The organism is Bradyrhizobium sp. 192, assembly GCF_023100965.1.
GTDB lineage: Bacteria > Pseudomonadota > Alphaproteobacteria > Rhizobiales > Xanthobacteraceae > Bradyrhizobium > Bradyrhizobium symbiodeficiens.
In genome coordinates, this window is the sequence record NZ_CP064690.1 from 4,463,423 (window position 1) to 4,689,269 (window position 225,847).

Annotated in this window: 217 protein-coding genes, 1 tRNA gene, 3 pseudogenes and 1 riboswitch (2 of these 222 cut by a window edge); of the genes and pseudogenes, 130 read left to right on the forward strand and 91 right to left on the reverse strand. The window is 64.4% G+C overall.

The genetic code is table 11. The features are described from left to right. Positions 1-896, forward strand: the 3' portion of a protein-coding gene (lpxB, locus tag IVB24_RS20310) for a lipid-A-disaccharide synthase (protein ID WP_247768284.1). The gene continues 280 nt to the left of window position 1, outside the view; the window shows 896 of its 1,176 coding nt (coding positions 281-1,176); the start codon falls outside the window, past its left edge; it ends in the stop codon at positions 894-896. 43 nt (positions 897-939) lie between these two features. Here the strand turns inward: lpxB and IVB24_RS20315 are convergent, their stop codons facing one another. Then, positions 940-1,707 (reverse strand): RICIN domain-containing protein, encoded by a 768-nt coding sequence (locus IVB24_RS20315; RefSeq protein ID WP_247768286.1) that lies wholly within the window; start codon positions 1,705-1,707, stop codon positions 940-942. A gap of 603 nt (positions 1,708-2,310) precedes the next feature. On the opposite strand from IVB24_RS20315, the gene IVB24_RS20320 reads away from it, so the two are divergent. After that, positions 2,311-3,262 (forward strand): IS630 family transposase gene (locus tag IVB24_RS20320; protein WP_247768038.1). Its coding sequence is split into 2 segments (ribosomal slippage): positions 2,311-2,651 and positions 2,650-3,262, totalling 954 coding nucleotides; the frame shifts between segments, so codons are not numbered across the junction. 164 nt (positions 3,263-3,426) lie between these two features. Here the strand turns inward: IVB24_RS20320 and IVB24_RS20325 are convergent. From IVB24_RS20325 to IVB24_RS20335, 3 genes and pseudogenes are all read right to left on the reverse strand, one after another. Then, positions 3,427-4,795, reverse strand: a pseudogene (locus IVB24_RS20325) (IS1182 family transposase). Positions 4,796-4,916: 121 nt separating this feature from the next. Beyond that, the gene (locus tag IVB24_RS20330) at positions 4,917-5,099 is read right to left on the reverse strand and encodes a hypothetical protein (RefSeq protein ID WP_247768287.1); all 183 of its coding nucleotides are present in this window, start codon (positions 5,097-5,099) and stop codon (positions 4,917-4,919) included. A 25-nt stretch (positions 5,100-5,124) separates the two neighbouring features. Further along, positions 5,125-5,355 (reverse strand): hypothetical protein, encoded by a 231-nt coding sequence (locus tag IVB24_RS20335; protein WP_247768289.1) that lies wholly within the window; start codon positions 5,353-5,355, stop codon positions 5,125-5,127. Positions 5,356-5,769: 414 nt separating this feature from the next. Between IVB24_RS20335 and IVB24_RS20340 the strand changes: the two genes are divergently transcribed. Further along, positions 5,770-5,991: a hypothetical protein gene (locus IVB24_RS20340; protein WP_247768291.1), complete on the forward strand. Its 222-nt coding sequence runs from the start codon at positions 5,770-5,772 to the stop codon at positions 5,989-5,991. Between the two features lie 6 nt (positions 5,992-5,997). Beyond that, positions 5,998-6,240 (forward strand): PilZ domain-containing protein, encoded by a 243-nt coding sequence (locus IVB24_RS20345; protein ID WP_247768293.1) that lies wholly within the window; start codon positions 5,998-6,000, stop codon positions 6,238-6,240. 268 nt (positions 6,241-6,508) lie between these two features. Here IVB24_RS20345 and IVB24_RS20350 read toward each other — a convergent pair whose 3' ends face one another. The 8 genes from IVB24_RS20350 to gltX form a co-directional block, all read right to left on the reverse strand. Then, positions 6,509-7,276: an SDR family oxidoreductase gene (locus IVB24_RS20350; protein WP_247768295.1), complete on the reverse strand. Its 768-nt coding sequence runs from the start codon at positions 7,274-7,276 to the stop codon at positions 6,509-6,511. Beyond that, the gene (gene ugpC, locus IVB24_RS20355; RefSeq protein WP_247768297.1) at positions 7,273-8,382 is read right to left on the reverse strand and encodes a sn-glycerol-3-phosphate ABC transporter ATP-binding protein UgpC; all 1,110 of its coding nucleotides are present in this window, start codon (positions 8,380-8,382) and stop codon (positions 7,273-7,275) included. Before ugpC ends, IVB24_RS20350 begins: the two co-directional genes overlap by 4 nt. Before the next feature lie 10 nt (positions 8,383-8,392). After that, on the reverse strand, positions 8,393-9,250 hold the full coding sequence (locus IVB24_RS20360; RefSeq protein WP_247768299.1) for a carbohydrate ABC transporter permease: 858 nt from the start codon (positions 9,248-9,250) through the stop codon (positions 8,393-8,395). Continuing rightward, positions 9,243-10,166, reverse strand: a complete 924-nt coding sequence (locus tag IVB24_RS20365; protein WP_247768301.1) for a sugar ABC transporter permease — start codon at positions 10,164-10,166, stop codon at positions 9,243-9,245. Before IVB24_RS20365 ends, IVB24_RS20360 begins: the two co-directional genes overlap by 8 nt. Then, positions 10,163-11,449, reverse strand: a complete 1,287-nt coding sequence (locus tag IVB24_RS20370; protein ID WP_247768303.1) for an ABC transporter substrate-binding protein — start codon at positions 11,447-11,449, stop codon at positions 10,163-10,165. Before IVB24_RS20370 ends, IVB24_RS20365 begins: the two co-directional genes overlap by 4 nt. Positions 11,450-11,506: 57 nt before the next feature. After that, entirely contained in the window at positions 11,507-12,685 is a 1,179-nt protein-coding gene (locus IVB24_RS20375) for an ROK family transcriptional regulator (protein WP_247768305.1), read from the reverse strand. 215 nt (positions 12,686-12,900) lie between these two features. After that, positions 12,901-14,205: a citrate synthase gene (gltA, locus tag IVB24_RS20380; RefSeq protein WP_247768307.1), complete on the reverse strand. Its 1,305-nt coding sequence runs from the start codon at positions 14,203-14,205 to the stop codon at positions 12,901-12,903. Positions 14,206-14,350: 145 nt separating this feature from the next. After that, positions 14,351-15,778 (reverse strand): glutamate--tRNA ligase, encoded by a 1,428-nt coding sequence (gltX, locus tag IVB24_RS20385; RefSeq protein WP_247768309.1) that lies wholly within the window; start codon positions 15,776-15,778, stop codon positions 14,351-14,353. 143 nt (positions 15,779-15,921) lie between these two features. Between gltX and IVB24_RS20390 the strand changes: the two genes are divergently transcribed. The 3 genes from IVB24_RS20390 (at position 15,922) to IVB24_RS20400 (ending at position 18,305) form a co-directional block, all read left to right on the forward strand. Beyond that, positions 15,922-17,598, forward strand: a complete 1,677-nt coding sequence (locus IVB24_RS20390; protein ID WP_247768310.1) for a glutamine--tRNA ligase/YqeY domain fusion protein — start codon at positions 15,922-15,924, stop codon at positions 17,596-17,598. A gap of 4 nt (positions 17,599-17,602) precedes the next feature. After that, entirely contained in the window at positions 17,603-17,989 is a 387-nt protein-coding gene (locus IVB24_RS20395) for a nuclear transport factor 2 family protein (RefSeq protein ID WP_247768312.1), read from the forward strand. An 82-nt stretch (positions 17,990-18,071) separates the two neighbouring features. Then, positions 18,072-18,305, forward strand: a complete 234-nt coding sequence (locus tag IVB24_RS20400) for a DUF2171 domain-containing protein (RefSeq protein ID WP_015685840.1) — start codon at positions 18,072-18,074, stop codon at positions 18,303-18,305. Positions 18,306-18,494: 189 nt separating this feature from the next. Here the strand turns inward: IVB24_RS20400 and IVB24_RS20405 are convergent, their stop codons facing one another. Next, positions 18,495-19,028 carry a hypothetical protein gene (locus IVB24_RS20405; protein ID WP_247768314.1) on the reverse strand — a complete coding sequence of 178 codons (534 nt, stop codon included), beginning with the start codon at positions 19,026-19,028 and terminating at the stop codon, positions 18,495-18,497. Between IVB24_RS20405 and IVB24_RS20410 the strand changes: the two genes are divergently transcribed. After that, a complete protein-coding gene (locus tag IVB24_RS20410) occupies positions 19,027-19,188 on the forward strand; it encodes a hypothetical protein (RefSeq protein WP_247768316.1) in 162 nt (53 codons plus the stop codon). The genes IVB24_RS20405 and IVB24_RS20410 overlap by 2 nt on opposite strands. Here the strand turns inward: IVB24_RS20410 and IVB24_RS20415 are convergent. Together IVB24_RS20415 and IVB24_RS20420 are read right to left on the reverse strand one after the other, a co-directional pair. Next, positions 19,185-19,394, reverse strand: a complete 210-nt coding sequence (locus tag IVB24_RS20415; protein WP_247768318.1) for a hypothetical protein — start codon at positions 19,392-19,394, stop codon at positions 19,185-19,187. The two genes, IVB24_RS20410 and IVB24_RS20415, sit on opposite strands and share 4 nt — an antisense overlap. Before the next feature lie 133 nt (positions 19,395-19,527). Continuing rightward, on the reverse strand, positions 19,528-20,475 hold the full coding sequence (locus tag IVB24_RS20420) for an IS1595 family transposase (RefSeq protein WP_247768319.1): 948 nt from the start codon (positions 20,473-20,475) through the stop codon (positions 19,528-19,530). A 128-nt stretch (positions 20,476-20,603) separates the two neighbouring features. On the opposite strand from IVB24_RS20420, the gene IVB24_RS20425 reads away from it, so the two are divergent. After that, positions 20,604-22,883: a ComEC/Rec2 family competence protein gene (locus tag IVB24_RS20425; RefSeq protein WP_247768321.1), complete on the forward strand. Its 2,280-nt coding sequence runs from the start codon at positions 20,604-20,606 to the stop codon at positions 22,881-22,883. 8 nt (positions 22,884-22,891) lie between these two features. Here the strand turns inward: IVB24_RS20425 and IVB24_RS20430 are convergent, their stop codons facing one another. The 6 genes from IVB24_RS20430 to IVB24_RS20455 all read right to left on the reverse strand — a co-directional run bounded on the left by IVB24_RS20430 (position 22,892) and on the right by IVB24_RS20455 (position 28,210). Beyond that, on the reverse strand, positions 22,892-23,320 hold the full coding sequence (locus IVB24_RS20430) for a hypothetical protein (RefSeq protein ID WP_247768323.1): 429 nt from the start codon (positions 23,318-23,320) through the stop codon (positions 22,892-22,894). A 441-nt stretch (positions 23,321-23,761) separates the two neighbouring features. Next, positions 23,762-24,463, reverse strand: coding sequence for a transcriptional repressor LexA (lexA, locus tag IVB24_RS20435; RefSeq protein ID WP_094977873.1), 702 nt, complete (start codon positions 24,461-24,463; stop codon positions 23,762-23,764). 177 nt (positions 24,464-24,640) lie between these two features. Beyond that, entirely contained in the window at positions 24,641-25,852 is a 1,212-nt protein-coding gene (gene glp, locus IVB24_RS20440; RefSeq protein WP_247768325.1) for a gephyrin-like molybdotransferase Glp, read from the reverse strand. Positions 25,853-26,074: 222 nt separating this feature from the next. Next, positions 26,075-26,278, reverse strand: coding sequence for a hypothetical protein (locus IVB24_RS20445; protein ID WP_094977729.1), 204 nt, complete (start codon positions 26,276-26,278; stop codon positions 26,075-26,077). Between the two features lie 160 nt (positions 26,279-26,438). After that, a complete protein-coding gene (locus IVB24_RS20450) occupies positions 26,439-27,068 on the reverse strand; it encodes an HAD family phosphatase (protein ID WP_140479908.1) in 630 nt (209 codons plus the stop codon). Positions 27,069-27,076: 8 nt separating this feature from the next. Next, on the reverse strand, positions 27,077-28,210 hold the full coding sequence (locus tag IVB24_RS20455; RefSeq protein WP_247768327.1) for an alpha-hydroxy acid oxidase: 1,134 nt from the start codon (positions 28,208-28,210) through the stop codon (positions 27,077-27,079). Between the two features lie 335 nt (positions 28,211-28,545). Between IVB24_RS20455 and IVB24_RS20460 the strand changes: the two genes are divergently transcribed. Next, positions 28,546-29,883, forward strand: a complete 1,338-nt coding sequence (locus tag IVB24_RS20460; RefSeq protein WP_094977731.1) for a S41 family peptidase — start codon at positions 28,546-28,548, stop codon at positions 29,881-29,883. Positions 29,884-29,970: 87 nt separating this feature from the next. On the opposite strand, the gene IVB24_RS20465 is transcribed toward IVB24_RS20460, so the two are convergent. The 5 genes from IVB24_RS20465 to IVB24_RS20485 all read right to left on the reverse strand — a co-directional run bounded on the left by IVB24_RS20465 (position 29,971) and on the right by IVB24_RS20485 (position 37,139). Beyond that, the gene (locus IVB24_RS20465) at positions 29,971-32,703 is read right to left on the reverse strand and encodes an EAL domain-containing protein (RefSeq protein WP_247768328.1); all 2,733 of its coding nucleotides are present in this window, start codon (positions 32,701-32,703) and stop codon (positions 29,971-29,973) included. A gap of 175 nt (positions 32,704-32,878) precedes the next feature. Further along, complete coding sequence (moaC, locus tag IVB24_RS20470) at positions 32,879-33,379, reverse strand: cyclic pyranopterin monophosphate synthase MoaC (protein WP_166469236.1); 501 nt, start codon at positions 33,377-33,379, stop codon at positions 32,879-32,881. Position 33,380: 1 nt separating this feature from the next. Continuing rightward, positions 33,381-34,202 carry an indole-3-glycerol phosphate synthase TrpC gene (gene trpC / locus IVB24_RS20475; RefSeq protein ID WP_094977734.1) on the reverse strand — a complete coding sequence of 274 codons (822 nt, stop codon included), beginning with the start codon at positions 34,200-34,202 and terminating at the stop codon, positions 33,381-33,383. A 7-nt stretch (positions 34,203-34,209) separates the two neighbouring features. Further along, positions 34,210-35,223, reverse strand: a complete 1,014-nt coding sequence (gene trpD, locus IVB24_RS20480) for an anthranilate phosphoribosyltransferase (RefSeq protein WP_247768330.1) — start codon at positions 35,221-35,223, stop codon at positions 34,210-34,212. A gap of 14 nt (positions 35,224-35,237) precedes the next feature. Further along, entirely contained in the window at positions 35,238-37,139 is a 1,902-nt protein-coding gene (locus IVB24_RS20485; RefSeq protein WP_247768332.1) for a SurA N-terminal domain-containing protein, read from the reverse strand. 223 nt (positions 37,140-37,362) lie between these two features. Between IVB24_RS20485 and tpiA the strand changes: the two genes are divergently transcribed. The 10 genes and pseudogenes from tpiA to IVB24_RS20535 all read left to right on the forward strand — a co-directional run bounded on the left by tpiA (position 37,363) and on the right by IVB24_RS20535 (position 48,055). Beyond that, positions 37,363-38,118, forward strand: coding sequence for a triose-phosphate isomerase (gene tpiA, locus IVB24_RS20490; protein ID WP_247768334.1), 756 nt, complete (start codon positions 37,363-37,365; stop codon positions 38,116-38,118). Positions 38,119-38,257: 139 nt separating this feature from the next. Then, positions 38,258-38,644 (forward strand): preprotein translocase subunit SecG, encoded by a 387-nt coding sequence (gene secG / locus IVB24_RS20495; protein ID WP_018320274.1) that lies wholly within the window; start codon positions 38,258-38,260, stop codon positions 38,642-38,644. Positions 38,645-38,810: 166 nt separating this feature from the next. Continuing rightward, entirely contained in the window at positions 38,811-40,442 is a 1,632-nt protein-coding gene (locus tag IVB24_RS20500; RefSeq protein WP_166475200.1) for a CTP synthase, read from the forward strand. 84 nt (positions 40,443-40,526) lie between these two features. Next, a complete protein-coding gene (locus IVB24_RS20505; RefSeq protein ID WP_247768336.1) occupies positions 40,527-40,853 on the forward strand; it encodes an NIPSNAP family protein in 327 nt (108 codons plus the stop codon). Between the two features lie 123 nt (positions 40,854-40,976). After that, a complete protein-coding gene (gene kdsA, locus IVB24_RS20510; protein WP_247768337.1) occupies positions 40,977-41,825 on the forward strand; it encodes a 3-deoxy-8-phosphooctulonate synthase in 849 nt (282 codons plus the stop codon). Continuing rightward, a complete protein-coding gene (locus IVB24_RS20515; RefSeq protein WP_247768339.1) occupies positions 41,825-43,030 on the forward strand; it encodes an MFS transporter in 1,206 nt (401 codons plus the stop codon). The genes kdsA and IVB24_RS20515 overlap by 1 nt, the downstream gene beginning before the upstream one ends. A gap of 108 nt (positions 43,031-43,138) precedes the next feature. Then, positions 43,139-45,013, forward strand: coding sequence for a glutaminase A (glsA, locus tag IVB24_RS20520; RefSeq protein ID WP_247768340.1), 1,875 nt, complete (start codon positions 43,139-43,141; stop codon positions 45,011-45,013). Between the two features lie 115 nt (positions 45,014-45,128). Beyond that, positions 45,129-45,583: pseudogene (locus IVB24_RS20525) on the forward strand (hypothetical protein). A gap of 71 nt (positions 45,584-45,654) precedes the next feature. Then, positions 45,655-46,808, forward strand: a protein-coding gene (locus IVB24_RS20530) for an IS3 family transposase (protein ID WP_247768341.1) whose coding sequence is annotated in 2 segments (ribosomal slippage) — positions 45,655-45,904 and positions 45,904-46,808 — 1,155 coding nt in all. Because the reading frame shifts where the segments join, the coding sequence is not laid out codon by codon here. Further along, positions 46,799-48,055 carry a biotin/lipoyl-binding protein gene (locus tag IVB24_RS20535; RefSeq protein ID WP_346771380.1) on the forward strand — a complete coding sequence of 419 codons (1,257 nt, stop codon included), beginning with the start codon at positions 46,799-46,801 and terminating at the stop codon, positions 48,053-48,055. The genes IVB24_RS20530 and IVB24_RS20535 overlap by 10 nt, the downstream gene beginning before the upstream one ends. Before the next feature lie 22 nt (positions 48,056-48,077). Here the strand turns inward: IVB24_RS20535 and queF are convergent, their stop codons facing one another. After that, a complete protein-coding gene (gene queF, locus IVB24_RS20540; protein ID WP_140479895.1) occupies positions 48,078-48,554 on the reverse strand; it encodes a preQ(1) synthase in 477 nt (158 codons plus the stop codon). Positions 48,555-48,679: 125 nt separating this feature from the next. Here queF and eno point away from each other — a divergent pair, with 125 nt between their 5' ends. Both eno and IVB24_RS20550 read left to right on the forward strand, forming a co-directional pair. Then, complete coding sequence (eno, locus tag IVB24_RS20545; RefSeq protein WP_140479894.1) at positions 48,680-49,963, forward strand: phosphopyruvate hydratase; 1,284 nt, start codon at positions 48,680-48,682, stop codon at positions 49,961-49,963. A gap of 44 nt (positions 49,964-50,007) precedes the next feature. After that, the gene (locus tag IVB24_RS20550; protein ID WP_247768344.1) at positions 50,008-51,141 is read left to right on the forward strand and encodes a zinc-binding dehydrogenase; all 1,134 of its coding nucleotides are present in this window, start codon (positions 50,008-50,010) and stop codon (positions 51,139-51,141) included. A gap of 57 nt (positions 51,142-51,198) precedes the next feature. Here the strand turns inward: IVB24_RS20550 and IVB24_RS20555 are convergent, their stop codons facing one another. Then, positions 51,199-51,936 (reverse strand): SDR family oxidoreductase, encoded by a 738-nt coding sequence (locus IVB24_RS20555; RefSeq protein WP_247768346.1) that lies wholly within the window; start codon positions 51,934-51,936, stop codon positions 51,199-51,201. A 138-nt stretch (positions 51,937-52,074) separates the two neighbouring features. Between IVB24_RS20555 and IVB24_RS20560 the strand changes: the two genes are divergently transcribed. The 14 genes from IVB24_RS20560 to IVB24_RS20625 all read left to right on the forward strand — a co-directional run bounded on the left by IVB24_RS20560 (position 52,075) and on the right by IVB24_RS20625 (position 65,910). Continuing rightward, positions 52,075-53,037, forward strand: coding sequence for an AraC family transcriptional regulator (locus IVB24_RS20560; protein WP_247774138.1), 963 nt, complete (start codon positions 52,075-52,077; stop codon positions 53,035-53,037). Positions 53,038-53,153: 116 nt separating this feature from the next. Continuing rightward, positions 53,154-54,152 carry an MBL fold metallo-hydrolase gene (locus IVB24_RS20565; protein ID WP_247768348.1) on the forward strand — a complete coding sequence of 333 codons (999 nt, stop codon included), beginning with the start codon at positions 53,154-53,156 and terminating at the stop codon, positions 54,150-54,152. A gap of 218 nt (positions 54,153-54,370) precedes the next feature. Beyond that, positions 54,371-54,922, forward strand: a complete 552-nt coding sequence (locus IVB24_RS20570; RefSeq protein ID WP_247768350.1) for an NAD(P)H-dependent oxidoreductase — start codon at positions 54,371-54,373, stop codon at positions 54,920-54,922. 189 nt (positions 54,923-55,111) lie between these two features. Then, entirely contained in the window at positions 55,112-55,429 is a 318-nt protein-coding gene (locus IVB24_RS20575) for a septum formation initiator family protein (protein WP_094977753.1), read from the forward strand. A gap of 314 nt (positions 55,430-55,743) precedes the next feature. Then, positions 55,744-56,766 carry a pyruvate dehydrogenase (acetyl-transferring) E1 component subunit alpha gene (gene pdhA / locus IVB24_RS20580; RefSeq protein WP_166469249.1) on the forward strand — a complete coding sequence of 341 codons (1,023 nt, stop codon included), beginning with the start codon at positions 55,744-55,746 and terminating at the stop codon, positions 56,764-56,766. Positions 56,767-56,795: 29 nt separating this feature from the next. Then, positions 56,796-58,181 (forward strand): pyruvate dehydrogenase complex E1 component subunit beta, encoded by a 1,386-nt coding sequence (locus IVB24_RS20585; RefSeq protein ID WP_166475189.1) that lies wholly within the window; start codon positions 56,796-56,798, stop codon positions 58,179-58,181. A 3-nt stretch (positions 58,182-58,184) separates the two neighbouring features. Further along, the gene (locus IVB24_RS20590) at positions 58,185-58,487 is read left to right on the forward strand and encodes a DUF5076 domain-containing protein (protein ID WP_027529768.1); all 303 of its coding nucleotides are present in this window, start codon (positions 58,185-58,187) and stop codon (positions 58,485-58,487) included. Positions 58,488-58,489: 2 nt separating this feature from the next. Continuing rightward, positions 58,490-58,942, forward strand: coding sequence for a nucleoside deaminase (locus tag IVB24_RS20595; protein WP_028141599.1), 453 nt, complete (start codon positions 58,490-58,492; stop codon positions 58,940-58,942). A gap of 62 nt (positions 58,943-59,004) precedes the next feature. After that, positions 59,005-60,363 carry a pyruvate dehydrogenase complex dihydrolipoamide acetyltransferase gene (locus IVB24_RS20600; protein ID WP_247768352.1) on the forward strand — a complete coding sequence of 453 codons (1,359 nt, stop codon included), beginning with the start codon at positions 59,005-59,007 and terminating at the stop codon, positions 60,361-60,363. Positions 60,364-60,385: 22 nt separating this feature from the next. Beyond that, complete coding sequence (locus IVB24_RS20605) at positions 60,386-60,619, forward strand: hypothetical protein (protein ID WP_094977757.1); 234 nt, start codon at positions 60,386-60,388, stop codon at positions 60,617-60,619. Positions 60,620-60,636: 17 nt separating this feature from the next. Then, on the forward strand, positions 60,637-62,058 hold the full coding sequence (lpdA, locus tag IVB24_RS20610; RefSeq protein WP_247768354.1) for a dihydrolipoyl dehydrogenase: 1,422 nt from the start codon (positions 60,637-60,639) through the stop codon (positions 62,056-62,058). A gap of 140 nt (positions 62,059-62,198) precedes the next feature. Further along, complete coding sequence (locus IVB24_RS20615; protein ID WP_166469253.1) at positions 62,199-63,440, forward strand: threonine synthase; 1,242 nt, start codon at positions 62,199-62,201, stop codon at positions 63,438-63,440. A gap of 208 nt (positions 63,441-63,648) precedes the next feature. Continuing rightward, positions 63,649-64,620: a tripartite tricarboxylate transporter substrate binding protein BugD gene (locus IVB24_RS20620; protein WP_247768356.1), complete on the forward strand. Its 972-nt coding sequence runs from the start codon at positions 63,649-63,651 to the stop codon at positions 64,618-64,620. A 318-nt stretch (positions 64,621-64,938) separates the two neighbouring features. Continuing rightward, complete coding sequence (locus tag IVB24_RS20625) at positions 64,939-65,910, forward strand: IS110 family transposase (protein ID WP_247768358.1); 972 nt, start codon at positions 64,939-64,941, stop codon at positions 65,908-65,910. A 206-nt stretch (positions 65,911-66,116) separates the two neighbouring features. Here IVB24_RS20625 and IVB24_RS20630 read toward each other — a convergent pair whose 3' ends face one another. Further along, positions 66,117-68,303: a lytic transglycosylase domain-containing protein gene (locus IVB24_RS20630; RefSeq protein ID WP_247768360.1), complete on the reverse strand. Its 2,187-nt coding sequence runs from the start codon at positions 68,301-68,303 to the stop codon at positions 66,117-66,119. A gap of 324 nt (positions 68,304-68,627) precedes the next feature. On the opposite strand from IVB24_RS20630, the gene IVB24_RS20635 reads away from it, so the two are divergent. The 11 genes from IVB24_RS20635 (at position 68,628) to IVB24_RS20685 (ending at position 82,658) form a co-directional block, all read left to right on the forward strand. Beyond that, positions 68,628-70,364, forward strand: a complete 1,737-nt coding sequence (locus IVB24_RS20635) for an adenylate/guanylate cyclase domain-containing protein (RefSeq protein WP_247768362.1) — start codon at positions 68,628-68,630, stop codon at positions 70,362-70,364. Positions 70,365-70,469: 105 nt separating this feature from the next. Further along, complete coding sequence (locus IVB24_RS20640) at positions 70,470-70,649, forward strand: hypothetical protein (protein ID WP_094977763.1); 180 nt, start codon at positions 70,470-70,472, stop codon at positions 70,647-70,649. Positions 70,650-70,794: 145 nt separating this feature from the next. Further along, entirely contained in the window at positions 70,795-71,004 is a 210-nt protein-coding gene (locus IVB24_RS20645) for a hypothetical protein (protein WP_094977764.1), read from the forward strand. A gap of 107 nt (positions 71,005-71,111) precedes the next feature. Then, positions 71,112-71,363: a hypothetical protein gene (locus IVB24_RS20650; RefSeq protein ID WP_247768364.1), complete on the forward strand. Its 252-nt coding sequence runs from the start codon at positions 71,112-71,114 to the stop codon at positions 71,361-71,363. A gap of 87 nt (positions 71,364-71,450) precedes the next feature. After that, positions 71,451-71,675: a hypothetical protein gene (locus IVB24_RS20655; protein WP_247768366.1), complete on the forward strand. Its 225-nt coding sequence runs from the start codon at positions 71,451-71,453 to the stop codon at positions 71,673-71,675. 103 nt (positions 71,676-71,778) lie between these two features. Beyond that, positions 71,779-75,072, forward strand: coding sequence for an ATP-binding protein (locus tag IVB24_RS20660; protein ID WP_247768368.1), 3,294 nt, complete (start codon positions 71,779-71,781; stop codon positions 75,070-75,072). Then, positions 75,069-75,506 (forward strand): response regulator, encoded by a 438-nt coding sequence (locus tag IVB24_RS20665; protein WP_247768369.1) that lies wholly within the window; start codon positions 75,069-75,071, stop codon positions 75,504-75,506. The genes IVB24_RS20660 and IVB24_RS20665 overlap by 4 nt, the downstream gene beginning before the upstream one ends. A 28-nt stretch (positions 75,507-75,534) precedes the next feature. Then, positions 75,535-75,750: riboswitch (cobalamin riboswitch) on the forward strand. 113 nt (positions 75,751-75,863) lie between these two features. Then, a complete protein-coding gene (locus IVB24_RS20670; RefSeq protein ID WP_247768371.1) occupies positions 75,864-78,101 on the forward strand; it encodes a TonB-dependent receptor in 2,238 nt (745 codons plus the stop codon). A 74-nt stretch (positions 78,102-78,175) separates the two neighbouring features. Then, on the forward strand, positions 78,176-78,757 hold the full coding sequence (locus IVB24_RS20675; RefSeq protein ID WP_247768372.1) for a hypothetical protein: 582 nt from the start codon (positions 78,176-78,178) through the stop codon (positions 78,755-78,757). 1,362 nt (positions 78,758-80,119) lie between these two features. Beyond that, positions 80,120-81,844, forward strand: a complete 1,725-nt coding sequence (gene ilvD, locus IVB24_RS20680; protein ID WP_166475184.1) for a dihydroxy-acid dehydratase — start codon at positions 80,120-80,122, stop codon at positions 81,842-81,844. Next, a complete protein-coding gene (locus tag IVB24_RS20685) occupies positions 81,831-82,658 on the forward strand; it encodes a tetratricopeptide repeat protein (RefSeq protein ID WP_094977771.1) in 828 nt (275 codons plus the stop codon). The genes ilvD and IVB24_RS20685 overlap by 14 nt, the downstream gene beginning before the upstream one ends. A gap of 64 nt (positions 82,659-82,722) precedes the next feature. On the opposite strand, the gene xth is transcribed toward IVB24_RS20685, so the two are convergent. Then, positions 82,723-83,520 carry an exodeoxyribonuclease III gene (gene xth, locus IVB24_RS20690; RefSeq protein WP_247768373.1) on the reverse strand — a complete coding sequence of 266 codons (798 nt, stop codon included), beginning with the start codon at positions 83,518-83,520 and terminating at the stop codon, positions 82,723-82,725. 134 nt (positions 83,521-83,654) lie between these two features. On the opposite strand from xth, the gene IVB24_RS20695 reads away from it, so the two are divergent. After that, entirely contained in the window at positions 83,655-85,985 is a 2,331-nt protein-coding gene (locus tag IVB24_RS20695; protein ID WP_247768375.1) for an ATP-binding protein, read from the forward strand. Between the two features lie 6 nt (positions 85,986-85,991). Here the strand turns inward: IVB24_RS20695 and erpA are convergent, their stop codons facing one another. Next, positions 85,992-86,321, reverse strand: a complete 330-nt coding sequence (erpA, locus tag IVB24_RS20700) for an iron-sulfur cluster insertion protein ErpA (RefSeq protein ID WP_094890440.1) — start codon at positions 86,319-86,321, stop codon at positions 85,992-85,994. A gap of 110 nt (positions 86,322-86,431) precedes the next feature. Between erpA and IVB24_RS20705 the strand changes: the two genes are divergently transcribed. From IVB24_RS20705 to surE, 12 genes are all read left to right on the forward strand, one after another. Beyond that, positions 86,432-87,640: a deoxyguanosinetriphosphate triphosphohydrolase gene (locus IVB24_RS20705; RefSeq protein WP_247768377.1), complete on the forward strand. Its 1,209-nt coding sequence runs from the start codon at positions 86,432-86,434 to the stop codon at positions 87,638-87,640. Positions 87,641-87,649: 9 nt separating this feature from the next. Then, positions 87,650-89,440 (forward strand): arginine--tRNA ligase, encoded by a 1,791-nt coding sequence (gene argS, locus IVB24_RS20710; protein ID WP_247768379.1) that lies wholly within the window; start codon positions 87,650-87,652, stop codon positions 89,438-89,440. A 141-nt stretch (positions 89,441-89,581) separates the two neighbouring features. Continuing rightward, complete coding sequence (locus tag IVB24_RS20715; protein ID WP_247774139.1) at positions 89,582-91,138, forward strand: SPOR domain-containing protein; 1,557 nt, start codon at positions 89,582-89,584, stop codon at positions 91,136-91,138. 46 nt (positions 91,139-91,184) lie between these two features. Next, positions 91,185-92,213, forward strand: coding sequence for a beta-N-acetylhexosaminidase (gene nagZ, locus IVB24_RS20720; protein ID WP_247768380.1), 1,029 nt, complete (start codon positions 91,185-91,187; stop codon positions 92,211-92,213). Beyond that, positions 92,210-93,049, forward strand: a complete 840-nt coding sequence (locus IVB24_RS20725; protein WP_140479874.1) for a ScpA family protein — start codon at positions 92,210-92,212, stop codon at positions 93,047-93,049. The genes nagZ and IVB24_RS20725 overlap by 4 nt, the downstream gene beginning before the upstream one ends. Before the next feature lie 21 nt (positions 93,050-93,070). Beyond that, positions 93,071-93,835 (forward strand): SMC-Scp complex subunit ScpB, encoded by a 765-nt coding sequence (gene scpB / locus IVB24_RS20730; protein ID WP_162308567.1) that lies wholly within the window; start codon positions 93,071-93,073, stop codon positions 93,833-93,835. A 168-nt stretch (positions 93,836-94,003) separates the two neighbouring features. Continuing rightward, positions 94,004-94,237, forward strand: a complete 234-nt coding sequence (locus tag IVB24_RS20735; RefSeq protein WP_028145381.1) for a twin-arginine translocase TatA/TatE family subunit — start codon at positions 94,004-94,006, stop codon at positions 94,235-94,237. Between the two features lie 88 nt (positions 94,238-94,325). Continuing rightward, entirely contained in the window at positions 94,326-94,871 is a 546-nt protein-coding gene (tatB, locus tag IVB24_RS20740) for a Sec-independent protein translocase protein TatB (protein WP_247768382.1), read from the forward strand. Beyond that, positions 94,868-95,683 carry a twin-arginine translocase subunit TatC gene (tatC, locus tag IVB24_RS20745; protein WP_247768384.1) on the forward strand — a complete coding sequence of 272 codons (816 nt, stop codon included), beginning with the start codon at positions 94,868-94,870 and terminating at the stop codon, positions 95,681-95,683. The genes tatB and tatC overlap by 4 nt, the downstream gene beginning before the upstream one ends. Before the next feature lie 136 nt (positions 95,684-95,819). Next, the gene (gene serS, locus IVB24_RS20750) at positions 95,820-97,151 is read left to right on the forward strand and encodes a serine--tRNA ligase (RefSeq protein WP_247768386.1); all 1,332 of its coding nucleotides are present in this window, start codon (positions 95,820-95,822) and stop codon (positions 97,149-97,151) included. A 76-nt stretch (positions 97,152-97,227) separates the two neighbouring features. Continuing rightward, positions 97,228-97,590: a hypothetical protein gene (locus IVB24_RS20755; RefSeq protein ID WP_247768388.1), complete on the forward strand. Its 363-nt coding sequence runs from the start codon at positions 97,228-97,230 to the stop codon at positions 97,588-97,590. A 99-nt stretch (positions 97,591-97,689) separates the two neighbouring features. After that, a complete protein-coding gene (gene surE, locus IVB24_RS20760; protein WP_247768390.1) occupies positions 97,690-98,457 on the forward strand; it encodes a 5'/3'-nucleotidase SurE in 768 nt (255 codons plus the stop codon). A 3-nt stretch (positions 98,458-98,460) separates the two neighbouring features. Here surE and IVB24_RS20765 read toward each other — a convergent pair whose 3' ends face one another. Then, positions 98,461-98,832, reverse strand: coding sequence for a response regulator (locus tag IVB24_RS20765; RefSeq protein WP_247768392.1), 372 nt, complete (start codon positions 98,830-98,832; stop codon positions 98,461-98,463). Between the two features lie 227 nt (positions 98,833-99,059). Between IVB24_RS20765 and IVB24_RS20770 the strand changes: the two genes are divergently transcribed. Together IVB24_RS20770 and IVB24_RS20775 are read left to right on the forward strand one after the other, a co-directional pair. After that, positions 99,060-99,710 (forward strand): protein-L-isoaspartate(D-aspartate) O-methyltransferase, encoded by a 651-nt coding sequence (locus IVB24_RS20770; protein ID WP_094977799.1) that lies wholly within the window; start codon positions 99,060-99,062, stop codon positions 99,708-99,710. A 109-nt stretch (positions 99,711-99,819) separates the two neighbouring features. Further along, complete coding sequence (locus tag IVB24_RS20775; RefSeq protein WP_247768393.1) at positions 99,820-101,214, forward strand: LysM peptidoglycan-binding domain-containing M23 family metallopeptidase; 1,395 nt, start codon at positions 99,820-99,822, stop codon at positions 101,212-101,214. 154 nt (positions 101,215-101,368) lie between these two features. Here the strand turns inward: IVB24_RS20775 and IVB24_RS20780 are convergent, their stop codons facing one another. Then, on the reverse strand, positions 101,369-102,361 hold the full coding sequence (locus IVB24_RS20780; protein ID WP_247768395.1) for an ATP-binding protein: 993 nt from the start codon (positions 102,359-102,361) through the stop codon (positions 101,369-101,371). Between the two features lie 181 nt (positions 102,362-102,542). Here IVB24_RS20780 and yajC point away from each other — a divergent pair, with 181 nt between their 5' ends. Genes yajC through IVB24_RS20810 form a run of 6 tightly spaced genes read left to right on the forward strand, consistent with a single transcriptional unit; the run spans position 102,543 to position 108,196 of the window. Beyond that, complete coding sequence (gene yajC, locus IVB24_RS20785; RefSeq protein ID WP_094977802.1) at positions 102,543-102,920, forward strand: preprotein translocase subunit YajC; 378 nt, start codon at positions 102,543-102,545, stop codon at positions 102,918-102,920. A gap of 47 nt (positions 102,921-102,967) precedes the next feature. After that, positions 102,968-104,572 carry a protein translocase subunit SecD gene (gene secD, locus IVB24_RS20790; protein ID WP_247768397.1) on the forward strand — a complete coding sequence of 535 codons (1,605 nt, stop codon included), beginning with the start codon at positions 102,968-102,970 and terminating at the stop codon, positions 104,570-104,572. Positions 104,573-104,582: 10 nt separating this feature from the next. Further along, complete coding sequence (gene secF, locus IVB24_RS20795) at positions 104,583-105,602, forward strand: protein translocase subunit SecF (RefSeq protein ID WP_094977804.1); 1,020 nt, start codon at positions 104,583-104,585, stop codon at positions 105,600-105,602. 60 nt (positions 105,603-105,662) lie between these two features. After that, positions 105,663-106,046 carry an Mth938-like domain-containing protein gene (locus IVB24_RS20800; RefSeq protein WP_028144478.1) on the forward strand — a complete coding sequence of 128 codons (384 nt, stop codon included), beginning with the start codon at positions 105,663-105,665 and terminating at the stop codon, positions 106,044-106,046. Further along, positions 106,043-106,906 carry a phytoene/squalene synthase family protein gene (locus IVB24_RS20805; protein ID WP_247768399.1) on the forward strand — a complete coding sequence of 288 codons (864 nt, stop codon included), beginning with the start codon at positions 106,043-106,045 and terminating at the stop codon, positions 106,904-106,906. The genes IVB24_RS20800 and IVB24_RS20805 overlap by 4 nt, the downstream gene beginning before the upstream one ends. A gap of 45 nt (positions 106,907-106,951) precedes the next feature. Further along, entirely contained in the window at positions 106,952-108,196 is a 1,245-nt protein-coding gene (locus tag IVB24_RS20810; RefSeq protein ID WP_247768401.1) for a threonine ammonia-lyase, read from the forward strand. Positions 108,197-108,227: 31 nt separating this feature from the next. On the opposite strand, the gene IVB24_RS20815 is transcribed toward IVB24_RS20810, so the two are convergent. After that, positions 108,228-109,781 carry a winged helix-turn-helix domain-containing protein gene (locus IVB24_RS20815; protein ID WP_247768403.1) on the reverse strand — a complete coding sequence of 518 codons (1,554 nt, stop codon included), beginning with the start codon at positions 109,779-109,781 and terminating at the stop codon, positions 108,228-108,230. Positions 109,782-109,909: 128 nt separating this feature from the next. Here IVB24_RS20815 and IVB24_RS20820 point away from each other — a divergent pair, with 128 nt between their 5' ends. Further along, positions 109,910-110,371: a cupin domain-containing protein gene (locus IVB24_RS20820; RefSeq protein WP_247768405.1), complete on the forward strand. Its 462-nt coding sequence runs from the start codon at positions 109,910-109,912 to the stop codon at positions 110,369-110,371. Positions 110,372-110,430: 59 nt separating this feature from the next. On the opposite strand, the gene IVB24_RS20825 is transcribed toward IVB24_RS20820, so the two are convergent. The 5 genes from IVB24_RS20825 to IVB24_RS20845 form a co-directional block, all read right to left on the reverse strand. Continuing rightward, positions 110,431-111,609: an aminotransferase class V-fold PLP-dependent enzyme gene (locus IVB24_RS20825; RefSeq protein ID WP_247768407.1), complete on the reverse strand. Its 1,179-nt coding sequence runs from the start codon at positions 111,607-111,609 to the stop codon at positions 110,431-110,433. 91 nt (positions 111,610-111,700) lie between these two features. After that, positions 111,701-112,234 (reverse strand): CAP domain-containing protein, encoded by a 534-nt coding sequence (locus IVB24_RS20830; RefSeq protein ID WP_247768408.1) that lies wholly within the window; start codon positions 112,232-112,234, stop codon positions 111,701-111,703. Positions 112,235-112,349: 115 nt separating this feature from the next. Beyond that, a complete protein-coding gene (locus tag IVB24_RS20835) occupies positions 112,350-113,444 on the reverse strand; it encodes a serine/threonine protein kinase (protein ID WP_247768409.1) in 1,095 nt (364 codons plus the stop codon). 7 nt (positions 113,445-113,451) lie between these two features. Next, on the reverse strand, positions 113,452-114,879 hold the full coding sequence (trmFO, locus tag IVB24_RS20840; protein ID WP_247768411.1) for a methylenetetrahydrofolate--tRNA-(uracil(54)-C(5))-methyltransferase (FADH(2)-oxidizing) TrmFO: 1,428 nt from the start codon (positions 114,877-114,879) through the stop codon (positions 113,452-113,454). Positions 114,880-115,006: 127 nt separating this feature from the next. Further along, on the reverse strand, positions 115,007-115,159 hold the full coding sequence (locus tag IVB24_RS20845; protein WP_007590701.1) for a DUF1127 domain-containing protein: 153 nt from the start codon (positions 115,157-115,159) through the stop codon (positions 115,007-115,009). A gap of 517 nt (positions 115,160-115,676) precedes the next feature. On the opposite strand from IVB24_RS20845, the gene IVB24_RS20850 reads away from it, so the two are divergent. Further along, complete coding sequence (locus IVB24_RS20850; protein ID WP_247768413.1) at positions 115,677-115,823, forward strand: hypothetical protein; 147 nt, start codon at positions 115,677-115,679, stop codon at positions 115,821-115,823. Continuing rightward, entirely contained in the window at positions 115,820-116,083 is a 264-nt protein-coding gene (locus IVB24_RS20855; RefSeq protein ID WP_140479852.1) for a hypothetical protein, read from the forward strand. The genes IVB24_RS20850 and IVB24_RS20855 overlap by 4 nt, the downstream gene beginning before the upstream one ends. Positions 116,084-116,153: 70 nt before the next feature. Here the strand turns inward: IVB24_RS20855 and IVB24_RS20860 are convergent, their stop codons facing one another. Together IVB24_RS20860 and IVB24_RS20865 are read right to left on the reverse strand one after the other, a co-directional pair. Beyond that, positions 116,154-116,978, reverse strand: coding sequence for a lytic murein transglycosylase (locus IVB24_RS20860; protein WP_166469270.1), 825 nt, complete (start codon positions 116,976-116,978; stop codon positions 116,154-116,156). A 115-nt stretch (positions 116,979-117,093) separates the two neighbouring features. Further along, positions 117,094-118,002: a DUF2189 domain-containing protein gene (locus IVB24_RS20865; protein ID WP_247768415.1), complete on the reverse strand. Its 909-nt coding sequence runs from the start codon at positions 118,000-118,002 to the stop codon at positions 117,094-117,096. A 335-nt stretch (positions 118,003-118,337) separates the two neighbouring features. Between IVB24_RS20865 and IVB24_RS20870 the strand changes: the two genes are divergently transcribed. Continuing rightward, the gene (locus tag IVB24_RS20870) at positions 118,338-118,721 is read left to right on the forward strand and encodes a DUF3597 domain-containing protein (RefSeq protein WP_162406527.1); all 384 of its coding nucleotides are present in this window, start codon (positions 118,338-118,340) and stop codon (positions 118,719-118,721) included. 60 nt (positions 118,722-118,781) lie between these two features. Here IVB24_RS20870 and IVB24_RS20875 read toward each other — a convergent pair whose 3' ends face one another. Together IVB24_RS20875 and IVB24_RS20880 are read right to left on the reverse strand one after the other, a co-directional pair. After that, a complete protein-coding gene (locus tag IVB24_RS20875; RefSeq protein WP_140479844.1) occupies positions 118,782-119,057 on the reverse strand; it encodes a GNAT family N-acetyltransferase in 276 nt (91 codons plus the stop codon). Between the two features lie 262 nt (positions 119,058-119,319). Further along, complete coding sequence (locus IVB24_RS20880) at positions 119,320-119,679, reverse strand: hypothetical protein (RefSeq protein WP_247768417.1); 360 nt, start codon at positions 119,677-119,679, stop codon at positions 119,320-119,322. Between the two features lie 94 nt (positions 119,680-119,773). On the opposite strand from IVB24_RS20880, the gene IVB24_RS20885 reads away from it, so the two are divergent. Beyond that, the gene (locus IVB24_RS20885; protein WP_247768419.1) at positions 119,774-120,016 is read left to right on the forward strand and encodes a hypothetical protein; all 243 of its coding nucleotides are present in this window, start codon (positions 119,774-119,776) and stop codon (positions 120,014-120,016) included. Beyond that, a complete protein-coding gene (locus tag IVB24_RS20890; RefSeq protein ID WP_247768421.1) occupies positions 120,013-120,399 on the forward strand; it encodes a hypothetical protein in 387 nt (128 codons plus the stop codon). The genes IVB24_RS20885 and IVB24_RS20890 overlap by 4 nt, the downstream gene beginning before the upstream one ends. A 70-nt stretch (positions 120,400-120,469) precedes the next feature. Here IVB24_RS20890 and IVB24_RS20895 read toward each other — a convergent pair whose 3' ends face one another. Further along, positions 120,470-121,357, reverse strand: a complete 888-nt coding sequence (locus IVB24_RS20895) for a peptidoglycan recognition family protein (protein ID WP_247768423.1) — start codon at positions 121,355-121,357, stop codon at positions 120,470-120,472. Here IVB24_RS20895 and IVB24_RS20900 point away from each other — a divergent pair. The 3 genes from IVB24_RS20900 (at position 121,356) to IVB24_RS20910 (ending at position 124,709) form a co-directional block, all read left to right on the forward strand. Next, a complete protein-coding gene (locus IVB24_RS20900; RefSeq protein ID WP_247768425.1) occupies positions 121,356-122,963 on the forward strand; it encodes an acyl-CoA synthetase in 1,608 nt (535 codons plus the stop codon). The genes IVB24_RS20895 and IVB24_RS20900 overlap by 2 nt on opposite strands. Positions 122,964-122,972: 9 nt before the next feature. Continuing rightward, a complete protein-coding gene (locus IVB24_RS20905; RefSeq protein WP_247768427.1) occupies positions 122,973-123,833 on the forward strand; it encodes a DUF296 domain-containing protein in 861 nt (286 codons plus the stop codon). 108 nt (positions 123,834-123,941) lie between these two features. Further along, positions 123,942-124,709: an AAA family ATPase gene (locus tag IVB24_RS20910; RefSeq protein ID WP_247768429.1), complete on the forward strand. Its 768-nt coding sequence runs from the start codon at positions 123,942-123,944 to the stop codon at positions 124,707-124,709. Positions 124,710-124,727: 18 nt separating this feature from the next. On the opposite strand, the gene IVB24_RS20915 is transcribed toward IVB24_RS20910, so the two are convergent. Next, entirely contained in the window at positions 124,728-125,027 is a 300-nt protein-coding gene (locus tag IVB24_RS20915; RefSeq protein WP_247768431.1) for a hypothetical protein, read from the reverse strand. A 14-nt stretch (positions 125,028-125,041) separates the two neighbouring features. Here IVB24_RS20915 and IVB24_RS20920 point away from each other — a divergent pair, with 14 nt between their 5' ends. The 4 genes from IVB24_RS20920 to IVB24_RS20935 all read left to right on the forward strand — a co-directional run bounded on the left by IVB24_RS20920 (position 125,042) and on the right by IVB24_RS20935 (position 128,946). After that, a complete protein-coding gene (locus IVB24_RS20920) occupies positions 125,042-125,275 on the forward strand; it encodes a HigA family addiction module antitoxin (RefSeq protein ID WP_247768433.1) in 234 nt (77 codons plus the stop codon). Positions 125,276-125,778: 503 nt separating this feature from the next. Next, entirely contained in the window at positions 125,779-126,777 is a 999-nt protein-coding gene (locus tag IVB24_RS20925) for an IS110 family transposase (protein WP_247768435.1), read from the forward strand. 616 nt (positions 126,778-127,393) lie between these two features. Next, complete coding sequence (locus IVB24_RS20930) at positions 127,394-127,975, forward strand: SRPBCC family protein (RefSeq protein WP_094977823.1); 582 nt, start codon at positions 127,394-127,396, stop codon at positions 127,973-127,975. Positions 127,976-127,992: 17 nt separating this feature from the next. Next, positions 127,993-128,946: a cytochrome D1 domain-containing protein gene (locus IVB24_RS20935; protein WP_247774140.1), complete on the forward strand. Its 954-nt coding sequence runs from the start codon at positions 127,993-127,995 to the stop codon at positions 128,944-128,946. A 54-nt stretch (positions 128,947-129,000) separates the two neighbouring features. Here the strand turns inward: IVB24_RS20935 and IVB24_RS20940 are convergent, their stop codons facing one another. From IVB24_RS20940 to IVB24_RS20960, 5 genes are all read right to left on the reverse strand, one after another. After that, positions 129,001-129,657: an HAD family hydrolase gene (locus tag IVB24_RS20940; RefSeq protein WP_247774141.1), complete on the reverse strand. Its 657-nt coding sequence runs from the start codon at positions 129,655-129,657 to the stop codon at positions 129,001-129,003. A 40-nt stretch (positions 129,658-129,697) separates the two neighbouring features. Further along, positions 129,698-130,522, reverse strand: a complete 825-nt coding sequence (locus tag IVB24_RS20945) for a hypothetical protein (protein WP_247768436.1) — start codon at positions 130,520-130,522, stop codon at positions 129,698-129,700. A 15-nt stretch (positions 130,523-130,537) separates the two neighbouring features. Next, a complete protein-coding gene (locus IVB24_RS20950; RefSeq protein WP_247768438.1) occupies positions 130,538-131,020 on the reverse strand; it encodes a hypothetical protein in 483 nt (160 codons plus the stop codon). Between the two features lie 82 nt (positions 131,021-131,102). Continuing rightward, the gene (gene uvrA / locus IVB24_RS20955) at positions 131,103-134,087 is read right to left on the reverse strand and encodes an excinuclease ABC subunit UvrA (protein WP_247768440.1); all 2,985 of its coding nucleotides are present in this window, start codon (positions 134,085-134,087) and stop codon (positions 131,103-131,105) included. A 278-nt stretch (positions 134,088-134,365) separates the two neighbouring features. Further along, entirely contained in the window at positions 134,366-135,055 is a 690-nt protein-coding gene (locus IVB24_RS20960; protein ID WP_247768442.1) for an outer membrane protein, read from the reverse strand. Positions 135,056-135,606: 551 nt separating this feature from the next. On the opposite strand from IVB24_RS20960, the gene IVB24_RS20965 reads away from it, so the two are divergent. Beyond that, positions 135,607-136,104, forward strand: a complete 498-nt coding sequence (locus tag IVB24_RS20965; RefSeq protein WP_166469279.1) for a single-stranded DNA-binding protein — start codon at positions 135,607-135,609, stop codon at positions 136,102-136,104. A 359-nt stretch (positions 136,105-136,463) separates the two neighbouring features. Continuing rightward, entirely contained in the window at positions 136,464-139,199 is a 2,736-nt protein-coding gene (gyrA, locus tag IVB24_RS20970) for a DNA gyrase subunit A (protein ID WP_247768444.1), read from the forward strand. 13 nt (positions 139,200-139,212) lie between these two features. On the opposite strand, the gene IVB24_RS20975 is transcribed toward gyrA, so the two are convergent. Then, positions 139,213-140,526: a sodium:proton antiporter gene (locus tag IVB24_RS20975; RefSeq protein ID WP_247768445.1), complete on the reverse strand. Its 1,314-nt coding sequence runs from the start codon at positions 140,524-140,526 to the stop codon at positions 139,213-139,215. A gap of 437 nt (positions 140,527-140,963) precedes the next feature. Between IVB24_RS20975 and IVB24_RS20980 the strand changes: the two genes are divergently transcribed. Together IVB24_RS20980 and IVB24_RS20985 are read left to right on the forward strand one after the other, a co-directional pair. Beyond that, positions 140,964-141,365: a BA14K family protein gene (locus tag IVB24_RS20980; RefSeq protein ID WP_247768447.1), complete on the forward strand. Its 402-nt coding sequence runs from the start codon at positions 140,964-140,966 to the stop codon at positions 141,363-141,365. Between the two features lie 199 nt (positions 141,366-141,564). Further along, positions 141,565-142,893, forward strand: coding sequence for a DUF2254 domain-containing protein (locus IVB24_RS20985; RefSeq protein ID WP_247768448.1), 1,329 nt, complete (start codon positions 141,565-141,567; stop codon positions 142,891-142,893). 27 nt (positions 142,894-142,920) lie between these two features. Here IVB24_RS20985 and IVB24_RS20990 read toward each other — a convergent pair. Together IVB24_RS20990 and IVB24_RS20995 are read right to left on the reverse strand one after the other, a co-directional pair. Continuing rightward, positions 142,921-144,774 (reverse strand): annotated as a pseudogene (locus tag IVB24_RS20990) (KUP/HAK/KT family potassium transporter). A gap of 180 nt (positions 144,775-144,954) precedes the next feature. Next, the gene (locus IVB24_RS20995; RefSeq protein ID WP_247768450.1) at positions 144,955-145,212 is read right to left on the reverse strand and encodes a hypothetical protein; all 258 of its coding nucleotides are present in this window, start codon (positions 145,210-145,212) and stop codon (positions 144,955-144,957) included. A 261-nt stretch (positions 145,213-145,473) separates the two neighbouring features. Between IVB24_RS20995 and coaD the strand changes: the two genes are divergently transcribed. The 5 genes from coaD to queA all read left to right on the forward strand — a co-directional run bounded on the left by coaD (position 145,474) and on the right by queA (position 148,682). Beyond that, positions 145,474-145,971, forward strand: a complete 498-nt coding sequence (gene coaD / locus IVB24_RS21000) for a pantetheine-phosphate adenylyltransferase (protein ID WP_247768452.1) — start codon at positions 145,474-145,476, stop codon at positions 145,969-145,971. 36 nt (positions 145,972-146,007) lie between these two features. Continuing rightward, complete coding sequence (locus IVB24_RS21005) at positions 146,008-146,571, forward strand: peptidylprolyl isomerase (protein ID WP_094890396.1); 564 nt, start codon at positions 146,008-146,010, stop codon at positions 146,569-146,571. A gap of 9 nt (positions 146,572-146,580) precedes the next feature. Continuing rightward, the gene (locus IVB24_RS21010) at positions 146,581-147,006 is read left to right on the forward strand and encodes a hypothetical protein (protein WP_247768453.1); all 426 of its coding nucleotides are present in this window, start codon (positions 146,581-146,583) and stop codon (positions 147,004-147,006) included. After that, positions 147,003-147,467 carry a peptidylprolyl isomerase gene (locus IVB24_RS21015; RefSeq protein WP_247768454.1) on the forward strand — a complete coding sequence of 155 codons (465 nt, stop codon included), beginning with the start codon at positions 147,003-147,005 and terminating at the stop codon, positions 147,465-147,467. Before IVB24_RS21010 ends, IVB24_RS21015 begins: the two co-directional genes overlap by 4 nt. Before the next feature lie 141 nt (positions 147,468-147,608). Then, positions 147,609-148,682: a tRNA preQ1(34) S-adenosylmethionine ribosyltransferase-isomerase QueA gene (queA, locus tag IVB24_RS21020; RefSeq protein ID WP_247774142.1), complete on the forward strand. Its 1,074-nt coding sequence runs from the start codon at positions 147,609-147,611 to the stop codon at positions 148,680-148,682. A gap of 94 nt (positions 148,683-148,776) precedes the next feature. On the opposite strand, the gene IVB24_RS21025 is transcribed toward queA, so the two are convergent. The 4 genes from IVB24_RS21025 to IVB24_RS21040 form a co-directional block, all read right to left on the reverse strand. After that, complete coding sequence (locus IVB24_RS21025) at positions 148,777-149,814, reverse strand: aspartate-semialdehyde dehydrogenase (RefSeq protein WP_247768456.1); 1,038 nt, start codon at positions 149,812-149,814, stop codon at positions 148,777-148,779. 230 nt (positions 149,815-150,044) lie between these two features. Continuing rightward, on the reverse strand, positions 150,045-150,641 hold the full coding sequence (locus IVB24_RS21030) for a PepSY domain-containing protein (RefSeq protein WP_247768458.1): 597 nt from the start codon (positions 150,639-150,641) through the stop codon (positions 150,045-150,047). 251 nt (positions 150,642-150,892) lie between these two features. Continuing rightward, positions 150,893-151,639: a TetR/AcrR family transcriptional regulator gene (locus IVB24_RS21035; protein WP_162308559.1), complete on the reverse strand. Its 747-nt coding sequence runs from the start codon at positions 151,637-151,639 to the stop codon at positions 150,893-150,895. Between the two features lie 121 nt (positions 151,640-151,760). Then, a complete protein-coding gene (locus IVB24_RS21040; RefSeq protein ID WP_247768460.1) occupies positions 151,761-152,918 on the reverse strand; it encodes a patatin-like phospholipase family protein in 1,158 nt (385 codons plus the stop codon). A gap of 231 nt (positions 152,919-153,149) precedes the next feature. Here IVB24_RS21040 and tgt point away from each other — a divergent pair, with 231 nt between their 5' ends. Further along, complete coding sequence (gene tgt, locus IVB24_RS21045; protein WP_247768462.1) at positions 153,150-154,295, forward strand: tRNA guanosine(34) transglycosylase Tgt; 1,146 nt, start codon at positions 153,150-153,152, stop codon at positions 154,293-154,295. Positions 154,296-154,310: 15 nt separating this feature from the next. Here the strand turns inward: tgt and IVB24_RS21050 are convergent, their stop codons facing one another. Beyond that, a complete protein-coding gene (locus IVB24_RS21050) occupies positions 154,311-154,529 on the reverse strand; it encodes a hypothetical protein (RefSeq protein ID WP_106950539.1) in 219 nt (72 codons plus the stop codon). Between the two features lie 223 nt (positions 154,530-154,752). Here IVB24_RS21050 and cysK point away from each other — a divergent pair, with 223 nt between their 5' ends. Both cysK and IVB24_RS21060 read left to right on the forward strand, forming a co-directional pair. Next, positions 154,753-155,730, forward strand: a complete 978-nt coding sequence (gene cysK, locus IVB24_RS21055; protein WP_247768464.1) for a cysteine synthase A — start codon at positions 154,753-154,755, stop codon at positions 155,728-155,730. 3 nt (positions 155,731-155,733) lie between these two features. Next, positions 155,734-155,976 (forward strand): BrnA antitoxin family protein, encoded by a 243-nt coding sequence (locus tag IVB24_RS21060; protein ID WP_140479800.1) that lies wholly within the window; start codon positions 155,734-155,736, stop codon positions 155,974-155,976. Between the two features lie 82 nt (positions 155,977-156,058). On the opposite strand, the gene IVB24_RS21065 is transcribed toward IVB24_RS21060, so the two are convergent. Further along, entirely contained in the window at positions 156,059-157,477 is a 1,419-nt protein-coding gene (locus IVB24_RS21065) for a caspase family protein (RefSeq protein ID WP_247768466.1), read from the reverse strand. A 200-nt stretch (positions 157,478-157,677) separates the two neighbouring features. Beyond that, the gene (locus IVB24_RS21070; protein WP_166469287.1) at positions 157,678-158,553 is read right to left on the reverse strand and encodes a DMT family transporter; all 876 of its coding nucleotides are present in this window, start codon (positions 158,551-158,553) and stop codon (positions 157,678-157,680) included. Between the two features lie 161 nt (positions 158,554-158,714). On the opposite strand from IVB24_RS21070, the gene IVB24_RS21075 reads away from it, so the two are divergent. Continuing rightward, complete coding sequence (locus IVB24_RS21075; protein WP_140479794.1) at positions 158,715-159,113, forward strand: RidA family protein; 399 nt, start codon at positions 158,715-158,717, stop codon at positions 159,111-159,113. A gap of 49 nt (positions 159,114-159,162) precedes the next feature. On the opposite strand, the gene IVB24_RS21080 is transcribed toward IVB24_RS21075, so the two are convergent. The 3 genes from IVB24_RS21080 to IVB24_RS21090 all read right to left on the reverse strand — a co-directional run bounded on the left by IVB24_RS21080 (position 159,163) and on the right by IVB24_RS21090 (position 160,763). After that, positions 159,163-159,708, reverse strand: a complete 546-nt coding sequence (locus IVB24_RS21080; protein WP_166475142.1) for a hypothetical protein — start codon at positions 159,706-159,708, stop codon at positions 159,163-159,165. After that, positions 159,653-160,003, reverse strand: coding sequence for a hypothetical protein (locus IVB24_RS21085; protein ID WP_212249566.1), 351 nt, complete (start codon positions 160,001-160,003; stop codon positions 159,653-159,655). The genes IVB24_RS21080 and IVB24_RS21085 overlap by 56 nt, the downstream gene beginning before the upstream one ends. A gap of 172 nt (positions 160,004-160,175) precedes the next feature. Beyond that, positions 160,176-160,763 carry a formyltransferase family protein gene (locus tag IVB24_RS21090; RefSeq protein WP_094890380.1) on the reverse strand — a complete coding sequence of 196 codons (588 nt, stop codon included), beginning with the start codon at positions 160,761-160,763 and terminating at the stop codon, positions 160,176-160,178. Positions 160,764-160,988: 225 nt separating this feature from the next. Between IVB24_RS21090 and IVB24_RS21095 the strand changes: the two genes are divergently transcribed. The 3 genes from IVB24_RS21095 to IVB24_RS21105 all read left to right on the forward strand — a co-directional run bounded on the left by IVB24_RS21095 (position 160,989) and on the right by IVB24_RS21105 (position 162,488). Beyond that, positions 160,989-161,234, forward strand: coding sequence for a hypothetical protein (locus IVB24_RS21095; protein WP_247768468.1), 246 nt, complete (start codon positions 160,989-160,991; stop codon positions 161,232-161,234). 437 nt (positions 161,235-161,671) lie between these two features. After that, positions 161,672-161,929, forward strand: coding sequence for a hypothetical protein (locus tag IVB24_RS21100; protein WP_166469289.1), 258 nt, complete (start codon positions 161,672-161,674; stop codon positions 161,927-161,929). Between the two features lie 124 nt (positions 161,930-162,053). Then, complete coding sequence (locus IVB24_RS21105; protein WP_247768470.1) at positions 162,054-162,488, forward strand: hypothetical protein; 435 nt, start codon at positions 162,054-162,056, stop codon at positions 162,486-162,488. Between the two features lie 27 nt (positions 162,489-162,515). Here IVB24_RS21105 and IVB24_RS21110 read toward each other — a convergent pair whose 3' ends face one another. Next, positions 162,516-162,818 carry a hypothetical protein gene (locus IVB24_RS21110; RefSeq protein WP_018317940.1) on the reverse strand — a complete coding sequence of 101 codons (303 nt, stop codon included), beginning with the start codon at positions 162,816-162,818 and terminating at the stop codon, positions 162,516-162,518. A 199-nt stretch (positions 162,819-163,017) separates the two neighbouring features. Here IVB24_RS21110 and IVB24_RS21115 point away from each other — a divergent pair, with 199 nt between their 5' ends. Then, positions 163,018-163,227 (forward strand): hypothetical protein, encoded by a 210-nt coding sequence (locus IVB24_RS21115; protein ID WP_247768472.1) that lies wholly within the window; start codon positions 163,018-163,020, stop codon positions 163,225-163,227. Between the two features lie 6 nt (positions 163,228-163,233). Here the strand turns inward: IVB24_RS21115 and IVB24_RS21120 are convergent, their stop codons facing one another. From IVB24_RS21120 to IVB24_RS21130, 3 genes are all read right to left on the reverse strand, one after another. Continuing rightward, positions 163,234-165,282, reverse strand: a complete 2,049-nt coding sequence (locus IVB24_RS21120) for an acetoacetate--CoA ligase (RefSeq protein ID WP_247768474.1) — start codon at positions 165,280-165,282, stop codon at positions 163,234-163,236. A gap of 109 nt (positions 165,283-165,391) precedes the next feature. Then, positions 165,392-165,619 (reverse strand): hypothetical protein, encoded by a 228-nt coding sequence (locus IVB24_RS21125; RefSeq protein ID WP_094974025.1) that lies wholly within the window; start codon positions 165,617-165,619, stop codon positions 165,392-165,394. Positions 165,620-165,777: 158 nt separating this feature from the next. Then, a complete protein-coding gene (locus IVB24_RS21130) occupies positions 165,778-165,990 on the reverse strand; it encodes a hypothetical protein (RefSeq protein WP_247768475.1) in 213 nt (70 codons plus the stop codon). Between the two features lie 144 nt (positions 165,991-166,134). Here IVB24_RS21130 and IVB24_RS21135 point away from each other — a divergent pair, with 144 nt between their 5' ends. Both IVB24_RS21135 and IVB24_RS21140 read left to right on the forward strand, forming a co-directional pair. Then, positions 166,135-167,220: an AI-2E family transporter gene (locus tag IVB24_RS21135; RefSeq protein WP_166469294.1), complete on the forward strand. Its 1,086-nt coding sequence runs from the start codon at positions 166,135-166,137 to the stop codon at positions 167,218-167,220. Between the two features lie 138 nt (positions 167,221-167,358). Then, positions 167,359-167,751, forward strand: a complete 393-nt coding sequence (locus tag IVB24_RS21140; RefSeq protein WP_018317944.1) for an NUDIX hydrolase — start codon at positions 167,359-167,361, stop codon at positions 167,749-167,751. Between the two features lie 6 nt (positions 167,752-167,757). Here IVB24_RS21140 and IVB24_RS21145 read toward each other — a convergent pair whose 3' ends face one another. Both IVB24_RS21145 and IVB24_RS21150 read right to left on the reverse strand, forming a co-directional pair. Continuing rightward, on the reverse strand, positions 167,758-168,042 hold the full coding sequence (locus tag IVB24_RS21145) for a hypothetical protein (protein ID WP_166469295.1): 285 nt from the start codon (positions 168,040-168,042) through the stop codon (positions 167,758-167,760). Between the two features lie 164 nt (positions 168,043-168,206). Beyond that, the gene (locus tag IVB24_RS21150) at positions 168,207-168,446 is read right to left on the reverse strand and encodes a hypothetical protein (RefSeq protein WP_094974022.1); all 240 of its coding nucleotides are present in this window, start codon (positions 168,444-168,446) and stop codon (positions 168,207-168,209) included. A 750-nt stretch (positions 168,447-169,196) separates the two neighbouring features. On the opposite strand from IVB24_RS21150, the gene IVB24_RS21155 reads away from it, so the two are divergent. Both IVB24_RS21155 and IVB24_RS21160 read left to right on the forward strand, forming a co-directional pair. After that, on the forward strand, positions 169,197-172,301 hold the full coding sequence (locus IVB24_RS21155) for a DEAD/DEAH box helicase (RefSeq protein WP_247774143.1): 3,105 nt from the start codon (positions 169,197-169,199) through the stop codon (positions 172,299-172,301). A 434-nt stretch (positions 172,302-172,735) separates the two neighbouring features. Then, complete coding sequence (locus IVB24_RS21160) at positions 172,736-173,404, forward strand: hypothetical protein (RefSeq protein WP_094974021.1); 669 nt, start codon at positions 172,736-172,738, stop codon at positions 173,402-173,404. Between the two features lie 60 nt (positions 173,405-173,464). Here the strand turns inward: IVB24_RS21160 and IVB24_RS21165 are convergent, their stop codons facing one another. Both IVB24_RS21165 and IVB24_RS21170 read right to left on the reverse strand, forming a co-directional pair. Next, entirely contained in the window at positions 173,465-173,707 is a 243-nt protein-coding gene (locus IVB24_RS21165; protein ID WP_094974062.1) for a hypothetical protein, read from the reverse strand. A gap of 460 nt (positions 173,708-174,167) precedes the next feature. Next, entirely contained in the window at positions 174,168-174,338 is a 171-nt protein-coding gene (locus tag IVB24_RS21170; protein WP_162848659.1) for a hypothetical protein, read from the reverse strand. Between the two features lie 1,130 nt (positions 174,339-175,468). Between IVB24_RS21170 and IVB24_RS21175 the strand changes: the two genes are divergently transcribed. Further along, positions 175,469-175,696, forward strand: a complete 228-nt coding sequence (locus tag IVB24_RS21175) for a hypothetical protein (RefSeq protein ID WP_247768476.1) — start codon at positions 175,469-175,471, stop codon at positions 175,694-175,696. Between the two features lie 1,071 nt (positions 175,697-176,767). Here the strand turns inward: IVB24_RS21175 and IVB24_RS21180 are convergent. From IVB24_RS21180 to IVB24_RS21200, 5 genes are all read right to left on the reverse strand, one after another. After that, complete coding sequence (locus IVB24_RS21180; RefSeq protein ID WP_247768478.1) at positions 176,768-176,968, reverse strand: hypothetical protein; 201 nt, start codon at positions 176,966-176,968, stop codon at positions 176,768-176,770. A 988-nt stretch (positions 176,969-177,956) separates the two neighbouring features. Continuing rightward, a tRNA-Lys gene (locus IVB24_RS21185) sits at positions 177,957-178,032 on the reverse strand. Positions 178,033-178,391: 359 nt separating this feature from the next. Further along, positions 178,392-179,343 (reverse strand): IS630 family transposase gene (locus tag IVB24_RS21190; protein WP_247768038.1). Its coding sequence is split into 2 segments (ribosomal slippage): positions 178,392-179,004 and positions 179,003-179,343, totalling 954 coding nucleotides; the frame shifts between segments, so codons are not numbered across the junction. A gap of 164 nt (positions 179,344-179,507) precedes the next feature. Continuing rightward, complete coding sequence (locus IVB24_RS21195) at positions 179,508-182,183, reverse strand: glycosyltransferase (protein ID WP_166469298.1); 2,676 nt, start codon at positions 182,181-182,183, stop codon at positions 179,508-179,510. A 217-nt stretch (positions 182,184-182,400) separates the two neighbouring features. Next, entirely contained in the window at positions 182,401-183,009 is a 609-nt protein-coding gene (locus tag IVB24_RS21200) for a beta-1-3, beta-1-6-glucan biosynthesis protein (protein ID WP_247768480.1), read from the reverse strand. A 322-nt stretch (positions 183,010-183,331) separates the two neighbouring features. Here IVB24_RS21200 and IVB24_RS21205 point away from each other — a divergent pair, with 322 nt between their 5' ends. Continuing rightward, entirely contained in the window at positions 183,332-184,891 is a 1,560-nt protein-coding gene (locus IVB24_RS21205; RefSeq protein WP_162308555.1) for a beta-(1-6) glucans synthase, read from the forward strand. On the opposite strand, the gene IVB24_RS21210 is transcribed toward IVB24_RS21205, so the two are convergent. The 4 genes from IVB24_RS21210 to IVB24_RS21225 form a co-directional block, all read right to left on the reverse strand. Further along, positions 184,851-185,231, reverse strand: coding sequence for a hypothetical protein (locus IVB24_RS21210; RefSeq protein ID WP_094973989.1), 381 nt, complete (start codon positions 185,229-185,231; stop codon positions 184,851-184,853). The two genes, IVB24_RS21205 and IVB24_RS21210, sit on opposite strands and share 41 nt — an antisense overlap. Before the next feature lie 80 nt (positions 185,232-185,311). Beyond that, positions 185,312-185,467, reverse strand: a complete 156-nt coding sequence (locus IVB24_RS21215; protein ID WP_162308554.1) for a hypothetical protein — start codon at positions 185,465-185,467, stop codon at positions 185,312-185,314. Between the two features lie 74 nt (positions 185,468-185,541). After that, the gene (locus tag IVB24_RS21220) at positions 185,542-185,982 is read right to left on the reverse strand and encodes an MgtC/SapB family protein (protein ID WP_028178747.1); all 441 of its coding nucleotides are present in this window, start codon (positions 185,980-185,982) and stop codon (positions 185,542-185,544) included. Between the two features lie 130 nt (positions 185,983-186,112). Next, a complete protein-coding gene (locus IVB24_RS21225) occupies positions 186,113-187,477 on the reverse strand; it encodes a hypothetical protein (protein WP_247768481.1) in 1,365 nt (454 codons plus the stop codon). Between the two features lie 171 nt (positions 187,478-187,648). Here IVB24_RS21225 and glmU point away from each other — a divergent pair, with 171 nt between their 5' ends. Beyond that, the gene (glmU, locus tag IVB24_RS21230) at positions 187,649-189,004 is read left to right on the forward strand and encodes a bifunctional UDP-N-acetylglucosamine diphosphorylase/glucosamine-1-phosphate N-acetyltransferase GlmU (RefSeq protein ID WP_166469302.1); all 1,356 of its coding nucleotides are present in this window, start codon (positions 187,649-187,651) and stop codon (positions 189,002-189,004) included. A 6-nt stretch (positions 189,005-189,010) separates the two neighbouring features. Here the strand turns inward: glmU and IVB24_RS21235 are convergent, their stop codons facing one another. Further along, positions 189,011-189,241, reverse strand: a complete 231-nt coding sequence (locus IVB24_RS21235; protein WP_247768482.1) for a hypothetical protein — start codon at positions 189,239-189,241, stop codon at positions 189,011-189,013. Between the two features lie 215 nt (positions 189,242-189,456). On the opposite strand from IVB24_RS21235, the gene glmS reads away from it, so the two are divergent. The 4 genes from glmS (at position 189,457) to panE (ending at position 194,190) form a co-directional block, all read left to right on the forward strand. After that, the gene (gene glmS / locus IVB24_RS21240) at positions 189,457-191,283 is read left to right on the forward strand and encodes a glutamine--fructose-6-phosphate transaminase (isomerizing) (protein WP_247768484.1); all 1,827 of its coding nucleotides are present in this window, start codon (positions 189,457-189,459) and stop codon (positions 191,281-191,283) included. An 84-nt stretch (positions 191,284-191,367) separates the two neighbouring features. Then, the gene (locus tag IVB24_RS21245; protein WP_094973984.1) at positions 191,368-192,138 is read left to right on the forward strand and encodes a DUF502 domain-containing protein; all 771 of its coding nucleotides are present in this window, start codon (positions 191,368-191,370) and stop codon (positions 192,136-192,138) included. Positions 192,139-192,242: 104 nt separating this feature from the next. Further along, positions 192,243-193,100, forward strand: a complete 858-nt coding sequence (locus IVB24_RS21250; RefSeq protein ID WP_247768486.1) for an NAD(P)-dependent oxidoreductase — start codon at positions 192,243-192,245, stop codon at positions 193,098-193,100. A 61-nt stretch (positions 193,101-193,161) separates the two neighbouring features. After that, positions 193,162-194,190, forward strand: coding sequence for a 2-dehydropantoate 2-reductase (panE, locus tag IVB24_RS21255; protein WP_247768487.1), 1,029 nt, complete (start codon positions 193,162-193,164; stop codon positions 194,188-194,190). Here panE and recG read toward each other — a convergent pair. Beyond that, positions 194,087-196,195 carry an ATP-dependent DNA helicase RecG gene (gene recG / locus IVB24_RS21260; RefSeq protein WP_247768489.1) on the reverse strand — a complete coding sequence of 703 codons (2,109 nt, stop codon included), beginning with the start codon at positions 196,193-196,195 and terminating at the stop codon, positions 194,087-194,089. The two genes, panE and recG, sit on opposite strands and share 104 nt — an antisense overlap. A 215-nt stretch (positions 196,196-196,410) precedes the next feature. On the opposite strand from recG, the gene IVB24_RS21265 reads away from it, so the two are divergent. The 5 genes from IVB24_RS21265 (at position 196,411) to IVB24_RS21285 (ending at position 201,288) form a co-directional block, all read left to right on the forward strand. After that, positions 196,411-196,701, forward strand: coding sequence for a succinate dehydrogenase assembly factor 2 (locus tag IVB24_RS21265; protein WP_166475134.1), 291 nt, complete (start codon positions 196,411-196,413; stop codon positions 196,699-196,701). After that, the gene (mfd, locus tag IVB24_RS21270; protein ID WP_247768491.1) at positions 196,698-200,216 is read left to right on the forward strand and encodes a transcription-repair coupling factor; all 3,519 of its coding nucleotides are present in this window, start codon (positions 196,698-196,700) and stop codon (positions 200,214-200,216) included. Before IVB24_RS21265 ends, mfd begins: the two co-directional genes overlap by 4 nt. A gap of 246 nt (positions 200,217-200,462) precedes the next feature. Continuing rightward, positions 200,463-200,672, forward strand: a complete 210-nt coding sequence (locus IVB24_RS21275; protein ID WP_028144554.1) for a cold-shock protein — start codon at positions 200,463-200,465, stop codon at positions 200,670-200,672. A gap of 208 nt (positions 200,673-200,880) precedes the next feature. After that, the gene (locus IVB24_RS21280) at positions 200,881-201,033 is read left to right on the forward strand and encodes a hypothetical protein (RefSeq protein ID WP_247768493.1); all 153 of its coding nucleotides are present in this window, start codon (positions 200,881-200,883) and stop codon (positions 201,031-201,033) included. Between the two features lie 18 nt (positions 201,034-201,051). Further along, a complete protein-coding gene (locus IVB24_RS21285) occupies positions 201,052-201,288 on the forward strand; it encodes a hypothetical protein (RefSeq protein ID WP_247768495.1) in 237 nt (78 codons plus the stop codon). A 38-nt stretch (positions 201,289-201,326) separates the two neighbouring features. Here IVB24_RS21285 and IVB24_RS21290 read toward each other — a convergent pair whose 3' ends face one another. From IVB24_RS21290 to IVB24_RS21300, 3 genes are all read right to left on the reverse strand, one after another. Then, positions 201,327-202,550 (reverse strand): GGDEF domain-containing protein, encoded by a 1,224-nt coding sequence (locus tag IVB24_RS21290; protein ID WP_247768498.1) that lies wholly within the window; start codon positions 202,548-202,550, stop codon positions 201,327-201,329. A gap of 86 nt (positions 202,551-202,636) precedes the next feature. Next, a complete protein-coding gene (locus IVB24_RS21295; RefSeq protein ID WP_247768500.1) occupies positions 202,637-204,139 on the reverse strand; it encodes a class I adenylate-forming enzyme family protein in 1,503 nt (500 codons plus the stop codon). A 4-nt stretch (positions 204,140-204,143) separates the two neighbouring features. Next, on the reverse strand, positions 204,144-205,988 hold the full coding sequence (locus tag IVB24_RS21300; protein ID WP_247774144.1) for an extracellular solute-binding protein: 1,845 nt from the start codon (positions 205,986-205,988) through the stop codon (positions 204,144-204,146). 261 nt (positions 205,989-206,249) lie between these two features. Here IVB24_RS21300 and IVB24_RS21305 point away from each other — a divergent pair, with 261 nt between their 5' ends. After that, entirely contained in the window at positions 206,250-207,053 is an 804-nt protein-coding gene (locus tag IVB24_RS21305; RefSeq protein ID WP_094973973.1) for an invasion associated locus B family protein, read from the forward strand. Between the two features lie 77 nt (positions 207,054-207,130). Here IVB24_RS21305 and hspQ read toward each other — a convergent pair whose 3' ends face one another. After that, positions 207,131-207,463, reverse strand: coding sequence for a heat shock protein HspQ (gene hspQ / locus IVB24_RS21310; RefSeq protein ID WP_094973972.1), 333 nt, complete (start codon positions 207,461-207,463; stop codon positions 207,131-207,133). Positions 207,464-207,569: 106 nt separating this feature from the next. Here hspQ and IVB24_RS21315 point away from each other — a divergent pair, with 106 nt between their 5' ends. Then, complete coding sequence (locus IVB24_RS21315; protein WP_247768502.1) at positions 207,570-208,523, forward strand: AEC family transporter; 954 nt, start codon at positions 207,570-207,572, stop codon at positions 208,521-208,523. A gap of 6 nt (positions 208,524-208,529) precedes the next feature. On the opposite strand, the gene IVB24_RS21320 is transcribed toward IVB24_RS21315, so the two are convergent. Continuing rightward, on the reverse strand, positions 208,530-209,714 hold the full coding sequence (locus IVB24_RS21320) for a UbiH/UbiF family hydroxylase (RefSeq protein ID WP_247768503.1): 1,185 nt from the start codon (positions 209,712-209,714) through the stop codon (positions 208,530-208,532). 85 nt (positions 209,715-209,799) lie between these two features. On the opposite strand from IVB24_RS21320, the gene pcsA reads away from it, so the two are divergent. The 6 genes from pcsA to IVB24_RS21350 all read left to right on the forward strand — a co-directional run bounded on the left by pcsA (position 209,800) and on the right by IVB24_RS21350 (position 213,664). Then, the gene (pcsA, locus tag IVB24_RS21325; RefSeq protein WP_247768504.1) at positions 209,800-210,567 is read left to right on the forward strand and encodes a phosphatidylcholine synthase; all 768 of its coding nucleotides are present in this window, start codon (positions 209,800-209,802) and stop codon (positions 210,565-210,567) included. Beyond that, positions 210,564-211,298 carry a TerC family protein gene (locus IVB24_RS21330; protein ID WP_140479745.1) on the forward strand — a complete coding sequence of 245 codons (735 nt, stop codon included), beginning with the start codon at positions 210,564-210,566 and terminating at the stop codon, positions 211,296-211,298. The genes pcsA and IVB24_RS21330 overlap by 4 nt, the downstream gene beginning before the upstream one ends. A 75-nt stretch (positions 211,299-211,373) precedes the next feature. After that, positions 211,374-212,348: a quinone oxidoreductase gene (locus IVB24_RS21335; RefSeq protein ID WP_247768506.1), complete on the forward strand. Its 975-nt coding sequence runs from the start codon at positions 211,374-211,376 to the stop codon at positions 212,346-212,348. A 439-nt stretch (positions 212,349-212,787) separates the two neighbouring features. After that, complete coding sequence (locus tag IVB24_RS21340; RefSeq protein WP_247768508.1) at positions 212,788-213,135, forward strand: hypothetical protein; 348 nt, start codon at positions 212,788-212,790, stop codon at positions 213,133-213,135. Next, complete coding sequence (locus IVB24_RS21345) at positions 213,135-213,398, forward strand: DUF5985 family protein (protein ID WP_247768510.1); 264 nt, start codon at positions 213,135-213,137, stop codon at positions 213,396-213,398. The genes IVB24_RS21340 and IVB24_RS21345 overlap by 1 nt, the downstream gene beginning before the upstream one ends. Next, entirely contained in the window at positions 213,395-213,664 is a 270-nt protein-coding gene (locus tag IVB24_RS21350) for a DUF5985 family protein (protein WP_247768511.1), read from the forward strand. Before IVB24_RS21345 ends, IVB24_RS21350 begins: the two co-directional genes overlap by 4 nt. Here IVB24_RS21350 and IVB24_RS21355 read toward each other — a convergent pair. After that, positions 213,645-213,938, reverse strand: a complete 294-nt coding sequence (locus tag IVB24_RS21355) for a hypothetical protein (protein ID WP_247768513.1) — start codon at positions 213,936-213,938, stop codon at positions 213,645-213,647. The two genes, IVB24_RS21350 and IVB24_RS21355, sit on opposite strands and share 20 nt — an antisense overlap. 30 nt (positions 213,939-213,968) lie before the next feature. Between IVB24_RS21355 and IVB24_RS21360 the strand changes: the two genes are divergently transcribed. Next, a complete protein-coding gene (locus IVB24_RS21360) occupies positions 213,969-215,954 on the forward strand; it encodes a trehalose-6-phosphate synthase (RefSeq protein WP_247768515.1) in 1,986 nt (661 codons plus the stop codon). Positions 215,955-216,221: 267 nt separating this feature from the next. On the opposite strand, the gene IVB24_RS21365 is transcribed toward IVB24_RS21360, so the two are convergent. Beyond that, positions 216,222-217,412: an acetylornithine transaminase gene (locus IVB24_RS21365; RefSeq protein WP_247768517.1), complete on the reverse strand. Its 1,191-nt coding sequence runs from the start codon at positions 217,410-217,412 to the stop codon at positions 216,222-216,224. Between the two features lie 265 nt (positions 217,413-217,677). After that, positions 217,678-218,319 (reverse strand): hypothetical protein, encoded by a 642-nt coding sequence (locus tag IVB24_RS21370; RefSeq protein ID WP_247768519.1) that lies wholly within the window; start codon positions 218,317-218,319, stop codon positions 217,678-217,680. A gap of 289 nt (positions 218,320-218,608) precedes the next feature. Here IVB24_RS21370 and IVB24_RS21375 point away from each other — a divergent pair, with 289 nt between their 5' ends. The 3 genes from IVB24_RS21375 (at position 218,609) to IVB24_RS21385 (ending at position 220,498) form a co-directional block, all read left to right on the forward strand. Further along, complete coding sequence (locus IVB24_RS21375) at positions 218,609-219,556, forward strand: hypothetical protein (protein WP_247768521.1); 948 nt, start codon at positions 218,609-218,611, stop codon at positions 219,554-219,556. Positions 219,557-219,714: 158 nt separating this feature from the next. After that, positions 219,715-220,146 carry a MerR family transcriptional regulator gene (locus IVB24_RS21380; RefSeq protein ID WP_166469319.1) on the forward strand — a complete coding sequence of 144 codons (432 nt, stop codon included), beginning with the start codon at positions 219,715-219,717 and terminating at the stop codon, positions 220,144-220,146. Continuing rightward, on the forward strand, positions 220,079-220,498 hold the full coding sequence (locus IVB24_RS21385; protein ID WP_166477109.1) for a carboxymuconolactone decarboxylase family protein: 420 nt from the start codon (positions 220,079-220,081) through the stop codon (positions 220,496-220,498). The genes IVB24_RS21380 and IVB24_RS21385 overlap by 68 nt, the downstream gene beginning before the upstream one ends. Positions 220,499-220,509: 11 nt before the next feature. Here IVB24_RS21385 and rimO read toward each other — a convergent pair whose 3' ends face one another. Next, positions 220,510-221,835 (reverse strand): 30S ribosomal protein S12 methylthiotransferase RimO, encoded by a 1,326-nt coding sequence (gene rimO / locus IVB24_RS21390; protein WP_247768522.1) that lies wholly within the window; start codon positions 221,833-221,835, stop codon positions 220,510-220,512. 111 nt (positions 221,836-221,946) lie between these two features. On the opposite strand from rimO, the gene IVB24_RS21395 reads away from it, so the two are divergent. The 4 genes from IVB24_RS21395 to IVB24_RS21410 all read left to right on the forward strand — a co-directional run. Further along, complete coding sequence (locus IVB24_RS21395) at positions 221,947-222,537, forward strand: ANTAR domain-containing protein (protein WP_094973960.1); 591 nt, start codon at positions 221,947-221,949, stop codon at positions 222,535-222,537. Continuing rightward, positions 222,534-223,697, forward strand: coding sequence for a CmpA/NrtA family ABC transporter substrate-binding protein (locus tag IVB24_RS21400; protein ID WP_247768524.1), 1,164 nt, complete (start codon positions 222,534-222,536; stop codon positions 223,695-223,697). Before IVB24_RS21395 ends, IVB24_RS21400 begins: the two co-directional genes overlap by 4 nt. A 334-nt stretch (positions 223,698-224,031) precedes the next feature. After that, positions 224,032-225,813 (forward strand): NirA family protein, encoded by a 1,782-nt coding sequence (locus IVB24_RS21405; protein ID WP_247768526.1) that lies wholly within the window; start codon positions 224,032-224,034, stop codon positions 225,811-225,813. After that, positions 225,810-225,847: the beginning of a sulfite reductase subunit alpha gene (locus IVB24_RS21410; RefSeq protein WP_247768528.1), read on the forward strand. Its footprint extends 1,573 nt past the window's final position; 38 of the gene's 1,611 nt are visible here — the first part of the coding sequence; it begins with the start codon at positions 225,810-225,812; the stop codon falls past the right edge of the window. The genes IVB24_RS21405 and IVB24_RS21410 overlap by 4 nt, the downstream gene beginning before the upstream one ends.

Below are 225,847 nucleotides of genomic sequence, written 5' to 3' on the forward strand. Positions count from 1 at the left end.
CGGACGCGCTCGTCATCATCGACAGCCCCGATTTCACCCATCGCGTCGCCCGCCGCGTGCGCGCGAAGAATCCGGCGATTCCAGTCGTCGATTACGTCTCCCCGCAACTCTGGGCGTGGCGGCCGGGGCGGGCGCGGACCATGCTCGGTTATGTCGACCATGTACTCGGTCTCCTGCCGTTCGAGCCCGAGGAGTACCGCAAGCTCGGCGGACCGCCCTGCAGCTATGTCGGCCATCCCTTGGTCGAGCAATTGCCCTCGCTGCGGCCGAACGCGGAGGAGCAGTCGCGCCGCGATGGCGAGCCGCCGGTGCTGCTGATACTGCCCGGCAGCCGTCGCAGCGAGGTCCGGCACCACCTCGACGTCTTCGGCGCGACACTCCGCCGCTTGCAGGCCGAAGGCCGCGCGTTCGAACTGGTGCTGCCGACGATGCCGCATCTCGAAGCCACCATCCGCGAAGGCATCGCGAATTGGCCGGTCAAGCCAAGGATCGTGACCGGCGAGAACGAGAAGCGCGCCGTGTTCCGCATCGCACGTGCGGCACTGGCCAAATCCGGTACAGTGACGCTGGAACTGGCACTGTCGGGGATTCCGATGGTGACGGCCTATCGCGTCGGCGCGATCGAGGCCTTTATCCTGCGTCGCGCGATCCGCGTGTCCTCGGTGATCCTTGCCAATCTCGTGATCGGCAGGGATGTCATTCCGGAGTTCCTGCAGGAGGACTGCACGCCGGAGAAGCTGGCACCGGCGCTGAGTGACGTGCTGACGGATTCCCCGCTGCGGCGGCAGCAGGTCGAGGCGTTTGCCCAGCTCGATCGGATCATGTCGACCGGCAACAAGTCACCGAGCGTGCTGGCGGCCGACATCGTGCTGGCGACGATGCGGAAGACAAGGTGAGCGAGCTAGACTTTGTTCTGATCGTCCAATTGCGGAAAAGGCTCTACAACAAGCCCGGTTGGCTCCAGCTTTGCTGGATTGTGCCGTTGCACTGCCAAAGCTGCACGATCCCGCCGTTCTGATGCAGCATCGGTGCATGAACGTCGAGACACTTGCCGCCGCCATTGCGCAGTTCCAGCCTGTTCTGCCGCCAGTTCTGCTGCGCGCTGTTGTTACAGTCCCACACCTGGATTCTGCCGCCGTTCTTGTGGATCTCCGGAAGATTTGCATCAAGGCACTTTCCGGCAAGGCTGACGATGCGCCTGCCATTGATCGACCAGAGTTGCTGGTCCGAGCCGTTGCAGGCCCACACCTGCACCCGTCCGCCATTCACACGCTGGTTCGGCGCATCGACGTCGAGGCAGAGCCCGCCGCGGCTTTTGATCGGCATAGGAATTGGGCCAGTGCATGGATTGCGCGGGTTGCCGCATGATGCACCGTCCCAGCTTGTGCATTTCGAGCTGCTCACAAAGTTCTTATCGCAGCCTTGAACAGAAATCGAATAGAGGACGCCGGGTTGGTAAGGGGTTAGGTAAACGAAGCTCTTGTCACCAGCGCGCTCGACTTGCTTTTCGGGCCCGCCATTCGCCGACCAGCGGATGTTGTAGTGATGGAAGCCTCTTGTGTCCCACCGCGCCACAATATGCCCGCCCTCGACGCTGATTGCCGACCCCATATTGACATCTTCGAACGCTGAAGCGGCATTTGGCGAAATCGACGCGAGCGTGAAGCTAAGCGTCCCGAGGACGAGACAAAGGTAGCTATTCTGCACCGTGCGTTACTCCTCAGATTGGCGGCTCGATCCGAAGGGGCAGCTTTCCGCGTGTGTCTCCAGGAATATACATCCAGAGCGTCGCTCGGTCTGTGAATGCATTCACACGCAGGTGGCCAGGAGCACAATTTACAGGAGTGAACACACATGCTTCGCGGGGGGCGCTTGAGCTGGTCGCGCCGACCTGGTTTTCAGGACGATGTAGGCGACCCTGTTCGACGGGATACGGTCGTCCTGTAGCCGAACGACCCGGCAGGCAGCGAGATCAGTGGGCTCGCCAGCCGTCATCCTTGATCTGGACCGTCGCATTTCGACAGGTCGTGGAATCCAGAATTGCCAAGCGCCCCACCATTGCGGGTGAGTTCCGCAGGCGACCTGCTTGGGCGCGATCCTGCACGTGCCGGATCAGGAAAGGCCTTCCAGGCTGAACTGCTGCAATGCGCCGATTGGTCCGCGATATCGAGGCGGACGGCTATCGTGCCAAGACCCGGAGGTCTGCTTTTGGCTGCTAGAGCATTTTCCAACCTGTCGGAATCGGTAGGGGATTCCCTTGGGAGGCAAATCGTGATTCACCCTGAGGGCTGGTGATGGAGGCCAGCCCCCATGGCTAAACCGCTGTCGCCGGACCTTCGCATTCGTATTATTCGGGCTGTGGAAGATGAAGGCATGAGCCGTCGGGGCGCCGCTGTTCGGTTCGGCGTGGCGCCCTCGACAGCGATCGAACTGGTTGGCGAGTGGCGAAGGACCGGCGCCTGTGAGGCGGGAACGCAGGGCGGAGACCGGCGTTCAGCTCGGATCGAGGGTCACGCTGCGGAGATCCTCTCCCTGGTCAAGGTTACGCCTGACATGACGCTGGCCGAGATCGCTGACCATCTCTTCAAAGTCCACGGCGAGCGTTTCGTGCCGAGCGTGATCTGGCGATTCTTCGATCGTCGCAACATCACGTTCAAAAAAAACATCGCACGCCAGCGAGCAGGATCGGCCGGACGTGGCCGCTGAACGCGCAGCGTGGAAGGCGTCTCAGCCTGAGATCGGCATCCATCGGTTGGTGTTCATCGACGAGACGGGGGCTTCGACCAAAATGGCGCGGCGCTACGGCCGTTCGCCGTACGGCCAGCGCTGCGTCGCCGCGATCCCGCATGGTCATTGGAAGACGACGACCTTCGTCGGCGCGCTTAGAGCGACCGGTATGACCGCGCCGATGGTCCTCGACGGCCCCATGGATGGTCCGGCGTTCGAGGCTTACGTGACGCAAGTCCTGGTACCGACACTCAAGCCCGGCGACATCGTGGTGATGGACAATCTCGCAGCACACAAGCGGACCGAGATCGCCATCGCAATCGACGCGGCGGGCGCTCAGCTCCTCTATCTCCCGCCTTATTCGCCCGACCTCAATCCGATCGAAATGGCCTTCGCAAAGCTCAAAGCCGCCCTGCGAAAGGCCGCCGCCAGATCAATCCAGGCTTTGGACAATGCTATCGCCCTCACCACAGCCGCCTTCACCGCCCAAGAGTGCCTGAACTTCTTCGCCGCGGCAGGTTATGATCGCGCCTGATCAGAATCTGCTCTAGCTGACCTTCACGGCGATGTGCGCTGAGGGCCGCTTGTGACCGATTTTGTTGCAAAAGTCGGCTGCAATGGATTTGGCCGCTGGGCCTTTCGTTGAGCCGCGCTCTGAAGCGCTGGCCCTGACGCATTTTACGCAACTTCGACGCTACGCTACGCGATGCGCAGAGCCTGAGCCGGTGGCGGTCGTGCGACCAGCGATGCAAATCGCCTCAGATTCTGGGCGATGGCGGCTAGAACAAACTCATCCTGGGCACCTTGCGGGCCGCGCAATCGGAGCCGACCAAGCTTCAGGATGCGCTTCAAGTGTGCGAACCTCATCTCGATCTTCTTGCGCTGACGCCGAGAGAGCTCGAAGCCCTCGGTGCCAGCGAACGACCGGGCAACGTCTCCGGCATGCTCATGGATATCGCGCGGGATCTTGCGTGATGGTTCCTTTGGGCAGCACTGCGGTTTGAGCGGGCATACATCGCAGTCGAGCTTGCTTGCACGATACAGAAGGGTCTTGCCCTCGTGCACGGTACCGCTCGTCCAAGCCGCTTACCACCCGGGCAGTGGTAAACGTCGCCGATCGGGTCATATCGAAAGTCGCTCCGCGAGAAAGTGCCATCATCCCGCTTCGACTTATCGAACACAGGGATATGTGGCGCGATGCCCTTCTCCTCGACCAGCCAGTTCAGCATTGGAGCCGCTCCGTAAGCGGTATCCCCGACAAGTCGCTCTGGCTTGAGACCGAAGCGCTCCTCGGTCCGTTCGATCATGGTCTTTGCTGCACCGACCTCGGCCTGGCGAATGGCGCGGGAGGCCTCGACATCAACGATGACGCCGAACTTCACGTCGATGAGATAGTTGTCGGAGTACGCGAAGAATGCCGGCCCCTTGTGAGCGCCGGTCCACTGCGCTGCCGGATCGGATGGCGAGACAAATTTCGGGATGACATCGCTGGCGGCTCCCCACAGCGGATCGTCGAGGGTTGCCAAATACTCCTTCACCGCGCGGCTAGACCTGGCCGGATCGCGATCCCTGCGCCAATCGTGACCTGCGATCGAGCGCTCCTTGTTCGCGTCGGCCGCATCAGGCTCGCATCGACTGCAAATCCTTCGCCACCAACCAGACCGGCGGCAATGCATGTCTCGACAATCCGTTCGAACACGCGGCGGAGAACATCTCCATCGCGGAAGCGCCCGTTGCGGGCGCGCGAGAACGCCGAATGATCCGGGACAGCGTCCTCGATACCGAGCTTGCAGAACCAGCGATAGGGCGAGGTTCACCTGCACTTCACGGCAGATCAGCCGTTCTGAGCAGATCGCAAAGACATACCCCGCGACCAGCATCCGGATCATCAGTTCCGGATCAATCGACGGGCGCCCCATTGACGAATAGTGAGATGCTAGTTCACCGCGAAGCCAGGACAGATCGAGAGCAGCATCGATCTTCCGCACCAAATGATCTTCAGGACCGCGTCGCCAAGACAAAACACGTAGAACAGTTGACCTTGGTCACTCTTCAGACGGCCCATCATGGATCGACTTCGCCGAGATTCGCGTCAACACAACGGAATCACGCTTCGTGACTTGTCTCAACCGACTTTTGCAACAAAATCGACCCAAGGCGGACATTCATTGAAAGGTCGCGGCTCTAGGCTATTGCCGAATAAACACCTTGGCATGTGGCCGACGCGGCGCAATGTAGAAACGGGCTTCGCACTCGACGCAGGTCAGATGCTCGGCGATATCGACGCGGAGCCCGGATCGCAATTCATTCGCGCCGCAATCCGGGCACTCATGGTTGTTTAGCGCGTGAAGAATATTGGTCTCGCTCATCATGGTCTCGTGGGCGACGCCAGTGCAGTCAGGCACCAAAGGAGTGTCCAATCTGCTTGGCCACCATAATGACCGCATCGGTGTATTTTCCATCGGATGTGTATTGATCGCACATGGATAAAAAGAGCAGCGTTAGAACGGCAATCATAAAACCCTTGAGCATAACGGCCTCTCGCATAAAGAGACTGCCAACCGAGCAGGTCTTGATCAATCGATCTTCGATATTGGCGTCACCGCCGCGACGATTTGCAATGGCCACAGGTTGGCAATGAACCGTAATTAATTCATTAGACCGCGCGAAGAAGCGGCGCTGGGGACGCTATCTACGCTAGTCAGGTTGATGATCGGGGCGGATGGGTTAAGAATCGATTACCGTTGGTGGCGACCGGCCTTATTGAGGAAGTCTTCGGGGGCTCAATGGCCCTCTCCACCGGTAGCAATATCAGGGCATAGTCTTCGCGGTGCCGGGGCTGGCCAATATTTCACTGTTTCTGACCCAGGTTTTTTGGTCAGGCAGGGCCGCACCCGTGAAAGCCGCTGCGGCTCATTGCGTTCACCGCCTTTTTCGGCGGGCGTGCGCCGCGAGCCGGTATACTTTTGTCCTTGAAGAATTCTTAATGTCCATCTGTGATTGTACCGGAATTCATTTTCTGCTTTTCTAAGATGATTGCCCATGCATCTCGTCGCTACGCGAAAGTATGCATTTATCGCAGCTCAAACGCTTGCTGAACGTCAGGCGCGAGATAGCCTTTTTAGGTTCGCCGAGAATGAGTTCCTGCTGCATATGACTTCTGACGAAGACCTCGAAGACGAGCGGCTGATTTGGCTCGATACGAGAGCTGCTCTGCTCTGGATCAATCAAACGACCGACGAATATGGATTGAATTGGGAGTGATCTTCAGTGGTCGAAACCCGGATTGCGCCTCGCTATCGCGTTTCGAAGCCCGCGCAGATTGAATATGGCGGCGACAAGACCTCCTGCACTATTCGTGATCTCTCGATTACGGGCGCCGCTTTGCAGCTTTCCGATCTGAGCGCGACCATTCCTGCCGCGTTCACGTTGATCATACCCGAAGACAAACTGAAGATATCGTGCCGCGTGGTCTGGCGAAGAGCTTACAGGATTGGCGTAACTTTCGATTAGCGTCATCAAGGGACCTTGCGGTCGGTCGTCGCCGTCAACAATGCGCTCGCGTCAGCGGTTGACGATCCAACTCGGCAACAGCGCGACCGTGCGCCGTGAAGGCCACGGCTCGCCTTGCCGACATCGTTGACATCACTGCTAATCGTGCAGCGGCTCTCCAACGACCGAAGGCGACTTCGGCTTCTGGCCCAAAGGCGACCAGCCTCAATGTTTGCTCGACGTCTGCCTCAGAGAGCTACGCGGACCAAGACGAATTCGTCTGCACAGCCTAGGCAAGGCCGCCATCGACCCGAAAACACTGGCTGGTGATGCGCTGGCTTTCGTCGGAGGCGAGGAACAGCGCCATATTGGCGATGTCCTCTGGCGTCACGGCGTCCGGAACGGCCTGTCGCGAGCGCATCTCGGCGATGACCTGATCGTCCGGATACCACAGCCGGCGCTGGCGCTCGGTGATGACCATGCCCGGTGCAATCGCGTTGACGCGGATGTGGTCGGGGCCGACCAGCCGGGCCAGCGAGTTGGTGAACCCGACGATCGCCGCCTTGGCCGCGGCATAGACCGGGAGCGCCGGGGCGCCGCGCATCCAGGCGATCGACGACATGTTGATGATCGAGCCGCCGCCGCGCGCCTGCATCTGCGGCACGACGGTCTGCGCGGCAAAGAAGACGTGCTTGAGATTGACGCCGATCGTCCAGTCGAACTCGGCGGGCGTCACTTCGCTCAGCACCTGGCGCTGATCGTTGGCGGCATTGTTGACGAGGACGGCGGCGTCGCCGAGCGCACCGTGAACCTGCGACATCGCGGCGCGCAAGGCGTCGATGTCCAGGAGATCACAGGGCACGAACAGCGGTGTGTTGTCCGATGCCGCCGACACCTCTGCGACCAGCGCGCGGCCGGCCGCTTCGTCCACATCGAGGAACGCAACGCGCGCTCCCTGGGCCGCGAAGGCGCGCACGAAGGCGGCCCCGATGCCGCTGGCGCCGCCGGTGATCAGTACGACGCGGTCGGCAAGTCCGGCATAGCTCGTCTTTGTCATGCGATCAGTCGCTCCGTCTCGGGGTCGAACAGGCAGATGCGGCGCGTATCGAGCGCGAAGGGCGCCACCATCCCTGGCGGGGGGCGGATGTCCGGCGTGATGCGCGCCAGCGCGGACTCGCCGCCGAGCCGCAGCAGCACGATGGTTTCGGCGCCGGTGGGCTCGACCATCTCCACCGGCGCGTGGACGACGATGGGCGCATCGGCGGAGAACACGCGGTTGCCCTCCGCGATGCATTCCGGCCTGATCCCGAACACCACCTCGCGGCCGAGATAAGGTGTTGCCGCGTCGTATCCCTGCAGGCGAAGACGAACCTCGTCCGGCCGGCCCGCGCCGATCACGACCACGGGCCCACCGGCGTCGGCCTCCAGCCGCGCCGGCATGGTGTTCATCGGAGGCGAGCCCATGAAGCGCGCGACGAACAGATTGGCGGGATAGCGGTACACGGTATCGGGATCGGCAAACTGCTGCACCACGCCGCGATGCATCACGGCGATCCGCGTCGCCATCGTCATCGCCTCGATCTGGTCGTGGGTGACATAGATGATGGTCGCGCCGATGCGCTGGTGCAGTCGCTTGATCTCCATGCGCATCTCGACGCGCAGTTTCGCGTCGAGATTGGACAGCGGCTCGTCGAACAGGAAGAGCAGGGGATCACGCACCAGCGCGCGGCCCATCGCCACGCGCTGGCGCTGGCCGCCGGATAATTGCGAGGGTTTGCGGCCGAGCAGCGGCTCGATCTGGAGCAGTCTGGCGACGTTCGCGACCGCCTTCTCCTGCTCGGCCTTGGGGACGTGACGGCATTCCATGCCGAAGGTGATGTTCTGGCGTACCGTCATCGACGGGTAGAGTGCGTAGGACTGGAACACCATGGCGATGTCGCGGTCTTTCGGCGGGACGTCGTTGACGACGCGCCCACCGATCTCGACGGTGCCTGCGCTCGGATGATCGAGCCCGGCAACGATGTTGAGCAAGGTGGACTTGCCGCAGCCGGACGGCCCCACCAGCACCGTGAACTCGCCGCTTTCGATGTCGAGATCGATCCCCTTCAGCACCTCGAGATTGGCGTAGCGCTTCGACAGGGTGCGAATGCTCAGTGCTGCCATGACAACTCCATCATTTCACGGCCCCGGCAGTCAGGCCGCGGACGAAGTATTTGCCGCCGAGGAGATAGATCAACAGCGTCGGGAGCGCCGCGATGATCACTGCGGCGCTCTGCACGCCATGCTGCGGGATGTCCGCGACGGCGGCGGACAGCGCGATGAGAGCGGCGGTGACGGGCTGCTGCTGGCCGCTCGTGAACGTCACGCCATAGAGGAACTCGTTCCAGATATGCGTGAACTGCCAGATCACGGTGACGACCAGGATCGGCCCCGAGAGCGGCAGGATGATGCGCCAGAAGATGCGGAAGAACCCGGCGCCGTCGATGCGCGCGGCCCTGATCAATTCATGGGGAATGGCGACATAGTAGTTGCGGCAGAACAGCGTGGTGAAGGAGAGCCCCTGGATGGTGTGGATCAGCACGAGGCCGGCGAGCGTGTTGATGAGACCGATGTCCCGCAGCACGATGGTCCAGGGCAGCAGGCGCATCTGCTGGGGAAGGAACAGGCCGAGGGTCACGATGCCGTAGATCCAGGTGTCGCCGCGAAAACGCCAGAGCGACACGGCGTAGCCGGCGATCGCACCCAGCAGGGTCGAGAAGATCGTTGCAGGGATGGTGACGAGCGCGGAGTTCAGCATGTACGGCCGGATGCCGGCGCAGGTCTCGGCGACGCAGAAGCCGCTCCAGGCCGTCAAATAGTTGCTCCAGGCCCAGTGCTGCGGCCAGCCGATCATCGAGCCCTGCGCGATCTCCTCGTTGCTGCGGAGCGAATTCAGTACGACGACGGCGAGCGGCGCGAGCCATGCTGCAGCGATCAGCAGGACGACGAGGTAGATCAAAATTCGACTTGCCACGAAGGAGCGCTCACGCATGGGCGGCCCGCCGTCGCTGGACGTATCGCCACGCTGCATATGGCAGCAGCACCGCGAGCAGAATGAGCAGCATGAGGACCGCCGCCGCCGCGCCCCGGCCGAGCAGGCTGCGCTGGAACATCAGGTCGTAGACGACCAGTGCCGGCAGCTGGGTCGCGATCCCCGGTCCGCCATTGGTGAGCGCGCGGACGAGGTCGAACGTCGAAATCGCGAACTGCAACTGGATCACGACGACAGTGATGGTGATCGGCCAAAGCGACGGCAGAATGATGCGCCGGTAGATTCGAACTGGCCCGGCACCGTCGATCTGCGCCGCCTTGACGATGTCGGCATCGACGGACCGGAGGCCGGCAAGGAACAGCGCCATGGCGAAGCCTGAGGATTGCCAGATCGCGGCGATCACGATGGTCCAGATCGCCATGTCGCGGTCGATCAGCCAGTCGAACTTGAAGGAGGCCCAGCCGAGGTCGTGGACCAGCTTCTGGATTCCAAGGCCGGGATTGAGCAGCCAACTCCAGACCGTGCCGGTGACCACGAACGACACCGCGAGGGGGTAGAGGAAGATGGATCGCAGCACGTTCTCTCCGCGAATGCGCTGGTCGAGCAGGATTGCGAGGGCGAGGCCGGTCACCAAACTCAGCAGCACGAAGGCGCTGCCGAACAGCAACAGATTGTCGAAGGCGATCTGCCAGTTACGCGATGCCGCGACGGCCGAGTAGTTGCGTAACCCCACCCAGCCCGAAACCGGAACGAGCGTGGACGGCGTGAACGAGATCCAGACCGTCCACAGCGAGAACGACACGAGGTGCGCGGCGGACAGCAGCAGCGGCACCCAGATCATCAGGTATTCGGGCAGCCGGCGCAGCCATTCGGGAAGCGCCGGCCGGCCCGGCCTTATCGAGACGGCATTGGTCAACGTGCGCCCTCGACGGCCTGGGCGAGGCGCGTGGCTGCCTGGTCGGGCTTGATCGTCTTGTCCTTCACGTACTCCGTGATCACGTCGATCATCGCAGCCGTCATGCCGTTTTCCTGCGCCATGTTGTGCGCCATGCTCAGAAGGGCTTGATTGCTTGCGATAGCGCTCTTGAGGGCGGCCGAGGTCGTTCGTTGCCCTTCGGACCAGCCTTCGCCAGACAGATCGACATCGGTGCGAACAGGGATCGATCCCGTGATCTGCGAGTACATCGTCTGGATCGCGGGATCCATGACGAGCTGGGCCATCAGCGTCTGGCCGGCTTGCAGGTCCGCCTCCTTGCGCTGCCAGAAGATGAAGGCGTCGGCGTTCAACAGGAACACCGGCTTGCCATTGTCGCTGGGGCCTGGTGCGATCAGGAAGTCCTCGAACTTGAAGCCGGCGTTGCGCAATACGCCCTGCGCCCAGCCGCCCATGATCATCATGCCCATGTTGCCGTCGACGAAGCGCTTGAGGTTGGTCGAGAAGTGCTGGGCGCCGACATTGGGATCCATCCAGTCGGCGATCTTGCGCACCTGTGCGAACGCGGCCTTGATCTCGGGTCCCTCCAGGGCCTTCTTCTCGAGATTCATGATGGCGGCGCGATATGCGAGGGGACTGATGCCGGCGAGAGCGGCCTCGAATTTTTGCCCGTCATCCGGACGGGTGCCGCCGTTGGCGATGGGAGAGGCGACACCGCCTGCTTTCATCTTTTCGGCGAGATCGTTGAAGTCAGCCCAGGTGACGGGAATCTTGTCCGCCTTGGCCTTGTCCATCGCGCGCTTGGACAGGAACAGCATGTTGGTGCTGTAGATCTGCAACGGCAGTGCGATCCATTTGCCGGCCGGCTTGTGCAGTTTCGCAAGGTCCGGAGCGACGACCTTCTCATAGCCGGCGGCGGCGACGACCGCGTCGAGATCGACAGTCGGGGCGATCTTCGACCAGGCTGCGATCTCGGGACCCTTGAGCTGCGAGCAGGCCGGCGGATCGCCGGCCATGATCTGAGCGCGCAGCTTGTTCATCATCTCGGTGGTGAACCCGGGAACGGGCGAGTGCTGCCAAACCCCGCCTTTCTCCTCGAACTTCTTGCCGAGCGCGGTAATGGCCGCCCCGTCGCTGCCCGCGGACCATTGCGAGATCGCGGTCAGGCGCGGTCTGACCGCGCCTTGCGCGCGGGCAAAGGCCGGCAGTGCGAGCGCGGCGGCAGATCCAGCGAGCAGACGGCGCCTTGTTGTCGTGATCGGCATGGCAGTTCCTCCCGGTGTGAATTCTCTTGCGTGCGAGCCGCGCAGCTTCAGGCCATCTCAGGCGGCCTCCGTCGAGGCGGCCGGCATGCCGCCGCGGCAGGCGAGGCAGAACGCGGCGAAGGCGAGTGCGGCCCTGGGATCATTGCCGTTCGACGGTGGCACGAAGGCCAGCGACACCCGCGCATGCTCGCGGCCGCCGAGCAGGCAGGCGTCGACGCCGTCGACCAGCGCTTTCCGATCGCCCTCCGCAAGGAGCGAGGGCCAGCCGGAGATCGCGACGCCGTGACAGGGCTTGACGTTCAGCGTGTTGCCGATCGCGAGCCCGAGGCGATAGAGGCGAAGCCGCAACTCCTGGCGCACGCGCGAGGAGATCGGGATCGCGGTGACCCAATCGTTGCCGAGCTGGAGCAATTCCGGCTCGGGCACGCCGAGTAGCTCGGCCAGCGCCGGAAGCGACGTATGGGCCTCGACACAGCCGATGTGGCCGCAGCGACAGCGCGGTCCGCCTTCGCCAAACACCATGTGACCGAGCTCGATCGGCTGGAGTGCGTCGGTCTCGACAGGATCATCCATCCAGGCGCCCGCAACGCCATGGCTGACAAAGACGAACAGGTGCGTGTCAGTGAACGGATAGTTTTCCGTGCGGCAGCGATGGAATGTGGCGTGCGCCACGACCGAATTGGTGAATTCGACGGGCACGCCTGCGAACATCTCGCCGAACATGTCGCTGATGCGCCCGACGTCACAGGGAATGATGGGGTTGCCCGCGGCGCTCAGCCGGCCGAGGCCCGGAATGGAGACTCCGACCTGCGAGAGGACGACGCGGCGGCGCCGCGCCCAGTCGCGCAACAATGTCATCGCTTCGCGAAACGCCCGGCCGACGGTCTCGACGGTCGGCGTCTTCGGCAGCGGCATGCGTTCAGTGTAGTGCAATTCGCCGGACAGGCCGCCGACGCCGAAGCCGAGGTGCTGCGCCGTCAGCTCGAAGGCCGCGAGCGCGACCGAGCCGTCGAGCGACACCAGGCCGGTCGGGCCGCCGACGTAAGGGGCAGGGCGCCGCACTTCCTCGATCAGGCCCTCGGCCTTCAGGTCAAGCAGGATACGCGACAGGCTCGCTTCCGACAGGCGCACGGCTTTCGCCAGCGGCGGACGAAACGAGCCGCCGGACTGAAGCAGATGAGTCAAAATGGCAGCACGCGTCTGCCGCCGACTTCTCGGCTGCTCCGGCATTTCCATCCCTATCGTCATTCTTACTTAGAGTAAGAATTTGCGCGCGGAGCGCTCTGGCTGTCAAGGCGTTTGCAGCCGCCGGCGTAGTCTTGTTGTTGTGCGCGGCAGCATCGGGAGTCGGCCGATCGGTCTCTGTGCTTTGCCCTCGACAAGCGCATGCACAAACAAAAACGACGCCATCCTGCGATGGCGCCGTTTCGAAAGCCGTATCGGCTTGGATCTTACTTGCGATCCTTGATCGCGACATAGTCGCGCTTGGTGACGCCGGTGTAGAGCTGGCGCGGACGGCCGATCTTCTGCTGCGGGTCCTCGATCATCTCGCTCCACTGGCTGATCCAGCCGACGGTGCGGGCGACCGCGAACAGCACGGTGAACATCGAGACCGGGAAGCCCATCGCCTTCAGCGTGATGCCCGAATAGAAGTCGACGTTCGGGTACAGCTTGCGGTCGATGAAGTACTGGTCGCTGAGCGCGATGCGCTCGAGCTCGAGCGCCACCTTCAGCATCGGATCGTCGCCATGGCCGGTCTCCTTGAGCACGGCGTGACACATCTTCTGCATGATCTTGGCGCGCGGATCGTAGTTCTTGTAGACGCGGTGCCCGAAGCCCATCAGGCGGACTTCGCTGTTCTTGTCCTTCACCTTGGCGATGAACTCGGGGATCTTGTCCACGCTGCCGATCTCGGCGAGCATCGCCAGCGCTGCTTCGTTGGCGCCGCCATGCGCCGGGCCCCAGAGGCAGGCGATGCCGGCGGCGATGCAGGCGAACGGGTTGGCGCCGGACGAGCCGGCGATACGCACCGTCGAGGTCGAGGCGTTCTGCTCGTGGTCGGCATGCAGGATGAAGATCTTGTCCAGCGCTTCAGCGAGCACCGGATTCATCTTGTAGTCCTCGCACGGCACGGCGAAGCACATGTGCAGGAAGTTCTCGGCGAACTTGAGCGAGTTCTTCGGGTACACGAAGGGCTGGCCGACCGTGTACTTGTAGGCCATCGCGGCCAGGGTCGGGATCTTCGCGATCATGCGCATGGAAGCGATCATGCGCTGCTTGGGATCATTGATGTCGGTGGAGTCGTGATAGAACGCGGCGAGCGCGCCGACTGCGGCCACCATGATCGCCATCGGATGGGCGTCGCGGCGGAAGCCCTGAAAAAAGCGGGCCATCTGCTCGTGCACCATCGTGTGATGGATCACGCGGTCGTCGAAATCCTTCTTCTGCGTGGCGGTCGGCAGTTCCCCGAACAGCAGGAGATAGCAGGTCTCGAGGAAGTCGCCATTCTCGGCGAGCTGCTCGATTGGGTAGCCGCGGTATTCCAGCACGCCCGCGTCGCCGTCGATATAGGTGATCTTGGACTGGCAGCTCGCGGTGGAGGTGAAGCCGGGATCGTAAGTGAACAGGCCGGACTGGCCGTAGAGCTTGCCGATATCGATGACATCAGGCCCGACGCTGCCGCTATGGATCGGGAGATCGTAGTTCTTGTTTCCGACCGTCAGCGTAGCGGTCTTATTGCTCGATTTTGCGTCCATCAGAGGTCCCCGATGTATGGTGAAACGGGCGGAGCCGGAGGCCCCTTTGAGAGATGATGGGGCAGGCCGGATGTTCCAGAAGGTACGGGGGAGATGGGTATATTATTGCTGTGTGCGCTGCAAGATCACCCCACGCATGCTCGACTTACGTCGTAGACTGATCCTTAAGCCGGCCGAGGCTTTCCTGGCGTCCGAGGACGTCCAAGACCTCAAATATACCAGGCGACGTCGTCCGCCCGGTCAGCGCGGCCCGCAAGGGTTGGGCGACCGCGCCGAGCTTGAGACTATTTTCCTCGGCAAAAACACGCAGCGCCGCTTCGGTGGCGGCGCCGTTCCACGTCTCGACTTTCTCCAGCGCGGAATTTAGCTCGCCGATCAGCTTGCGGTTCTCAGGCGTCAGCAGCGCTTGCGCCTTGGGATCGAGCTCCAGCGGCCGGTCGGCGAAGATGAAATAGGCGCTGTCGATCAGCTCAATCAGCGTCTTGGCGCGCTCCTTCAGGGCCGGCATGGCCTTAAGAAGCTGGGCGCGCGTGGTGTCGTTTAACTTGGCCTTAAGCTCGTCGCGTGCGGGCACGAGATGGTCGAGCACGTCCTCGAACATCTTCACGAGTGATTGATCGTCGGCGTGGCGGATGTAGTGGCCGTTGAGGTTTTCCAGCTTGGCGAAATCGAACCGGGCGGCGGCGCGGCCGACGCTGGCGAGGTCGAACGCCGCGATCATCTCCTCGGTCGAGAAGATCTCCTGGTCGCCATGGCTCCAGCCGAGCCGGACGAGGTAATTGCGCAGCGCGGCCGGCAAATATCCCATGGCGCGGTAGGCGTCGACGCCGAGCGCACCGTGGCGCTTGGAGAGCTTCGAGCCGTCCGGGCCGTGGATCAGCGGGATGTGGGACATGCTCGGCAGCGCCCAGCCCATCGCATCGTAGATCTGCTTCTGGCGGGCGGCGTTGATCAGATGATCGTCGCCGCGGATCACATGGGTGACGCCCATGTCGTGGTCGTCGACCACCACCGCAAGCATGTAGGTTGGGTTACCGTCGCCGCGCAGCAGGACGAGGTCGTCGAGGTTCTCGTTCTGCCAGACCACGCGGCCCTGGACTTGGTCCTCGATCACGGTCTCGCCGGTCTGCGGCGCGCGGAGCCGGATCGTCGGCTTGACGTCGGATGGGGCTGTTGCGGGATCGCGGTCGCGCCACAGGCCGTCGTAGAGGCGGGTGCGGCCCTCTGCGCGTGCCTTCTCGCGCATGGCAGTCAGCTCCTCGGCGGTGGCGTAGCAGCGGTAGGCCTTGCCGTCGGCGAGCAGCTGCTCGGCGACCTCGCGGTGACGCGCGGCGCGGCTGAACTGGTAGATCACCTCGTCGTCCCAGCCGAGCTCGAGCCATTTCAGGCCGTCGAGGATGGCACCGATCGCGGCCTCGGTGGAGCGCTCCCGGTCGGTGTCCTCGATCCGGAGCAGCATCTTGCCGCCGTGCTTCTTCGCATAGAGCCAGTTGAACAGCGCCGTGCGGGCGCCCCCGATATGGAGGAAGCCGGTCGGGGAGGGAGCAAAGCGGGTGACGACGGGGGAGGTCATTCTTGGCAGGGCCTATGCATTGGAAGCGGTGGTATATAGCAGGACCGGAGCATAACTAAAGCCCGGCAGCGGACCGCTTAAGGCTTGGCTCAGCCAAGCGAATTTGGCAGAAGGACCGCTGATTTCCCTACAGGATTTTCGTAATGACAGAACCGGTGGCTGCTGAGGTTGGGCGCGATTTCATTCGTGACATCATCCAGGCCGACCTCGATCAGGCCAAGTACAGGGAGATCGTGACCCGGTTCCCGCCGGAGCCGAACGGCTATCTCCATATCGGCCACGCCAAGTCGATCGCGCTCAATTTCGGCATCGCCCAGGAGTTTCCGGGCCGCTGCCATCTGCGCTTCGATGACACCAATCCGGTCAAGGAAGAGCAGGAATATATCGATTCCATCCAGGCCGACGTGCGCTGGCTCGGCTTCGACTGGGGCAAGAACCTGTTCTTTGCCTCCGACTATTTCGACCGGTTGTACGAATGGGCGGAGCAGCTGATCCGCGACGGGCTCGCCTATGTCGACGACCAGTCCCAGGAAGAGATCCGCCTGGCGCGCGGCACGCTGACCGAGCCCGGCAAGAACTCGCCGTTCCGCGACCGCAGCGTGGACGAAAACCTCGACCTGTTCCGGCGGATGAAGGCCGGCGAATTCCCGAACGGCGCGCGCGTGCTGCGGGCCAGGATCGACATGGCCGCCGGCAACATCAATCTGCGCGACCCCGTGCTCTACCGCATCCTGCATGCGCATCATCCGCGCACCGGCACCAAGTGGCACATCTATCCGAGCTACGATTATGCCCACGGCCAGTCGGATGCGATCGAGGGCATCACGCATTCGATCTGCACGCTGGAGTTCGAGGACCACCGGCCGCTCTACGATTGGTTCATCGAGAAGCTGCCGGTGCCGTCGAAGCCGCATCAGTATGAGTTCGCGCGGCTGAACCTGACCTATACGCTGCTGTCCAAGCGCGTCCTGACCCAGCTCGTGCGCGACGGCCATGTCGCCGGCTGGGACGATCCGCGGATGCCGACCATGGCGGGGATGCGCCGCCGCGGCGTGCCGCCGGCCGCCTTGCGTGAATTCGTCAAGCGCATCGGTGTTGCCAAGGCCAACAGCGTGGTCGACGTTGGCATGCTCGAGTTCTGCATCCGCGAGGAGCTGAACCGCACGTCGCAGCGGCGCATGGGCGTGCTCCGGCCGCTCAAGGTGGTGATCGAGAACTATCCGGAAGGGCAGACCGAGGAGCTCGAGGCGATCAACCATCCCGACGATCCCTCGGCTGGCACGCGCAAGATTACGTTCGGCCGCGAGCTCTATATCGAGCAGGACGACTTCATGGAGAACCCGCCGAAGAAGTTCTTCCGCCTGTCGCCGGGCAACGAGGTGCGGCTGCGCTACGCCTATTTCGTCAAGTGCACCGGCGTGATCAAGAACGACAAGGGCGAGGTGGTGGAGCTGCGCTGCACCTACGATCCCGCGACCAAGGGCGGCAACGCGCCTGACGGCCGCAAAGTCAAGGCGACCATGCACTGGCTGCCGGCGGCGAATTCGGTGCCCGCGGAGATCCGCATCTACAATCAGCTGTTCGCCAATCCGAGCCCGGACGCATCGAACTTCGCGGCTGATCTCAATCCGAACTCACTGGAGATCCTGTCCGACGCACGGATCGAGGCTTCGGTCGCGGAGAGCAATTCGGCCGAGCCGATGCAGTTCGAGCGCCAGGGTTATTTCGTGCGCGACAAGGACTCGACGCCCGGCAAGCCGGTGTTCTCGCGCACCATCGGCCTGCGCGACACTTTCGCGAAAGAAGTCGCAAAGGGCTGACCACATGAGCAATGAAGCCCACGCCGTCGTTTCCACCATCATCGCGAAATGGTGCGCCGGCTTCGTGACGCTCGACGCGGCCGCGCTCTCGTCGCTGTATTCGAGCAACGCGTTCTTCTTCGGCTCCAACCCGAAGCTCTATCGGGGCAGGGATGGCGTCGTGGATTATTTCAACGGCCTGCCGCGCTGGCGCAAGCCGAGTGCCGTGTTCTCCGATGTGAACGCCGCGCAAGCCGGCCCTGATCTGATCAACATGGCCGCGACCATCTCGTTCGATCTCGGCGGCGAGCGGGACGATCTCGTCGTCAAGATGAGCTGGGTCATCATTCGCGAGGGCGGCGACTGGAAGATCGTCAATCATCATGCCTCGGCGAAAGCGCCGCTGATCTGAGGGGCCGCACGGCATCGTCATTCGCCGTGAGAGAACGAACGGGCTTCCTGCGCGTTGTGTGGGTCCAGAAGAGGAACCCACCATGCAGAACATCGCAGAACATATGGAAGTAATCGGCGCCGACGGCGTCCATGTCGGTACCGTCGACAAGGTCGAAGGCAATCGCATCAAGCTGACCAAGAAGGACAGCGGCGAGGGCAGCCACAAGGGCCACCATCACTTCATCGACAAGGGCCTCGTTGCCGGCGTCGAGGGCAACAAGGTGCGGCTGTCCGCCAAGGCGGACGTGGCCGTGACCATGGAAGAGGAAAAGTAGGGCGCGGCCTCCCTCGTTCCCGGTCTGTACCGCTATTCGCCCGGGGATTATATACTTGAAACCACACGCCCCAACGGATAGAATCGGCGCTGCCGACGGTGATTTGCCGCCGGCTGGCGCGCCCGTGTTCACTCCTGCTGCCAGGGATGCCTTGGAAGAGGCGTTCCTGGCTTGGCAGTCGAGGAATGATCACGCTTTATCGTTGGGTGGCACTGGCGACGTGGTCGGCTTGGTGTTGACCCTCAACGCTGCACTCGCGAATTCTTCGTAGCGCTCCTCAGTGAGGCCGACCGCGTCATGAAATGCGATAGATGCCCTTAGTATCTTTTCGACGTGCGCTATGAATGACGGGAGCGTAAAAGTGTATTCGATCGGATCGTAATTTCCGTGTCGATTACGCTGTATGAAGGTCACTTCCGTGTCTGTGTGATCGACAAAGGAATGCGCAAAGACGTTCCGTAGGCTTTCGTTTTGGATGATCTTTAGGCTCGCTAGGATCGCCGATTGTTGAGGGTCATTGTTGCGCTTGACTAGTGCGGTAAGGAGGCGGGCCTTACGGTTGAAGTCCATGCCGGCAGTAAGTAGGTGTGTTTCTTCGTCGGCCAGCTCCAAATACTTACCCACCGCGTAGTCAAGGGCGAGTTCTGTTGCTTGCCAGATGCCGAAGAAGCGGCCAAATTCAGATGTGAATTCGTCTCGAACAGCGAGTTTTTTATCGGTCATGAAGCCCCCAAAGGCCGAACAAGAATACGACGAAAAGGAAGCCCAAGCGCGTTTCGAGGCTGCGCTACGCGGCGCGCTCAAGACACCAGCGAAGCCGCTGAAGCAAAAGCCGAAGGTGAAGAAGGCCGAAGAGAAAAAATCAGGTGACAGAGAAGATTAGCGATCACGCTTGGCGAGCGGCTTGCGTGCGAGTGCAGCGTCGATACCGTCCCGCAGCCGCTCCAACATGGTTCGGTTCATTGTTAGCGCGATTGCGGTCAGGTCACCTGTCAAGAAATGTACGCTACCAGACCTACCGTTATCTTCCATGTCCACCTGAGGAACGTTCGGAATGTCCCAGTGATGTAGTTGGCGGTATTCAACCATTGCGAAGCCTCCCCCGAAAAAGCGAGCCTAGCGCGTCCGCCAGTATTTGACGAATCGTGGTTTGGGCTTTGCAGGCGGGTATTTTTTATTGCGCCAGCGAAGGAAGCGCCGGGCCTGCCGCTTGAAGTCGGGCTTAGTGAGATTGACGATACGTCAGACGCTTGCCAGCCGCCCCTTTGATGGCAAGGTCCGCACGTTCCCCGTCCTCGATGCCGAGCGCAACGCGGTTGCTGTAGCGGAAGTCAAATTCTGAGAGATAGCGGTGCAGGTGCTTTTCAGCGCAGTGCTGATAGACGCCCTTCATGCCGCGCTTGAAGATCGAATAGTAGCCTTCCACCGTATTCGTGGTGATGACCTTGTCGCCTTCACGGCGGACGTATTCGTCCTTGCTGTGCTTGACGCTGGCGTGGTCGAGACCTTCGATTTCGGCAATGATCTTGTATGAGCCGGCTTCGTCCGTCATCAACTGAGCTTCTCGGCTCAGATTGGCGCGGATGATGGGCAGAATGTCGCCAGTGCGAACGCCGTCAATGTGGAAACTGCGGGCCGAGCCGCCGCGTTCAACCAGCGTCAATACAACGTTCTTATGAGCCCAAGCGGCCTTGCCCTTCTTCATGCCTTCTAAGCGGCCGAAGAAAGTCTCGTCCACTTCAACCGGCTTGCCGCCACCACCCATCGGGGGCAGCAAGCCGCCAGCGCGCATTGCTTCACGGATGCGATGCGACAAGAACCAAGCCGACTTGTAAGTGATGCCAAGCGTGCGGTGCAGTTGATGGGCGCTGACGCCCTTCTTGCTGGACGACATCAGATAGAACGCCTGAAGCCAGACGTTGAGCTTGATGTGGCTGCTTTCCATCACGCTCTTGGTCGTGACGGAGAAGTCCTTGCGGCACTCCTTGGAGCCGCAGCGATAGACGCCGGGCTTCTTGGTGGCAAAGGATGCGTTCACGGTGCCGCAGTGCGGGCAAACGCGCTCAGTGCCCCAGCGAAGGGCTTCAAGATAGGTCCGCGCAGCCTCGACGCTCTGGAAGTGCGGAGCATTGAGGCTGGCGTTCTTGATGGGCGGCTTGGCTGCGGGCATAGGCTCGTTCCGAGTTGATGCCCGTGTCTACAGTTTGTACCTTGTGGTGTCAAGTATATAATCGCCATTCGCCCCCTCGCACGTTCCGGTAGCCTCGGTGCCAATGGCGTCGCGTAAGGTGCAGGGACATGGCGGAGCAGGGCCGGCCGGTACGGTCCCAGGGAGTTGCCGGGACGTGGCCGGTCGGCCGTGCTGCACCGGCTGGCGGCTTCGCGCCGGCAGGCTTTGGCGCCTGGCCGGCAATCGTCGAGACGCTACGTGAATGGGCCCGCGCCGAGGCCGGCGCGGGGCGACTCTTGCCGTGGGTGCCTGTCGCCTTCGGCGGCGGCATCGCGCTCTATTTTGCCGCCGATCATGAGCCGGTGCTGTGGGTTGTTGCGGCGACGGCGATCGCCTTCCTGTTGGGCGCGATGCTGTTGCGGCGGAGCCGGCTGTTTGCGCCTGCGATCATGATCGCGGCGGTGGCGGCCGGCTTTGCCGTGGCAACCTGGAAGACGGCGCGCATCAGTCACCCCGTGCTGGCCAAGCCGCTCTATTCGGTGTCGCTGTATGGTTTCGTCGAGGCCCGCGACATCCGCGAGCGCACCGATCGTTTCGTGCTGCGCGTCACCGCGATGGAGGCCCAGCGCAGCGACGTCAAGCTGGAGCGCGTCCGCCTGTCGGTGCGCAAGGGCACTGCCCCCGAGGTCGGCAGCTTCGTGCAGCTCAAGGCGCGGCTGATGCCGCCGCTCTCACCGGTACGCCCCGGCAGCTACGATTTTTCGCGCGATATGTTCTTTCAGGGCATCGGTGCATCCGGCTTCGTGATGGGCGCGATCACCGCTTCCGTCCCGCCTGATGCCGGCGGCTTGCGGCTGCGTTATGCCGCCTTCATGCAGGGCCTGCGCGATGTGATCGACGCCCGCATCCGCGCCACGCTCGAGGGCGACAACCGCGCGATCGCGACAGCGCTGCTGACCGGGCGGCGCGATGCGATTTCCACGCCCGTCAACGACGCGATGTTCATCTCGGGGCTCGGGCACGTGCTCTCGATCTCCGGCTATCACATGGCGACGGTCGCGGGCGTCGTCTTCTTCGCGGTGCGCGCTCTGCTGGCCTTGATCCCGGGGCTGGCGGCCGGCTTCGCCATCAAGAAATGGTCGGCCGCGGCGGCGTTGGTCGCCGCTGCGTTCTATCTGCTGCTGTCTGGCGCGGAGGTGGCCACGCAAAGGTCGTTCTTCATGACGGCGGTGGTGCTGATCGCGGTGATGGTCGATCGCCGCGCCATCACGTTCCGCACGCTCGCGGTGGCGGCGCTGATCGTGCTCGCAGTCGCGCCGGAAGCGCTGGTGCATCCGAGTTTTCAGATGTCGTTCGCCGCGACGCTCGGACTCGTCGCGCTGGTGCAGATCGGCATGCCGAACCTGTTTGCCTCGCCCGACCATTCGGCGACCGCGCGCGTCGCGATGTGGGGCGGCCGCGAGATCGCGATGCTGTTCCTGGCCTCGCTGATCGCGGGGCTTGCGACCACGCCCTACGCTGCCTTTCACTTCCACCGCGTCACGCCCTACGGCGTGCTCGCCAATCTCGGCGCAATGCCGGTGGTTTCGGCGCTGGTGATGCCGGCCGGGCTGCTGGGCCTGCTCGCGGCGCCGTTCGGGCTCGACGGCGTGTTCTGGTGGCTGATGGGGATCGGCATCGACTGGATGGTCGTGGTCTCGCGCTGGGTGACGGCATTGCCGGGCGCCGTCGGCCGCATCCCAGCGTTCGGTATCGCGCCGCTGATCGCAGCGAGCCTGGGGATCATCGTGATGGGCCTGTTGCGCACGCCCTTGCGCTGGTGCGGTGCCGTGGTGCTGCTGGCTGCCATCGGCTGGGGACTGTCGGTGCGGCAGCCCGATATCCTGATCGCAGGGGACGGCGCGAGCGTCGCGGTGAGGGGCGGGGACGGGCGCTTGCATCTGATCAGGACGGGCAAGGACAATTTCCTGCTGAGGGAATGGCTGTCTGCTGACGCCGATCCGCGCGATGCCGGCAGTGGCGCGCTGGCGAGCGGCATATCGTGCGACGAGTCCGGCTGCGTCACGCCGCTCGCCGACGGTCGGCTGGTCGCGCTGGCCTCGCGCATCGATGCGCTGGCGGATGATTGCAGCCGGGCCGCACTGGTGGTGACGTCACGGCCCGCGCCGCCTGATTGTGCGGCGATGGTGGTGGATCGGCAGCGGCTTGGTCGCCAGGGCGCGCTGGCCTTGACGCAGCGTGGCGACGGCTTTTCGGTTCAGGCGGTGAGGGCGAGGGGCACCAACCGTCCCTGGTCGCCGGCGGCTGCCGGCGAGGGAGATTTCGAAGGAGCGCTCATGCCAAGGGCAGCGGCTTCGCGCAACAAGGATGCGACCCCCGCGGAGGCCGATCTTCAAGCGGAGGACTAAAGTCCCTGTCAGCCGATCGGCAGTCGCGTGACCGTCGGGCGGCTGTCGGCGATGATCTCACGGTTGCGCTCGTTGACCGGCTGGGTTACCGGCAGCTGCAGCACGGTTGCGCGCTGGCCTTCGACGAGCTGCGTCACCAGCACGGATTTGCCGTCCGGGAATTCGATCGCGTCATGGTGGCGATCGGGAATGTGCGGATCGATCTTGCCGAACTTGCCGACGCGGGAGTTGACGGTGCGCGTCCAGATCCAGCGGTTATCGTAACGGAGGTTGTCGGCGAAGGCGAGCTCCGTTCCCGGTAGCAGGCAGACCGCGACGGAGAGATTGGCTTCGGAGGCGAAGCCGCGTGTCGAGGTGCCGCGGAACGTTGTCGTGACGATCGTCTCGCCGACTTCTGCGGGGCGCGTCGCGACGGCATGCAGGCTGTAGTCACACATCGGGTGCTCCTCAATGCAGAGATAGCGACCCGCACCTCTTTTGGAGGCGCGGGCCCCTACCAGAGTGGAAGCACGTGACGGTCTGCCCGGTTGTAGGCAAATCTGCGGCTCGGATCGGCGAGCCGAGATCACATTATCTTTCCCGAATTCAATAGGAACAAAGTTGGCGCCCATGCATTCGGCAGGCGCGTGTCGGCGGCCCGCAGGCGAAGCGTATGTGTTCAAACAGATTGATCGCGTCGTGGGGGAAAGGGGGGCAATGCTTCTTCGCGCGCCCGGCCGATGATGCCGCTGCGGAAGAATAGGGCCGGATAGTCTGTGCAATACCAGAAAGACTATCCAGCCGGAGCGGACCATCATCCGCTCCAATCTCTGATCGGCGATGCCGATCGAAGCCGCACGCACGAGGCGCAAAGACTTCTTGATCGAGGACTTCCGGACTCAGTACTTGCGGTACAGCCCGATCAGCTTGCCCTGAATCTTCACGCGGTTCGGCGGCAGGATGCGCACCTCATACGCGGCATTGGCGGGCTCCAGGGCAATCGAGGCGCCGCGGCGGCGGAAGCGCTTGAGCGTGGCTTCCTCGTCGTCGATCAGCGCCACGACGATGTCGCCGGTATCGGCGCTCTCGTTGCGCTGGATCAGCGCCATGTCGCCGTCGAGGATGCCGGCCTCGACCATGGAATCGCCGCGCACTTCGAGTGCGTAATGCTCGCCGGAGCCGAGCATGTCGGGCGGTACGCTGATGGTGTGGCTGCGGGTCTGCAGCGCCTCGATCGGGGTGCCGGCCGCGATGCGGCCCATCACGGGCACCGCAACGGGCCGCTCGCCCTCGTCTGCGGACGGGCTGGAGCTCGCGCGTACCTTGCCGAGATTGCCCTCGATGACGCTTGGCGTGAAGCCGCGTCGGGTGCCGGCGGCAGCCTGGAGCTCCGGCAGCTTGATCACTTCGATCGCCCGGGCGCGGTTGGGCAGGCGGCGGATGAAGCCGCGCTCCTCGAGCGCGGTGATCAGGCGGTGGATGCCTGACTTCGAGCGCAGGTCGAGCGCATCCTTCATCTCGTCGAAGGACGGCGGCACGCCGCTTTCCTTCAGACGTTCGCTGATGAACCGCAGAAGCTCGTATTGTTTGCGCGTTAGCATCTCGACCAAAGTCCCCCGGTTGATGTCGTTCGATTCCGAGACGGATGAGTTCAGCTATAAGCCGCTACATCCTCGAAACAAATCATGAACGGACACTATATGTTCGATACATGTTCCGCAACTGCTTAATTTAGCGTGAACAGAACGAAGCGCGCGGAATGCGTGTGGCCGCGCAGGTCAGACGGGGAGCCGCAGCATCTCGCAGGGGCTGCCGGCCTCGGCCTGTGGCGCAAACGGTGCGCGCACGAGAAGTACTTGTGCCGCAGCAAGATTCGCAAGCAGAGAGGAATCCTGATGGCTGACGGGAAGAGCGACGAGCGTGCCGTCGTCGCGCAGCTCCAGGCGCGCGCGCAGATAGTCCTCGCGCTGGTCGTTGGCACCGAGATCGCGGCCCAGCACGGCGCGCTCGCGATGATGATGAATCACCGAACGGCCCGACAGCGCGCGAATCAGCGGTACCATGAACAGGAAGGCGCACACGTAGGACGACACGGGATTGCCGGGCAGGCCGATCACGCCCATCGTCCCCAGCCGTCCGTGCATCATCGGCTTGCCGGGCCGCATCGCGATCTTCCAGAACGCCATCGCGATGCCTTCGTCCGTGAGCGCCTGCTGGACCAGATCGTGGTCGCCCACCGATGCGCCCCCGGTCGTGATCAGGATGTCGGCGCCGCTTTCGCGCGCGCGGCGGATGCCGGCGGTGGTGGCGGCTAGCGTGTCGGCGGCGATGCCGAGGTCGATCGTCTCGGCCCCTTCCTGTCTGGCGAGCGCATGCAGGGCGAAGCCGTTGGAATAGACGATCTGGCCGTGCCCGGGTGTGGCGCCCGGCATCACCAGTTCGTCACCGGTGGCGAGGATCGCGACCTTCGGGCGGCGGCAGACGGCAAGCTGCGGATGGTTCATTGCCGCTGCGAGCGCGAGGTCGCGCTCTGTCAGTCGGGTCCCTTTGCGCAAGAGGACATCACCCTCTCGGAAATCGACGCCGGCGGGGCGGATGTGCCGACCCACGATCGCGGCTTCCTTGATCGTGACGCTCTTGCCGTCCGCAATGGTGTCCTCCTGGATCACGACCGCGTCTACGCCGTCGGGAACGACACCGCCAGTGAAGATCCGCACGGCTTCGCCAGCGCCGACCCGTCCTGTGAACGGACGGCCCGCTGCGACCTCACCGATGACAGTCAACCTGGAATCGATCGCTGCCGCGTCGGCTGCGCGCACGGCGTAGCCGTCCATCGCCGACATGGCTTGCGGCGGCTGCGTGCGCCGCGCGGCGACGTCCCGCGCGAGCACCCGGTGGTGGGCTTCGTCGAGCGGAACCATCTGTTCAGGCAGCGGCTCAACGCCCGCCAGCACCGCGGCAAGGGCGTCGGAAACCGGCATCAAGGCCACGGCGAAACTCCTGCTCGGCACGTTCGGACGAAATGTTCCGACAGTGTTCTAACCGAGCGCGGAGGCGGAGGCAAAATTGCGGAGCAGGACGCCCATCCTGCCGCTTGCAGCCCGTATCGAAGGCAGGCTCAGGCTTGGCGTCGCATCATCCAGACGATGAGACCGATCGGCAGAAGTGGGCCATCCCGAGGACGAGAATGACGGCCGCCACGGCTTGCTCGCTCAACGCCTGCTCGGCGCATCCGGGCTGACAAATGCGACGTCGGGAGCCTTTGGGCCTTGATCCTTGTCCGGCAGCGGATCGGCCTGGGATTTCAGGTCGGCGGCCTTGCTGATCAGCTTGGCGGAAAGGTCCGAATCCGAGGTCGTTCTGGCGAATTCGAGCAGCAGAGAGGCCTGCTTGGTGAGATAGGTTTTGCCCAGCACGTCGATAAGTCCGATGTAGAAGTCCCAACGGAGTGATGAGTCCGAAGGGAGGTATTCCGTTCCCGGAACTCTGTATAAAAATGCACAAAGCGATCAGGTTCCCGATCTGTTGCAGATTTGGTTCCTGAAAGCGTGTCTGAAGCTGGGTGGCGGGCTGGTTTCAGATGCCCAACGCCTTCAGGGCGTTTCCAACGTCGCGTGGCGACGTCACATGCACCGCCGTCAGGCCGCGTACCCGCGCGCCTTCGACATTCTCGGCGAGGTCATCGAAGAACACGATACGCTCCGCGGGCACGCCGATCGCGGTGACGACGTGGTCGAAGGCTTCCGCATCCGGTTTGCGCAGGCCGATGCTGGACGACAGATACAGCGCGCGGAAATGGCCGAGCAATTCGCCATATTCCCTGGAGAAATAGTCGACATGCGGCCGGTTGGTGTTGGAGAAGGCGTAGAGCGGCATCTGCTTCGCCGCACGCGGCAACAGCTCGGCAATGTCAGGCATCTCGCCGGCGAAGATCGCGTTCCAGCCTTCCAGGAATTGCGCGTCCGAAATGCCGATGCCGAGAGAAGCACGCAGCGAGGCGAAATAATCCTCGTCGCTGATCTTGCCGACCTCATGCAGCCGGTAGGCCTCGTCACGCACATAGCGCGCGACGATGGCCTCGGGCTGGCAGCCGGCATGTCCCGCCCAGCAGGCGATCGCCTTGGAGAAGTCGATGTCGAGCACCACGCGCCCGAGATCGAACAGCAGCGCATCGGCGCTGCCGGGAGAGAGCGATGTCACCTGCATCCTTTCACTCAGTAACGGTACGGATCGTGGTCGAACAGCGGGAATGCGCTGAACACGCTCGGTGCGTTGGTGGCGGTCGCCGGATGCAGGCAGGCTTTGTCGACCTCCGCGAATGACGTGGCGCCCAAAAGGCCCAGGCAGCGCAGCACCTCGTCCTCCAGCAGCTCCAGCATCCGCGCGACGCCGGCTTCGCCCGCCGCAGCCAGCGCCCAGCATTGCAGCCGTCCGATGCCGACGAGGTCCGCGCCCGCCGCGATCGCCTTGACGATGTCGGTGCCGCGACAGACGCCGCCGTCGACCATGATCTTGGCGCGGCCCTTCACGGCTTCGACGATCTCGGGCAGCACATGCATGGCACCGCGGCCGTGGTCGAGCTGGCGGCCGCCATGGTTGGAGACGTAGATCCATTCGACGCCGTGGTCGACCGCGATCCGGGCGTCCTCGGCGGTGGCGATGCCCTTCAGGATCAGCGGGATCTTGAACTTGTCCTTGATCATCTTCACGGTCCGCCACTCCAGGCCCTTCTGGAAATCGCCGCCGGTGGCGCGCAGGCGGCTCTCGCGAACGTAGCGCTTGGCGATGTCACGCTCACGACGGCTGTAGTGGGCGGTATCGACGGTCAGGCAGAAGCCGGCATAGCCGTTCTTCTCGGTGCGGCTGACGACATCGGCGACAAAAGCGTCGTCTCCGCGGACATAGAGCTGATAGAGCCGGAGCGCATCGGGAGCGGCTTCGGCGGTCTGCTCCAGGCCGGGCTCGGACACCGAGCTCAGCATGTGCGCCGCACCGAAGGTGCCGGCAGCACGCGCGACGCTCGCCGCGCCATCCGGATCGAAGATCTCGAGCGCGCCGACGGGGGCGAGCACCACCGGCAGGCGCATCCTGCGGCCGAACTGCTGAACCGAGCCGTCGACCTTGCGGACGTCGCGCAGCACCCGCGGCCGGAAGGCGATCTCGTCCAGCGCCATCCGGTTGCGGCGCATCGTGGTTTCGGTCTCGGCGGCGCCGACGATGTAGTCCCAGGCGTTCTGGTTGAGGTTGGCCCGCGCTTTTCGGACGAATTCGTGCAGGTTCTGAAACGGCTCGTTGCTGGCGCCGAGCTCGACGTTCCGTTCCGGTTGGATCCGGGGTGCTTCGTTCATTGTTATCCTCCCGAGAATTTGAAGCCTTGTGTCATCGCCTAACCCGTCCAGCGCTCCAAAACCATCCTAAAATGACATGGCTGCGAGGCGTGGACCGGCGCACCGATTCCCGCTGTAGGGTGTCTATGGGGGCGGCCCAGTCCTGCAACGTTGCCAAAAGTTTAGGTCCGGACGAAGCGATTTCTGCGATGTACCCGCCGGCGTGGCATCCCGGCCATGAAGAAACCAGAATGGTATTGTGAGAAGCAGACTGGATCGCCACTTGCAGGGCGAGTCCCAAGTCTCCAAAGACAAGCGCTAGCAACCGCCGAGCAAACAAGAAGGCCAGTCGATCCATGCGGAAATCCCTGCTGTTCCCCCTGGGCGCGCTCTCTGGAGCGTGTCTGACCCTTCTGGTAGCCAGCCCGCACGGTGGTGTATGGGCGGCGCGGGCAGCAGCGAGCGCGGATGACGCCTATTCCCAGCTCAACCTGTTCGGCACGGTGTTCGAGCGCGTCAAGGCCAGCTATGTCGAGAAGCCGGACAATGCCAAGCTGATCGAAGGCGCGATCACGGGCATGGTAACCTCGCTCGATCCGCACTCGCGCTACATGAACGCGAAGGCCTGGACCGAGATGCAGGAGACCACCTCCGGCGAGTTCGGCGGCCTCGGCATCGAGGTCACCATGGAGGACGGCCTCGTCAAGGTCGTCTCGCCGATCGACGATACGCCCGCCTCGAAGGCCGGCTTGATGTCCGGCGACCTCATCAGCAAGATCGACGGCGAGGCCGTGCAGGGCCTGACGCTCGAGCAGGCCGTCAACAAGATGAAGGGCCCGGTCGACACCAAGACCAAGCTCACCATCGTGCGCAAGGGCGCTGACGCCCCGCTCGACGTCGCGATCACGCGCGAGATCATCCATGTGCGCCCGGTGCGCTTCCACGTCGAGAACGGCGACATCGGCTATATCCGCGTCACCTCGTTCAACGAGCAGACCACCGACGGCCTGAAGAAGGCGATCGCCGCGATCTCCAAGCAGGTCCCGCAGGAGAAGCTCACCGGCTACGTGATGGACCTGCGCAACAATCCGGGCGGTCTGCTCGACCAGGCCGTGTCGGTGTCGAGCGCCTTCCTTCAGCGCGGCGAGGTCGTCTCGACCCGCGGCCGCAATCCGGAGGAGACCCAGCGCTTCACCGCGCATGGCGGCGACCTGACCAGGGGCAAGCCGCTGGTGGTCCTGGTCAATGGCGGCTCGGCTTCGGCTTCCGAGATCGTGGCCGGCGCGCTGCACGATCACAAGCGGGCGACCATCATCGGCACGCGCTCGTTCGGCAAGGGCTCGGTGCAGACAATCATTCCGCTCGGCGCCGGCAACGGCGCGCTGGCGCTGACCACGGCGCGCTACTACACGCCGTCGGGCCGTTCGATCCAGGCCCAGGGCATTGCTCCCGACATCGAGATCCTGCAGGACGTGCCGCCGGAACTGAAGGGCCGCATGGACACCATGGCGGAGTCCCAGATGCGCGGGCATCTCGCGGCCGGCGAGGGTGGCGAGCAGACCGGATCGCAGTCCTACGTTCCGCCGAAGGAGGAGGACGACAAGGCCCTGCACGCGGCCTTCGACTTCCTGCACGGCGTCACAGCCAATGCGGTTGCGGCCAAGCCCGCGCCCAAGGCGGCGGTGCCGAACTAGGCCTTGTGATTCCAGACAATCGCCCGGGAGCGGATGACCGCTCCCGGGCGATTTCGTTTTGGGATGCCCGTTTCAGATCGGATAGGCCTAACCCGCCTCGCGGCGGCGGCTCGCATGACCGTCGCGCTGGGCGAGCCGGCTGCGATGCAGCGCGAACAGCTCCAGCACCTTGTCCGCGGGCTTCGCGGCGCTGAACAGATAGCCCTGCATCTCCGAACAGCCGAGCGCGCGGAGCAGGCGCTGCTGCTCCTCGGTCTCGACGCCCTCGGCCGTGGTGGTCATGCGGCGCGCGGCCGCCAGATTGACGACGGCCTGGACAATGCTGGCGGAGCCGTCGGGGCCGGCGATGTCGTCGACGAAGCAGCGGTCGATCTTGATCTTGTCGAACGGGAAACGGTGCAGATAGCTCAGCGAGGAGTAGCCGGTGCCGAAATCGTCGAGCGCGATGCGCACGCCGATGGCACGGAGCTGGTGCAGGATCGCCAGCGCAGTGTCGTCGTCACGGATCAGCACCGCCTCGGTGATCTCGAGCTCGAGCCGGCTCGCCGGCAGGTTGGAAGCGGCGAGCGCTGCCATGATCTTCAAGGCCAGCGTGCCGCTCTTGAACTGTACCGGCGAGACGTTGACGGCGAGGCGGATGTCGTCGGGCCAGCCCGCCGCGTCACGGCATGCGGTCGCCAGCACCCATTCGCCGATCTCGTTGATCAGGCCGGTATCCTCGGCGATCGGGATGAACTCGGCCGGCGAGATCATGCCGCGCTCCGGATGGCGCCAGCGCACCAGAGCCTCGCAGCCGGTGATGCGATCGTCCTTCAGGCTGAGGCAGGGTTGGTAATGGACCTCGAGACCGCCAGCGCGCCCCTCCTGGGCGATGGCGTGGCGCAGGTCGCTCTCGATCTGCCGGCGCTCGCGCACCTTGGCATCCATTTCCGGCTCGAAGAACCGGTAGGTGCGGCGTCCGGCGGACTTGGCGGCATACATCGCCATGTCCGCGTTCTTGAGAATCTGGTCGAGCGCCGTGCCGTGTTCCGGCGCGAGCGCGATGCCGACGCTGGCATCGGTGGTGAGATGATGGCCCATGCAATCGAACGGCGCGCGGATGGCCGCGAAGATCTGCGCGACGAGCTCGTCGACCTGGTCCCGCGACGTCACCGCGCTCTGGACGATGGCGAATTCGTCGCCGCCGAGCCGCGCCACGAAATACGCCGGGCCGGCACAGCGGCGCAGGCTCGCGGCAACCGATTTCAACAGCTCGTCGCCGACGAGATGGCCGAGCGCGTCGTTGACGCCCTTGAACTCGTCGATGTCGATGTAATGCACCGCGATCTGTTCGTCGTGGCCGACAGCTGCCAGCTCTTCGCGCAGATGCTCGTGGAACATGGTGCGGTTGGGCAGATCGGTCAGCGCGTCGTAATGGGCGAGGTGGGTGATGCGCTCCTCGATGCGCCGGCGCTCGGTGATGTCCTCATGCGTCGCTACCCAGCCGCCGTCCGCGAGCGGCTCGTTGAGGACGTGGATCGAACGGCCGTCGGCGGTTTCGACCACCATCGAGTTGCGCACATGGACGTCGCGCAGCACGCGGGCAACGTAGTCGCCGGTGTTGCCGGTGAACGAGCCGGTCGCCTTGCGATGGGCGATGATGTCGTGGAAGCTGGAGCCGGGCTTCACCACGTCGGCCGACAGGCCGTACATTTCGATGTAGCGCTGGTTGCAGACCACGAGCCGCTGCTCGGCGTCGAACAGCAGCAGGCCCTGGGTCATGTTGTTGACGGCACGGTCGAGACGCAGCTTCTCCAGCGTCAGCCGTTCGCGGGAGGCGCGATGCTGCTCCAGCAGCTTGCGCACGATCGCGATCAGCACGCCCGCGATGGCGAGCGTGGAGGCGCCCGCGACCGAGATCAGCATGCCGATCTGCTCGCGCCAGTCCGTCAGGGCGGAGGCGCGCGTCGTGGTGGCCATCATCAGGATCGGGAAGTGGGGCAGGGCGCGCGAGGAGATCAGCCGGTCTTCGCCGTCGACGGGGCTCATGAATCGTCCGGCGAAGTGATCAAGGCCGAAGACTCTCTGCTGTTCGAACGAACCGGTCTTGAAATTCCGCCCCATCAATTCGCTGGAATGAGGGTAGCGGGCGAGCAGCGTGCCGTCGCGATGCAGCATCGAGATCGTCGCGCCTTCGCCGAGCACGACGGAGGCGAAGAATTTCTCGAAATTGGCGGGATCGATGCCGCGTCCCACGGCACCGAGGAACTCGCCGTTCGGCCCGACGATCCTGCGCACGATCAGGACGGTCCAGGCAGCCGAAATGCGGCTATGCAACGGCTCGATCAGGACATCGGGCGAATTGGGATCGTACTTGAAGGTGCGAAAATAGGCGCGATCGGCAACGTTCACCTTCGGAGCCGGCCATGTCGATGACGAGTTGATCAGATTGCCTTCGGCATCGACGATGTTGACGTCGCCGATGTAGGGCATGGCATCGATCTTCGAGCGCAACATCCGGTGGACGTCCTGGCCGGAGAAGCGCTTGCGAAAGTCCTCCCTGGCCGCGATTCCGGTCGTGCGGACCTGATCGACGAAGTCCTTCTGGATGACCGCGAAATCCTGCAATTGCTGATCGAAATGGTGGGCGAGCAGCAGCACGGTGTTTTCGAGTTCGCGGCTGGAGTTGCGCAACGCCCGCTCGCGGAAATTCTGCGCCATCAGGACCGAGCCTATGGCGATGGCCGCGATCAGCAGGGCGCCGCCGACCACCAGCCAGCGGATCGGTCCGCTGCGCACGAAGGCGTGGTCAAAGAGGCGGCCGCCGATTCTCGTCATCATGCTGGATCATTGCCGTGCACACGTCAGGATCAATTCTTGACCCCGATAACATCCGTTGGTTTACGGGAACGGTGTGGAGGCAAAGTTAGGAAGTGCGGTTAACTCTGGGTGAACGGCCGCGCACAAAAGCAATCGATCGGCGCGAGAGGTGGCGGTTCGTCGAAGCAAGCGCGCTTCAGGCGCGGTAATGGCCGGACTTGCCGCCGAGCTTCTCGACCAGATGGATGCCCTCGATGCGCACGCCGCGCTCGACCGCCTTGATCATGTCGTAGATGGTGAGGCAGGCGACCGAGACGGCCGTGAGGGCTTCCATCTCGACGCCGGTCGGGCCCGTGACCTTCACGCTGGCGCGAACGAGGCAGCCCGGCAATTTCGCGTCGGGTTCGATGTCGAGCGTGACTTTCGACAGCGCCAGCGGATGACAGAGCGGGATCAATTCCGAGGTGCGCTTGGCGGCCATGATGCCGGCGATGCGGGCGGTGCCGAGCACGTCGCCCTTCTTGGCGTTGCCGGATACGATCAGGTCGAGCGTCGCCCTGGTCATGACGACGCGGCCTTCCGCGACCGCAAGCCGCTCGGTCGCGGGCTTGTCCGAGACGTCGACCATCCGCGCCTCACCGGAGGCGCCGATATGGGTGAGGGCCGGGACGGTCTTCTTGGAGGGCTTGCGCGCCATGTCAGCGCGTGCCCGTCGCACGCGCCGTCGTCTCGCGCGCGAGCAGCGTGCGCGTCGCCGCGGTGACGTCGGCCTGTCGCATCAAGCTCTCGCCGACCAGGAAGGTCGACATGCCGACGTGCTCGAGCCGGGCGAGATCGGCAGGCGTGAAGATGCCGCTCTCGCCGACCATCAGCCGCTCCTTGGGGATCAGCGGTGCCAGCATTTCGCTGGTCGCGAGCGTGGTCTCGAAGGTGCGAAGATTGCGGTTGTTGACGCCGATCATCGGCGAGCGGAGCTTGAGCGCGCGCTCGAGCTCGGCGCGTTCGTGGATCTCGATCAGCACGTCCATGCCGTAGGCGATTGCGGTGTCTTCGAGATCTTTGGCGGTGGCATCATCGAGCGCGGCCATGATGATCAGGATGCAGTCGGCGCCGTGCGCGCGCGCTTCCGCCACCTGGTAGGTGTCGAACATGAAATCCTTGCGCAGCACCGGCAATGACGTCGCCGCGCGCGCAGCCACCATGAAGTCCAGATGGCCCTGGAACGAGGGCGTGTCGGTCAGCACGGACAGGCAGGCCGCGCCGCCGGCTTCATAGGCTTTGGCGAGCTGGGGCGGATCGAAATCGGCGCGGATCAGTCCTTTCGACGGCGAGGCTTTCTTCACCTCCGCGATCAGCGCGTAGTCGCCATTGGCGTGCTTGGCCTTGATCGCGCGCACGAAGCCGCGCGGCGCGGCCTGCGCCTTGGCCTTCGCCTCGACGGCCGACAGCGGCTGCGCGCGCTTGGCGGCGGCGATCTCTTCGCGCTTGTAGGCTTCGATCTTGGTGAGGATGTCCGACATGTCAGGCTCAGCCGTTCGAGACCGCGATCAGGTGCTTCAGCTTCGCGTTGGCCGCGCCGCTGTCGATCGAACGGGCGCCGATCGCGACGCCCTCCTTGAGGTCCTTGGCGCGGCCGGCCACGACCAGCGCGGCGGCGGCGTTCATCAGCGCGACGTCGCGGTAGGCGCTCGGCTTGCCGTCGAGCACGCTCTGCAAGGCGATTGCATTGGCGTCGGCGTCACCGCCCTTGAGCGCGCCGGCCTCGCAACGCGGCAGGTCGGCGTCCTCTGGCGTCACCTCGAAATTCCGGATCTCGCCATTGTGGAGCGCGGAGACGAAGGTCGGGCCGGTGAGGGTGATCTCGTCGAGGCCGTCGGAGCCGTGCACCACCCAGGCGGATTCGGAGCCGAGGTTCTTCAGCACCTGGGCCAGCGGCTGGACCCATTGCCGCGAGAACACACCGACCATCTGCCGCTTCACGCCGGCCGGGTTGGACAGGGGGCCGAGCAGGTTGAAGATCGTGCGCGTCGCGAGCTCGACCCGGGTCGGACCGACGTTCTTCATGGCCGGGTGATGGGCGGGAGCGAACATGAAGCCGATGCCGCATTCGCGCACGCAGTGGCCGACCTGCTCGGGCCTGAGGTCGATCTTCACGCCGAGCGAGGCCAGCACGTCGGCTGCGCCCGAGCGCGACGACAGCGCGCGGTTGCCGTGCTTGGCCACCGGCACGCCGGCACCCGAGACGATGAAGGAGGCGCAGGTCGAGACGTTGACCGAGCCGGAGCCGTCGCCACCGGTGCCGACGATGTCGACGGCTTCAGGCGGAGCCGTGACGGTCAGCATCTTGGAACGCATCGCCGCGACAGCGCCGGTGATCTCGTCCACGGTTTCGCCGCGCACCCGCAGCGCCATCAACAGGCCGCCCATCTGCGAGGGCGTGGCTTCGCCCGACATCATGGCGTCGAAGGCGGAAGCCGCTTCGTCACGCGACAGGCTGGCGCCGGTCGCCACTTTTCCAATGATCGATTTCAGGTCGTCCATCGCGTGCTTTCAACTTACTGCTGGTTCGCGCCGGTCACCTGCGCGAAGGCGGCCTGATTAATGGTGGTCCCGATGTCGGTTTCGAGCCTGTTGACGTAGGAGGCAACCTGCTCCTCGGTCTGGGCACGGTCGAGGCTTTCCTTCAGCTTCTTGACCGCCTCGGAGGCGGGGTCGACTGCGGGATCGACAATGTCGGTGACACGGAAGACGATCACTTCGGTGCCGCCGGTCACCGGCGTCTGCCCGACGCCATCCTTGGCGGTGCGGAAGACGGCCGCGACGACCGCTGCGGGCACGCTGGCGGGCGTGTCGTCGCGCTTGAAGCCGGTCGCGGTCTCGACCTTGGCGCCGATCGCTGCGGCCTCATCCGCGAGCTTGCCGCCCGCTTCGAGCTTCTGCACCATCTCGGTCGCCTTGGCCTTGAGCTTGGCGGCGATCTGGTCCTGGCGCCAGCGCGCCTCGACCTGGTCGCGGACCTCGTCGAGATTGCGGTCGCGCGAGGGCGTGATGGCGAGCACGTCGTACCAGACATAGCCGCCCTTGAACGAGATCGAGTCGTTGTCGACGCCGACATCGCTGTTGAAGGCCTGCGACACCACGTCGAGTCCCTGCGGAATGTCGGCGACCGGCTGACCGTTCGGGGCGCGGCCGGAACGATCGACCGCGTCGATGGTCACGGCGGTGAGGCCGAGCTTCTGCGCCGCGTCGATCACGCTGGCGCCGCCGCCGCGCTCGTCTTCCATCTTGTCGCGGAGATCGGCGACTTTGACGCGCGCGCGCTCGGTCGCGATCTCGCGCTTGATGTCGCCGACGGCGCTGGCGAAGTCCGCCTCCTTGCCCGGCTCGATCTTGTCGACCTTGACGATGGACGTGCCGAGCGCGCCCTGGATCGGCTGGCTGATCTCGCCGGCGGGAAGCGCAAAGGCGGCTTCGCCGACCGCAGCATCCAGCGAAGATTTGGTCACAAGTCCGAGATCGACGTCAGAGGCGCTCAGCCCGCGCTCCTTGCCGAGATATTCGAACGACATGCCACCGACGAGACGCTCCCGGGCGGTCTGGGCTTCGGCAGCGTTGGGGAAGACGATCTGCTGGATCTGGCGCTTCTCCGGCGTGCTGAGCCGGTCCTTGCGCTGCTCGAACACCTTCCTGGCGTCCTCGTCCGACACCTCGCTCCACTTGCCGATCTCTTCCGGCGAGACCACGACGAAGGAGATCTTGCGGTACTCGGGCGCGCGGAACTGGGCCTTGTGGTCTTCGAAATAGGCCGCGAGCGCCTCGGGCGAGGGCGCGTCGATCTGGCCGGCCTGGGCGGTATCGAGCCTGACGAAATCAATGGCGCGCTGCTCGTTCTGGAACCGCGTCAGTGCGTCGATCATTGCCTTCGGCGGCTTGAGGCCTGCCCCGATTGTGCCGGTGATCTGCCGGCGCAGCGAAACCTTGCGCTGCTCGGCGACATAGCGCTGCTCGGTATAGCCGAAATTGCGGATCACGGCCTGGAAGCGGTTCGCATCGAAATTGCCGCCGACGCCCTTGAAGTTGGGGTCGTTCATGATGACCTGGCGGATCTGGTCGTCGGACTGGCCGAGCCCGAGCCGGCGCGCCTCTTCGTCGAGGGCGGCTTCGGCGATCGTCTGCTGCAGCACCTGGCGGTCGAGGCCGAAGGCACGCGCCTGGTCGGGCGTCAGCGGACGGCCGAACTGGCGGCTGATCTGTTGCAGGCGGTCCGTGTAGATCTGGCGGAACTCGTTCAGCGAAATCTCGGTGCTGCCGACCTTGGCCACCGTGGACTGCCCGAAGCCCTTGAAGATGTCGGCGATCCCCCAAACGCCGAAACTGATGATCAACACACCCATCACCATGGCCATGATGGTCTTGCCGAGCCAGTTTGATGAGGCCTTGCGCATTCCTCGAAGCATTTGGTCCAACTTGTTTGAGCAGGAGGGGAACGGGAGCGCGTCTTAATGCAGATTCAGCAAAAGCGCGTCACAAAATTGATCAATCATCATAAAGTGGCGGCTTTCCCCCCGCAACCTCGGGTCCGGCGACCGTTTGCGGCTGCGGTTAAAGGTCTCTGGTCTCTGGAACTGCCGCAGGTCCTCTGCTAGCGCATGCGCAAACCTCATTTTGCTGGAAATTGACATGACCGACGCCATCCGCCCCCTGATCGCCGGCAATTGGAAAATGAACGGCCTGAAGGCCCAGGCTGCCGAGTTCGACGCCATGCTCGACCGGGCGGCCGAGGCGACCGGCAAGGCCGATCTGCTGGTCTGTCCGCCCGCGACCCTGATTGCCGCCTTCGCCGACAAGGCGCGTGGCAAGAAGGTCGCGGTGGGGGCCCAGGATTGCCATCCCAAGGCCTCCGGTGCCCACACTGGCGATATCAACGCCGAAATGCTGGTGGACGCGGGGGCGAGCGCCGTCATCGTCGGCCATTCCGAGCGCCGCGCCGACCATTGCGAGGACGATGCCCTGATCCGGCAGAAGGCCGAGGCCGCCTGGCGCGCCGGGGCTACGGCGATCGTCTGCATCGGCGAGACCCAAGCCCAGCGCGACGCCGGCCAGACCCTGGAGATCCTCCGCGGGCAGCTCGCCGGCTCCCTGCCTGAGAGCTCGACGGCCGCGAATCTCGTCGTGGCTTATGAGCCGGTCTGGGCGATCGGCACTGGGCTCACCCCCACGGCCCAGGATGTCGAGCAAATTCATGGGTTTATCCGGGAGCTTCTGACCTCCCGGTTCAAGGCCGATGGTGCCAGGATGCGCATCCTCTACGGCGGCTCGGTCAAGCCCTCGAATGCGGCCGAGCTGATGGCGGTCAAGAACGTCAATGGCGCGCTGGTCGGCGGCGCCAGCCTGAAGGCGGTCGATTTCCTTGCGATTGCGAAGGGCTGCCCCTAGCTAAACCCTACGGCGCCGCCGGGGCTGATCGGGGGTGGCAATGGTCGGTCTGATCGTGTAACACCGCGCAACTTCAGGAAAACCCGCGAAGCGCGATCGGCCGCCGTCAGGCGCCGCCCGCTTGTGACGGAAGGATACTATGCAGACCGTTGTCATCGTCATCCATCTCATGATCGTCGCCGTCATGATCGGCGCTGTCCTGCTCCAGAAGTCGGAAGGCGGCGGCCTCGGCATGGGCGGCGGCGCAGGCTTCATGTCGAGCCGCGGCACCGCCAACCTCTTGACGCGGACCACCGCGATCCTCGCCGCGGGCTTCTTCCTCACCAGCATGTTCCTGTCCTGGCATGCGGGCTACAGCCGCGCGCCGTCCTCGATCATCGGCACGCCGGCGTCGCAGGGCCAGCCGGCCGGCGGATCGCCGATCGCGCCGCCGACGTCGGGCGGCATCCTGGATTCGCTGAAGAAGGCCGACGAGCAGCAACAGGCGCCGGCTCCGAGCGGCCCGCAGGTGCCTCGCTCGCAATAAAGCAGGGGCGCCATGCAGGGCGGTGGCTACCGTCCTGCATCAACAATCCCCATCAAGGCACTGTCACCACTCTTAGTTTTGGCTCACCCACAGGCCCGCAAAATCTTTGGGGCGGAATACGAATCGCTTTGGCGAATCGAATTTTGGGGATTAGAGGTTAAGTCCCATGGCGCGGTACATATTCATCACCGGCGGCGTGGTTTCTTCGCTCGGCAAGGGTCTGGCTTCAGCGGCACTCGGTGCACTGTTGCAAGCCCGGGGCTACAAGGTCCGCCTCCGTAAGCTCGACCCCTATCTCAACCTCGATCCCGGAACGATGTCGCCGTATCAGCACGGCGAAGTGTTCGTGACCGATGACGGCGCGGAGACCGATCTCGATCTCGGTCACTACGAGCGCTTTACCGGCCGTCCCGCGACCAAGCAGGACAACATCACCACGGGGCGAATCTACCAGGACATCATCTCCAAGGAGCGCCGCGGCGATTATCTCGGCGCGACCATCCAGGTGGTTCCGCACGTCACCAACGCCATCAAGGAATTCGTCCTCTCCGGCAACGACGATTACGACTTCGTGCTGGTCGAGATCGGCGGCACCGTCGGCGACATCGAGGGCCTGCCGTTCTTCGAGGCGATCCGCCAGCTCAAGAACGAACTGCCGCGCGATCACGCCATCTACATCCACCTCACGCTGCTGCCTTACATTCCGAGCGCCGGCGAGTTGAAGACCAAGCCGACGCAGCACTCCGTGAAGGAGTTGCGCTCGATCGGCATCCAGCCGGACATCCTGCTCTGCCGCACCGACCGCGAGATTCCGAAGGAAGAGCGTCGCAAGCTGGGGCTGTTCTGCAACGTGCGTGAAAGCGCCGTGATCGAGGCGCGCGACGCCGACAGCATCTACGCCGTGCCCGAGGCCTATCACGCGGCGGGCCTCGACGACGAAGTGCTCGCCGCCTTCGGCATCGAATCGCGCATCCCGCCGGTGCTCAAGAGCTGGCACCAGATCAACGAACGCATCCGCAATCCCGAGGGCGATGTCACCATCGCCATCGTCGGCAAGTACACCGGCATGAAGGATGCGTATAAGTCGCTGATCGAGGCGCTGTCGCATGGCGGCATCGCCAACAAGGTCAAGGTCAATCTCGACTGGATCGAGAGCGAGATCTTCGAGAAGGAAGATCCCGCGCCGTTCCTCGAGCACGTCAACGGAATTCTCGTGCCCGGCGGCTTCGGCCAGCGCGGTGCGGAAGGCAAGATCCGCGCGGCGCAGTTCGCGCGCGAGCGCGACGTGCCGTATTTCGGCATCTGCTTCGGCATGCAGATGGCGGTGATCGAGGCGGCGCGAAACCTCGTCGGCATCGAGGAAGCCAACTCCACCGAGTTCGGCCCTACCAAGGAGCCGCTGGTCGGCCTGATGACGGAATGGCTGCGTGGCAACGAGCTCGAAAAGCGCTCGAATGCCGGCGATCTCGGCGGCACGATGCGGCTTGGCGCTTATCCCGCAGCCCTCAACCGCGGCAGCCGCGTCTCGCAGGTCTATGGCGGCGCCACCGAGATATCCGAGCGCCACCGCCACCGCTACGAGGTCAACACCGCCTACAAGGACCGCCTCGAGCAGCACGGGCTCAAATTCTCGGGCCTGTCGCCCGACGGCGTGCTGCCTGAGATCGTCGAATACGAGGACCATCCCTGGTTCATCGGCGTCCAGTTCCACCCCGAACTGAAGTCGCGGCCGTTCGAGCCGCACCCGCTGTTTGCCTCGTTCATCCAGGCGGCGATGGTGCAGAGCCGGCTGGTGTAGTCGGCGCGGCCGCCTTTGACCGGCGCGCAATTTGTTGCGACAATTCCCCCGCCGCAAGAACAACAATGCATGGAGTGAACTCCGATGATCTACGAAATGCGCGTCTATCGCTGCTTGCCCGGCCGGCTGCCGGCGCTCTTGAAGCGGTTCGAGACCGCCACGCTGAAAATCTGGGAGAAGCACGGCATCAGGCAGGCCGGCTTCTTCACGACGCTGATCGGTGACTCCAACCAGGAGCTGACCTATTTCCTGGCCTGGGACTCGCTCGCCGAGCGCGAGAAGAAGTGGGCTGCGTTCATGGCCGATCCGGACTGGATGAAAGCCCGCGCCGAGAGCGAAGCCGACGGCCAGATCGTCGGCAACATCGTCAGCCAGATCCTGACGCCGACCGCGTTCTCCTCGGTCAAGTAGCAGCTCCTGCGAGGGAGGCGCCGGGGAGCCCCGGCGCAACCCTGATATTCAAGCAGTCCCGGGCGAATAGGGTTGATCCGACCCCGATCGCGGCTATGGTCGCGCCGAAACGAGGGATTGGCCTTGAGCTCTTCGCATTCGGCGGCGCCAGTCGTCACCATTGGCACGGTCAAGTTCGGCAATGATCTGCCGATCTCGATCATTGCCGGACCTTGCCAGCTCGAAAGCCGTCAGCATGCGCTTGAGGTGGCTTCCGCGCTGAAGGAGATCGCCGCGCGGCTGAAGATCGGCCTCGTCTACAAGACCTCCTTCGACAAGGCCAACCGCACCAGCGCGTCCGCTGCGCGCGGACTGGGCCTCGCGCAGTCGCTGCCGATCTTCGCCGAGATCCGCGCCTCGCTCGGCCTGCCTGTCCTGACCGACGTGCACGATGCCGCGCAATGCGCCGAGGTGGCGCAGGCGGTGGACGTGTTGCAGATCCCTGCCTTCCTGTGCCGGCAGACCGATCTGCTGCTCGCTGCCGCCGCGACCGGCAAGGTCGTCAATGTCAAGAAGGGGCAGTTCCTGGCGCCTTGGGACATGACCAATGTGGTGAGCAAGATCACCGGCGCGAACAATCCCAACGTGCTCGTCACCGAACGCGGCGTCTCCTTCGGCTACAACACGCTGGTTTCCGACATGCGCGCGCTGCCGATCCTGGCGCGCACCACCGGCGCGCCCGTGATCTTCGATGCCACCCATTCGGTGCAGCAGCCGGGCGGGAAGGGGGCTTCCTCGGGCGGCGAGCGTGAGTTCGTGCCGGTGCTCGCGCGTGCGGCCGTCGCGGTCGGCGTCGCCGGCGTCTTCATCGAGACCCATCCCGACCCGGACCGTGCGCCCTCGGACGGTCCCAACATGGTGCCGCTGCGCGAGTTCGAGGGGCTGATCGCAAGGCTGATGGCGTTCGACGCGCTGGCAAAGAACTCGCGCTGATGCAGAAGAGCGAGGCGCAGCCGCACGATCACGGCTTGCCGACAGCGCTCTACGTCATCTCAGGCGCGAGCTTTGCCGCAGCCTTGTCGGCGCGCGCGCTCGACCCGGTGCTGCCGCATGTCGCCGAGGATTTCGGCGTCAGCATCGCCACCGCCGCAGGCTTTGCCGCGGTGTTCGCCTTCACCTTCTCGATCATCCAGCCGATCGTTGGCGCCGCCGCCGATCTGTTCGGCAAAACCCGGCTGATGATCGGCTGCCTCGCGCTGCTCGGCCTCGCCAACATCCTGGGCGCATTCTCGACCTCGTTCTCGGTTCTGTTTGCGACCCGCATCCTCGCCGGCATCGGCTCCGGCGGCGTGTTTCCGGTGGCGCTGAGCCTGACCAGCGATCTCGTCGGGCCCGAGAAACGCCAGGTCGCGATCAGCCGAACGCTGGCCGGCGCCATGACCGGCAATTTGCTCGGCGCCTCGGCCTCCGGCCTGATCGGCGATTTTCTCGGCTGGCGCGGCGTGCTCGCGGTGCTCGGCGTGCTCGTGATCGTGGCGTCGATCGCCGTCGCTGCCGGCTTTCGCGGCGCCAAGGTTAAGCACCCGCCGAAGACGAGCCTGTCGGCGCTGAAGGCCGGCTATCGCACCATCTTCACCAATCCGAACGCCTATGTCTGCTATTCGGCGGTGTTCATCGAAGGCTGCTGCGTGCTCGGCCTGTTTCCCTATATCGCCTCGTTCCTGTTCGAGCAGGGGCAGACCTCGCTCTCGATCGCCGGCATGGTCATCGCGGGCTTTGCGGTCGGCGGCCTGTTCTACACGCTGACGGTGTCGCGCCTGCTGCCGTGGCTCGGCGTCAAGGGCATGATGATCGCGGGCATGACGCTGGTCGCCTCGCAGCTCGTCGCCGTCGCCTTCGGCCCGCGCTGGGAAGTGCAGGCGCTGAATCTCATCGTGATGGGCTGGGGCTTCTACATCGCCCATGGCTGCCTGCAGGTGTTCGCCAGCGAGCTCTCGGTGGAGGCACGCGCCACCGCGCTGTCGCTGCACTCGTTCTTCTTTTTCATGGGACAGACGGTCGGACCGCTCGCCTACGGCCTCGGGCTCCAGCATGGCGGCAAGATGCCGACCCTGTTCGCGAGCGCTGCGATCATGGTGGTGCTGGGCTTCGTCTGCGCCCGGCTGCTGAAGCAGCGGGCCCCCGGGGATGCGCGCTGAGCTCCAGTCGATACATTATGCGGGCGTGGACCCCCACCACGACACCGTCGGCTCCGTATACATGGCACACGAATTGCTTTTATTCTGGGCAAATCGAGGTGCGAGATCGTGGACGCCCAGCCCAACCGTTTGCCCGGCGCAGCCGGCGCGACCCGGACGACCGGATATTCCACCAAGCCGCCACTGCGGCGTTTCCTGACCGATTGCCACGCCGAATTCAGGGCCGACAATACCGGTGAGCTCGCCGACTACATCCCCGAGCTGAAGCGCGCCAACCCTGACCATTTCGGGATCGCGCTCGTCACGATCGACGGGCACATCTATGAGGTCGGCGACAGCGACGCGCCGTTCACGATCCAGTCGGTCTCGAAAGCCTTCGTCTTTGCGCTGGCGCTGGAGACGGTTGGTGAAGAGCGCGTCGCGGCCACCATCGGGGTGGAGCCGAGCGGCGAGGCTTTCAACTCGATCCGGCTCACCAACGACAATCGTCCCTTCAACCCCATGGTCAATGCCGGCGCGATCGCCTGCTCGGGTCTGATCTACGAGGTGGATGGGAAGGGGGCCTTCGAGCGTGTCCGCTCGAAGCTCAGCGCGTTCGCCGGCCGCGAGCTCGGCGTCGACGATGCCGTCCATGCCTCGGAGACGGCAACCGGCAACCGCAACCGCGCCATTGCCTGGCTGCTGCGGAATTACGCGGTGCTGCCGGATGACGTCGACGCCGTGCTCGACGTCTATTTCCGCCAATGCGCCATCCTGGTGACCGCGCGCGACCTCGCGGTGATGGCGGCAACGCTGGCCAACCGTGGCATCAATTCCGTAACGGGAGTCCAGGTGATCACGCCGCACATCGTCGCCCGCACGCTGTCGGTGATGACGAGTTCGGGCATGTACGATTATGCCGGCGAGTGGACCTATCGCGTCGGCATTCCCGCCAAGAGCGGTGTCGGCGGCGGCATTGTCGCCGCGCTGCCTTCGCAACTGGGGCTCGGCACCTTCTCGCCGCTGCTGGACAATCACTTCAACAGCGTGCGCGGTCTCAAGGTCTGTGAAGCGCTGTCGGCGCGGTTCGACCTGCACATGCTCAACCGCAACGCCGACGTCCGCACCAGCATCATGGCGGACTACGACGTCTACGGCATCTCCTCGCGCCGCAGCCGCCAGCCGCGCGAGCAGCAGATCCTCGACGAACGCCACAGCGACATCCGCGTGCTCGAACTGGTCGGGGCGATGAATTTCGGCACCATCGACTACCTGACGCGACGGCTCACCAGCGAGCCGCCAAACGCGCCCCTGCTGATCATCGATTTTCGCCGTGTCCCCGACATCACCGCAGCCGGCGCGGAACTTCTTGGCGAGACACTGACCGCACTCGGCGGTGCCGGCGTCACCGCGATTCTGTCCGGCTTCGAGGAGACTTCTGCGGTATGGGCGGCGATCGCCGCACGCACGGCCGAGCCGCGCCGGCTGCGGCGCTTCACGCTGCTGGACGACGCCATCGAATGGGCCGAGGATCAGGTCATCTACCGCTTCGGCGGCTTCACCGACGTGAAGGAGAGCGCGCATCTCGGCGAGCAGGCGCTGCTCGCGGAACTCGATGCGGAGGAGATCGCGGCGATCGTCAAGCTCTCGACCACGCGGCACTACGCGGCCGGCCAGCGTATTGTCGCCGCCGGCGAGGTGGCCAATTCGCTGTTCTTCCTCCAAAGCGGGATGGTGAGCGTCAAGCTGCGGAGCGGCGTACGCCTCGCCTCTCTCGGCCCGGGCATGGAGTTCGGGGAAATGGCGATCCTGGGGCAGGGCCGCAGCGCCGACGTTTTGGCCGACACCCCCGTCACCTGCCTCGAGTTGCCGCTCGACAGCTTTGCCGACTATCGCCGGCTGCACCCGGAAACGTCGCTGAAGATCATGCGCAACCTCGCTGCGATCCTGGCGCGGCGACTCGTTCTCGCGAATGCGAAGGTCGACCTGCTCAGCGCCTATTGAGGCAGGGAGCGTGTCATTGAACGATTGAGGGTGGCTTTGCGCTTGCCAAGTTCCCCCATTGTGAAACAATGAATTTGGGGCGGTTGGCTCCCAATGCAATTTCAGGGAGAGCCGCTTGAGTGAACCGCTCCATCCCGCCGCCCCCCATCACCTACCTTCCTTCATCACCGCGCCTGGGGACACCGACGTCCTGCTGGTCGTCGTTGGCATCGTGCTGATCGGCGCCGTTCTCGCGGTCGGGAATTTCTATTTGCACCTGCACACGATGCCGGAGCGGATGGCCCACAAGTCACAGAAGTTCCAATTTGAGATCGTGGCCGTGCGGGGCTGTTGGCGCTGTTCACGCACAACCATCTGTTCTGGGTGATCGGCTTGTTCCTCGCCATGATCGATCTGCCGGACTTCAGCACGCCGCTACGCAAGATTGCCGGATCGGTCGAGAAGATGGCGGGCGTCGCGCCTGAGCAGGATCCGACAGAGCCGCCGAACGACGCTGCTGCCGCGCAAACTTCTGCGGCCGGCGATGCCAAGCTGGGGAGCGCCAAGAGCGAGGTGGCCGGCCATGCTTGAGCTGCTTCTCTTGAGCTGCTGCCGGTTTGATGGACACCGAGATTGGGTGTTTCATGAAGCCGGAGGTGGTCATGCAGAGACGGAAGTTCAGTCGAGAGTTCAAGGTCGAGGCGGTCAAGCTTGTCAGGGAACGAGGGGTGTCGGTGGCGCAAGCCGGCCGCGACCTGGGGGTTCATGAGAACGTGCTGCGCAAATGGGTGAAGGAGTTCGGCTCCGATCCCGTTCAGGCCTTCCCCGGCCACGGGCAAATGAAGCCTGAGCAATTGGAGATCGAGCGGCTGCGGCGCGAGGTCACCAAGCTGAAGGCGGAGCGGGACATCCTAAAAAAGGCCGCTGCCTACTTCGCGAAGGAAGCGACATGAAGTTCGGCTTCATCGCGAAGCACCGGACCATCTGGCCGGTGGCATGGCTATGCGAAGCAATGGGCGTATCGCGGTCGGGCTTCCATGCCTGGCTGAACCGATCGCCCAGCGCCAGATCCCGAAGCGACGAGACGGTAGGCCAGAGGGTCAAGGCGAGCTTCGTTGCCAGCGACCGGACCTATGGCGCACGGCGCGTCTGGAGAGACCTTCTGGCAGACGGCGTCGACTGCGGCCTGCATCGAATCGAGCGGCTGATGCGCCTGCAGGCCTTGCGGGCGAGACCAAGGCGCCGGCGCCTGCCGAAGGACGAAGGCGACCGGCAGATAGCGAACGTGCCGGCGAACCTTCTGGATCGTCAGTTTGTGGCTGAGCGGCCGAACCAGAAGTGGATCGCCGACTTCACCTACATCTGGACCGCCGAGGGCTGGCTCTACGTGTCGGCCGTGATCGACCTGTTCTCGCGCCGTGTGGTCGGCTGGTCGATGAGCTCTAGTATGACAGCGCAATTGGTTGCCGATGCCCTGTTGATGGCAGTCTGGCGCCGCGGCAACCCGGATGCTTTGATGCATCATTCCGATCGCGGCAGCCAATACGTCAGCGAACAGTTCCAGCGCCTGATGGCCGACAGCGGGATCGTTTGCAGCATGAGCCGATCCGGCAATGTGTGGGACAACGCGGCGATGGAGAGCTTCTTCTCGTCGTTGAAGACCGAGCGCACCGAGCGCAAGACCTATCGCACCAGGAACGAGGCAAGAGCAGATGTGTTCGACTACATCGAGCGGTTCTATAACGCCGTCCGGCGTCATTCGACCATCGGCTATCTCAGCCCCGTTGAGTTCGAGCGTAAGGTGAGATTAGCTTAACCTGGTGTCCATCAAACCGGCAGCAGCTCATCTGCTCGCTCCTGACGATATTTCCCGACTACCTCTACCGCCGCTATCGGCAGGGGAAGCGCATCGGGCACGAAATCACGCTGTATTCGGTCTGGTTCGAGCTGCGATTTGGCATCATCGCCTGCCTGATGCTGACAGTCTCTCTGATCACGATGATCTTCTATTTTCATCCGTCGACCTCGTCGGCGACGCTGTACTATCGGACTGTTCCCATCGTCTCCGAAGTTACAGGCCGGGTCGCGGAGGTTCATGTCGATGTCAGCGCGGACGTGAAGCAAGGTGATGTACTTTTCAGACTCGACAGCGCCAAGCAGCAAGCCGCGCTCCTGACCGCGAAGCGCAAGATCGCCGAAGTCGATGCCGCCATGCTGGCGGCGCAAGCCGATGTCATGAAGGCGGACGGCCAGCTTCAGGAGGCAAAGGGCTCGCTGCAGCAGGCGCAGGACGAGCTTGATACCAAAACTGAATTGCAGAAGCGAAATCCAGGAATCGTTCCGCAACGCGACATCGAAAAGCTCGGTGTCGCCGTTGCAGGTCGCCAGGGCGCTCTCGACGCCGCGACCGCTTCCAGGCAATCCGCGTTGACTCGACTGAGCGCTCTGCTCCCGGCGGAAAAGGCGAGCGCAGAGGCGGCGCTGGCCGAAGCCCAGGTCGATCTTGACAAGACGTTCATTCGCGCGGGCGTTGACGGACGGGTCGAGCAGTTCGGACTGAGGCCGGGCGATATTGTCAATCCAATGATACGTTCGGCCGGTGTTCTAATTCCGGAAGAGGCAGGACGGCGTGCTCTGATGGCAGGATTTGGGCAGATCGAGGCTCAAGTCCTGAAGGTCGGAATGGTCGCCGAAGCCACCTGCATCTCCAGGCCGTGGACGATCATCCCGATGGTGGTGACAGGCGTGCAAGACTACATCGCGGCGGGCCAGTTCAGGGGCGGCGAACAACTGATCGAGGCGCAGCAGGTCGCGCGTCCGGGCACCATTCTTGTCTTCATGGAGCCGATCTACAAGGGCGGGCTGGAGGGCGTGACGCCCGGCAGCAGTTGTGTCGCCAACGCCTATACCAGCAATCACGACCTGATCTCGTCCGGGAAAGTCGGCTCGTTGAAGAGCTTCGCATTGCATGTCGTCGATGCGACCGGACTTGTTCACGCCATGCTGTTGCGGATCCAGGCCCTGCTGCTGCCGATCCAGACGCTGGTGCTGAGCGGGCATTGATCTGCCCGCGAGCCGTCGAAAATCAACCCCGCCCACGATAGGGCGCGACGCCTTGCTCCGGCACCCACAGGCCCTTCGGTACGCTGCCGGTCTGCCAGAACACGTCGATCGGAATGCCGCCGCGCGGATACCAGTAGCCGCCGATGCGCAGCCATTTCGGCTTGATCTCGCTGGCGATGCGCTTGCCGATCATGACGGTGCAATCCTCGTGGAAGGCGCCGTGATTGCGGAAACTCGCGATGTAGAGCTTGAGCGATTTCGACTCCAGCAGCCAGGGGCCGGGCGCGTAGTCGATCATCAGATGCGCGAAATCCGGCTGGCCCGTGACCGGGCAGAGCGAGGTGAATTCCGGCACGGTGAACCGGACCAGATAGTCGGTCCCGGCTTGCGGGTTGGGCACGCGGTCGAGCTTCGCCTTCTCCGGCGTATCGGGCCATTCCACGGCGCGGCCGAGCTGCAAAGAAGGTGAGTTGTTCGTTTTGCTGGGCTTTTTCGACATGAGGCCGCCTCCGTCTGGCCCTCTTAGCCAATCATCGGGCGGCCGTCACCCGGCCTTTTCCACTTCGATGCATTGCGGTAGAAGCACCGCCAACTGCCCCCTTTGTTTCCGGAAAAGAGGCCCTCATGACCGCCATCATCGACATCATCGGACGCGAAATCCTCGATAGCCGCGGCAATCCCACCGTCGAGGTCGATGTCGTGCTGGAAGACGGCGCGCTCGGCCGGGCCGCGGTGCCGTCGGGCGCCTCCACCGGCGCCCATGAAGCCGTGGAACTGCGCGACGGCGACAAGGCCCGCTATCTCGGCAAGGGCGTCACCAAGGCGGTCGGCGCCGTCAATGGCGAGATCTTCGAGGCGCTCAGCGGCCTCGATGCCGAGCAGCAGGCCCAGATCGACCAGATCATGATCGACCTCGACGGCACCGCGAACAAGAGCCGGCTCGGGGCCAACGCCATCCTCGGCGTCTCGCTCGCCTGCGCCAAGGCGGCGGCGAACTCGCTCGACATGCCGCTCTATCGCTACGTCGGCGGCACCTCGGCGCGCCTCCTGCCGGTGCCGATGATGAACATCATCAATGGCGGCGTGCACGCCGACAACCCGATAGACTTCCAGGAGTTCATGATCCTGCCCGTCGGCGCGTCCTCCTTCGCCGAAGGCCTGCGCTATGGCGCCGAAGTCTTCCACACGCTGAAGTCGGAGCTGAAGAAGGCCGGCCACAACACCAATGTCGGCGACGAGGGCGGCTTTGCCCCGAACCTGCCGTCGGCCGACGCCGCGCTCGACTTCGTGATGAACGCGATCGGCAAGGCCGGCTTCAAGGCGGGCACCGACATCGTGCTCGGCCTCGACTGCGCCTCGACCGAGTTCTTCAAGGACGGCAAATACGTCTATGAAGGCGAGGGCAAGACCCGGTCGATCTCCGAGCAGGCCAAGTATCTCGCAGACCTCGTCTCGCGCTATCCGATCGTCACCATCGAGGACGGCATGTCGGAGGACGACATGGACGGCTGGAAGGAGATCACCGATCTGATCGGCAAGACGTGCCAGCTCGTCGGCGACGATCTCTTCGTCACGAACGTCAAGCGTCTCGCCGACGGCATCAAGGCGGGCCGTGCCAACTCGATCCTGATCAAGGTCAACCAGATCGGCACGCTGACCGAGACGCTCGCCGCCGTCGAGATGGCGCACAAGGCCGGCTACACTTCGGTGATGTCGCACCGCTCCGGCGAAACCGAGGATTCCACCATCGCCGACCTCGCGGTCGCCACCAATTGCGGTCAGATCAAGACCGGCTCCCTTGCACGTTCCGATCGCACCGCCAAATACAACCAGCTCCTGCGCATCGAGCAGCAGCTCGGCAAGCAGGCGCTGTACGGCGGCAGGGCGGCACTGAAGGCGCTGGCATAAGCCAGCGCTTCGACTCGCGAAAAGACGGATAGGGGAGGATCGACATGAGCGACGGCCAGACCGGACTGCAACTGCGTTCGCTGCTGAAGAAGAGCGGCGAGCTGGAATTGTCCCTCGTGAATGTCCCGACTCCGGAGCCGGCTGACGACGAGGTCGTGGTCCGCGTCGAGGCGACGCCGATCAACCCCTCCGACCTCGGGCTCCTGATCGGACCGGCCGACATGTCGGCCGCCAAGGCTTCCGGCACCAGGGAGATGCCGGTCATCACCGCGACGATGCCGGAGGCTGCGATGCGGATGATGGCAGCCCGGCTTGATCAGTCGCTGCCGGTCGGCAACGAGGGCGCCGGCACGGTCATCCGGACCGGATCTTCGGACGCAGCAAAGGCGCTGATGGGCAAGACGGTGTCGATGATCGGCGGCGCGATGTACACGCAGTACCGCGTGCTGAAGGTCCGCGACGTCATGGAACTGCCGGCGGGCACCACGGCCGCCGACGGTGCGTCCTGGTTCGTCAATCCGCTGACCGCGCTCGGCATGACCGAGACGATGCGGCGGGAGGGCCACAAGGCGCTCGTGCACACGGCGGCTGCGTCCAATCTCGGCCAGATGCTCAACAAGATCTGCATCAAGGACGGCATCGGCCTCGTCAACATCGTCAGGAGCAAGGAGCAGGCCGATATCCTGCACAAGATCGGCGCCAAGCACGTCGTCGATTCCAGCGCGCCTGGTTTCACGGACGATCTTACCAATGCGCTGGTCGAGACCGGCGCCACGATCGCCTTCGACGCCATCGGCGGCGGCAAGCTGGCCAGCCAGATTCTGACCGCCATGGAAGTTGCGGCCAACAAGACCGCGAAGGAATACAGCCGCTACGGCTCCAACGTGTACAAGCAGATCTATATCTACGGCAGCCTCGACAACCGTCCGACCGAATTGAGCCGGTCGTTCGGACTGACCTGGGGCGTCGGCGGCTGGCTGTTGACCCCGTTCCTCCAGAATATCGGTCCGGCCGAGATCGGCCGCCTGCGTCAGCGCGTTGCGTCCGAGCTCAAGACCACCTTCGCCAGTCATTACACCAAGGTGGTGTCGCTGACCGAGGTGCTCGATCCCGCCAACATCGCCGTGTACGCCAAACGGGCCACCGGCGAGAAATTCCTCGTCAACCCGAACAAATAGTCGGGGCGTGCGAGGGCGGATGATTCCAGGGCGGGGCGCGGCGGCTCGATCGACGCATCACGCCTGGGCAGTTGGGCGGACAACGATCTCGCCGACGTCCACATTGTCCGGTTGGCGTATCGCAAAAGCGATGGCTTCGGCGATGGCACTCGCCGGAATGGCGATTGCCTTCATGGCCGTCTGTCCCTGTTGCCTTAGCTCGGAATCCGTCATCGAGGAGGGGAGCTCGGTGTCGACATAACCGGGAGAGATGGTCGTCACTCGCAGCGACGGACCGGCCTCCTGACGAAGCCCCTCGGAAATCGCCCTGACCGCGTTCTTCGACCCCGCATAGACTGCCATTGTCGGAACGATCCTGATCCCGGCGGTCGACAGCGTGTTGACGAAATGACCGAAGCCCTGACGTCGAAAGACAGGCAAGGCCGCGGCAATCCCGTAGAGCACGCCCTTCACATTCACGTCGATCATGTCGTCCCAGTCGTCGACCCGGAGGTCGTCGAGGCGGGAGATCGGGGCAATCCCCGCATTGTTGATCAGGACGTCCAGCTTCCCGTATCGCTCTGTTGCAAGTCCGACGAGGGCGGCAACATCCTGGCGCTGCCTGACGTCGGTGACGAGATAGGACGCCTTTCCGCCCTTCGAGACGATGCTCGCGGCAAGCGTCTCCAGTCTGTCGGAGCGTCGCGCGCCGAGGACCACGATGGCGCCGTGCTCTGCGAGATGCCGGGCGGTCGCTTCGCCAATTCCGCTGCTGGCGCCCGTGATGGCGATGACCTTGCCTGCGGTACCCGTCATGGCAGTTCCGTTCAGTTCGTTTGCGGGACGAACGTCGCATCGGAAACGAGGATGATCTATGCTCAGGCGGGTCGAAAATCGTCGAGATCGGATCAAGCCTTGGACAAGCATCTGGGCAGGACGTTGGACCCCAAAATCTTGGACCCCAAGACCTCGGACCCCAAGACCACGGACCCTCTGTCTCAGGTCTTCTCACTCCTGGACGTTCGCGCCGCGCGATGTACGAGGTTCGAGGCGGGCGGCAGGTGGTCGTATCGGTTCCCGGCAAAATCCGACCTGAAGTTCGGCGCGGTCATTCAAGGCGAATGCTGGATCGATTTCGGCGATGAAGCCCGTCATCAGCTCGCCTCCGGCGACTGCTTTCTTCTCTCCAATGCGCCGGCCTATATTCTGGCCAACGACGAACATCTTGCTCCCGAGGATGGTATCGCGGCGTTCGATTGGGCGCAGTCGGACGTCGCGCGCCACGCCGGCGGCGATACCGTGTTGCTCGCCGGCAGTTTCGGCTTCGAAGCGTCGGACGCCGAATTGCTGCTCGACGCGCTTCCGCGCTTTCTGCTCTTACCGTCACGCAGTCCGCCGGCGTCCGTCATTCAGTCCACGCTCGGGATTCTCGACCTCGAAATCAGGGGGACGGGAATTGGAGCGGCGGTGCTCACCAACAGGCTGGCCGACGTCCTGCTGGTCCAGGTGCTCCGTGCGGCGTTGGATCAGACCGACGGCGAGGGGCTCGGATGGATCAATGCGCTGGTCGATGCCCGGATCGGCAAGGCAATTGGGTTGATGCACGCAGACGCCGCTCACCCCTGGACCCTGGACGCATTGGCCGGCGCGGTCGCAATGTCGCGATCTGCGTTTTCGAAGCGGTTCAAGTCCCTGGTCGGGCTGGCGCCGCTCGACTACCTGCTTCGCTGGCGCATGCGGCTGGCACGCGACCACCTGCGGCTCGGCGCCAGCGTTTCTGCAATCGCCGCGCGGTTGGGATATTCGTCGGAAAGCGCCTTCGGGCACGCCTTCAAGCGAGTCTACGGCCAAGCGCCGAAGCGATATTGGCGCAGACAGGCGATAGGCGAAAAATTCCTCATCAACCCAAATAAATAATCGTGATCTGCGACGGCAGGTCACCGCAGGATGGGCTTGCCTTCTGAGCGAAGCGGGAGATTATTCCGCCGCCATTGAATGCGGAAAACCGCAAGGGCTCAGAAGAGGACCTCTCCATGACCGATCTCAATCGCCGTCATTTGCTCGCAGGCGCCGCTGCCGTCGGTGCTGCCGCAATCACCGGCCTTCGACCGGCCGCCGTCAATGCCGCGGTACCGCAAGCCGCGACGCAGGCGCCGGGCTTCTATCGCTACAAGGTCGGCAGCTACGAGTGCACCTCGATCAACGACGGCGCGCGCACCTTCCCGATGCCGCACAAGCTCGTCGCCAACAAGCCGAAGGAGGAAGCGTTGGCCGCAGGCGAGGCGGCCTACATGCCGAAGGGCATGGTTACGGTGCCGTTCAACCCGCAACTCATCAATACCGGCTCCAAGCTGGTGCTGATCGACACCGGCAACGGCGTCGCCAATCTCGAGGCGAGCAAGGGCGCCGTCGGTCGCACCCTCCAAAATCTCCAGGCTGCCGGCGTCGATCCCAAGAACGTCGACGTCGTGCTGCTCTCGCATCTGCATCCCGATCACACCAACGGCATCCGTCTCGCCGACGGCGCGCTCGCATTTCCCAATGCGGAGATCATGGTGCCGGGCAAGGACTGGGAGTTCTGGACCAGTGAGGACAACGCGGCCAAGGCCGAGTCCAACCCGATGATGAAGAGCTACTTCGCCAACGTGAAGAAGACCTTCGCCGGCCTCGAGTCCAAGGTCACCAAATTCGCGTGGGGCAAGGAGGTTGCGCCGGGCATCACCTCGATTGCGACGCCTGGGCACACGCCGGGCCACACCTCGTTCGCCGTCGCCTCCGGCGATGCCAAGGTGCTGATCCAGTCGGATGTCACCAACATTCCGGAATTCTTCCTGCGCAATCCCGACTGGCACGTGATGTTCGACAACGATGCCGCGCTGGCACAGGAGACGCGCCACAAATTCTACGACATGGCGGCGGCGGAGAAGGCGACCGTCATCGGCTTCCACTTCACGTTCCCGTCGGTCGGCCATGTCGAGAAGGACGGCGCCAAGTACCGCCTGATCCCGTCGGCGTGGAATCCGACGATCTGACCGGAGTTGGACATTTGCGAAAGATCGGGCCGCCGCTTGGCGGCCTGATTTGTTTGGAACGAATGTTGCGGATCAATCGTAGCCCCGGACTGCCCCAATCGTCTGCTTCCGCGAAACGCAGCGTTTCCAAATCCGGCCGGTTCATGCACTTGCATCCATCGCGCGAGATCGATTAAGTGCCGTCGCGGCACTCCAGCTCAAGCCCTCAAGGACACCTCATGGCCTACAACATCGTCACGATCGCCGGCAGCCTGCGCAAGGACAGCTTTTCGCTGAAGATCGCCAATGCACTGGCCAAGCTTGCGCCTGATACGCTCAAGCTCGAGGTCGTCACGCCGGCCGGCATCTCGTTCTTCAATCAGGACCTCGAGGGCGCGCCGCCCGCGGACTGGCTGGCCTTCCGCGACAAGCTGCAGAAGTCGGACGGCGTCATTTTCGTCACGCCGGAATACAACCGCGCCATCCCGGGTGTGCTGAAGAACGCCATCGACGTGGCGTCGCGGCCCTATGGCAAGAGCTCGTTCAACGGCAAGCCGGTCGGCATCGTCTCGAATTCACCGGGCCCGCTCGGCGGCGTCAGCGCCGCAAAGACGCTGCAGAACATCCTGCCGGGTATCTCCGGCCCGATCATGCAGCAGCCGGAGGCCTATCTGAACGCGGTCGGCGATGCCTTCGACGCGGACGGCAATCTGGTCAAGGAGTCGCTGAAGCCGGTGCTCCAGGCCTATATCGACGCCTTCGCCGCGCACGTCGCCAAGCACCACGGCTGAGGCCCAAAAACGCTCCGTCATGGCCGGGCTTGTCCCGGCCATCCACGTTCTTGCGACGAAGGACGTGGATGCCCGGCACAAGGCCGGGCATGACGGCCGCTGAGACAGTGCGCGTCTGTCACGCTTCAATTCCAGCGGGCGGGCAGGGCAATTAGCACTCCCTTAACCAACCTGTCCCATGTTCCCAGGATGGTCTCCCGCGCGCGCTTGAAATCGATCCTGACCGGTCTTGCCCTCTACGCGATGGCAGCCGCCATCGTCGGCTATTTCGGCGTCAACGCCTATACCGGCAAATACGGCCTCAACGCCCGCCAGGAACTCGACCAGGAGATCATCGCCCTGACCAGCGAGCTGGCCCAGCTCAAGCGCGAGCGCGCCAGGAGCGAGCAGCGGGTGTCGCTGCTGCGGTCCGAGCGGATCGACCCCGACATGCTGGACGAGCGGGCGCGCTACCAGCTCGACTATGTCAATCCGCGCGATCTCGTTCGGATGATCCCGGCGAAGTAATGCGGGCTTGGCGCGCGCTGCTGCCTCCCCGAGCACAGCGACCCCTCGCTGATTCCGTCGATCCGACGCGACCATGATATGCGCAGAGCGCGGTGCCGTCGCGCGAATGACCTCGGCGTGTCTGCGATCTGGCTCGCCACACACCTTGCCGTGAGTTTGGAGCTAATGTTGCCCGATGAGCGCCAAACGTTGTGCAATATTTCGATCACGTTGCAGTGCGGCATAACGAAACCTGTGCCGCGTCGCCGCAGCGCTTTCGCGCCCGTTTGAGTTGGGTTAGAGAGGACGAAAGTTTTCTCTGACCCGGAATTCCTATGGCCGCACCCAAGAAAGCCGCCGCAAGCACGACACAAGACAAGACCGACGGCGGTTCGCCCCCGGAATTCACCAGGGAGCAGGAGCTCAAGGCGCTCCGCGACATGCTCCTGATCCGGCGGTTCGAGGAAAAGGCCGGCCAGCTCTACGGCATGGGCGCGATCGGCGGCTTCTGCCACCTCTATATCGGCCAGGAGGCCGTGGTGGTCGGCATGCAGATGGCCCTGAAGCAGGGCGATCAGGTCATCACCGGCTATCGCGATCACGGCCACATGCTTGCCACCGGGATGGATGCCAACGGCGTAATGGCCGAGCTCACGGGCCGCCGCGGCGGTTATTCCAAGGGCAAGGGCGGCTCCATGCACATGTTCAGCAAGGAGAAGCACTTCTACGGCGGCCACGGCATCGTCGGCGCCCAGGTCTCGCTCGGCACGGGTCTCGCCTTCGCCAACAATTATCGCGGTAACGGCAATGTCAGCGTCACCTATTTCGGCGACGGCGCGGCCAACCAGGGCCAGGTCTATGAGAGTTTCAACATGGCGGAGCTCTGGAAGCTGCCGGTGATCTACGTCATCGAGAACAACCGCTACGCCATGGGCACATCTGTCTCGCGCGCCTCGGCACAGCAGGATTTCTCCAAGCGCGGCGCGTCGTTCAACATCCCCGGCAAGCAGATCGACGGCATGGACGTCCGCGCCGTCAAGGCCGCGGGCGAGGAGGCTGCGGCCTGGTGCCGCGCTGGCAAGGGCCCCTTCATCCTGGAGATGCAGACCTACCGCTATCGCGGCCACTCGATGTCCGACCCTGCAAAATATCGCACGCGCGAGGAAGTCGAGAAGGTCCGCCACGACCAGGACCCGATCGAGCAGGTGCGCAACCGCCTGTTGGCCGCCAAGGTCAGCGAGGCCGACCTCAAGGCGATCGACGCCGAGGTGCGCGACATCGTCAACGCGTCCGCAGATTTCGCCCAGCATGATCCCGAGCCGGATGCCGCCGAGCTCTGGACCGACATTTACCGCTGAACGCGCGCAAGCTTTCTTTTGGAGCCGATATGCCAATTCAAGTGCTGATGCCCGCGTTGTCGCCCACGATGGAGAAGGGCAACCTCGCCAAATGGCTGAAAAAAGAGGGCGAGACGATCAAGTCGGGTGATGTCATCGCCGAGATCGAGACCGACAAGGCGACCATGGAGGTCGAAGCGACCGACGAGGGCACGCTCGGCAAGATCCTGATCCCCGAGGGCACTGCTGACGTCGCGGTGAATACGCCGATCGCGACCATCCTCGCCGACGGTGAAAGCGCCGACGACCTCGCCAAGGCGCCTGCGCCTGCGGCGCAGAAGGCCGCCGAGTCCGCACCGCCTGCCGCCGCAAAGGCCGAGGCGCCCGCGCCCAAAGCCGCGCCGGCGCCGCAGGCCGTCGCCGAGCCCGATCCCGAGGTGCCTGCCGGCACCGAGATGATCACGCAGACGATCCGCGAAGCCTTGCGCGACGCCATGGCCGAAGAGATGCGCCGCGACGCCGACGTCTTCGTGATGGGCGAGGAAGTCGCCGAATATCAGGGCGCCTACAAGGTGACGCAGGGCCTGCTTCAGGAATTCGGCGCCAAGCGCGTGATCGACACCCCGATCACCGAGCACGGCTTTGCCGGCGTCGGCGTCGGCGCCGCCATGACGGGCCTCAAGCCCATCGTCGAGTTCATGACCTTCAACTTCGCGATGCAGGCGATCGACCAGATCATCAACTCCGCGGCCAAGACGCTCTATATGTCCGGCGGCCAGATGGGCTGCTCGATCGTGTTCCGCGGGCCCAATGGTGCGGCCGCGCGCGTCGCCGCCCAGCACAGCCAGGATTATTCGGCCTGGTACTCGAACGTCCCCGGCCTCAAGGTCGTCGCGCCGTTCTCGGCCGCCGATTACAAGGGCCTTCTCAAGGCTGCGATCCGCGATCCCAATCCGGTGATCTTCCTCGAGAACGAGGTGCTCTACGGCCACACCGGCGAGGTGCCGAAGCTCGATGATTTCATCATCCCGATCGGCAAGGCTCGAATCGTGCGCACCGGCAGTCACGTCACCATCGTCTCCTGGTCGAACGGCATGACCTACGCGCTGAAGGCCGCCGACGAACTCGCCAAGGAGGGCATCGAGGCCGAAGTGATCGATTTGCGCACGCTGCGCCCGATGGACACCGAGACCATCATCAACTCGGTGAAGAAGACCGGCCGCGCCGTCACGGTGGAAGAGGGCTGGGCCCAGAGCGGCGTCGGCGCCGAGATCGCCGCGCGCATCATGGAGCACGCCTTCGACTATCTGGACGCGCCGGTTGCGCGCGTCTCCGGCAAGGACGTGCCGATGCCCTATGCGGCGAACCTGGAGAAGCTCGCGCTGCCTTCGGTGGCTGAGGTGGTCGAGGCCGCCAAAGCCGTCTGCTACAGGTAGACCATGGCGGGCCCGAAGGAGCAGCCGTTACCACCCGACGTCCTTGCCCGCGACGACGCGGTCGAGATCCTGCGCGTGTTCGTGCTGGACGGCGGGCTGTCGATGGCGTTCCAGCGGGCCTTCGAGGAGCCCGACATGTGGGGCTTGCTGCTGGTCGATCTCGCCCGTCATGCTGCGCGTGCTTATGCGCGCGAGAGCGAATATACCGAAGAGGACGCACTGAACCGGATCCTGGAGATGTTCCAGGCCGAGATCGAGCGTCCGACCGACACCGGCACCACCACGCCGCGCGGCAAGGGGCACTGACCGTGGCGATCGAAGCGCATCATTTCGATTTCATGCTGGAGGCGATCCGCGAGGCGGAGGCCTCGATCGCGCAGGGCGGCCTGCCGATCGGCGCCGTGCTGACGCGCGACAACAAGATCATCGCCCGCGGCCATAACAACCGCGTGCAGGAGAACAATCCGATCCTGCATGGCGAGATGAGCTGCCTGCGCGAGGCCGGCGCGATCTCGTTCCATGACACCGTCATGTACACCACGCTGTCGCCATGCTCGATGTGCGCGGGCGCGCTGGGGCTGTTCAAGGTGAAGCTCGTGGTGATCGGAGAGTCCGTCACCTTCGAGGGATCCAAGGACATCCTCGACAAGTTCGGCATTCCCTGGATCGATCTTGCCGACGACCGCTCCATCACAATGATGAAGAATTGGCGTTCCATCCCTGCCAATGAACGCCTCTGGCAGGGCGATATCGGCAACTAAACCTGGTCTGTTCGTCTCCGCTGTCGGAGGCGAATTTTTGCAAAGTTCTTCTTGAGGTCAGCATGCCCATCAACATCCTGATGCCCGCTCTCTCGCCGACGATGGAGAAGGGCAACCTCGCCAAATGGCTGAAGAAGGAAGGCGACAAGGTCAAATCCGGCGATGTCATCGCCGAGATCGAGACCGACAAGGCGACCATGGAGGTCGAGGCCATCGACGAGGGCACGATCGCCAGGATCCTGGTGCCCGAGGGCACGCAGGACGTTCCGGTCAACGACGTGATCGCAGTGCTCGCCGGCGAAGGTGAGGACGTCAAGGCCGCGGGTGCCGCCAAGCCCAGCGCTTCAGCCGCGCCGCCGAAAGCTGCCGACGCTCCTGCTGCGGCGCCGGCTCCCGCAGCTGCGCCTGCCGCGCCCAAGGCGGCCCCGCCGCCCGCTGCTGCACCTGCGCCGCAGGCCGCAGCACCGGCCGCACAAAGCAACGGTCATGCCGGTCGCGTGTTCTCATCGCCGCTGGCGCGGCGTCTGGCCAAAGAAGCCGGCATCGATGTCGGCATGGTCACCGGCACCGGCCCGCACGGCCGCGTGGTCGCGCGCGACGTCGAGCAGGCCAAGTCCGGCAAGGGTCTCAAGGCACCCGCTGCGGCACCGTCCGGCGGTGCACCCTCGATCGCTCCGACCATGTCGGACAAGCAGATCCTGTCGCTGTTCGAGCCCGGCTCCTACGAGGTCGTCCCGCATGACGGCATGCGCCGCACCATCGCGCAGCGCCTGACCGCGTCGATCCAGAACGTTCCGCACTTCTACCTGACCATGGACTGCGACATCGGCAAGCTGCTCGCAGCGCGTGAGGAGATCAATGCCGCAGCTCCCAAGGACAAGGAAAAGAAGCCGCTCTACAAGATCTCGGTCAACGACTTCGTCATCAAGGCGATGGCGGTGGCGCTGCAGAAGATCCCGAACTGCAACGTCAGCTGGACCGAAAGCGGCATGGTCAAGCACCATCATTCCGACGTCGGCGTTGCGGTAGCGATGCCCGGCGGCCTGATCACGCCGATCATCCGGAAAGCGGAGACCAAGACGCTCTCCACCATCTCCAACGAGATGAAGGACTTTGCCGCGCGCGCCCGCTCCCGCAAGCTGAAGCCGGAAGAGTATCAGGGCGGCACCACCGCCGTCTCCAACCTCGGCATGTACGGCATCAGCCACTTCACCGCCGTGATCAACCCACCGCATGCCACCATCCTCGCGGTCGGCACCAGCGAGGAGCGCCCCGTCGTGCGCGGCGGCAAGATCGAGATCGCGCACATGATGAGCGTGACCCTGTCCTGCGATCACCGCGCCATCGATGGCGCGCTCGGTGCCGAGCTGATCGGCGCGTTCAAGCAGCTGATCGAAAACCCCGTGATGATGATGGTCTGACGCCGCGGCAGAGGGGGCAATTTTGCATGTCCGTACCCGCTGGCCATGGATATCGCTGCTGCTCGGAGCCGTCGTCGCGCTCAACCCGATCGGGCTCGATTTTCTGCACTCTGCGTTCTTTGCCGGCGAGCAACTGGCACGGAACATCGCCCAGCCTATCGTGCTCATCGCTCTGGCCGTCATGGTCCTGGCGGTGATGCTCGAATGGCTGGTGAGATCTTTTCTGGTCAAGCGCCGCGCTCGCGGCGCCTCTTGAGTTGAACGGGAGCCGCCATGGCCGACACATCCTTCGACGTCATCATCATCGGCTCCGGTCCCGGCGGCTACGTCGCCGCGATCCGTGCCGCGCAGCTCGGCCTCAAGACCGCGATCGTCGAGAAATCCTATCTCGGCGGCATCTGCCTGAACTGGGGCTGCATCCCGACCAAGGCGCTGCTGCGCTCCGCCGAGATCTACCACTACATGCAGCACGCCGGGGATTACGGCCTGTCGGCGGAAAACATCTCGTTCGATCCGAAGGCCGTGGTGCAGCGCTCGCGCGGCGTCTCGAAGCGGCTCAACGACGGCGTCGGCTTCCTGATGAAGAAGAACAAGGTCAGCGTGATCTGGGGCGCGGCGACGATCGACGCGCCCGGCAAGGTCACCGTGAAGAAATCCGACGTCGAGGCGCCGAAGGGCGCGCTGGGCGAGGGGAGCTATCAGGCCAAGCACATCATCGTCGCGACCGGCGCTCGGCCGCGCGTGCTGCCGGGGCTCGAGCCCGACAAGAAGCTGATCTGGACCTATTTCGAGGCGATGGTCCCGGAGAAGATGCCCAAATCGCTGCTGGTGGTCGGCTCCGGCGCGATCGGCATCGAGTTCGCTTCGTTCTTCCACACCATGGGCTCGGAGGTCACCGTCGTCGAGGTGCTGCCGCAGATCCTGCCCGTCGAGGACGCCGAGATCGCGGGCCTTGCCCGCAAGCGCCTGGAGAAGCAGGGCATCAAGATCATGTCCTCGACCAAGGTGACCAAGCTCGAGAAGAAGGCCGACAGCGTCGTCGCCACCATCGACGACGGCAAGGGCAAGCCTGTCACGACAGAGTTCGAGCGCGTCATCTCCGCCGTCGGCGTCGTCGGCAACATCGAGAATCTCGGCCTCGAAAAGCTCGGCGTGAAGACCGAGCGCGGCTGTGTCGTGATCGACGGCTATGGCAAGACCAACGTCCCCGGCATCTACGCCATCGGCGACGTCGCGGGTCCCCCGATGCTCGCACACAAGGCCGAGCATGAAGGCGTGATCTGCGTCGAGGCGATCAAGGGCCTGCACCCGCATCCCATGGACAAGCTGCTGATCCCCGGCTGCACCTATTGCAATCCGCAGGTGGCCTCGGTCGGCCTCACCGAAGCCAAGGCGAAAGAAGGCGGCCGCGAGATCCGCGTCGGCCGCTTCCCCTTCGTCGGCAACGGCAAGGCGATCGCGCTCGGGGAGGACCAGGGCCTGGTCAAGGTCATCTTCGACAAGAAGACCGGCCAGCTGTTAGGGGCCCACATGGTGGGCGCCGAGGTCACCGAGCTGATCCAGGGCTACGTCGTCGCCATGAACCTGGAGACCACGGAAGAAGAGCTGATGCACACGGTATTCCCGCATCCGACCCTGTCGGAGATGATGAAGGAGGCCGTGCTGGATGCGTATGGACGGGTGTTGAATATTTGATTCGTTCTCCGCTCGTCATGCGCGGGCTTGACCCGCGCATCCATCAAACGAGCTGCTATTCAAGTGATGGATTGCCGGGTCAAGCCCGGCACTGACGGATGCAAGAAACTGGCGACACAAGAAAGAAGAAAGATCGAGCCATGCACGACAACGACAATCTCACTATCGAACGCCCGACCTTCGTCACCCATCTCGAATGCGCGATGGAGGGCGACCACTACGCCGCCGACCAGGTCCACAATCTCTCCAAGGCCGGCAAGCCGCTGCTGGTGCGCTACGATCTCGCCGGCGTGAAGAAGGCGCTGACCAAGGACGCACTTGCGCAGCGACCCGCCGACATGTGGCGCTATCGCGAATTGCTGCCGGTGCGCAAATGCCAGGACATTGTCTCGCTCGGCGAGGTGACGACGCCGCTGATCCGGCTGCCCAAGCTCGGCAAGAAGCTCGGCGGCGGCGAGATCATCGTCAAGGACGAGGGGCGGCTGCCGACCGGCTCGTTCAAGGCGCGTGGCCTTGTGATGGCGGTGTCGATGGGTAAGGCGCTCGGCATCAAGCACATGGCGATGCCGACCAACGGCAATGCCGGCGCGGCGCTGGCGGCCTACGCGACCTCCTGCGGCATCAAGACCACGATCTTCTGCCCGGCCGATACGCCCGAAGTGAACGTCAGCGAGATCGAACTGCAGGGCGCGACCGTCTACCGCGTCAACGGCTATATCGACGATTGCGGCAAGATCGTCGGCGAGGGGAAAGCAAAAGTCGGCTGGTTCGACACCTCCACGCTGAAGGAGCCGTATCGCATCGAGGGCAAGAAGACGATGGGCCTCGAGCTCGCCGAGCAGCTCGGCTGGGACGTGCCCGACGTGATCTTCTATCCGACCGGCGGCGGCACGGGCCTGATCGGCATGTGGAAGGCGTTCGACGAACTCGAGAAGATCGGGTTCATCGGCTCCAAGCGTCCGCGCATGGTCGCGGTGCAGGCCTCCGGCTGTGCGCCGATGGTGCGCGCCTACGAGGCCGGCACCGAGCACGCCACGCGCTGGGAGGACGCCCACACCATCGCGTCGGGCATCCGCGTGCCGCAGGCGATCGGCGATTTCCTGATCCTGCGCGCGGTGCGCGAGAGCAAGGGCTTTGCCATCGCGGTCGATGACGACAAGATCTCGGCGGCGCTGAACGAGGTCGCGCGCGAGGAGGGGCTCTTGCTGTGTCCCGAGGGCGCCGCGACTTATGCCGCCTACAAGGACAGCCTCGCCGATGGTCGCGTCTCGAAGGCCGACCGCGTCATGCTGTTCAACTGCGCAACCGGCCTGAAATACCCGCTGCCGAAGGTCGACCGCACGCTCGATCGCCACAAGCCGATCGACTACACGCAGTTTTAGCTTAGTTCTCCCTCGCCCCGTTCTTGCGGGGGCGCGACGAGCTTTGTCGCGCTGGGAGGGGGGCCGGGGGTGAGGGGCTGCTTCCGCAAACACGGTGCTGGTTGCGTTCGCGGAGACTCCCCTTACCCGAACTACTTCGCAATTCGACCTCTTCCCGCAAGCGGGGCGAGGTGAAGAAAAACAACAATGACATTGCTGGGAGAAGACAATGACGAAGGCCGTCTGGGCTGCGCTGTTTGCTGTTCTCACTGTGACCGGCGCCGCGCGCGCCGATGACTATCCCACCCATCCGATCACCATTATCGTGCCCTTCGCGGCCGGCGGACCGTCGGATGCGATGGCGCGTGTGCTCGCCGAGCGGATGCGCACTGCGCTCGGCCAGCCCCTCGTGGTCGAGAACGTCACCGGCGCGGGCGGCTCGATCGGCGTTGCCCGTGCCGTGCAATCGCCGCCAGACGGCTACACAATCTCGTTCGGCCACCTCGGCACCCACGTCGCCAACGGCGCCGTCTACAAGCTCAAATACGACCTCGTCACCGACCTCGAGCCCGTAGTGCTGCTGCCGAGCAATCCGATGATCGTCGTCAGCAAGAACGCGGTGCCGGCGACGTCGCTGAAAGAGCTGATCGAATGGCTGAAGTCGCGGCCGTCGCCGCCGACGGCGGGCACCGCCGGCGCAGGCTCCGGCAGCCACATCGCTGGCGTCTATTTCGAGAGCGTCTCCGGCATCAAGCTGCAATACGTACCGTATCGCGGCACCGCGCCGGCGCTGAACGATCTCATTGCTGGCCAGATCGACATCATCGTCGACCAGACCTCCAACTCGATCGGCCAGGTCCGCGCCGGTACCATCCGCGCCTACGCCATCACCGACAGCAAGCGCCTGGCCTCGGCGCCCGATATCCCGACCGCGGAGGAAGCGGGCCTGAAGGGCTTCAACATGACGCTGTGGTCGGGCCTGTGGGTGCCGAAGGGCACGCCGAAGGAGATCGTGACCAAGCTCAACGCCGCAGCCGTGGAGGCGCTGAACGATCCCGCCGTGAGGAAGCAGCTCGAAGGCCAGGGCCTGGAGATGACGCCGAAGGACCAGCTCACCCCCGAAGCGCTCGGCGCGCGGCAAAAGGCCGAGATCGCCAAATGGTGGCCGATCATCAAGGCTGCGAACATCAAGGTGGATTGAGGGCCGAGGTGCGTAGATCTCGTAGGTTGGGCAAAGCGCAGCGTGCCCACCATCCTGATTCATCTGAGAGGTTGGTGGGCACGGCGCAAGTGCGCCTTTGCCCACCCTTGTATTAGCGCATCGGTATAGGATTGGCCCCGTTCCGTGAGGAATGGCCCAGCCCGGGTGGCCACCCTGGCTGGGCCGCCGATCGATCGGATCGATGCCCACCGAAGCCTTGAGGGCTGCGTTTCGTAGCAAGATCGCGGTCGGCACTTCATCGGGACCCGCATGGTTGAACGAACTTCAGGTTCGCATAACAAGGGAGGGTCGAGGAAGATGGCCAAGCGTAACACGATCTGTGCCGGGATCGATACCGGCAAACGCAAGCTCGACGTGGCGATCGATGGCAACTCTGAGCAGTTGCGGGTCGACAACACGGCAAGAGGTCACCAGGCGCTGGTGGAGTGGTTGAAGTGCCGCAAGGTAAAGAGGGTCGGGATCGAGGCAAGTGGAGGCTACGAGCAGGCGGTCGTTGCGGAGCTGCGGCGCAAGCGTTTCGTCGTCGTGCTGTTTCAGCCGAAGCAGGTCCGCGCCTATGCCACGTTCCGTCTGCTGCTGGCTAAGAACGACAGGATCGACGCGGCGCTGATCGCGACGTGCACTGCCGCGGTCAAGACGATCCATCCTGCACCGGATCCGCGGTTGCAGCCCTTTGCCGAGCATCTGACCATGATCGATCAGATCACGGAAGACATCGCAAGGCTGAAGAACCGGCTCGAGAGTTGCCGCGACAAGCGGATTCAAGGGGTTTGGAAGGCGCAGATCGCGCTGTTGGCAAAGTCCAAACGAGCCGAGTTCAAGGCGCTGCTGGCGGCGATCCGCAAGCATCCTGATCTCGCCGCACGGCTCGATCTGATCTACAGCGTCGCCGGCTGCGGTCTGCCGACCGCGGCTGCCGTCCTGATCAGGATGCCCGAGATCGGCAACATCACACGCGAACGGGCCTCAGCTCTCAGTGGACTGGCGCCTTACGACGACGATAGCGGCGAACGATCCGGTGCCCGTCACATCAAAGGTGGCCGTGAGCGGCTGCGTTGGGCGCTCTACAACGCGGCTCTTCCGGCATCCTCCCGATGGAACCCGCAGATGAAGGCTCTCTATACAAGGCTGATCGCCGCCGGAAAATCTCATAAATGCGCGCTGGTCGCTTGCGCCAGAAAGTTGCTCGTCACGATCAACGCCGTGGTCGCCCGCGGAACTCCGTGGATCGCCGAAGCGCCTCAAACTGCCAAGCTGCCCGCCACCTGATCGCGTTTCTTTGTTCGATCAGGCGGCCGTTTCTTCGTCCCGACCTTCCGCCTGGACGACGCCGTGCGCCGCGGCCGTCAAGGTTGGCCGTCGCGAACGCCCCGCGTCAAACTCGCTGCCGCCAGGCCACACCTTGACGGCTGCAAGCCCGGCGTCATGCTTGCGGAAAATCGGGAGAACCTTAATGGTTGCTACGACACCGGTGTTTATTCCGCCGGCGTCGCCACGGCAGCGGCGTCCTTCGTCACCACGCGCTCGTCGCTCTTGCCGGCGACCATGCTGCCGCCCTCGAACCGGGCGCGGTACACCAGCACGTTCTCCATCACGCGCTGGACGTAATTGCGCGTCTCCGACAGCGGGATACGCTCGACCCAGTCGACCGGATCGACATTGGGATCCCTGGGGTCGCCGCGGGCCTGCACCCATTCGCGCACGCGGCCGCGGCCGGCATTGTAGCCGGCGAAGGTCATGATCTGGTTGCCGCGATATTCCGACAGCAGCGCGCTGAGCTCGGCCGCGCCCATTTGCGTGTTGTAGACGGGATCGGAGACCATCTTGTCCCAATCATAGGTCAGGCCGAAGCGCTTGGCGGTGTCGCGGCCGGCTTCGGGCGTCACCTGCATCAGCCCGACCGCGTTGGCCGCCGACTTGTCGCGCTGGTCGAACGAGCTTTCGGTGCGCGCCACCGAATAGATCACGCTGGTCTCGATCGCGGGTGCGACCTGCTGATGCGCGGGGATGCCGATGGTCGGGAAGGCGTAATGGTCCAGCGCGAGGCCGCGCGCCAGCGCCGACTTGCCGACCTCCAGCATGACGCGCGCGTCGTTGCGCTGTCCGGCGAGCGCGCCGAGGGCTTCGAGGGCCGCGACGTCGGTGCTCTCCCGGGCGAAATCCTCGGCGTAGTAAAACACCGTGTCACGCTCGCCGATGCCGTAGAGCATGCCGGCGGCACGCACGCGTTCGTCCGCGGCCGGGGTGTCCAGCGCGGCCAGCACGGGCGAGGGCGGCCGCAGCTCGATGCGGTCGAGGCCCAGCTTGGCGCGCGCGAGCTGGCCGTAATAGGCGGTCGGATAGCGCGCGGCCGCCCGGTAGCTCAGGCGCGCATCGGCGGTCGCACCCATCGCCTCGGCGGCACGGCCGCGCCAGTAATTGGCACGCGACAGTGCGATCGGATTGGCCGAGCCTTCGTCGATGGCGGCGAAGTGCGCCATCGCCGCCTGGGGATCCCGAAGGAAGCGCAGCGCAATCCAGCCGCACATGAAATGATAATCGACGCGGTAGACTTCCTTCTCGGGCACCGCCGCGGTGCGCACCACGTCATACGCCGCTTTGAACTTGCCCTGGTCGAGCAGCTTGCGTGCGAGCATGCGACGCTCGCGCCACCAGGCATCGGTGTCCTGGGAGGCCATGGTGTCGGGTGCGGCGGCCAGGATCAATTCGGCGGCGTCGTCGATGCGGTCCTTCTGCAGGTGCCATTGGGCGCGGCACAGCACATAGCCGAGATCGCGGCGCGCTTCGGCCGGGACGTCCTCGAGATCATCCTTGGCCTTGCTGGCCTTGCCGGTGACGGCGGCGCACGCCTTGACGATCGCCAGCGCATCCTCGCCGAGCCGTTTTGCGGCGCGCCGCGCACCGGCATAGTCCTTGGCGCCGAGCCGCTTGTCCATGCGGGCACGATGGTCCTCGGCGGTGAGGAGATCGCGGAACGCCTCGTAAGCGTCTTCCTCGCTGCGCTCGGACAATTCGTCGGTGCGCCAGGCCTCGCGCACGAGGCGCGTGGCCCTGTCGGTATCGCCTTCCGTGAGCAGCACGCGGGCGAGGGCGAACTTGCCCTTGGCGCTGATCGGCCGGTCCATGGTGAATTTGTGCACGGTGGCGGCGTCGCTCTTCTCCTGCCAAAGCCGGGCCTCGGCGCGCCGGCGCAGCAGGGTGCGGCTCGGCCAGTCCGGATTGGCGGCGAGGAAGGCGGCATAACGCTTGAAATTCGCCGTGCTATCGGAATGGCGTAGCATGAACCAGTCGGCGACCTTCTGGCCGGCGGGATCGATGATGCGGTCGCGCGCCGCGCTCGCATCATCCGTCTTGCCCTTGCGCGCGAGGTCGATCGCATCCTTCAGCGCGGCGAGGTCGCCGGTCAGAGGCGGCGATGCCGGCTTGTCCGAGAGCGCCTCGCCGGTCTTCTTCGACTTGCGCTTGGCCTCGGCATGCTTGCCATGGCGGGATTTCACCGCCGAAGACCTGGCCGCGGCATGACGCTGCTTGCCGGCCTTCGCCTCGTGCGACTTCTTCGACGCGGACGATTTGTGGCTGCTCTTCGCCGCCAGTTCGGTGGGAAGGAGGGCCATTGCGGCGACGGCAACGAGACACGCGAGCGAGCGTAGGCACTGGTTCATTCCATGGTCCCCCTGCGAAACCACTACAAACCAAGGTCCGCGACGACAGGCGGCTTGAGAATCAAAGACACCAAAAACGATGCCACGACATCGTTTCGCATTCCTCACGCTGTCGCAACAATGCGGCAAAATACGGATTGGAACTGGGGAACTTCCGAAAACGCGGAAAAGGTAGCGCCTTTAACCTTCGTTAACGCATTCGGGTCGTGTCGCGACTTCCAGGGGCTCACGACGTCACGGGCGGGCAGATGCGCCATGTTCCCGCGGCCAAATCCGGTGTATTGAGTTCCCAGTTCCATCCTCTTGGCCATTGCTCCCGCACCTATGCCGATTTTCAACCAGTCGATCCGGCGCAAGATCGTCGGCATCGCCCTCGGATTGATCGTCCTGATGCTGGTCACTTCGATCCTGTCGATGGTGATGTCGAGCCAGGTCGGCGTCCTGCTGGACGAGCTGACCAACCGCTACATCCCGGCCTATAGCCATCTCGCCCGCGCCAACGTCCGCTCGCTGGAGCGGGCGCTGGCGCTGCGGCGGATGGTCATGACCAGGATGGGCGCGCAGTCGGACGAGGAGGCCTATGCGGCGCGGCTTCGTGACTTCGAGGCACTGGACCGCAAGTTCGAGGAGGAGGCCGAGACCGCGCGCAAGCTCATCAACGCGATCATCAACGATCCCAGGACGTATTCCGACAATGCCGCGCTGGGGCGGATCGACGTTCGCATCGAAACCGCCGTCACCGAGCTGCGGCGCGATCTGGACGAGGGCAATGCGAAGCTGCTCAAGCAGATCGAGGCCAGGGACATGGCCGAGGCCCGGGCCACGCTGGAACACCTCGATAGGCAGCGCAATGCGTTCGACCAGAGGGTCGATGCGATCCGCGCCGAAATGCTGACCCAGGTCTTCTTCTCGACGTCGCAGGTGATCAGCCGCCAGCATCAGGCCATCGTCATTTCGGGCGTCGTCACGTTGCTCGCGGCGATCGTCGGCTTCGCCTTCGCGCTTCTGGTGTCCAGCGGCATCACGCGGCCGGTGCGGCTGCTGCTCGCCGGAGCCCGCGAGGTCGAGGCGGGCCGCTTCGACAAGTCGATCACCGTCTCCACGCAGGACGAGATCGGCGAGCTTGCCGCGGCGTTCAACCGCATGACCGAGCAGCTCAGGCACAACGAGCGCATCCGCGAGACCTTCGGCCGCTACATCGATCCCAAGGTGGTGCAGGGCCTGATCGACCGGCCCGAGGTCGCCATCGACGGCGAGCGCCGGGTCATGACCATCATGTTCTGCGACATGAGCGGCTTCACCGCGATGAGCGAGGGCATGACCCCGCGCGGCCTCGTCAAGGTGATGAACCACTATCTCACGGTGATGTCCGCACCCGTCAGGAGCAATCGCGGCATCATCGACAAATATATCGGCGACGCGATCATGTCCTATTGGGGCCCGCCCTTCGTCGAGGAGGACGAGCAGGCTCTGCTTGCCGGCGTTGCGGCAATCGAGATGGCCGACCAGGTCCCCGCGCTGCAGCGTCAGCTGCCGGACCTGCTCGGCATTCGCGCGATGCCCGCGCCGTGCGATTTGCGGATCGGCATCGCCACCGGCGAGGTCCTGACCGGCAGCATCGGCTCCGAGCTGATGATGAGCTTCACCGTGATGGGCGATGCCGTGAACCTGGCGTCGCGGCTGGAGGCCGTCAACAAGGTCTACGGCACCCGCATCCTGATCTCGCAGGCCACGGCCGAGGCGATCGGATCGCGGCTCGAGCTGCGCGAGATCGATCGTCTGGCGGTCGCCGGCCAGAGCGCTCCGCAGGCGATCTACGAGGTGATGGCGCGGGCGGGCGCGCTCACCGGCGCTCAGGACGGCCTGCGCGCGCACTATGCCGAAGGGCTCGCCGCCTATCGTGCCCGGCGGTTCGACGAGGCGCGCGCCGCCTTCAGTGCCGCGCTCGAAGCCGTGCCCGGCGACGGCCCCTCGCGCATTATGCTCGGCCGCATCGCGCAGTTCGAGGCGAGCCCGCCCGACGAAGGATGGGACGGCGCCTGGCGGCTGGACAGCAAATAGGCTGTCGCACCGGAAAAATTCATTCTGCTCGATAACGATGTTCGCCGTGACCTATTTCCCGGGCCTAGGTTGGGTGTCCTTGAGGCGTTTGATGGGGACACGCCGATGACACATCTTGAGGACAGGCTGGAACGGTTCGAGACGCTCACCGCCGAATGTGAGCTGATCGCCAAGCTCGCCACCGACAGCACCAAGCGCGAGTTCTATCTGAAGCTTTCGGAGCAATACCGTCAGCTGGCGGTGGACATGCGGCAGGCGATCGCGGCCAAGGCCGCTGCGGCCTGACGCCGGCTGCAATCCGTTCTTAAGGTTTGGCGCGCATCCTGCGTGTGAGCGTCGCGTTTCTCGATTGCTCGCAGTGGGAATGCCGGGCTTCGTTGCAATGCAGCGCACCCCGTGAACGTCATCGCCATCCTGACAGGGCAATCCCATGCGCCTCGTTGCCGTGATCATCATCGCGCTCATGACGGCGGCCTGCGACCGGGAGCAGGACATTACCGGCTCGACGTCGATCTGTCCGCTGCGGAACACCAGCTATAATCCCCGCGACTTGAACCAGTGCGTCAGTGCCTGCAAATCGTGCGATCGCGGCACCACGGTCACCTGTACCACCTCCTGCACCCTCAAGGGCGCGCGCTGAGCTGCGGTTCTCGTGGCACTCCCGGCGGCGGTGCTCGGGCACCGGAACGATTCACATCGGCCAATCATTGAGGGGCAGGCAGGACGCGGAGTCCGACGGAAATGGGTATGCTCGATCCCGGTCGATTTCTGGTGTCGTGCTCGTATTGCAATGCATGGCCGATGGCGGCCAATGTGAAGCGGTCGAGCTGGATGGCCACCCCGCACGAGGTCCGCTTCGTCTGTACGCGCTGCCACCGCGAGGAGACCGCGATTGTCTCGGCCTCCGGCGAATTGACCCCGATCAAGTGCGTCGATGTTCCGTCCCGCGACGTCGCTGTCGCCTGGGCCCAGGCCCAGCGGTCCCGAGGGCGAGCCTGACCGGCGACTGGTTCGACTTTTCCGGATGGAACCCGACCGGCCCCTCGAACGTTTTGTGCCGGGATATCAACGTGAGGGGCCGGACGAATGATCGGCGAGCATTTCGACACCCGGACGCGGATCAACATGAAGTTGGCGCTTGATCGGATCTGCCGCGATCGTCCGGCGGGCGAGGATCACGGTTTCCGCCGGTCGGTTGCGGAGAGCATCATCCGCTGTGCGCTCACGGGACGCACCGGGATCGGCCAGCTGGTCGATGCCGGCGAACGGGCGGTGATCAAGACCGGTTCGCAAAGGCATCCGGCCCAGTGACAATTGCGTGCGCGCGTCGCGTGCGTCGGAGCCCCCAGTGAACAGTGCTGTCGAGCCAACAACGGCGAGGGCTCCCGCAGATTTCCTCTCAGGCGGTGGAGAAATGGGTGCACGCATGCGCGCCCACGACTGGACCAGCACGCCGCTGGGAGAGCCGCAAAGCTGGCCGCGCAGCCTCAAGACGGCCGTGCGCATCATGCTGACCTCGCGCCAGCCGATCTGGATCGGCTGGGGACGGGAGCTGATCTATCTCTACAACGACGCCTACAAGTCGATCATCGGCGGCAAGCATCCCTGGGCGCTGGGCCGGCCGACTGCGGAAATCTGGCGCGAGATCTGGACCGACATCGGCCCGATGCTCGCGACCGCGATGGGAGGCGACGAGGGCACCTACGTCGAAGAGCAACTTCTGATCATGGAGCGGAGCGGCTATCCGGAGGAGACCTATTACACCTTCTCCTACAGTCCGATTCCCGATGATGACGGTCTGGTCGGTGGCATCATCTGCGCCAATACCGACGACACGCGCCGTGTCATCGGTGACCGGCAGCTTGCGCTGCTGCGCGAGCTTGCGGCCACGACCGCCGAAACGCGTAGCCTTCAGGAGGCTTGCCGCCGCTCCAGCCTTGCGCTCGCGACGGACACGCGCGACGTGCCGTTCGCGCTGATCTATCTGGTCGAGCCCGAGGGGCGCGAGATCGCGCTGGTGGGCAGGTGCGGTATCGATGCTGACCATCCCGCGGCGCTGGCGCAGCTCCCGTTGGAGGGGCCGGCGCTCTGGCCGCTTGCCGAGGTCATTCGCGAACAGAAGCCGCAGGTGGTCTCCCATCTCGCCGCGCGCTTCGGGGCCGAATGTCCGCGCGGCACATGGGACGTGCCGCCGCGGCAGGCGGCTGTGATCCCCATCCCGGCCCGCGGCGAGACGGCCCGCAAAGGGGTGCTGGTCGCCGGCCTCAATCCATTTCGGCTGTTCGACGACGACTATCGCAATTTTCTCGAACTTGCGGCCGGCGAGATCGGCGCCAGCCTGGCCAATGCGCAGGCCTACGAGGAGGAGCGTCGACGTGCCGAGGCGCTGGCTGAGATCGACCGCGCCAAGACGACGTTCTTCTCCAACATCAGCCACGAGTTCCGCACCCCGCTGACCCTGATGCTGGGACCGATCGAGGACGCGCTCAACGATACCTCGCTGACGTCGCTGCCTGAGGTGCAGCGCGAGCGGCTCGACGTTGCGCATCGCAATTCGCTCCGCCTGCTGCGGCTGGTGAACAGCCTGCTCGACTTCTCCCGCATCGAGGCGGGGCGGGTGCGGGCGAGCTTCGTTCCGACCGATCTTGCCGCGTTCACCGCCGAACTCGCCTCGAACTTCCGTTCGGCGACCGATCGGGCCGGCTTGCGCCTGATCATCGCCTGTCCGGCGCTGCCGCACGACGTCCATGTCGATCGCGAGATGTGGGAGAAGATCGTCCTCAACCTGATGTCCAACGCGTTCAAGTTCACCTTCGAGGGCGAGATCGCGGTCGAGATGGGCACCAGCGCCGACGGCAAGTCCGCCGAATTGCGCGTGCGTGACACCGGCACGGGGATTCCCCCGGACGAACTGCCGCATCTGTTCGAGCGCTTTCATCGCATCGAGGGAGCGAAGGGACGCACGTTCGAGGGCAGCGGTATCGGGCTCGCGCTGGTGCACGAGCTGATCAAGCAGCACGGCGGCGCCATCACGGTGGCGAGCGAATTCGGCCGCGGCAGCGCTTTCACTGTTACGATCCCGTTCGGATCGGCTCATCTGCCGGCAGAACGTGTTGCCGACCGCCTTGCGACGACGCTGACGACCGGAAGCGGAGTCGAAGCCTATGTCCAGGAGGCGCTGCGCTGGCTGCCGCAGGATGAGGGCGCCACGGATCTGCGCGGTGATCTCACGCTGGAGAGCACGAGCGAGACGCCGGACGCCTCCACACGTGGCAGCGGCGAGCGCATCATCCTTGCGGATGACAACACCGACCTGCGCAACTATGTCAAGCGTCTGCTCGAAGCCCAAGGCTACAGGGTGGAGGCCTTCGCCGACGGGCAGGGCGCGCTGGACGCCGCGAGGCACCATCGGCCCGACCTCATCCTGTCCGACGTCATGATGCCGCGCCTCGACGGCATCGGGCTGCTTGGCGCATTGCGCCGCGACGACAATCTGCGTGGATCGCCCGTCATCCTGTTGTCGGCGCGCGCCGGCGAAGAGGCCCGCGTCGAGGGGCTGGAGGCCGGCGCCGATGACTACGTCAACAAGCCGTTCTCGGCGCGCGAATTGTTGGCGCGGGTGCGCGCCAATTTGCAGCTGGCGCGCATTCGCAGGGATGCCGAGGAGATCCAGCGCCGCCAGGCCGCGCGACTGGAGGCTGTCGTCAGCACGGTGCCGACCGCGGTCTGGTTCACCCACGACCGCGAGGCGAAGCGGGTTTTCGGCAATGCCTATGGAGCGCGGCTATTGCGGGTCCGGCCCGATACCAACATGTCGCTGTCGGCGCCCGAGGGCGAACGTCCGGCCTGCCGCGTCCTTCGCAATCGCGTCCAGGTCGAGACGTCCGAACTGCCGCTGCAGCGCGCGGCCCGCGGCGAGGAAGTCGCAGGCGAGGAACTCGAACTCTGCTTCGAAGACGGCTCCTCGGTCACCGCGATCTTCCAGGCGTCTCCGATCGTCGACGCCGCCGGTGTGTTCCAGGGCGCCGTCTGCGCGGCCATCGACATCACCGAGCGCAAGCGGCAGGAGCGCCATCGCGAACTGCTGGTCAACGAGCTCAATCACCGCGTCAAGAACACGCTGACGACAGTGCAGTCGTTCGCGCTCCAGACCTTGCGCAACGCATCCAGCCTGGCGGAGGGGCGCAAGGCGTTCGATGCACGATTGATCGCCTTGTCGAAGGCACACGATGTGCTCGTCAGGGAAAATTGGGAGTCCGCGGAACTGAGAGAGGTCGTGACCGAGGCTCTCGCCGCGCATGCCGAGCCGGAGAGTGCGAGGCTCAATTTCGGCGGGCCCGATCTGCGCATGCGGCCTTCGGCTGCACTGGCCATCTCGATGGCGTTGCACGAGCTCGCGACCAACGCCGTCAAGCATGGTGCCCTGTCGAACGGTTCGGGAACCGTCGACCTCGCCTGGAAGGTCGACGATCGCTTCGAGCTGTGCTGGACCGAGCTGGGCGGTCCCGCCGTGGCCCCGCCGTCGCGGCGCGGGTTCGGCACCCGCCTGATTCAGCAGGGGCTGCCCCACGAATTCGGCGGCGCCGATGTCGATCTGCGCTTCGCGCCTGAAGGCGTCGTTTGCGTCATTCGCGCGCCGCTGCATGAAATCCGCGCCAGCCTGGGCGGATTCGATATCGCAACGATGGCTGTCGGGAGGCCCTCATGAAACCTGAAACCGATCTGGCTGGCCAGCGGGTCTTCGTCGTCGAAGACGAGTCGCTGGTGATGATGCTGCTCGAGGATTCCGTTGTCGATGCCGGTTGCGAGATCGCGGGCATGGCCTCGCGCGTCGATGACGCGCTCGAGAAGGCGGCTGCGCTCTCGTATGACGTTGCTGTCCTCGACGTCAATCTCAACGGGCGGCAGACTTTCGAGGTCGCGCGCTGTATCGCAGAACGCGGCATACCTTACGTGTTCGCCACCGGGTACGGTCCTGCGAGCCTGCTTGCGGACTTCCGCCACGTTCCGATCCTGCAGAAGCCGTTTCAGCAACAGGACCTGGAGACCGCGCTCCGCCAGGCTCTGGCGGCGCAGGGGGAGCGGAACGAACCCGCTCCCCCTGGCGAGCTTCCGGCCACGCAGAGCTGTTCCCTGGCGTAGCCGTCGATTGACTCGCCAAGGCGTTGGCCCCTAAATGACCGGTGACGGTTCTCCTCACGGAGATCAAAAGGGAATGTGGTGCGGGACGTCCCAACGCTAAGGATTTGTCTCAACGCCACGGCTGCCCCCGCAACTGTAAGCGGTGAATCTTTCGTCTCATGCCACTGGGAAACTCGGTCCTGGGAAGGCGACGCAAGGTAACGACCCGCGAGCCAGGAGACCTGCCGTCAGCCGTGGTCACACGCGAAGATGTCGGTCGGGGAGTACAGGCATCGGCTTCACCGGAGCAATCCATGGCTCTGCCGTGAAACCTCGTTCGCTGTGACGTGCCACTGACGTCATACCGAGGTTACAATTGTGTCCCGTGTCTTCTCTGCCGCCAGGCGCCTTGCCGCCGGCCTGCTCGCATCGGTTTCCTTCCATTCGTTCGATCTGTCTCCCGCCTTTGCCCAGCGGGTCCTGGCCGAGCAGCTGCCATCGATCGAGGTGACCCAGCCCTCCGATCAGAACCGCACGCGCGCGAGGGCAACCGGTGACGGCGAGGCGACGCGGCGCAAGACAATCGCGGATGTCGCGCCGCCAAGAAATGGCGCTGGCTCATCCGGCTCCGGCGGTGACGCTGCCGCCGGCAACGGCGGCATCGTCGGGGCCGCCACGACCGTCGTCACGGCCGCGGATATCGCGCATTCGCCATCGCAGACGCTTGCCGAGATCATCGCGACGCAAGTTCCCGGCGCCCAGATCACGACGTTCTACGGCGGCCCGATCGCTGCCAAGACCGGCGTGGACCTGCGCGGCTTCGGCGCCTTCGCCACCGCCAACACGCTGGTGCTGGTCAATGGCAGGCGGCTGAACGACGTCGACATGGCACAGGTGGACCTCTCCACCATCCCGCTCAATTCCATCGAGCGCATCGAGGTCACGCGTGGCAATTCCAGTGCGGTGCTCTACGGCGACAATGCGGTCGGCGGCGTGATCAACATCATCACCAAAAATGGCGTCGGCGGACCGCCCGTGAGCGCACGCATCGAGGCCGGCTTCGGCTCGTTCAACACCAGGCTCGGCAATGTCTCGACCTCGCTCAATTCCGGCCTGTGGTCGATCTCGTTCCATGGCAATACGGTCAGGACCGACGGCTATCGCGACAACAATCGCTATTCCCAGCAGAACGGCGTCGGCAGTCTCAACTACACGACGCCAGGCCTGACTGCGTTTCTCACCGTCACCGGTGACAATCAGGAGCTGCGACTGCCGGGCGGCCGCACGGTCGATCCCTCCATCGGCCTCGACGAGCTCAGGGCCAACCGGCGAGCTACCAGCACGCCGTTCAACTACGCCAACCAGCAGGGTTTCAGCGCGACTGCGGGCTTTACCAGGACCCTGGTCAACGGCGTCGATCTCATCGTCGATGGCGGCGTGCGTGACAAGAAGCAGCAGAGCGCGTTCTTCTCCAGCCCGGCGCCGGTTCCTGCCTTCTTCACGTCGACCTATGTTGGCTCCCATCTGACGAATTGGTCGATCACGCCGCGGCTCAGCGTGAAGAGCCTGCTGCTCGGCATGCCGTCGCAGCTCCTGACCGGCATCGACTATTACGATGCCAGCTTTGAGCAGAACCGCGGCGCCGGGCAGGGGCTCGCGGCCTGGCACAATTACGACCTCAGGCAGCAGACGGTCGCGGGTTATTTCCAGCACAATTTGGGGATAACGCCCACCACCGACGTCTCCTACGGCGCGCGGGTGCAGACCATCGGACTTGCGGCACGCGACAATTTCGATCCGGCCGCGCCGTTCAACGCCGACATCGGCGCGCTGCCGCTGACGAGCAGCGAGACCCAATATGCGCTGCATCTCGGGGCCGAGCATCGCCTCAATGACGTGGTCTCGCTGTTCGGCCGCGCCGCGCGCGCCTTCCGCACGCCCGACGTCGACGAGCGTCTGTCCTCGGGGCCGTCCTTCGACCCGCTGACCTTCGCTTCAATTCCGCAAACCTTCCAGCTCAAGACCCAGACCTCTCAGGACATCGAGGGCGGGCTGCGCATCAAGGGCGGCGGGTTGCAGCTGCAGAGCAGTGTTTATCTGATGGATCTCACCAACGAGGTCCATTTCAGCCCGGTCCTGTTCTACAACACCAATCTCGATCCGACCCGGCGCTACGGTTCGGAGACCAGCCTGTCCTACCGCGTCAACGACGCCCTGCTGCTGCGCTCCGGCGTGGCCTATACCCGTGCCGTCTTCCGCGAAGGCATCTGGGCCGGCAACGATGTGCCGCTGGTGTCGCGCTACACGGCGAGTGCGGGTGTCACCTGGAACATCTGGCAGGACTATGTGGTGCTCGATGCGACCGCGCGGTTCTGGAGCGAACGGCGCATGGACAACGACCAGGCCGGCACCCAGAAGCCGATCCCCGCCAACGGCACCATCGATCTCAAGCTCGGCGGCCGATATGAACGCTACTTCTGGTCCCTGAGCGTCAACAATGTGCTGAATGCGCTCTACTACGACTACGCCATCGCGAGCACCTTCACGGATGGCCGCTTCAGCGCCTATCCGCTGCCGGGCCGCACCTATCTGCTCAAGGCCGGTGCAACGTTCTGATTTACGTCAGGCTGTTACGCGCGCCCAAATGGACTAGACCTCAAAGAGAAGGAGATCACCCGTGCCTCAACACCATGGCTCATGGCATCCTGCCGTCTCGCGGCGATCGCTTCCGGATTCACCCGGTCGCGTCGCGCCTTGCGCCGATGTTCTGCTTTGCGCTGCTGACGGCCTCATGCGCGCTCGCCAGCTTCGCGTTCGCCTGTGCCACGCCGTTCGCTGCCTTCGCAGTCGTTGCCGCGGCGATGCTACCGCAGCGCTCGGCGCTGCTCGTCGTCACCGGCGCCTGGCTCGTCAACCAGACCATCGGTTTCGGCGTGCTGCATTATCCCGTCGACTCCGGCACGATTGCCTGGGGCTTTGTCATTGGCGCGGCTGCGCTTCTGTCGACCGCGGCAGCGTCGAAGGTGCTCGGCCTGCTGCCGCAGGGTCGCACGCCGCTGATGCTGGCGATCACGCTCGTCGCCGCCTATGGGATCTACGAGCTCGCGCTGTTCACCGCGACACCGTTCCTCGGCGGCGAGGTCGCCTTCACCGCCGCCATCGTGACGCGCATCGCTCTGACCTGTGCCGTCTGGCTCGCCGGCCTCGTCGCCGTCTGCGAGATCGTCCGCCTGGTCGGCCCGGCCGGACCCAAGGGGGCGATGTCGGCCTGAGCGGACGATCGTGACCGTAGCCCTGATGGAGCGGAGCGCAATCCGGGGCCGCTCGCCCGGCATTTTGCACCGTCCCAGATTGCGCTCCGCTCCATCCGGGCTACGGGACCGTGTCTGTGTCGGTCTCTGTCAATCCACGCGCGCAAAAATATTCCACTTTACCGAAATTCGGTTTCGGCGTATGTGTCGATCATCCCGGCTCACCCAAGAGGGGCGACTTGAGGTCGTCTTGTTCGCGAGCCGGGTTGCGGTGGGCGCGGCAGCGTCGGCATGAGAGGTGCGGGCAGGGCGGGTAGTCCCTGTGAGCCCGAGGCTTCGTGCGGACGACGGCGCTGTTCAGTTCGTCTCGCCACATTCTTTCGGCAACGTCGACAACGCCGGGAGATAATGTGGTGACCAGCGAGCGTGCGTACGGCAAAACCGTGTGGTCCTGGCCGTCGTTGCCACGGTCAAGTCTTTCGCGAAGGTGCGAGCGAGCCCAACCGGGCAGACTGCATCGTTTAAATTCGCGGGGCGAGGGAGGCCAAAAGGAATGGTCGGCTCCCGGGAGATCACGGCATAAGCCGTCCAGCCATCGCGCAGGGAAGGCCGAGTGATCGGCGACACCTGTATGCTGCTGTGCGGTTCTTTTTGCGCGTGCATTTCGCGCAGCGGACCGCGGGTGCCAGCCGGCACCCGGCCTTCCCTGTGCCCTCTTGGATTCAGAGGGTGGAGCGATGAAGCAAAGCTCGGGCGAAATGCGCCGCGAGAACGCAAAGGCGCGTCTGCACCGCCGCTGGGATCTGCAGGGGAGCGTCGCAATGCGTGCGCTACACTCTGCTCTCCTGCCCCGTACCCTGCGCAGCACGCCCGGCGATGCGAAGCATCGTCCGGTGTGATGCGCTGCAGAGCCGGGGGCCCATCCATCCGCGTCGCAATCTAGCGCTTTCTGGATCCCGGCTCTGCGCCGCGACCCTGGCGCGCTGCGGCTTGTCCGGGACGCGAGCCGAAGGCCATTGGTGAGGGGCGCGCGCCCGACTCAGCCGCACGGTCACCGCGTCGTGGAGCAAACTCGGAGGTGATACTGCCGAAACAAAATCTGAGGTTGTGGTGGACCTTTCCAACGAGGGTATTGCGGTAGTTCGGCTCGTGTCTTCCGGGTAACGATTGTGGTGTCTCCGCAACACTCATTCCGGATTTAACCTTCCTTACCGGCCGTTCGCCTCGCCGCCGCTTTTTGGCCACACCCGAACATGAATAAAATCACTCTAATGTTTTAGGGCAGCGGCGATCTTCGAGGGCGACGAGAAATCCCAAGGTCGATTCAAATCTTGGCTCTGATTTTTCGGGTCTGAAAGGGTTCACCGGGGAAACTGGTTTGCGATGGACGCGAAGACCGACATCAAGCAGAGGCTGCCGAGCCGTCACGTGACGGAAGGGCCAACGCGCGCGCCCCATCGCTCCTACTTCTACGCCATGGGTCTGACCACCGCGCAGATCCACCAGCCCTTCGTCGGCGTCGCTTCCTGCTGGAACGAGGCCGCGCCCTGCAACATTTCCCTGATGCGCCAGGCGCAGGCCGTGAAGAAGGGCGTGGCATCCGCCGGTGGCACGCCGCGCGAATTCTGCACCATCACCGTGACCGACGGCATCGCCATGGGCCATGACGGCATGCGCTCCTCGCTGCCGTCGCGCGAATGCATCGCCGACTCGGTCGAGCTGACCGTCCGCGGCCACGCCTATGACGCCCTCGTGGGCCTCGCCGGCTGCGACAAGTCGCTGCCGGGCATGATGATGGCGATGGTCCGCCTCAACGTTCCCTCGATCTTCATCTATGGCGGCTCGATCCTGCCCGGCAATTTCCGGGGCCAGCAGGTCACCGTGCAGGACATGTTCGAGGCCGTCGGCAAGCACTCGGTCGGCGCCATGTCGGACGAGGACCTCGACGAGATCGAGCGCGTGGCGTGCCCCTCTGCGGGCGCCTGCGGCGCGCAGTTCACCGCCAACACCATGGCGACCGTCTCCGAGGCGATCGGCCTTGCGCTGCCTTACTCGGCCGGTGCTCCGGCACCCTACGAAATCCGCGATGCCTTCTGCATGACCGCGGGCGAGAAGGTCATGGACCTGATCGCCCAGAACATCCGGCCGCGCGACATCGTGACCCTCAAGGCGCTGGAGAATGCCGCCGCCGTGGTTGCGGCGTCCGGCGGCTCGACTAATGCTGCGCTGCACCTGCCGGCGATCGCGCATGAGTGCGGCATCAAATTCGACCTGTTCGACGTCGCCGAAATCTTCAAAAAGACACCATATGTCGCGGATTTGAAGCCGGGTGGCCGTTATGTCGCCAAAGACATGTTTGAAGTAGGTGGCATACCGCTTCTGATGAAGACGCTGCTCGACAATGGCTTCCTGCACGGTGATTGCCTTACCGTTACGGGCCGCACGATCGCCGAAAACCTCAAGAGCGTGAAATGGAATCCGCACCAGGACGTGGTGCACCCGGCAGACAAGCCCATCACCGTCACTGGCGGCGTGGTCGGTCTGAAGGGCAATTTGGCGCCAGAAGGTGCGATCGTGAAAGTCGCGGGAATGTCCAACCTCAGGTTCACCGGTCCGGCCAGGTGCTTCGACCGTGAGGAGGATGCTTTCGAGGCGGTCCAGAAGCGCACCTACCGCGAAGGCGAAGTCATCGTGATCCGCTACGAGGGGCCCAAGGGCGGTCCCGGCATGCGGGAAATGCTCCAGACCACCGCGGCGCTGACCGGCCAGGGCATGGGCGGCAAGATCGCGCTCATCACCGACGGCCGTTTCTCCGGCGCCACCCGCGGCTTCTGCATCGGCCATGTCGGGCCCGAGGCGGCCATTGGCGGCCCGATCGGGCTGCTCGAGGATGGCGACATCATCGAGATCGACGCGGTCGCCGGTACCCTTAACGTAAAATTGAGCGACGCCGAGCTCGCCCAGCGCAAGACCAAATGGAGCGCTCGCGCGACTAACCACACATCAGGTGCGCTCTGGAAATATGCTCAACAGGTTGGACCAGCGGTCGGGGGGGCAGTGACCCATCCGGGCGGCGCGCACGAGAAACAGTGTTATGCGGACATCTAGGCGTGCCATTGTTGCGTTTGTGTTGGGGGCCAGTGCGCTGGCCGCGCCGGCGCTTGCCTTCGACGGCGCGCCGGTCAACCCGAAGGACGCCACCATCCCGGTCGTGACCGCCTTGCCCAATGTCACGGGTGGCGTGCGCGGCAAGGTCGCGCCGGCGGCCGTGCCTCAGGAGACCTCGCTCAGCGCGCTGCAATATGCCGCCGAGGGTGGTCACCCCATCGCGCAGTGGAAGCTCGGCCGCATGTACGCCAATGGCGACGGCGTCGCCCAGGACGATCTGCGCGCCTTCGAATATTTCAGCCGGATCGCCAATGCGCATGCCGAGGACAGCCCGTCGGCGCCGCAGGCGCAGATCGTGGCCAACGCCTTCGTCGCGCTCGGCCGCTATTATCTCAGCGGCATCCCGAACTCGAAGATCAAGTCGGATCCGGATCGGGCGCGGGAGATGTTCTCCTATGCGGCGTCCTATTTCGGCAATGCCGACGCGCAATACGATCTCGCCCGGCTCTACCTGAAGACGCCGGACGCCTCGCGCGAGGATTTCCGGTACGGCGCGCGCTGGCTCGGCCTTGCCGCGCAGAAGGGCCAGCATCAGGCCCAGGCACTGCTTGGCCAGATGCTGTTCAACGGCGACCGCCTGCCGCGGCAGGCCGCGCGCGGCCTGATGTGGCTGACGCTGGCGCGTGACAGCGCCGGCGCGGAAGAGACCTGGATCAAGGAAAACTACAACCGCGCCCTCGCCAAGGCCTCCGACGACGACCGCGCCATGTGCCTGCAGATGCTGGAGCAGTGGGTGCAGGGCCGCCGGGATTAAAACCCCGATTCCAGTGTCGTTGGGCGGATTGGCCGAAGGCGTAATCCGCCCATCAAGCTTCCGTTCACGCCGCCTCCAGATCCAGATCCGCCCACACCGGTACGTGGTCCGACGGCTTCTCCCAGCCCCGCACATAGCTGTCGATGCCGACATTGGCGAGCCGGTCGCTGGCCTGCGGCGACAGCAGCAGATGATCGATCCGCAGGCCCTGATTCTTCTGCCAGGCGCCGGCCTGGTAATCCCAGAACGTGTAGAGGCCCGGCTCGTCGGTCACGGCCCGCAGGGCGTCGGTCAGGCCGAGGCCGAGCAGGGACTGGAAGCTCTCCCGCGTCTCGGGCTTGAACAGGGCGTCCTCGGTCCAGGCGGCGGGATTGTGGACGTCACGGGCGTGCGGGATGACGTTGAAGTCACCTGCGAGGATCAGCGGCTCCTCGGTCTTGAGGCGCTCCTTCGAATATTCAAGAAGCCGGGACATCCATTTGAGCTTGTAGGGATATTTATCGGTCCCGACAGGGTTGCCGTTGGGCAGATAAAGGCAGGCGATGCGCAGCACGCCAGACTTCAGCGTCACCACGCCTTCGAGGAAACGGGCGTGGGCATCCTCATCGTCACCGGCCAGTCCGGACTTGGTCTCGTCGAACCGGAGCTTGGAGAGCAGGGCAACGCCGTTGAACGTCTTCTGCCCGTGCGTGACCACGTTGTAGCCGAGCGCCTCGATCTCCAGCCGCGGGAAGGCCTCGTCGACGCATTTGATCTCCTGCAGGCAGACGATGTCCGGCTGGCATTCCTTCAGCCAGGTCAGGAGAAGGTCGATCCGCTGCCGGACCGAGTTCACGTTCCAGGTGGCAACTCTGATGGTCATGTCGGCGGGCTCCGGGCAGGGGCCATGGTTAGAACAAACTGCAAACGCGCCCGTCAAGGACGCCGCAAAATCTCCCACAAAATTAACCCGGCTTAAGCAGGCGGCAGGCCATTGATCGTCAAAAGGTTCCTCGGATGGGATGGCCGGACAAATCGATGAAGCGAACCGAGCCGCGTGACGGCCTGATCGGCGCGTTCCTGTATTGGCTCGGCGGCTTCGAGATCGAGGACAGCCTGACTGCCGGCCTCAGCGAGCGCGAGATCGGCCGCATCCGCGCCAAGCAGATCGACGCCGTGACGCGGCTGATCCCGGTGACGATGGCGGTGACGATGCTCAACGTCGGCATCGTGCTGATCCTGTTCTGGGGCCGCGGCTGGAACGACTTCCTCGCGATCTGGGGCCTGACGCTCGGCGCCACCGCCTCGCTGGCGGTGCGCTCATGGCGGCGGTCGCATCGCAACCCGCCGCAGGAGGCCTCGCCACGTGCCGCGCGTCAGATGCTGCGCCAGGCGGTGTTCCTCGCCGCGATCTGGGGCGCGCTGCCGCTCGCTCTGTTCAGCCGCATCGAGCCGACCAGCCAGTTGATCCTGGCCTGCCTGATGGTCGGCATGATGTCCGGCGGCGCCTTCACGTTCTCGACCTTCCCGCGCGCCGGCCTGGTCTATCTCGCCACCATGACGGTCGGCTGCGCGGGCGCGCTGCTGCTGTGCGGCACCGGGCCGTATTTGGTGACGGCGGTGTTCCTGCTGCTGTTCGCGTTCTTCATGGCGCGCAACATCGTCTCGCAGGGCAATCTGTTCCTCGGCAATCTCAAGGCCCAGCTCGAACTGGAGCGGCAGACCGAGATCATCTCATTGCTGCTGAAGGACTTCCAGGAGAACGCCAGCGACTGGCTGTGGCAGACCGACGCCGAGGGACATCTGGTCAATGTGCCCCAACGCTTCGCCGACGTTGCGCAATTGCCGCTGCCGCTGCTGAAGGGATCGTATTTCGCCGACGTGCTCGACATGCTCTGCCCCGAGGAGAAGAGCGCGGCCTACAACGTTGTTGGCCTGATGGAGCAGAACGAGCCGCTGCACGAGATGAACATCAAGGTCGTCGCCGGCGGCGAGGCGCGGCTGTGGTCGCTGACGGCCAAGCCCGCCTATGACCGCGAGGGCCAGTTCCTCGGCTATCGCGGCTTCGGGCGCGATGTGACCGAGCGCTGGCGCGCGGAAAAGGCCGAGGCCGAGAGCCGCGCGAAATCGGACTTCCTCGCGGTGATGAGCCACGAGATCCGCACGCCCATGAACGGCGTGCTCGGGCTCGCCAGCATGCTGCTGGAGACCAAGCTCGACCCGGAGCAGCACGAGGCGGTGACCACGATCCGCGAGTCCGGCGACAATCTCCAGCGCATCCTCAACGACATCCTCGACCTCTCCAAGCTCGAGGCCGGACGCTTCGCCTTCGAGGCGATCGACTTCGCCCCGCAGGCGCTGGTCGAGACGGTCGCGAACGTCGCGCGCGCGAGCGCCAATAGCAAGGGATTGGCGATCAAGGTCGAGCTCGACCCGAGCCTGCCGCCGACGCTGCGCGGCGACGTCGCGCGCATTCGCCAGGTGCTGCTCAACTTCGCGTCCAACGCGGTGAAGTTCACCGATGAGGGCGAGGTGACGATCTGCGCGACCTGCCAGGCACGCCGAGACCTGCTGGCGACCGTCGAATGGACGGTGACCGACAGCGGCATCGGTATCGCCCCCGAAAAACTCGGCCAGCTCTTCAGCGACTTCGCGCAGGCCGATGCCTCGATCAGCCGCCGCTTCGGCGGCACCGGGCTTGGGCTTGCGATCTCCCGGCGCATCATCGAGCAGATGGGCGGCACCATCGGCGTCACCTCGACGCCCGGGGAGGGCTCGACCTTCCGCTTCACGCTGGTACTGCCCTGGAGCCAGGTGCAGGCCTCCGAGCAGACGGCCGGCCAGGACGAGGCCGAGGAGCTCAAGGCCCGTATCGCCGGCCTCGATCGGCCGTTGAAGGTGCTGGTCGCGGAGGACGATGCGGTCAACCGCATGGTCGTGAGCAAGATGTTGGGGGCCTTCGACGTCGAGCTGCGCGTCGTCACCGACGGCACTGAAGCCGTCGCGGCGGCATCAGAAGGCAACTACGATGTGGTGCTGATGGACGTGCGCATGCCCGACATGGACGGGCTTGCAGCCACCCGCGCGATCCGTGCGCAAGGCGGGCGCTTGGCGGCCTTGCCGATCGTCGCGCTGACGGCCAACGCCTTCCCCGAGGACGTCAGGATCTGCCGCGAGGCAGGCATGTCGGATTTCCTCGCCAAGCCGCTGCGCAAGCCGGCGCTGGTCGCCGCGCTGCTGCGTGCGCTCGACGGCCACACGATGTCGGAAGACGCGCCGCTCCAGCCGGCGCTGATGCCGCTCGATGTCGAGTGGACGGACGAGGAAAGGCAGATGACGGGCGCCTGATACCGGTCAGATCGAGAAGCTGGTGCCGCAGCCGCAGGACGCGGTGGCGTTGGGATTGTTGACGCGGAACGAGGCGCCGATCAGATCATCGACGAAATCGACCTGCGAGCCGGCCAGGAACGGCTGCGAGGCGGAATCGACCAGCACCACCGCGTTGTCCTGCTCGATCACGAGATCGTCGTCGGTTCGCGCCCGGTCGATGTCGAACTTGTACTGGAAACCCGAGCAGCCGCCGCCCTCGACCGAGATGCGCAGCATCGCGCCTGTGCCTTCGCCCTTGAGGATCTCCCCAATCCGGCGTGCGGCGCGGTCACTGATGGTCACATCGGTCGTCATGGCTCGTCTCCGATAGTCCCGCGGTCATACCCAATTCATTTGGTATCCCGCGCCCGGCATAGTTAAGTGCAAGGATACGCAGAATCAAATGGATAGGGACTAAATTCGTCGTGTCCGTCGGAATGGCTGCCCCCCACGCGCCCTATGCCTGCGATCCCGACCGCAGCCGCGGCCGGCTGGTTGCGGAGCCGCCGAGCCGAACCCGCAGCCCGTTCCGGCGGGATTGCGACCGGGTGATCCATTCCACCGCGTTTCGCCGCCTGAAGTACAAGACCCAGGTGTTCGTGTTCCACGAGGGCGATCATTACCGGACCCGGCTGACCCATTCGCTGGAGGTGGCCCAGATCGCCCGTGCTCTGGCCCGGCAGCTCGGGCTGGACGAGGACCTCACCGAAACCCTGGCGTTGGCCCACGATCTCGGTCATCCCCCGTTCGGCCATGCCGGCGAGCGGGCGCTGGACGCCTGCCTGAAGGACTTTGGCGGCTTCGACCACAACGCCCAGACGTTGCGCGTCGTCGCTTCGCTGGAGCATCGCTATCCCGAGTTCGACGGGCTCAACCTGACCTGGGAATCGCTCGAGGGGATCGTCAAGCACAACGGTCCGCTGACCGACCGCAGCGGCGCGCCGGTCGGGCGCTATCGCGAGCACGGCATTCCCGTCGGCATCGCCGACTACATCAAGACCTACGACCTCGAATTGTGGAGCTTCGCCTCGCTTGAGGCGCAGGTCGCAGCCATCGCCGACGACATCGCCTATGACGCCCACGATATCGACGACGGCCTGCGCGCCGGCCTGTTCGATCTCGACGATCTCAAGGTGATGCCGCTCACGGCTGAAATCATTGCCGAGACTTCAGCGCACTATCCCCATCTCGAAGACCTCCGGCGCGGCGCCGAATTGGTGCGCGAACTGATCTCGCATCTGATCGGTGCGGTGTTCGCGGAGGCCGAGAGGAACCTCGCTGCCGTCAAACCGCAATCGGCCCAGGACGTCCGCCAGCAGAGCCGGGCCCTGATCGCGTTTCCGGCCGAGGTCGCCGAGGAGGAGGCCGCCATCAAACGCTTCCTCTACCAGCACATGTACCGTCACAAGCGGGTGATGCGGGTGATGGGGGAGGCGGAGCAGATCCTGTTCGACCTGTTCGCGAAATACCTGAAATCTCCCGGCGAGCTGCCACCGGAATGGCTGGCGGGAGCGGAGGCGGACAATGAGGGGGACCGGGCGCGGCGGATCGGCAATTTCATTGCCGGAATGACCGACCGTTTCGCCCTCACCGAGCACCAGCGGCTTTTTGACTCGACCCCGGATTTGCGTTAGGCGGCGGCCATGCCCGACACATCCTCAGCACCGCATTTGTTCGCCGACGTGCTTGCACGCGTGCACGCCGCCTGCCGTACGCTGGCCGTGGAAGCCAACTGGCCCGAGGGCATCGATGTCTCGCGCGTGGTGGTCGAGCCGCCGCGCGATCCCTCCCATGGCGACATGGCGACCAACGCCGCCATGGTGCTGGCAAAAGAGGCCAAGGCAAAGCCGCGCGATCTCGCCGAGCAGATCGCCGAGCGGCTGCGCGCTGATGCCCTGATCGCCAAGGTCGACGTCGCCGGTCCCGGCTTCATCAATCTGACCTTGAAGCCCGCCGCCTGGGCCGAGGCGCTGCGGACCGTGCTGCGCGAGGCCGCCGACTACGGCCGCGTCCGCGGCGGCTCCAAGGTCAATGTCGAATACGTCTCGGCCAATCCGACCGGACCGATGCATGTCGGCCATTGCCGCGGCGCAGTGTTCGGCGACGCGCTGGCGAGCCTGCTCCAATTCGCAGGCCACGACGTCACGCGCGAATACTACATCAACGACGCCGGCGCGCAGGTCGACGTGCTCGCGCGCTCCGCGTTCCTGCGCTATCGCGAGGCGCTCGGCGAGGACATCGGCGCGATCCCGGAAGGGCTCTATCCCGGCGACTATCTGAAGCCGGTCGGACAGGCGCTCGCGAAGGAGCATGGCGACAAGCTCCTCGCCAAGAATGAAGCCGAGTGGCTGCCCACGGTGCGCGCCAAGGCGATCGCGATGATGATGGACGAGATCAAGGACGACCTCGCCGCCCTCAACATCCGCCACGACGTGTTCTTCTCCGAGCGCTCGCTGATCGAGACCGGCAACAACAAGGTCGCCGAGACCATCGATTTCCTGAAGGCCAAGGGCGACATCTACGAGGGCCGTCTGCCGCCGCCGAAGGGCGCGCCGGTCGAGGACTGGGAAGACCGCGAGCAGTTGCTGTTCAAGGCCACCGCCTATGGCGACGACGTCGATCGTCCGCTGATCAAGTCGGACAATTCCTACACCTACTTCGCCTCTGACATCGCCTACCACAAGAACAAGTTCGACCGTGGCTTCGCCGAGATGATCGACGTCTGGGGCGCCGACCATGGCGGCTACATCAAGCGCATGCAGGCGGCGGTGAAGGCGACGACGTCGGGCAAGGGCGCGCTTGACGTCAAGATCGTCCAGCTCGTGAAGCTGCTGCGCAATGGCGAGCCGGTGAAAATGTCCAAGCGGAGCGGGGACTTCGTCACCTTGCGTGAGGTGGTGGATGAGGTCGGCCAGGACGCCGTCCGCTTCATGATGCTGTACCGCAAGAACGATGCGGTGCTCGATTTCGACCTCGCCAAGGTCATGGAACAGTCGCGCGACAACCCGGTGTTCTACGTTCAGTACGGCCATGCCCGCGGCCACTCGATCTTCCGCAACGCGCGGACGGAGGTGTTCCCGGAACTCCCCGAGGATGCCGGCGAGCGGATCGCCTGGCTCGCTGACTCGGCGGTGGAACGGCTCTCCGACCCCGTCGAGCTCGACCTGCTCAAGCGGCTCGCAATATTTCCGCGCATGCTGGAAGCCGCCGCAAGCGCCCACGAGCCGCACCGAATTGCCTTTTATCTCTATGATTTAGCCAGCGAATTTCATGCACTTTGGACGAAGGGGCGCGATTTGCCCTATTTACGCTTCATTATCAATAATGATGCAGAGCTTACGAAGGCGCGGCTGGCCATGGTCCAGGGCGTCGTCTCGGTTCTGGCATCGGGCCTCGCCATCCTCGGCGTCCATGCTCCGAACGAGATGCGGTAGTTTGGGGCGAACTACCTAAGGGGAATATCGGGGGTAACCGGCAGAAGCCGGATCGCTTAGACTTGGTTGAAAGCCTTGTGGGTCGAAGGCCGTGCCTTGGTCGAGGGGCGCGCGGCTTTCCCGAAGGGACGCATCATCACGATGGCCGAACGATATCAGGACAGACCGTTTCCCTCCGATGACTATGGTCGCGGTGGCAGCCAGCATGGCAAGGCGGAAGGCGATCCCTTGGCCGAGCTCGCCCGCCTGATCGGACAGACCGATCCATTTGCTGCGCAATCGCGGCCTGGCGCTCATCCGCCGGCAGCCGCTGCGCCCGCACAGGGCTATCAGGACGACGACTATCGGCAAGACGACTATCGGCAAGACGACTATCAGCCGGACTACGCCGAGCCGACCGTGCCGCCGCCGCCCGGGCCGCCCTCATGGATGCGCCGCGCCAATGTGCAGCCGCCGGCCCCGGAGCCCGACTATCAGGTAGCCGTCAATCCGGTTCATCCGTTGCATCGCTATTCGGCCCACCCCGCTCCGCTCGAGCCTGATGTTCATCAGTCGCAGGCCTATCAGGATCACGCCTATCCGGGGCAGGCTTACCCGCAGCAGGATCAAGCTTACCAGCAGCAGGCCTATCAGGAGCCGTATCAGCAGCCCGATCCGGCGCGTTACGACGATGCGCTCTACGGCCGGCTGGAGGCAGCCGAGCAGGATTATCAGCGCGAGCCGGCCTATCCGGACGATCCCTACGCGTATCAGAGCGACTATCCGGAGGCCGAGCTCGATGAGCCCAAGAAGCAGCGCGGCGGCATGATGACGATCGCGGCGATCCTGGCGCTGGCCGTGGTCGGCACGGGCGCTGCCTTCGCCTACAAGACCTATGTCGGCTCGCCCCGCAGCGGCGAGCCGCCGATCATCAGGGCCGACAACACTCCGACCAAGATCGTGCCGGCGCCGTCCGATTCCTCGTCCAAGGTGCCGGATCGCATGGCGATCGGCGACGGCTCCGAGAAGATCGTGCCGCGCGAAGAGGCGCCGGTCGACGTCAACGCCAAGGCAGGCGGTCCCCGCGTGGTGTTCCCGCCGCTGAACCAGAACGCGAATCCGCCGTCGGTGGCGAGCGTGTCACCGTCCGCGCTACCTCCGCCGGGCGCGAGCAACGGCACGCTGCCGAACAATTCGCCGCGCCCGATCAGGACTGTCGCCGTGAAGGGCGATCAGACCGATAGCGCCACGCCGCAATCGGCTGCTGCTGCCAGGCCCACGGCTGCGCCGAGGTCTGTTGCCGCGCCAAGTGCACCGGCCGCGTTGCGCAATCCGCCGACCTCGGCCAATGCCAGCGCCAATCAGCCGATGTCGCTGGCCCCGCAATCCGCACCTGCGGCCGAGCCGCCGCAGCGGATGGCTGCTACCGCCCCGACCCAGATCGCGCCGGCCAGCAGCGGCGGCGGCTACATCGTGCAGGTCTCTTCGCAGCAGAGCGAGGATAGCGCCGCCGCGTCGTACCGGGTGCTTCAGGGCAAGTATGGCAGCGTGCTCGGTTCCCGTTCGCCGGTGATCAAGCGCGTCGACCTCACCGACAAGGGCAAGGGCGTCGTCTACCGCGCCTTCGCTGGGCCCTATGCTTCGGCCGAGGAGGCGACGCACGCCTGCAACAGCCTGAAGTCCGCAGGCCTGTCCGCCTGCTTCGTCCAGAGGAATTAACGGCCGTTTCCTTGACCCCCTCGCGGGTCAGGGTTAATCGGCCGTTATGAGCACGCGGGCCTTCATTACCGGTGTATCCGGAACGGAACTGACCGCCGTCGAGCGGGAGTTTATCCGCGACCAGCGCCCATGGGGCTTCATCCTCTTCAAACGCAATGTCGCAACGCCAGCTCAAGTTGCTGCACTGGTTGCGGAATTGCGGGCGGCGGCGGGTGCCGCCGACGCGCCTGTCCTGATCGATCAGGAGGGCGGACGGGTGCAGCGCCTGGGTCCGCCGCACTGGCCGGTCTATCCGCCGGGCGCCGTCTTCTCGACCCTGTACGACACTGATTCGGCCCTTGGGCTCACCGCGGCGCGCCGGTCGGCCCGCCTGATCGCAGCCGATCTAGCCGATCTCGGCATCACGGTGGATTGCCTGCCGCTGGCCGACGTGCCGGTCGAGGGCGCCGACGCCGTCATCGGGAACCGGGCCTATGGCACCGAGCCCGGCAAGGTCGCTGCAATTGCCCGCGCGATCACCGAGGGTCTGGAGCAGGGCGGCGTGTTGCCGGTGCTCAAGCACATCCCCGGCCATGGGCGGGCCACTGCCGACACCCATTTCAAGCTGCCGACGGTCGACACGCCGAGGGCCGAGCTGGAACGGACCGACTTCGCCGCGTTCGAGCCGCTTTCGGACCTGCCGATGGCCATGACTGCACATGTTGTGTTTAGCGCCGTCGACCCCGCCCAACCGGCGACGACATCTGCGACAATGATTGCTGACGTGATTCGCGGCGTAATCGGGTTCCAGGGTTTGTTAATGAGTGATGACGTGTCGATGAACGCGCTGTCGGGGAATATCGCCGAGCGGACCCGCGCCATCTTCGCGGCCGGCTGCGACATGGCGCTGCATTGCAACGGCAACATCGAAGAGATGCGCGAGGTTGCCGGCCAGACACCTGAGTTGTCGGGCCGGGCGCTGGAGCGGGCGAACGCCGCGCTCGCCGCGCGCAAGGCTCCGCAGCCGCTCGACCGCGTCGCCGCACGGATGGAGCTGGACGCATTGATCGCACGGGCAAACACGGCATCCGCATGACTGCAGAAATCTTATCGTTTGAGACCGGCCGGCCTGCAGAGCTCGCCGAGGATGAACCGGCGTTGGTGGTGGACGTCGAGGGCTATGAGGGCCCGCTCGACCTGTTGCTCGCGCTGGCTCGGAACCAGAAGGTCGACCTCGCCAAGATTTCGATCCTGGCGCTGGCCGACCAATATCTCCACTTCATCGAAGCCGCGCGAAAGATCCGGCTCGAGCTTGCCGCCGACTATCTCGTCATGGCGGCCTGGCTCGCCTTCCTGAAGTCGCGCTTGCTGCTGCCGGAGCCGCCGAGCGCGGAAGGCCCGAGCGCCGAGCAGATGGCCACCGCGCTCGCCAATCGCCTGCGCCGGCTGGAGGCCATTCGCGAGGCCGCCAACCGGTTGATGAACAGGCAGCAATTGCTGCGCGACATCTTCCCGCGCGGCGAGCCCGAGCAGATCGCCGAGATCAAGCATCCGAAATACACCGCGACGCTGTACGATCTGCTCACCGCCTATGCCTCCCAGCGCCAGTCGCGCGTGCTGGCGAGCGTGCATCTGGCCAAGCGCACGGTGTGGTCGCTCGCCGAGGCGCGCGCCACGCTGGAGCGGCTGGTCGGTAGCATCAGCGAGCAGGACGATTGGGGCGTGCTCGACGACTTCCTGGTCCGGCACGTCGCCGATCCCACCCAGCGCGCGACGGTGTTCGCCTCGAGCTTCGCCGCTGCACTGGAGCTGGTGCGCGAAGGTCAGCTGGAGCTGAACCAGAAAGAGGCGTTTGCGCCGATCTATTTCCGGAAGGGGCGCCCCAAGCCGGTGCCGGACGCAGCTCCTGCGCCTGATGCGCCGGTCGCTTAAGTGCAAGAAGGAGAAGCTACCATGGCAAGCCTGGCTGAAGTGCGGGTAGAAGAGGCCGAGCCGATGGAGAACGAAACCCAGGCACGTCCCGAGGAATTGCGGCTGCTGGAAGCGCTGCTGTTTGCTTCGAGTGAACCGCTGGATACCGCGACGCTGGCCAAGCGCATGCCCGAAGGCGTCGACGTCAAGGCCGCGCTCGAGCAGCTACAGGCCGACTATTCGTTGCGCGGGGTGAATCTCGTTCGCGTCGCCAACAAATGGACGTTCCGGACGGCCGGCGATCTCGCCTGGCTGATGACGCGGGAGAGCACCGAGACCCGCCGCCTGTCGCGCGCGGCGATCGAAGTGCTGGCGATCATTGCCTATCACCAGCCTGTGACGCGCGCCGAGATCGAGGAGATCCGCGGCGTCGTCACCTCGAAGGGCACGCTCGACGTGCTGCTGGAGACCGGCTGGATCAAGCCGCGCGGCCGACGCAAGACGCCCGGCCGTCCGCTGACCTTCGGAACCACGGAGGACTTCCTGTCGCAGTTCACCCTGGAACAGCTCGGCGATCTGCCGGGCCTCGAGGAGCTGAAGGGCACGGGCCTGCTGGATTCGCGCCTGCCGACCGGATTCAGCGTACCGACGCCGTCGGACGACCCGCAGCTGCGTGAAGACGAGGATCCCCTGGAACCGGGCGAGGACCTCGATCTGGCGCTGGCGCCCGCGGTCGAGCCCGAGACCCCGGAAGAAGCGCCGGAAGGCGGCCATGAGGGTGGCGGCGAAGGCGGCACCGAAGAGTGAGGCCCCGGCGTTTTACCGGCGCCCTGCGACCGGTTAACACTTAGCAAGATTACGTAGTGCCAACAGCGAATTGGCACTGCCTAGGTCCTTGTTTTTAACACCTGCCGAGCCTAGGTTTCGGAGCAGATCGGCCGGGTCCCCGGCCATGTGCGTTTGGAGGGTTGCAGGATGGGTTCACTCAGCATTTGGCACTGGATCCTGGTGATCGCAGTGGTCCTGCTTCTGTTCGGCCGCGGCAAGATTTCGGATCTGATGGGCGACGTGGCGCAGGGCATCAAGGCGTTCAAGAAGGGCATGCAGGACGACGACAAGCCCGCCGAGAAGCCCGAGCCGGCGAAGTCCATCGAGCACAACAATGCGCCGACCGCGGCGCGGTCCGACGTCGGCAGCAAGGCCGTCTGAGCCGGAAAGCACGCGAGACGCGGGGTGCGGCCCGATCCTGCGCGCAAGGGATTTGGCCGGCTGCGGCTTCGCGTGAACGGAAGACCTCATGTTCGACATCGGGTGGAGTGAACTGGTCCTGATCGGGGTCGTCGCCCTGGTCGCCATCGGCCCGAAAGAGCTGCCGGGCGTGCTGCGCATGGTCGGGCAGTGGATGGGCAAGGCGCGCAAGATGGCCGCCGAATTCCAGGGCCAATTCCAGGAAGCGATGCGCGAGGCCGAAATGGCCGACCTCAAGAAGAGCTTTGACGAGGTCAAGGAAGCCGCGACCGGCTTCACCAGCAACAATCCGCTGACCTCGCTCCAGAAGGACGTCAGCGACGCGCTGCGCGTCGATGCGCTGGACAAGCCGGCCGAGACGCCTGCGACTGCAGCTATCGAGCCGCCGGCGACTTCAATTGAAGCGCCGGCGACTTCAAGTGAAACGCCGGTCACTCCGACGACACCGGAAGCGCCGACGCCTGCGACCTTCATGGAAGCCGAGGCACACGCAGCCGCGAACGAGCCGCTGGCGATCGTCCGCGAGGTCGAGCAGGCGCAGGTCGCGCAGGACACCGCGCCATCCGAAGCGATCAAGGACGCCAAAGCGTCATGAGCGACGCCGATATCGAGGCCAGCAAAGCCCCGCTGATGGACCATCTGATCGAGCTGCGCTCGCGGCTGATCAAGGCGCTGCTCGGCTTCGGCATTGCATTCATCTTCTGCTTCTTCTTCGCCAAGCAGATCTACAACGTGCTGGTCTGGCCGTTCGTGTGGGTCGCGGGTCCCGAGAATTCCAAGTTCATCTACACGGCGCTGCTGGAATATTTCATCACCCAGCTCAAGCTCGCGCTGTTCGGCGCCGGCTTCATCTCGTTCCCGGTCATTGCGACGCAGATCTACGGATTCGTGGCGCCGGGACTGTACAAGCACGAGAAGCAGGCCTTCCTGCCGTATCTGGTCGCGACTCCCTTCTTCTTCGTGCTGGGCTCCGCCCTGGTCTATTTCGTCGTGCTGCCGATGCTGGTCCGCTTCTCGCTCGGCATGCAGCAGGCCGGCAGTGACGAGACCGCACAGATCCAGCTCTTGCCCAAGGTCGGCGAATATCTGTCGCTGATGATGTCGCTGATCTTCGCCTTCGGCATCGCCTTCCAGCTCCCGGTGATCCTGACTCTGCTCGGCCGCATCGGCATCGTCTCGGCGAAGATGCTGCGCGAGAAGCGGCGCTATTTCATCGTCCTCGCTTTCGTGATCGCGGCCGTGCTGACGCCGCCCGACATACTCAGCCAGTGCTCGCTCGCGATCCCCTTGCTGTTGCTCTACGAGGGATCGATCATCGCGGTCGCGATGGTGGAGAAGAAGGTGGCGGCAGCCGCGCAGGCCGCGACCGGCACCGACGTGTCGACGCCGGCCAATCCGGCAGAGTAGGGCCTTTCGCTCTATCATTGCGCCGCTCAGCCCATGATTCGTCATGCCCGGGCTTGACCCGGGCATCCACGGCTTGATCTAAGGCGGCAAGGACGTGGATGGCCGGGATAAACCCGGCCATGACGGGAAGACAGCCATGCACGACATCAAATCGATCCGCGACAATCCGCAAGCCTTCGACGCCGGTCTCGCGCGGCGAGGCCTGAAGCCGTTGTCGACCGCGCTGCTCGCGGTCGACGAGACGCGGCGCGCGGCGATCCTGGCGTCCGAGCAGGCGCAGGCGCGGCGCAATGCGGCCTCGAAGGAAATCGGCGACGCGAAGAAAGCGAAGGACGAGGCGCGCGCGGCCAAGCTGATGGCCGAAGTTGCCGAGCTTAAGACCACGATGCCGCAGCTCGAGGCCGCCGCGAAAGCCGCCGACGATGAGCTGGCAAAAGAGCTGTCCGCCATCCCGAACATTCCGTTCGGCGACGTGCCCGACGGCGTCGACGAGCACGGCAACGTGCAGCGCCATGTGTTCGGCAACAAGCGCAACTACAGCTTCGCGCCGAAGCTGCATGACGATCTCGGCACCGCGCTCGGCGACATGGATTTCGAGGCGGCGGCAAAACTGTCGGGAGCGCGCTTCGTCGTGCTGAAGAAGGGCCTGGCGCGCCTCGAGCGCGCGCTTGGCCAGTTCATGCTGAATCTGCACGTCGACGAGCACGGCTATACCGAGATCAATCCGCCGCTGCTGGTTCGCAACGAGATCATGTTCGGCACCGGACAATTGCCGAAATTCGAGGACGATCAGTTCTGGGCGATCAAGGGCGAACTCCTTGCGTCGCCCGACCAGGAGCGGCTGAAGACAGAGCGCCTTGGCCTCATCCCGACCGCGGAAGTATCGCTCACCAACCTCGCGCGCGAATCAATCCTCGACGAAAAGCAGCTGCCGATGCGGCTCACCGCGCTGACGCCGTGCTTCCGTGCCGAGGCGGGCGCGGCCGGGCGCGACACGCGCGGCATGATCCGCCAGCACCAGTTCACCAAGGTCGAGCTGGTCTCGATAACGACGCCGGAGAGCAGCAGGGACGAGCACGAACGCATGCTCGCCTGTGCCGAGGAAGTGCTGCGGCGGCTCGACCTGCATTATCGCGTGATGACGCTGTGCGCAGGGGATATGGGTTTCTCGTCGCAAAAAACCTATGACATCGAGGTCTGGATGCCGGGCCAGGGCGAGGGCGGGGCATTCCGCGAGATCTCGAGCTGCTCGGTCTGCGGCGACTTCCAGGCGCGCCGCATGGATGCGCGCTCGCGCGGTCCCGACGGCAAGCCGCGTTTCGTCCACACGCTGAACGGTTCGGGCACTGCGCTCGGCCGCGCGCTGATCGCCGTGATGGAGACCTATCAGCAGGAGGACGGCTCGATCGCGGTCCCCGACGTACTTCAGCCCTATATGGGCGGCGTGAAAGTGATCGGGCGGGACTAACGCTGGAAACGATCGGTTGCGCGGAGCGGAGGGCTGGCTATCCTGCCGGCCATCCGTCAATGCGAACCGACCGTTCATGGCCTTGCATCGCGACATCTTCTGGGTCGGCCGACAATGGGCGGTGACGGGGGGCGGAATCCAGGCCGTCGATCAGCGCCTGCGCGGCGTGCTCGACATCGAGGTCACGCGGCTCTGGGACGAGGATTTCGTGCAGAGCCGGCGGGCCAAGCCCGGTGTGAACGCTGCCGACTTCGACAGCGCGCTGACGGTGGCCCGCGAGCGCTTTCCGCAAACGTCGGAGCCGGACGCGCTCGTTGCGGAATTGGAGGCGCTCGGCGTGATCGAGGCGCCGATCGTCAGTCCGGCGGTGCCGGCGATGAAGCTGCATGCGGAGGGCCGGCTGGCGCGCTTCCTGCCGCAATGGCGCATCCGCCGCTAATGGGCTCAGGCCGCCCCGCCCCCTGATCAGCCGGTTTGCCTGATCGGCCGGAGCCGGATAAGACGGCTCAGACCCCGCTTTTTGGAATCGGCCCTTCGCATGCGCATTCTCTGCACCAATGACGACGGCATTCACGCCCCCGGCCTCAAGGTGGTCGAGGAGATCGCGCGCGCGCTGTCCGACGACGTCTGGGTGGTGGCGCCCGAGCTCGACCAGTCCGGCGTCTCGCATTCGCTGTCGCTGAACGATCCCTTGCGCCTGCGCGAAGTCGGGCCGCGGCACTTCGCCGTGCGCGGCACGCCGACCGACTGCGTGATCATGGGGGCGCGCCATATCCTCGGCGCCAAGCTACCCGACGTCGTGCTGTCCGGGGTCAACAAGGGCCGCAACGTCGCCGAGGACGTGGTCTATTCCGGCACCATCGCCGGCGCGCTGGAGGGCACCATCCTGGGGTTGCCGTCATTCGCGCTGTCGCAGGAGTTCAGCGTCGAGACCCGGGACCGCCCGCCATGGGACACCGCGCGCAAGTTCGGGCCCGACATCCTGCGCAAGGTGATCGCCGCCGGCATTCCGAAGGACACCGTCATCAACGTCAACTTCCCCTCCTGCGCGCCTGAGGAAGTGCTCGGCATCCGCGTCACGCGCCAGGGCAAGCGCAATCTCGGCTTCTTGCGGATCGACGAGCGCAGAGACGGCCGCAACAATCCCTATTTCTGGATCGGCTTCGAGCGCTCTGCGATGCTGGACACGCCGGCGGACGGTACCGATCTGGCGGCGCTGCGGGAGCGCTATGTCTCAGTCACGCCGCTCAGGCTCGACCGCACCAACGAAGCGTTTTCGGAAGAGCTCAGCGCGACGCTGAAATAGCGCCTAGCCGCCGCGAAGTGCGGCTTCGATGGTTTTGCCGAGCGCGTCGAGCTGGAACGGCTTCTGAAGCGCCGGCCGGTCGCGATATTGCTCGGGCAGGCCGGAGGAGCCGTAGCCGGTGGCGAAGATGAACGGACAGCCCTTCGCCTTGATCACGTCGGCGACCGGCGAGATCACCTTGCCGTTGACGTTGACGTCGAGAATGGCGATGTCGAATTCGGTCGCCTGGGCGAGCCGCAGGGCCTCGGTGATGTCGCCCGCCTCAGCTGCGACCCTGTAGCCGAGCTCTTCGAGCATATCCGCGACCATCATCCTGATCATCACCTCGTCTTCGACGAGGAATACAGAGCGGCCTAAAAGCCCTGTCGCGGTCATAGTTGGTCCCTTGCCCATTGCCAAAAACGTTCGCAGATAACACGAATTGACGCAATGCGCGTTTTGACGAACGGATATCTGAAAATGGTCATCGCGGCTCGCCCGTGGCAAGCCAATTTGTGGTCAAATGCTCCAAGCGAAGGATATCATAGGTTCCTGAGCAGGAACACGATTCTAGCGCCCGGGTTGAATGTCCACCGGATCCGGCAAGACGGCACAAGCAGGCAATGACCTCCGATCAGCATCCGCCGGAAAAGATGATGTTTCAGCTCACGCTGAGGCGTCGGGGCATCAGCGACCAAGCGGTGCTGCGAACCATGGAGGCGGTGCCGCGCGAGCTTTTCGTCGACGAGGCCGATCGCGACGGCGCTTATCGGGACAGCGCGCTGCCGATCGCCTGCGGGCAGACCATCAGCCAGCCCTTCGTCGTGGCCTACATGACCGAACAGCTGCAGCTCCAGAAGCGGCACCGCGTCCTGGAGATCGGGACAGGGTCCGGCTATCAGGCCGCCGTGCTGTCGCGGCTCGCCGGCCAGGTCCTGACCGTCGAGCGCTATCGCAAGCTTGCCGACACGGCGCGCGCCAGGCTCGAAAAGCTCGAATGTCACAATGTCGAGGTGATGCTCGGCGACGGTCTCGATCTGCCGCCCAATATCGGCCCATTCGACCGCATCATCGTCACCGCCGCGGTGGAGCAGATACCTGAGAATCTGGTCGAGCGGCTCGAGGTCGGCGGTATCCTGATCGCGCCGGTCGGCCCGCATCAGGGCGTGCAGACGCTGATCCGCCTGACCCGCACCGAAGCCGGGATCGAGCGCAAGGAACTCGTCGATGTCCGCTTCGTGCCGGCGCTGCCCGGGGTGGCGCGGGAGCTGTAGATTTCCGGATCGGCTGTGCTGCCAACATCTTATTGGGAGGGTTAAGCCGTTATTTACTCGGTGCGTGTTTACTTAAAAGACCAGTTCAGTTGCGTACGAGTGAGTAACCATGTCCGTCGTCGCCGAGTTGCTTTACTCGCGCCGCGTACCGCAGGTCGCGGTGCTGGCGCTGATCTCCTTCAGCTTCGCAGGGTGCAGCGCCGACCTGTCGTCGCGGCTGTCCCAGTCGAACTTCTCCAACCCCTTCGCGTCTGATCAGACCGGTTCGGTGCAGCAGGCACCGCCGCCGCAGCGCGAGCTGCCGCAATATTCGCGGCCGCAGACGCAGTCCGGTTATTATCAGTCGCAGCCCTTGCCGCCGCCGGCGGTGACCGCACCGCAGTCCTATCCCGTTGCGGGTGGTGGTGGCGTGTCCGGAGGCGGGCGCGGCGTCAGTTCCTACGCGCCCCCGACGCAGCCGCATCTCGAGACCACGGCTACTGTGCCGCCGCGTTCCGTTGCCGCGGCTCCGCCGGCCGGAGGCACCAAGATCATCGTCGGCACCAGCGACACGCTCGATGTGATCGCCAGGCGCTATCACGTCACGCCGCAGGCGATCCTCGCGGCCAACGGCTACAAGGGGCCGCGCGCGCTCTCGCCCGGCCAGCAACTGATCATCCCGCATCCGGCTACGGCCGCTGCGCCTGCGCCGGCTCCCGTCGCGGCGGCTCACGTGATGGCGCCTGCGGCCAAGCCAGTTGCGGCCATTGCTGCGCCGTCGAGCATGCACTTCGTCAACCGCGGCGATACGCTCGCCAGCATAGCCCGCAAGAACCACATCTCGTCCGTTGATCTGGCCCGTGCCAATGGCCTCGATCCGTCGGCCAAGCTAAAGCTCGGCACCAAGCTGACGGTGCCCGGCGCCAGGACCGCTGCGCTGGCGCCGCCGGTTGCTGCGGCTCCGGTTGGAGCCGCCCCGGTTGCCGGCACGCTCCAGCCGGTTGCGGCTGCTCCCGCGCCCGCCACCAGGATGGCGGCTGCCGCCGCGCCGGTGCAGAGCGCGCGCCTGGCTCAGGCCACGGCGAATGTCGAAGAGAAACCCGCCGCCGAGGCGCCGGCGAAAGCAGCAGAGACCACCAGCGCGCTGCCGACCTTCCGCTGGCCGGTGCGCGGCAAGGTGGTCACGAGCTACGGCGCCAAGACCAACGGTAAGTCCAATGACGGCATCAATCTCGCGGTGCCCGAGGGGACGCCGGTCAAGGCAGCCGAAGACGGCGTCGTTGCCTACTCCGGCAACGAGCTGAAGGGTTACGGCAATCTGGTCCTGGTTCGGCATTCCAACGGCTACGTCACCGCATATGCCCATGCGAGTGAGCTGTTGGTGAAGCGCGGCGATACCATCAAGCGCGGTCAGGTCATTGCCAAGTCGGGTCAATCCGGGGAGGTGGCGTCGCCGCAGCTCCACTTCGAGATCCGCAAGGGATCGACCCCGGTTGACCCGCTTCAATTCCTGAACGGGGCGTGAGGCTTACAGAGCCTCCGCATTGAAGCTGTCGTCGCCCGGCTTGACCGGGCGATCCAGCATTCCGACACAGCAGTCATTGAGCCGATAAGCCGCGGCGTACTGGATTCCCCGCCTGCGCGGGGAATGACAGTTGTGGGGGAGGCGAAACGGTCCGCTACTTCGCCGTCAGCTTCACGCCGAGGCGGCCCGCCAGCTCCTGCACGAATTGCCAGGCGACGCGGCCCGAGCGGGAGCCGCGGGTGGTCGACCATTCCAGCGCCTCGCGCTCCAGCGCTTCGTCGTCGAGCTTGACGCCGAAATGGCTGCAATAGCCGCGCACCATGGCGAGGTATTCGTCCTGGCTGCAGCGGTGGAAGCCGAGCCAGAGGCCGAAGCGATCGGACAGTGACACCTTCTCCTCAACGGCTTCGCCGGGATTGATCGCGGTCGAGCGCTCGTTCTCGATCATGTCGCGCGCCAGCAGATGACGGCGGTTCGAGGTGGCGTAGAGGATCACATTCTCCGGCCGGCCCTCGATGCCGCCTTCGAGCACCGCCTTTAGCGATTTGTAGGACGCATCATTGCCGTCGAAAGAGAGGTCGTCGATGAACACGATGAAATGGAAGCTGGCGTCCCGGAGCTTCTCCATCAGCATCGGCAGGCTCTCGATGTCCTCGCGGTGGATCTCGATCAGCTTCAGCCTGTCGGCCGGATTTCGCTCCGCATTGATGCTGGCATGCGCGGCCTTCACCAGCGACGACTTGCCCATGCCGCGCGCGCCCCAGAGCAGCGCGTTGTTGGCGGGCAGGCCGTTGGCGAAGCGCTCGGTGTTCTCCATCAGGATGTCGCGCATCCGGTCGACGCCCTTGAGCAGGAAAAGCTCGACGCGGCTGACCCGCGGCACCGCGGCGAGGCGTCCGTCGGGGTGCCAGACATAGGCATCGGCCTCTTTGAAAGACTCGCGTTCGAGGGCCGGCTTGCCCTGGGTGGAGAGGTGCGCCGCAATGGTCTCCAGTGCGCGGACGATGCGCTCCTGGGAGAGGTCCGGGGATGCTTTGACGGTCCCTTTGGTCGTCCCCTTGGGGCGTTTTGCCGCGACGAGGGCGGGCTTGCGGGCAGGGGTGCGTGGGCCTTTGCCGGCCGGGCTTTTGCTGGGTTTTCTGGGCATGTCCGAAGTTCCTGAGAATGCAGCCTTATCGGGCCTGACGTCGCGCCGCAAGGTGGCCAAATGAGCGGTCTGGCAGCGTTGCAATTGGGACAATGGCCGCTATAGTCCGCGCGAATTTGACCGAGCCGGTCGCCTTTGAGGGCCTGACCGGCTTTCCCCCGTTCTCACGAGGATCGTCCGAATGCTGATTACCCCTGCGTATGCCCAGGCCGCGGGCGCCGGCGACACCAACAGCATGTTGATGTCGCTGCTGCCGTTCGCCCTGATCTTCGTGATCATGTACTTCCTGATTCTGCGTCCGCAGCAGAAGAAGGTCCGTGACCACGCCGATCTCGTGAAGAACATCCGCCGCGGCGACACCGTCGTGACCTCGGGCGGCCTCGTCGGCAAGGTCACCAAGGTCGTCGACGACGACCAGATCGAGTTCGAGATTGCCGACGGCGTGCGGGTGCGTCAGATGCGCTCGATGGTCTCCGGCGTGCGCGCCAAGGGCGAGCCGGCCAAGGAATCCAAGGAAAGCGCGAAGGACAGCGCCAAGGACGACGCCGCGTCGAAGTGAGCGCGTCCGCGAGAATTTCAAGTCTCCTGATCTGACAGGTCCAGTCGATGTTGTATTTCACGCGGTGGAAGGCGCTCGGGATCATCCTGACGGCGCTGATCGTGTGCCTCTGCGCGGTCCCGAACTTCTTCCCCGAGGCGCAGGTCAAGACCTGGCCCGCCTGGGCGCAGCGCCGGCTCGTGCTCGGCCTCGATCTCCAGGGCGGCTCCTATCTGCTTCTCGAGGTCGATTCCGCCTATGTGAAGAAGGAGCGGCTCGACCAGGTTCGTGACGACGTTCGCCGGACGCTGCGCGATGCCAAGATCGGCTTCACCGGCGGCGTCACCGTGCGCAACGACGCGGCCGAGGTTCGCATCACCAAGGAGACCGACGTTCAGGCTGCGCTCGCCAAGCTGCGCGAGCTGTCCCAGCCGTTGGGCGGCCTGATGGGATCCAGCGGTCAGCGCGACCTCGAGGTGACCGATGCCGGCGGCAGCCTGATTCGCTTGACCGTCCCGCAGGCCGCGATGCTCGACCGCATGCGCAAGACCATCGAGCAGTCGATCCAGATCGTCGAGCGCCGAGTCAACGAGCTCGGCACCGTCGAGCCCGTGATCCAGCGCCAGGGCAACGACCGCATCCTGGTGCAGGTGCCGGGTCTTCAGGATCCGACGCGCCTGAAGAAGCTGCTCGGCGAGACCGCGAAGATGGAATTCCGCATGGTCGACACGACCGTCTCGCCGGACCAGGCGCAACAGGGCAACTTGCCGCCGGACTCCGAGTTGCTGATGAGCGCGTCGCCGCCGCCGACGCCCTATGTGGTCAAGAAGCAGGTGCTGGTTGCCGGCGGCGATCTGATCGATGCCCAGGCGACCTTCGACCAGCGTACGAGTGAGCCGGTCGTCAGCTTCAAGTTCAATACGTCGGGCGCGCGCAAGTTCGCGCAGGCCACGCAAGAGAATGTCGGGCTGCCCTTCGCGATCGTGCTCGACAACAAGGTGATCTCCGCGCCCCGGATCAACGAGCCCATCACGGGCGGGCAGGGACAGATCTCCGGCAGCTTCACGGTCCAGTCCGCCAACGATCTCGCAATCCTGATGCGCGCCGGCGCGCTGCCGGCGCCGCTGACCGTGGTCGAGGAGCGCACCGTCGGTCCGGGCCTCGGCCAGGACTCGATCGAGAAGGGCGAACTGGCGGCCTATGTCGGCTCGATCCTTGTCATCGTCTTCATGCTGCTGACCTACCGGCTGTTCGGGGTGTTCGCCAACATCGCGGTGGCCATCAACGTCGCCATGATCTTCGGCCTGTTGTCGCTGCTCAACGCCACGCTGACGCTGCCCGGCATCGCCGGCATCGTGCTCACCGTCGGCATCGCGGTCGACTCCAACGTGCTGATCTACGAGCGTATCCGCGAGGAGCTGCGCGGCGGCCGCAACGCGATCTCGGCGATCGACGCCGGCTTCAGGCGGGCGCTGGCGACCATTCTCGATTCCAACATCACCACCTTCATTGCCGCCGCGGTGCTGTTCTACATCGGCACCGGCCCGGTGCGCGGCTTTGCCGTGACGCTCGGCATCGGCATCATCACCACGGTGTTCACCGCCTTCACCATGACCCGGCTGATCGTCGCCTGGTGGGTGCGGTGGAAGCGGCCGCAGAGCGTGCCGATCTAGGAGCCTGATCGTGACTCACACCGTTCTCATCGGGCTCGGCGTCCTCATCGCCATTCTCACCGTGGTCGCAGCCTTTGGCTGGCTGCCATCGCTGCGGATCGTTCCGGACGATACCCATTTCGACTTCACGCGCTTCCGCCGGATCAGCTTCCCCATCTCGGCGGCGCTGTCGATCCTCGCCATCACGCTGTTCTTCACCCACGGCCTGAACCTCGGTATCGACTTCAAGGGCGGCACGCTGCTGGAGGTGCGGGCCAAGTCCGGCGCCGCCGACATCGCGGCGATGCGAAGGACGCTGGATGGCTTGCGGCTCGGCGAAGTGCAACTGCAGCAGTTCGGCGGCCCCGAGAACGTCTTGATCCGCGTTGCCGAACAGCCCGGCGGCGACAAGGCGCAGCAGGATGCCGTGCAGAAAGTCCGTACCGCGCTCGGTGATTCCATCGAGTACCGCCGCGTCGAGGTGCTCGGTCCGCGCGTCGCCGGCGAGCTTCTGGCTTACGGCATGCTCGGCCTGATGCTCGCGATCGTCTCGATCCTGATCTATCTCTGGTTCCGGTTCGAATGGCAGTTCGCGCTCGGCGCCATGATCGCCAACGTGCACGACATCGTGCTGACGATCGGCTTCATGTCGATCAGCCAAGTCGATTTCGACCTGACCAGCATCGCTGCGCTTTTGACCATTCTGGGCTATTCGCTCAACGACACCGTCGTCATCTACGACCGTATCCGTGAAATGCTGCGGCGCTACAAGAAGATGCCGATGCCGCAGCTGCTCAACGAGTCCATCAACTCGACGCTGTCGCGCTCGATCATCACCCACTTCACGGTGACGCTGGCGCTGCTGGCGCTGCTCCTGTTCGGCGGGCACGCCATCCACAGCTTCACCGCGGTGATGATGTTCGGCGTGGTGCTGGTCGGCACCTACACCTCGATCTTCATCGCGGCGCCGATCCTGATCTATCTCGGCGTCGGCGAGCATCGCGAGGATGCGCCTGATACGGCTGCGCCGGCGAAGAAAAACAAGGCATGATCCGAACCGCATGCCCTCGCAGGCGTTTGCGAGGGCAGTAAGCCCATTCGGACCAAGCTCATGGCCGGCGATCCCAACGCTCCCCATTTCCCGCGCTCTGCGCCGATCGAAGCCTATGGCAAGGGCGGCTTCGCCTTCGCCGGCATGTCCCATCGGGGCTCGCTGCTGTGTCTCCCCGACGCGATCTGGGCCTGGGACGTGACGGATCCCCAGAAAATTGACCGCTATTCGCTGGACCGGGTGTTCACGGCCGCCAATAGCATCGACACGCTCCTGATCGGCACCGGAACCGGGGTCTGGCTGCCGCCGCCGGCGCTGCGCCAGGCGCTCAAGGCGGTGAGGGTGGTACTGGACACGATGCAGACCGGCCCCGCCGTGCGCACCTACAACATCATGATCGGCGAACGGCGGCGGGTTGCGGCTGCGCTGATCGCCGTGCCATGAACGCCGCCGCAGCTCCGCCCGACAATTTGTCCTTCTGCGCCGATCTCGTGCGCAGCCACGACTTCCCGCGCTATGCCGCGACGTTGTTCGCGCCCGCTGCCGAGCGCCGCGCGCTGCTGGCGCTCTACGCCTTCAATGTCGAGATCGTCCGCGTCCGCGACCAGGTGAGCCAACCCTTGCCCGGCGAGATCCGCTTTCAATGGTGGACCGATCTGTTATCGGGCGTGGTCCACGGCAGTGCCGAGGGCAATCCGGTCGCGGCCGAGCTGCTGCGCGCGATCCGTGATTTCGATTTGCCGGTCGAGCCGCTGTCGCTGCTCGTCGACGAGCACCAGTTCGACCTCTACAACGACCCGATGCCGACGCTGACGGCGCTGGAAGGCTATCTGGCCGCGACCTCATCGGCGCTGTTCGATCTCGCGGCCCGTATCATGGCGCAGCCCTCGGAGGCCGTTGAACATCTCGCCCGTCATGCCGGGCTTGCGCAAGGCATCGTGCAAATCATCACGACTCTGCCGCGCGATGCCGCGCACCGGCAGATGTTTGTGCCGCAGCAGCTGCTGGCGGGCCACGATTGCGACATCGAGGACGTGTTTGCCGGCAAGGACACGCCGAACCTGCGCGCCGTGCTGGAGCAGCTCGCGGGCGAAGCGAGGCAGCATCTGGCTACGGCCCTGTCGTTGCTGGCGGAGGTGCCGCCAGCGGCTCGGGCAGCATTTCTGCCACTCGCGCAGGTGCGGGCCGACCTCGCGCTCCTGTCACAACCCGGGCGCAATCCGTTTACGCCGAGGCAATCGTCCCGGCTGCGCACGCTGTGGACGCTGTGGCGGGCTTCGCGGTCGCGTGAGTTTACCAAATAGCGGCTGGCTTATCGCCTGAGCCGGCCAAATGCCCTATGCTGTCCCATGGCTGAATTGTCCCAAACCTCGCCCTTCGATCTCAGCGGTTTGCCAGTCGCCCCAAGCGACATTGCCGCCGCCGCCGAAACGATCAGGGGCGCCGTCGTCGAGACGCCCTGCAGCTACAGCCGCACGCTGAGCAGCATCTGCGGCTGCGAGATCTGGCTCAAATTCGAGAACCTCCAGTTCACCTCCTCGTTCAAGGAGAGGGGCGCGCTCAACCGTCTCACCGCGCTGACGCCGGAGGAGCGCGCACGGGGCGTGATCGCGATGTCGGCGGGCAACCACGCGCAAGGCGTGGCCTATCACGCCAAGCGGCTCGGCATTCCCGCCACCATCGTCATGCCGGTCGGCACGCCCATGGTGAAGGTCGAGAACACCCGGCATCACGGCGCGGAGGTGGTCGTCACCGGCGCGACGCTGGAGGAGGCGGCCGCATTCGCGCGCAGCCATGGTGAAGCGCGAGGCATGATCTTCGTCCATCCCTACGACGATCCGCTTGTCATCGCGGGGCAGGGCACGATCGGGCTGGAGATGATGAGGGCCGTGCCGGAACTCGACACGCTGGTCGTGCCGATCGGCGGCGGCGGCCTGATCAGCGGCATCGGCATCGCCGCGAAATCGATCAAGCCGTCGCTGCGAATCCTGGGCGTTGAGGCCTGGCTCTATCCGTCGATGTACAATGCCATCCATGCCGGCAATCTGCCGGCGCGCGGCGATACGCTGGCCGAAGGCATCGCGGTCAAATCGCCCGGCAAGATCACCACCGAGATCGTCCGCCGCCTCGTCGACGACATTGCGCTCGTCAACGAAGCCGAGCTGGAGCGCGCGGTCGCGACCTTGATCTCGATCGAGAAGACGGTCGTCGAGGGCGCTGGCGCCGCCGGCCTCGCCGCGCTGATGTCGGATCCCTCCCGCTTCGCGGGCCAGAAGGTGGGCCTCGTCTTGAGCGGCGGCAATATCGACACGCGGCTGATCGCATCCGTCCTCACCCGCGAGCTCGCGCGCGAGGGACGGTTGACCCAGCTCTCGCTCGATATCCCCGACAGGCCCGGGCAATTGGCCGCAGTGGCCGCGCTGCTCGCCGAAGCCGGCGCCAACATCATCGAGGTCTCGCACCAGCGGACTTTTTCCGATCTGCCGGCCAAGGCGACACTGCTGCAGCTCGTCATCGAGACCCGCGACAGCGCGCATCTCGACGAGGTGATGGCGAAGCTCAGCGCCTCCGGCTTGAGCGCGCGCTGCACTTGAGTGACACGCCGACGTCAGGCCGAGCTGAGTGCTACTCCGGAAGGCCTGCAATGCGGAGGGCTTCGCCAAGCGAGGAGGCGAGCGCTGGCGCGCAGTTGACGCCCTGAAATTGACGGCCGTAGTGGAACGTCGGGTGCAGCTCCAGCACCCGCGCGGCCGCCGCCTTCGCCTCCTGCAATCGTCCAAGCCTTGCCAGCGCCGCGGCCAATTGCACATAGGTGATGCTGTGGCGAGGATTGGCCTGAACCGAGCGGTAAGCGGCGCGGCACGCCTCCTCATATCGGCCGCGATGGAAGTGCCCGAGAGCCTGGGCGTCAAATGCTGCGAAAGCCCAAGAATCGAACGGGCTGAGCCGTAGGCCTTGTTCGCTCCATTCGATGGCGCGGTCGGCGTCTCCGCCCCAGCCGAGCACGACGCTGCCGAGGATGTAGGTCAGCGCCGATGACGGGCTGATGGCGAGCGCAGCCTCGAACGCGATGAATGCTGCGGAGCGATCGTGCCCGTCCATGCCGATCGAAAAGCCCGCGAGCGTAAGGGCAAGCGCGTCGTCCTGGCCGTGGGCGATGGCCGAGCGTGCGTGGCGGATCGAGGCCTTGCGATTGGCCTCCTGCAAGCCGGCCCGAAGGAATAGGCAATGATGGCACATTGCGGCGTTGCCGTGCGCCAGCGCATAATCCGGTTCGAGGGCGATCGACCGGTCGAGCAGCGAAAGTGCCCGTCCGACCTGTTCCGGCATGCCGGAATCGACATCCGGTTGTGCCCTCAGGACGAGATCATAGGCATCGAGGCTATCGGGTCGCTTGCGTTTGACCCTGTTGATCTCGGCGCGCCGCAGGCTTGGGGCAATGGCGCCGACCACTGATAGGGCTATGTCGTCCTGAAGCGCGAAAACGTCTTCGGACCTTCGGTCGTAGCGATCGGCCCATACATGCATTCCGGTCGATGCGTCGATGAGCTGCCCGGTGATACGCACCATCGCGCCGGTTTTCCGGACGCTGCCTTCCAGCACGTATCGGACGCCGAGCTCGCGGCCTATCTGTTTCACGTCCACCGCAGCGCCCTTGTAGATGAACGTCGAATTCCGCGCGATCACGAACAGCCAGTTGATGCGCGACAGGCCAGTGATGATGTCGTCGACCATCCCATCGGCAAAGTAGTCCTGCTCGGCATCGCCGCTCAGGTTTGCAAAGGGCAATACCGCGATCGACGGACGGTCGGGCAGGGGCAGTGGCGGCTGCTCGCGGGCCGCGGTTGCCCAGTCTGGATCGAGCGTCGTGGCGGCTGGACCAATGTAACGATAGCCGCGCCGTGGCAGGGTCTCGATCCAGCCCGCCTCTCCGGAGATTGCGGCCAGGATGCGCCGCACAGCTGCGATCTGGACGGTCAGATTGCTTTCCTCGATCGCCAGGGCAGGCCAAGCTGCTTCGATCAGGGCGTCCTTGGACACCGGCGCGCCGCCCCGCCGGACCAGCAAGGCCAGCAGCAGCACAGCGCGCTGGCCGAGTGGGGTGGGCTCGGCACTGTGGAACAAGATCCCCGCGTCGACATCGATGCGGAATGGACCAAATTCAAGGATCGCAGCCATTACCGAAGAAGGACATATTTTGCAGGTCCTTTGCAATATTTTCCGAATGGTTTTGGGACTTTCCGAGACCGTCGCAGCACCATGGTTCGCCATTCACGCGAAGCTGCAACGAGCCATGGAAGGTCCCTATGAACGCGAAACCAGTCATCCGCAGGCCCGGCGAGAACAGGGGCATCACGCTGCGCGGCCATCCCATGACCTTCCTGGTGACCGGGGAGGACACTCAGCACACCAGCATGTTCGACTGGACGATCCCGCCGGGGTTTGCCACGGGCCGCCACGTTCATCGGGTGCAGGAGGAAACCTTCTATATGCTCGAAGGCGAATGCGAATGGCACGTCGGCGACGAGGTCGTCCGGGCCCTGCCCGGGACCTATCTTTTTATTCCGCCGGGGTTGCCCCACAACATCACCAATGTCAGTGAGGAGCCCGCGCGCGTTCTGATGACCGTGTCACCGCCGGGGCACGAACATTACTTCGAGGAGTTGGCCAAGCTGACCGCGAGCGGAACGCCAGACGCGAAAGCAATCAGCGAGTTGCGGGCACGTTTCGACACTGATCAACTATCCGCTCTGACAACGAGAGCGTGAGATCGGCGCCATGGCGACGGCAGTTTGGAGTCGATCCGAGCGCCCAAACCTATTTCGGTTTATCGCGGCGTCAAATTCGCAACATGAGCGATCAGTCGATCGATCTCGGCTTCCGTATTGTAATAATGCGGTGACGCCCGCACGACATGCGGCAATGAGCGAAGTTCGGCATCGATGCGCGTGCTCGACGGATCTGAAGCGCCAATGGTGATGCCGGCTGCCGCGGCACTGGCGACAACTGCGTCCGCCTCGTGCCCGTCGAGGGTGAAGCTGACGATGGCACCCGGCGCACGTCCGAGGTCGCGAATGGTGATGCCGGGGAGGGCCGCTAGGCCGCTGCGAAGACGGCCGGCAAGCATGCGGCAGCGTTGTTCGATCGGCGAGATGCCGATTTCCAGAGCGTAGTCGACGGCAGCGCCAAGCCCGAGCCGCGCCGCGTAGTTGTTTTCCCAGGTCTCGAAACGACGGGCATCGTCGCGAAGCCGATATTCATCGCGTGAGACCCAGGGCGCCGCAAAGTGATCGATCATCGGCGGCTCGAGCCGTTGCAGCGTCGCGCGGCGAACGTAGAGAAATCCGGTGCCGCGGGGGCCGCGCAGGAATTTGCGACCCGTGGCCGACAGCATGTCACAGCCGAGGGCTTCGACATCGACCGCCATCTGGCCGACCGCCTGGCAGGCGTCGAGCAGATAGGGAATGCCGTGCGCCCGCGCGATCTTGCCGACCGCTGCCGCCGGGTTGACCAGCCCACCATTGGTCGGGACCCAGGTGATCGCGATCAGTTTGACGCGCGCATCGATCATGCGTTCGAGCGCGTGGATGTCGAGCTCGCCTGTGGCATCGCTCGGCACGACGTCGATCGTCGCGCCTGTCCTCTTGGCGACCTGAAGAAAGGCGACATAGTTGGCCGCGTATTCCGCCTCGGCGGTTAGAATGCGGTCGCCCTTGCGAAACGGAAGCGCGTAGAAAGCCATCTGCCAGGCGACCGTCGCGTTCTCTACCAGCGCGATCTCGTCGGGCGCGGCATTGAGCAGACGCGCCACCGAGCCGTAGACCGCGTCGAGCCGGTCGGCCTCGCGATCGGCGGCGGCATAGCCTCCGATCTGGCTTTCCAGATCGATATGCTGCTTCATCGCCTCGACAACGGAGGTCTGCATCAGAGCCGCGCCTGCGTTGTGGAGGTATGCGAGCCGGCTGGCGGCCGGTGTGTCGGACCGAATTTGGTCGATGTCGATCACCAACTCCTCCACTTCTCGCGATCCCTGATGCATGAATTAGATGCGCCGAAGGGGCCGAGCAAGACGTAAGGCCGGGGAGGCTGGCAGGATCTCAAATGCAGAGGCCGAGCAGCTTGACGTGGCAGTTGCTGGACTTCGGCTTGCTTGCGGGCGCAGCCTCGCGTTTGACGGCAACCAGCGGCTCCTTGTCCTTTTTCTTGCCCTTGCCTTTCGGCTCGTAATCGCCGGCGATCACCATCGCCCAATAGGTACGTTTGCCGCTCGCATTTTTCGCACTTGCGATGCCGACGCGGGAGGCGTTGTGCAGCAACAGGTTCTTGCGGTGACCGGACGAGTCGATCCACTGGCCCAGCGTCTTCTCGAAATTGTCGTAGCCGTAGGCGATGTTCTCGGCTGCCCGGCCCGCGCCAGCCGGTGCGACGCGGCGGTTGAAAGGGCCGAGCGCGTCGTGGCTGAGGTCGTCCTTTGCCGCCATCGCGCGGGCCTGATCCATGGCGATGCGGTCGAGCGTCGAATCGCGGACGACGCGGACTTCGCCGTGCTTGAGGCGGAAGCTCGAGATCAGCTCGGCCGGCGAGTCCGCCATCGCGGCTGTGGCGTTCAGCAGCAGAAGGCCGGCGATCATTGCGCCAATCCCACCACGCGTCATTGTCCACTGCCTGCGCATGACTCCACCGCCCCCAATTCTCCGACCGCTTCTCTATTGCCAATGTGGACGCTTCAAGGCGCGATCCGGCCCGTCAGCTCGTCGGCAAATCCGCCTCGAAATTGAAGCGGTCGCGCAGGTTTTTCCGCTGTTCCAGAATGTCCTTGAGGAACGCGCGATCCTGGTCGTTCTTCATCATCGGCTCGATCAGGTCGAGCTGGTTCATGGCAACCAGTTGCAGGATCTCGGTGCGCGGCTTGCCGCTGGCGTCGCGTGGCAGCGCGTGCACCACCTGGATGTGCTCCGGCGGTTTCGGCCCCTTGGCGGCTGAAAGGTCGTTCCGCAACTGGCCTTCGAGCGTGACCTGATCGGCTTCGACGAAAGCGTAGAGCCCGACGCCGGAGCGACGGTCGGCAAAAGCGACGATGGCGGTGTCGCGCACGGCTGGATTCTTCCGGATCAACTCGGTCAGCACCGGTGCGTCGTTGACCAGCCTGCGACCGCCGCCCTCGCGGTCGGTGAAGTTGAACAGCCCGCGCGTAATGGCACGATAGACTTTCTTGCCGGTGGCGAGCCACAGGCTCGCGGCAAACGACTTCTTGGCGAGGATCTTACGCTCGCGCGGCGTCAGCGCCTCGGGCGCGTAGGAACGCTTGTGCTTGAGCAGATGCCTGAGGTCTTCGTAGGCGAGGATGCGATAGAGCCGGCCGCGCCGGTTGAAGCAGGCGGCGAGCTGGAAGTCGGTGACATAGGCGAGGCCGTCGCGGCCGACCAGCCAGTTCTGCTCCTTGGCAAGATCGTTGTGGCAGATACCGGCGCGGCGCAGCCGACGCAGCGCCGCCTTGGCCGAACGGAAATAGGCGAGGTCGCCATGCGGCTTTGCCAGATGCAAAGCGACGCCGTCGACGAAGCCGCGCACCAGCGCACGGCGTCCGGCCCACAGAAGCTCAGGTCCGACATTCAGCCCCTTGGCGAGCGCCAGAGCGTGCTTCTCGCGGGCGAACAGATGGCGGGCCAGAGGGAACGACCACCACGGCACCTCGTCGAGCCGGCGTAGCACGGCATCGACCTCGCCGCTCTCGCCGCGGAAGCGCCCGCGCTCGACGGTCGAGAACACGTCGCGCTTGAGCAGCACGCCCTCGGTCCAGCGCGCCGAGAGCGTCGCGGCGTCGTCTTTGGGGAGGCTCATTGCAAACTCACGCGGCTGCGGGCATGCGCAAATGATCGGCGATCCAGCGATCGAGATCGGCGAGTGCGAGAGCGCTCATCGCCTGTTTCTTGGCCACCGTCTTCTCGTTGCCGCGCAAGCGTGTGCCGTCGGGCTTCTTCGTCGGCACGCTCGCAAGCGGCGGGAATAGACCGAAATTGATGTTCATCGGTTGGAACGACCGTGTGCCGGGCTCGATGGTCTCGATATGGCCGCCGGTGATGTGGCCGAGCAGCGATCCCAGCGCGGTCGTCCCCGGCGGGCCGACAAGCGTCTCGCCGCGCGCGTCCGCTGCTGCATAGAGACCGGCAATCAGGCCGACGCTGGCCGATTCCACATAGCCCTCGCAGCCCGTCATCTGGCCGGCGAAGCGCAGCCGCGGCTGCGCACGCAGGCGCAGCTGGCCGTCGAGCAGCTTCGGCGAGTTCAGGAAGGTGTTGCGATGCAGGCCGCCGAGACGGGCGAACTCTGCATTCTCCAGCCCGGGGATGGTGCGGAAGATGCGCTGCTGCTCGCCGTATTTCAATTTCGTCTGGAAGCCGACGATGTTGTAGAGCGTGCCGAGCTTGTTGTCCTGGCGCAGCTGCACGATCGCGTAGGCTTTGGTCGTAGGATCGTGCGGGTTGGTGAGGCCGACCGGCTTCATCGGTCCGTGGCGCAAGGTCTCGGGGCCGCGCTCCGCCATTACCTCGATCGGCAGGCAGCCGTCGAAATAGGGCGTGTTGGTCTCCCACTCCTTGAATTCGGTCTTCTCGCCCGACATCAGCGCGGCGACGAAGCCGTCATACTGCTCCTTGGTCATCGGGCAGTTGATGTAGTCCGCGCCGGTGCCGCCGGGGCCGACCTTGTCGTAGCGCGACTGGAACCAGGCCACCGACATGTCGATGGATTCGCGGTGTACGATCGGTGCGATCGCGTCGAAGAAGGCGAGCGCGTTCTCGTCGGTCAGTTCGCGGATGGCATCAGCCAGCGGCGCGGAGGTGAGGGGGCCGGTCGCAACGATGACGTTGCTCCACTCGGCCGGCGGCAGGCCTGCAATCTCGCCGCGGGCGATCTGGATCAGGGGATGGTCGTTGAGCGCCTTGGTGACGCCCGCGGAGAAGCCGTCACGGTCGACGGCGAGCGCGCCGCCGGCGGGCACCTGGTTGGCGTCGGCCGCGCGCATGATCAGCGAATCGAGCCGGCGCATCTCCGCATGCAGCAGGCCGACGGCGTTGTTGGCGGCGTCGTCCGAGCGGAACGAATTGGAGCAGACGAGCTCGGCGAGCCCGTCGGTGCGGTGCGCTTCGGTCATGCGGCTCGGCCGCATCTCGTGCAATACTACGGGCACGCCGGCCTTGGCCACCTGCCAGGCGGCCTCGGAGCCGGCAAGGCCGGCGCCAATCACGTGCACGGTGTTGGAATGGGATCCTGTCATGGGGCGGACAGGTAGCGCTTTTCGGCGGAGAGTGGAATCGCCGAGATCGAGTTTTCTGCCACCAGATACGACAACGCCCGCACGAGGCGGGCGCTATCGGTCCGTTCCGGTGAAGGGTTGAACGATATCAGCCCTGATACTGACCGGCGGCAACGCGCGGGATGTCCGAGCGATCGAGGCCGATATCGGCCAGTTCGCGATCGCTGAGCTGGGACAGTTCGGCAACATTGCGCTGATAGTCCCGGAAGGCCTGGATCATGCGGATGAGCGAGAGCAGCATTGGTAGTCTCCTGTAGTTCGATTCAGCTCTTGCCCGAGCCTCATCGTTGAAATGAATATACGTGAGAGTGGTGCAGTGCGAAAGTTCCGATGTTGCGATGCAGCTAAGCGCATCGCGCATACCGCAAGTAAGGAACGCTTAACCCCTTGCCAGTCCCGCCCAAGGCTTGGGCTGTACGACGCGATAAATGTCCTTGAAATCATGGGCTTAACGACAGGCGATTGATTGCGGTCAAAGCCGAAATAAGTTGCGTGTGGGTCGTCGGCAAGTCGCTCGCTTAGCTTGTACACCCAAGTCGGTCATGCGTGATTCGCATGGTGAGAAGATTCTCATTGTGAACATAAGTTCACTTCTTGATGGTCTGTATGACTGGGGAAGGGACGCCGTTGGCTTCGCCAGTCCAAATGTGGCCGGCGGAATGCGGCGGGGCTGTTCCCTCGCGCGCACAGTGCCAAGCGCGCGCACGCGAAGCGTGTGACGAGGATTACCAGGATGTAATGAAGACCAGGAATTTCGCATGCGGCTCTGCGTGGCGCGCAACATCACGCAATTCTCGCGGGAAATTTATTGCGACAAGTTGCCGCGCCCGGAGAAGGTCATTTTGCAGAATCCGGCAATGTCGCTGGGCCTGCCCAAGAACAAGAGAAGGAAAGTAACGTCATGACGAAGTTACTCGGGGTTATCGCAATTGCCGCCGTCGCGTTCGCCGTCGCGCCGGCCCAGGCCGCCAAGCATGCCGCGGGCGGTTGCAGCTCGGCCAATCTGGAGAAGACGGAGACCGCGATCGAGAACATGGCCGACGGTGACGGCAAACTCGTCGCGCAGAAGGAGATCGCTTCCGCGCAGGATTCGATGCTCAACGGCAAAATGGGTGCGTGCGGCGCGCATCTGAACAAGGCGATGCACGCCACCATGGGCAAGTAAACGGGTAGGCAAACGCACGAGAGAGGGCCGGTCGCCAGGCGATCGGCCCTACGCGTTTGTTGATGGGTCTTTAAGGGGCGCGCGCCAGCTGGGTGGCGAAATAGGCGACCGTCCTGGAATAGACCTCGCTCTTGTTCCACTGCTGCAGCACCGTGAAATTCGGACTGCCCGGCTGCCAATCCTTGCCCTTCTGCCAGCCATAGCCGGCGAGATAATTGGCCGTGGAGGCGAGCACGTCGGGCGCGTTGTGCAAGAGGTCGCGCTTGCCGTTGCCGTCGAAGTCGACGGCGTATTTCATCCAGGACGACGGCATGAACTGGGTCTGGCCGAGTTCGCCGGCCCAGGCGCCCTTCATCTCGGCCGGCGCGAGATCGCCGCGCTGGACGATGCGCAGCGCATCCAGCAGTTCGGCGCGAAACTGCTCGGCGCGCCGGCAGTCATAGGCCAGTGTTGCGAGCGAGCGGATCGTGGCGAATTTGCCGGTGTTGACGCCGAAATCGGTCTCCAGGCCCCAGATCGCGACCAGGACCTCGCCGGGAACGCCGTAGGCCTGTTCGATGCGCGACAGCACGGAGCCGTATTGTTTCATCCTGTTGGAGCCGCGCTCCAGGCGTGGTGGCACCATGCGGCCGGAAAATTCCTCGAAGGTCTGGCTGAAGACCTTTTGCGAGCGGTCGCGGTTGAGCACGCTCTGATCGAGCGTCACGCCGGTGAGCCCCGATGCGATGGCCTGTTGTGAGATGCCCTTGGCCGCAGCGTCGGTTTTGAACTCCGCAAGCCAGGCATCGAAATTGCCCGAGCCGCAGGCAACCGCGGCGAACGCCGGCTGGGCGGAAAGGATGGACGCGGAAAGGGCGAAAGCTGCGAGAGCGAGACGAGAAATCGTCGAGGTCATTCGAGGTAATGAATTCCGTGAGATGGTCGGCGCGCGCAATCTCGGTCGGAACCGCGGCCAAAGCAAGGCGTGCGATCCTGCCGAAGCATGGGCAGGATCGCATGTCACGAGATCGTCAGGCGTCGCTCTTGTTACGCCAGGGGAAGAGGTTGGCCGGGAAGTCGGCCGCCGGCTTGCGCGGACGATGCGGCGGGGGCGGCGCCGGATGTGCACCGGGCTCCGAGACGATCGCCTTGCGGTAGAGATGCCAGGTGGCATGGCCGAGCAGGGGGATCACCACGGCAAGGCCGAGGAAGGCCGGGATCGTGCCGAGCGCGAGCAGCACTGCCACGATCACCCCCCAGGCGGCCATCGGCACCGGGTTCCTCGCGATCACGCGCAGCGAGGTGCTCATCGCCTCGAACGCGCCGGCATGGCGGTCCAGCATCAACGGGAACGACACGGCGCTGATGCAGAGCGCGGCGAGCGCGAACAGGAAGCCGGCGCCGCAGCCGACAACGATCAGCCACCAGCCCTGCTGCGTCGTCAGCACGCGCGTCGTGAAGTCCGAGATTCCAGTGACGCCCTCATAGCCGAACGCCGCGACATAGATCGCCTGCGCGGTCGCAACCCAGGTCACGAACAGAGCGAGCAGCAGTGCGCCGAGGCCGAGCATCGCCCCGAACGAAGGCGAGCGCAGTACCTCCATCGCATTCCAGGCGCTGGCTTCCTCATAGCGTTCACGCCGGCTGGAGAGCTCGTAGAGACCGAGCGCTGCGAAGGGGCCGATCAGCGCGAAGCCGGCGGCGAGCGGAAACAGCAACGGCAGCACCGAATAGCCCATGACCATGCGGGCGAGCACGAGGCCGAGCACCGGATAGATCACGCAGAGGATGATGGCGTGGCTCGGCACGGCCTTGAAATCTTCCCAGCCGCGCCTGAGCGCATCCTGCAGGTCGGACAGCTGGATGGTTCGGATCACCGGTCCAGACGCATCCGTTGTCTGGACGATCGTGGGGACATTGCCCTGGTAGAGTGTGGCCATGGTCGCTAGCTCCCTTGCCGAGCGGCCGACTCCGGCGCCGGCAAACGGCGCGAGCGGCCGCCATTCTCTGAAGTCCCGCGATCCCGGCCAGACGCGAATTCCGGAAGGCATCGCGAGCTGAAGTCGAAGCGTACGCTGATTTCCGAGTCATGTCCCTCACGCTTGGGTGAGATTCGATGCCGCATCGCAACCTCGACGATGTCATTCGGCCGTCATTTCGCCGCAGATAAGCTGATGCTGGTTGATGGTTCGCAGAACGCGCGGGCGCAACGCAGGAACTTCGTCTATAAGAGCCACTCAAGGCCCTTCCAACGGATCCTTTTCGGGGAGCAGATATGAGTATTTTCGGGAAAATCATGAGCGCGATCTTTGGCAGCCAGCCGGCTTCCGCCGCGCCCGCCGGTGGCGCAGCGGCGCCCGCTGGAGCCGCGCCGGCACCGGGCGCCGCGCCCATGGCCGCGGTCGACGTGGCGGCAATCGTCGACAAGGCGGTGGCCGCGCACAAGGGCGAGAAGCTGGAATGGCGTACCTCGATCGTCGACCTCATGAAGGCGCTCGACATCGATTCCAGCCTCGCTGCGCGCAAGGACCTTGCCAAGGAACTCGGCTACACCGGTGACATGAACGACTCGGCCAGCATGAACGTCTGGCTGCACAAGCAGGTGATGTCCAAGCTCGCCGCCAATGGCGGCAAGCTGCCGCCGGAGATCAAGCACTGACCGATCGGTCGCTGCGAAGCGATCGCAAGGGCCCGCGCCTGTCGCGGGCCCTTTTTGCTTTCAGGCGACGAGATCCGCATCCTCCGGATGCCGCTCGAGATAGTCGACCACGAAGCCGCAGCCGGCGATCACCTTCTTGCCGTCGCGGCGGATGAGCTCCAGCGCGCCTTTCACCAGTTCGGAGCCGATGCCGCGACCGCGTAGCGCGTGCGGCGTCTCGGTATGGGTGATGATGACCGCCGTCGGGGTCAGCCGGTAATTGGCGAAGGCGACGTCGCTGCCGACATCGAGTTCGAAGCGGCTCCTGTCCCTGTTGTCCCGTACCGATGCCACCATGCAAGATCCTTCAGACGTGCTGCTTTGCTCTGATCTAGGCGCCTGAACCGGCCCTTGCCAAGGTGCGACCCAGCAAGGTTGCTGCAGGGGAGATATCCGCAAAATGCGTGTCCGGCTCGGTCTCATGGTGCTGCTCGCCGCGCTGACCACGACGGTGACGGCCTGCGGCTGAGGGCGGCCCGGCCTGGGAGGCTTGCGTGGGGTCGACCAGCACGCCGGACCAGCGGGTCAAAGCTCGGAGCGCTGTAACAAGGCGGTCTGCTCAATCGGCTGCTTTGGCGAGCCTGGAATCTTCGGGCTGCTGCGGCGGGCGCAGGCATACCTGGCAGATGACCAGGGAGCGGTTGACCCTGGCATCCTGCTCGGCCTCGCTGGCGTCTTGTGGCTGCCACCATTCCTTCGACTGGGGCTGAAGTTCGGCCTGTGATGTGTTGCGCTCGGATCGAGCGGCGGCGCGGGCTGGTCGTGAGGCTGCAAGCGGCCGATTGGGATCCACGCCCGCGCCATCCCAGGCATAGCGGCCGGGCTTGAAGGCCGCATCGGAGGCCAGATGCGCCTGCGGCGCCACGGCACATCCGGCGAGCGCCAGCGACAACAGGAGGAAGGCGGGCGCTTTGACCATGATGCGGCACTCTGTACGCGAGAACTGAGCGAGGGTGCGCCGATCATGTTTAAAATTCACTGAACGATTGCGGCCGTGCCGGCGACAGACGCGCATGCGCTATTTGATGTTTCTGCTCGCTCTGTTCGTCTCCGCCGCGCGTGCGGAGGATGCCAAGCCGTTCGATCCGTCCGACTATCCGCCGGGCGTGCAGAAGGCGCTGCGCTTTGCCAACGACGAATGCACCAGCCAGGACGGCGGCGAGGTGACCTTCGCACCCGATACGGTACGCAGGATCGATCTCACCGGTGACGGCCGCGACGACTACATCGTCGATTTCAGCGAGACCATGCGGTGATCGCGAGACGACCTATTGCGGCCCGGATCGCGCATGACCTTGCGGCGCACGATCGTGGCCTCGCGCTGTCGAGCCATGACCAGTCGTCACTTCACATGGACCTCCCGTTCGAGCCGTTCCTGAGCAATGTGCACGACAAATGTCCTCAGGTGTACTATCGCACCGAAAACATCGTCACCCGTCTGGACAAGCCGGTTCATGACTACAAGATCGCCGAGGGTGCACGAAACTTTCAGGATCGTTACAGGCCAACTGGCAACGTGACGATCACGGGTGACATTCCATTCTCAAGCGTGCACGCTTGCCTGACAGCCACGCGAAACTTCATCACCGCCGTCGAGCATCGGGGCTACGGGGGGCTACAGCTTCTGGTGCATGGATGAGGCGCTCCAGGAGCTGTGGCCGCTTCTCGAAGATCTCCCGCCCGCCGTTAGCTGAGCGCGAGAACTGGCGTCACGACGACACGGGATCGAGATGTTCCCCGCCGTGACGCTCGGCGAGCAGCTCCTTCACCTTTTCGATGAACTTGTTCTTGACGACGGTTCTTCCCGGGCAGGCGTGCGTCGTCAACGGGTCTTCCTTATGGACTTTCATCGTATCCGGATCGAGGCCGAGCACCGCGGACATCGTCGCGACCGCTGCGACGGCGTTCCTTTGAACGCGCAATCCACGGCCGGAATTGAATTCATCGCGGTCGTAATCGCCGAGCATTTCAAATCCCAGGGCAGTCTTGTTATAGGAGGGAGAATGGACGCCTGACATGGTCAGGGGAGTGAACACCCAGATCTGCCTATCGTCGATGAAAAGATGCGGACCGGCTTTCCAGTGCTGCTGATCTCTGTAAAAGCCCTCCAGGTTTAGAATGTGCTGTTTCGTAAACCCATTGGGCCGCTGCGCGAGTGTTGGCACCGCCGTGTTGTGAACAACAATGAATGCAGGCCGCCATCCGGACCATCGCAGAGCGTGCGCGTAGCTGTCGAATTCATCTGCAGTATAGGCGGTACCAACTATTCCTTTCCATTCCACCATGACCTTCTCCCCAAAAAAAGCGTTTGAAAAAATTTCAGTCGCAATGCGTGCCGGACGGGCCCGCTCTCTTCGAAGCACCGGGAGGTCCGGGCGGTCTGGCAACTTAAACTGGTAGAGCGAAAAATGTCGCGTTGCAAGGAACATGGGCTGCTGCCACGCCTCGTTCCGGCAGCACAGCGAGATATGCGGGTGATTGAGAGCAGCTGAGGTTTGATGTCGAAGCTGCCTTGCAGCGGCGCGGGCGATGGCGATAAATGGGCTGCAATGAGCCGGCGGCCAGCGCGCCGTCCGCTCCCGAAGAGGAATCCCCATGCAGCCCCTGCGCATGTCCCGCCGCGTCATGAATCTCGCTTACATGCTGACCCAGAATGCGCGGCGGCATGGCGCGCGTCCCGGTTTCGTCTGGGGAGACAAATCCTGGAGCTGGCGCCAGATCGATGCGCAGGTCTCGGCGTTGGCGGCGGCGCTGGCCGCGCGCGGCATCGCCAAGGGCGATCGCATCCTGGTCCATTCCAAGAATGGCGACGAGATGTTTGTCTCGATGTTCGCTGCGTTCCGGCTCGGAGCGGTCTGGGTGCCTACCAATTTCCGCCTGATGCCGGACGAGGTCACCTATCTCGCGCAAGCTTCCGGCGCGAAGGCCTTTCTGTGCCATGTCGATTTCCCCGAGCACGCAGCGGCCGTGAAGGGCGGCGCGCTGGAGTTCACCTGGAGCGTCGACGGCAAGGCTGCGTTCGGCGAGACGTCGGTTGCCGATGCCATTGCCTCGCAGGCCGGCGCCAATTTCGCGAACGTCGGTGTCGAGCACGACGATCCCTGCTGGTTCTTCTTCACGTCGGGCACGACAGGCCGCTCCAAGGCCGCGGTGCTGACCCACGGCCAGATGGGCTTTGTGATCACCAACCATCTCGCCGATCTGACCCCCGGCGTCACCGAGAATGACGCCTCGCTGGTGGTGGCGCCGCTGTCGCATGGCGCCGGCGTGCATCAGCTGATGCAGACCGCGCGCGGCGTCTGCACCGTTTTGTTGCCGACCGAGAAGTTCGACATCAACGAGGCGTTCCGCCTGATCGAGACGCATCGGGTCGCCAATCTCTTCACCGTGCCGACGATCCTGAAGATGATGGTCGAGCATCCCGCCGTCGACAAATACGATCACTCGTCGCTGCGTCACGTGATCTATGCAGGCGCGCCGATGTATCGCGAGGACCAGAAGACGGCGTTGAACAAGCTCGGCAAGGTCATCGTCCAGTATTTCGGCCTCGGCGAAGTCACCGGCAACATCACCGTGCTGCCGGCCGCGCTGCACGATCCCGAGGATGGCCCGCACGCCAAGATCGGCACCTGCGGCTTCGAGCGTACCGGCATGCAGGTCTCGATCCAGGACGACGAGGGCCGCGAGCTCGCGGCCAACCAGAGCGGCGAGATCTGCGTGATCGGGCCGGCGGTGCTCGCAGGCTATTACGACAATCCCGAAGCCAACGCGAAGGCGTTCCGCAACGGCTGGTTCCGCACCGGCGATCTCGGCCACATGGACGAGGAGGGTTTTGTCTACATCACGGGACGCGCGTCGGACATGTACATCTCGGGCGGCTCCAATATCTATCCGCGCGAGATCGAGGAGAAGATCCTGACGCATCCCGCGGTCGGCGAGGTCGCCGTGCTCGGCGTGCCCGATGCGACCTGGGGCGAGGTCGGCGTCGCCGTGTGCGTGCCGCGCGAGGGCGCGAAGGCAGTCAGCGAGGCGGAGATGGCCGCGTTCCTGTCGCCGAAGGTACCGCGCTACAAGATGCCAAAGCGCTTCTTCTTCTGGGAGGCCTTGCCGAAGTCGGGCTATGGCAAGATCCCGAAACGCATGGTGCGCGACGAACTCGAGGCGCGCGGGCTGCTCGATCTCGACACGACGAAGACTGGCTGAGTGCAGGCGATGCGGAGTATCAAGCAGCCGGGCGCGCCCATCGCGGAACGCATCCAATGGGTGGAGGCGAGGGGACGCGCGTTTTCGTTCACGCTCCAGGCAGGTTTGCCGTTGCTGGAAGCCGCGCAGCGGGGCTTTGCGGCCGAAGGGTTTACGAGCGGCGTGCTCAACTTCCGGCACGGCGCGCTCGGGCCGTTCGCCTATGTCATGCCGGCATTGTCGAAGACGGGTGAGAACGCGGCGTTCTACAGCGATACGTACCGGCCCGGCGGCGTGACGCGCACCAAGCTCGGCAGCATGACGTTCGGCACGCGCGACGGTGCGCCGTTCTTTCACTGCCACGGGTTGTGGACCGAGGCGGACGGCAAGGCGAGCGGCGGTCACATGCTGCCGGACGAGACTGTCGTTGCCGAACCGTTCGAAGTCGAGGCCTTCGGCCTCGATGGCGCGATGTTTACCGCCGAGCCCGATCCCGAGACCAACTTCAAGCTGTTCGGGCCAGCGGCGGCCGCGCGTACCGGCGCGCGCGCCACGAGCCGTGCTTTCGCGCTGCGGCTGCGTCCCAATCAGGATTTTGCTGGCTCGCTCGAAGACTTCTGCCGCGCGCACGGTATCGCGCGCGCGAAAATCCATGGCGGCGTTGGCTCGACCATCGGCGCGCGCTTCAGCCATGGCGGCGTGACCGAGCCGTTTGCGACCGAGCTTGCGGTGACGGCCGGGCTGATCGCGCCCGGGCCCTCCGGCGCGCTCGAAGCTGCGCTCGACGTCGCACTGATCGACTACACTGGCGGCCTGGCGGAGGGGCGCCTGGTCCGCGGCGACAATCCCGTGCTGATGACCATGGAGCTGGTGCTGGAGGCGCTGGACTAGGCTGCGCTCAAGGCTTGCGCCGGGCGTATCCTGCCGGTTGCACACCGTAATTGTTCTCGTTATGTTCCGAGTTGGGATGCTTGTGACGGAACGGACGGAGAAGCGGCTATGAGCCGGAGAGGTCATCGCACCATCAACCTGCCGGCGCCATATCTGAAGCGGGTCTGGCTCGACCCGTTGCAGGTCGGGGATCGCGCGGCCTATCCGTTTTGCCTGCCGATCTTGCCGGACGATTTCGAGCTCTGCTTCGACAGCGCCATCACGATCATCGTCGGAGAGAATGGCACCGGGAAGTCGACCATCCTCGAGGGCATCGCAGCGCTCGCCGGCTACGACGATGCCGGGGGTGGCAAGGGCTATAGGCCGGTCGACCACTCCGAGGCGCGCGAGAAGATGGGCGGCCAACTCGCCAAGGCGCTGCGCGCGAGCTGGCTGCCGAAGATCACCAACGGCTGGTTCTTCCGCGCCGAGAGCTTCTTCTCGGTGGCGCGGTATCTGGACAAGGCCGCACGTGATGCCGGCCAGGACGGTCCCGATTTTCTCTCGCATTCGCACGGCGAAGGCTTCCTGCGCTTTTTCGAGGAACGCTGCCAGCGGCAGAGCATCTTCATCTTCGACGAGCCGGAATCCGCGCTGTCGCCGGCGCGCCAGATCGAGTTCCTGAAGCTGCTGCGACGCATGGACGACTCCCGCATCTGCCAGGTCATCATGGCGACCCATTCGCCGATGCTGATGGCCTATCCCAACGCGCAGCTGCTTCGGCTTGGGAAATACGGCCTGGAGCCAACGACGGTGGAAGAAACGGATCATTACCGGCTGATGCGCGAATTTTGCACGGACCCGCGCGGGTTCGTCGAGGCGACGTTGGCGGAATGAGACCCGGTCAATTGCAGTTCACCGGTTTTCGTAGTCTGTTATTGCCATGATCAGATCCTGGCGGAATGCGGCTAGCCGCAAGGTCTGGGATGGCGAACGTCCGAACCAGTTTCGCGGACTCGATTTCGAGGCGGCGGCTGATCTGTTGCTAGCGTGAATGTCGCAAAATCGCTTGGCGACCTGAGCCCGTTGAAGAGCGTCGGGTTGCACAAGGGCGATCGCAAAGGGCAATGGGCGATGACGGTCAACGAGCGCTGGCGCATCTGATTCGAGTTCAGCAAAGGCGATGCCCACCAGGTTGAAATTGTCGATTATCATAAGGGCTGAAATCCATGCCTCCTCTGGTGCATCCAGGACGTTTGCTCAAGCGCGAAATGACGGCGCGTGGACTTAGCGCCAATAGGCTTTCGCTCGACATCGGCGTTCCCTCGGGGCGGGTGACCGATATTTTGAACGGGCGGCGCGGTATCTCGGCTGATACGGCGGTGCGTCTCGGTCGCTACTTTGGCAACAGTCCTCAGTTCTGGCTGGACTTGCAGGGGCAATATGACATCGGCGTTGTTTGAACGAGAAAAGGGCGCGGAGATCGCTCGACGCGTAAGGCCGGCCGACGCTGCCTGACGGAGTATTGGTCCACGATTGCACCGGATTCGCCTTCAGACGGCGCAAGACACACTTTCTCCTCCTCGCGGCCTGTTCCGCCCGAGCTTTGCTGTCGTCATCGCCCTCAAAGGTGCCGAGGGCGCAGGGAAGGCGGGTGCCGGCTGGCACCCGCGGTCCGCTGTGCGCAAATGCACAAAAAACAGATGCACAGCGGCATACAGGTGAAGCCAAACATCCGGCCTTCCCTGCGCAGTGGCTTTACGGCTTATGTCGTGCTCTTGTGTCTGGAAAATCTGCCAGAATGTGCGAACGGGCGGTTCTCGTAAAACCGCCCGTCGCTGGATCTGAGCCCGATCGTGCTCGAAGGCCTTGAGCCTGTCGGGGAGCTAGGGACAGATCCGGTGGTCTTCCTCAACCCGAACAGTTGCATGGGCTTCGAGCCCGGACCGAGCAAGGAAGGGATTGGATGATGGCACAAGACGGTCTGGTTGTCGCTGGCATCGACGTGGCCAAGGACAAGGTGGATGTGTGCATTCGCTCATTGTCACAACGGCAGGCGTTCCCAAGCACGCCGGAGGGGCGGCGAGCGTTGATCCGCTGGCTTCGAAAGCACAAGGTCGGCAAGGCCGCCATGGAGGCTTCCGGCGGCTATGAGCGGGAATGGGCCAAAGCGCTGCGCGAGGCTGGTATCGAAGCCCTGATCGTGGATCCGAAGCGGGTGCGCAACTTCGCTAGATCGGCCGGACGGCTCGCCAAGAACGATCCAATCGATGCGGAAATGATTGCCTGGTTCGCCGAGACCTTCATCGAGGCAAAGGGCCAAACGTACGATGCGGCACGTGAGAAACTGGTGCAGATCGTGAATGCGCGCCAGGCTCTGATCGACATGCGGACCAGCTTGCAAAGCAGGAATGAGCATTCCACACCTGACGTCGTGCAGAAAATGCAGGGCCGCCTGCTGAAGCAGATCACCTTGGAAGTTGCCAAGTTGGAAGCAGCGATCGCAGTTCTAATCAAGGCCACGCCGCGTTTTGCCGAACTCGCCGAGATCATCGAGAGCGTGCCGGGTCTTGGCGGGGGCACGTCGGCCGGATTGATCGGGGCGATGCCGGAACTCGGCCAGATCGGGGACAAAGTTGCTGCGGCACTGCTGGGTGCTGCGCCTTATGACGACGACAGCGGCAAACGTCGGGGCGTCCGTCATATCCAGGGCGGGCGCCGCAAAGTCCGCAACCTGTTCTACATGGCGTGCATGGGAGCCGCGACACGGCACAATCCCGTGCTCAAGGCCTTCTATGATCGCCTGATCGCCAAAGGCAAGAAGCCGAAGGTTGCGCTCACTGCCTGCATGCGTAAGCTGATCGTGATCCTCAACGTCATGATCGCACGCGGCGAGAAATGGGATGCCAAGCGGTACGAAGTCGGCGGCACCGCTCGGCTTCCGCCGAGCGCATGCACAGCCTGAAGATCGGTGAGCGGACGGGGTCAAGGCCGTCAGCCGCCGAAGGCGGTGGCGCGCGAGCGCCAGCCTTGAGGCCGGCCGGTCGCCGAGCTACTTCACAGTTGCTCCCCGGGGAGCGATGCACTATTGCCCCCGTCGCCTTGCGGATGACTGATGTCCCGACCCGGTTGGGCCGCAGCATCACCACAGACTTGACGCACAGACCCCGGGCGCCAGGACCACACGATTTTGCCGTACGCAGGCTGCACCGGTCGTGTGCGCGATAGGTCGCTGCTCACGGTGTGACCCGCCCTGCAAACACCCTTCGCGCCGACGCAGCCTGCGTCCACCACGTCCCATCCCGCGTTCGTGACGATCGCGATACGCCCCTCGGCCCGGGACGGGATGGGTGTCGTATACGATAATCCGAAGTTCTGATAAAGAGAAATATTTTCGGGTGGCGGCGTTGACCCCGCCATGGGTGTTTTGCCCGCCGGGCCTCGCAATGGGTTGTGGGTAGGCGGAAATCGCCGCCGCAACCACGCCACGAACCGGTCTCCCCTCGGCCCCAAAATGCGCTAGGATGACCGCAGCGCGCATTCAAGTCGCGCACGATCAACGAGACGTATGAGGAAACGAGATGAGGGTGACGATTGGACGACGCATGGCCGTGGCTGCGGTGCTGGCTACCGCGGGAGCGGCGGCTTTGACGGTGGCGTTTGCGCCGGCTTTTTCACCGGCGGCTTGGGCGCATGGGCCGACCCGGCAGAAGGTGCGGGAATCCATCGAGATCAACGCGCCGCAGGACAAGGTGTGGGCAGCGATCCGTAACTTCCAGGACATGAGCTGGCTTCCACCCGTCACCAAGACCACGGGCGAGAAGGGCAACGAGGTCGGCGCGACGCGGACGCTGACGCTGCAGGGCGGCGCGACCGTCGAGGAGGAGCTCTACAAATACGAGCCCGACATGCTGAGCTATTCGTACCGGATCACCAAGGTCGACGTGAAGGTGCTGCCGGTCACCAATTATTCCTCGACGCTGACGGTGTCGCCGGCTTCCGACGGCAAGTCGAAGCTGGAATGGGCCGGCGCGTTCTACCGCGGCTTTCCCAACAACGATCCACCGCCGGAACTGAACGACGAAGCCGCCAAAACCGCGGTGAGCGGGCTCTACAAGACCGGCCTCGAAGCGCTGAAGAAGAAGATCGAGAGCGGCAGCTGACCGTGCGGGCGCAGGTGTTGCGGGCGCTGGTTCTGGCGGCGCTCGCCGCCGGCCTTTGCCATGCCGGCCCCGGCGGCGCGCGCGCCGAGGAGGCGTTCGTCACCAACCAGCTCAGCGACGATCTGATGGTGGTGGATCTCGGCACTCTGCGCAGCGTCGCGACCATCCCGATCGGCGGCAAGCCGGCCGGAATCGCGGTCAGCGCGGACGGGCGCTTTGCCTATGTGACGAGCCCGGACGCCAAGGCGGTGACCGTGGTGGACGCCGCGAGCCGGCAGGTCGCGGGGCGGATCGAGGTGGGCGGCGGGCCGCTCGGCATTGCCGTGGCGCCCGACGGCAAGACGGTCTATGTCGCGGACTGGTATGCAGCGGCGGTGCGGGTGATCGATGCGGCGTCACGCAGCGTCACCGCCAGCATCGCGGTCGGCGCCTCGCCGTCGGGCCTTGCGGTGACGCCTGACGGCAAGCTGCTGCTCTCGGCGGACCGCGATGACGACAGCGTATCGATCGTGGACACGACGTCGCGCCAGCGCAAGGCGACCATCAAGGTCGGCACCCGCCCGTTCGGCGTCACCATCGATGCCGAGGGCAAGCGCGCCTACACCGCTAATGTCGGCTCCGACGACGTCTCGGTGATCGACCTCGCGGAGGCGCGCGAGATCGCCCGCGTGAAGGTCGGCATGCGCCCCTATGCGGTGGCGCTGACGATGGGCCGCGGCTTCGTCACCGACCAATATGGCGGCACCGTCAGCGTGTTCGACCTGGCGAGCCTGAAGCCGGTCAAGCGCATCAATGTCGGAGATTATCCCGAGGGCATCGCGGCCACCGCCGACAGCAAGCGCGTCATCGTGGCGTGCTGGGAGAGCAACACGCTCAGCATCATCGATGCGACGGAGCTGAAGGTGATCAGCGAGGTCAAGACCGGCGACGGCCCAAGGGCGTTCGGGGCATTCTTGCGCAGGACCGAGTAGGGGGTCTTCTTCGTAGCCCGCATGAGCGACGCGACATGCGGGACAACGCCATCCTCATCCGCCGACGGTCCCGGATATCGCTACGCTCATCCGGGCTACGGCACCGGGACACAGCGTCGATGCAATCTCATCCATCCGCTCAAACACATGATCCGGCCCCAGCGCCCGCAGCGCGGCCGGTGCCGCATAGCCCCAGCACACCGCGCCGCAGGCAATTCCCACCGCGCGCGCCGCCTCGATGTCGCGCACCTCGTCGCCGATCGCGATGACCTTGTCCGACGAGATGCTGGCACGGCGGATGACCCGACGAAATTTCGCGGGCTTGCCGAATACCGACGCCGCGCAGTCGAAATGCGAGAACAGCGCCGCGCTCGGCCCAAGCTTCTCGCGCGCATTGGCCTCGCTGTCGGACGTCACCAGCGCAAGTTGCACGCCGTTCTCAACCAGCGTCCGCAGCATCGTCTCGACGCCCGCGAACAGCGAAATCTCGGAAGCCGCCTCCGCCTTCAACCGCCGCGCATGCCGCGCAATCGCCGGCAACTTCCACAAGGGCACTTCGAGCCGGCTGAGGATCTCCCGCGTCGAGGCATGCCGCAGCCCGTCGATGTCCTCATCCCGTACACGACGAAAGCCGAAGTGGTCGGCGATGTCGTTGATGGTGCGCAGGAACCAGGGAAAGCTGTCGGCGAGGGTGCCGTCGAGATCGAAGATGGCGAGGGACTAGGCACCCATGACAGATATTGTCGGGAATCTAGGACCGAGAGCCAATCCCAAAGAATGTCCTGATCGATTCGATCGAGCGCTCTAGAATTGCAAGCACGAGGTTGGTGCTGAATCCGACCATGAACGGCAAAATGATCAATGCAAAATCGGAGGGAGTTAGCGAGGCGCTGCTGTCATAAATGGCGTTGCCCATCTTATCGAAGGCCAAACTCCCGATTGGCACGCCTATCAGTGATCCGAACAGGCATCCGAGTATTATTCTTATCTTAAGAATGCTTTCATCCGTTACGTCGGAAATGTCTGACAGAGTCTCAGAAAGGATCTTGTCCGGGCGCGTTGTTGCGATACGCGTGCCAAGAAAAGCACATGCGCCTAAGCCGCCTTGCGCTACCGCCCAAACAATCAGCGAGAGCAAGAACGAAGCATTAAACAGCAAGGTGCCTTTGGCGAAAAACCCGCCATACAGAAATCGATAGAGAACTATTATGAGGGTAGCCAAAAGGAACGCGAGAGGAAGCTTGTCGAAGAAAACACTAAGCTCGCGGACACGAATTTTCTGTCGCAATCCATCGCTTAGATAGGAAGCAAGTACAGCAATCTTCTCATCCAGAAGCTTCCATTCTTCGCCGGTTGGTACGCGACCGGTGGGACTGTAAGATAGATTGTTCAGCGGACCAAGATCTATCGAGTCGAGCTGACCGGTTTCAAATTTTACTTTCTGCTCAAATAGGAATTGCTTCAGATTTTGCACTTCTCGCAACTGTCCTGCGAAGCGCTTGTCGCAAATTAAGTTCGGAGCAATCGATGGTGCGATGAGACTTGCTTCCGCGATATTGTGAGATAGATCGTTCACAATGGTTCTCCGCACCTAAATTCGGTCTGGACGAACATCATATGGTGTGACGACGTGGCACGATTTGACGGCGTCTTGATATGCTTGGACGCAGGTTTTGTAACGGCCGACTAGCGCGTCGTAGATAAGAATAATTTGTTTGTAGAGTACCAAATTGCCTTCAGATGCAGAACGAACTTTTTCAGCTTGTAGGCGCAGCCCCTCTAGCGATGAATTGAATTTGCGTTCGACTTGATCGGCACGAAATCCCTCGACTACGGTCCTGCAACGTTCGCGATCTCCTCGTGCAGTCAAGCTTCCATTGAGGGAAGAAGAGAGCTTCAAGAGGACTCCCACGTCGGGATATTCGACCTCGTAGCGGAAGACTGAGCGGCTCTCCTGCTCGCATGTCACAAGTCTCGCGGAATCATCAAAGCCGCATAGCGCCTTCGAACTCTGACCGACAGCCAGATTCGGAAAAAACAATAAAAACGTCGCGCAGACCAAAAGGCGCGTCATGGCGTTCCCCAAGATCCACAATAGGGGACTCGCCCAATGCGGGCAATAGGGTTGTTCGTCTACCCTCGAAGCGGCGGCAGAGCTACTCCGCCGCCTCGCTCGCCGCGCGCCTCCGCTTCGGCTTCCGCGACTTCTCCAGCACCGGCGCCAAAAACTTACCCGTGTAGCTCCTTGGCGCCTTCGCGATATCCTCCGGCGGGCCCCAGGCCACGATTTCGCCGCCACCGTCGCCGCCTTCTGGCCCTAAGTCGATGACCCAGTCGGCGGTCTTGATGACTTCGAGGTTGTGCTCGATGACCACGACCGTGTTGCCCTGCGCGACCAGCTCGTGCAGCACCTCCAAGAGCTTCTTGACGTCGTGGAAATGAAGGCCGGTGGTCGGCTCGTCCAGGATGTAGAGCGTGCGGCCGGTGGCGCGCTTGGACAGTTCCTTGGCGAGCTTGACACGCTGGGCTTCGCCGCCTGACAGCGTCGTGGCCTGCTGGCCGACATGGATGTAGTCGAGGCCGACCCGGTGCAAGGTCTGGAACGTCTCGCGCACGCGCGGGACCGCCTTGAAGAACTCGGCGGCTTCCTCGACGGTCATGTCGAGCACGTCGGCGATGCTCTTGCCCTTGAACAGCACCTCCAGCGTCTCGCGGTTGTAGCGCTTGCCCTTGCAGACGTCGCAGGTGACGTAGACGTCGGGCAGGAAGTGCATCTCGATCTTGATGACGCCGTCGCCCTGGCAGGCTTCGCAGCGACCGCCCTTGACGTTGAAGGAGAAGCGGCCGGGCTCGTAGCCGCGCGCCTTGGACTCGGGCAGGCCGGCGAACCATTCGCGGATCGGCGTGAAGGCGCCGGTGTAGGTGGCGGGGTTCGAACGTGGCGTGCGGCCGATCGGCGACTGGTCGATGTCGATGATCTTGTCGATGTGCTCGAGGCCTTCGATGCGGTCGTGCGGCGCGGCGCCTTCGCTGGCATTGTTCAGCTTGCGGGCGATCGCCTTGTAGAGCGTGTCGATCAGCAGCGTCGACTTGCCGCCGCCGGACACGCCGGTGACGGCGGTGAACAGGCCGAGCGGAATCTCGGCGGTGACGTTCTTGAGATTGTTGCCGCGCGCGTTTACCACCTTGATGGTGCGGCGATGGTTCGGCGGCCGCCGCTCCGGCACCTCGACCTCGAGCTCGCCGGTCAGGTACTTGCCGGTCAGCGATTTCGGGTTGCGCATGATCTCGGCGGGCGTGCCTTCGGCGATGATGTTGCCGCCATGCATGCCGGCGCCGGGGCCGATGTCGAGCACGTGGTCGGCGAGCAGAATGGCGTCCTCGTCATGCTCGACCACGATCACGGTGTTGCCGAGGTCGCGCAGCCGCTTCAGCGTGTCGAGCAGCCGGGCATTGTCGCGCTGGTGCAGGCCGATCGAGGGCTCGTCCAGCACGTAGAGCACGCCTGTCAGCCCCGAGCCGATCTGCGAGGCCAGGCGGATGCGCTGGCTCTCGCCGCCGGACAGCGTGCCGGAGGAGCGGGACAGCGTGAGGTAGTTGAGGCCGACGTCGAGCAGGAAGGTGAGGCGCTCGCGGATCTCCTTCAGGATGCGTCCGGCAATCTCGTTCTGCTGCGTGTTCAGCGCCTCCGGCACGGTCTCGAACCATGCGCCGGCGCCCTTCACGGACATCTCCGAGATCTCGCCGATATGCTTGCCGCCGATCTTGACGCTGAGCGCCTCGGGCTTGAGCCGGAAACCGTGGCACGCCTCGCAGGGTACATCGTGGAAGTACTTTGCGAGCTCCTCGCGGGCCCACTCGCTTTCCGTTTCGCGATAGCGGCGGTTGATGTTGGTGATGACGCCTTCGAACGGCTTCTTGGTGTCGTAGGAGCGCACCCCGTCCTCGTAGGAGAACTTGATCTCGTCCTCGCCGGAGCCGTGGAGGATCGCGTCCTTCGTCTTCTTGGGCAGGTCCTTCCACTTGGTGGTCAGCGTGAACTTGTAGTGCTTGCCGAGCGCGGTCAGCGTCTGCACGTAATAGGGCGACGACGATTTTGCCCAGGGCGCGATCGCGCCCTTGCCGATGGCAGCCTCCTTGTCGGGGATGACGAGGTCCTCGTCGACATGCTGCTCGACTCCGAGGCCGCCGCAGGCAGGGCAAGCGCCATAGGGGTTGTTGAACGAGAACAGGCGCGGCTCGATCTCCGGAATGGTGAAACCGGACACGGGGCAGGCGAATTTTTCCGAGAACAGCATGCGCTCGGGACCGCTCTTGTCGTGGATCTTTGCGGTCTTCTTCTTTTCCTTCTCTTCCGCGGGCGCAGCCGCCGGTGCATCGGCATACTCGACGACGGCGAGGCCCTCGGCGAGCTTCAGCGCGGTCTCGAAGCTTTCGGCGAGGCGCTGGCCGATGTCGGCGCGCACCACGATGCGGTCGACCACGACGTCGATGTCGTGCGGGAATTTCTTGTCGAGAACAGGCGCTTCCGCGAGCTCATGGAAGGCGCCGTCGATCTTGACGCGCTGGAAGCCCTTCTTGAGCCATTCGGCGAGCTCCTTGCGGTACTCGCCCTTGCGGCCGCGCACGACGGGTGCGAGCAGATAAAGGCGCGTGCCTTCGGGCAGCGCCAGCACTCGGTCGACCATCTGCGAGACAGTCTGGCTCTCGATCGGCAGGCCCGTGGCGGGCGAATAGGGCACGCCGACGCGCGCCCACAAGAGCCGCATGTAGTCGTAGATCTCGGTGACGGTGCCGACGGTCGAGCGCGGGTTCTTCGACGTCGTCTTCTGCTCGATCGAGATCGCCGGCGACAGGCCGTCGATCTGGTCGACGTCGGGCTTCTGCATCATCTCGAGGAACTGGCGCGCATAGGCCGACAGCGATTCGACGTAGCGGCGCTGGCCCTCGGCATAGATGGTGTCGAAGGCGAGCGAGGATTTGCCGGAGCCGGAGAGACCGGTGAACACCACCAGCTTGTCGCGGGGAATCTCGACGTCGATGTTCTTGAGGTTGTGCTCGCGCGCGCCACGGATCGTAATTGCGTGCCGGCTGGAGCCCGCGTTCTGCTGTTGGCGCTTCGCCTTGATCACTTCATCCATCCGAGTTGCCCCTAGGGAATCCCACGGGTGCGCGACCGCGCCAGTAATGAAGGCGCGCTTCGCCCGGAACCGGGATCGGCGCCGATGGGGTTGTCAGCGAACGTAGGAAGAACGGAGACGGATTTCCAGTGGCAGTTGCGAATCGTCAACGGATTGTTGGCGCGCTGGCGGCATCTGGCAGCAGAGGGCTTTGCGGAACGGCGCGGCAAGCGTACCCGCCAAACAAAAAGGCCGGCACGAGGCCGGCCTTTCGGAACGCGTTGGCGTTGAAGCGTAGCTCAGTACTTGGCGACCACCGGGGCGCCGAAGTGATAGTTCACGCCGAGCTGCACGGTGTGGAGGTTGAGCGTACCGCTGTTGATGGCGCCGAAGTAGGTCTCGCCACCGAGGCTGCGATACAGATACTCGCCCTTCACCGACCACTGCGGAGCGATGTAAGCTTCGACACCCGCACCGACGGTCCAGCCGGAGTGGAACTTGCTGTCGGAGATCGAAGCGCCGCCCAGGGTGGCAGTGATCTTGTTGTCGATCCAGGCGTAACCACCGGTGCCGTACAGCAGCACGTTGTTGACGGCCCAGCCGATGCGACCGCGCACGGTGCCCATCGCGTCGGTCTTGGAGCTCACCGAAGCGGGAATGCCACCGACACCGGGAACGAACACCACACCAGCGGCGGAAGCGCTGACGTCAGCCCAGGCAGCATCGGTCTCAAGACCGAACACCACGTTGCCGGTCTGCCAGTTGTAGCCGGCGGTGCCGCCGACGAAGCCACCCTGCATCTTGGGGCTGCCCGAGGTATCTTCCCAGGCGCCGCCACCAACGAGACCGAGATAGAACCCGGTCCAGTTGTAGACCGAAGCCATCGGGGCGATCGGAGCCTTGGTGTAGGGGCGGGCTGCGAGGTCGGCCGCCGAAGCGGGCGCAGCGAGAGCGAACAAACAGGCCGAAGCCAACAAAACCTTTTTCATCTTATCTAATCCCAGTCCCAGTTTCTGTTGTTGCCTTCCTTGGCCGGAAGGGCAGCGGACTCGATGGCCCAACTGAGGCAGTGCTTACACTACTGAAGCCGCAAGTTGTGTCTCCTGAAAGCCACAGTTGCGCGGAACGTGATGGTTACCGACCGGTTGCGACCGAGAGTCAAACGTCTCGCGGGCGGGTTCCAATTACGGAACAATCTCAGAGTGATATCACCGCGATCGGAGGGGCGACCATCGCGAAATTCGCACCAGCCGGGCTGATATCGACGGGCGCGCTCGCCCCTGTCGAACGCAGGCCGGTGGCGACATCATCCGTCCGTCGGCGTCACGGACGGTTGTGCCGCCAGTCCTCTATTCGGTGTATTTCCGAGAAGAACAAATCTGGAACACGACGAAGGTCGGTGCTATATGTGGGGATAACCTTGGGGGTGCCGGGCTGAGTGGCGCCTGCAAGCGTATAGGGTCGCCTCAACAGGCGCAGAGAACGCGAGCAGCGCGCTCGGCCCTATGAAATTCAGTGGCATTCGGAGTGGAGAGCGGCGATGGCTGGAAGCGTCAACAAGGTCATTCTGGTTGGAAATCTCGGCAAGGATCCTGAAATCCGCCGCACCCAGGACGGGCGGCCGATCGCGAATCTGAGCATCGCGACGTCGGAGACCTGGCGCGACAAGAACAGCGGCGAGCGCAAGGAAAAGACCGAGTGGCACCGCGTCGTGATCTTCTCTGAGCCGCTTTGCAAGATCGTCGAACAGTACCTCAAGAAGGGCGCCAAGGTTTACATCGAGGGCGCGCTCCAGACCCGCAAGTACACCGACCAGAGCGGCGTCGAGAAGTATTCGACCGAGATCGTGCTCCAGGGCTTCAACTCGACGCTGACGATGCTCGACGGCCGCAGCGGCGGCGGCGGAGGCGGTAATTTCGGCGACGAGCCGGGCGGCGATTTCGGCTCTTCCGGACCGGTCAGCAGCGCACCGCGCCGTCCCGTGGCCGCCGGCGGCGGTGGCCGCAACAGCGACATGGACGACGATATCCCGTTCTGAGCAAGGACGGGGCTTTAGGGAACGCTCGCGGGCTCAGCGGCGGCGCCTCCCATTTTATGTCAGCAAATCGTACTAATCGACAGGACGGGCTCGGGATTTCCGGGCCCGCTTCATGTGTGGGTTGAACTCGGATTCCGCCGGCGCAAATCCGCCCATGAAGCGCGCCTGCCGCGCGATCGACGAGGTCTCGAAGGCGACTTCGGAAGGCCTGTTCCGAGCTTGTCAAAAATGCTCCCTGCAGCGCCGTAAGCTATTGGAAAAATGAGCGGAAAAAGCGCTTCCCAAGACCCCCGCGAGGGTGGTTATCAGGGGCTCGATGCGCTATATGATTCCCAGACAAAACCTCACCGGATTCCCCCTTGGCTGACGACGACGACAAGCCCGGCGACCAGCCGGCGCAACCCTCGGATATTCGACCCGTCTCCATCTTCGAGGAGATGAAGAAGTCGTATCTCGACTACGCCATGAGCGTGATCGTGGCGCGGGCGCTGCCCGATGCCCGCGACGGCCTGAAGCCGGTGCACCGGCGCATCCTGTACTCGATGCACGAGCAGGGCCACACGCCCGACAAGAAGTACGTCAAATCCGCCCGCGTGGTCGGTGACGTCATCGGTAAGTATCATCCGCACGGCGACCAGTCGATCTACGACGCCATGGTCCGCATGGCGCAGGACTTCTCGATGCGGGTGCCGCTGATCGACGGTCAGGGCAATTTCGGCTCGGTCGACGGCGATCCCCCGGCCGCTTATCGTTACACTGAAGCGCGACTGACCAAGTCGGCGCTGGCCCTGCTGGCCGATATCGACAAGGACACCGTCGATTTCCAGCCGAACTACGACAACAACGAGACCGAGCCCACGGTCCTTCCGGCCAAGTTCCCGAACCTGCTGGTCAACGGCGCGGGCGGCATCGCGGTCGGCATGGCCACGAACATTCCGCCGCACAATCTCGGCGAAGTCATCGACGCCTGCGTGGCGTTGATCGACAATCCGGGGCTGACCATCGACGAACTCATCAACATCGTGCCGGGACCTGATTTCCCGACCGGCGGCGTCATTCTCGGCCGCGCGGGCATCCGCGCCGCCTATCACCTCGGCCGCGGCTCGATCGTGATGCGCGGCAAGGTCGCGATCGAGACCATCCGCAAGGAGCGCGAGGCGATCATCATCACCGAGATTCCCTACCAGGTGAACAAGGCGACGATGGTCGAGCGCATCGCCGAGCTGGTCAAGGAAAAGAAGATCGAGGGCATCGGCGACCTGCGCGATGAATCCGACCGCGACGGCTACCGCGTCGTGATCGAATTGAAGCGCGACGCCGTGCCGGATGTGGTGCTGAATCAGCTCTATCGTTTCACGCCGCTGCAGACGAGCTTCGGCGTCAACATGGTGGCGCTCGACAGCGGCCGTCCGCGGATCATGCATCTGCAGGACCTGCTGTCGATCTTCGTCGATTTCCGCGAACGGGTCGTCACCCGGCGCACCAAGTTCCTGCTCGCCAAGGCGCGCGACCGCGCCCATATCCTGGTCGGTCTCGCCATCGCGGTCGCCAATATCGACGAGATGATCCGGGTCATCCGGACCTCGCCCGATCCGACCACCGCCCGCGACACCCTGATGTCGCGCGACTGGCCGGCCCGGGACGTCGAGGACATGCTGACGCTGATCGACGATCCGCGCCATCGCATCAGCGAAAACGGCACGATCCGGCTGTCGATGGAGCAGGCGAGGGCCATTCTCGACCTGCGCCTGCAGCGCCTCACCGCTCTCGGCCGTGAGGAGATTGGCGATGAACTCTCCAAACTCGCCGTCGAGATCGCCGACTATCTCGACATCCTGCGCTCGCGCGAGCGCGTGCTTGATATCATCAAGACCGAGCTCGCCGAAGTGAAGGCCGAGTTCGCCACGCCGCGCCGCACCGTCATCATCGAGCAGGAAGGCGAGGTCGAGGACGAGGACCTGATCCAGCGCGAGGACATGGTCGTCACCGTCTCCCACGCCGGCTACGTCAAGCGCGTGCCGCTGTCGGCCTACCGGGCCCAGCGCCGCGGCGGCAAGGGCCGCGCCGGCATGCAGACCCGCGACGAGGATTTCGTCTCGCGCCTGTTCGTGGCCTCCACGCACACGCCGGTGCTGTTCTTCTCCTCGCGCGGCCAGGTCTACAAGGAGAAGGTCTGGCGCCTGCCGATGGCCGCGCCGAACGCTCGCGGCAAGGCGCTGATCAACATCCTGCCGCTGGAGCAGGGCGAGCGCATCACCACCATCATGCCGCTGCCGGAGGACGAATCCACCTGGGCCAACCTCGACGTGATGTTCGCGACCACCGGCGGCAATGTCCGCCGCAACAAGCTGTCCGACTTCGTCGACGTCCGCCGCTCCGGCATCATCGCGATGAAGCTCGACGAGAATGAAGCGATCGTGGACGTGCAGATCTGCACCGAGCACGACGACGTCCTGCTCACCGGCGCCGGCGGCCAGTGCATCCGCTTCCCCGTCACCGACGTTCGTGTGTTCACCGGGCGCACCTCGATGGGCGTGCGCGGCATCGCGCTTGCCGAGGGCGACAAGGTGATCTCGCTGGCGATCCTGCGCCACGTCGAGACGTCCTCGGACGAGCGCTCGGCCTATTTGAAGATGCGCCGCGCGGTCGCAGGCGAGGCTGTGGCCGACGAGGCTCCGACGGATGCCGAGGCCGAAGAGACGACCTCCGGCAGCTTCCAGCTTCCGCCGGAGCGCTACATCGAGATGTCGGCGGCCGAGCAGGTCGTGCTGACCGTCTCCGTCAACGGCTTCGGCAAGCGGACCTCGTCCTACGAGTACCGCACCACGGGCCGCGGCGGCAAAGGCATCGTCGCCATGAGCGTCAACAACCGCAACGGCAACCTCGTCGCGTCGTTCCCCGTCGAGGACGCCGATCAGATCATGCTGGTCACCGACAAGGGCCAATTGATCCGCTGCCCGGTCGAAGGCATCCGCATCGCCGGGAGATCGACCCAAGGTGTCATCGTGTTCAACACCGCCGAGGACGAGCATGTCGTCTCGGTCGAGCACATCACGGAAGAGGCGGAGAGCGGAAACGGAGCCAACGGGGAATAGCGACCGGGTCGCGTCAATGTTTGAATGATTTCGTGGCGTCGCGTTGCTCGTCCCTGTTGCTGCCGGGCTGGCCATTGGCTTCCGTACGAATGGTTCGTCTTGCGACGATGCCGAGGGTGGACCCCTGGATGATGATGCTGAACAGGACGACGGCATAGGTTGCAGCAAGGATCGTTGGCTTGTCGCTGCTTTCGGGTACGGAAAGAGCGAGCGCGACCGAAATGCCGCCACGTACACCAGCCCAGGTGAGGAAGGGCACGTTGTGCACCGACATCAGATTGGCCCGGGCAAAAACGAGCGGTGGCGTGGCGACGGCAAGCAGACGGGCAACGAGGGCAATCGGAATCGTCGCGATCGCCACCACAACCGCCGACGGCTCGAAACGGAGCACCAGCACCTCGAGCCCGATCAGGAGAAACAGGACCGAATTGAGGATCTCGTCGATCAGGGTCCAGAGCGCAAACACGTAAGTGCGCGTTTGATCGCTCATCGCGAAGCGGGAGCCACGATCTCCTATCAGCAGTCCAGCTGCGACGACCGAAAGGGGGCCGCTGACGTGAAGTCGCTGGGCCAGCGCATAGGTGCCTGTGACCAGCGCGAGCGATATCAAAACTTCGATCGGGTAGTCGTCGATGAACCGCATTCCCTGATATGCGATATATCCGGTCACCAGCCCAAGCAGCAGACCGCCGCCGGCCTCGAGCAGCAGAAGCTCCACAATCGCAGATCCGCTGGTGTCCCCGCCGTCTCCGGCCGCAAATCTCAAGAGGATGACGAACAGAACAATTCCCACGCCGTCGTTGAACAGGGACTCGCCCTGCATTTCGACCTCGAGGCTTGGCGGCACCCTGACGTTCTTGAGGACACTGAGCACGGCGACGGGGTCGGTCGGGCTGATCAAGGCACCGAACACCAGGGCCCATGCGAGTGCGATGGGATGTCCGAGCAATCGGGCTGCCGTCCATAAGCCTACTCCTATCGCGGCGGTCGAGATCAGCGTGCCGAAAACGGCAAGGATCGAGACCGGCAGCCAGCGGCTGCGCAGCTTGCCGAGGTCGACGTGAAGCGCCCCGGCAAACAACAGAAAGCCCAGCATGCCGTTCATGACGACCGAACTGAAGTCAATCTGCAGAAGCACCGCCGTCAGGGGTTCGAACAGATGCCGCTGCGGAAATGCAAGGTCGATCACCACCATGATGACCGACGTCACGACGCTCATGACGAGCAGTCCGATCGTGTGTGGCAAGGGGATGAATTTGTGGTTGAGCCAGCCGAATATCGCTGACAGTGTGAGAAGGATCGCTGCGAGTTCAAGGAGAGAAAACAAGTCAGGGCTCCATCTCTTCGGCGCAGGCGGCCATTCCGGGAGTGAGAGGATTCCGATGCCGGCGACTATCGTTCCGCTAAGCGGCGGGGCGACTGCGGCCCTTTCGAAATGACGCCTTTGGCCTTTCCGGGCCGGACTCCTGATCTGACGTGAACGTCGGTGCGATCAGCACGTTACGCGAAGACTTGCTCGTTGCGCCAGCGAACATCCCGCTTTTTATGGATAGTTATCGGGCCGCCTGAAACATGATTGTTGCGACAAATCCCGCGGTTCAGTTCGTTCCGCGAGTAGTGGCCATTCAGCCCTCAGGAGAACGCGTGTAGGACCATGCCGTCGGCGTGTGACCATGTGACGCCATCGAATAAACCTGTTCCATGTACGGGAACGGCAGTGGGGCGGGATCGTTGGCTCTCCATCATCAGATGAGGAAGCCAAGTATGAGACAATTCAACGTGTTGCTCTTGGCGGGACTGCTTGGCGCAGCCCCACTGCTCGGGGTGCAATCGGTATCGGCTGCGCCGCTCTGGGTTGACCCCGCGCTGGGACAGTTGCAGAGCGGATCGAACGTTGAGACGGTCCAATATCGGAGTCACGGCTGGCGGCATCATGACGGAGGCCGGAGGTACGGCGACCACCACCGCAACTACGGTTCTCGCCATCACCGCAACGGCGCTGCCGCACTCGGCGGTCTGGCTGCTGGTGCGATCATCGGTGGGGTGATCGCCAACAGCCAGGCGCGCGCGAACAGTGAGAGCTACTGCGCCCAACGATTCCGGTCCTATGATCCTTCTTCAGGGACATATCTCGGCAACGATGGCCGGCGCCACAGTTGTCCGTGACGCTTATCGACAGTGCGATCGACGGAGCCGCGAGATGATTGCGGCTCCGGATCGCCTTACGAGTTCTTGCAGCAATTTCCGTCGCTTTGGACTGGCAGATCGACTCGCGGCGCCATCTTGATGACCAGTTGTCGGCGCTCGCGATCTTCTCTCGTCGCGGAGCGAGGCGATCAAGGATGACCATCAGGAGATTTGGTCGGTGACCGCGCGCCTACGCAAGCTGCTCGACAACCTGGCAGAATCGTTTTGGCTGCTTCCGGCTGGAATCGTGCTGGCGGGAGCACTGATCGCACTCGCACTGGTTCAAACTGATCGCAGCGGGTTGCTTCCGCGCTGGCTTCTCGAAGACTGGCTTTATGATGGCGGAGCCACAGGTGCGCGGACGCTGCTTGGCGCCGTGGCGTCTTCCACCATCGGCGTTGCCGGGACGGTCTTTTCGATCACGATTGCGTCTCTGTCGCTGGCCGCAGGTCAGATGGGGCCGCGTCTGCTTCGAAATTTTACCAGGGATCGCGGCAATCAGTTCACCCTCGGTGCTTTTCTCGGTACGTTCTCGTACGCATTGATCGTCCTTCGCAGCGTGCGCACTCAGGATGAGGGGGCGTTCGTCCCGCATCTCTCGCTCACCATTGCGATCGTTCTGGCATTTGTATGCGTCGCCACGCTGGTCTATTTCGTCGGGCACATGGCCGGTCGGATCAATGTCGACACAGTCATCGAACTCGTAAGCGACGAAGTTCAATCAACCATTGTCAGATTGACGACGGACAAGCCCCAAGCGGCTCCCCCTCCCGACGATTTCTGGAGAAATGGCACCTCCGTCGATGATGCCAGGCAGGGCTATCTGCTGCACATCGACGATCAAGGGCTCGCGGACTGGGCGTCCGAACACAAGACTTCGATCAGGATGCTGGTAAGACCGGGGCAGTACGTCTTCCCGGGGGCGCCAATCGCGGTGATCGTACCTGCGGTCGAGGAGGCTGCCGCCGCGATCCGGAGCGCCACGGCTCTCGGCCAGCAACGCGTGAGTTCGGCCGATCTCGAATTCGCCGTCCGTCAGCTGGTCGAGGTGGCGGTACGTGCCTTGTCGCCGGGGATCAACGATCCCCACACCGCCATGAGCGTACTCGACCGCCTCGGGGCAGCCTTGTGTCAGATCGTCCCGCTGTATCTGCCGACCGGGGTCGTGATGCGGGACGGTCACCCGGCGTTGGTTGTTCCGAGCACTCGGTACGAAGGCCTGCTCAACGTCATGTTCCACATGATACGGCAGAGCGCGTCTGCCAATGCAGCTGTTCTGATCCGCATGCTCGACGTGCTCACCGCAGTGGTCAGTGCGGAGCGCGATGATGCGCGTATGTTGTTCCTCAAGGTGCATGCCGATCTGGTGGCGGGAGATGCCCGCCGGAATGTCTCGACACCGGCCGACCTCCAGGATATCGAGCGCCGCCATGCGGCCTTTCTGACAACACTCCGACACGGTCCGCTCGGCGCATTGCACCCGCTTGACGACGCCCGAACAATTTGAGGCGGGCTGGCGGTTCGCCGGTGCGGCCTAAATCTCCAGCTCCGTGCCGAACTCCACCACCTGCTTGGTCGGCACGCCGAAGAATGCGGCGGAGCGTTCGGCGTTGCGTTGCAGGAAGGCGAATACGCTTTCGCGCCAGACCCACATGCCCGGGACATCCTCGCGCGGGATGATGGTCTCGCGGCCGACATAATAGGTGATGTCGGAGAGGTCGATGCCGGGCAGCTTGCCCTGGCGGCAGACGAGATTCAGTCCCTCATAGATCGTCGGGTTCTGCATGAAGCCGTAATGCAGGACCACGCGGGTGATGCCGGGGATGATCTCGATCACCTCGGCGCGGTCCTCCTCGGGGATGTGCGGCAACTCCTCGATCAGCACGGTGACCAGCAGTACGCGTTCGTGCAGCACGCGGTTGTGCTTGACGAATTGCGTCAGGGCCAGCGGCACGCCCTTCGGCGCCGCCGCCAGGAACGCGGCCGTGCCGGGCAGCCGTGCGGTGCACTTGTTGACAGCGGTCTCGATCAAATCCTCTTCCGGCTGGCGCAGCTTCGCGCGCGCCGTCTCGACCAGCTTCACGCCGGCGCGCCAGGTCAGCATCAGGAAGGCGACGATCGCCGCGAGCAGCAGCGGAAACCAGCCGCCCTCGAACAGCTTGATCGAGTTGGCCGAGAAGAAGATCAAATCGATAACGAAGAAGAAGCCGTTGACCGCAACGACGAGCCAGGGCGAAAAACCCCACTGGATCGCGAGCAACGCGGCCAGCAGCGTGGTGATCGCCATCAGCAGCGACACCGCGATGCCGTAGGCGCCGGCCAGCGCATCCGAGGTGCCGAAGCTGAGGACCGCGCCAAGCGTTGCGGCAGCGAGCAACCAGTTCACCAGCGGCACGTAGATCTGGCCGATGGCGTCGCTCTGGGTGTGGCGGATCTGCATGCGCGGCAGGAAGCCGAGCTGGATCGACTGCTGTGTCAGCGAAAACACGCCGGAGATGATCGCCTGCGAGGCTATCACGGTCGCCACCGCCGAGAACGCGACCAGCGGATAGTGCAGGGCGTCGGGGCAGAGTTGGAAGAACGGGTTCTCGATCATGGTGGGATCGGTGATGAGCAGCGCGGCCTGCCCGAAATAGTTTAGCACCAGCGCCGGCAGGCAGATCGCGAACCAGGCCAGCCGGATCGGGAAGCGGCCGAAATGCCCCATGTCGGCGTACATGGCCTCGCCGCCGGTCACCGCTAGGAAGGCCGCGCCGAGGATGGCGAAGGAGACGTGGAAATCCTGGTGAATCAGGAAGTCGAAGGCATAGAGCGGGCTGAGCGCCGCCAGCACCGCCGGCGCCTTGACGATGCCGTGGATGCCGAGCGCCGCGAGCACGACGAATCAGGCCAGCATCACCGGCCCGAAGATACGGCCGATGAAGCCGGTGCCCTGTTTCTGAATCATGAACAGACCGATCAGGATGACGACGGTCACGGGCACCACGGCGGGCGCAAGCGAGGGGGCGTCGACCTTGAGACCCTCGATGGCTGAGAGCACAGAGATCGCCGGCGTGATCGCACCGTCGCCATAGAGCAGGGCGGCGCCGACGAGCCCAACGACGAGCAGATGGGCACGCCAGGTCCCGGGCTGGGCGTGGCGGGCATGCAGCAGCGCCAGCAGGGCGACGATGCCGCCTTCGCCGCGGTTGTCCGCGCGAAGGATCAGCAGCGCATACTTCAGCGAGATGATCAGCAGCAGGGCCCAGAAGATCAGAGATGCAATCCCCAGAACTGCGCCGGGGGTCAAAGTGGCACCGTGGGCCGCCGCCTTGGCGGCTTCCTTCAGGGCATAGAGCGGGCTGGTACCGATATCGCCATAGACTACCCCGAGGGCGCCCATGGTCATGGCAAGCGGTAGCGGATCAGGATGGTGGCCGGACGCGACACCGGGCGTACTGGACAATGGCTACCCCCCGATGAGATTGCGCCCGACGGGCCATTCCGCCGGGCGCGATCATCATGCAGTCTGCGACGGGACGTCGCAAAACGCCATCGGGATTATGTGACGGGGAGCTGACAGGGCCGACTACGGAGTCCGATTCGCGGTCACGAGGCGCGCCTCGCGGACATCAGCCTTGGTGCCGGCCTTGCGCAGGCACGAAGCCTCGAAATTCGGCCAGGCCTGCTGCGAGCAATCCTTGCCGATGGTGCGGATATCGAGCCGGTCGCTCTTGGCCAGCGGCTGCGGCACGCTGGCTTCCACTTTCGGGGCAAAGCCGGGCAGAAGTGTGAGGGCAGCGGCGACACACGCAGACAGAGCGATCGCTGAGAGAGCCTTGATCATTTGACAGTCCCCTGTGATGCGGCCGCCTACGCCCAGTGTGCGGCCCGTCATTCGTTGGCCGGATTAGTAACCATGGCCAGTTTCCGGACGTCTTCGCCCGGCACGGGAAATGGTTTCGTGTCCGTGCCCCTTTGTTTCGTGGTCGCCTCAGGGACGAAACAAACCGGCCATTGCCGGCGCGGTCGGCGGGATATTTCGGTGGGTTTGGCCGGGGAACCCGCCCGGCTTGCCGGGCCGGGCCGGGCGCGGTAGGAGGGAGCCATGCCGCGCATTGCCTTCTATCCCGGTTCCTTCGACCCCATCACCAACGGCCATCTGGACGTGGTCCGGCACAGCGTTTCGCTGTGCGACCGGCTCGTGGTCGCGATCGGGGTCCATCCCGGCAAGAAGCCGCTGTTCTCGACCGAGGAGCGGCTGCAGATGCTCGATGACGTCTGCGGGCCGTTGGCGGCCCAGGCCGGCTGCGTGCTCGAAGCGGTGACCTTCGACGATCTGGCGGTCACCGCGGCGCGCAAGCACGGTGCCACCATCATGATCCGGGGTCTGCGTGACGGCACCGACCTCGACTACGAAATGCAACTCGCCGGCATGAACGGGACCATGGCGCCCGAGGTGCATACGGTCTTCCTGCCGGCCTCTCCCATGGTTCGCCCGATCACCGCCACTTTGGTGCGCCAGATCGCCGGCATGGGCGGGGACGTCTCGGCCTTCGTCCCGCCGCAGGTTGCGGCACAGCTCAAGGCAAAATTCGCCGTATAACGGCGCGCTTCCTCTTCTCTCTGATCCGGAGTTGTCATGATCCGAATTCTCGCAGTTCTTGCCGCGCTTCTGTTCGCGGTGCCGGCCGTGGCGCAGCAATTGCCGGCCAATCTCGACAAGGCCAACGCCATCGTCATCGACACCACCAAGGGTCGCATCGTCATCAAGCTGCGGACCGACATCGCGCCCCATCACGCCGAGCGCATCAAGCAGCTGGCGCGCGAGGGCTTCTACAACAACGTGCCGTTCCATCGCGTCATGGACGGCTTCATGGCGCAGACCGGCGACGGCCAGAACTTCAACGGCACCGGCGGATCGAAATATCCGAACCTGAAGCAGGAATTCTCCAAGGTGCATTTCGCGCGCGGCATCGTCGGGATGGCCCGGCGCGGCGACAGCGTCGATACCGCCAACTCGCAATTCTTCATCATGTTCGCCGACGGCGGCAGCCTCGATAACCAGTACACCGTGATCGGCGAGGTCGTGCAGGGCATGGACGTCGTCGACAAGCTGAAGAAGGCTCCTCCCGGCTCCGCCGGCGGCGCCGTGACCGATCCCGACAAGATGGTGAAGGTGCAGGTCGCCTCCGACATCAAATAGGAGATCGCGATGGCGCGCTGCGGCGACAAGCTCGTGCTGGTTGCCGCATTGCTGCTGTTCGGCCTGTCCGGTGCGGCCGCCGAAGATGGGCAGGTCAACACCATCCAGGACATCTTCCGGCATCTGCGGACCTGCTGGAAACCGCCGCCGGCCGCCAAGGCCCGCCCACTCGACATCACCGTCGTCGTGAGCTTTAACCGGTCCGGCGACATTCTGGGCCATCCGAGGATCTCCTATGAATCCGCGGAGGCCTCCGACAATGACCGGCTGCAATACCGGATCGCGGTGATGGAGGCGTTGCAACGCTGCACGCCGATGCCATTTACCGATGCAATGGCCGGCGCCGCTGCGGGACGTCCATTCGCGATCCAGTTCCGCAGCCGCAAAACGTCACCTGACAAGACTTCACCTCCAACGCAAGAGAGACGAGCATGAGCGCCACCGAAAACACCCTGATCCTCGAGACCACGCAGGGCCCGGTCACCATCGAGATGCGGCCCGACCTCGCGCCCGGGCATGTCGCGCGCATCAAGGAACTGGTCCGTGAGGGGTTTTACGACGGCATCGTGTTCCACCGCGTGATCGACGGCTTCATGGCGCAGACAGGCTGCCCGCAGGGCACCGGCACCGGCGGCTCCGGCCAGAAGCTGAAGGCCGAGTTCAACAAGGAGCCGCATGTGCGCGGCACCACGTCGATGGCGCGCGCCGCGAGCCCTGATTCCGGCGACAGCCAGTTCTTCATCTGCTTCGACGACGCCCGCTTCCTCGACAACCAGTACACGGTGTGGGGCAAGGTCACCGAGGGCATGGAAAACGTCGACAAGATCAAGCGCGGCGAGCCGGTGCAGAACCCCGACAAGATCGTCAAGGCGCGGATGGCGGCGGACACGGAGTAATCGCTCGATCCTCATCCTGAGGAGCGCGGAACGCGCGTCTCGAAGATGAAGGCCCCGCTGCTGCAGCTCGGCTTTCATGGTTCGAGACGGCGCTACGCGCCTCCTCACCATGAGGGTCCGACTGCACGGCACTCGCCCGACATGCGCACCGACCTGTTCGATTTCGACCTGCCCGCCGAGCGCATCGCGTTGCGCCCCGCGCACCCGCGCGACTCCGCGAAGATGCTGGTCGTGGAGAACGGCGCGCTGCGCGACCAGACCATCGCCGACCTCGCACAATGGCTGCAGCCGGGCGACCAGCTCGTCGTCAACGACACCAAGGTGATCGCGGCGCAATTGAAAGGCCGCCGCATCGGCCGCGAGACCGAGCCGAAGATCGAGGCGACGCTGATCAAGCGGCTCGACGGCTCGCGCTGGCAGGCGCTGGTGAAGCCGGCGAAGAAGCTCACGGCCGGCGACCGCATCCGTTTCGGCAATGAAGGCAAGGTCTGCCTGCTCGGGCATCTCGATGCCGAGGTCGAAGCCAAGGGCTTAGAGGGCGAAGTGACGCTGTCGTTCTCGTTCCACGGCCCGGCGCTGGACCAGGCCATCGCCGATCTCGGCAGCCCGCCGCTGCCGCCCTACATCGCCTCCAAGCGCACGCCCGACGAGCAGGACCTCGCCGATTACCAGACCATGTTCGCGGCGAACGAAGGCGCGGTCGCCGCGCCGACCGCGGGCCTGCACTTCACCCCGGCGCTGGAGCAGGCGCTGCGCGACCGTGGCGTCGGCGTCAACCGCGTGACGCTGCATGTCGGGGCAGGGACGTTCCTGCCGGTCAAGGTCGACGATACCGAAGGCCACAAGATGCATGCCGAGTGGGGCACGATCTCGGCGGAGACGGCGGAGCGGCTCAACAGCGCACGGAAGGACGGCGGCCGCATCGTCGCCGTCGGCACCACGTCATTGCGCCTGCTCGAGAGTGCAGCGCGCGAGGACGGCACGATTCAGCCGTTCGCGGCCGAGACCTCGATCTTCATCACGCCCGGCTATCGCTTCCGCGCGGTCGATATTTTGATGACGAATTTCCATTTGCCGAAGTCGACGCTGTTCATGCTGGTGTCGGCATTCTCGGGGCTGGAGGCGATGAAGCGGGCCTATGCGCATGCGATCGCGAGCGGGTATCGGTTTTATTCGTACGGGGATGCGTGTTTGCTGTTTCGGGCGGTGCCGTAGGGTGGGTTAGCCGTAAGGCGTAACCCACCGCTGTCTCTCTCCGTCGAAGCGAAAGTGGTGGGTTACGCTTCGCTAACCCACCCTACGATTCCCGTTACGCCATCACCCGCTGCGGCAGCAGCTCCGCGATCTGCACCGCGTTCAGCGCCGCGCCCTTGAGCAATTGATCCGCCGCAACGAACATCGAGATCGAATGCCCTGAGGGATCGCTCAGATCCTTGCGGATACGGCCGACCAGGACGTCGTCCTGGCCCGAGGCGTCGATCGGCATCGGGAAGTAGTTCTTGGCGCGATCGTCGACCACCTTCACGCCGGGCGCCTGCGCCATGATGGCGCGGACCTGGTCCTCGCTGATCGGCTTCTCGCATTCGAAGGTGATGGCCTCGCAATGGGCGCGCAGCACCGGCACGCGCACGCAGGTGACGCCGATGGCGATCTTCTCGTCCTCGAAGATCTTGCGGGTCTCCTTGATGACCTTGGTCTCTTCGTCGTTGTAGCCGGTATCAGGATCGACGGCGGTGTTGTGATTGAAGAGATTGAACGCGTAGGGGTGCGGCATCACCTTCGGCGTATAGACCTGCCCGTTGAGATTGGCGCGCGTGGATTCGACCAGCTCCTCCATCGCGGCGGCGCCGGCGCCGGACGCGGCCTGGTAGGTCGAGATGATGACGCGCTTGATACGGTTCCTCTGGTGGATCGGCCACAGCGGCACCAGCGCGGTGATGGCGGCGCAGTTCGGATTGGCGATGATGCCCTTGTGGTCGCGAATCCGGTTGGCGTTGATCTCGGGTATCACCAGCGGCACGTTCGGGTCCATGCGGAAGGCGGAGGAGTTGTCGACCACGACCGCGCCCGACTTGACCGCGATCGGCGCATACTTGCGGGAGATGCTGCCGCCGGCGGAGAACAGGGCGATGTCGACGCCTTCGAACGAGCGCTCATTGAGCTCCTCGATCACGACCGGCTGGCCGCGGAACGACCCCGTCTTGCCGGCCGAGCGGGCGCTGGCCAGCGCCTTCAGCTTGCCGACGCGAAAGCCGCGCTTGTCCATGGTGGCGATGAATTCGGCGCCCACCGCACCGGTGACGCCGACAATCGCGACGACGGGATCGTTACTCACTTTGTCCTCCATGCGTTTGAAATCTAGACAACAAAAAAGCCCCGGACCATCATGGGCGGGGCTTCGGTAGAGTGGATTGCGTTCTAGTCGACGACTACGCGCGCACGCCTCCCCGGGCCCCTGAGGCCGTGGTGGTTTTGGTCGTGCATTTGGTGGTCGTGAACATGGCGGCGACTTATGCGGGAGAGTCTTGCGCCCGTCAATGCCCTTTCACCCCGGTCGATGCCGGGGCCGGCCTCCCGCTATTTGGCGCCCGGGGGCTCGAGGGTGACCTCCTTGAGATCGTCGCCGCTGACGACGACGATCGAAAAATTGAGCCGGCCGCGTTCGCGCACCAACCCGCCGCTGATCGCCTTGCCCGAGGCGGCGCGTTCGGCGACGCGCACGGCCTCAGCCAGGCGGTGCCTGATCGCACCGAGCGCTGCGAGGTTGTCACGATCCTCGTGGTCGAGCTCGGCGAGGGGGAAGGCGGCTTCGCCGCCGACCAGCTCGCCGGTCGTCGCATTGATGGTGTGGCGCCAGATCCGGTCGTTTTGCAGGGTCTTCACCCGATACACCGGCACCCCGTCCGCCCCGTCGAAACTCACATCCGCCGTGGTGGCGCCGGCGTGCCGGGCTTCGGCAATCGACATCGCCTGGCTGATCGAGATCGACGAACTGCGGAAGCGCTCGATCTCGCGGCTGATGGCCCGGCGGTCGGCATCGGCATCACCATCTGTGTCGCGGTGAAGGGCGGTCGGCGTGCCCGTGGAGACGATTGCCCGGGCCGGTGCGGCGATGAGGAGCGCGGACAGGGCGGTCGCAAGCAGTCGCGAGATATGTCGTTTGGCTGTCGTCATGCTCGAAACCCTCGGCCAGCGAGTGTGCCGGATGATCGTAAAGAATTCGCGGCCGGCCTTGGGCGTCGGCCGGCCGCGGAACGTCGTGGGCGGGCTGTACCCGGCACGGCGATCTAGCGGTACGGGCCACCTTTGGGGCTGGTGAAAAAAGCGGTCCGTATCGCTTATAACTAAACCATACCGTATCGTTTTATTTTGGTCAACGGCGCGGGCAGGTTCCGTTGCGGAAAGCGGGCAATCTCACGGAATTGTCAGCGCGCGGGGCGTCGCCGCGACGAGCCTTTGGTGGTGCCCTGGACGCGGTCGGCAGGTCCCAGCGCACCGGCGAGGAACAGCTTGATGGCCGTGCGCATGCGCTTTTCGGCGGGCTTCATCTCGAGCGCCGTTCCGAACGTCGCCAGGCGGTGGGTGTGACCGACGACCACGTCGAGAAAAACCTCGGCTGCGATGGTGGTGTCCTCGATGTCGAGCGCGCCCTGCGCCACCAGACGGTCAAAGAAGCGCGCGGTGGCGTCGACAGCCTTGAGCCACCCTTCCTCCTTGCCGAGCTTGGCGACGTCGGGGAAGTTGATCGCCTGCGACGTCATCATGCGGCTGAACGCGACGGCATCGGGTCCGCAGGTGAATGTCAGCATCTCGCGCCCGATCTCCACCAGGCGCTGCTCGACCGAGATGTCGGAGGCGCTGGAGAGCTGCGTCTCGGCGGCGGCCGACAGCGGCGCAAGCCAGCGCGCAATCTCGCGCCTCAGCACGGCGGCAAACAGGCCGCGTTTGTCGCCATATCGGGAATAGACGGTGGGCTTGCTGACCCGGGCCGCTTCCGCGACCGCGTCGAGCGAGGTGGCGTCGAAGCCGCGGTCCAGGAACAGGCGGGTGGCGACCTCGATCAGCCGCTGGTCGCGCTCGATGGCGGCGGTTTTCGTCGGCCGGCCGCCACGGGATTTCGGCACCTCGCGCCGCGGCACAGCCGGTTTTGTCCTGGTCGCAGTCAATCCCATGCCCACTGATTCCTGCGCGTTTCTGACATTAGTTTCTATATCGCGCAGGAGCCGGGGCGTCATGGCGAAACTGGCCGAATTGGCCGTATCGTCAACGGTTTCGGCAGGGCCTCGTTCCGTCTCACGGCACCGTCGAGCTCCAGGCCTGACCGGCAGCGGCCTTGTCATATCCGTATTGGTAGAGCGCCCGCATATAGCCGGTGTCGAATCCTTCCGAGGGCGGCGCCGGGTACTCGCGCGCGATGTAGGAGAGGTGGAAGCCGAGACGGTTGCGCTTGGCGAAATCGTAAGTCGAGAAGATGATCGAGCGCGCCTGCGACTGGGTGATCGCCGACAGGCTGCGCGAGGCGACGTCGATGGTGCCGTTGGAGACCAGCTCGAAGTTGCGCTCGATCTTCTTGTTGACGAGGATGTAGATGTCCATCTTTGCACTACCCGGTAATCGGCTGCCCTGGAACAGCAGGGCTTCCGGCAGCGTCAGCACTGGCGCGGTCACGCCGCCGTCGACATGCATCTCCTGAAACTTGCGGCCCTCGCCCTCGGCGTCGATCATGATAGGCGGAAACACCAGGGGAATGCTGGCGGAGGCCGCCATCACGTCGCGAAACAGCTTCAGCGCCTCGGGCGTGCCGACCGCGGCGATCTTGCCCATGTCCCAGATCGCGGTGCGCTGGGTGTCGAGATCGGTCGTCACCACCAGCAGCTTCCGGCCCTTGGCATTCTCGCGCGCGACTTGCGCCATGACCTCCGGCCCGACATAGCGCGCCACCAGTTCGCGCAGCCGTGTGTTGCCGAACAGGCCGGATCCGAACAGCACGCGCATGATGCTGGGATCGTTCAACAGGCTCTCGGCGATGCCGCTGGTATAGACCTCCTTCAGCGTGTCGTCGTATTGCGAGCCGAGATACGCAAACGGCGCGATCAGGCCGCCGGTGCTCACGCCCGAGACGACGGAGAAGGCGGGGCGGGTTCGGGCCGCGGTCCAGCCGTTGAGAACGCCGACGCCGTAGGCGCCATCGGCGCCGCCGCCGGACAGCGCCAGATAGGACCTCGTCGCGGTGCCGGTGTTCTTCTCGAAGCTGAATTTGGTGACGGGGTCGTCGGCGTAGCGCCTGAGGCCGTCGATATCGAGCACGCGCGATGTGCTGGCTTCTGCGGCCGTGTAGGGCGTACGCGGCAGGGAGGTGCAGGCGCCGAGCACCAGGCTGCACGTCAGAACCAGGAATGCTGTCAGGCGTGCGCCTGCCTGCCTTTTCCGGCCAGGCGAGGGACCGGACATGTCAGTCGAACCTGAAGGGAAGGGCATTGTCGGTGGCTGGCGATCACGCATCTACCGCCGCCGGCAAAGTTGCCGCGGCATCTCGTCCAGCCCCACCGGTAAAACTACACGGTATCGTTTTGTTTAGCAAGGGCGGCGGCGCGAAACGTTTGGGTCAATTCTGTCCCAGCCTGAGGCACAGGGCGCCGGGGCGGGTTGATTGGCTTCCTCCGACACGCAATAAGCACGGCCATGAATCCGAACCATGATCTTCCCAATCACTTTGAATTGCTCGGCACTGATGGTGCCGCGCGGACCGGGCGCCTGATCACGCCTCACGGCGTGGTGCGCACCCCCGCCTTCATGCCGGTCGGCACCGCCGGTGCCATGAAGGGCATGCACTGGCGCGAGGTGCGCGATGCCGGCGCCGACATCGTGCTCGGCAACACCTATCATTTGATGCTGCGTCCGAGTGCCGAGCGCATCGCAGCGCTCGGGGGCCTGCAGAAATTCACCGGCTGGAACGGGCCGATGCTGACGGATTCCGGCGGCTTCCAGGTGATGTCGCTGTCGGACCTGCGGAAGGTCACCGAGAACGCCGTCACCTTCCGCTCCCATATCGACGGCGCCAAGGTCGAGCTGTCGCCGGAGCGCTCGATCGAGGTGCAGCGCTTGCTCGGCTCCGACATCGCCATGCAGATGGACGAGTGCGTGCGGTTGCCGGCAGAGCGCGCCGACATCGAGCGCGCGATGCAATTGTCGCTGCGCTGGGCCGAGCGCAGCAAGCGCGCCTTCGAGAGCGCGCCCGACGGCTACATGCTGTTCGGCATCGTGCAGGGCGGCGACATTCCCCAGCTTCGCCATGAGAGCGCGCAAGGCCTCGTCGCGATCGGCTTCCATGGCTATGCGATCGGCGGCCTTGCTGTCGGCGAGCCGCAGGCGGTGATGCTGGCGATGATCGACGAGACCGCACCATTGCTGCCGAAACAGCGCCCGCGCTACCTGATGGGCGTCGGCACGCCCGACGACATCCTCGAAGCCGTCAAGCGCGGCATCGACATGTTCGATTGCGTGATGCCGACGCGCAATGGCCGGCACGGCGTCGCCTTCACGCGCTTCGGCCAGGTGAATTTGCGCAACGCGCGCCACGCCGACGATTCCCGTCCGCTCGATGAGGAGAGCTCGTGGCCGTCGGCACGCAACTGCGCGCGCGCCTATCTGCATCATCTCGTCAAGGCGGGCGAGACGCTCGGAGCGATGCTGCTGTCGGAGATCAATATCGCTTATTACCAGTTCCTGATGCAGGGCATCAGGGACGCGATTGCGCAGGGAAGGTTCGACGAGTTCTATCAGCGTACGCGCGCGGACTGGGCGAGGGGCGATATCGCCCCGCGCTAGATCAATGGTCCAGGCTCAATTGCACACCATCCGTTGCTTCACGGCGTGCTTGGTGACGAAGCCATAGCCGCAATTGTCGCAGGTCCAGAGATAGCTGATCACGTGGTCCGAGACGTAGGCGGATGCTTCGGCGGCGACCATGGAGTCGGCGCAGACGGGACAGGTCGGCAACTCGCTGCAACGCGGATCGCGCCTTAGCGCTACGGTCGACATCACTTCAGCGACTGCTGACATCGTGGTGACCTCCCTGCTTCAAGACCTAAGTCTAACATAAGCAGAATCAGTTGACGAGGTCGCAACACAAATGCGTTGGTTTTCGGCTAATTAAAGCTCACGCGATTTTGCGATGCAGCGTATTTAACATGTGCGGCATTGCCGCTTGCGTGTCGCCATAAGCTGTCTCTAACTGCGCAAGAGCCGCGACAGAATTGAAAATAGTCGTCACAGGGAGTTCATCATGGACGCATCGTCCAGCACGGGTGCAGCGCACCAACCCGGCCGCGGCCGGATCTATGACTCGATCGTCGATGCCTTCGGCAATACGCCGACCGTGCGGTTGCGTCGCCTACCCGGCATGCACGGCGTGAACGCGACCATTTTGGCAAAACTTGAATATTTCAATCCGGCCGCAAGCGTGAAGGACCGCATCGGAGCGGCCATGATCATCGCCATGGAGAAGGCGGGTATCGTCAAGCCCGACACCGTGTTGATCGAGCCGACCTCCGGCAATACCGGCATCGCGCTCGCTTTCGTCGCGGCGTCACGCGGCTACCGGCTTAAGCTGGTGATGCCGGAATCGATGTCGATCGAGCGGCGCAAGATGCTGGCTTTTCTCGGTGCCGAACTGGTGCTGACGCCGGCGGCGCAGGGCATGAAGGGCGCGATCGCGGCCGCTGAGGAACTGGTGAAGACGACGCCGAACGCGGTGATGCCGCAGCAGTTCAAGAACCTCGCCAATCCGGAGGTGCACCGCCGCACGACCGCGGAGGAGATATGGAACGACACCGGCGGCAACATCGATTTCTTCGTCGCCGGCGTCGGCACCGGCGGCACGATCACCGGCGTCGGCCAGGTGCTGAAGCCGCGCAAGGCCTCGCTGCGCGTGGTTGCGGTCGAGCCGGAGGAAAGTCCTGTGCTGTCGGGCGGACAGCATACGCCGCACAAGATCCAGGGCATCGGCGCCGGCTTCGTCCCTGACATCCTCGACCGCGCCGTGATCGACGAGATCGTGAAGATCAACTCGACGACGGCGATCGAGACCTCGCGCGCGCTGGCGCGACACGAGGGCATTCCGGGCGGCATCTCCTCGGGCGCCGCGATCGCCGCCGCGCTCGAGATCGGCAAGCGGCCGGAAGCGGCGGGAAAGACCATCCTGGCGATCGTGCCGTCCTTCTCCGAGCGGTATCTTTCGACAGCACTGTTTGAGGGAATCTAGCACATGGCGGATCAACCACCGAGGCGGCCGCGCACGCTTGGCGATGCCAGGACGGAGGCCGAGGCGGCGTTCAAGAAGGTGACGGCCAGGGTCGCGGTCGCGCCGCCGAAGCCGAACGTGACGCCGGGGGTCAGGGAGCAGGTGACGCTGCGCATCGACCAGGACGTGCTGGAGTTCTTTCAGGAGGGCGGCCCCGGTTGGCAGGACCGCATCAACGAGGCGCTACGCAAGGCCGCCGGGAAGTAAGCGTTCGGCTCTCACGGCGTAGCCTGACCAACGAAAAAGCCCGGCATGAGCCGGGCTTTTGTCGCTCGTAATGGGTCTCGCCTCAGCGGCGGAACATGCCGCCCATCATGCCGCCGACGACGCCGCCGACAAAGGCTGCGCCGGCATCGCCGCCGCCGCTGTTGCGATGCTGGGGCGGTGCGCTCTGGGCCTGGGCCGGAGCACGCCGGGCCGGCTTCTGGCTGGTGTCGCTCGCCGTCGCCGGGCCAGCCACGACTTCCGAGAGCAGGGCCTTGTGCTGGAATTTGTTGAGGTAGCCGGTCGATGGATAGCCGCGGGCGGCCTGCCAGCGCTTGAGCACCGTGCGGGTCTCGTCGCTGAACGCACCGGTCACCTTGGTGTCGAAGCCGAGCCCGGTCAGGCGGCGCTGGACGTCGCGGCGCTGGCCCTTGTCGAGGCCAATCTGGTCTTCGGTGAGCTGGGTGGCATCGTCGGTGAAGGTTGCAGGATCGACGCCGCCGTTCAGGTTGCGGGTCGCGGTGGACGGGCCGCTCTTGATCGCCGCAAGCCGCGCCAAGGCCAGCGCCTTGAACTGGCCGTTCGGATAGGCCGAGAGATAGGCGTTGAGCTCTTCCGGCTTGTTGGATTCCTTGACCGAGCGCCAGTACTCGAGCTCGACTCCGTCAGAGCTGCCGACTGCGGCCGGCACGACGCCGGAGGCCGTCGGTGCCGCGTTCGCAACCTGTGTGGTCTGCGACGGATTGAGATAGACCGCGCCGATCAGGTTGGTATGACCCCAGGGCAGTTGGCCCTTGCGGGTCTCCTCGTTGACCTGGGCGCGCACCGACGTCATCGCCTGCTGGATCTCGACGCCGGGCTTGGTGATGTTGTCGATCAGCGCGCGGGTGAAGGGGCTGTTGTTGCCCTCCTGGCCGTCGAGCGCGGTCTGGCCCGGCCCGGTGGCGAAGGCGATCAGCGTGCCTTCGCCGGACTTCATCTCGGCAAGGCCGCTCTGCACGTTGACGCTGCGGGTCGCGGAGTTCGACTTGATCTTGGCGGCGAACGGGTTGTCGCGGCAGGCGTCGAGGAAGACGAGCTTGACCTTGGCGTCGCCCATGGTCTGCTCAAGCGTCAGGTCGATGTTGATGGCTGCGCCGAGCTTGACGTCCATCTCCGATTTGATGTCGGCATCGACAGGCAGGAGATAGTTGCTGCCGCTGACCGCGATGCCGTGGCCGGCGTAGTAGAACACGGCGACGTCGGAGCCCTGCGCCTTGCGGCCGAAATCCAGCAGCTTCTCGGTCATCTGGTCACGGGTGAGGTTGGATCCTTCGATCACCTCGAAGCCGACATTGCGCAGCGTCGATGCCATCGCCTTGGCGTCGATCGGCGGGTTCGGCAATTGCGCGACGTTCTTGTAGGAGCCGTTGCCGACGACGAAAGCGACGCGGCGGTCGGCCTTCGCGGCACTGACCGACAACGCCATGCACATCAATGAAGCGAGGAGGGTGAGATAGCGCATCTGAAATCCCCAGAATCGAATTGCAGGCAGCAACAAATTGGCAACGAACTTACACGAAGTGCCCGACCTCGTGCCACCAAAACGGCGGTCCGGTGCGTGCAACCCGCTGCTGTGTGGCCGAATGTGCACGATCGGAGTACCTCCCAACGTGATCCAAATCACACGGCCACTTGGATTTGTCGCGCAAGGCCGTGCCAGGTTCACGGCGCGCGGGCGGGAACCGCGGGCGTGGGCTTTAAATTCAGGAGGTTGCCACACAAGATCAGCGCAGCACCGAGCACGGTCCATGCGTCGAGCCGCTCGGAATACAGCAGCCAACCGACCGTCGCCGTCAGTGGAACTCGGAGGAAGTCCATGGGAACCACGATCGTTGCGTCGGCATATCGGAGCGCGCTGGCCAGGCAATAGTGCGAGAAAGTGCCGCAGACACCGATGACGAAGAGCCATCCCCAAAGCGGGGCTGACGGCCACGTCCAGACGGCGAACGTCGGCAGCAGGCCCACGACCATCTGCACGATGATCATCCAGAACAGGATCGACAAGGCGCTCTCGGTCCGGGTCAGCGACTTCGCCAGGATCATCGAGACGCTGAAGCCGATCGCAGCTCCGAGCGCGATCAGTTGGCCCGGATTGATCTCGCTGGTGGCGGGCCGCACGATCATGACGACGCCGACGATGCCGAGCACGACGGCGGCGATCTTCCAGACCGTCATGCGTTCTGACAGGAACGTTGCGGCCAGCAGCGCAGTCCAGATCGGCATGGTGAACTCGATCGCTACCACTTGGCCGATTCCGATCAGCGTCAGTGCGTAGAACCAGCCGAGTTGCGCGAAATAATGCACCCCGTTGCGCGCAAGGTGCTGGGGCAGGCGTCTGGTCGCGACCGCCTTGAAGCCGCCGGCGCGGTAGATGAACGGCAGGAGCAGCGTGAGACCGATCACCGAACGCACTTCCATGATCTGGAAGACGTTGAGCTCACGGGTGGTCTCGCGTCCGGCAACGGCCATGACCAGCATCAGCGACAGCCAACCGGCCATCCACAGGGCAGCCATCGTTTTGGACGGTGTCGCGCTCATCGAGCCGGGTGCGGGGGAATGGGAAAAGACGGGAATGTGAAAGGACGGCCGGTATCGGCGACATCGCCGCCGTTTGCAACGGCAAATCTGCGGATGCAGCGATGCAGGGCGACGTGCTAAGGCATCAACGAACAACGACAAAAAACGGGAGAACTTCGCTCATGCAGATCCTGCAGCCGGCCGAATGGAAAAAACCGCGCGGCTTCTCTCACGGCGTTGTGGCGGAAGGCCCTGGCCGCTGGGTGATTCTGGCCGGCCAGACCGGCGGAGACGAGGCCGGCAATTACGCTCCCGACATGGCGGCGCAGGTCGGAACCGCGCTGAAGCGGATCATCAAGCTCCTCGGCGAAGCCGGGGCGGGTCCGGAGCACATCGTCCGCCTGACCTGGTACCTCACCAGCCGCAGCGAATATGAGGCGGCCGGTGCCGGCATCGGCGCGGCCTGGAAGGAAACGCTCGGACGCAATTTTCCGCCATCGACGCTGCTCTATATCGGCGGTCTCGTAGACGAGCGGGCCAAGGTCGAGATCGAGGTCACGGCGTTCGTGCCGGGCGCATAAGAAATCGATCCGGCGCGGGCGCCGGATCGATTGCGGATCGTCTGCGGTCTTACTTCGACAGCGAGATGTTGGCGCCGCGGAACTGGCTGTCCGCGCGCATGGTGACGGTCTGCTTGCTGCCGCTCGCCTTCAGCGCGATATTGGCATTGAAGCCAGCGGCGGAGGCCACCAGCTCGTAATTCCCGCCACCGCCGCGGCCCTGAAGCGAGCCGGAAATGTTGCGGCTGGCCTCGGACCAGTTGCCGGTGATGGCGCTGCCTTCGGCCCTGACGTTGGCTCCGAGGTTGAACTTGTAGGCATCGCTGGCACAGGTCAGCGACATCTCCATGGTTGGGCCGATCGGGGCGTATTTGGCCCGGCAGCGGATCCGCTCGGTCGAGCCGTCGTCCAGCATCACCGTGCCGCCGCCGCTCCAGCTGCCCGCCAGCGGGGCGAAGGGGCCGGACTGGGCCTTGCTGTCCGTGTTGGCAATCCCTGCCGCAAACAAAACGGCGGCCGTGATCAGCAGCCGCCGGTTCCGGGCACGAGCCTCGATTGGTTTATTGGCGCGATGCTTCCCACCGCCCGCTGCACGGTATGCCTGCAGATGCTCCATTCCACTTTCCCGATCCGGCGTTGCCGTTGAGTTGACCGTTGGCATATGCACCATTGATCGAAACTTTCACAAGTCCCCCGCTACCGATGGTGCCGGAAACGTTAGCGCCGGGCGCGGTGATCCGGCCGTCGGCAACCGTCAGCATGGAGCTTGCGGTCGGCTCGCAGGTGCCGCTCTTGGTGACGATGATGACCTGCCAGTTGCCGTCGTAGGGGCTCTGGGCGAGGGCGGGGGCGGCGAGGGTGCCGGTCAAAACTGAAGCGGCACAAAACGCCGCGATGCGACCAAAACGCATGAATTCCGTCCTTGAATTTGTCTGATATGCCGACGCTTATTCGGACGAAATGTGACGGAAATTTGTTGCAATGCCAAACCGAAAATTGTTCCTGTAGAAACAATGGTTTATTTGCGTTTCCAAGGCCAAATTTTGAAGCGGAATCAAGGCCGCCTTACGTTAAGGGTAAACGTCAGGAAAGACTCGGTGCGGAGGTCGCAAACTGCTCGTCCTGAGTCTTGGACGGAAGCGCCTTGTGGACCTTGGCATAATCGACCACGTCGGCCAGCAATTTGAGGCCGAGCGGAGCGAGCGCGCGCTCCCAGAGCTCGCGGGCGGTCTCGCCCTTCCTGACGAAGCACCAGTCCTGGGCGGCGATGGCGCCGGCGTCCATTCGGTCGGCGAGATGGTAGATCGTGCCGCCGGCGATCGGATCGCCTTCCTTGATCGTCCATTCCACGGCGGCCTTGCCGCGGTGGCGCGGCAGCAGCGAGGGGTGATAGCCGATCCCGCCGAGCTTGGCGGCCGCGAGCGCGTCCTGGCCGATCCGGGCGTGGCTGTGCGCCGTGATGATCAGATCGGTATCGGGAGCAATTTCGGAGGCCACAACCAGCTTCGGATTGGCCTGGACCGCGACCTCGATGCCGGCCGCCTTGGCGGTTGCGGCGAGGCGATCCTCGGCGTCGGCGACGACGACCCGGACGATCGAAACGCCGTGCTCCCGGAGCATGTTCAGGGTGGTCACGCCGAAATGGCGGGAGCCGACGAGGGTAATGCGCATGGGTGTCCGATCCGTCTCGCAACTGCGTCATCCCCCGATAACACGTCCGGACGCCCTGTCACCACCCGCGCGGCGTTTGCGCCGGTTATCAACAATGTGCCGGCACGGACGCGATGAATTCCGCGATTGCGCAGGCGGCCGTTCCGGTGCTCCATACGTGTGTTGGACGGCTCGGGAGCGAGCGCATGCGAGGCGCCTGGCTTTTTCGTTTTCGCGACGCTGATTGTGGTCTCTCCGGCCCATGCCGGCGGGCCATACCCCGCTGTGCCGCCCGAGACCGGGACCGCGCCATTCGTGGGGCCAAGCTGGGACGCCTATCGTTGCGTCGGAGGGCCGATCACCAATTTCTATCACGGTGCCTATTACGGCGGGGAGCCGCCGGCGCTCTATCGCGGCTACGCTTACCGGCCGTACTACCGCTACGGCGCCTATCGCAGACAGCCGCGCACCTATTTCTGCGTCACGGACTAAAGCGCGATGCGATCAGGATGAATTGTCATCGCGCTTCAGGCTGTTGTTTAATCTTGATCTCTTCGGAAAGCCGCTGCGCACTTTCCGGATGCTGCTTTAGCGTTGCCGCGCGGCCACGGTGGGCGGCAAGCGGCCGGTAAGTCGGTTCCTGTGTTTCTTTTTTAACAAAGGCGAGCCGGGCCGGATGATAAGACTGCACCTACCGGGGCTGGCGACATTTCAACCCGCATCCGTTTTTAAACCCGGCCAAGGCCGCTGGCGCACTCGTCAGCGGCCTTTTTAATGCCGCGCATCACGACTTCATCCGGCGGTAACGCGATCTCAACCAGCTTGGCGTATCGACGAATCCGTCGCGGATTTGTATTGCGTACCGCGACACCGAAATTGTCCCGCCAGCCTTTGTGCGCGGCGCGGGCCATTTTGCCGGGACAGATTTCATGCCGAGCGCAATTGAGCAGATCGTCGACAGCTATGTGCGGCTGAAGAACCGGCGCGGGCTCGACGAGTTGATGATGCACAGGCAGCGGCTCGCGGTCGATCTGAAGAGCAGGTCCGGCGGCTATGATTTCAGCCTGCCGATCGGCAAGATCGACGAGGAGATCGCGGTCATCGAGGCCGGACTCAGCCGGCTCAAGGCGGAAAATTCCAAAACGTCTAGCGGCGGGAGCGAGGCGAACTCTCGCCAGGACTCGTGACGACGCATCGTCGCAGTTCGAGACCGGTTCATGCATGGTTCAGGCCGGCCATGGCTCAATCCCCGGGTCGTTTCGTGGGACGCGAATCCTGCTAGGCTTGTCCCCGCGATCTGGAGGAGACGTCATGATTGAGCTTGCGCTGGCCGGCCTGCTGGCATTTGCAACCGTGCCTGCGGCATCGCCGGAGCCCATGGTGGAGCAAGTTCAGTTCAGGGCTGCTCCGGGCGGACGATGCCCGGACGGCTATGATTTCAACCACTCGAACGGCCGCTGCTATCCCAACGATTATCATGCGCCGGGTGTCTACACGCGGAATCCCGGGCCGCACGAATATCATGGAAACTACGGACGACGCGGCGGGCTCTGCCCGGACGGCTACGACTACAATTATTCAAACGGCAGCTGCTACCCGAACGGGGCGCACGGGCCCGGCGCTTACGGGCGTCCCGAAGCCTACGGACGACGTGGCGGGCTCTGTCCGGACGGCTACGATTACAACTATTCGCGCGGGCAGTGCTATCCGAACGGCGCACGCGCTCCCGGCATGTATGGGCGGTAATCAGTCGCCGTGCCGAGGCGGGCGCGTTCAGTCGCGCCGGCCGCCGTCGATCACCGTGAACAGCGGCCGCGCCGGGGTCGGTTCGACCAGCAATTCCTCCACCAGCGCGGTGGCTGCATCGACATATTTGCGTGTCGGTTTGTCGAGAGGGCGCTTGGCCTCGTCGTCGAGCGCGATCTTTGCGGCCTCGACCAGCTTGCGCATGCGCGCCGCGTGGTCGTCGCCGGCCGTCAGCGTCGCGCGCGCCAGCGAACGCAACACGAACAACTCACCTTCGAGGCGGAGCAGGCGGTCGTTGAGCCTGGTAAGGACGGCGTTGAGGTCGGCCATGTCTGCTGTTCGGCGCGGAGGATCCGCCCTGATCTAGCGGCTTTCGGTGAACGGAGTCCAAATGGCGCCGGTGCAATTGGGTCGATCGCCAGCCTCTCGCGGTGCCGCCGTTGTGACCGGACGTGATGGCGCTTGTGCGTGGGCACAGCATAGTTCTCGCACCATATGTCAGTTTGGATGGAGATTTGGAGCCTATGCGATGCGGTTCATCCCGATTGTGATCCTCTTGATGTCGGGATGCGCGGCTGCCGCTGCGCCGGGTCACCACGCCCGCCCGCGCCACCCCGTCGTCGCTCACCCGGCCGAGGAGACGCCGGTGCCGCCCGGCTGGTATAAATTTCCCGGGCGGCCACCGATTCCGCCCTCGGAGAACAGGAATCTCGATCCCTCCAATTTCGGCGGAGGTTGATGGAAGCTACGCAGCGCTTCGCGCCAGATAGTCGCGCGCGAAGGCGAGATACCAGTCGAGGCAGGCGGGGTTGGCCATCGCTTCCTTGTTGATGACCTTCTCGACCGGATGGCCGAGCAGGAGCTTCTTGATCGGCAGCTCCTGCTTCTTGCCGGAGAGCGTGCGCGGGATCTCGGCGACGGCAAAGATCTCGTTCGGCAGAAACCGGCGGGAGAGGCCGGCCTCGATCGCCTTGTTGATCCTGGCCTGCATCGCGCCGTCGAGCGCGACCCCGTCGCGCAGCACCACGAACAAGGGCATGTAGCTGTCGCGGCCGAGATATTCGAGGTCGACGACCAGGCTGTCGAGCACCTCCGGCAGCGCCTCGATCGCGGAATAGAGCTCGCTGGTGCCCATGCGCAGGCCATGGCGGTTGATGGTGGCATCGCTGCGGCCATAGATGATGCAGGATCCATCACGGTTGACCTTGAGCCAATCGCCGTGCCGCCACACCGGCCCGCGGCCGCTGCCGTCGAAATTGTCCGGGTAGGTCTCGAAATAGCTGGCGCGATAGCGTGCGCCGTCCTCGTCGTTCCAGAAATACAGCGGCATCGAGGGCATCGGCTCGGTGCAGACGAGTTCGCCGACCTCGTCCGTGACGGCGCGGCCCTGTTCGCTGAAGGCTTCGACGGCCGCGCCCAGCAGGCGGCACTGCATCGCGCCGGGCGTTTGCGGCAACTCGCGATTGCCGCCGATGAAGGCGCCCGCGAAATCGGTGCCGCCGGAGATATTCGCCCACCAGATGTCGGCCTGCGCCGTGCTGCCGTTGCTCTTCGACAAGGCTGCAAAGCGTTCGTTGAAGTGGCCTTGCGTGTCGGCGCTGAGCGGTGAGCCGGTCGAGCCGAGGCAGCGCAGCCGTGACAGATCGCCGGCGGCGGCAAGATCGACCTCGGCCTTGGCGCAGTTGGCGAAGAACGCCGCACCCGCGCCGAAGAAGGTCGCTTTCGACTGCGCGACGAAGCGCCACAGCGTGGTCCAGTCCGGTTTGTCCTTTGCGCCGCCGGGGCTGCCGTCGAAGATGCAACAGGTGGTGCCGCTGAGCAGGCCGCCGACCTGCGAGTTCCACATGATCCAGCCGGTCGAAGAGTACCAGTGATAGCGCTCGCCGAACGAATTCGGGTGATAGGAGCAGCCGATGTCGTTGTGCAGGCCGAGCAGCGCCAGCACCACGATGACGATACCGCCATGGCCGTGCACGATCGGTTTCGGCAGCCCGGTGGTGCCGCTGGAATAGACGATCCAGAGCGGATGATCGAACGGCAGCCACATCGGCTCGAACGCTTCGACCGCAGCGCTCGTCCTTGCGAGGATGTCGGAAAGCAGTGCCGCCGGTGCGGCAGGCGCAACGGTCTCGCTGTGCAGGATGACATGCTCGACCGTGGGCAGCGCACGCCGCAGCTCGGCCACGACATCGCGCCGGTCGTGCCGCCGGCCTGCATAGGTGACGGCGTCGCAGGCGATCAGCACTTTGGGTTCGATCTGCTTGAAGCGGTCGATCACGGCGGGCGCTGCCATGTCGGGCGCGCAGACACTCCAGACCGCACCGATGCTGGCGCTTGCGAGAAACGCGACGATGGTCTCGGGAATATTGGGCAAATAGGCCGCGACGCGGTCGCCGGGCTTGATGCCCTGGTCCTTCAGGTGCAGCGCGAGCGCGGCCGCCTTGCGCCGCAATTCCGGCCAACTCGTCTCCGTCAGCCTGCCGTCTTCACCGGCGCTGACGATCGCGGGCAGGCCGGCGGCATCAGCCGCCGCGACATGCCGGAACACCTGCCGGGCATAGTTGACCTGCGCGCCCGGAAACCAGACCGCGCCCGGCATCCTGCGCTCGGCGAGCACGGCCGCAAACGGCGTCGGCGATTGCAGATCGTAATAGTCCCAGATGCTGCGCCAGAAGCCGTCGAGATCGCGCACCGACCATCGCCGCATGTCCTCGTAATCAGCAAAAGTGAGGCCGCGCTGCTCGGCGAGCCAGTTGCGGTAGAGGGCGATCTGGGGAACGGAGGGAGCGGACATTGACCATCGGCTTCAGTTGCGGGGCGGAGAGTCTAACTGATGCCGCAGAGTAGCAGAAGCCGCAGTTCACGCAGGCCGCAATGACGGGGCGGAGGCGCCGTGCCTCAGCCTACCATTCGACGTCGGCCCAGCGCCTGCCGAACACGGGCGGCCTCGTCTTCACGGCCTGCCAGCCGAAGAAATGATGCTTGCCGGACCAGGCGTGCACCATGCCGCTGCAGATGCTGCATTTGAAGCTGCCAGTGTGGGCCTCGCTGTGCTCTTCCCTGGTCGCGGTGTAGTTCATGCCGCAACCTGCACAGGTGAATTCTTCGATCGTCCAGATGCTGTTGGCCATTTGCACGGAATGGTTTTTGTTGACCTCGACCCACGGTAGTCACCGGCGTTTGCAGTGGCGTAAACCGGGGCGGGGAAATCCGGTTAACGGGCGTTAGCCAAGCCCGGCCGCCGCCGCCATCGCGGGTCACGCGAGATCGGCGCGGCTTCGCCGCCGGATCAGCTGCCGGGTCGCATGTCCCGGTCGATGCGCATTTGCACCCGCCTGACCGCGAGCAGCCGCAGCCTGCCTTGCACCCGTCCGGAGCGGACCATGCCGCCGATCGCATAGGCATAGTGCCAATAGCCCGGCGCGGCATTCGGCCTCAGGGAATAGTGGATGCCGCGGTGTATGCCCGCGAATGCATCGGACTTTCCGGACGGGCGTGTCATCGTTTTTCGAATGCGGAATGGTCCAAAGTGTTCCTAATCTTGGGCAAACGCCGGTTCCGCTCGTCTTGACGCCGGATGCGTTGCTGGCAATAACGGCCAGGCCTCGCAAGCACCGGGGGTTGCGTTCATGTTGCAGGGAAGGCCGTGCCCGTGAAAAGTCTCCGTCAGCTGCTGACGGGCGAGGACGTCATCCAGCTGGTGATCCGGCTCGGCCTGCTCGCCCTGCTGATCATCTGGACCTTCCTGATCATCCGCCCATTCGTGCCGATCCTGGCCTGGAGCGGCGTGCTCGCGGTCGCGTTCTATCCGGCCTTCAGCTGGGTCGCCAAAATCCTGGGCGGCCGGCCCAAGACCGCAGCAGCGATCCTGACCCTCATCACGCTCGGCATCGTCATTGGTCCGGCGACCTGGCTTGGCATCAGCGCGGTGGACGGCGTGCGCGAGCTGGCGCATCAGCTCGGCACCGGCGATCTGGCGCTCCAGGCCGCGCCCGAACAGCTCAAATCGTGGCCGCTGGTCGGTCCCTTGCTCTACGAGCTCTGGGACCAGGCCTACACCAACGTCCGCGCGGTGGTACGCGAGGTGGCGCCGTATCTGCAGCCGCTGGCGGGGCCGCTGCTCTCGCTCGCAGGCGATGCCGGCGTCGGCACGCTCCAGTTCCTGGTCTCGGTGTTCGTGGCCGGTTTCCTGTTTCCACATGGGCCGCGGCTGGTTGCGGCCAGCCGCGGTTTCCTGTTTCGCATCGTGCCCGAGCAGACCGAGCATTTCCTGTCGCTTGCGGGTGCGACCATCCGCGCCGTGGCGCAGGGCGTGATCGGCGTCGCGATCGTGCAGGCGCTGCTGGCCGGCATTGGTTTCAAGCTCGCGGCGGTGCCGAGCGCCGGCCTTCTCGCCTTCATCGTGCTGCTGCTCTCGATCGTGCAGATCGGCGCTTTCCTCGTGCTGCTGCCTGTCATCATCTGGATCTGGACCGCCAAGGACGTCACCACGGCGCTGCTGCTGACCGTGTTTCTCGTCCTCGTCGGCTTCCTCGATACCATGCTGAAGCCGCTCGTGATGGGGCGCGGCCTGACCACGCCGACCATCGTGATCTTCGTCGGCGTGATCGGCGGCACGCTGGCCCACGGCATCGTCGGCCTGTTCATCGGACCGATCATCCTGTCGGTGGCCTGGGAGATGATGATGGCCTGGATCAGGACGGAGGATCGGGCGGGGGCGGGCGAGGGCTGATCCCGCCGCGAACGGCGCGATCGCTCCGCCGGGGCGGGCCACCCGACGGCTCGCATCTGTGATCAAAGCGCGCCGGGAACTTGTCTGTTCGACTAGACAAGTTACGATTGGGACGATTCTGGTCTCAATGACGGTGCAATGGCGAAGTCTTCCAAACTGGTTGCCGCACGGCGCGGCAAGGTATTGTTGGTCAGACGGCGGTCGGACGGCCTGTGGATGTTCCCGGGCGGCCGCAAGCGCGCGCGCGAGTCCGACAAGGACTGCCTGCGGCGGGAGATCAGGGAGGAGCTGCCCAAGCTGAAGCTCGGCAGGATCAGCCTCTGGAAGGAAGTGACGGCGAGGAACAAGCGCTCCGGCCGCAAGATGAGCGACGCGATCTTCATTGCCAAGACGGCCAAAGGCAGGTTGGCGATCGGCGACAAGAAGGAGATCGACCGCGCCGCCTGGCAGAAGCCGCGCGGCATCCGCCTGACGCCGACCTCGCGCTATATCCGCGACCGCCTGTTTCCGAGGAAGCAGAGGCGAAGGTGAGCTAGTCTAGTCCTCGCGTCCGGCCGACCGCGTTCGTCCGGCGAACCTCCGCGACTGCGTCCCCTGCGGTTCGGGCGCAGCACGCTTCGCGGCTTCGGCTTCCCGCATCTGCTTCCGGACGTTGCGCGCATCGCGCATCGCGCGCTTGACGAAGGGATGTTGGGAATCCTCGGCGAAGAACAGCACCACTTCGCAGCTCGGACATTGCCTGGAATAGCCGTCCTGCAACCGCCCGGCGCGATCGCGGAACACGCCCTTGCACCGCGTGCACTGAATCTGGACCGAACTCATGCGCGGACAACAATGTCTTTGGAAAATGGATCGTCAGATGATCCCAAATGTCTGAAGAAAGCTTGAATGTCTTCGTTGTGGGATGCCTGCGGACCGCGCAGGCAAGCGCCATCGTCCGGCCATGCCAGTGGCGGAACAGGCAGGACGGAACTGCCGGTCAGTCGCTAATGCTTGGCCGCCATCGTTTCCAGGCACTGATTGAGAAAGGCGGTGCGATCCCTGGGGAGCACCTTCTCGAGATCCGCCTTCAGCGCGCATTCGCGCTGGCGCAACTGCTCGGCCCGGCGCTTCTCGGCCGCCTCGCGATATTCGGGCGCAACCTTGTTGGGATCGACCAGCGGCTGTGAGCGGGCGGGAGCCGTCGCAAGCAGTGCAATGGCAGCGATGAAAATGATTGGTTTCAAATGAGCCTCCGTCAAAGCAGGCACCCTAGCGCGTGGAGCGTGCGCGCTCAAATCGGAGAATTCGGTACCCTGTTCCGGCGTGATTGGACGGGCGAACCGCCGCCGGCGGCTTTGGAAGGACTGGCCCCCAAGCCCCCGCGGCGAGAAAACTTTCTCCACAAAGGTCGGAGGACCTCAGGGCCCCCGTGCTTAGGTCGTTTGTCCGCCGCAACGTGTGAACCAGTTCACAAGCGCGCGCTGAAATCGCTGCTATGAACACGTCATTGCTTGACCAGTTCATTTTGCTCGAAACGCCCCAGCGTGGCTCCAAGCGCTGGGGTTTTTTCGTTTCTCTCCGTGCGCAGAATGTTTACAATCGCGCCAAGCGTCGCATCGACAGACGCAGATCTCGCACCACGCTAGTTCCGGTCCGAGCTCGATCAACATACAAATTGCCGGGATCGCGGCGCCGCGCCGAACGTTGCCACCAGGCGTGCGTTCACCGGGCAAATCCCATATGCATGGCGAGAAGTCGCCGAATCGAAAATGAGGGCGGCTGGCGTTCAGTTGACGACGGTTTACGACCAGAAACGGATTCAAGTGAGGCTTACCAAGAAGGCGCGAGCGGCCAAGACGCCGCCGAAGAAGGCGTCACCGAACAAGGCGTCGCCGAAGAAGACGTCACCGAACAGGACGTCGTCACGCAAGGCGCTGCCAGGGAAGAGCAAAGAGGCGCAGCGCGCCGCGATCTCCTCTTCGTCGCCGCTCGGCGTGCTGGCGCTGCACCTGCTCGTCCAATGGAAACAATCCGGACAGAGCGGCATCGTTTTTCTCGCCGAGAACGAGAACAGGGCGGAACGGCTCGGCAGCGTCATTCACGCGCTCGACCCCTCCTGCGAGGTGCTGGTGTTTCCGCGCTTGAACACCTTGCCGTTCGATCAGCTCGAGCCGTCGCACGAGCTTGCAGGACGGAGAGCCTCCGTCCTGAGGCGCATCGCGAAATCCAAGAAGCCGCTCTTTCTCGTCTCGACGGCGGAAGCCGTGATGGAGCGACTGCCGCCACCGGCGAGCCTGTCGCGCCTGAGCGTGAGCCTGAAGGTCGGCGGCACGTTCTCAGAGCAGGATCTGGAGACGCGCCTCGAAGCGCTCGGATACGATCTCGATGACGAGCCGGACTATCCGGGCGGGGCGCTGTTCCACGGCCAGACCTTCGAGATATTCCCTGCGGGCGCGCTGGGGCCGTTCCGGATCGAGCATTCGGATCGCGCGATCAAGCGGATCGTGGCGTTCGATCCGAACGAGCACAGGATCATCTTCGAAACCAGGGAGCTTGTCGTCGATCCCATGTCGGAGCGGCTCGGCCTTGCCGGCAAAGGCGGCAAGCGCGCCAGCCTGTTCGACTATTGCGGACGCGCTAAATGGATCGCCGATGCGGGCGTGCCGGCACATGTCGACGGCTGGTTCGATACGATCGAGGAGGCCGCGCCGCGTGCGGAGCGTGAGCGCGAATATCTCGGACGGCGCGACTGGAAGCAGCTCTGCCGGGGCATGAAGGTGTTGCCGCGCGCTTCGTCGTTCCAGACCATCCCTGAATTTTCGAAGCTGACCTCCGCCAGGAAGGCGTTGCGGGCTTTCGTCGACGACACGCGACGGGCCGGGTCGCGGCTGATCCTCGTCGCAGCGCATGAGGACGATTTGCGCGTGATGGAACGGATGAGCGGCCTCAAGGCGCAGCGCTGCGAAGACTGGGACGAGGCGGCACGGGGGCGGGGCGGCGAGGCGGCGCTGCTGGCCGATCTCGATGCCGGCTTCGTCGTGCCGGGCAAGAAGCCTCTCGTCGTCGTGACGGCCTCCGACGTGCTCGGCAGCCGCGCGCATCATGCGCAGCCAATGGCCCGAGCCTGGAGCGCGGCCTTCGACCATGCCGATGTGCCTGAGCAGGGCACGGTGGTCATCCATCTCCAGCGCGGCCTCGGCGTGCTCGACGGCCTGCAGACCGTGAACACCGGCGGCGGCGCGATGCGGGAGATGATCCGGCTGAAGTTCGCCGGCGACAATGCGGTGCTGGTGCCGCCGCCCGATCTGGCGCTGATGTGGCCTTACGCGGCCGAGCTCGGCAAGCTCTCGCTCGACAAGGCGGACGGCAGCACATGGTGGGCGCGCCGCGGTGAGGCCGAGCGCGAAATCCAGGTGGCAGGCAAGGCGCTCGCCAAGCACATCAGCCAGCGCCGCAAGCGGCGCGGCGACAAGCTGGTTCCGCCGGGATCGGCCTATGAGAAGTTCGTGGCGCGTTTCCCTTACTTCACGACGATCGACCAGGCCAAGGCGATCGACGACGTGCTGGACGATCTTGCGTCCGGTCACCCGATGGACCGGGTGATCTGCGGCGACGTCGGCTTCGGCAAGACCGAGGTGGCGCTGCGGGCGGCAGCGGCCGTCGTGCTGTCGGGCAAGCAGGTGGCGATCGCGGTGCCGACGACGGTGCTGGCACGGCAGCATGTGGCGACGTTCCAGAAGCGCTTTGCCCCGTTCGGCATCGAGGTCGGCAACCTGTCGCGGGCGACCTCGGGTGCGGCGCTGCGCGAGACCAGGGAGGGACTGCGGAGCGGCCGGATCAAGGTCGTGATCGGCACGCAGGCGCTCACCGGCAAGGACGTCAGGTTCGACGATCTCGGCCTCGTCATCATCGACGAGGAGCAGCACTTTGGCGCCGCCGAGAAGGCCAAGCTCTCCGGCCTCGCCAAGAACGTCCATGTGCTGATGATGAGCGCGACGCCGATCCCGCGCACGCTTGCCGCGGGCCTGGCCGGCTTCCGCGACCTCAGCGTGATCGCCTCGCCCCCGGTGCACCGGCTGCCGGTCGCGACCCGGATCGCGCCGCTGTCGGATGCGGCGATCGCGACGGCTCTGCTGCGCGAGCAGCGCCGCCACGGCCAGAGTTTCCTGATCTGCCCGCGCATCCAGGATCTCGATCCGATGCTGGCGCGGGTGGAGGCGGTGGCGCCGGACCTGCGCATCGTCTGCCTGCACGGCCGACTGGCGGCCGACGAGATCGACGACCGCATGATGAGCTTCGTCGAGGGGCGAGCCGACGTGCTGCTCGCGACCAACATCGTCGAGAGCGGCCTCGACATTCCCCGTGCCAACACCATCGTGGTGTGCTGGCCGGAAAAGTTCGGCCTCGCCCAGCTGCATCAGCTGCGCGGCCGCGTCGGCCGCGGCGGCATCCGCGCCTTCGCCCATCTGTTGACCGAGACGGCGTCCGGACAATCCGAGAAGCGGCTGGCCGTGCTCGAGGAGTTCAGCAAGCCCGGCGCAGGCTTTGCGATCAGCGAGCGCGACCTCGATCTGCGAGGCGCAGGCGACCTGTTCTCCGAGGAGCAATCCGGCCACGTCCAGGTGTTCGGGCCGGTGCTCTACAGCCACCTCCTGAAGATGGCCTCGGAGAAGCTCGACGAGGGGCAGGCGGTGTGGGTGCCTGACCTGAACCTGCCGGTCGCGGACATGCTGCCCGAGACCTACGTGCAGTCCGAGCCGGTGCGCCTCGAACTCTATGCGCGCGCCGCAAGATGCAAGGATGAGGACGATCTCGAAGATCTCGAGGAGGAAACCGCACGCCGCTTCGGCCCGCTGCCGAGAGGCGCGCTCGATTTCTTCGCCGCCGCCCGGATCAGGCTCGAATGCAAGCGCAGAGGCATCGTCCGCCTCGACGTCGGGCCTGAGGCTGCAGCCGCAACGTTCCTTCCGGGGCGCCTTCGCAAGTCGCGGGGCAAATCGTTGCAGCGCGATGGCGATCGCGTGGTCCATCACGCCAAATTGCAGGACGCGCCGTTCGAGCGGGTGGAGGAATTGTTCGAGCTGCTGGACGAGGGGTAGGGACCAAAAAATGCGAAAACAACCCCATGCACAGTAGCTAAGTGCTGCTGGCGCAAGGCTTTTTGAATCCGGCGGAAGGCAGGTCGTGACCACCTGCGCGCGCCCCGTCCTTCGAGACGACCGCTTCGCGGTCTCCTCAGGATGAGGCTAAGCAGCGCCCATGTTCGTTGAAAAAGTGCCGCGCATTCGGCCCTCATCCTGAGGGCCCGCCAACGGCGGGCGTCTCGAAGGATGGCCACAGGCGAAATCGCTCCTGCACGCGACTGTCCCCGTAATCGGCCGGGGGCGCCAAGCGGGTCAGCGTGGTCGGCCGCTAACGTGGAATTAATCCGAAATGCTCACAATTTTAGACAGTTGTGTAAGGGTGCTGCGTACAAGGGGTCGTCGCGAGGACGGTTCAGGGGCGGCTTCCTGTTGCTCGCTCACTGGGGTCAATGCAGATGACCGCGACTTTCGAAACGCAAAGCTTCGCCGAAGAGCTGGACGCTGCAGCCCTTGCGGCGGCCGCATCAGCGGACGAACCCGAAATCTCCGAAGCTCCGGCCCTGCTCAAGCGGTCCAGCCGGAAATCCGTCCTGGCCCTGGCGGTGTGCGCCCTCGCCATCAACGGCGCAGCGGCCATCTACACCTCGCCGACCGATTTTCGGTCGCTGAGCGTCGCCAGTCTGGCTGAACTGCTGCCGCGCCTGGAGGCATCCGTGCCGAAGCCGGATCCCGTGGTCGCGGCCTTGAAGGACATTCAGGCGGCCCAGCAGCAACACACTGCGTTGCTGCAACAGAACAATCAGGCATCGGATCAGAACTCGGTCTTGCTGCAGCAGGATTCAATGGTGCTGCTGTCGCTTCGGCAGAGCATCACGGAGGAGCGGGTCGACGTGAGGAAGATCTCCTCGCAACTGTCCGCGCTGATGGCGAAGATCGACAATTTGCAAAACACGGTGACGTCGGACGTCACCTCATCGGTCCGGCGCGCGCATGCGCGCTACGGACTGCCCCCCGCGCTGCGCAAGCGGATGGTAAGGGAAGTCATGCCCCTGGGTCCCGTTTCGGTCGGAGGCGCGCCGCTGACGGTGCCGGCTGCGACGGCCGCTCCTGAAAGCTGACGAGCGCAGCTTCGGATCGACCGAGGTCGCCCGGGATTGGCCGTCAGGTCCGACAGCCCGTCACTTCGCGGCGTGGTCGATCTTGTGCTGCAGATGCCCGGTGTCGTGATCGCGGCGCAACTGGCTCAGCGACGTCTCGTTCAGCTGAAGCAGGACATCGCTCAGTTGCGTCGTATCGGGATAGCCGGCCGCAAAACCCCTCCCGTAAATCTTGCGCAACGTGCCGACCAGCGCATTGCCGTGCTTCTTGCTGATCTGGCCATCCTTGTCGCGGTGGCGGCCATCGAGGCCCGGTTCTTTCATGGCTCGCTCCCTGTGCGGCGTCTTGAGCGCCTCGAGCGAGCCTGCTCCCAAACGAGTTGACTGGCAATGGCGCGCGGCAGTTGAGGACCGGCTTGCACCAGCGCAGGTGCTCGCGCTTCTCTCCAGCTTGTGAAGCCGCGCTCGGGTTGTGGCGAGCCGATCGGCGCATCAGATGACAACGGGCGATTGCCCGATTGGAGTTGCTGCGATGCGGTCTCTGTTCGCCATGGGTCTGTTGCTGGTGCTGTGCAGCTCCGCAAGCGCCGCAAATGTGCATCACGCTCGCGCACGCCATCCCGCGGTGGATCGACCCCGCGCGAATGCAACTCCGCCGGTGCGCTTTGCCGTCCCCGGCTGGAGCGACGAGGCAACCGCGCGCTGGCTGAACAACGCCTCGTCAAACGTCGGCCGAGGCGGTTAGCCGCGGAGAAAGGCGCGGCGATACTCGAATGTCGGGGGGCTAGGCGGCTTGCTCTTCGAACGAAGTGTAGACCCGGCCGGCGGGATCGACGACCTGAACGTCCCTGCAGCCGTCCCGGACAAGCTCTCTGGCTTTCTTGAGGGCGGCGGCGAGTGACAGCCGCTTGAGACTGACGACGCCCGCCGTGTCGAAACCGTTGATTTCAAACATGCAGTTCCCTCCGGTTTTGGGAGAAGCGTACACGTTTCCGGCGGGTTGTCAGCGGGTTTTTGGAGGTGGTTTTTGGAACGGCTGCGGACGCCAGGCGCTAGCAGCGTGCGGCAGTCGAGCCCACTGTCACCACACTCATTGAGCGCGCCATCACGGCAAGTCCGGCCTCAAGCCAGTGGGATGGTGTCAACCCGCAGACAGGGACGGCACTGGTAGGCATGCACTGCGGGAAGCGTGAAGATGGCCGGCAGCGTGGCCAAGAACGTCATCGGCCGTCTGCACTTGCAGCAGATCAGAACGGGCGGACTGTTTTTCGCTGCGCAAACCATCGCCAACATGCCCAGAGGGGGAGGGCACAATAGGCGGATGTTCCGGGCGGTTCATCTCGGGGCGACTACTGGGCTTTATCGGAATCCGGCGCGCTTTTGCGAGGGAGGAGTTAGTCCGCCCCGTGTCATCTGCGCATTGTTTAGTGCACCGTGAGCGTAACACAAGCAAATGGCCGCAGTGGGGATTCCACTGCGGCCCGCGCCGAGGTCAAAACGAACCGGGTAAAAACGCTCTAAGTGAAATATGCAGCCAGCCCCGGTGGCAGCCATTTTCCGCCCGACATGATCTAACTGCAAATCGATTCTTTTTGCGGCGCAGCGAAACCAACTCGCGAGCTCAACGTATAGCCCTCAGTCTGAAGGCCGAGCACTCCCGGCGCTCTGATCCGCAATTGAACCGGCAGCCGGGAGCATTGGGGCTGGAAGAGCGAGCCGTGCCATGTTCCGCCGTTAATGACAACTCGTGGAACAACGGACTCCGGTAGTTGTACGGAGTCCTTATTTGGAACGGGGTGTTCTACTGTGAGAACACCGGCGAGATTTAAGCATCAATCAATTTCAAGTTGCCCGGGATGGGCCGCAGTGGGGCTGGAACCGCGCTGCGGCTTTTCCGTTTGCCGAATTGGCGTACCAATCACATCGTACTCGAACGCCACGCCCTCCGGATCGTTCTCCTCGAAGCAGATCTCGGCCGCTTCTTCCGAGCCGAAAACCTTCAGGTGATCCTTGTCTCCGACCTGTTGCGTGGGTCGGTGTAGCTCCAGACGGTCATTGATCCCTCTTCAGCTTGCGCCGGTCCCAATGCGGCTCCTTGCCCGGGGGATTGAACTCTGGAATGTGGTGTCGGTTCAGCGCGCGACTGAGGCGGCCTTACTACCGGGTGTGGTGTCTCAATCGGGCGACGTGCCGCGCTCGGTTCCAGACATCAAGATCGTGTCCATCGAGCAACTGGGCCGCTTTCTGCTTAGCCTCTTCGTCGTTAGCGCAGTCCAGCTCGTGGACGCCGGTGATACGCCCCTCATCGTCTAAGATGTAAGCGCGGTAGTCCATGGCAGTCGTTCCCCGAACGGAACGATTATAGCACCAGCCGAATGACAGAAAAGCAAAATAGGACGCTACGTGTTCGCGCAAATCGCTCGTACTCCTCGGGCAATACGGCTTCTGAAATCGAGACAGCGTTCGCAATGTGTTCGATGTGACAAATTCCTTTATGCCAAGGGTCGGCAGGAACAAATCACAGCGCCGCCACGCCAAGGAGAACTGGCGGCTTACTACTCGACACGGTTTCGATCCCAAGCGTCCCTGATCTCACAGGCGACGATTATCAATATCGTCAGCACCACGACAGGGGCGGCGAAGGTTGCCAGCATCGTAAGCATTTTTGCAGCTTCCCGAGCAACAATGCTCGGAAACATCCAAACCCTCAGATTGTTCCAAAATTGAAACTCAGGCCGGAAAACGGGGCCAGCACATGGATCAGGAACTGGAGCGGCCTGATGGGCAGGGACGGGCTCGCACCGCCGAATGGAGCACGCCGAGCTACTGCGGGTCGGGGATGTGGACAAGCGCGTGAAAGAGGTCGCCAACTGAGGCGGCCTTACTCTTTGTCCTCGGTCCAACTGCGTTCGCCGCACTGGCATTGGAACATACGGACGGTGAGGCCGCGCATAGGGTCCAGCATGCGATTCGCGAGCTTGGGTTGAGCCCCGCATGTGCATCGCCGATCTTCGCGGGTCTTAGGGCCGGTAAACTTGTCGCTGCTGAAATAATTCATCGTCCTCACCCTGCCACAGGTGAGTCCTTAAGTTAGGTGAGTCCTTAAGTTCCAAAGTGAACATTTGTTCCATAGGCCGTTACGTCAACTCGGGGACCGAAGCGGCTTACTCTGGGTGTAACGCGGCCTTTTGCGCGCGCATCTGCTCCACCAAGTCTTTGATCCGATCAACTGTTAGCTGATCGCTTATCGCCGCGCGTATCCGCTCGTAGTGCTGAATCTTCTCGTCCAGCTCGACGCACTTTTCACACATACCGGCTGCCCGCAGGCACGACCAAGGCGGGCCACCTGTACGGGATTACGAACGCGCTGTCGGTTAGTTCCTGTTACTCTGGCGGTCGCAGTCCGGGTGAGGTCAGCCACTCGCTCAGGTGCGAGCCGGTCTCGGCTTGTCGGGCCCTTCGTAGCGCTTCATCGCGTACAGGTCCGTGAGGGAGGAGTTCCGCTTCTTCGCGGAGGCGTCTGGCTTCCTCGGCAAGGCGCTCTTCAAGCCGTACGGTTTGCTTGAATCGTCGTCGCTTCTGCATGGCACGTCCTCGGGTCCTAACCGCGGGGCTGAGCTTCCGATTCCTAATATGCCGATGCGTGACCATCCGTTCCTAAAGTCCCATCTCAAACTAAGCCACGGCCAAATTCAACTTAGTCCATTAGGCCTCAACAGGCCAGCGCCTGCCAAGGCATGGGAACAGATCGCAAACCGAGAACAGGACCGCAACGCCAGCCAACTTTCAAACCCTCGTTCACCGCTGCCCAAGCGCTATCGGCGGCTTGCCTGACGCGAAGTCGGGCCGGACCTCAGCGCCGCGCCTGCCGCAAGCGGTACAGGTGAAGCGAGGCTCAATGTCCGACAGCCGGAGGTCATCGGGCCAGCGATCGGCGCTGATGGCAACGGAGTTGTCCGCAGCGGTAGTCGGCGCAGTACCAGGACGCCGCGCACGCCCATGTTACGCATCTGGCCGAAGGTGATCTTGGTCGGCCGGCCATCGGGACGGGTAGGGGTGATGGCTCACTTGCAACTGGAATTCCTTTGCAACACACGTCCATTCACCTAGGTTGCCTGAAGGCTTGATCGCAATCGGAGGGAATGATGGCTATTACGGACGAAGAGTGGAACGTTTCGCGCAGGCGCGGCGGCGCTTGCAACTTGTTTGGTCAAGACGATCGAGCAGTCCGATCCGACTTTCCAGGAAAGGTTTCTCAAGAATCTGGATGACGCCTACTACCACTTCAAAGACGATTCAGCGACCGTAAGCGCCGATGGTAAGCCTCGATCCGTCATTGGAGCACTCGAAATATTGTCGTGGACCCGCGAGATGCTTACCGGATGGAATCCCGTCACCGGCCAAGGCCAGCCTTTGATCAAGTAAGCCTCGACGCTGGCCCATGTGTTCTGATCCCATTGCATTACGCCTCTGGCCGAAACGACTTGGCGTTGCGTCTGCGTTGCACACAGACAGAGGTCACACTCTGTGATCTCATGTTTGTCGCGCAATAATTTGAATTCAAAGGATAATTTGGTGAGCGCGCTGGGGCTCGAACCCAGGACCCCGTGATTAAAAGTCACGTGCTCTACCGGCTGAGCTACGCGCTCCCATGGCCGCTGATGGCACGTCGGAGTTCGCCATCGTGGTCGGACATTCGAGGAGCATGTCTTGCCGCTACGCTTTAAGGGCGTCGTGGGGAAAACCGGCTGTTTCCGGATCATGCTCTCGGCCCGCGCTGTGTAGGGTGATGGGGCGCGGAGGTCAATAGCGGGCGTGGTTACCGAAAGTCGCGGCAGGAGCGGGGATTTGCTCGCGGTTTCCGCTGGTTAGGCCAGGGCTCTCAACTTGATTGTCGCCCTATCATCCACGCTGAACTGCTGAGGGGGACCGAAGGAGCTCGGCCTGCATGGTTCGTGACGCCCGCTTTGGCGGGCTCCTCACCATGAGGGTCTAGAGCAGATTCTGATCAGGCGCGATCATAACCTGCCGCGGCGAAGAAGTTCAGGCACTCTTGGGCGGTGAAGGCGGCTGTGGTGAGGGCGATAGCATTGTCCAAAGCCTGGATTGATCTGGCGGCGGCCTTTCGCAGGGCGGCTTTGAGCTTTGCGAAGGCCATTTCGATCGGATTGAGGTCGGGCGAATAAGGCGGGAGATAGAGGAGCTGAGCGCCCGCCGCGTCGATTGCGATGGCGATCTCGGTCCGCTTGTGTGCTGCGAGATTGTCCATCACCACGATGTCGCCGGGCTTGAGTGTCGGTACCAGGACTTGCGTCACGTAAGCCTCGAACGCCGGACCATCCATGGGGCCGTCGAGGACCATCGGCGCGGTCATACCGGTCGCTCTAAGCGCGCCGACGAAGGTCGTCGTCTTCCAATGACCATGCGGGATCGCGGCGACACAGCGCTGGCCGTACGGCGAACGGCCGTAGCGCCGCGCCATTTTGGTCGAAGCCCCCGTCTCGTCGATGAACACCAACCGATGGATGCCGATCTCAGGCTGAGACGCCTTCCACGCTGCGCGTTCAGCGGCCACGTCCGGCCGATCCTGCTCGCTGGCGTGCGATGTTTTTTTTGAACGTGATGTTGCGACGATCGAAGAATCGCCAGATCACGCTCGGCACGAAACGCTCGCCGTGGACTTTGAAGAGATGGTCAGCGATCTCGGCCAGCGTCATGTCAGGCGTAACCTTGACCAGGGAGAGGATCTCCGCAGCGTGACCCTCGATCCGAGCTGAACGCCGGTCTCCGCCCTGCGTTCCCGCCTCACAGGCGCCGGTCCTTCGCCACTCGCCAACCAGTTCGATCGCTGTCGAGGGCGCCACGCCGAACCGAACAGCGGCGCCCCGACGGCTCATGCCTTCATCTTCCACAGCCCGAATAATACGAATGCGAAGGTCCGGCGACAGCGGTTTAGCCATGGGGGCTGGCCTCCATCACCAGCCCTCAGGGTGAATCACAATTTGCCTCGCAAGGGAATCCCCTACCGATTCCGACAGGTTGGAAAATGCTCTAACGTCTGCTGTGACCTCATGCTGAGGGCCCGCCGGAGGCGGGCGTCTCGAAGGATGGCATCAAGGCGAGGTCAGCCCGTCACCTTCGTCTCCCGCCGCACTTCGTTCGTCACGGCTTGCGGTGCGCCCACGGGGGGCAGGGCGACCGGGCGGAGGCCGATCAGCTCGGCGGTGCGGATCGCGCTGTCGCGCCAGAACTGGAACGAGTTGATGCGGCTGAGCTCGAGGATGGCGATCGCAACCGCGGCCAGGAACGGCAGGCTCTGCAGCACCAGGACGCCGGCGAAGATGTAGATCTCGGTGATCTGGCGGAAGCTGTTGGTCACGATTAGGACGCCGGAGCCGATCAGGAGCAGGGCGCCGATCACGGCTTCCCAGAACGCCTGGAACTCGATCGACATCCTGGAGAGGCCGCCCTTGGACGTGCGGGCGAAGGCGATGTGCTCGGTGATGAGACCCTGCGCCACCGCGCGCGACACCGTCCATTGCACGCTCATCGCCGCGATCATGGCGCCGAGCATCTGGCCGGGCTTGATGGCGACGCGGGCGCGGTACATCGACAGAAAGTGCGCCAGCGAGACCACGAAGGCGCCGATGATCGGCAGTGTCAGGATCTTGTCGGGGATGGCGATGTCGGCGAAGGCGACGATCGGCACCCAGACGAGGTTGAGCAGCGCCACGACCACGCCGAGGCTTTCGGCGCCCAGCCAGTTCAGCCAGCCCAGGCCGTATTCGCGCTTCTGGTCGGCGGTCAGCCGGCTCGCGCCGGGCAGGAAGCGGCGCCAGTGCTTCTTGACGATCTGCAGGCCGCCATAGGCCCAGCGGTGGCGCTGCTTCTTGAAGGCCTCGTAGGTGTCAGGCAGCAGGCCCGCGCCGTAGCGGGTGTTGGTGTAATGCGTGGTCCAGCCGAGCTCCTGGATGGCGAGGCCGAGATCTGAATCCTCGCAAATCGTGTCGGACGACCAGCCGCCGGCCATGTCCATCGCCGCACGGCGGATCAGGCACATCGTGCCGTGCACGATGACGGCGTTGAGCTCGTTGCGCTGGACCATGCCGATGTCGAAGAAGCCGGCATATTCGCCGTTCATGATGTAGTGCATGATCGACAGGTCGCCGTCGCGGTGCTCCTGCGGCGCCTGCACGAGGCCGACGCTCGGGTCGGCGAAGGCGGGCACGAGGTCCTTCAGCCAGTCGGGCTCGACGACATAGTCGGCGTCGAGAATGCCGATGATCTCGGCGTCGACCGCGGTGCGGTCCATCGCGATGCGCAGCGCGCCGGCCTTGAAGCCCTGCACCTTCTCGGCGTTGATGAACTTGAAGCGTTCACCGAGCGCGCGGCAATGGTCCTGGATCGGCTGCCAGAACGCGGGGTCCGGCGTATTGTTGATGATGACCACGCATTCGTAGTTGGGATAGTTCAGCCGCGCCAGCGCATCCAGCGTCTGCTTGAGCATGTCGACCGGCTCGAAATAGGCCGGGATGTGGATCGAGACTTTCGGGCAGTAACCTTCGGGGACGTTTGCGACCGGCTTGTCCTTCGTGATCAGCCGCTGCGGCGGCCGGCCGAAGGCGACCGCGGCGATCTCGTCGATGCGCGCCATCGCGATGAGAACGAGGGGAACCAGCAGGATCATGCCGAGGGTCAGCGCGAAGGCCGAGCCGAAGATGAAGTAGTGGCCGTTCCAGAACGCGAACACGGTCGCGGCCCAGGCGCCGACGCCGTTGGCGGTCGCCGACAGCAGGAAGGCTTGCTTCACGGTCGGTTTTTCGATCCGCAGGATGGGCAGCGACAGCAGGATGCCGACCAGCAGCGCTATTCCCATCAGCTTCCAGTAGTCGGGATTTTCGACCGGGCCGGTCCACGCGAATTTCGGCTCACGACTGGCGTTGAGGATGCCCCAATAGGGACCGACGCCGCCCTCGAAATACTTCCAGGGCTGATCGATCGCCTCGACGATGTTGTATTCCATGCCAAGCGCTTCGGCGCGGCTGACGAAGTTGCGCAGCGTCAGGGCCTGCTGGAACGGACCGGGGTCGGCGTTGCGCAAATTATAGCCCGCACTCGGCCAGCCGAATTCGGCGATGACGATGCGCTTGCCCGGGAACTGATTGCGCAACAAATTGTAGCGGTCGACGGCCTGGTCGACCGCCTGGTCCGAGCGGAAATTTTCCCAATAGGGCAGCACGTGCGCGGCGATGAAATCGACGCTGGAGCCGAGTTCGGGGTTGTCGCGCCAGATGTTCCAGATCTCGCCGGTGGTGACGGGCACGCGGACCGCGCTCTTCACCCTTTTGATCATGTCGATGAGGTCTGCGACCTTCTGCTCGCCGCGGTAGATCACCTCGTTGCCGACCACGACGCCGACGACGTTGCTGTTCTTGCGGGCGAGCTCGATCGCCGCCTTGATCTCGCGGTCGTTGCGATCCTTGTCCTTGTCGATCCAGGCGCCGACGGTGACCTTGATGCCGAACTCGGCCGCGATCGGTGGCACAAGCTCGACGCCGCCCGTCGACGAATAGAGGCGGATCGCGCGCGTCATGGTCGACAGCGTCTTCAGGTCGGCGCGGATTTTCTCGATGGTCGGGATGTTGTCGATGTCCGGGTGGGCCGAGCCCTCGAACGGCGCATAGGAGACGCTTGGCAACAGGCCTTTGAAGTCTGGCGCGGGTTCCTTGTCGCGCAGAACTCCCCATATGCCCGCGTGAAGCACGGACACGAGCAACAAAACGGCGGCGACAACGCGCATCGCGGCTAAACCAAAAGGGGCTGAGGGGGCAGGGAAGCGGATCCGACCCCGAGATCCGACCAAGTCCGCGGCAAAGGGAGCATACCTCTGCCGCGCGGTTTCACAACTGTCATGGTCTCATGTCCTTATAAGGGCATGGCCTTTTCCAGAAGACGCGCGGCAGTGCCAACCGCCTCTATCGCCGATCGTTCCTGAACGACAGCTGAAACGTTCGCGACTATTTCGGGGGCGCGGCCGACGGGCTGGCTGCCGGTGAGGGGCTCGCGGCCGGCTGCGGTGCCGGCGCATTGCCGGTGGTCGGCGTTGCCGGCTGGGAGGCTGCGGCCGCCGCCTGCTGCGGCTGTGCAGCCGGGTTGATCCAGCAAGCCTGGGTCAGGTTATTCAGGCTGTTCGGAACCTTGTCGTCGATCTGGGGCAGGAAGCGGGTCAGGCAGCGGAACGCGGCCTGGATGTGGCCGCCGGGGCAGCCGAAGCGGTCGTACAGATCGAGGTGGCGGAAGGCGGTATCGAGGTCGTCCCTGTACATCAACTGAACCGCGCGACGGCCGAGCCAGACGCATTCGGGGTTGCCCCCCGGACCATTGATGGCACGGGCAGCTTCGGCAAACTCGTCGGTCCGCTTCTGGTTCTGGCTCTGGCTCTGGCTGGCGTCCTTGGCGGCGGCGTCAGCGGGCTGGGCGGCGGCCTTGCCCTGCTCGGGGGCGGGCGTGCCGCTCTGGGCGGACGCGCCGCCAAAGCTGGCCATAAGGACAAGGCAGGAGACGGCCAAAGCGGCGGCGAACTGCCGCAGGACCGCATTTCGTGACTCGAACACCCGTTGCCGCATGAATTCCCCAATGTATCCGCTGCCCGTCCGCGTCAGGATCCCGCGGACGCGCCGGTGATGGCGTCCAAATGGGTCTCCAATGCGGCGGAAAAGTCTTTCGGAGTCCATGACCTGAATTTGGAATTTTGTCCAGCAAAGTCACGATGCTAGGTGACGGTCGACGGCCGGATTCCCGCAGGGCAGGGGCGGATCGGCATTGGGGCACCCCCTTGGCAGACGGCGTGCAAGCAGGTAATCGACGGACCCTTCGCGGAGGACGGAACCGATTTCTCTTCGTACGCCACTGGCGCTTCTGATCGTTTCACTGGGTGCGATTGCTGCCGTGTGGTGGTGGTTGGCGACGCCGATCACGCTCGCGCGTGCCCCGATCGATCCCGCCGAGAAGGTGCAATGCGTCTCCTACGCGCCGTTCCGCGGCGAGCAGACGCCGCTGGAGGCGTGGACCCATATCGAGGCCGAGCAGATCGAGCAGGATTTGCGCCAGCTCAAGGAAATCACCGACTGCGTCCGCACCTATTCGATGGAGAACGGGCTCGACCAGGTGCCGGCGATCGCCGCCAAGGTCGGCGGGCTGAAAGTGCTGCAGGGCATCTGGCTCTCCAGCAACCGCAGCAAGAACTTCGAGCAGGCGGCGCTTGCCGTCCGCCTCACCAAGGAATTCCCCGGCATCATCACCGCGGTCATCGTCGGCAACGAGGTGCTGCTGCGCGGCGAGATGACGACGGCGGACCTCGTCTCGATCATCCGCCTGGTGAAGACGCAGGTCAGCGTGCCCGTCACTTATGCCGACGTCTGGGAGTATTGGCTGAAGAACCGCGAGGTCTATGACGCCGTCGATTTCGTCACCATCCACATCCTGCCTTATTGGGAGGATTTTCCGATCAAGGCGAAATTCGCCTCGGCCCATGTCGAGGCGATCCGCGAGCGCATGGCGGTGGCGTTTCCCGGCAAGGAAATCCTGATCGGCGAGACCGGCTGGCCGAGCGAGGGGCGCATGCGCGACGGCGCGCTGCCGTCACGCACCAACCAGGCGCGGGTGGTCTCGGAAATCCTGGCTCTGGCGAAGTCGCAGAAATTTCGCGTCAACCTGATCGAGTCCTACGACCAGCCGTGGAAGCGCAAGCTGGAGGGCACCGTCGGCGGCTATTGGGGCCTGTACGATTCGGTGCGCCGGACCTTGAAATATCCACCGGGTCAGCCGATCAGCAATTTCCCGCTCTGGAAATGGTACATGGGCGCCGGCATGGGTCTGTGCGTGCTGGTGTTCGCGGTGGCGATGATCACGCTGCGCCGTCGGCCGTGGACGCCGCGCTTCTCGGCCTGGCTCGGGGTCGCCATCTCGGCGACGACGGCGGGCAGCCTGCTCGGGATCGGCGCCGACAAGATGTATTACGAGAGCTACGGCATCGGCGGCTGGCTGCTCTGGGGCGCGCTGCTCGCGGCCGGAATCCTGTCGCCGATCTTCTGCGCCCAGGCGATGGTGATCGGCCGCAGCCTTCCGAGCTTCCTCGATCTGCTCGGCCCGCGCGAGGGCCGCAAATGGTCGAAGCTCACCGCCGTGCTCGGCCTGACGCTCGCGGTGACGGCAGTGATCGCGGCCGACACCGCGCTCGGTTTCGTGTTCGACCCGCGCTACAAGGATTTCCCCTACGCCGCGCTGACGATGGCGGTGGTGCCGTTCGCGCTTTTGATGCTGAACCGGCCGCAGATCGGCCAGCGTCCGATCGCGGAATCGGTGTTCGCTGGCGTGCTGGCGCTGTCGGCCGTCTTCGTGCTGTTCAACGAGGGCCGCGACAATTGGCAGTCGCTGTGGACCTGCACGATCTATCTGTTGTTCGCGCTTACGCTGTGGCGGGCGCGGGCCGAGCAAACCCAAGGATGAACAGGCCGATCGCCAGTCCCGACAGCACGACATTGTAGAGCACGATGCCGAGGCCGGCGGCGACGATGCCGACGGTGAGCAGCACGATCGACGGCCGCATCAGGTTCAGCGTCGCAACCACCAGCGCGACGATGCCGAACACCGAATTCTTGAACAGCACCGTCGAGACCGACCGCGCCTTGCAGAGCAGCGTCTGCAGCCCGGCGTCGCAGGCGAGCGCGACCTGCGACAGCTCGATCGCGAGGTAGCGCAGATAAAGCGCATAGCCGACCGAGGCGAAGCCGACGACGATCAGGAACTGGACCTGGTAGGGCGAGAGGCGGAAGGGCTTTTTTGTCATGGCGGCAATATGGTCGGGATGACGCGGGCAGGCAACAGGGCAGGTGATGTTTCCAGTGATCCGGCTCGCGCGAGGGGCCGTCAGAACCGGCTTTGCGTCGCCCGGTTCTGGTCCGCGAGCCGTCGCTCGTATTTCTCAGCCAATGCGAGCAGTCGCGTCCTGATGTAGGGATCCGCCTTCTCTGCCAGTTCCCGGATCAGTGCGAGTTGCTCCCGCAGAAACTTCGCGTCCGTCATCTCCGCTCCGAATCAAATCCGTCGCGGATACTGCCGTCTTACGCCGACCTCTTCCGTATCATTTGGTATGCCCGCTATTTCAATCCGAGCCGTCGCTCGACCCAGCCGAGCACGAATAGCACCAGCAGCGTCACGGCGATGGCAGCGCCGACCAGCAGCCAGGCTCCCAGCGCGCATGCGATGCCGAGTCCTGCCGCGATCCAGACCGTCGCCGCGGTCGTGAGGCCGTGCACGGTCTTCGCCTTGGCGTCGTGCAGGATGACGCCGGCGCCGATGAAGCCGACGCCGGTCAGCACTCCGGCAACGACGCCCTGAATGACCCGGGAGATCGCATCCGGGTGATCGCGCAGATTCTGGAACTCGATCACGGAGATCGAGACCAGGGCGGAGCCGAGAGCGACCAGCGCGAGGGTCCTCATGCCCACCGGCTTGTCGTTCATGTCGCGGTCGATGCCGATCAGCAATCCTGTTCCCGCCGCGACGAGAAGCCTCAGCACATCATCCAATTCGTTCATCGAAGCTCGTGCGTTTAGGAAGGGGGCGACGCTTGGCGCGCGCCGTGAATGAACGCAAACCCGCGGCGAAAGGGCAACTCAGGTCCAAGCGTCCGATCGCCGCATGCAAGCAGCTTGCGCCGGGGCGGGACTACCGGCGGAAGAACGACGTCAGTGTCGATGCCGCCGACGCGGCCTCCGGCTTGGCCGGCGCGGGCTGTGCCGCAGGCGTGGGCGCGGGCTCCTCGCGCTTCGACGAGCGCTTGGAGGAATAGCCCCGGCGACGCTTTTCCGGCTTCTCGGGTTTTGCGACGGGCGCGGTTTCAGCTTGCGGGACCGCGTCCTGGTGCTTCTCGGAGTTCTTCTCCAAAACTCTGTCCGGGGACTTCTCTTGCCCCTTCTCCGAGCCGCCACGCAGCGACAGGCGCTGGCCGTCGAACACGGTGGTCTCGCAATGACGGTCGTTCTCGGCGAGGATCGCGCAGAATTTTGCGGCGGCGGCGGCGTTGACCAGCGGCCCAGCCCCCAAGCGGAGCTGCATGCCGAGCCCGGTGTTGCCTTCCTTGATCATGATGATCGGCCGCAGCGCTGCGATCTCCGGATTGGATTTGCTCAGGCCGCGCCAGAGCGCGCGCAGGCCGTCGACCGAATTGGCGCCGCCGAGGTCGATCGCGAAACGCGTCTGCTGAACCGCGATGGCGGGTGAATCATTTTCGGTTGCCTCGGGCGCCTTCGCGGCTGTCGCGACGACTTCGGTCGGGGCGGGCGCCGGCTCGGCCTTCTGCTCGGCGGCCTTCTCGCTTGGCTCGGGCTGAATCAATTTCGAGGCGGCCGGGTCGGGCGGCGCCATGATCGACTTGGAGGGCACCAGCGGAATCGTCGGCAGCGCAGAATTCGTTGCCAGCGGCTGCTGCACGAGCGAGGCGGCGGCAGCAGTCTGCGGCGGCAGGCTCGACGGCTCCTTTGCAGTCTCCTTGATCGTTTCCTTCGCCGTTTCCTTGTGCGTGTCCTTGGCGGCCTCGGTCCGCGGCTTGTCGCCGGCGGAGGCGGGGGTCGAGGCGACCGGCGCGACGCTGGGGGCCGTGGGCGCAGCATCCTGCGGCTTCCCAGCCTGCGGCGGTGTGATGGGCTGCCTGGCGATGGCGCCGGTGACGGAATCGAGCCCTTGCTCCACGACGGTGACGCGGGAATAGAGCCGGTCACGATCCGTGTTCAGCGTCTCGATGGCGGCCGCGAGCCGGCGGGCCTCGTTCTGGCTTTCCTTGGTCAGCACCTGAAGCCGCTCCGCCTGGCGCGCGAGATCGGCGGACGCAAGCTGGTCGCGCCGCCAGCCGAGCTGGGCCTGGTTGGCCATCACCGCGATGACGACGGCACCCACGGCCGCCACGCCCCATGAGCCCAGCCGCCACATCATGCGGCGGTCGAACGTGCTTTCCTCGGCCACAAGTCCGGAGAACAGCCCGCCGGTCTCCTTGGTGCCGAAGGCATCCGCCAGTGGGTCGGAATCCTTTGCCATGAACGTTAAGTGCCCAGCCCTGTCCGGCTTCCCCGAATCAATCAGGGAACATTAACAGGAAAACCCCGTCGCACTTGAATTCCGGGCGTTTGCGGGGGTAGCAAGGCGAGAGCTCTTGAGGGCGCGCCGCCCGCCGCGCCAGTTGATTCGGCCGTATCTGACAGGATTTCGATGACCGCACGTTCCAGCCTCACGATCGTGCTCGCCGCCGGCGAAGGCACGCGCATGCGCTCACACCTGCCGAAAGTGCTGCATCCGGTGGCCCACCAGACCTTGCTTGCCCACGTGCTGGCCGCGGCACCCAAGGGAACCGGCACCTCGCTCGCGGTCGTGATCGGCCCCGACCATCAGGCTGTTGCGGACGAGGCAAGGCGCATCAGGCCCGACGCGCTCACCTTCGTGCAGGCCGAGCGGCTCGGCACCGCGCATGCGGTGCTGGCGGCACGCGAGGCGATCGCACGCGGCGTGGACGATCTCCTGATTGCGTTCGGCGATACGCCCCTGATTTCGGCCGAGACCTTTGCGCGGCTGCGCGCGCCGCTCGCCAGGGGCGCCGCGATCGCCGCGCTCGGCTTCCGCGCCGCCGATCCAACGGGGTATGGCCGCTTCATCGTCGAGGGCGAACGTCTGGTCGCGATCCGCGAGCAGGCCGATGCGAGCGCCGAAGAGCGCAAGATCGATCTGTGCAACGCCGGCGTGATGGCGATCGACGGTCGCCGGGCGCTCGCGATCCTGGACAAGATCGGCAATGGGAATTCCAAGGGCGAATATTATCTGACCGATGCCGTCGGCATCGTCCGCGAGCAGGGATGGGAGTCCGTGGTGATCGAGACCAGCGAGGACGAAGTGCGCGGCATCAACACCAAGGCACAGCTCGCCGAAGCCGAAGCCGTGATGCAGGCCCGCTTGCGGAAAGCTGCGATGGAGGCCGGCGTCACGCTGATCGCGCCCGAGACCGTTCATCTCGCCGCCGACACGGTGTTCGGCAAGGACGTCACCATCGAGCCTTTCGTGGTGATCGGCCCCGGCGTGTCGATCGCCGACGGCACCGTGATCCATTCCTTTTCGCACATCGTGCAGACGACGCTGGGCAAGAACGTTTCGATCGGGCCCTATGCGCGTTTAAGGCCCGGCACCTCGCTCGGCGACGGCGCGCGCATCGGCAATTTCGTGGAGACCAAGGCGGCGACGCTGGGAGCCGGCGTGAAGGTCAATCATCTCTCCTACATCGGCGATGCCACCGTCGGCGCCAATTCCAACATCGGCGCCGGCACCATCACCTGCAACTACGACGGCTTCAAGAAGCACAAGACTGTCATCGGGCAGGGCGCCTTCGTCGGCACCAATTCCTCGCTGGTCGCCCCCGTGAAGATCGGCAACGGAGCCTATATCGGCTCCGGCTCGGTGATCACGAAAGACGTCCCTGACGATGCCATGGCGCTGGAGCGCAACCAGCAGACCATCCGCGAAGGCGGCGCTGCGCGCTATCGCGAACTGAAGACGGGCGGCAACAAGACCGAGAAATAAGCGGGGCTAGTCGTCGTCGGCGACGTCCGAGACCATCGCGCGCGTCAGGCGCCAGCCGCGCGGCCTGGCACGCTTTGCCGGTTCGCCGGCGGACCGCGTGGCGAGGGCGGGCTTGCTTTCCTTGCCGCGCTCCATGGCGCGCAGGGGCGGCGGCCAATGCGCAAGGTGCGTGCCTGTGGTCTCGCTGGCGCGCACCAAAGTCGATGACAAGCCTTTGCGGTCGGATGAGCCCTTCATGGCCATAACTCCCTGAAGGGGAACCGTTGGCCAATTTGATTGACAAGGAGTTAATCGACGCGGTTTAACGCCGACAATTCGACGCGGTCGAGCAGGCCACGCTGTGCTGTCTCAATTAGCAATAATTATTGAGTATCTGTTTTCTTAGCAAATTCGCTAAGAATCGAGCGCGTCGTTTAGGCGATTTTTCGACGATTTGGGGGATAGTGATCCGCATGTGCGGGATTGTCGGCATTCTCGGGCGCGAACCGGTTGCAGAGCAGCTGGTGGATTCGCTCAAACGTCTCGAATATCGCGGCTACGACTCGGCGGGCGTCGCCACGCTCGAAGGCAAGCACCTCGAGCGCCGTCGCGCCGAAGGCAAGCTGAAGAATTTGGAGGCGCTGCTGCGCGCCGAACCGCTCCAAGGCACGACCGGCATCGGCCACACCCGCTGGGCCACCCACGGCAAGCCGACCGTCAACAACGCCCATCCGCACGCGACCGAGCGCGTCGCCGTGGTCCACAACGGCATCATCGAGAATTTCCGCGAGCTGCGCGCGGAGCTCGAGAAGAAGGGCACGGTGTTCCACACCGAGACCGATACCGAGATCGTGCTGCATCTCGTCGACGATCTCCTGAAGCGGGGCAACAAGCCGGTCGAAGCGGTCAAGCTGGCGCTGGGGCGCCTGCGCGGCGCCTTCGCCCTCGGCTTCATCTTCGCCGGCGACGACGACCTCCTGATCGGCGCTCGCAACGGACCGCCGCTGGCGATCGGCTATGGCGACGGCGAGATGTATCTCGGCTCGGATGCCATCGCGCTCGGCCCGTTCACCGACACGATCAGCTATCTCGAAGACGGCGACTGGGTGGTGCTGACCCGCAAGAGCGCCGATATCTTCGACAAGGACGGCAATGCCGTCCAGCGCGACAAGATCAAGCATGCCGCCTCGACCTCGCTAGTCGACAAGGCGAACTACCGCCACTTCATGGCGAAGGAGATCCACGAGCAGCCGGAAGTGGTCGGCCACACCTTGGCGCGCTACGTCGATATGGCGACCGAGCGCGTCTCGCTGCCGGTCAAGCTGCCGTTCGACTTCAAGGACATCCAGCGCATCAACATCACGGCGTGCGGCACCGCGAGCTATGCGGGCTACGTCGCCAAATACTGGTTCGAGCGCTTTGCGCGCGTGCCGGTCGAGGTCGATGTCGCCTCCGAATTCCGCTACCGCGAAGCGCCCTTGCGCAAGGGCGATCTCGCCATCTTCATCTCGCAGTCGGGCGAGACCGCTGACACGCTGGCGGCGTTGCGCTATGCCAAGGCCGAAGGCGTGCACACGGTCGCCGTCGTCAACGTGCCGACCTCCACGATCGCCCGCGAGAGCGAGACCGTGCTGCAGACGCTCGCCGGACCCGAGATCGGCGTCGCCTCGACCAAGGCCTTCACCTGTCAGCTCATGGTGCTGGCGAACCTTGCGATCGCGGCCGGCAAGGCTAGAGGCGAATTGTCCGACGAGGACGAGACCAGGCTGGTCCACGGCCTCGTCGAGGTCCCGCGCCTGATGGCGGATGCGCTCACCACCGAGCCGCAGATCGAGAAGCTCGCGCACAGGATCGCCAAGTCCCGCGACGTGCTCTATCTCGGCCGCGGCACCAGCTTCCCGCTTGCGCTCGAAGGCGCGCTGAAGCTGAAGGAGATCTCCTATATCCACGCCGAGGGCTATGCCGCCGGCGAGCTGAAGCACGGGCCGATCGCGCTGATCGACGAGACCATGCCTGTCGTCGTCATTGCGCCTTACGACCGGGTGTTCGAGAAGACGGTGTCCAACATGCAGGAGGTCGCCGCCCGCGGCGGCAACATCATCCTGATGACGGACGCGAAGGGCGCGGAAGAGGCGACCGTCGAGTCCCTCGTCACCATCGTCATGCCCGACATGGCGGCGGCTTTCACGCCGATGGTCTATGCCGTCCCCGTGCAGTTGCTCGCCTATCACACGGCTGTCGTGATGGGGACCGACGTCGACCAGCCGCGCAACCTCGCGAAATCGGTGACCGTGGAATAGGCAAAGGGGATATCAATCGGTCGCGGTCTTCCAAAACCTGCTAGAAGACCCTAGCTTGTGTGCTGCGACCGACCTGGAACCCGAATGAACCCCCGCGACGACGCGCCTGCGCCTCTTGATCCGCTCCCGGAACCGCATACCGGCCTGATGGGCCGCTTTCGCAACTATTTCCTGACGGGCCTCGTGGTGACGGGGCCGATCGCGATCACCCTGTATCTGGTCTGGTGGTTCGTCACCTGGGTCGACGGTGTGGTACGGCCGTTCGTGCCGCTGGCCTATCGTCCGGAAACCTATCTGCCGTACGTCATTCCCGGCTGGGGACTTGTTGTCGCATTCTTCATGCTGACGCTGGTCGGATTCCTCGCCGCCAATCTGATCGGCCGGACGCTGGTCGATGTCGGCGAGACCTTCCTCGGCCGGATCCCGGCGGTACGCGCCATCTATCGCGGCCTGAAGCAGGTGTTCGAGACGCTGTTCTCGGGCAAGGGTTCGAGCTTCCGCAAGGTCGGCCTGGTCGAGTTTCCGTCACCGGGCATGTGGTCGATCGTGCTGATCTCGCAGTCGCCGAACGAAGAGGTTGCGCGCAGCCTGCCGGGACAGGAGGAGCATGTCTCGGTGTTTCTGCCCTGCTCGCCGAACCCGACCACGGGATTCTTCTTCTACGTGCCCAAGAGCAAGATCGTCGAGGTCGATCTCAGCACCGAGGATGCCGCGACCCTGATCATGTCGGCCGGCGTGGTGCAGCCAGGCGCCGCACCCGACACGAAGAAAGCCGCCGCGCTCGCGGGCATGGCGCATGCCGCGCGCATCGCCAATGCGGCGGCGCTCCAGCCCGAGCCTGCGAAGGTGGAGTAGGGCCATTCCCCTGCGGGATGGCCGCGGTCACGCGCACATCGGCATCCTCTGCTAGTCTCCGGTTGAACTGAGCGCCTCGCTCGGCGTTCGATCTGGAGTGCACGATGTCCAAGACCATTGCGATCCTCGCGCCCGGCGCCATGGGCAGCGCCGTCGCCCGCCGCCTCAGTGAGCATGGCGCGCGGGTGTTGACGTCGTTGGACGGGCGGAGCGAGGCGACGCGCAAGCGCGCAGCAGACGCCGGCATGGTTGGTGCCGATGACGATGCGATCGCGGACGCCGACATCATCCTCTCGATCGTACCGCCGGGCGAAGCCGTCGCGCTGGCCAAGCGGCTGGCGGCTCTGATCGTCAGGCGCGAGAAGAAGCCGGTCGTGGTCGATTGCAATGCGGTCAATGTCGATACCGTGCGTCTAATCGAGGAGATCATCGGCTCGGCGCAGGCGCCGTTCGTCGATGGCGGCATCATCGGCTTTCCGCCGCAGCCTGGGGCCAAGAGCCCGGCCTTCTACATGTCCGGCGAGCACGCCAGGGACGTCGCAGTGCTGAAGGATTTCGGCCTCGACGTCCGCATCGTCGAAGGCCCGGTCGGCGCGGCGTCCGCTCTGAAAATGTCCTACGCCGGCATCGTCAAAGGCCTCGCCGGCATCGGCTCGGCCATGGTTGTCGCAGCGACGAAGGCGGGCGCGGCGGACGCGTTGCACGACGAACTGGCGCTGAGCCAGCCCGCCATCCTGGCGCGGCTCGAGGTCGCGCTGCCTGACATGATTCCGAAGGCCTACCGCTGGGTCGCGGAGATGCGGGAGATTTCCGGCTTTCTCGGGCCCGACCATCCCGCCAGCCAGATCTACGAGGGCTTCGCGCGCTGGTTCGAGCATCTCGCCGAGGATGCGAATGGCGACGCCAAGGATGCTGACCTGATGAGGGCCTTCGCTGTGGGTATCGCGCGGACGAAAACCTGACGTCGCCGAACCCATCTGTTATTGATCTTGCGGGCGCTGTTCTGCTGTCTTGGGAGTTCGAATGAGAGTGCTGGTGATCGGCGCGGGCGCGCTGGGCGGCTATTACGGTGCTTGCCTCGTGCGAGCAGGCCGAGACGTGAGCTTTCTTGTGCGCGAGAAGCGGGCGGAGCAATTGCGGCGGAACGGACTCCAGGTCGTCAGCCCGCACGGTGACTTCGCCGTGCAGCCGAAGCTTCTTGCGGTCGGCGATCTCAGGGAGCCGTTCGATGTCGTGCTCGTCGGCGTGAAAGCCTACTCGCTCGATGACGCGATGAGCCAGTTTGCGCCCGCCATCGGCCCGAGCACGATGGTTCTTCCCATTCTTAACGGCTTGAAACATATCGACGCTCTGACCGTCAGGTTCGGCGCCGCACACGTTCTCGGCGGGCTCGCGAATGTCAGCGCCGGGCTCGATGCGGATGGTCGTGTCGTTCACTTCATGGCCAATCAAACGATCGTCTTCGGTGAGGTCGGAGGCGCACTCAGCGAGCGTGCGCTCGCGCTGGAGAAACTGCTCCAGGTCCCCGGTATCGACGTGCGTGCCAGCGAAGCAATCATGCAGGACATGTGGGAGAAATTCGTCCAGCTCTCGACGCTCGCCGGCATCACCTGCCTGATGCGCGCAAGCATCGGAGACATCCTGGCCGTGCCCAACGGCGAGCAGTCCATTTTTCGCCTGTTTGCTGAATGCTGCGCGGTCGCAACTGCTTCGGGTTTCGAGCCGCGCGCCCCGTTCATCGAGTTCGACCGAAAGCTCTTCACGACGCTGGACTCGCCGCTCAAGGCTTCGATGCTGCGCGATATCGAGCGCGGTTCGATCACCGAGGCGGAGCATATTCTGGGCGATATGGCCAATCGAGCCCGTACGCTCGGCATCGAGACACCGCTGCTGGATCTGGCTCGCGCGCATGTGGCGGCTTACGAAGTCGGGCGACGAAGGGCAGGGGCTAACCCGCCCCGATCAGCGGGATCGCTTCGTCGCGCTCGTACAGATACAAAAGGCAGCGCAGCGCCTCGCCGCGCTCGCCCTTCAGCTTGGGATCGTCCTTGAGGATCCGCAGCGCCTCGTCTCTCGCTTGGGTGATGAGCTGGCCGTGGACCTCGGAGCGCGCGATGCGGTAGCCGGGCAGGCCGCTCTGGCGCACGCCCAGCACGTCCCCTTCGCCGCGCAGCTTCAAATCCTCCTCGGCGATGCGAAAACCGTCGGTGGTCTCGCGGATCACCTTCAGCCGCGCCTTCGACATCTCGCCGAGCGGTTCCGAGTAGAGCAGCAGGCAGGTCGAGGCCTCCGAGCCGCGTCCAATCCGGCCGCGCAACTGGTGCAACTGAGCAAGGCCGAAGCGCTCGGCATTCTCGATCACCATGATGGTCGCCGCCGGCACGTCGACGCCGACCTCGACCACGGTGGTCGCGACCAGGAGGCCGATCTCGTGGGCGGCGAACTGGCCCATCACGCGGTCCTTCTCGGCTCCTTTCATCTGGCCGTGGACGAGGCCGACGCGCTCGCCGAACCGCTTCTGCAGGCTCTCGAAACGTTTGGTCGCGTTGGTGAGGTGCTCGGTGCCTTCGGCCTCCGACTCTTCCACCAGCGGGCAGATCCAGTAGACCAGCTTGCCGGCCTCCAGGGCCCGGCCGATGCTGTCCGTGACCTCGGCGAGGCGGCTGATCGAGATGGTGCGGGTTTCGATCGGCTGGCGGCCGGCGGGCTTTTCTCGCAGCTCGGAGATGTCCATGTCGCCGAAATAAGTCAGCACCAGCGTGCGCGGGATCGGCGTCGCGCTCAGCACCAGCACGTCGACCGCCTCGCCCTTGGATGTCAGCGCGAGCCGTTCGCGCACGCCGAAGCGGTGCTGCTCGTCGACGATGGCGAGGGCGAGATCGTGGAAGATCACGTCGTCCTGGATCAGCGCATGGGTGCCGACGAGCAGGTCGATTTCGCCGGCTTCGAGCTGCGCCAGCAATTCACGCCGCTCCTTGCCTTTCTCGCGGCCGGTGAGGATCGCCACCCGTATGCCGGCCCGTTCAGCGAGAGGGGCGATGGTCTTGATGTGCTGGCGCGCCAGGATTTCGGTCGGCGCCATCAGCGCCGCCTGCTTGCCGACTTCCGTGACGGCTGCCGCAGCCAGCAGCGCGACCACGGTCTTGCCGGAGCCGACATCGCCCTGCAGCAGCCTGAGCATGCGTACGGGCTGTTGCAGATCGCTGGCAATCGCTGCGGCCGCGTCGCGCTGGGACACCGTCAATGCATAGGGCAGGGCGTCGATGATCTTGTTGCGCAGGTGACCGTCGCCGGCATTGCGCACGCCGGCCGGCCGGCGCAGCTGCGCCCGGATCAGCGCGAGCGCGAGCTGGCCGGCCAAAAGCTCGTCAAAGGCCAGGCGCGACCAGAATGGCTGATCGGGCAGGATGTCCGTCAACTCGACCGGTTGATGGACGCGGTTGAGCGCCTCAGTGATCGGCGGGAAATTGCAGCGGCGCATCACCTCCGGGCTGATCCATTCGGGAAGAGCCGGAAGCTTCAGAAGCGCCTGCGCGACCGCACGGCGCAGCGAGCCGAGCGCGAGGCCCTCCGTCAGCGGATAGACCGGATCGATGCCCGACAGTTTCGAGATCGCTTCCTCGTCCAGCACGCGATCGGGATGCACCATCTGCGGGATGCCGTCGTACATCTGCAGCGTGCCGGAGACATAGCGCTTCTCTCCGATTGGCAGCAGCTTTTCGACATAGCCGGGCTTGGCGCGGAAGAAGGTCAGCACGACGTCGCCGGTGTCGTCGCTGGCGTAGACCAGATACGGCGCGCGCGCGCTGCGCGGCGGCGGCGGGCGGTGGCGGTCGACGGTGACCTCCAGCGTCACCATGGTTCCGACCGCCGCGTCGCGGATCTTCGGCCGGGCGCGGCGGTCGATGACCTGGCTCGGCAGATGCAGCAACAGGTCGACCAGCCGCGGCGTCTCGCTGCGGCTGAGCAGGTACTGCAGCAGCTTGTCCTGTTTCGGACCGACGCCGGGCAGGCTGGTCACGGGGGCAAACAGCGGATTGAGCAGGCTGGGGCGCATCAGGGGAATCTAGGATTGTTCATCGCCGTCATGCCCGGCTTTATGCCGGGCATCCACGTCTTTTTTCGGCCCGACGTGGACCGCCGGGACAAGCCCGGCCATGACGGATTGGAGGGACGAACTGCCGCAACAAAGTGCTGACATGGGCGGTCCCAATGGCTATATCACCCCGGCCCGGCACGTCCGGGCTTTCGGCGTTTGACTGGATTTGAGACATGACGGGAACGACACGATCGAGTGACGGGCTGGACAATCGCCGCAAGCGGCTGCTGTTCCGCTGCTGGCACCGCGGCACGCGCGAGATGGACCTGATCCTCGGCCGCTTTGCCGATTCCGAGATCGGCAATTTGTCCGACGCGGAGCTGACCGAACTCGAGACCCTGCTCGAAGAGTCCGATCCCGACCTCTATGCCGCCATCACCGGCGACAAGGTGCTGCCAGCTGCTGTCACCGGCGCGCTGTTTGCCCGCATCAAGGCGTTCCCGATCACGGACGGCAATCTATGAAACCTGGGTTGAAGTCGCCGGCCGAGCTGCTCACGCCCGGCCGCGCGGTCACGCTTGCCAATGTCGCTGAAGGCGCCGAAGGCCTGGTGGTCTCCGATCTCGCCCGGGCCATCGCGGCGCGGCCGAAAAAGCCGGCCGTCAGTCTTGCCGTGGTCTGCCGCGATGGGGCACGGATGCAGCAGCTCGAACGCGCGCTGCAATTCTTCGCGCCCGATCTGCCGGTGCTCCAGTTTCCGGCCTGGGACTGCCAGCCCTATGACCGCGTCTCGCCGCATGGCGGTATCCTGGCGCAACGTCTGACCACGCTGGCGCGGCTGGCCTCGCTCACCGGCAGCGACAAACCGCTGATCGTGCTGACCACGGTGAACGCGGTGGTGCAGCGCGTGCCCGCGCGCGAGCTCGTCGCGGCGCAGGCGCTGTCGGTTGCGCCCGGCAACGTCGTGCCGATGGACACCATCGTCGCCTGGCTCGAGCACAACGGCTACAACCGCTCCTCGACCGTGCGCGAGCCCGGCGAATATGCCGTGCGCGGCGGCATCCTCGACCTGTTCCCCGCCGGCCTCGATCAGCCGGTACGCTTCGATTTCTTCGGCGACAGCCTGGAATCGATCCGCACCTTCGATGCCGAGACCCAGCGCACGCTGCTCGACATGCGCGCGCTCGACCTGGTGCCGATCTCGGAATTCCAGCTCGTCACCGACACCATCCGCCGTTTCCGCATGGGCTATGTCGCCGAGTTCGGCGCGCCCGAGCGTGACGACGCGCTGTACGAGGCCGTCAGCGAAGGCCGCCGTCATCCCGGCATGGAGCACTGGCTGCCGCTGTTCCAGGACCGGATGGACACGCTGTTCGACTATCTGCAAGGCGCAGCCGTCGCGATCGAACCGCAGGCCGAGGACGCCGTCCGCGAGCGCTTCAAGCAGATCCAGGACTATTACGAGGCACGCCGCGACGCGATGGAGCATCCCGGCGGCGGCGCTATCTACAAGCCGCTGCCGCCTGACAGGCTCTATCTGACCGAGGACGAGTGGGCCAAGCGCCTCGCAGACGTCCCGCTGGCGCGGTTGACGCAGTTCGCCGTGCCGGCCGACGGCATTTCGGTCGTTGATGCCGGCGCCCGCAAGGGCCGCGACTTTGCGCCCGAGCGCAACGACAGCACGGTCAACGTGTTCGAGTCCGTCGTCGCGCATGTCATGGGCCTGCAGGCAAACCGCAAGAAGGTCGTGATCGCACTCTGGAGCGAAGGCTCGCGCGACCGCATGACCTCGATGCTGCGCGACCACAAGCTCGCTCACACCACCAGCGTCAACGCCTGGCGGACGGTGCAGGCGACTCCGCGCAACGAGACCATGCTCGCCGTGCTCGGCCTGGAGGCCGGTTTCGAGACCGACGAGATCGCGCTGATCAGCGAGCAGGACATTCTGGGTGACCGCCTGGTGCGGACGCGCAAGGCCAGCCGCAAGCTCGACAATTTCATCTCGGAGATCACGAGTCTCACCGCGGGCGACATCGTCGTCCACGCCGATCACGGCATCGGCCGCTTCGTCGGCCTGCAGACGCTCGACGTCGCCGGCGCGCCGCATGACTGTCTCGAGCTGCATTATGCCGCCGAGGCAAAACTGTTCCTGCCGGTCGAGAACATCGAGCTGCTGTCGCGCTACGGCTCCGACCAGACCACGGTCGAGCTGGATCGTCTGGGCGGCTCCGGCTGGCAGACCCGCAAGGCAAAACTCAAGAACCGCATCCGCGAGATCGCGGGCGAGTTGATCAAGATTGCCGCCGCGCGCCATCTGCACGAGGCGCCCAAGCTACCGGTGCAGCAGGGCATCTATGACGAGTTCTGCGCACGCTTCCCCTATGACGAGACCGAGGATCAGTTAGGGGCGATCGAATCCACGCTGAAGGACCTCGAGCTCGGTCGTCCGATGGACCGGCTGATCTGCGGCGACGTCGGCTTCGGCAAGACCGAGGTGGCGCTGCGCGCCGCCTTTGCCGTTGCGCTCGAAGGCAAGCAGGTCGCGGTCGTGGTGCCGACCACGCTACTGGCGCGTCAGCACCACAGGACCTTCACCGAGCGCTTCAAGGGCTTTCCGGTGAACGTGGCGCAGGCTTCGCGCCTGGTGCCGACCAAAGAGCTCAATTTGGTCAAGAAGGGCATCGCGGACGGCTCCGTCGACATCGTGGTCGGTACCCACGCGCTGCTCGGCAAGGCGATCAAGTTCCGCGACCTCGGCCTCGTCATCGTCGACGAGGAGCAGCACTTCGGCGTCACGCACAAGGAACGGCTGAAGGCGCTGCGTGCCGAGGTGCACGTGCTGACCCTGTCGGCGACGCCGATTCCGCGCACGCTGCAACTGGCGCTGACCGGCGTCCGCGAGCTCTCCATCATCGCCTCGCCCCCGGTCGACCGCCTCGCAGTGCGCACCTTCGTCGCCCCGCACGATCCACTGATGATCCGCGAGGCGCTGCTGCGTGAGCGTTACCGCGGCGGCCAGGCGTTCTACGTGGTGCCGCGCATCGACGACCTCGCCGAGGTCAAGGACTTCCTCGACAAGAACGTGCCGGAGATGAAGGTCGCGGTCGCACACGGACAGATGCCGCCCGCCGTGATCGAGGACATCATGACGGCGTTCTACGATGGCAAGTTCGACATCCTGCTGTCGACCACGATCGTGGAATCCGGCCTCGACATCCCCAATGCCAACACGCTGATCGTGCACCGCGCCGACATGTTCGGCCTTGCACAGCTCTATCAGCTGCGCGGCCGTGTCGGTCGTTCCAAGCTGCGGGCCTATGCGCTGTTCACGCTGCCGGCGCAGCAGAAGATCACCGCGCAGGCCGAGCGCCGGCTCACCGTGCTGCAATCGCTGGAGACGCTGGGCGCGGGCTTCCAGCTCGCCTCGCACGACCTCGACATCCGTGGCGCCGGCAATTTGCTCGGCGAGGAGCAGTCGGGCCACATCAAGGAGGTCGGCTTCGAGCTCTATCAATCGATGCTGGAGGAGGCGATCGTCAACCTCAAGGCCGGCGTGTCCGAGCCAGCCGCCGACCGCTGGTCGCCGTCGATCACCATCGGCATGCCCGTGCTCATTCCGGAGGATTACGTCGGCGATCTCTCGGTGCGGCTGTCGCTGTACCGGCGTCTGGCCGATCTCGACAGCGAAGAGGAGATCGAGAACTTCGGTGCCGAGATGCGGGACCGCTTCGGCGTGCTGCCGGACGAGGTCCGCTACCTCTTCAAGGTCGCCGCGATCAAGGCGTTCTGCCGCCGCGCCAATGTCGGGAAGATCGATGCCGGCCCGAAGGGCGCCGTCATCGCCTTCCGCGACAATTCCTTCGCGCATCCCGACCGCCTGGTGTCGTTCATCCGCAGCTACGGCCAGGCCGCCAAGGTGCGGCCCGACATGAAGGTGGTTTTCCTGCAGGACTGGGAGACGCCGGAAGAGCGTCTCGTCGGCACCACGGAGATCATGCGCCAGCTGGCGCAGCTCGCTGAGAGCAAGAAGGCGGCGTGATCACTTGTTTCGATGCCCGAGGCGACGCAGCCAAGCGATGCGGAGGGGCGTCGATTCCGGCAACGAAATGATCACTTGCGGAATGGCCGAACAGTCCCTATGTTGTGTTCATCGAGTTTCGGCCGAACGACTTGGCCTCGCCGCTTTCGAGCGCGCCTGACTGACGACCCTCCCTCCAGATCTCGACGACACCGAACGTGCTTTTCAGCGCGGTCAAACGCTTATCTATCTTAAAGGACGACCCCCATGACGACGGGAACTGTGAAGTGGTTTAACAGCCAAAAGGGTTTCGGATTCATTCAGCCCGACCAGGGCAGCCAGGATGTGTTCGTTCACATCAGCGCCGTTGAACGCGCCGGCATGAATACCCTCAACGAAGGGCAGAAGGTTTCATTCGAAATCGTTGCAGACCGCCGCACCGGCAAGTCTGCTGCTGAAGATCTGCGCGCCGCATAGGCTGCCGCAATCGCCATGACGTTGCTTTGACCACGGTTGTACTGGCAAAGCTTCTGATTTCTGGACCCGCGACCGTTCACCGGCCGCGGGTTTTTTGCGCCCGCTGCCACTCATCGCGAATGAGAATGCGAATGGTGGCATTCCGCGCAAAGATCCCCATATGGACTCCATGAGCAATTGGCAGAAGTCGACCACGCGACAAGCACCCATGACCAAGGCAGAGCTCCGGCTGATGCTGACGGAAGCGGTCCGCAATACGCAGCCCGGCCTTGACCCCAAGTACCTGTCGAAAGCCAGGAAGATCGCCGCAGGGACGGTTCCCGCCGATCCAGCATCCGGGTTCGCCGTACCGGCTCGCTGAGCCCCGAGAAGGAGCAGCATGCGCAAGCTTCCCCTGCCCACCGAGCAAGAGCTTCGAGAGGGGCCCCAGGCAGTGTCCTTTCAGATCGCGAATGGGAACGCGCGGCAGAGTTGTCTTCTGCAAACCAATTTCCCCACCAAAGTGCAGGCGCAGAGATACCTTCTGGCGAATTGGCCGGCTGTCGAGAAGATGGCGCGCGACGCTCTCGCGATGGGAACCGTTGAGAACGGCCAGATCAAGCTCATGATGATTTGAGCGTTCGAGCTCCGACGGCATCGAACGCTGGCGGATGATTACGACGCCGCCCGCGACGCGTCCGCCGAAAGACGCCCGAGCAGCGACCGCGCCGTGTCCGACGGCGACAGCGAATCCACACTGACGACGGGATCGCTGCGCATCTCGTGCTTGCCGTTGGAGGTGTGCCGCATCACCGCCGAGAGGCGGCGGGCGATCATGTGGGCGGTGCGGAAGTCGGTTTCCGCGAACACGACGATGACCGAGCCGTCCTTCTGCGCGGCGCCGAAATCCATCTGCCGCATCAGCCGGCTGAGGATGCGGGCGGCATCGAGCTGGGCGCGGGAATTGCCGGGGTCGAAGGCGAAGCGTGCGACCGACAGGCCGCCGCCGCGGGCCAGCGTCTGCTCCACCGCCTTGGCAAAATCGCGGGCGAAGGCTTCCACCGTCAGCAGGCCGCTGCGCGGATCGAGCCAGCCGCCGGCGTCGATCGAGCGCAGCGTGCGGCTCAATTGCGCTTCCATCGCGTGTTGGCGGATCAGCGGCAGCGCGTTGGCCGCGACCTTCGCCGGCTCGCCCGGGATCAGTTCGAGATTGGGCAGGTCGTAGCTCTGCGTCAGCTGGTGCGCGGTGAGGATCACGGGCAGGCTGCGGAAGCGGGTGTCCTCGGCGAGCACCGTGAGAAAGGCGTCGGTGACGCGGGGGGTAAAACCTTCGGCGAGTACGACGCCGTCGAGGTCACGGGTGTTGAGGTGTTTGGCGGCGGCCTCGATCGAGAGCGCACCGATGACACCGGCGCGTTCACCGAGCGCGACGGAGAGCGCAGGGTAAGCCGCGCCGCGGCCGATCAGGAGCACGGTGGCATCGCGGGCGGGATCGCCCTCCGGCAACGCGACCTTCACTTCCGGCAGCCGGCGCAGCACCGTGGCATCGAGCGTACGCACGCGCAGAGCGGCGCGAAGCCGCGCGATCAGGCGGTCGGAATTGCCGCTACGCGAGGAGAAGGGCAGGGCGTTGGGGGGCAGCGCGCCTGAAGCATCGAGGGCCACGAAGGGAAGGTAGGGCGACTGGTCGGCGATCTTCCTTGCGAGCGGCGCGATATGCGGCTCGTAACCGCCGGATATCTGGGCGAGAACGACGGCCGGCTGGACCTGCTCGACCGCGCGCGCTGCGCTGGCCCAGTCGGTGTCGACGACGGGAAAGAGCCGGGCCTCGTCCAGCGCCGCGATGAAGGGCGGCCGCTCGGCATTGGACACAAACAGGATCGGGCCCGCCTGGGACATTCGACAAACTCTGATCACGCGACAGATGCCGTGCAATCTAGTTTGGCCGCCTTAATGCGGCGTCAACATACCAGGCGAAACTGCGCCTAGGCCGGGCCGGAGCGGTCGCGAAAAGCCTCGACCATCAAGGGGTTAAGCCCGAGCTCGCTGAGCGCCTCGCGGGCCCGGGTGTTGTCTTGGGCGCGTCCGGCCAGCCTGTGGCCGGAAAGCCGGTCGGGCAGCGCGGTGAGCAGGGCGCCCTGGCCTAGCCGGCGGGCCCATTCCTGGAGGTCGTTGGAGAGGAAGCGGTAGCCGCCGACGGCCATGATGCCGGAGGGGGGTGCGGTAATGCAGATCGCGCCGCTCGGGCGGTCGAGCCGCGCGGCATAGCCGGTGTCGACATAGTCGCGCGGCGGCTGCGCGATCAGCGTGTCGCCGACCGGCTGCGGCGGCGCATAGGCCGCGATCGGCACCATCGCGCCGCGCAGGCCGAGCGTGCCCTTTGGCGTCAGCAGGATCTCGCCGGCAATGGACGAGCCGGATTGCTCGCGAGGGGCGCCGTGCGGCCCGGGCATCACCGGCACAGGCATGCCGTCCTCGCCGCGACGGGCGCCGAACAGCCCGGCCTCGCCGAACAGGTAGACGTCGGTCAGCGGCGCATGCGGAGCGATCCAGGCATCGCTTGCCGCCACCTGCTCGGGCGCGCGCCAGAGGCCGATGACGTTGCGCAAGGACGGCATTCGCGCCGCCAGGTCGGCATCGCCGAGGCGCAACGCAAGCTGTGCAGGCGCAATCAGCACGTCGCATTCATGCTCGTTGACCTGCCGCTCCAGCACCTCGTTCTCGAACGGGTGATGCAGCGCCAGCGCACCGCCGGAGAGCAGCCACACCGCGAGCGAGGAGGCGAGGCCTGCGAACGACATCGGCGTGAACGCCGCCATCACGGTCGCGCCCTGCCTGATGTCGGCTTCCAGCGACATCGCAAGGCCGCCGGCGATCAGGCTGAAATGCGGTCGCGGCACCGGGCGAAAGCCTTCCGCCGTGACGTCGAAGGAGATCATCGCCGCCTTGCGGCCGTCCTGGATCACGGCGCGCGTGGTGCCGGGCGGGCGGGCCAGCACATCGTCGAGCGAGGCCATACCTTCGGGCAGATCGGTGCCGAAGCCGCAGACGTGACGGATCGAGAAGGCTTCGGCGGCCGCATGCATCGCCAGATCGGCATAGCTGACGCCGTCGACCGTGCTCATGGTGACGATGGCGCGCGCCGCGGTGCGATTGAGCGCAGCGGTCAGTTCCGCATGCCGCCACAGCAGTGGCAGCACCGCGACGACGAGGCCGGCGCGATGGGCGGCGAGCACGGTGAGCACGAACTCGACCGTCGCAGGCAATTGGATCGCGATGACGGAATTGGCCGGCAGGCCCGATTCGACGAAATAGGCCGACAGCGCCTCGATCGCCGTGTCGGCCTCGGCATAGGTCATCCGCCGCGGCTGGTGCCCGGTCACGCGGGGCTTGTTGAGGGGATCGAGCAGGGCGAGCGCGTGCGGCTGCCGTATCAGCGTGCGCTGAAACAACGTGTCGAGCGTCGGCGATATGGCTGGCTGGTTCACGGCGTCACTTTGCTTGATGAGCTTGCGGCTGCCCTTTCGACCACCAGGTCTCCGGCAAATAGCCCGAGAGCGAGGTGGTCTTGGGCCGTTCTATCCGATTCCACCGCGCGATCCATTGCTCGGATACGTTAAACAGGGGGATTGTGTAGAAGCCCGCGATCAGGGCGCGGTCGAGCGCCCGCACCGACGAGACGAAATCCGTATGTTCACGGGCCTCGAGCAGGGCGGCGATCATGGCATCGACCGCGCCATCCCTGGCGCCCATGTAGTTGCGGGTCCCCGGATTGTCGGCCGCAGCGCTGCCCCAATAGAAAGATTGCTCGTTGCCGGGCGACAGCGACTGGTCCCAGCGGTTCTGGATCATGTCGAATTCGTAAGCGAGCCGGCGCTGGTCGAACTGCACGGGATCGACGGATCGCACGCTCGGCTCGATGCCGGCGCGCTTGAGGTCGCGCTGGAACGCAAGCGCGATCCGCTCCTGGTCGCGGGTCGTGACCAGGATCTCGAAGGTGAAGGGCGCTTTGGTCGCGCGGTTGCGCAGCACCGTGCCGTCGAGCTCGTAGCCGGCCTCCGACAACAGCTTCAGCGCCGCGCGCAGCGTGGTGCGGTCGCGTCCCGAGCCGTCGGTCACCGGCAAGCGGTAGCTGCCGTCCATGATATCGGGCCGAATTTGCGCCGCGAAGGGTTTCAGCAGCTCGCGCTCGCGCGCGTCCGCAGGCCGGCCATAGGCCGACAGGTCGGAGCCGGCGAAATAGCCGGCCACGCGCGAATAGAGCCCGAAGAAATAGTTGCGGTTGACCAGCTCGAAATCGAACAGCAGCGTCAGCGCCTGGCGGACGCGGATGTCGGCGAATAGAGGGCGGCGGGTATTGAAGACCAGGAATTCGGATGGCTGCGGCAGGCCCGGCTTGAAGGTATCGCGGATCACCTCGCCGCTTTTGGCAGCCGGAAAATCGTAGCCCTCGTGCCAGCGCAGCGGCTCGTGCTCGATTCGGAAATCGTAGAGGCCGCGCTTGAAGGCTTCGAACTGGCCGTTGGCCTCGCGAAAATAGTCGAGGCGGATCTCGTCGAAATTGTAGAGCCCGCGGTTGATGGCGAGGTCGCGGCCCCAATAGTCGGGATTGCGCGTGAGCGTGACGCTCGCGCCGGGCCTCACCGCGGTGACGCGATAGGGCCCGGAGCCGATCGGGCTCGCCAGCGTCGTCTCCTCGAAGGTCGCGACGTCGACCGCGTGCTTGGGCAGGATCGGCATCAGGCCGAGGATCAGCGGCAGCTCGCGATCGTTGGCGCCTGCGAGGTCGAAGCGGACGGTGAGGGGATCGGCAGCTTCGGCCCTGGCGACTTTGGCGTAGTACTGCCGGTGGTTGGGGCGGCCGTGATCGCGCAGCAGCTGCCAGGAGAACAGCACGTCTTCGGCCGTGACCGGCGTGCCGTCGGAGAAACGGGCGCGCGGATCGAGGCGGAACGTGACGAAGCTCCGCTCGTCGTTGGTCTCGACGCTCCTGGCGAGCAGTCCATAGAGCGTGAACGGTTCGTCATTGCCGCGCGCGAGCAGGCTCTCGACCACGTAGCCGCGCATCTGCTGCACGGCCAATCCCCTCACGATGAAGGGATTGAGGCTGTCGAAGGTGCCGAGGACACCCCAGGTCAGGCGGCCGCCCTTGGGGGCATCGGGATTGGCATAGGGCATGTGGGTGAAATCGGCCAGCATGGCCGGCTTGCCGTGCATCGCGATGGCATGGGCTTCCTCGGCCCGCGTGCTGCCAGCGGACAGCCCGAGCGAGAGCGCTGAGGCAAGGACGCAAAGGCGGAGACCGGGGCCCTCGAAGAGGCGCAGGAACTTGAACATCGGCACACGTTGATTCGAGGACCGGCTGGCCTTGAATCCTATCACAGGGAATTTCACGGGGCGCAGCTGCGGATGTGGCCAAAGACGGTTGTCGGCATTGATCTTTTCGTCGGCCACGTTAAGAAGGCGGGCAATCGCGCAAGAGCGCCGAGCCCGTCACTTATCTGCCTCAATTGACGGGAAGAGAGCCGCGCCCAAGGCGGCCAGGCTCGGCGCTTCGGAGCGGTTCGGGCGCTTCCCGTTCAGAAAGGGTTTTCTGCAATGAATTTCCGTTACTTGGCCGCGTCCGTCCGGCCGCGTGGGCGACTTCTCGCCCTGTTGACGGCGACGGCGTTGGTCGTTCCGTTTGCCGCCGAGGCCCAGGCGCCGGCTCCGGGCGCGCCCGCGCCCAAGGCGGCTCCGAAAGCCGCTCCCAAGGCTGCTCCCAAGGCTCCGGCGCCCGCAGCGTCCCCGCAGGCCCAGCAGGCTCCGGCCCCGGGCGCTCCGGCGCAGCAGGGCGCGGCCCAGCCGGCTGATCAGCAGATCCAGCTGATCTACGCCCCCTGGACCAAGTTCTGTCTCAAGGGCCAGGATGCCAACGCCAAGCAGGTCTGCTTCACCGGCAAGGACGGCCGCATCGAATCGGGCCAACCGGTCATCGCTGCCGTCATCATCGAGCCGGAAGGCGAGCCCAAGAAGATCCTGCGCGTGACGCTGCCGCTCGGCATGCAGCTCGTGCACGGCACCCGGATCATCGTGGACAGCAACGCGCCGCTGCAGCAGCCCTATGTGATCTGCTTCCAGAACGGCTGCATGTCCGATTACGAGGCGACCCCCGAGCTCATCAACAGCATGAAGAAGGGCCAGAATCTCGTCGTCCAGGCGATCAACGCCAACGGCGCGCCGCTGACCCTGCCGCTGCCGCTCGCCGGCGAATTCCAGAAGGCCTATGACGGTCCGCCGACCGATCCGAAGGTGTTCGAGGAAAATCAGAAGAAGCTTCAGGAAGAGCTTCAGAAGAAGGCCGAGGAACTGCAGAAGAAGCAGCAGCAGAGCGGTGGCGCCGCCCCGGCGGGTCAGAAGTAATCGGCACCATATCCCCGACATGAGAAAGGCGCTCTATCGAGCGCCTTTTTTCTTGGCTGGCTGGTGGTGAAGAAAACCTAGTTCAGCGAGGGATTGCGGGGGCGATAGCCGCCGGTCTTGTCCTTGACGAAGATCTCGGCGACCTGGGAATGCCGGACCGGTTCGCCGGAATCGTCGGGCAGAAGGTTCTGCTCCGAGACGTAGGCGACGTATTCCGACTCCGCGTTCTCAGCGAGGAGGTGGTAGAACGGCTGGTCCTTGTGGGGCCGCACCTCTTCGGGGATCGACAGCCACCACTCCTCGGTGTTGTTGAATTCCGGATCGATGTCGAAGATCACGCCCCGGAACGAGAAGATCCGGTGGCGTACGACCTGTCCGATCTGGAATTTGGCGGTCCGCGCTTTAATCATTCCCCGTCGATAGACCAGGATTGTGGCCGATGCTAGTGGCCTCATCTGGAATTAACGTTCACTTTGGGGGCAGATAGCCCCCGAGTCTTCAGAAAACGCTTCATCAATGGTCGATATCCTCAATCTGGCGCTACCTTATTTCGGCTTGATCTTCGTCGGGTTCGCCTGCGGCAAGGTCAAGTCCCTGCCGGAATCGGGCCTCGCGTGGATGAACTTCTTCCTGCTCTACGTGTCGCTGCCGGCCCTGCTGTTTGCGATCATGTCGAAGACGCCGTTTTCGGAATTGAACAACCCGCCGTTCCTGGTGGCGACCACGCTGTCGACGGTTGCGGCGTTCACCCTGGCGCTGGTGGTCGGCAAGGTTCTGGGACGGCTGACGCTGCGTGAGGCGACGCTTGCAGGTCTCTCGGGCGGCTACGGCAATATCGGCTATATGGGGCCGGGGCTGGCGCTTGCGGTGCTGGGATCGAAGGCGTCGGCGCCGACCGCGCTGATCTTCTGCTGCGACAGCATCTTCCTGTTCACGATCGTGCCGCTGTTGATCGAGCTGTCCGACCGCGATCATCCCTCCATCGTGCATGCGTTCGGCGTGGTGCTGAAGCAGATCGTGCTCAACCCGCTGATCATGTCGGCCTGTTTTGGCGCGGCCTTCGCATCGCTGCACATCGAGATGCCCGTCGCGCTCGATCGCACCATTACCTTCCTGCAGAACGCGGCGGCCCCGACTGCGCTGTTCGTGCTCGGCGTGACCGTGGCGCTGCGGCCGTTCGACCGTGTGCCATGGGAGGTGCCCGGCGTGATCGCGATCAAGCTGCTGTTCCATCCGCTCGCGGCATTCGGGCTGATGCTCGCGTTCGGCCCGTTCGCGCAGCCCTGGGCTGCGACCGCCGTGCTGATGGCCTCGCTGCCGCCGGCGCTGAACGTATTCGTCATCGCCCGGCAGAACGATGCCTGGATCGAGTCTGCTTCCGTGGCGATGCTGCTCGGGACGTTTGCGTCGGTGGTCACGCTGACCAGCGTGATGTGGCTGCTTCAGAGTGGCCGGCTGGCATTCCCGTGAGCGGCTCTACCTTCGCCAGGTCGGCGTCAGGCCTTCGCGCATCGCAAAACGGCGGAGCGGGCCGATGGCGCCGAGCAGGTGCATGCCGACGGCGCGGACCGGCTGCAGCGGCAGGAAATCGTTGAGCAGCGAGCGGTTGGCGATGTCGATCGCAAAGGTGCGGCTCAGGATGTCCGGGCGACGTGCGCGGTCGTAGCGCTTGAGCACCTCGTCCGCGCCCGGATCCTCGCCGGCGGCAATGGCTTCGGCCGCGAGCCGTGCGATATCGGCGGCATCGCGCAGGCCGAGATTGAGGCCCTGGGCACCGATCGGCGGGACCACATGGGCGGCTTCGCCGACCAGAGCAATGCGGTCGCCCCCGAAGGATTTCGGACGTTCGATCGCCAGCGGGAACAGGTTGCGGCCGGGCTCGACCGTCATGCGTCCCAGGATCGAATGCGACTGCTTCTCGATCGCGGCCGACAACTCGGCGTCGCTGAGGCCACGGAGCCGTTCGGCCTCGGCAGGCGCCGAGACCCAGACGATGCTGGAGCGGTCGCCGGGCAGGGGTACGAACACGCAGGGACCGTGCGGCGTGTGGAACTCCGTCGAGACATTGCGGTGTGGCCGCGTGTGAGCGACGTTGAAAGTCAGCGCGGTCTGTGTCAGTTCGCGCCGCGTCACTGCGATGCCGGCAGCTTCCCGGCACAGCGAATGGCGGCCGTCGGCGCCGACCACGAGGCGAGCCGAGAGAAACCGTCCGGACGCGGTGCGGATCGCGACGTCATCGGATTCGATCACGATGCTCTCGGCCTCGTCGTCGAGGCGGACGAGGGTGGGCAGCTCGGCCGCGCGCTCCTCGAGCGCCAGCATCAGTGAACGGTTGTCGATGTTGTAGCCGAACGCGTCGAGGCCGATTTCGTGGCAGGAGAACCGGACCTCAGGGGCGCGGAACAGCCGGCCGGTGTCGTCGACGAGGCGCATGACCTCGAGCGCGGCGGCCTTGCCGTTGCAGCGCGGCCAGACGTCGAGGGACTCCAGGAGATCGACGGAGGCGCCTAACAACGCTGTGGTGCGGTTGTCGGCATAGGGCACACGCCGCGCCACCAGCGCGGTCCGTGCACCCGCTTGCGCCAGTGCAATGGCCGCTGCGAGTCCAGCCGGTCCGCCGCCGATCACGGCCGTGTCATGCATTGTCGATGCGTCTGTCATGGAAAGACAATTGACACGCTCGGCGACAAATTCAAGCCCACCTATATTTCTGATTTTATGACGAATTGTGCGACTGCACGCCGCAATGGCTTATGTGCAAACCGGTCGCATTCTGATAGCAGAAGCCATGGATACCCAGCAGGATTCCCTGAAGCCGAAACCGGCGATCCGCGCCGCAGCCTTTTCGGTGCACATCTTCACCGCATTCGGCGCGGCGATCGCGCTATTGGCGATGCTGGAGGCCGTGCGCGAGCATTGGGCGGCGATGTTTCAATGGCTGGGTGTGGCCCTGATCATCGACGCGATCGACGGTCCGATCGCGCGCCTGCTCGACGTCAAGAACGTGCAGCCCAACTGGTCGGGCGACGTGCTCGATCTCGTGGTCGACTTCGTCACCTATGTCTTCGTGCCGGCCTACGCGATCGTCGCCAGCGGCCTGCTGCTCCCCGTCGCGGCGCCCTTGCTCGGCGTCGCCATCATCGTCACCAGCGCACTGTATTTCGCCGATCTGCGCATGAAGGCGGACGACAATCATTTCCGCGGCTTCCCGGCGCTGTGGAATGCGGCGGCGTTCTATCTGTTCCTGCTGCACTGGCCGCCGCTGTGGTCGACGCTGCTGGTGGCCGCGCTCGTCGTGCTGACCTTCGTGCCGTTCCACGTGCTGCATCCGGTCCGCGTCGTGCGGCTGCGCTGGCTGACGATGTCGCTGATCGCGATCTGGGCGCTGCTCGGCCTCTACGTGCTGGAGATGGATTTCCGCGTCGGCGCCGGCGTGACCGTCGCACTCTGTGCGATCGCGCTCTGGATCAGCTTCAGCGACGCCTTGATCCGGCTGGTGCGGTCGTTCGGATGATGCATCTGCTGACCAGCCCCGAAGCCTGGGCGGCGCTGCTCACCCTGACGGCGCTCGAGATCGTGCTCGGCATCGACAACGTCATTTTCATCTCCGTGATCGTCTCGCGCATCCCCGAAAAGCAGGCGCATCGCGCCCGCCAGATCGGACTCGCGCTGGCGCTGATCTTTCGCATCATCCTGCTCAGCCTGCTGGTCTGGCTGATCGGCCTGACCGCACCGGTGTTCTCGATTGCCGGTTACGGCTTCTCCTGGCGCGACCTGATCCTGATCGGCGGCGGCCTGTTCCTGATCGCCAAGGCGACGCACGAGATCCACGCCGAGGTCGAGGCCGATGACGGTGAGGGGGATCAGAAATCGGGCGGCAGCGCCTTTTTCTGGGTGATCGTCCAGATCATCGTCATCGACATCGTGTTCTCGCTGGATTCGATCATCACCGCGATCGGCATGGCTGAGGATATCGAGATCATGGTCGCGGCGGTCGTGATCGCCTGCCTGATCATGTACATTTCGTCGGGACCGGTCGCGCGCTTCGTCGCGGAGCATCCGACCACGAAAATGCTGGCGCTGGCGTTCCTGGTGCTGATCGGCGTCGCGCTGGTCGCGGACGGTCTCCAATTCCACATTCCGCGCGGCTACATCTACTTTGCAATCGCGTTCTCGGCGGCGGTCGAATTCTTCAACGTGCTGGCCAAGCGCAATCGCAGGAAGACCAGCAAGCCGCCGGTTTAAGGCGTTCCAGCTGCATCGAGTTGACAAGGCGGGCGCGATGTCTTTCGCTGGCCTTTGAGAAGAGGAGGTCAGAAGATGACCAAAGCGGTCCGTGTGCACAAGGTCGGAGGCCCCGAAGCCCTGGTCTATGAGAGCGTCGATGTTCCGGCGCCCGGCCCCGGCGAGGTGCGCATCCGCCAGCATGCGGTCGGCCTGAACTTCATCGACGTCTATTACCGCACCGGTCTCTACAAGGCGCCGGGGCTGCCCTTCATCGTCGGCAACGAGGCCTCGGGCGAAGTCATCGCGGTCGGGCCGGGCGTGACGAATTTCCATCCCGGCGACCGCGTCGCCTACTACCACAATCTCGGCGCCTACACCGGCGAGCGCAACATTCCCTGGGAGAAGCTGGTCAAGCTGCCCGATCACATCACCCACGAGCAGGGCGCCGTGTTGATGCTGAAGGGGCTGACCGTCTGGTATCTCCTGCACAAGACCTTCAAGGTCGAGCCGCATCACCGCGTGCTGATCCATGCCGCCGCCGGCGGCATCGGCCTTCTGGCCTGCCAATGGGCGAGGGCGCTCGGGGCCCACGTCATCGGCACGGTCGGCTCGCGCGAGAAGGCCGAGCTCGCCGAGGCCAATGGCTGCGATCACGTCATCCTTTACAACGAGGAGGATTTCGTCGCGCGCGTCAAGCAGATCAGCCGCAACGAGGGCTGCGACGTCGTCTATGACGGCGTCGGCAAGTCGACCTTCCCGGGCTCGCTGTCGTGCCTGAAGCCGCGCGGCATGTTCGTCTCCTTCGGCAACGCCTCAGGTCCGGTGCCGCCGTTCTCGATCGCCGAGCTCAACAATCACGGCTCGCTGTTTGCGACACGGCCGAAGCTCAATGATTACGTCGGGACGCGCAAGGAGCTGCTCGAAGGCGCCGACACACTGTTCGCCGCGGTCATCAACGGCAAGCTGCACGTGCCGATCAACCATGCCTACGCACTCAAGGACGCCGCCAAAGCGCATATCGATCTCGAAAGCCGCAAGACCACGGGGGCTTCGATCTTGAAGCCTTGAGAGGTCGGGCGCGGAACACCGCGCGAACCTGCCGAATTCTCGGTACGGTATCGCACAAATGGCGCCTAAGGCCCGATTGCGTCCACGTTTCCAGCACATCACGTTCTCGAAGCCGCCACGATTCGATCGTGGTTGCGGCGATGAAATGTTGATGGTCTGGCTTGGGGGCAAGATGTCAAAAACTGCGAAGGTCGAATTCAGGCACCCGGAGGCGCACTGCGCAGACTGCGGGACGAGGACGCCGCATCTGCACGAACGACGCGCGGTGGCGGGACGCATGGTGGTGCGATCGGTTTGTCTCGCCTGCAATACCGAAAGACCCAAGAACGACGCCAACGACTAGCCACGGATCGTCGGCGGGTGCGCTCGTGGAACGTCTCCGGTCACGACATGCAATGCTCGTATGCTCACTATGGTAGATCAGTACGTTTCCGACGAATTGCGCGACTTCATTTTGGAGCGGATCGATTCCGTGGCACAGATCGAATCGCTTCTTCTTATTCGATCTGATCCCCGGTCGCAGTGGAGCGCCACGCGGCTTGCGGAGCGGCTCTATATCAGCAAGGCCGAAGCCGCCGAGGCCTTGAGCCGGCTTTGCACTTCCGAACTATTGTCCTGCGTCGATGACATCTATCGCCTGGAAGGCGTGCCCGACCAGAATCGGGCGATGATCGAGCAACTCGTGGAGGTGTACTCGCGCCATCTCATTCCCGTCACGAACATCGTTCACTCGAAACCTCGCCGGATCGGCTCATTCGCCGACGCCTTCAAGTTCCGAAAGGGGTGATGATGGTGGCCTCCCTCATCTACGGGCTGTGCGCGGCGACGTCTGCGGTTTGTGCGGGGATGCTGCTCGGCGCCTACCGTCTGAAGAAATATCGGCTGCTGCTGTGGAGCGGCCTGTGCTTCGTGGGGCTCGCGGTAAACAACGTGATCCTGGTGCTCGACAAGGTGATACTACCCGATATCGACCTGTCATCGATGCGTTTGCTGGTTGCGCTGATCGCGATGACCGTGCTTCTCTACGGATTGATCTGGGACACCGAATGATCGCGAACAATCTTTCGATGGTCCTTTCCGGAGCGGTGGCGATGGCTTCGTTCGCGACGACGCTCTTCTTCGTGAAGTTCTGGCGCCAGACTTCCGATGTCTTCTTCCTGCTGTTCGCCCTGGCGTTCGGGATCGATACGATCAGCCGCGCTGCTCTCGGACTCACTCACGTTTCAAATGAGATTGAACCGGTGTTCTACCTGCTGAGGCTTGCAATGTTTGCGCTGATCATCGCTGCGATCACAGTCAAGAACCGGTCGCGCTGAAGTCATGCCGTTCCGCTTCAGGGATTTTCTCCGCTTCGGCGTCTTCGGCATCGCCGTTGCTCTGATCGTAGCATTCGGTATCTCGCCGTTCACGGGAGGAATCGTTCAGCAATGGTCGCGCAGTGATGTCGAGGCGCGATCCAGGCTCGTCTTCAATGCGATCCAGCCGTTTCTCGATCGTGACATCGAGGATCAGTCCTGGGATCGACTGAGCGAGCTGTTTGGGCGCGTGGCGCAGGACAAGAAGATACTGGCGGTTGGCTTCTGCAGCCACGCGGGAGCACTGATTGCGCCGACTCCCGAAATGCCGGCGAGTTTTGGCTGCGACAAAATCGCAAGATCCGAGAACGAAAGCTTCTCCGACATCGCCAGCGGCGGACGGCGAGTTCTCGTTGCTGCATTTCCGGTCGGCAGCACCAAAGGTCGCTCATACCTCGTCATCCTCACCGATCTGAGCTTTGCGAGCGCACGCTCGAGCCAAGTGCTGGCCTACCTGCTGGCCTCTCTGGCCGGCGCCGTGCTGGTTCTGACGGTCGGGACCATCATATTTGCCATCCTGATGCTAAGGAGCTGGATGAACTCGCTCCGGCGTGCGGTTGACGAGGTGCGCCTCGGTACCGCGACGGGGCGTCCGATGGCGGCCGGCTCTGCGCTCGACCGCCAGATCCACAAGCTGTTGCGGCGGACCGAGGACTTTACCTTGGCGCACCAGATCGACTGGACGCCGAAGGCGCTTCAAGAGCTGCTTCACGGTGTGCTGCCGGGCGCCGAGGTCTTGGTCGTGTCGAACCGCGAGCCGTATATTCACAACCGGTCGGATGACGGAGTTGTCGTGCAGCGGCCGGCAAGCGGACTCGTTTCGGCGCTGGAACCGATCATGCGGGCTTGCGGGGGCACCTGGATCGCCCACGGCAGCGGGAGCGCGGACCGGGACACCGTCGATGCGAACGACAGGATCAGGGTTCCGGAGGGCTCGCCCGCTTATTCGCTACGCCGCGTCTGGATCTCCGATGCGGAGCAGGACGGCTACTATTACGGCTTTGCCAACGAGGGGCTGTGGCCGCTGTGTCATATCGTATTCGTGCGTCCGTCGTTCCGGATCGACGATTGGCAGACGTATCAACGGATCAATCAGCGTTTCGCGGATGCCGTCGTCGCCGAGGCACGAACCGAAGATCCGGTAGTGCTGGTGCAGGACTATCACTTCGCGCTCGCTCCGAAGATGATCCGGCAGCGGTTGCCGAAGGCGACCATCATCTCGTTCTGGCACATTCCATGGCCAAATGCCGAGACGTTCAGCATCTGTCCCTGGAGGCGCGAGATCATCGAGGGGATGCTGGGAAGCACCATCCTCGGATTTCATACCCAACTCCATTGCAACAATTTCGTCGAGTGCGTCGATCGTTTCGTGGAGAGCCGGATCGATCGTGAGGTGCAGGCCGTCAGCCTTGGCGGTCACGAGACCAGGATTCGTGCCTATCCCATCTCGATTGAATGGCCTCCCAACGCGCTCGCGGGGGTGCCGGCGCGGGACACGTGCCGGGCGGAAATCCTGGAGAGGTTCGACCTTGCCAAGGAGACCAAGGTGATCGTCGGTGTCGAGCGGTTCGACTACACCAAAGGCATACCCGACCGCATGCGGGCGATCGATGCGTTGTTGACCCGCGATCCATCCTGGAAAGGGCGGCTCGTCTTCATTCAAGTCGCAGCGCCGACGCGCAGCAAGCTCGGCACATATTCGCGGCTACAGTCGGAGGCGGAAGACCTCGCATCTGAGATCAACGGCCGTCACCGGGATGGTCAGCCCCCCATTCGGCTGGTCGCGCGACACTACGAATCGAGCGACGTGTTCAAGCTGTTCCGCGCCGCAGACGTCTGCATCGTCGGCAGCCTGCATGACGGCATGAACCTCGTCGCCAAGGAATTCGTCAGCTGCCGCGACGACAATGCGGGTGTGCTCGTGCTGTCGAGTTTCACCGGCGCGGCGCGCGAGATGTCTGAGGCGTTGATCGTCAATCCCTACGACACCGAAGAGTTCGCCGCTGCGATCAAGCGTGCCATGACCATGCCCCTGGACGAGCAGGTCGAACGGATGAAGCTGATGCGACAACAGGTCAAGGAGAACAACGTCTACCGCTGGGCGGGGACCATGCTGGTCGATGCTGCGCGCCGGCGCACCCGCGAGCGGATCGTCGCTCTGACCGAATCCGGTGAGAACGCGCATCCGACGGGAGCAGGGGCGCGGACGGATTGGTCTGCGTCGCCGAGAAAGAAGCAGGCCGACGGTTGAGGCGTGATCCCGGCAGGACGGGCAATTCGCCCGTCGCAATTCCATCTCCGGAGCCTGCGCTACTATGTCAAAATGCAGCCCTGGGATCGAAGGCTAGCCGGGCTGCGTCAGCAAGCCTGCGAATGCGAAAGGATTGTGAAGGATCGCTTTCGCGTCTTTCGCGACATGCCCCATCACCGTCATCGCGTCATGTGACACGGCTCGCCAGAGCCTGCAACACGAAGGCCGCCGCGCGAAACGCGCGACGGCACCGTCATCAGAGTGGTGTTACGCCACCCGCCGTGCCGCGCCGGCCTTGGTCAGAATCCCGTCGAGACAATCGATCATCTCGGCGATCTCTGCCTTCGTGACGTTCAGCGCCGGCATGAACCGGAGCGTGTCGAGCTGCGGCGCGTTGAGAAGCACGCCTGCCTCGAACGCCTGCGCGACGATGCCGGGCGCGATCGGCAGCTTGAGGTCAAGCGCCAGCAACAGCCCGCGTCCTCGCACGCCGCCGAGACCATGCCGCGCCGAGACTTTCTGCAGCTCGCTTTCGAGCAGCAGGCCGGTCTCGGTGACCTGTTTCAGGAAGTCGGGCTTGCCGATCTCCTCGAGCACGGCGAGCCCCGCCGCGCACATCAACGGGTTGCCGTTGAATGTGCCGCCCTGGTCGCCGTGCTCGAAACAGGAGGCATGTTCGGTCGCGAGCAGGGCGGCGAGCGGCACGCCGCCGCCAATGCCCTTGCCGAGCGTCATGATGTCGGGCGCAATCCCCGTGTGCTCGTAGTGGAAGAGTTTTCCGGTCCGTCCCATGCCGGTCTGGATCTCGTCGAAGATCAGCAGGAGGCCATGCGCCTCGGTGAGCGCGCGCAACTCCTGCAGGAACTGATCGGTCGCAGGCCACACGCCTGACTCACCCTGGATCGGCTCGAGCATCACCGCGACGGTGTTGTCGTTGATCAGCTTCTCGACCGAGGCGATGTCGTTCAGCTTCGCCTTCTTGAAGCCCGCGACCTTCGGCTCGAACAGCGGCTCGAACGCCTTCTTGCCCGAGGCCGACATCGTCGCCAGCGTTCGGCCGTGGAAGCCGCCTTCGAAGCTGATGATCTCGAACGCGCCGCCTCTGTGCAGACTGCCGTACTTCCGCGCGAGCTTGATCGCGCCTTCATTGGCCTCGGCGCCGGAATTGGCGAAGAACACCTGGTCGAACGCGCTGTTGTCGACCAGCGCTTGCGCCAGCTTCAGGCTCGGCTCATTGTAGAAGGCCGGGCTCGGCGTCAGCAGCCGGTTGGCTTGCGCGGCAAGAGCTTCCGCGATGACGGACGGGGAGTGGCCGAGGCAGTTCACGGCCCAGCCCTGCACGAAATCGAGATAGCGCTTGCGGCTGTCGTCCCAGAGGTAGGAGCCCGCGCCGCGGACGAACACGGCCTTGGGCCGTGCGGTGATGTCCATCAGCGCGTCATACGGATGCGTGGTCATGTCGTACTCCTCTGGAGGCGGGTGAAAATGGGGCGCAAAAAGCAGAAAGGCCACACCTTGCGGGTGCGGCCTTCTCGAAAACTCGGCTGATTTCAGTTATTCAGCAGCGTCGTCGGACATGGCGCACCCTCTCGTCGTCGCGCGAGCGACGGCGGAGCATTTCGGTGCGCTGGTTGGTCCGGTTGATCATGGGGCGCGGCAATACACGCGAATGCCGGGCTTTGTCAAGCGGACGTTTGCCGAACGCCCGCCTGGCCTGCATCGATCAGGTCAGGTGGGCGGCTTGCTCGGTATCCTCGTCGGCCCAATCCGCGTCCGCAATCGCGCTATCGATGAACTCGCCGCGCATCAGCTTGAGCGGCGAATTCCAGTACAGCGCGATGTTGTGGAAGGGGTCAGTCAGCACCTTGAACACCCAGACGAGGCCAGTCGTGACGTCGCGGGTGACGAACAGCTGGATCATGCGAATGAGGCCGCCGCCGATGCCGATCGCGAGCCAGAGCGCGCCGACGTGACGGACGAAATCGAGACGCGTGGCGGGCGGATCGAACAGTCCGAACAGGGCAGGGAACGCGTACAGGGCGATCGGCGCGCTGCCCCAGACCAGCAGCAGGACGATCTTGCGGGTCTGGTTGTAGCCAACCTTCACCGCCTCCTTGTAATCGTTGCTGACGTCGTTGACGGCGTCGTAGCCGTTCGGCTCGAAGAAGAAATGCCCGGTCTGCCGCGTCAGCATCGCCAGCCAGCCGACGATGCCGGCAAGTGCGGGGTCTGCGAACAACAGCGCGTAGCAGCCGAGGAAGATCATGGCGCTGATCAGGTGCAATGTCTGGTTGACAGTGCTCTGGTGGTAGAAGCGGTAATCGTCGAAGCGCTGCGTGCGCAGCATGTCCGAGAGGCGGCTCATCCTCATTCCTCGCTCGCGTTGAAAGCGAGCGAGAGTTAGGACGAGTCCGTGACCTCTGCGTGAATGCATTATAGTGTCGCATTGCCGGCTCGTGTCGTCGCCCGCGTGGATGATGCGCGAGAAATTTGTGGTAACTTTTCCGAACCCGTCGCGAGCGAATCTCACCGCGTCTTTCGACGGAAACTTTCACGCCTCTAGCGCGTTTGTGATCGACGCGCGAAAATTGGCTCGAACCGGATATCGCCGGGGACAGACCAAGAGGGGCGGGACCAACAGATCGCTTTGAACCTTGTCCGATACGCCTTACCCGATCGACCTCGACAGCATTCGCGGCGCGTTTCCGCCCGGCATCGAGGTGCCATCGCTCCTGGTCGACTTTGCCGATTGGCTGAAGGGACGACCGTGGGGCAGCGTCGGCTGCTTCTCCCTGCAAGGCCAGTTCTCCGATCAGGCGCCGATCTTCGACGGTAGTCCCTTGCGCGACAGGTTTTCGCTGTTCATGCGGCTGCCGGACGGATCGGCCGTCGGCGGCTGGTATGGCGCGGGTCTCGATCGCGACAACCCGCCGATCGTGGGGCTCGGCTCCGAGGGCGACCATGAGCTGCTCGCGCCAAGCCTCGACGGGTTGCTGGCGAAGCTGACGTCGCAGCAATTCGACAAGGCGTGGAGCGATCTGAAGCCGCACGAAGAGGTCGCGTGCCAGACCGTCGAGCTGGCACAATGGCTCGCGGGGCAGGCAGCCGGCGACAAGGCGGCGTGCGATGACGGTGCAGCGGAGCTTCCGGATTTTCGCGGCTTCGTCGAAAAATGGAGCCGGGATCGCGAAGAGTATTGGGCCAATCACCGCCTGATGGCGGAGCTTGGCTGGCGCCTGGCTGCGCATCTGCCCAAGGGCAAGGATGCATGGGACAAGACGCATTTCGAGGTCGCGATTGTCGGCAAGCAGTACGAGGCCCGCATTCTTTCACGCGGCCCGCAGCCGTTCGCGGAAGCCTCCTCGATCGAATCCCTGCTGCGCGACCTGCGCGAGGAGATGCGGAAGGCCCAGCCGGAACTCGGGCTGTGGTTCGCGATGAGATTTGGCCTCTATGCCGATGGCCGCGTCATGCCGAACTTCGCATACGACGTGCGTCCGACCATCGACGGCGAGCCGGCGCTGCTTGCCGAAGCGAAAGCCGATCTCGCCCGCGCTCCAAGGCCGGAGCGCTGGGTGCCGAAATGGCTGGCGGGATATTGAAGCTCGGACGTCTTCGATGCTGCCGCCCAGCAGGGCGCGGCGAAATCTTTCGCTGACGCGCCACCTCGACCTCACGGGAACGGCACCTTCGATCCCTCTTGACTTAGAGCACGCTCGAAGGGGTATCTGTACGTGCGTCAGTACGAGAACGGGCACACATGAAGATCGGCGACCTTGCAAAACGAACCGGCTTGTCGACCCATACGCTGCGCTACTACGAGCGCATCGGGCTGCTGCCATACGCTGACCGGGATCGCTCCGGTCAACGTGATTTTGACGCATCGATCCTCACATGGATCGAATTCCTCGGTCGGCTCAAGACCACCGGAATGCCGATCCGGGACATGTTGCGTTACGCGGCGCTTCGTGACGACGGCGACGCCACCGGGCCAGCCCGGCGGCAGATGCTGGAAGTCCACCGGGAACAGGTTCGCACGCAGATCGCCGAACTCCAGGAATGCCTGCTCGTCCTTGATACCAAGATCGCCGGCTATGCCGGCGGCGAACAGAGGACGAAGGAAAATGACGCACGCCCAAACACAAGCCGAAAGCCGCTTCGATCGCGGTCAGCGGGCCCTGTCACGCATTGACGGCAGTGCCGGCGAGAAAGTCATCGCTTCGCTCGCCGACATCGCTCCGGACTTCGCACGATACGTGATCGAGTTTCCCTTCGGCGACATCTACTGTCGCCCGGGCCTCGGCCTGCGCGATCGAGAGATCGCGACGATCGCCGCGCTGACGGCACTCGGAAATGCCGCGCCTCAGCTCAAGGTGCATATCGAGGCGGGTCTGAACGTCGGGCTGTCTCGCGACGAGATCGTGGAGATCGTCATGCAGATGGCCGTCTATGCGGGCTTCCCGGCGGCGCTGAACGGGCTGTTCGCAGCCAAGGAGGTGTTCGCCGCGCATGACGGACAGCAGGCGCCGGGCAACGGCACATGACGCCGTGACCGTCAGAACCCCGCGACACTGCCGTGCAGATCATACTGGTCGGCGCGTTCGATCTTTGCGGTGACGATCTCGCCGACGCGCAAGGGACGGCGGCTCGTCAGGTACACCGCGCCGTCGATCTCCGGCGCATCGGCTTTGGAGCGGCCCTTGGCCACGGTCGGACCGACCTCGTCGATGATGATCTGCTGGCGGGTGCCGACCTTGCGCTTCAGCCTGCGCGCCGAGATCTTCTGCTGCCGGGCCATCAGCGCGTTGTAGCGCTCCTGCTTGACCTCTTCGGGCACCGGGTTCTCGATCGCGTTCGAGGTCGCACCGGCAACCGGCTCGTATTTGAAGCAGCCGAGGCGGTCGATCTCGGCCTCGTCGAGCCAATCGAGTAGATAAGCGAAGTCGGCGTCCGTCTCGCCGGGGAAGCCGACGATGAAGGTCGAGCGCAGGGCGAGATCAGGACATTCCTCGCGCCAGCGCTTGATGCGCGCCAGCGTCTTGTCCTGCGCCGCCGGGCGCTTCATCGCCTTCAGCACTTCGGGACTCGCATGCTGGAACGGGATGTCGAGATAGGGCAGCACCGTGCCTTGCGTCATCAGCGCGATGACCTCGTCGACATGCGGGTAGGGATAGACGTATTGCAGTCGCACCCAGGCCCCGAGCTCGCCGAGCTCACGCGCGAGGTCGAGGAATCTGGCGCGGACCTGGCGGTCCTTCCACGGGCTCTCCGCATATTTGAGATCGACGCCATAGGCCGAAGTGTCCTGCGAGATCACCAGCAGCTCCTTGACGCCAGCGCCGACCAGGCGCTCGGCCTCGCGCAGCACGTCATTGGCCGGCCGCGAGACGAGATCGCCGCGCAGCTTCGGGATGATGCAGAAGGTGCAACGGTTGTTGCAGCCCTCGGATATCTTCAAATACGCGTAATGGCGCGGTGTCAGCTTGATGCCCTGCGGCGGCACCAGGTCCATGTGCGGATTGTGTGCCGGCGGCAGCGCGCGGTGCACGGCGTCGAGCACGCTCTCATATTGCTGCGGGCCGGTGATGGAGAGCACGCCGGGATAGGCCTGCTCGATCGCTTCCGGTTCTGCGCCCATGCAGCCTGTGACGATCACCTTGCCGTTCTCGGCCATGGCCTCGCCGATCGCCGACAGCGATTCCTGCTTGGCGCTGTCGAGGAAGCCGCAGGTGTTGACGATGACGATGTCCGCCCCGTCATGCTTGCGGGCGAGTTCATAGCCCTCGGCGCGCAGGCGCGTGATGATGCGCTCGGAATCCACCAAGGCCTTGGGACACCCGAGCGACACGAAGCTGACCTTGGGCGCAGCCGTCTGATCCATATCCAAATCTGCCTGATTGACAGGCCTGAGCTAGTCCCAATTGCCCACAATTACAACCCTTTGCAGGGCGATCCGGCGTGCTATGGATGAATCACCTGCCGTGAGTGAGCCATGAACGCCGACCAGTCGCCCAAAATCGTGATTGTCGACGAAAGCCCGATCCGGGCCGCGATCCTGCAGGAGGGATTGCGCGAGGCCGGCTTCACGCAGGTCGTCCACATCAGCGAGATGCAGAGCCTGCTCGCCCGTATTTATGCGGTCGACCCCGAGATCATCCTGATCGATCTCGAGAACCCCAGCCGCGACGTGCTGGAGGCGATGTTCCAGGTCAGCCGCGCCGTGAAGCGGCCGATCGCGATGTTCGTCGACCAGAGCGATTCAGCCTCGATCCAGGCCTCGGTCGAGGCGGGGGTTTCCGCCTACATCGTCGACGGGCTGAAGAAGGAGCGCATCAAGCCGATCCTCGACCTCTGCGTGTCCCGCTTCAATGCCTTCGCCAAGCTCCAGGAGGAGCTCGATCGCACCAAATCGCAACTCGAGGACCGCAAGGTCATCGAACGCGCCAAGGGCATCCTGATGAAGGTCAAGGGCCTCACCGAGGACGAGGCCTATGTGCTGCTGCGCTCAACCGCGATGCGCGAGAAGAAGAAAATCGGCGAGATCGCGCAGTCGATCATCACCGCGTCGGAGATGCTGAAATGACGACCCCCCTCCGCATCGGGTTCATCCCCTTGGTCGATTCCGCCGCGCTGATCGTCGCGGTCGACAAGGGATTTGCCGCCGCCGAAGGGCTCGACGTCGAGCTGGTGCGCGAGGTCTCCTGGTCGAACGTCCGCGACAAGCTCAATATCGGCCTGTTCGACGCCGCGCATCTGCTCGCGCCAGTGGCGATCGCGTCCTCGCTCGGGCTCGGTCACGTCAAGGTGCCGATCGCCGCGCCCTTCAATCTCGGCATCAACGGCAACGCGATCACGGTGTCGCCGGCGCTCCACGCCGCGCTGATGGAGGAGATCGACGGCGACCGTTTCGATCCGATGGTGACGGCGAAAGCGCTCGCGAAGGTCGTTGCCAAGCGCCGTAAGGCGGGGGCCGAGCCGCTGACCTTCGGCATGACCTTTCCGTTCTCGACCCACAATTACCAATTGCGGTTCTGGATGGCGGCAGGCGGCGTCGATCCCGACGAGGACGTGCGCCTCGTGGTGCTGCCGCCGCCCTACATGGTCGACAGCCTCAAGAGCGGCCATGTCGACGCGTTCTGCGTCGGAGCGCCCTGGAATTCGATCGCGGTCGATCTCGGCATCGGTCACATCCTGCATTTCGTCTCCGACATTCTGGTGCGCGCGGCGGAGAAGGTGCTGGCGGTTCGCCAGGTCTGGGCCGAAAAGAACCCCGACACGGTCGCGGCGCTGGTGCGCGCGGCAGTGAAAGCCGCCGCGTTCATCGAGGATCCCGACAACCGGACCGAGGCGGCGCGCATCCTGGCGCAGCCCGAGCGGATCGGCGTCGATGCCGAAGTCATCCAGCGCACCCTGACGGGACGTCTGAAGATTTCCCCGGATGGCACCTTCCGTGAAAGCAGCCGCTACCTCCTGGTTGGACGCGAAGAAGCAGGGCGCCCCGATCCGGTCCAGGCCGCCTGGCTCTATGCGCAGATGGTGCGCTGGGGCCAGACAGCGCTCAGCCCGGAGGGGGTCAAGACGGCGATGGCGGTGTTCAGATCGGATCTCTACGACGCGGCTCTCGGCCGCCGGCCGCCCGAGCAGCCTCCCGCTCCGTTCGGAGCATTCGCCGGCCCCGCCTTCGATCCCGACGACATCCGGGGCCACCTCGAGGCTTTCGAGGTCGGACGTTGGAAGGCCTGATTCGGGCCCGCATATTCTTTGGGCAGGGTGTTCCATTGCCTAAAGGTTGACCTGACTGCCCGAATTTCGTGAAAACACGCTGGCCGACTTGTTCCGCCGAGACACCTAATCATCTGAGATCGCGTCATTTTCCGTTTTGAGCAAGCTGGCACGCAACTTGAATGTTGCAGTGCGGCCAGCTTGTCGCAGATGCCTGCTGAGCCATGTCCCACAGCAACGAAGCTGATTGGACCGTCGGGTAGCGAAGCAGGCTTTGGGGCCAGCTGAGTTCCTCGCGGGTCGTTTCTCATTCCGTCGATCCACCCAGGTGGCCGCAGGAGCTTCGTTACCGACCATGAAAATCGATACGCTCTCAGTCGACTTTACCGACGAACAGAAACGCTACCTCGAAGGTTTTACGACCGGTCTGCAGATCAGCAAGGTCGGGCGCGGTCTCGGCGGCGGCGCTGGCAAGGCAAACGCCGAGCCTGTCGGTCCCGATGCCGTGCACATCAAGGCGCAGGACAAGGTCATCGCCGCGGGCAAGAAGCTCGCCGACCAGGAGAAGATCAAGCGCGACGAGCATCCCTTCGACGCTTATCCGCGGCTGCGTCAGCAGGCGCATGACAACACGCCACCAAGCCCGGCGGACAATTTCCGCTGGCGCTATTATGGCATCTTCTATGTCGCGCCGACGCAGGACTCCTACATGTGCCGGCTGCGGATTCCGAACGGCATCATGAAGCACTGGCAGCTGTCGGGCCTTGCCGATCTCGCCGACGAGCTCTGCGGTCCCTACAGTCACGTCACGACGCGCGCCAATCTCCAGCTTCGCGAGATCCCGCCGAAACATGCCGTGAAGCTGATCGAGGGCATCCAGGATCTCGGCCTGTGCTCGCGCGGCTCCGGCGCCGACAACATCCGCAACGTCACGGGAACGCCCACCGCCGGCATCGATCCGCAGGAGATCATCGACACTCGGTCCTATGCGCGCGAATGGCACTATCACATCCTCAACGATCGCTCACTCTGCGGCTTGCCGCGCAAGTTCAACGTCGCCTTCGACGGTGCCGGCAGGATCGCGGTGCTGGAAGAGACCAACGACATCGCCTTCACGGCCTATGAGGTGAGGGACGGGTTCGGCGTCGAGCCTGGGGTCTGGTTCCGCCTAGGCCTCGGCGGCATCACCGGCCACAAGGACTTTGCGAAATATTCCGGCATCATCGTCAAGCCGGAGCAGGCGACCGCCGTCGCCGATGCCATCGTGCGCGTCTTTATCGACCATGGCGACCGCACCAACCGCAACAAGGCGCGGCTGAAATATGTGCTCGATGCCATGGGCCATGACGGCTTCCTCAAGCTGGTCGAGGAGCGGCTGAAGACGCCATTCACGCGCGTGCCGGAGGAAGCGTTCGCGCCGCGGCCTGCCGCGGACCGGATGGCGCATGTCGGCGTGCACAAGCAGAAGCAGGACGGACTCAACTGGATCGGCGTGTCGCTGCCGCTCGGCAAGCTCACCTGCGATCAGATGCGCGGCCTTGCCAAGGTCTCGCGCGACCTCGGCGACGGCGAGATCCGCCTGACGGTCTGGCAGAACCTGCTGATATCTGGTGTGCGCGACGAGAACGTCGAGCTAGCCATTGCCGCGATCAAGCAGATCGGGCTGGCGGTCGAGGCCTCGCACATCCGTGCCGGCCTGATCGCCTGCACCGGCAATGCCGGCTGCCGTTTCGCCGCGTCCGACACCAAGCGCAGCGCGGCCGAGATCGCCGACTGGTGCGAGCCGCGCGTCGCCATGGACAAGCCGGTCAACATCCACGTCACCGGTTGCCACCATTCCTGCGCACAGCATTACATCAGCGATATCGGCCTGATCGGTGCGCGCGTGCCTGTCAACGACGAGGACACGGTGGAGGGTTATCACCTCTTCACCGGCGGCGGGTTCGGTCCCGACGCCGATGTCGGGCAGGAGGTCTACCACGACCTCAAGGCTGAGGATGCTCCAAAGACGGTCGAAGGGCTGCTCAAGGCCTATATCGCCCATCGCAGCTCGCCTGACGAAACCTTCCTGTCGTTTGTACGCCGCCATGACGGCGAGACGCTGCGCAAGCTCGCTGATGCCGAGGTGTCCGCATGAACCAGATCACCCCTCCGCCGAAACTCGACATCAT

Bases quoted from the DNA above. Each gene is read 5' to 3' on its own strand.
- IVB24_RS20330 (WP_247768287.1), bottom strand. From the start codon at position 5,099: ATGATGAGCGAGACCAATATTCTTCACGCGCTAAACAACCATGAGTGC.
- IVB24_RS20340 (WP_247768291.1), top strand. From the start codon at position 5,770: ATGCATCTCGTCGCTACGCGAAAGTATGCATTTATCGCAGCTCAAACG.
- IVB24_RS20350 (WP_247768295.1), bottom strand. From the start codon at position 7,276: ATGACAAAGACGAGCTATGCCGGACTTGCCGACCGCGTCGTACTGATC.
- ugpC (WP_247768297.1), bottom strand. From the start codon at position 8,382: ATGGCAGCACTGAGCATTCGCACCCTGTCGAAGCGCTACGCCAATCTC.
- IVB24_RS20360 (WP_247768299.1), bottom strand. From the start codon at position 9,250: ATGCGTGAGCGCTCCTTCGTGGCAAGTCGAATTTTGATCTACCTCGTC.
- IVB24_RS20370 (WP_247768303.1), bottom strand. From the start codon at position 11,449: ATGCCGATCACGACAACAAGGCGCCGTCTGCTCGCTGGATCTGCCGCC.
- IVB24_RS20375 (WP_247768305.1), bottom strand. From the start codon at position 12,685: ATGGAAATGCCGGAGCAGCCGAGAAGTCGGCGGCAGACGCGTGCTGCC.
- gltA (WP_247768307.1), bottom strand. From the start codon at position 14,205: ATGGACGCAAAATCGAGCAATAAGACCGCTACGCTGACGGTCGGAAAC.
- gltX (WP_247768309.1), bottom strand. From the start codon at position 15,778: ATGACCTCCCCCGTCGTCACCCGCTTTGCTCCCTCCCCGACCGGCTTC.
- IVB24_RS20390 (WP_247768310.1), top strand. From the start codon at position 15,922: ATGACAGAACCGGTGGCTGCTGAGGTTGGGCGCGATTTCATTCGTGAC.
- IVB24_RS20395 (WP_247768312.1), top strand. From the start codon at position 17,603: ATGAGCAATGAAGCCCACGCCGTCGTTTCCACCATCATCGCGAAATGG.
- IVB24_RS20400 (WP_015685840.1), top strand. From the start codon at position 18,072: ATGCAGAACATCGCAGAACATATGGAAGTAATCGGCGCCGACGGCGTC.
- IVB24_RS20410 (WP_247768316.1), top strand. From the start codon at position 19,027: ATGAAGCCCCCAAAGGCCGAACAAGAATACGACGAAAAGGAAGCCCAA.
- IVB24_RS20405 (WP_247768314.1), bottom strand. From the start codon at position 19,028: ATGACCGATAAAAAACTCGCTGTTCGAGACGAATTCACATCTGAATTT.
- IVB24_RS20415 (WP_247768318.1), bottom strand. From the start codon at position 19,394: ATGGTTGAATACCGCCAACTACATCACTGGGACATTCCGAACGTTCCT.
- IVB24_RS20420 (WP_247768319.1), bottom strand. From the start codon at position 20,475: ATGCCCGCAGCCAAGCCGCCCATCAAGAACGCCAGCCTCAATGCTCCG.
- IVB24_RS20425 (WP_247768321.1), top strand. From the start codon at position 20,604: ATGGCGGAGCAGGGCCGGCCGGTACGGTCCCAGGGAGTTGCCGGGACG.
- IVB24_RS20430 (WP_247768323.1), bottom strand. From the start codon at position 23,320: ATGTGTGACTACAGCCTGCATGCCGTCGCGACGCGCCCCGCAGAAGTC.
- lexA (WP_094977873.1), bottom strand. From the start codon at position 24,463: ATGCTAACGCGCAAACAATACGAGCTTCTGCGGTTCATCAGCGAACGT.
- IVB24_RS20450 (WP_140479908.1), bottom strand. From the start codon at position 27,068: ATGCAGGTGACATCGCTCTCTCCCGGCAGCGCCGATGCGCTGCTGTTC.
- IVB24_RS20455 (WP_247768327.1), bottom strand. From the start codon at position 28,210: ATGAACGAAGCACCCCGGATCCAACCGGAACGGAACGTCGAGCTCGGC.
- IVB24_RS20460 (WP_094977731.1), top strand. From the start codon at position 28,546: ATGCGGAAATCCCTGCTGTTCCCCCTGGGCGCGCTCTCTGGAGCGTGT.
- IVB24_RS20465 (WP_247768328.1), bottom strand. From the start codon at position 32,703: ATGATGACGAGAATCGGCGGCCGCCTCTTTGACCACGCCTTCGTGCGC.
- moaC (WP_166469236.1), bottom strand. From the start codon at position 33,379: ATGGCGCGCAAGCCCTCCAAGAAGACCGTCCCGGCCCTCACCCATATC.
- trpC (WP_094977734.1), bottom strand. From the start codon at position 34,202: ATGTCGGACATCCTCACCAAGATCGAAGCCTACAAGCGCGAAGAGATC.
- trpD (WP_247768330.1), bottom strand. From the start codon at position 35,223: ATGGACGACCTGAAATCGATCATTGGAAAAGTGGCGACCGGCGCCAGC.
- IVB24_RS20485 (WP_247768332.1), bottom strand. From the start codon at position 37,139: ATGCTTCGAGGAATGCGCAAGGCCTCATCAAACTGGCTCGGCAAGACC.
- tpiA (WP_247768334.1), top strand. From the start codon at position 37,363: ATGACCGACGCCATCCGCCCCCTGATCGCCGGCAATTGGAAAATGAAC.
- secG (WP_018320274.1), top strand. From the start codon at position 38,258: ATGCAGACCGTTGTCATCGTCATCCATCTCATGATCGTCGCCGTCATG.
- IVB24_RS20500 (WP_166475200.1), top strand. From the start codon at position 38,811: ATGGCGCGGTACATATTCATCACCGGCGGCGTGGTTTCTTCGCTCGGC.
- IVB24_RS20505 (WP_247768336.1), top strand. From the start codon at position 40,527: ATGATCTACGAAATGCGCGTCTATCGCTGCTTGCCCGGCCGGCTGCCG.
- IVB24_RS20515 (WP_247768339.1), top strand. From the start codon at position 41,825: ATGCAGAAGAGCGAGGCGCAGCCGCACGATCACGGCTTGCCGACAGCG.
- queF (WP_140479895.1), bottom strand. From the start codon at position 48,554: ATGTCGAAAAAGCCCAGCAAAACGAACAACTCACCTTCTTTGCAGCTC.
- eno (WP_140479894.1), top strand. From the start codon at position 48,680: ATGACCGCCATCATCGACATCATCGGACGCGAAATCCTCGATAGCCGC.
- IVB24_RS20550 (WP_247768344.1), top strand. From the start codon at position 50,008: ATGAGCGACGGCCAGACCGGACTGCAACTGCGTTCGCTGCTGAAGAAG.
- IVB24_RS20555 (WP_247768346.1), bottom strand. From the start codon at position 51,936: ATGACGGGTACCGCAGGCAAGGTCATCGCCATCACGGGCGCCAGCAGC.
- IVB24_RS20565 (WP_247768348.1), top strand. From the start codon at position 53,154: ATGACCGATCTCAATCGCCGTCATTTGCTCGCAGGCGCCGCTGCCGTC.
- IVB24_RS20570 (WP_247768350.1), top strand. From the start codon at position 54,371: ATGGCCTACAACATCGTCACGATCGCCGGCAGCCTGCGCAAGGACAGC.
- IVB24_RS20575 (WP_094977753.1), top strand. From the start codon at position 55,112: ATGGTCTCCCGCGCGCGCTTGAAATCGATCCTGACCGGTCTTGCCCTC.
- pdhA (WP_166469249.1), top strand. From the start codon at position 55,744: ATGGCCGCACCCAAGAAAGCCGCCGCAAGCACGACACAAGACAAGACC.
- IVB24_RS20585 (WP_166475189.1), top strand. From the start codon at position 56,796: ATGCCAATTCAAGTGCTGATGCCCGCGTTGTCGCCCACGATGGAGAAG.
- IVB24_RS20590 (WP_027529768.1), top strand. From the start codon at position 58,185: ATGGCGGGCCCGAAGGAGCAGCCGTTACCACCCGACGTCCTTGCCCGC.
- IVB24_RS20600 (WP_247768352.1), top strand. From the start codon at position 59,005: ATGCCCATCAACATCCTGATGCCCGCTCTCTCGCCGACGATGGAGAAG.
- lpdA (WP_247768354.1), top strand. From the start codon at position 60,637: ATGGCCGACACATCCTTCGACGTCATCATCATCGGCTCCGGTCCCGGC.
- IVB24_RS20615 (WP_166469253.1), top strand. From the start codon at position 62,199: ATGCACGACAACGACAATCTCACTATCGAACGCCCGACCTTCGTCACC.
- IVB24_RS20620 (WP_247768356.1), top strand. From the start codon at position 63,649: ATGACGAAGGCCGTCTGGGCTGCGCTGTTTGCTGTTCTCACTGTGACC.
- IVB24_RS20625 (WP_247768358.1), top strand. From the start codon at position 64,939: ATGGCCAAGCGTAACACGATCTGTGCCGGGATCGATACCGGCAAACGC.
- IVB24_RS20630 (WP_247768360.1), bottom strand. From the start codon at position 68,303: ATGAACCAGTGCCTACGCTCGCTCGCGTGTCTCGTTGCCGTCGCCGCA.
- IVB24_RS20635 (WP_247768362.1), top strand. From the start codon at position 68,628: ATGCCGATTTTCAACCAGTCGATCCGGCGCAAGATCGTCGGCATCGCC.
- IVB24_RS20640 (WP_094977763.1), top strand. From the start codon at position 70,470: ATGACACATCTTGAGGACAGGCTGGAACGGTTCGAGACGCTCACCGCC.
- IVB24_RS20645 (WP_094977764.1), top strand. From the start codon at position 70,795: ATGCGCCTCGTTGCCGTGATCATCATCGCGCTCATGACGGCGGCCTGC.
- IVB24_RS20650 (WP_247768364.1), top strand. From the start codon at position 71,112: ATGCTCGATCCCGGTCGATTTCTGGTGTCGTGCTCGTATTGCAATGCA.
- IVB24_RS20655 (WP_247768366.1), top strand. From the start codon at position 71,451: ATGATCGGCGAGCATTTCGACACCCGGACGCGGATCAACATGAAGTTG.
- IVB24_RS20660 (WP_247768368.1), top strand. From the start codon at position 71,779: ATGGGTGCACGCATGCGCGCCCACGACTGGACCAGCACGCCGCTGGGA.
- IVB24_RS20665 (WP_247768369.1), top strand. From the start codon at position 75,069: ATGAAACCTGAAACCGATCTGGCTGGCCAGCGGGTCTTCGTCGTCGAA.
- IVB24_RS20675 (WP_247768372.1), top strand. From the start codon at position 78,176: ATGGCTCATGGCATCCTGCCGTCTCGCGGCGATCGCTTCCGGATTCAC.
- ilvD (WP_166475184.1), top strand. From the start codon at position 80,120: ATGGACGCGAAGACCGACATCAAGCAGAGGCTGCCGAGCCGTCACGTG.
- IVB24_RS20685 (WP_094977771.1), top strand. From the start codon at position 81,831: ATGCGGACATCTAGGCGTGCCATTGTTGCGTTTGTGTTGGGGGCCAGT.
- xth (WP_247768373.1), bottom strand. From the start codon at position 83,520: ATGACCATCAGAGTTGCCACCTGGAACGTGAACTCGGTCCGGCAGCGG.
- IVB24_RS20695 (WP_247768375.1), top strand. From the start codon at position 83,655: ATGGGATGGCCGGACAAATCGATGAAGCGAACCGAGCCGCGTGACGGC.
- erpA (WP_094890440.1), bottom strand. From the start codon at position 86,321: ATGACGACCGATGTGACCATCAGTGACCGCGCCGCACGCCGGATTGGG.
- argS (WP_247768379.1), top strand. From the start codon at position 87,650: ATGCCCGACACATCCTCAGCACCGCATTTGTTCGCCGACGTGCTTGCA.
- IVB24_RS20715 (WP_247774139.1), top strand. From the start codon at position 89,582: ATGGCCGAACGATATCAGGACAGACCGTTTCCCTCCGATGACTATGGT.
- nagZ (WP_247768380.1), top strand. From the start codon at position 91,185: ATGAGCACGCGGGCCTTCATTACCGGTGTATCCGGAACGGAACTGACC.
- IVB24_RS20725 (WP_140479874.1), top strand. From the start codon at position 92,210: ATGACTGCAGAAATCTTATCGTTTGAGACCGGCCGGCCTGCAGAGCTC.
- scpB (WP_162308567.1), top strand. From the start codon at position 93,071: ATGGCAAGCCTGGCTGAAGTGCGGGTAGAAGAGGCCGAGCCGATGGAG.
- IVB24_RS20735 (WP_028145381.1), top strand. From the start codon at position 94,004: ATGGGTTCACTCAGCATTTGGCACTGGATCCTGGTGATCGCAGTGGTC.
- tatB (WP_247768382.1), top strand. From the start codon at position 94,326: ATGTTCGACATCGGGTGGAGTGAACTGGTCCTGATCGGGGTCGTCGCC.
- tatC (WP_247768384.1), top strand. From the start codon at position 94,868: ATGAGCGACGCCGATATCGAGGCCAGCAAAGCCCCGCTGATGGACCAT.
- serS (WP_247768386.1), top strand. From the start codon at position 95,820: ATGCACGACATCAAATCGATCCGCGACAATCCGCAAGCCTTCGACGCC.
- IVB24_RS20755 (WP_247768388.1), top strand. From the start codon at position 97,228: ATGGCCTTGCATCGCGACATCTTCTGGGTCGGCCGACAATGGGCGGTG.
- surE (WP_247768390.1), top strand. From the start codon at position 97,690: ATGCGCATTCTCTGCACCAATGACGACGGCATTCACGCCCCCGGCCTC.
- IVB24_RS20765 (WP_247768392.1), bottom strand. From the start codon at position 98,832: ATGACCGCGACAGGGCTTTTAGGCCGCTCTGTATTCCTCGTCGAAGAC.
- IVB24_RS20770 (WP_094977799.1), top strand. From the start codon at position 99,060: ATGACCTCCGATCAGCATCCGCCGGAAAAGATGATGTTTCAGCTCACG.
- IVB24_RS20775 (WP_247768393.1), top strand. From the start codon at position 99,820: ATGTCCGTCGTCGCCGAGTTGCTTTACTCGCGCCGCGTACCGCAGGTC.
- IVB24_RS20780 (WP_247768395.1), bottom strand. From the start codon at position 102,361: ATGCCCAGAAAACCCAGCAAAAGCCCGGCCGGCAAAGGCCCACGCACC.
- yajC (WP_094977802.1), top strand. From the start codon at position 102,543: ATGCTGATTACCCCTGCGTATGCCCAGGCCGCGGGCGCCGGCGACACC.
- secD (WP_247768397.1), top strand. From the start codon at position 102,968: ATGTTGTATTTCACGCGGTGGAAGGCGCTCGGGATCATCCTGACGGCG.
- IVB24_RS20800 (WP_028144478.1), top strand. From the start codon at position 105,663: ATGGCCGGCGATCCCAACGCTCCCCATTTCCCGCGCTCTGCGCCGATC.
- IVB24_RS20805 (WP_247768399.1), top strand. From the start codon at position 106,043: ATGAACGCCGCCGCAGCTCCGCCCGACAATTTGTCCTTCTGCGCCGAT.
- IVB24_RS20810 (WP_247768401.1), top strand. From the start codon at position 106,952: ATGGCTGAATTGTCCCAAACCTCGCCCTTCGATCTCAGCGGTTTGCCA.
- IVB24_RS20815 (WP_247768403.1), bottom strand. From the start codon at position 109,781: ATGGCTGCGATCCTTGAATTTGGTCCATTCCGCATCGATGTCGACGCG.
- IVB24_RS20820 (WP_247768405.1), top strand. From the start codon at position 109,910: ATGAACGCGAAACCAGTCATCCGCAGGCCCGGCGAGAACAGGGGCATC.
- IVB24_RS20830 (WP_247768408.1), bottom strand. From the start codon at position 112,234: ATGATCGCCGGCCTTCTGCTGCTGAACGCCACAGCCGCGATGGCGGAC.
- IVB24_RS20835 (WP_247768409.1), bottom strand. From the start codon at position 113,444: ATGAGCCTCCCCAAAGACGACGCCGCGACGCTCTCGGCGCGCTGGACC.
- trmFO (WP_247768411.1), bottom strand. From the start codon at position 114,879: ATGACAGGATCCCATTCCAACACCGTGCACGTGATTGGCGCCGGCCTT.
- IVB24_RS20845 (WP_007590701.1), bottom strand. From the start codon at position 115,159: ATGCTGCTCTCGCTCATCCGCATGATCCAGGCCTTCCGGGACTATCAG.
- IVB24_RS20850 (WP_247768413.1), top strand. From the start codon at position 115,677: ATGCGGCTCTGCGTGGCGCGCAACATCACGCAATTCTCGCGGGAAATT.
- IVB24_RS20855 (WP_140479852.1), top strand. From the start codon at position 115,820: ATGACGAAGTTACTCGGGGTTATCGCAATTGCCGCCGTCGCGTTCGCC.
- IVB24_RS20860 (WP_166469270.1), bottom strand. From the start codon at position 116,978: ATGACCTCGACGATTTCTCGTCTCGCTCTCGCAGCTTTCGCCCTTTCC.
- IVB24_RS20865 (WP_247768415.1), bottom strand. From the start codon at position 118,002: ATGGCCACACTCTACCAGGGCAATGTCCCCACGATCGTCCAGACAACG.
- IVB24_RS20870 (WP_162406527.1), top strand. From the start codon at position 118,338: ATGAGTATTTTCGGGAAAATCATGAGCGCGATCTTTGGCAGCCAGCCG.
- IVB24_RS20875 (WP_140479844.1), bottom strand. From the start codon at position 119,057: ATGGTGGCATCGGTACGGGACAACAGGGACAGGAGCCGCTTCGAACTC.
- IVB24_RS20880 (WP_247768417.1), bottom strand. From the start codon at position 119,679: ATGGTCAAAGCGCCCGCCTTCCTCCTGTTGTCGCTGGCGCTCGCCGGA.
- IVB24_RS20885 (WP_247768419.1), top strand. From the start codon at position 119,774: ATGCGCTATTTGATGTTTCTGCTCGCTCTGTTCGTCTCCGCCGCGCGT.
- IVB24_RS20900 (WP_247768425.1), top strand. From the start codon at position 121,356: ATGCAGCCCCTGCGCATGTCCCGCCGCGTCATGAATCTCGCTTACATG.
- IVB24_RS20895 (WP_247768423.1), bottom strand. From the start codon at position 121,357: ATGGGGATTCCTCTTCGGGAGCGGACGGCGCGCTGGCCGCCGGCTCAT.
- IVB24_RS20905 (WP_247768427.1), top strand. From the start codon at position 122,973: ATGCGGAGTATCAAGCAGCCGGGCGCGCCCATCGCGGAACGCATCCAA.
- IVB24_RS20910 (WP_247768429.1), top strand. From the start codon at position 123,942: ATGAGCCGGAGAGGTCATCGCACCATCAACCTGCCGGCGCCATATCTG.
- IVB24_RS20915 (WP_247768431.1), bottom strand. From the start codon at position 125,027: ATGATAATCGACAATTTCAACCTGGTGGGCATCGCCTTTGCTGAACTC.
- IVB24_RS20920 (WP_247768433.1), top strand. From the start codon at position 125,042: ATGCCTCCTCTGGTGCATCCAGGACGTTTGCTCAAGCGCGAAATGACG.
- IVB24_RS20925 (WP_247768435.1), top strand. From the start codon at position 125,779: ATGATGGCACAAGACGGTCTGGTTGTCGCTGGCATCGACGTGGCCAAG.
- IVB24_RS20930 (WP_094977823.1), top strand. From the start codon at position 127,394: ATGAGGGTGACGATTGGACGACGCATGGCCGTGGCTGCGGTGCTGGCT.
- IVB24_RS20950 (WP_247768438.1), bottom strand. From the start codon at position 131,020: ATGACGCGCCTTTTGGTCTGCGCGACGTTTTTATTGTTTTTTCCGAAT.
- uvrA (WP_247768440.1), bottom strand. From the start codon at position 134,087: ATGGATGAAGTGATCAAGGCGAAGCGCCAACAGCAGAACGCGGGCTCC.
- IVB24_RS20960 (WP_247768442.1), bottom strand. From the start codon at position 135,055: ATGAAAAAGGTTTTGTTGGCTTCGGCCTGTTTGTTCGCTCTCGCTGCG.
- IVB24_RS20965 (WP_166469279.1), top strand. From the start codon at position 135,607: ATGGCTGGAAGCGTCAACAAGGTCATTCTGGTTGGAAATCTCGGCAAG.
- IVB24_RS20980 (WP_247768447.1), top strand. From the start codon at position 140,964: ATGAGACAATTCAACGTGTTGCTCTTGGCGGGACTGCTTGGCGCAGCC.
- IVB24_RS20995 (WP_247768450.1), bottom strand. From the start codon at position 145,212: ATGATCAAGGCTCTCTCAGCGATCGCTCTGTCTGCGTGTGTCGCCGCT.
- coaD (WP_247768452.1), top strand. From the start codon at position 145,474: ATGCCGCGCATTGCCTTCTATCCCGGTTCCTTCGACCCCATCACCAAC.
- IVB24_RS21005 (WP_094890396.1), top strand. From the start codon at position 146,008: ATGATCCGAATTCTCGCAGTTCTTGCCGCGCTTCTGTTCGCGGTGCCG.
- IVB24_RS21010 (WP_247768453.1), top strand. From the start codon at position 146,581: ATGGCGCGCTGCGGCGACAAGCTCGTGCTGGTTGCCGCATTGCTGCTG.
- IVB24_RS21015 (WP_247768454.1), top strand. From the start codon at position 147,003: ATGAGCGCCACCGAAAACACCCTGATCCTCGAGACCACGCAGGGCCCG.
- queA (WP_247774142.1), top strand. From the start codon at position 147,609: ATGCGCACCGACCTGTTCGATTTCGACCTGCCCGCCGAGCGCATCGCG.
- IVB24_RS21025 (WP_247768456.1), bottom strand. From the start codon at position 149,814: ATGGAGGACAAAGTGAGTAACGATCCCGTCGTCGCGATTGTCGGCGTC.
- IVB24_RS21030 (WP_247768458.1), bottom strand. From the start codon at position 150,641: ATGACGACAGCCAAACGACATATCTCGCGACTGCTTGCGACCGCCCTG.
- IVB24_RS21035 (WP_162308559.1), bottom strand. From the start codon at position 151,639: ATGGGATTGACTGCGACCAGGACAAAACCGGCTGTGCCGCGGCGCGAG.
- IVB24_RS21040 (WP_247768460.1), bottom strand. From the start codon at position 152,918: ATGTCCGGTCCCTCGCCTGGCCGGAAAAGGCAGGCAGGCGCACGCCTG.
- tgt (WP_247768462.1), top strand. From the start codon at position 153,150: ATGAATCCGAACCATGATCTTCCCAATCACTTTGAATTGCTCGGCACT.
- IVB24_RS21050 (WP_106950539.1), bottom strand. From the start codon at position 154,529: ATGTCAGCAGTCGCTGAAGTGATGTCGACCGTAGCGCTAAGGCGCGAT.
- cysK (WP_247768464.1), top strand. From the start codon at position 154,753: ATGGACGCATCGTCCAGCACGGGTGCAGCGCACCAACCCGGCCGCGGC.
- IVB24_RS21060 (WP_140479800.1), top strand. From the start codon at position 155,734: ATGGCGGATCAACCACCGAGGCGGCCGCGCACGCTTGGCGATGCCAGG.
- IVB24_RS21065 (WP_247768466.1), bottom strand. From the start codon at position 157,477: ATGCGCTATCTCACCCTCCTCGCTTCATTGATGTGCATGGCGTTGTCG.
- IVB24_RS21070 (WP_166469287.1), bottom strand. From the start codon at position 158,553: ATGAGCGCGACACCGTCCAAAACGATGGCTGCCCTGTGGATGGCCGGT.
- IVB24_RS21075 (WP_140479794.1), top strand. From the start codon at position 158,715: ATGCAGATCCTGCAGCCGGCCGAATGGAAAAAACCGCGCGGCTTCTCT.
- IVB24_RS21080 (WP_166475142.1), bottom strand. From the start codon at position 159,708: ATGGAGCATCTGCAGGCATACCGTGCAGCGGGCGGTGGGAAGCATCGC.
- IVB24_RS21085 (WP_212249566.1), bottom strand. From the start codon at position 160,003: ATGCGTTTTGGTCGCATCGCGGCGTTTTGTGCCGCTTCAGTTTTGACC.
- IVB24_RS21090 (WP_094890380.1), bottom strand. From the start codon at position 160,763: ATGCGCATTACCCTCGTCGGCTCCCGCCATTTCGGCGTGACCACCCTG.
- IVB24_RS21100 (WP_166469289.1), top strand. From the start codon at position 161,672: ATGCCGAGCGCAATTGAGCAGATCGTCGACAGCTATGTGCGGCTGAAG.
- IVB24_RS21105 (WP_247768470.1), top strand. From the start codon at position 162,054: ATGATTGAGCTTGCGCTGGCCGGCCTGCTGGCATTTGCAACCGTGCCT.
- IVB24_RS21110 (WP_018317940.1), bottom strand. From the start codon at position 162,818: ATGGCCGACCTCAACGCCGTCCTTACCAGGCTCAACGACCGCCTGCTC.
- IVB24_RS21115 (WP_247768472.1), top strand. From the start codon at position 163,018: ATGCGGTTCATCCCGATTGTGATCCTCTTGATGTCGGGATGCGCGGCT.
- IVB24_RS21120 (WP_247768474.1), bottom strand. From the start codon at position 165,282: ATGTCCGCTCCCTCCGTTCCCCAGATCGCCCTCTACCGCAACTGGCTC.
- IVB24_RS21125 (WP_094974025.1), bottom strand. From the start codon at position 165,619: ATGGCCAACAGCATCTGGACGATCGAAGAATTCACCTGTGCAGGTTGC.
- IVB24_RS21130 (WP_247768475.1), bottom strand. From the start codon at position 165,990: ATGACACGCCCGTCCGGAAAGTCCGATGCATTCGCGGGCATACACCGC.
- IVB24_RS21140 (WP_018317944.1), top strand. From the start codon at position 167,359: ATGGCGAAGTCTTCCAAACTGGTTGCCGCACGGCGCGGCAAGGTATTG.
- IVB24_RS21145 (WP_166469295.1), bottom strand. From the start codon at position 168,042: ATGAGTTCGGTCCAGATTCAGTGCACGCGGTGCAAGGGCGTGTTCCGC.
- IVB24_RS21160 (WP_094974021.1), top strand. From the start codon at position 172,736: ATGCAGATGACCGCGACTTTCGAAACGCAAAGCTTCGCCGAAGAGCTG.
- IVB24_RS21165 (WP_094974062.1), bottom strand. From the start codon at position 173,707: ATGAAAGAACCGGGCCTCGATGGCCGCCACCGCGACAAGGATGGCCAG.
- IVB24_RS21170 (WP_162848659.1), bottom strand. From the start codon at position 174,338: ATGTTTGAAATCAACGGTTTCGACACGGCGGGCGTCGTCAGTCTCAAG.
- IVB24_RS21175 (WP_247768476.1), top strand. From the start codon at position 175,469: ATGCGGCTCCTTGCCCGGGGGATTGAACTCTGGAATGTGGTGTCGGTT.
- IVB24_RS21180 (WP_247768478.1), bottom strand. From the start codon at position 176,968: ATGCAGAAGCGACGACGATTCAAGCAAACCGTACGGCTTGAAGAGCGC.
- IVB24_RS21195 (WP_166469298.1), bottom strand. From the start codon at position 182,183: ATGCGCGTTGTCGCCGCCGTTTTGTTGCTCGTGTCCGTGCTTCACGCG.
- IVB24_RS21200 (WP_247768480.1), bottom strand. From the start codon at position 183,009: ATGCGGCAACGGGTGTTCGAGTCACGAAATGCGGTCCTGCGGCAGTTC.
- IVB24_RS21210 (WP_094973989.1), bottom strand. From the start codon at position 185,231: ATGACAAAAAAGCCCTTCCGCCTCTCGCCCTACCAGGTCCAGTTCCTG.
- IVB24_RS21215 (WP_162308554.1), bottom strand. From the start codon at position 185,467: ATGACGGACGCGAAGTTTCTGCGGGAGCAACTCGCACTGATCCGGGAA.
- IVB24_RS21220 (WP_028178747.1), bottom strand. From the start codon at position 185,982: ATGAACGAATTGGATGATGTGCTGAGGCTTCTCGTCGCGGCGGGAACA.
- IVB24_RS21225 (WP_247768481.1), bottom strand. From the start codon at position 187,477: ATGGCAAAGGATTCCGACCCACTGGCGGATGCCTTCGGCACCAAGGAG.
- glmU (WP_166469302.1), top strand. From the start codon at position 187,649: ATGACCGCACGTTCCAGCCTCACGATCGTGCTCGCCGCCGGCGAAGGC.
- IVB24_RS21235 (WP_247768482.1), bottom strand. From the start codon at position 189,241: ATGAAGGGCTCATCCGACCGCAAAGGCTTGTCATCGACTTTGGTGCGC.
- glmS (WP_247768484.1), top strand. From the start codon at position 189,457: ATGTGCGGGATTGTCGGCATTCTCGGGCGCGAACCGGTTGCAGAGCAG.
- IVB24_RS21245 (WP_094973984.1), top strand. From the start codon at position 191,368: ATGAACCCCCGCGACGACGCGCCTGCGCCTCTTGATCCGCTCCCGGAA.
- IVB24_RS21250 (WP_247768486.1), top strand. From the start codon at position 192,243: ATGTCCAAGACCATTGCGATCCTCGCGCCCGGCGCCATGGGCAGCGCC.
- panE (WP_247768487.1), top strand. From the start codon at position 193,162: ATGAGAGTGCTGGTGATCGGCGCGGGCGCGCTGGGCGGCTATTACGGT.
- recG (WP_247768489.1), bottom strand. From the start codon at position 196,195: ATGCGCCCCAGCCTGCTCAATCCGCTGTTTGCCCCCGTGACCAGCCTG.
- IVB24_RS21265 (WP_166475134.1), top strand. From the start codon at position 196,411: ATGACGGGAACGACACGATCGAGTGACGGGCTGGACAATCGCCGCAAG.
- mfd (WP_247768491.1), top strand. From the start codon at position 196,698: ATGAAACCTGGGTTGAAGTCGCCGGCCGAGCTGCTCACGCCCGGCCGC.
- IVB24_RS21275 (WP_028144554.1), top strand. From the start codon at position 200,463: ATGACGACGGGAACTGTGAAGTGGTTTAACAGCCAAAAGGGTTTCGGA.
- IVB24_RS21280 (WP_247768493.1), top strand. From the start codon at position 200,881: ATGACCAAGGCAGAGCTCCGGCTGATGCTGACGGAAGCGGTCCGCAAT.
- IVB24_RS21285 (WP_247768495.1), top strand. From the start codon at position 201,052: ATGCGCAAGCTTCCCCTGCCCACCGAGCAAGAGCTTCGAGAGGGGCCC.
- IVB24_RS21290 (WP_247768498.1), bottom strand. From the start codon at position 202,550: ATGTCCCAGGCGGGCCCGATCCTGTTTGTGTCCAATGCCGAGCGGCCG.
- IVB24_RS21300 (WP_247774144.1), bottom strand. From the start codon at position 205,988: ATGTTCAAGTTCCTGCGCCTCTTCGAGGGCCCCGGTCTCCGCCTTTGC.
- IVB24_RS21305 (WP_094973973.1), top strand. From the start codon at position 206,250: ATGAATTTCCGTTACTTGGCCGCGTCCGTCCGGCCGCGTGGGCGACTT.
- hspQ (WP_094973972.1), bottom strand. From the start codon at position 207,463: ATGATTAAAGCGCGGACCGCCAAATTCCAGATCGGACAGGTCGTACGC.
- IVB24_RS21315 (WP_247768502.1), top strand. From the start codon at position 207,570: ATGGTCGATATCCTCAATCTGGCGCTACCTTATTTCGGCTTGATCTTC.
- IVB24_RS21320 (WP_247768503.1), bottom strand. From the start codon at position 209,714: ATGACAGACGCATCGACAATGCATGACACGGCCGTGATCGGCGGCGGA.
- pcsA (WP_247768504.1), top strand. From the start codon at position 209,800: ATGGCTTATGTGCAAACCGGTCGCATTCTGATAGCAGAAGCCATGGAT.
- IVB24_RS21330 (WP_140479745.1), top strand. From the start codon at position 210,564: ATGATGCATCTGCTGACCAGCCCCGAAGCCTGGGCGGCGCTGCTCACC.
- IVB24_RS21335 (WP_247768506.1), top strand. From the start codon at position 211,374: ATGACCAAAGCGGTCCGTGTGCACAAGGTCGGAGGCCCCGAAGCCCTG.
- IVB24_RS21345 (WP_247768510.1), top strand. From the start codon at position 213,135: ATGATGGTGGCCTCCCTCATCTACGGGCTGTGCGCGGCGACGTCTGCG.
- IVB24_RS21350 (WP_247768511.1), top strand. From the start codon at position 213,395: ATGATCGCGAACAATCTTTCGATGGTCCTTTCCGGAGCGGTGGCGATG.
- IVB24_RS21360 (WP_247768515.1), top strand. From the start codon at position 213,969: ATGCCGGCGAGTTTTGGCTGCGACAAAATCGCAAGATCCGAGAACGAA.
- IVB24_RS21365 (WP_247768517.1), bottom strand. From the start codon at position 217,412: ATGACCACGCATCCGTATGACGCGCTGATGGACATCACCGCACGGCCC.
- IVB24_RS21370 (WP_247768519.1), bottom strand. From the start codon at position 218,319: ATGAGCCGCCTCTCGGACATGCTGCGCACGCAGCGCTTCGACGATTAC.
- IVB24_RS21380 (WP_166469319.1), top strand. From the start codon at position 219,715: ATGAAGATCGGCGACCTTGCAAAACGAACCGGCTTGTCGACCCATACG.
- IVB24_RS21385 (WP_166477109.1), top strand. From the start codon at position 220,079: ATGACGCACGCCCAAACACAAGCCGAAAGCCGCTTCGATCGCGGTCAG.
- rimO (WP_247768522.1), bottom strand. From the start codon at position 221,835: ATGGATCAGACGGCTGCGCCCAAGGTCAGCTTCGTGTCGCTCGGGTGT.
- IVB24_RS21395 (WP_094973960.1), top strand. From the start codon at position 221,947: ATGAACGCCGACCAGTCGCCCAAAATCGTGATTGTCGACGAAAGCCCG.
- IVB24_RS21400 (WP_247768524.1), top strand. From the start codon at position 222,534: ATGACGACCCCCCTCCGCATCGGGTTCATCCCCTTGGTCGATTCCGCC.
- IVB24_RS21405 (WP_247768526.1), top strand. From the start codon at position 224,032: ATGAAAATCGATACGCTCTCAGTCGACTTTACCGACGAACAGAAACGC.